The 230,686-nt window shown below is 41.9% G+C and carries 210 protein-coding genes, 1 tRNA gene, 1 other RNA gene, 1 pseudogene, 1 riboswitch and 7 other annotated features (2 of these 221 only partly in view); of the genes and pseudogenes, 182 read left to right on the plus strand and 31 right to left on the minus strand.

All coding sequences use genetic code 11. The features are described from left to right. Positions 1-306 carry the beginning of a pilus assembly protein PilM gene (pilM, locus tag NYE23_RS00265; protein WP_341074709.1) on the minus strand. The gene continues 1,872 nt to the left of window position 1, outside the view, so 306 of the gene's 2,178 nt are visible here — the first part of the coding sequence; it begins with the start codon at positions 304-306; its stop codon lies beyond the left edge, outside the window. Between the two features lie 274 nt (positions 307-580). Here pilM and NYE23_RS00270 point away from each other — a divergent pair, with 274 nt between their 5' ends. From NYE23_RS00270 to motS, 4 genes are all read left to right on the plus strand, one after another. Then, positions 581-1,657, plus strand: coding sequence for a bifunctional 3-deoxy-7-phosphoheptulonate synthase/chorismate mutase (locus tag NYE23_RS00270; RefSeq protein WP_341074712.1), 1,077 nt, complete (start codon positions 581-583; stop codon positions 1,655-1,657). Between the two features lie 299 nt (positions 1,658-1,956). Then, complete coding sequence (gene ccpA, locus NYE23_RS00275; protein WP_341074714.1) at positions 1,957-2,955, plus strand: catabolite control protein A; 999 nt, start codon at positions 1,957-1,959, stop codon at positions 2,953-2,955. Positions 2,956-3,463: 508 nt separating this feature from the next. After that, positions 3,464-4,282, plus strand: a complete 819-nt coding sequence (gene motP, locus NYE23_RS00280; RefSeq protein WP_341074717.1) for a flagellar motor protein MotP — start codon at positions 3,464-3,466, stop codon at positions 4,280-4,282. Further along, on the plus strand, positions 4,272-5,000 hold the full coding sequence (gene motS, locus NYE23_RS00285; protein WP_341074718.1) for a flagellar motor protein MotS: 729 nt from the start codon (positions 4,272-4,274) through the stop codon (positions 4,998-5,000). The genes motP and motS overlap by 11 nt, the downstream gene beginning before the upstream one ends. An 80-nt stretch (positions 5,001-5,080) precedes the next feature. Here the strand turns inward: motS and NYE23_RS00290 are convergent, their stop codons facing one another. The 3 genes from NYE23_RS00290 to NYE23_RS00300 form a co-directional block, all read right to left on the minus strand. Beyond that, positions 5,081-6,253 (minus strand): acetoin utilization protein AcuC, encoded by a 1,173-nt coding sequence (locus NYE23_RS00290; protein ID WP_341074720.1) that lies wholly within the window; start codon positions 6,251-6,253, stop codon positions 5,081-5,083. Further along, a complete protein-coding gene (locus NYE23_RS00295) occupies positions 6,250-6,897 on the minus strand; it encodes an acetoin utilization AcuB family protein (RefSeq protein WP_341074721.1) in 648 nt (215 codons plus the stop codon). Before NYE23_RS00295 ends, NYE23_RS00290 begins: the two co-directional genes overlap by 4 nt. Before the next feature lie 88 nt (positions 6,898-6,985). Further along, positions 6,986-7,618, minus strand: a complete 633-nt coding sequence (locus tag NYE23_RS00300; RefSeq protein ID WP_341074722.1) for a GNAT family N-acetyltransferase — start codon at positions 7,616-7,618, stop codon at positions 6,986-6,988. Between the two features lie 221 nt (positions 7,619-7,839). Here NYE23_RS00300 and acsA point away from each other — a divergent pair, with 221 nt between their 5' ends. Beyond that, positions 7,840-9,558: an acetate--CoA ligase gene (gene acsA, locus NYE23_RS00305; protein ID WP_341074723.1), complete on the plus strand. Its 1,719-nt coding sequence runs from the start codon at positions 7,840-7,842 to the stop codon at positions 9,556-9,558. 108 nt (positions 9,559-9,666) lie between these two features. On the opposite strand, the gene NYE23_RS00310 is transcribed toward acsA, so the two are convergent. Next, a complete protein-coding gene (locus NYE23_RS00310; protein ID WP_341074725.1) occupies positions 9,667-12,546 on the minus strand; it encodes a transglycosylase domain-containing protein in 2,880 nt (959 codons plus the stop codon). Positions 12,547-12,699: 153 nt separating this feature from the next. Beyond that, positions 12,700-12,925 (plus strand) — a binding site (T-box leader). 77 nt (positions 12,926-13,002) lie between these two features. Here NYE23_RS00310 and tyrS point away from each other — a divergent pair. Further along, complete coding sequence (tyrS, locus tag NYE23_RS00315; RefSeq protein WP_341074729.1) at positions 13,003-14,262, plus strand: tyrosine--tRNA ligase; 1,260 nt, start codon at positions 13,003-13,005, stop codon at positions 14,260-14,262. A 505-nt stretch (positions 14,263-14,767) separates the two neighbouring features. On the opposite strand, the gene NYE23_RS00320 is transcribed toward tyrS, so the two are convergent. Both NYE23_RS00320 and rpsD read right to left on the minus strand, forming a co-directional pair. Further along, entirely contained in the window at positions 14,768-15,076 is a 309-nt protein-coding gene (locus NYE23_RS00320; protein ID WP_341074731.1) for a hypothetical protein, read from the minus strand. A 439-nt stretch (positions 15,077-15,515) separates the two neighbouring features. Beyond that, entirely contained in the window at positions 15,516-16,118 is a 603-nt protein-coding gene (rpsD, locus tag NYE23_RS00325) for a 30S ribosomal protein S4 (RefSeq protein ID WP_035330337.1), read from the minus strand. Between the two features lie 622 nt (positions 16,119-16,740). On the opposite strand from rpsD, the gene NYE23_RS00330 reads away from it, so the two are divergent. Next, positions 16,741-18,609: a sensor domain-containing diguanylate cyclase gene (locus tag NYE23_RS00330; RefSeq protein ID WP_341074733.1), complete on the plus strand. Its 1,869-nt coding sequence runs from the start codon at positions 16,741-16,743 to the stop codon at positions 18,607-18,609. A gap of 234 nt (positions 18,610-18,843) precedes the next feature. Continuing rightward, entirely contained in the window at positions 18,844-20,031 is a 1,188-nt protein-coding gene (megL, locus tag NYE23_RS00335; protein WP_341074735.1) for a methionine gamma-lyase, read from the plus strand. Between the two features lie 50 nt (positions 20,032-20,081). Here megL and NYE23_RS00340 read toward each other — a convergent pair whose 3' ends face one another. After that, entirely contained in the window at positions 20,082-20,561 is a 480-nt protein-coding gene (locus NYE23_RS00340; protein WP_341074740.1) for a GAF domain-containing protein, read from the minus strand. 208 nt (positions 20,562-20,769) lie between these two features. Between NYE23_RS00340 and refZ the strand changes: the two genes are divergently transcribed. After that, entirely contained in the window at positions 20,770-21,399 is a 630-nt protein-coding gene (gene refZ, locus NYE23_RS00345; RefSeq protein ID WP_341074742.1) for a forespore capture DNA-binding protein RefZ, read from the plus strand. Here refZ and hisJ read toward each other — a convergent pair whose 3' ends face one another. Next, the gene (hisJ, locus tag NYE23_RS00350; RefSeq protein ID WP_341074745.1) at positions 21,400-22,197 is read right to left on the minus strand and encodes a histidinol-phosphatase HisJ; all 798 of its coding nucleotides are present in this window, start codon (positions 22,195-22,197) and stop codon (positions 21,400-21,402) included. Between the two features lie 648 nt (positions 22,198-22,845). On the opposite strand from hisJ, the gene ezrA reads away from it, so the two are divergent. After that, entirely contained in the window at positions 22,846-24,534 is a 1,689-nt protein-coding gene (gene ezrA, locus NYE23_RS00355) for a septation ring formation regulator EzrA (protein ID WP_341074746.1), read from the plus strand. A gap of 182 nt (positions 24,535-24,716) precedes the next feature. Here ezrA and brnQ read toward each other — a convergent pair whose 3' ends face one another. After that, positions 24,717-26,060 (minus strand): branched-chain amino acid transport system II carrier protein, encoded by a 1,344-nt coding sequence (gene brnQ, locus NYE23_RS00360; RefSeq protein ID WP_341074748.1) that lies wholly within the window; start codon positions 26,058-26,060, stop codon positions 24,717-24,719. Between the two features lie 333 nt (positions 26,061-26,393). On the opposite strand from brnQ, the gene NYE23_RS00365 reads away from it, so the two are divergent. The 6 genes from NYE23_RS00365 to rarD all read left to right on the plus strand — a co-directional run bounded on the left by NYE23_RS00365 (position 26,394) and on the right by rarD (position 33,762). Continuing rightward, entirely contained in the window at positions 26,394-27,539 is a 1,146-nt protein-coding gene (locus NYE23_RS00365) for a cysteine desulfurase family protein (RefSeq protein WP_341074750.1), read from the plus strand. Next, positions 27,536-28,744, plus strand: a complete 1,209-nt coding sequence (gene thiI / locus NYE23_RS00370) for a tRNA uracil 4-sulfurtransferase ThiI (protein ID WP_445662576.1) — start codon at positions 27,536-27,538, stop codon at positions 28,742-28,744. Before NYE23_RS00365 ends, thiI begins: the two co-directional genes overlap by 4 nt. Before the next feature lie 302 nt (positions 28,745-29,046). Beyond that, positions 29,047-29,250: an alpha/beta-type small acid-soluble spore protein gene (locus NYE23_RS00375; protein WP_035330326.1), complete on the plus strand. Its 204-nt coding sequence runs from the start codon at positions 29,047-29,049 to the stop codon at positions 29,248-29,250. Positions 29,251-29,423: 173 nt separating this feature from the next. Beyond that, positions 29,424-31,013, plus strand: coding sequence for an acyl-CoA synthetase MbcS (gene mbcS, locus NYE23_RS00380; protein WP_341074751.1), 1,590 nt, complete (start codon positions 29,424-29,426; stop codon positions 31,011-31,013). A gap of 91 nt (positions 31,014-31,104) precedes the next feature. Beyond that, complete coding sequence (locus NYE23_RS00385; protein WP_341074752.1) at positions 31,105-32,700, plus strand: amidohydrolase; 1,596 nt, start codon at positions 31,105-31,107, stop codon at positions 32,698-32,700. Between the two features lie 129 nt (positions 32,701-32,829). After that, a complete protein-coding gene (rarD, locus tag NYE23_RS00390; protein WP_341074753.1) occupies positions 32,830-33,762 on the plus strand; it encodes an EamA family transporter RarD in 933 nt (310 codons plus the stop codon). A 318-nt stretch (positions 33,763-34,080) separates the two neighbouring features. On the opposite strand, the gene NYE23_RS00395 is transcribed toward rarD, so the two are convergent. Continuing rightward, on the minus strand, positions 34,081-34,881 hold the full coding sequence (locus tag NYE23_RS00395; protein WP_341074754.1) for an NAD kinase: 801 nt from the start codon (positions 34,879-34,881) through the stop codon (positions 34,081-34,083). Between the two features lie 249 nt (positions 34,882-35,130). On the opposite strand from NYE23_RS00395, the gene sppA reads away from it, so the two are divergent. The 9 genes from sppA to NYE23_RS00440 all read left to right on the plus strand — a co-directional run bounded on the left by sppA (position 35,131) and on the right by NYE23_RS00440 (position 42,748). Beyond that, the gene (gene sppA / locus NYE23_RS00400; protein ID WP_341074755.1) at positions 35,131-36,141 is read left to right on the plus strand and encodes a signal peptide peptidase SppA; all 1,011 of its coding nucleotides are present in this window, start codon (positions 35,131-35,133) and stop codon (positions 36,139-36,141) included. A gap of 15 nt (positions 36,142-36,156) precedes the next feature. Further along, entirely contained in the window at positions 36,157-36,741 is a 585-nt protein-coding gene (locus NYE23_RS00405) for an RDD family protein (protein WP_341074757.1), read from the plus strand. An 81-nt stretch (positions 36,742-36,822) separates the two neighbouring features. Beyond that, complete coding sequence (locus tag NYE23_RS00410) at positions 36,823-37,518, plus strand: DUF2953 domain-containing protein (protein ID WP_341080555.1); 696 nt, start codon at positions 36,823-36,825, stop codon at positions 37,516-37,518. Positions 37,519-37,535: 17 nt separating this feature from the next. Then, the gene (gene ytfJ / locus NYE23_RS00415) at positions 37,536-38,000 is read left to right on the plus strand and encodes a GerW family sporulation protein (protein ID WP_341074759.1); all 465 of its coding nucleotides are present in this window, start codon (positions 37,536-37,538) and stop codon (positions 37,998-38,000) included. A gap of 130 nt (positions 38,001-38,130) precedes the next feature. After that, entirely contained in the window at positions 38,131-38,631 is a 501-nt protein-coding gene (tpx, locus tag NYE23_RS00420) for a thiol peroxidase (RefSeq protein ID WP_076260759.1), read from the plus strand. A gap of 126 nt (positions 38,632-38,757) precedes the next feature. Then, positions 38,758-39,741 carry a class I SAM-dependent methyltransferase gene (locus NYE23_RS00425; protein WP_341074760.1) on the plus strand — a complete coding sequence of 328 codons (984 nt, stop codon included), beginning with the start codon at positions 38,758-38,760 and terminating at the stop codon, positions 39,739-39,741. A gap of 290 nt (positions 39,742-40,031) precedes the next feature. Further along, positions 40,032-41,219 (plus strand): acetate kinase, encoded by a 1,188-nt coding sequence (locus NYE23_RS00430; RefSeq protein WP_341074761.1) that lies wholly within the window; start codon positions 40,032-40,034, stop codon positions 41,217-41,219. 135 nt (positions 41,220-41,354) lie between these two features. Beyond that, on the plus strand, positions 41,355-42,194 hold the full coding sequence (locus NYE23_RS00435) for an EcsC family protein (RefSeq protein ID WP_341074762.1): 840 nt from the start codon (positions 41,355-41,357) through the stop codon (positions 42,192-42,194). A 41-nt stretch (positions 42,195-42,235) separates the two neighbouring features. Then, entirely contained in the window at positions 42,236-42,748 is a 513-nt protein-coding gene (locus NYE23_RS00440) for a MogA/MoaB family molybdenum cofactor biosynthesis protein (RefSeq protein WP_341074763.1), read from the plus strand. Between the two features lie 36 nt (positions 42,749-42,784). On the opposite strand, the gene NYE23_RS00445 is transcribed toward NYE23_RS00440, so the two are convergent. Then, the gene (locus tag NYE23_RS00445; protein WP_341074764.1) at positions 42,785-43,099 is read right to left on the minus strand and encodes a hypothetical protein; all 315 of its coding nucleotides are present in this window, start codon (positions 43,097-43,099) and stop codon (positions 42,785-42,787) included. Between the two features lie 240 nt (positions 43,100-43,339). Here NYE23_RS00445 and pbp4b point away from each other — a divergent pair, with 240 nt between their 5' ends. From pbp4b to argH, 3 genes are all read left to right on the plus strand, one after another. Then, a complete protein-coding gene (gene pbp4b, locus NYE23_RS00450) occupies positions 43,340-44,728 on the plus strand; it encodes a penicillin binding protein PBP4B (protein ID WP_341074765.1) in 1,389 nt (462 codons plus the stop codon). 191 nt (positions 44,729-44,919) lie between these two features. Next, entirely contained in the window at positions 44,920-46,128 is a 1,209-nt protein-coding gene (locus NYE23_RS00455; RefSeq protein WP_341074767.1) for an argininosuccinate synthase, read from the plus strand. Continuing rightward, positions 46,125-47,519 (plus strand): argininosuccinate lyase, encoded by a 1,395-nt coding sequence (argH, locus tag NYE23_RS00460; protein ID WP_341074768.1) that lies wholly within the window; start codon positions 46,125-46,127, stop codon positions 47,517-47,519. The genes NYE23_RS00455 and argH overlap by 4 nt, the downstream gene beginning before the upstream one ends. Positions 47,520-47,557: 38 nt before the next feature. On the opposite strand, the gene NYE23_RS00465 is transcribed toward argH, so the two are convergent. Beyond that, positions 47,558-48,010: a universal stress protein gene (locus NYE23_RS00465; RefSeq protein ID WP_341074770.1), complete on the minus strand. Its 453-nt coding sequence runs from the start codon at positions 48,008-48,010 to the stop codon at positions 47,558-47,560. Positions 48,011-48,119: 109 nt separating this feature from the next. Here NYE23_RS00465 and NYE23_RS00470 point away from each other — a divergent pair, with 109 nt between their 5' ends. Together NYE23_RS00470 and ald are read left to right on the plus strand one after the other, a co-directional pair. Then, positions 48,120-48,287 (plus strand): hypothetical protein, encoded by a 168-nt coding sequence (locus tag NYE23_RS00470; protein ID WP_341074771.1) that lies wholly within the window; start codon positions 48,120-48,122, stop codon positions 48,285-48,287. A 142-nt stretch (positions 48,288-48,429) separates the two neighbouring features. Continuing rightward, a complete protein-coding gene (ald, locus tag NYE23_RS00475; protein WP_341074773.1) occupies positions 48,430-49,551 on the plus strand; it encodes an alanine dehydrogenase in 1,122 nt (373 codons plus the stop codon). Positions 49,552-49,658: 107 nt separating this feature from the next. Here ald and NYE23_RS00480 read toward each other — a convergent pair whose 3' ends face one another. Beyond that, positions 49,659-50,756, minus strand: coding sequence for a M24 family metallopeptidase (locus NYE23_RS00480; protein WP_341074775.1), 1,098 nt, complete (start codon positions 50,754-50,756; stop codon positions 49,659-49,661). A 162-nt stretch (positions 50,757-50,918) separates the two neighbouring features. Here NYE23_RS00480 and NYE23_RS00485 point away from each other — a divergent pair, with 162 nt between their 5' ends. The 3 genes from NYE23_RS00485 to NYE23_RS00495 all read left to right on the plus strand — a co-directional run bounded on the left by NYE23_RS00485 (position 50,919) and on the right by NYE23_RS00495 (position 53,366). Next, positions 50,919-51,599 (plus strand): metal-dependent hydrolase, encoded by a 681-nt coding sequence (locus NYE23_RS00485; RefSeq protein WP_341074776.1) that lies wholly within the window; start codon positions 50,919-50,921, stop codon positions 51,597-51,599. Positions 51,600-51,715: 116 nt separating this feature from the next. Then, positions 51,716-51,964 carry a hypothetical protein gene (locus NYE23_RS00490; protein WP_341074779.1) on the plus strand — a complete coding sequence of 83 codons (249 nt, stop codon included), beginning with the start codon at positions 51,716-51,718 and terminating at the stop codon, positions 51,962-51,964. 82 nt (positions 51,965-52,046) lie between these two features. After that, the gene (locus tag NYE23_RS00495; protein WP_341074781.1) at positions 52,047-53,366 is read left to right on the plus strand and encodes a CBS domain-containing protein; all 1,320 of its coding nucleotides are present in this window, start codon (positions 52,047-52,049) and stop codon (positions 53,364-53,366) included. Positions 53,367-53,439: 73 nt separating this feature from the next. Here the strand turns inward: NYE23_RS00495 and NYE23_RS00500 are convergent, their stop codons facing one another. After that, entirely contained in the window at positions 53,440-53,745 is a 306-nt protein-coding gene (locus NYE23_RS00500; protein WP_341074782.1) for a YtpI family protein, read from the minus strand. A 138-nt stretch (positions 53,746-53,883) separates the two neighbouring features. On the opposite strand from NYE23_RS00500, the gene NYE23_RS00505 reads away from it, so the two are divergent. Further along, positions 53,884-54,822, plus strand: a complete 939-nt coding sequence (locus tag NYE23_RS00505) for a DHH family phosphoesterase (protein ID WP_341074783.1) — start codon at positions 53,884-53,886, stop codon at positions 54,820-54,822. Positions 54,823-54,850: 28 nt separating this feature from the next. Here NYE23_RS00505 and ytrI read toward each other — a convergent pair whose 3' ends face one another. Beyond that, complete coding sequence (gene ytrI / locus NYE23_RS00510; RefSeq protein ID WP_048008360.1) at positions 54,851-55,351, minus strand: sporulation membrane protein YtrI; 501 nt, start codon at positions 55,349-55,351, stop codon at positions 54,851-54,853. Continuing rightward, entirely contained in the window at positions 55,348-55,743 is a 396-nt protein-coding gene (locus NYE23_RS00515; RefSeq protein ID WP_341074785.1) for a YtrH family sporulation protein, read from the minus strand. Before NYE23_RS00515 ends, ytrI begins: the two co-directional genes overlap by 4 nt. A 114-nt stretch (positions 55,744-55,857) precedes the next feature. Here NYE23_RS00515 and dnaE point away from each other — a divergent pair, with 114 nt between their 5' ends. The 8 genes from dnaE (at position 55,858) to NYE23_RS00555 (ending at position 66,972) form a co-directional block, all read left to right on the plus strand. Then, positions 55,858-59,217 (plus strand): DNA polymerase III subunit alpha, encoded by a 3,360-nt coding sequence (gene dnaE / locus NYE23_RS00520; RefSeq protein WP_341080557.1) that lies wholly within the window; start codon positions 55,858-55,860, stop codon positions 59,215-59,217. Between the two features lie 189 nt (positions 59,218-59,406). After that, on the plus strand, positions 59,407-60,645 hold the full coding sequence (locus tag NYE23_RS00525) for an NAD(P)-dependent malic enzyme (RefSeq protein WP_048008362.1): 1,239 nt from the start codon (positions 59,407-59,409) through the stop codon (positions 60,643-60,645). Positions 60,646-60,653: 8 nt separating this feature from the next. Next, entirely contained in the window at positions 60,654-61,277 is a 624-nt protein-coding gene (locus NYE23_RS00530; RefSeq protein ID WP_341074787.1) for a FadR/GntR family transcriptional regulator, read from the plus strand. A 161-nt stretch (positions 61,278-61,438) separates the two neighbouring features. Further along, complete coding sequence (gene accD, locus NYE23_RS00535; protein ID WP_304587102.1) at positions 61,439-62,317, plus strand: acetyl-CoA carboxylase, carboxyltransferase subunit beta; 879 nt, start codon at positions 61,439-61,441, stop codon at positions 62,315-62,317. Then, positions 62,302-63,279: an acetyl-CoA carboxylase carboxyl transferase subunit alpha gene (accA, locus tag NYE23_RS00540; RefSeq protein WP_341074788.1), complete on the plus strand. Its 978-nt coding sequence runs from the start codon at positions 62,302-62,304 to the stop codon at positions 63,277-63,279. Before accD ends, accA begins: the two co-directional genes overlap by 16 nt. 380 nt (positions 63,280-63,659) lie before the next feature. Beyond that, complete coding sequence (gene pfkA / locus NYE23_RS00545) at positions 63,660-64,619, plus strand: 6-phosphofructokinase (RefSeq protein WP_035330297.1); 960 nt, start codon at positions 63,660-63,662, stop codon at positions 64,617-64,619. 85 nt (positions 64,620-64,704) lie between these two features. Beyond that, positions 64,705-66,465: a pyruvate kinase gene (gene pyk, locus NYE23_RS00550; RefSeq protein WP_341074791.1), complete on the plus strand. Its 1,761-nt coding sequence runs from the start codon at positions 64,705-64,707 to the stop codon at positions 66,463-66,465. Positions 66,466-66,585: 120 nt separating this feature from the next. After that, the gene (locus tag NYE23_RS00555) at positions 66,586-66,972 is read left to right on the plus strand and encodes an FxsA family protein (protein WP_341074792.1); all 387 of its coding nucleotides are present in this window, start codon (positions 66,586-66,588) and stop codon (positions 66,970-66,972) included. A gap of 197 nt (positions 66,973-67,169) precedes the next feature. Here NYE23_RS00555 and ytvI read toward each other — a convergent pair whose 3' ends face one another. After that, positions 67,170-68,291, minus strand: coding sequence for a sporulation integral membrane protein YtvI (gene ytvI / locus NYE23_RS00560; protein WP_341074793.1), 1,122 nt, complete (start codon positions 68,289-68,291; stop codon positions 67,170-67,172). 223 nt (positions 68,292-68,514) lie between these two features. On the opposite strand from ytvI, the gene NYE23_RS00565 reads away from it, so the two are divergent. The 26 genes from NYE23_RS00565 (at position 68,515) to NYE23_RS00690 (ending at position 95,532) form a co-directional block, all read left to right on the plus strand. After that, positions 68,515-68,976, plus strand: coding sequence for a DUF441 domain-containing protein (locus NYE23_RS00565; RefSeq protein ID WP_341074794.1), 462 nt, complete (start codon positions 68,515-68,517; stop codon positions 68,974-68,976). 552 nt (positions 68,977-69,528) lie between these two features. Continuing rightward, on the plus strand, positions 69,529-70,650 hold the full coding sequence (gene citZ, locus NYE23_RS00570) for a citrate synthase (RefSeq protein WP_341074795.1): 1,122 nt from the start codon (positions 69,529-69,531) through the stop codon (positions 70,648-70,650). Between the two features lie 208 nt (positions 70,651-70,858). Beyond that, on the plus strand, positions 70,859-72,127 hold the full coding sequence (gene icd, locus NYE23_RS00575) for an NADP-dependent isocitrate dehydrogenase (protein ID WP_341074796.1): 1,269 nt from the start codon (positions 70,859-70,861) through the stop codon (positions 72,125-72,127). A 209-nt stretch (positions 72,128-72,336) separates the two neighbouring features. Further along, positions 72,337-73,278: a malate dehydrogenase gene (gene mdh, locus NYE23_RS00580; protein ID WP_341074798.1), complete on the plus strand. Its 942-nt coding sequence runs from the start codon at positions 72,337-72,339 to the stop codon at positions 73,276-73,278. 183 nt (positions 73,279-73,461) lie between these two features. Then, positions 73,462-73,938, plus strand: a complete 477-nt coding sequence (locus NYE23_RS00585) for a MaoC/PaaZ C-terminal domain-containing protein (RefSeq protein WP_341074799.1) — start codon at positions 73,462-73,464, stop codon at positions 73,936-73,938. 213 nt (positions 73,939-74,151) lie between these two features. Then, on the plus strand, positions 74,152-74,868 hold the full coding sequence (locus NYE23_RS00590) for a response regulator transcription factor (RefSeq protein WP_341074800.1): 717 nt from the start codon (positions 74,152-74,154) through the stop codon (positions 74,866-74,868). Further along, positions 74,865-76,640, plus strand: a complete 1,776-nt coding sequence (gene pnpS / locus NYE23_RS00595) for a two-component system histidine kinase PnpS (protein ID WP_341074801.1) — start codon at positions 74,865-74,867, stop codon at positions 76,638-76,640. The genes NYE23_RS00590 and pnpS overlap by 4 nt, the downstream gene beginning before the upstream one ends. A 241-nt stretch (positions 76,641-76,881) precedes the next feature. Then, complete coding sequence (hflK, locus tag NYE23_RS00600; protein ID WP_341074802.1) at positions 76,882-77,847, plus strand: FtsH protease activity modulator HflK; 966 nt, start codon at positions 76,882-76,884, stop codon at positions 77,845-77,847. Further along, positions 77,840-78,772, plus strand: a complete 933-nt coding sequence (gene hflC, locus NYE23_RS00605; protein WP_341074803.1) for a protease modulator HflC — start codon at positions 77,840-77,842, stop codon at positions 78,770-78,772. The genes hflK and hflC overlap by 8 nt, the downstream gene beginning before the upstream one ends. 410 nt (positions 78,773-79,182) lie before the next feature. Then, positions 79,183-81,816 (plus strand): DNA polymerase I, encoded by a 2,634-nt coding sequence (polA, locus tag NYE23_RS00610; RefSeq protein ID WP_341074804.1) that lies wholly within the window; start codon positions 79,183-79,185, stop codon positions 81,814-81,816. Between the two features lie 51 nt (positions 81,817-81,867). Further along, positions 81,868-82,695, plus strand: a complete 828-nt coding sequence (gene mutM / locus NYE23_RS00615; RefSeq protein ID WP_341074805.1) for a DNA-formamidopyrimidine glycosylase — start codon at positions 81,868-81,870, stop codon at positions 82,693-82,695. Between the two features lie 94 nt (positions 82,696-82,789). Next, positions 82,790-83,425 (plus strand): sporulation membrane protein YtaF, encoded by a 636-nt coding sequence (gene ytaF / locus NYE23_RS00620; RefSeq protein WP_341074807.1) that lies wholly within the window; start codon positions 82,790-82,792, stop codon positions 83,423-83,425. Positions 83,426-83,449: 24 nt separating this feature from the next. After that, positions 83,450-84,049, plus strand: coding sequence for a dephospho-CoA kinase (gene coaE / locus NYE23_RS00625; RefSeq protein WP_341074808.1), 600 nt, complete (start codon positions 83,450-83,452; stop codon positions 84,047-84,049). Positions 84,050-84,294: 245 nt separating this feature from the next. Further along, a complete protein-coding gene (locus tag NYE23_RS00630) occupies positions 84,295-85,326 on the plus strand; it encodes a glyceraldehyde-3-phosphate dehydrogenase (protein ID WP_341074809.1) in 1,032 nt (343 codons plus the stop codon). Positions 85,327-85,646: 320 nt separating this feature from the next. Further along, on the plus strand, positions 85,647-86,021 hold the full coding sequence (speD, locus tag NYE23_RS00635) for an adenosylmethionine decarboxylase (RefSeq protein WP_048008383.1): 375 nt from the start codon (positions 85,647-85,649) through the stop codon (positions 86,019-86,021). Positions 86,022-86,153: 132 nt separating this feature from the next. Beyond that, the gene (locus tag NYE23_RS00640; protein ID WP_341074811.1) at positions 86,154-86,558 is read left to right on the plus strand and encodes a hypothetical protein; all 405 of its coding nucleotides are present in this window, start codon (positions 86,154-86,156) and stop codon (positions 86,556-86,558) included. Positions 86,559-86,661: 103 nt separating this feature from the next. After that, on the plus strand, positions 86,662-87,123 hold the full coding sequence (nrdR, locus tag NYE23_RS00645; protein ID WP_048008385.1) for a transcriptional regulator NrdR: 462 nt from the start codon (positions 86,662-86,664) through the stop codon (positions 87,121-87,123). Positions 87,124-87,262: 139 nt separating this feature from the next. Further along, entirely contained in the window at positions 87,263-88,681 is a 1,419-nt protein-coding gene (locus NYE23_RS00650) for a replication initiation and membrane attachment family protein (protein WP_341074813.1), read from the plus strand. Continuing rightward, positions 88,681-89,613 (plus strand): primosomal protein DnaI, encoded by a 933-nt coding sequence (gene dnaI, locus NYE23_RS00655; protein ID WP_341074814.1) that lies wholly within the window; start codon positions 88,681-88,683, stop codon positions 89,611-89,613. The genes NYE23_RS00650 and dnaI overlap by 1 nt, the downstream gene beginning before the upstream one ends. Before the next feature lie 113 nt (positions 89,614-89,726). Next, on the plus strand, positions 89,727-90,611 hold the full coding sequence (gene ytxC / locus NYE23_RS00660; RefSeq protein WP_341074815.1) for a putative sporulation protein YtxC: 885 nt from the start codon (positions 89,727-89,729) through the stop codon (positions 90,609-90,611). Between the two features lie 356 nt (positions 90,612-90,967). Then, entirely contained in the window at positions 90,968-92,899 is a 1,932-nt protein-coding gene (gene thrS, locus NYE23_RS00665) for a threonine--tRNA ligase (RefSeq protein ID WP_341074816.1), read from the plus strand. A gap of 205 nt (positions 92,900-93,104) precedes the next feature. Continuing rightward, positions 93,105-93,227 (plus strand) — a sequence feature (ribosomal protein L20 leader region). A gap of 175 nt (positions 93,228-93,402) precedes the next feature. After that, positions 93,403-93,906 carry a translation initiation factor IF-3 gene (infC, locus tag NYE23_RS00670; RefSeq protein WP_061794096.1) on the plus strand — a complete coding sequence of 168 codons (504 nt, stop codon included), beginning with the start codon at positions 93,403-93,405 and terminating at the stop codon, positions 93,904-93,906. A 15-nt stretch (positions 93,907-93,921) separates the two neighbouring features. Beyond that, positions 93,922-94,122: a 50S ribosomal protein L35 gene (rpmI, locus tag NYE23_RS00675; RefSeq protein WP_009333215.1), complete on the plus strand. Its 201-nt coding sequence runs from the start codon at positions 93,922-93,924 to the stop codon at positions 94,120-94,122. A gap of 26 nt (positions 94,123-94,148) precedes the next feature. After that, positions 94,149-94,508 (plus strand): 50S ribosomal protein L20, encoded by a 360-nt coding sequence (rplT, locus tag NYE23_RS00680; protein WP_341074820.1) that lies wholly within the window; start codon positions 94,149-94,151, stop codon positions 94,506-94,508. Between the two features lie 116 nt (positions 94,509-94,624). After that, a complete protein-coding gene (locus NYE23_RS00685) occupies positions 94,625-94,897 on the plus strand; it encodes a DUF1294 domain-containing protein (protein ID WP_341074821.1) in 273 nt (90 codons plus the stop codon). A 65-nt stretch (positions 94,898-94,962) separates the two neighbouring features. Continuing rightward, complete coding sequence (locus NYE23_RS00690; protein WP_341074822.1) at positions 94,963-95,532, plus strand: TVP38/TMEM64 family protein; 570 nt, start codon at positions 94,963-94,965, stop codon at positions 95,530-95,532. Positions 95,533-95,561: 29 nt separating this feature from the next. On the opposite strand, the gene NYE23_RS00695 is transcribed toward NYE23_RS00690, so the two are convergent. Next, positions 95,562-95,975, minus strand: coding sequence for a sigma-w pathway protein ysdB (locus NYE23_RS00695; RefSeq protein ID WP_341074824.1), 414 nt, complete (start codon positions 95,973-95,975; stop codon positions 95,562-95,564). Positions 95,976-96,116: 141 nt separating this feature from the next. On the opposite strand from NYE23_RS00695, the gene NYE23_RS00700 reads away from it, so the two are divergent. Both NYE23_RS00700 and NYE23_RS00705 read left to right on the plus strand, forming a co-directional pair. Beyond that, positions 96,117-96,608, plus strand: a complete 492-nt coding sequence (locus NYE23_RS00700; RefSeq protein ID WP_341074825.1) for a dUTP diphosphatase — start codon at positions 96,117-96,119, stop codon at positions 96,606-96,608. 107 nt (positions 96,609-96,715) lie between these two features. Continuing rightward, a complete protein-coding gene (locus NYE23_RS00705) occupies positions 96,716-97,801 on the plus strand; it encodes a M42 family metallopeptidase (protein ID WP_341074826.1) in 1,086 nt (361 codons plus the stop codon). A gap of 300 nt (positions 97,802-98,101) precedes the next feature. Here NYE23_RS00705 and sspI read toward each other — a convergent pair whose 3' ends face one another. Continuing rightward, entirely contained in the window at positions 98,102-98,308 is a 207-nt protein-coding gene (gene sspI / locus NYE23_RS00710; protein ID WP_035330267.1) for a small acid-soluble spore protein SspI, read from the minus strand. Positions 98,309-98,449: 141 nt separating this feature from the next. On the opposite strand from sspI, the gene NYE23_RS00715 reads away from it, so the two are divergent. The 3 genes from NYE23_RS00715 (at position 98,450) to pheT (ending at position 103,113) form a co-directional block, all read left to right on the plus strand. Further along, positions 98,450-99,199 carry a TrmH family RNA methyltransferase gene (locus NYE23_RS00715; RefSeq protein WP_341074827.1) on the plus strand — a complete coding sequence of 250 codons (750 nt, stop codon included), beginning with the start codon at positions 98,450-98,452 and terminating at the stop codon, positions 99,197-99,199. A 76-nt stretch (positions 99,200-99,275) separates the two neighbouring features. Further along, positions 99,276-99,553 (plus strand) — a binding site (T-box leader). A 65-nt stretch (positions 99,554-99,618) separates the two neighbouring features. Beyond that, a complete protein-coding gene (gene pheS, locus NYE23_RS00720) occupies positions 99,619-100,656 on the plus strand; it encodes a phenylalanine--tRNA ligase subunit alpha (protein ID WP_159344865.1) in 1,038 nt (345 codons plus the stop codon). 42 nt (positions 100,657-100,698) lie between these two features. Next, on the plus strand, positions 100,699-103,113 hold the full coding sequence (gene pheT, locus NYE23_RS00725) for a phenylalanine--tRNA ligase subunit beta (protein ID WP_341074830.1): 2,415 nt from the start codon (positions 100,699-100,701) through the stop codon (positions 103,111-103,113). A 205-nt stretch (positions 103,114-103,318) separates the two neighbouring features. Here the strand turns inward: pheT and rnhC are convergent, their stop codons facing one another. Beyond that, positions 103,319-104,257, minus strand: a complete 939-nt coding sequence (gene rnhC / locus NYE23_RS00730; RefSeq protein ID WP_341074831.1) for a ribonuclease HIII — start codon at positions 104,255-104,257, stop codon at positions 103,319-103,321. Between the two features lie 156 nt (positions 104,258-104,413). Here rnhC and zapA point away from each other — a divergent pair, with 156 nt between their 5' ends. The 14 genes from zapA (at position 104,414) to NYE23_RS00800 (ending at position 120,054) form a co-directional block, all read left to right on the plus strand. After that, the gene (gene zapA, locus NYE23_RS00735) at positions 104,414-104,680 is read left to right on the plus strand and encodes a cell division protein ZapA (protein WP_009333202.1); all 267 of its coding nucleotides are present in this window, start codon (positions 104,414-104,416) and stop codon (positions 104,678-104,680) included. A 2-nt stretch (positions 104,681-104,682) separates the two neighbouring features. Then, the gene (locus NYE23_RS00740) at positions 104,683-105,225 is read left to right on the plus strand and encodes a CvpA family protein (RefSeq protein WP_341074833.1); all 543 of its coding nucleotides are present in this window, start codon (positions 104,683-104,685) and stop codon (positions 105,223-105,225) included. A gap of 211 nt (positions 105,226-105,436) precedes the next feature. Continuing rightward, complete coding sequence (gene polX / locus NYE23_RS00745; RefSeq protein WP_341074834.1) at positions 105,437-107,155, plus strand: DNA polymerase/3'-5' exonuclease PolX; 1,719 nt, start codon at positions 105,437-105,439, stop codon at positions 107,153-107,155. 30 nt (positions 107,156-107,185) lie between these two features. Further along, positions 107,186-109,543 (plus strand): endonuclease MutS2, encoded by a 2,358-nt coding sequence (locus NYE23_RS00750; protein WP_341074835.1) that lies wholly within the window; start codon positions 107,186-107,188, stop codon positions 109,541-109,543. Between the two features lie 63 nt (positions 109,544-109,606). Beyond that, positions 109,607-110,014: a DUF350 domain-containing protein gene (locus tag NYE23_RS00755; RefSeq protein WP_048011928.1), complete on the plus strand. Its 408-nt coding sequence runs from the start codon at positions 109,607-109,609 to the stop codon at positions 110,012-110,014. Positions 110,015-110,352: 338 nt separating this feature from the next. After that, a complete protein-coding gene (locus NYE23_RS00760) occupies positions 110,353-112,056 on the plus strand; it encodes a long-chain-fatty-acid--CoA ligase (RefSeq protein ID WP_341074836.1) in 1,704 nt (567 codons plus the stop codon). Positions 112,057-112,104: 48 nt separating this feature from the next. Next, positions 112,105-112,356, plus strand: coding sequence for a hypothetical protein (locus NYE23_RS00765; RefSeq protein ID WP_341074837.1), 252 nt, complete (start codon positions 112,105-112,107; stop codon positions 112,354-112,356). Next, positions 112,337-112,921, plus strand: a complete 585-nt coding sequence (locus NYE23_RS00770; RefSeq protein ID WP_341074838.1) for a TetR/AcrR family transcriptional regulator — start codon at positions 112,337-112,339, stop codon at positions 112,919-112,921. The genes NYE23_RS00765 and NYE23_RS00770 overlap by 20 nt, the downstream gene beginning before the upstream one ends. A gap of 39 nt (positions 112,922-112,960) precedes the next feature. Next, complete coding sequence (locus NYE23_RS00775) at positions 112,961-113,734, plus strand: enoyl-CoA hydratase (RefSeq protein WP_341074839.1); 774 nt, start codon at positions 112,961-112,963, stop codon at positions 113,732-113,734. 265 nt (positions 113,735-113,999) lie between these two features. Next, positions 114,000-114,773: an electron transfer flavoprotein subunit beta/FixA family protein gene (locus NYE23_RS00780; RefSeq protein ID WP_251168405.1), complete on the plus strand. Its 774-nt coding sequence runs from the start codon at positions 114,000-114,002 to the stop codon at positions 114,771-114,773. Between the two features lie 41 nt (positions 114,774-114,814). Continuing rightward, on the plus strand, positions 114,815-115,792 hold the full coding sequence (locus tag NYE23_RS00785; RefSeq protein ID WP_341074840.1) for an electron transfer flavoprotein subunit alpha/FixB family protein: 978 nt from the start codon (positions 114,815-114,817) through the stop codon (positions 115,790-115,792). A 178-nt stretch (positions 115,793-115,970) separates the two neighbouring features. Continuing rightward, positions 115,971-116,285, plus strand: coding sequence for a thioredoxin (gene trxA / locus NYE23_RS00790; RefSeq protein WP_035330252.1), 315 nt, complete (start codon positions 115,971-115,973; stop codon positions 116,283-116,285). 248 nt (positions 116,286-116,533) lie between these two features. After that, the gene (gene uvrC, locus NYE23_RS00795) at positions 116,534-118,327 is read left to right on the plus strand and encodes an excinuclease ABC subunit UvrC (RefSeq protein WP_341074841.1); all 1,794 of its coding nucleotides are present in this window, start codon (positions 116,534-116,536) and stop codon (positions 118,325-118,327) included. Between the two features lie 125 nt (positions 118,328-118,452). Beyond that, positions 118,453-118,632: riboswitch (Lysine riboswitch) on the plus strand. Positions 118,633-118,824: 192 nt separating this feature from the next. Beyond that, positions 118,825-120,054, plus strand: a complete 1,230-nt coding sequence (locus tag NYE23_RS00800) for an aspartate kinase (protein WP_341074842.1) — start codon at positions 118,825-118,827, stop codon at positions 120,052-120,054. Between the two features lie 63 nt (positions 120,055-120,117). Here NYE23_RS00800 and NYE23_RS00805 read toward each other — a convergent pair whose 3' ends face one another. Continuing rightward, a complete protein-coding gene (locus tag NYE23_RS00805) occupies positions 120,118-120,570 on the minus strand; it encodes a YslB family protein (RefSeq protein WP_341074843.1) in 453 nt (150 codons plus the stop codon). A gap of 349 nt (positions 120,571-120,919) precedes the next feature. Here NYE23_RS00805 and NYE23_RS00810 point away from each other — a divergent pair, with 349 nt between their 5' ends. From NYE23_RS00810 to NYE23_RS00950, 29 genes are all read left to right on the plus strand, one after another. Then, positions 120,920-121,528, plus strand: a complete 609-nt coding sequence (locus tag NYE23_RS00810; protein ID WP_035330248.1) for a succinate dehydrogenase cytochrome b558 subunit — start codon at positions 120,920-120,922, stop codon at positions 121,526-121,528. A 187-nt stretch (positions 121,529-121,715) separates the two neighbouring features. Then, positions 121,716-123,476, plus strand: a complete 1,761-nt coding sequence (gene sdhA, locus NYE23_RS00815) for a succinate dehydrogenase flavoprotein subunit (protein ID WP_035330247.1) — start codon at positions 121,716-121,718, stop codon at positions 123,474-123,476. Positions 123,477-123,479: 3 nt separating this feature from the next. After that, positions 123,480-124,247 (plus strand): succinate dehydrogenase iron-sulfur subunit, encoded by a 768-nt coding sequence (gene sdhB, locus NYE23_RS00820; protein WP_243505174.1) that lies wholly within the window; start codon positions 123,480-123,482, stop codon positions 124,245-124,247. A gap of 152 nt (positions 124,248-124,399) precedes the next feature. Beyond that, on the plus strand, positions 124,400-124,864 hold the full coding sequence (locus NYE23_RS00825; RefSeq protein WP_341074844.1) for an acyl-CoA thioesterase: 465 nt from the start codon (positions 124,400-124,402) through the stop codon (positions 124,862-124,864). Positions 124,865-125,011: 147 nt separating this feature from the next. Then, positions 125,012-125,236, plus strand: coding sequence for a helix-turn-helix domain-containing protein (locus tag NYE23_RS00830; protein ID WP_009333184.1), 225 nt, complete (start codon positions 125,012-125,014; stop codon positions 125,234-125,236). Between the two features lie 158 nt (positions 125,237-125,394). Next, positions 125,395-125,853, plus strand: a complete 459-nt coding sequence (locus NYE23_RS00835; RefSeq protein ID WP_035330244.1) for a MarR family winged helix-turn-helix transcriptional regulator — start codon at positions 125,395-125,397, stop codon at positions 125,851-125,853. A gap of 10 nt (positions 125,854-125,863) precedes the next feature. Continuing rightward, positions 125,864-126,658, plus strand: coding sequence for a glutamate racemase (gene racE, locus NYE23_RS00840; RefSeq protein WP_341074845.1), 795 nt, complete (start codon positions 125,864-125,866; stop codon positions 126,656-126,658). A 94-nt stretch (positions 126,659-126,752) separates the two neighbouring features. Continuing rightward, complete coding sequence (gene recQ, locus NYE23_RS00845) at positions 126,753-128,939, plus strand: DNA helicase RecQ (RefSeq protein WP_341074846.1); 2,187 nt, start codon at positions 126,753-126,755, stop codon at positions 128,937-128,939. Positions 128,940-129,104: 165 nt separating this feature from the next. Further along, positions 129,105-130,172: a GerMN domain-containing protein gene (locus NYE23_RS00850; protein WP_341074847.1), complete on the plus strand. Its 1,068-nt coding sequence runs from the start codon at positions 129,105-129,107 to the stop codon at positions 130,170-130,172. A gap of 146 nt (positions 130,173-130,318) precedes the next feature. Then, positions 130,319-131,089 (plus strand): ribonuclease PH, encoded by a 771-nt coding sequence (rph, locus tag NYE23_RS00855; protein ID WP_341074848.1) that lies wholly within the window; start codon positions 130,319-130,321, stop codon positions 131,087-131,089. Position 131,090: 1 nt separating this feature from the next. Beyond that, complete coding sequence (locus NYE23_RS00860) at positions 131,091-131,702, plus strand: XTP/dITP diphosphatase (RefSeq protein WP_341074849.1); 612 nt, start codon at positions 131,091-131,093, stop codon at positions 131,700-131,702. Beyond that, positions 131,699-132,217 carry a metallophosphoesterase family protein gene (locus tag NYE23_RS00865; protein ID WP_341074850.1) on the plus strand — a complete coding sequence of 173 codons (519 nt, stop codon included), beginning with the start codon at positions 131,699-131,701 and terminating at the stop codon, positions 132,215-132,217. Before NYE23_RS00860 ends, NYE23_RS00865 begins: the two co-directional genes overlap by 4 nt. A 143-nt stretch (positions 132,218-132,360) precedes the next feature. Further along, positions 132,361-132,437, plus strand: a tRNA-Arg gene (locus tag NYE23_RS00870). 451 nt (positions 132,438-132,888) lie between these two features. Beyond that, positions 132,889-133,144: a binding site (T-box leader), on the plus strand. A gap of 79 nt (positions 133,145-133,223) precedes the next feature. Then, the gene (gene ilvB / locus NYE23_RS00875) at positions 133,224-134,945 is read left to right on the plus strand and encodes an acetolactate synthase large subunit (RefSeq protein ID WP_341074851.1); all 1,722 of its coding nucleotides are present in this window, start codon (positions 133,224-133,226) and stop codon (positions 134,943-134,945) included. Next, positions 134,942-135,460 carry an acetolactate synthase small subunit gene (ilvN, locus tag NYE23_RS00880; protein WP_035330237.1) on the plus strand — a complete coding sequence of 173 codons (519 nt, stop codon included), beginning with the start codon at positions 134,942-134,944 and terminating at the stop codon, positions 135,458-135,460. Before ilvB ends, ilvN begins: the two co-directional genes overlap by 4 nt. Before the next feature lie 48 nt (positions 135,461-135,508). Beyond that, positions 135,509-136,531, plus strand: a complete 1,023-nt coding sequence (ilvC, locus tag NYE23_RS00885) for a ketol-acid reductoisomerase (protein WP_341074852.1) — start codon at positions 135,509-135,511, stop codon at positions 136,529-136,531. Further along, the gene (locus NYE23_RS00890; RefSeq protein WP_341074853.1) at positions 136,518-138,056 is read left to right on the plus strand and encodes a 2-isopropylmalate synthase; all 1,539 of its coding nucleotides are present in this window, start codon (positions 136,518-136,520) and stop codon (positions 138,054-138,056) included. Before ilvC ends, NYE23_RS00890 begins: the two co-directional genes overlap by 14 nt. 129 nt (positions 138,057-138,185) lie before the next feature. Then, on the plus strand, positions 138,186-139,298 hold the full coding sequence (gene leuB / locus NYE23_RS00895) for a 3-isopropylmalate dehydrogenase (protein WP_341074854.1): 1,113 nt from the start codon (positions 138,186-138,188) through the stop codon (positions 139,296-139,298). A gap of 98 nt (positions 139,299-139,396) precedes the next feature. After that, the gene (gene leuC, locus NYE23_RS00900; protein ID WP_341074856.1) at positions 139,397-140,812 is read left to right on the plus strand and encodes a 3-isopropylmalate dehydratase large subunit; all 1,416 of its coding nucleotides are present in this window, start codon (positions 139,397-139,399) and stop codon (positions 140,810-140,812) included. A gap of 16 nt (positions 140,813-140,828) precedes the next feature. Continuing rightward, positions 140,829-141,422 carry a 3-isopropylmalate dehydratase small subunit gene (leuD, locus tag NYE23_RS00905; protein WP_341074857.1) on the plus strand — a complete coding sequence of 198 codons (594 nt, stop codon included), beginning with the start codon at positions 140,829-140,831 and terminating at the stop codon, positions 141,420-141,422. 97 nt (positions 141,423-141,519) lie between these two features. Further along, positions 141,520-142,548 carry a tetratricopeptide repeat protein gene (locus NYE23_RS00910; RefSeq protein WP_341074858.1) on the plus strand — a complete coding sequence of 343 codons (1,029 nt, stop codon included), beginning with the start codon at positions 141,520-141,522 and terminating at the stop codon, positions 142,546-142,548. 161 nt (positions 142,549-142,709) lie between these two features. Beyond that, entirely contained in the window at positions 142,710-143,996 is a 1,287-nt protein-coding gene (gene tig / locus NYE23_RS00915; RefSeq protein WP_341074860.1) for a trigger factor, read from the plus strand. Positions 143,997-144,514: 518 nt separating this feature from the next. Next, positions 144,515-145,780, plus strand: a complete 1,266-nt coding sequence (gene clpX / locus NYE23_RS00920; RefSeq protein WP_341074861.1) for an ATP-dependent protease ATP-binding subunit ClpX — start codon at positions 144,515-144,517, stop codon at positions 145,778-145,780. A gap of 157 nt (positions 145,781-145,937) precedes the next feature. Then, positions 145,938-147,605 carry an ATP-dependent protease LonB gene (lonB, locus tag NYE23_RS00925; protein ID WP_341074862.1) on the plus strand — a complete coding sequence of 556 codons (1,668 nt, stop codon included), beginning with the start codon at positions 145,938-145,940 and terminating at the stop codon, positions 147,603-147,605. A 268-nt stretch (positions 147,606-147,873) separates the two neighbouring features. Continuing rightward, entirely contained in the window at positions 147,874-150,201 is a 2,328-nt protein-coding gene (lon, locus tag NYE23_RS00930) for an endopeptidase La (RefSeq protein WP_341074863.1), read from the plus strand. Then, the gene (gene yihA / locus NYE23_RS00935; RefSeq protein WP_341074864.1) at positions 150,198-150,779 is read left to right on the plus strand and encodes a ribosome biogenesis GTP-binding protein YihA/YsxC; all 582 of its coding nucleotides are present in this window, start codon (positions 150,198-150,200) and stop codon (positions 150,777-150,779) included. The genes lon and yihA overlap by 4 nt, the downstream gene beginning before the upstream one ends. A 326-nt stretch (positions 150,780-151,105) precedes the next feature. Next, on the plus strand, positions 151,106-151,888 hold the full coding sequence (locus tag NYE23_RS00940) for a transporter substrate-binding domain-containing protein (RefSeq protein ID WP_341074865.1): 783 nt from the start codon (positions 151,106-151,108) through the stop codon (positions 151,886-151,888). Between the two features lie 82 nt (positions 151,889-151,970). Next, a complete protein-coding gene (locus tag NYE23_RS00945; RefSeq protein ID WP_035332627.1) occupies positions 151,971-152,618 on the plus strand; it encodes an amino acid ABC transporter permease in 648 nt (215 codons plus the stop codon). A 13-nt stretch (positions 152,619-152,631) separates the two neighbouring features. Next, the gene (locus NYE23_RS00950; protein WP_341074866.1) at positions 152,632-153,369 is read left to right on the plus strand and encodes an amino acid ABC transporter ATP-binding protein; all 738 of its coding nucleotides are present in this window, start codon (positions 152,632-152,634) and stop codon (positions 153,367-153,369) included. 47 nt (positions 153,370-153,416) lie between these two features. Here NYE23_RS00950 and NYE23_RS00955 read toward each other — a convergent pair whose 3' ends face one another. Further along, on the minus strand, positions 153,417-153,902 hold the full coding sequence (locus NYE23_RS00955; RefSeq protein WP_341074867.1) for a LiaI-LiaF-like domain-containing protein: 486 nt from the start codon (positions 153,900-153,902) through the stop codon (positions 153,417-153,419). A 226-nt stretch (positions 153,903-154,128) separates the two neighbouring features. Between NYE23_RS00955 and hemA the strand changes: the two genes are divergently transcribed. The 8 genes and pseudogenes from hemA (at position 154,129) to ysxE (ending at position 163,238) form a co-directional block, all read left to right on the plus strand. Next, positions 154,129-155,478 (plus strand): glutamyl-tRNA reductase, encoded by a 1,350-nt coding sequence (gene hemA / locus NYE23_RS00960; RefSeq protein WP_341074868.1) that lies wholly within the window; start codon positions 154,129-154,131, stop codon positions 155,476-155,478. A gap of 14 nt (positions 155,479-155,492) precedes the next feature. Beyond that, the gene (locus NYE23_RS00965; protein WP_035332624.1) at positions 155,493-156,326 is read left to right on the plus strand and encodes a cytochrome c biogenesis protein; all 834 of its coding nucleotides are present in this window, start codon (positions 155,493-155,495) and stop codon (positions 156,324-156,326) included. A gap of 50 nt (positions 156,327-156,376) precedes the next feature. Next, positions 156,377-157,312 carry a hydroxymethylbilane synthase gene (gene hemC, locus NYE23_RS00970; RefSeq protein ID WP_341074869.1) on the plus strand — a complete coding sequence of 312 codons (936 nt, stop codon included), beginning with the start codon at positions 156,377-156,379 and terminating at the stop codon, positions 157,310-157,312. Next, a complete protein-coding gene (locus NYE23_RS00975) occupies positions 157,309-158,088 on the plus strand; it encodes a uroporphyrinogen-III synthase (RefSeq protein ID WP_341074871.1) in 780 nt (259 codons plus the stop codon). Before hemC ends, NYE23_RS00975 begins: the two co-directional genes overlap by 4 nt. Then, complete coding sequence (gene hemB, locus NYE23_RS00980; protein WP_341074872.1) at positions 158,088-159,068, plus strand: porphobilinogen synthase; 981 nt, start codon at positions 158,088-158,090, stop codon at positions 159,066-159,068. The genes NYE23_RS00975 and hemB overlap by 1 nt, the downstream gene beginning before the upstream one ends. Before the next feature lie 55 nt (positions 159,069-159,123). Next, entirely contained in the window at positions 159,124-160,410 is a 1,287-nt protein-coding gene (gene hemL / locus NYE23_RS00985; protein WP_341074873.1) for a glutamate-1-semialdehyde 2,1-aminomutase, read from the plus strand. A 415-nt stretch (positions 160,411-160,825) separates the two neighbouring features. Next, a complete protein-coding gene (gene spoVID, locus NYE23_RS00990) occupies positions 160,826-162,085 on the plus strand; it encodes a stage VI sporulation protein D (protein WP_341074874.1) in 1,260 nt (419 codons plus the stop codon). Between the two features lie 94 nt (positions 162,086-162,179). Beyond that, positions 162,180-163,238, plus strand: a pseudogene (gene ysxE, locus NYE23_RS00995) (spore coat protein YsxE). 13 nt (positions 163,239-163,251) lie between these two features. Here the strand turns inward: ysxE and NYE23_RS01000 are convergent. Next, the gene (locus NYE23_RS01000; RefSeq protein ID WP_019380294.1) at positions 163,252-163,443 is read right to left on the minus strand and encodes a hypothetical protein; all 192 of its coding nucleotides are present in this window, start codon (positions 163,441-163,443) and stop codon (positions 163,252-163,254) included. A gap of 223 nt (positions 163,444-163,666) precedes the next feature. Continuing rightward, positions 163,667-163,923 (plus strand) — a binding site (T-box leader). 55 nt (positions 163,924-163,978) lie between these two features. On the opposite strand from NYE23_RS01000, the gene NYE23_RS01005 reads away from it, so the two are divergent. From NYE23_RS01005 to pheA, 22 genes are all read left to right on the plus strand, one after another. Beyond that, complete coding sequence (locus tag NYE23_RS01005) at positions 163,979-166,624, plus strand: valine--tRNA ligase (RefSeq protein WP_341074875.1); 2,646 nt, start codon at positions 163,979-163,981, stop codon at positions 166,622-166,624. A gap of 70 nt (positions 166,625-166,694) precedes the next feature. Next, entirely contained in the window at positions 166,695-168,026 is a 1,332-nt protein-coding gene (locus NYE23_RS01010) for a bifunctional folylpolyglutamate synthase/dihydrofolate synthase (RefSeq protein WP_341074876.1), read from the plus strand. Between the two features lie 131 nt (positions 168,027-168,157). Continuing rightward, positions 168,158-169,807 (plus strand): sensor domain-containing diguanylate cyclase, encoded by a 1,650-nt coding sequence (locus NYE23_RS01015; protein ID WP_341074877.1) that lies wholly within the window; start codon positions 168,158-168,160, stop codon positions 169,805-169,807. Positions 169,808-170,089: 282 nt separating this feature from the next. Next, entirely contained in the window at positions 170,090-170,842 is a 753-nt protein-coding gene (locus NYE23_RS01020) for a prepilin peptidase (protein ID WP_341074879.1), read from the plus strand. A gap of 240 nt (positions 170,843-171,082) precedes the next feature. Beyond that, entirely contained in the window at positions 171,083-172,162 is a 1,080-nt protein-coding gene (locus NYE23_RS01025; RefSeq protein ID WP_341074880.1) for a hypothetical protein, read from the plus strand. Between the two features lie 232 nt (positions 172,163-172,394). Continuing rightward, positions 172,395-172,967 (plus strand): Maf family protein, encoded by a 573-nt coding sequence (locus NYE23_RS01030; protein WP_341074881.1) that lies wholly within the window; start codon positions 172,395-172,397, stop codon positions 172,965-172,967. A gap of 51 nt (positions 172,968-173,018) precedes the next feature. Beyond that, positions 173,019-173,708 carry a RadC family protein gene (gene radC / locus NYE23_RS01035; protein WP_048011002.1) on the plus strand — a complete coding sequence of 230 codons (690 nt, stop codon included), beginning with the start codon at positions 173,019-173,021 and terminating at the stop codon, positions 173,706-173,708. A gap of 160 nt (positions 173,709-173,868) precedes the next feature. Next, positions 173,869-174,891, plus strand: a complete 1,023-nt coding sequence (locus NYE23_RS01040) for a rod shape-determining protein (protein WP_035331317.1) — start codon at positions 173,869-173,871, stop codon at positions 174,889-174,891. Between the two features lie 176 nt (positions 174,892-175,067). Beyond that, entirely contained in the window at positions 175,068-175,952 is an 885-nt protein-coding gene (mreC, locus tag NYE23_RS01045) for a rod shape-determining protein MreC (protein WP_341074883.1), read from the plus strand. Continuing rightward, complete coding sequence (gene mreD, locus NYE23_RS01050) at positions 175,949-176,464, plus strand: rod shape-determining protein MreD (RefSeq protein ID WP_341074886.1); 516 nt, start codon at positions 175,949-175,951, stop codon at positions 176,462-176,464. Before mreC ends, mreD begins: the two co-directional genes overlap by 4 nt. 257 nt (positions 176,465-176,721) lie before the next feature. Continuing rightward, positions 176,722-177,399 (plus strand): septum site-determining protein MinC, encoded by a 678-nt coding sequence (gene minC, locus NYE23_RS01055; protein ID WP_048010999.1) that lies wholly within the window; start codon positions 176,722-176,724, stop codon positions 177,397-177,399. 1 nt (position 177,400) lies between these two features. Continuing rightward, positions 177,401-178,204 (plus strand): septum site-determining protein MinD, encoded by an 804-nt coding sequence (gene minD / locus NYE23_RS01060; RefSeq protein WP_048010998.1) that lies wholly within the window; start codon positions 177,401-177,403, stop codon positions 178,202-178,204. A 134-nt stretch (positions 178,205-178,338) separates the two neighbouring features. Further along, entirely contained in the window at positions 178,339-179,115 is a 777-nt protein-coding gene (locus tag NYE23_RS01065) for a M23 family metallopeptidase (protein ID WP_341074889.1), read from the plus strand. Further along, a complete protein-coding gene (locus NYE23_RS01070; protein ID WP_341074890.1) occupies positions 179,108-179,974 on the plus strand; it encodes a M50 family metallopeptidase in 867 nt (288 codons plus the stop codon). Before NYE23_RS01065 ends, NYE23_RS01070 begins: the two co-directional genes overlap by 8 nt. 54 nt (positions 179,975-180,028) lie before the next feature. Continuing rightward, positions 180,029-181,483, plus strand: coding sequence for an Rne/Rng family ribonuclease (locus NYE23_RS01075; RefSeq protein ID WP_341074891.1), 1,455 nt, complete (start codon positions 180,029-180,031; stop codon positions 181,481-181,483). Positions 181,484-182,082: 599 nt separating this feature from the next. Further along, positions 182,083-182,162, plus strand: a sequence feature (ribosomal protein L21 leader region). Between the two features lie 13 nt (positions 182,163-182,175). Continuing rightward, on the plus strand, positions 182,176-182,484 hold the full coding sequence (gene rplU / locus NYE23_RS01080) for a 50S ribosomal protein L21 (protein ID WP_035331309.1): 309 nt from the start codon (positions 182,176-182,178) through the stop codon (positions 182,482-182,484). A gap of 14 nt (positions 182,485-182,498) precedes the next feature. After that, positions 182,499-182,837 (plus strand): ribosomal-processing cysteine protease Prp, encoded by a 339-nt coding sequence (locus NYE23_RS01085; RefSeq protein ID WP_341074892.1) that lies wholly within the window; start codon positions 182,499-182,501, stop codon positions 182,835-182,837. Then, on the plus strand, positions 182,838-183,131 hold the full coding sequence (gene rpmA, locus NYE23_RS01090; protein WP_009333115.1) for a 50S ribosomal protein L27: 294 nt from the start codon (positions 182,838-182,840) through the stop codon (positions 183,129-183,131). Between the two features lie 239 nt (positions 183,132-183,370). Beyond that, positions 183,371-183,922, plus strand: a complete 552-nt coding sequence (locus tag NYE23_RS01095; protein WP_341074893.1) for a sporulation initiation phosphotransferase B — start codon at positions 183,371-183,373, stop codon at positions 183,920-183,922. Positions 183,923-184,064: 142 nt separating this feature from the next. Beyond that, positions 184,065-185,357 (plus strand): GTPase ObgE, encoded by a 1,293-nt coding sequence (gene obgE, locus NYE23_RS01100; RefSeq protein WP_341074895.1) that lies wholly within the window; start codon positions 184,065-184,067, stop codon positions 185,355-185,357. Between the two features lie 25 nt (positions 185,358-185,382). After that, on the plus strand, positions 185,383-185,838 hold the full coding sequence (locus NYE23_RS01105; RefSeq protein ID WP_053434259.1) for an ACT domain-containing protein: 456 nt from the start codon (positions 185,383-185,385) through the stop codon (positions 185,836-185,838). A gap of 132 nt (positions 185,839-185,970) precedes the next feature. Further along, on the plus strand, positions 185,971-186,849 hold the full coding sequence (gene pheA, locus NYE23_RS01110) for a prephenate dehydratase (RefSeq protein ID WP_341074898.1): 879 nt from the start codon (positions 185,971-185,973) through the stop codon (positions 186,847-186,849). Positions 186,850-186,897: 48 nt separating this feature from the next. On the opposite strand, the gene NYE23_RS01115 is transcribed toward pheA, so the two are convergent. Further along, positions 186,898-187,440 (minus strand): transcription repressor NadR, encoded by a 543-nt coding sequence (locus NYE23_RS01115; RefSeq protein ID WP_341074899.1) that lies wholly within the window; start codon positions 187,438-187,440, stop codon positions 186,898-186,900. Between the two features lie 63 nt (positions 187,441-187,503). Continuing rightward, complete coding sequence (locus NYE23_RS01120) at positions 187,504-188,685, minus strand: IscS subfamily cysteine desulfurase (RefSeq protein ID WP_341074900.1); 1,182 nt, start codon at positions 188,683-188,685, stop codon at positions 187,504-187,506. Between the two features lie 103 nt (positions 188,686-188,788). On the opposite strand from NYE23_RS01120, the gene nadB reads away from it, so the two are divergent. From nadB to NYE23_RS01160, 8 genes are all read left to right on the plus strand, one after another. Further along, the gene (gene nadB / locus NYE23_RS01125; RefSeq protein ID WP_341074902.1) at positions 188,789-190,372 is read left to right on the plus strand and encodes an L-aspartate oxidase; all 1,584 of its coding nucleotides are present in this window, start codon (positions 188,789-188,791) and stop codon (positions 190,370-190,372) included. After that, the gene (gene nadC / locus NYE23_RS01130; RefSeq protein ID WP_341074904.1) at positions 190,341-191,177 is read left to right on the plus strand and encodes a carboxylating nicotinate-nucleotide diphosphorylase; all 837 of its coding nucleotides are present in this window, start codon (positions 190,341-190,343) and stop codon (positions 191,175-191,177) included. Before nadB ends, nadC begins: the two co-directional genes overlap by 32 nt. Positions 191,178-191,203: 26 nt before the next feature. Beyond that, a complete protein-coding gene (gene nadA / locus NYE23_RS01135; RefSeq protein ID WP_341074906.1) occupies positions 191,204-192,310 on the plus strand; it encodes a quinolinate synthase NadA in 1,107 nt (368 codons plus the stop codon). A gap of 428 nt (positions 192,311-192,738) precedes the next feature. Next, positions 192,739-194,568: a SafA/ExsA family spore coat assembly protein gene (safA, locus tag NYE23_RS01140; protein ID WP_341074907.1), complete on the plus strand. Its 1,830-nt coding sequence runs from the start codon at positions 192,739-192,741 to the stop codon at positions 194,566-194,568. Next, on the plus strand, positions 194,552-195,544 hold the full coding sequence (locus tag NYE23_RS01145) for a phosphotransferase (RefSeq protein ID WP_341074909.1): 993 nt from the start codon (positions 194,552-194,554) through the stop codon (positions 195,542-195,544). The genes safA and NYE23_RS01145 overlap by 17 nt, the downstream gene beginning before the upstream one ends. A 113-nt stretch (positions 195,545-195,657) precedes the next feature. Further along, a complete protein-coding gene (locus NYE23_RS01150; protein ID WP_341074910.1) occupies positions 195,658-196,401 on the plus strand; it encodes a YhcN/YlaJ family sporulation lipoprotein in 744 nt (247 codons plus the stop codon). 161 nt (positions 196,402-196,562) lie between these two features. Then, the gene (locus NYE23_RS01155) at positions 196,563-197,111 is read left to right on the plus strand and encodes an intercompartmental signaling factor BofC (RefSeq protein ID WP_341074911.1); all 549 of its coding nucleotides are present in this window, start codon (positions 196,563-196,565) and stop codon (positions 197,109-197,111) included. Positions 197,112-197,250: 139 nt separating this feature from the next. Then, positions 197,251-197,835, plus strand: a complete 585-nt coding sequence (locus NYE23_RS01160) for a tyrosine-type recombinase/integrase (RefSeq protein WP_341074912.1) — start codon at positions 197,251-197,253, stop codon at positions 197,833-197,835. Positions 197,836-197,892: 57 nt separating this feature from the next. Here NYE23_RS01160 and NYE23_RS01165 read toward each other — a convergent pair whose 3' ends face one another. After that, positions 197,893-198,579 (minus strand): universal stress protein, encoded by a 687-nt coding sequence (locus tag NYE23_RS01165; protein ID WP_341074914.1) that lies wholly within the window; start codon positions 198,577-198,579, stop codon positions 197,893-197,895. A 229-nt stretch (positions 198,580-198,808) separates the two neighbouring features. On the opposite strand from NYE23_RS01165, the gene NYE23_RS01170 reads away from it, so the two are divergent. From NYE23_RS01170 to yajC, 13 genes are all read left to right on the plus strand, one after another. Then, the gene (locus NYE23_RS01170) at positions 198,809-201,226 is read left to right on the plus strand and encodes a Na+/H+ antiporter subunit A (protein WP_341074915.1); all 2,418 of its coding nucleotides are present in this window, start codon (positions 198,809-198,811) and stop codon (positions 201,224-201,226) included. After that, complete coding sequence (locus NYE23_RS01175; protein ID WP_341074917.1) at positions 201,210-201,635, plus strand: Na(+)/H(+) antiporter subunit B; 426 nt, start codon at positions 201,210-201,212, stop codon at positions 201,633-201,635. The genes NYE23_RS01170 and NYE23_RS01175 overlap by 17 nt, the downstream gene beginning before the upstream one ends. Before the next feature lie 2 nt (positions 201,636-201,637). After that, the gene (locus NYE23_RS01180; RefSeq protein ID WP_341074918.1) at positions 201,638-201,976 is read left to right on the plus strand and encodes a Na(+)/H(+) antiporter subunit C; all 339 of its coding nucleotides are present in this window, start codon (positions 201,638-201,640) and stop codon (positions 201,974-201,976) included. After that, entirely contained in the window at positions 201,969-203,459 is a 1,491-nt protein-coding gene (locus NYE23_RS01185) for a Na+/H+ antiporter subunit D (RefSeq protein WP_341080558.1), read from the plus strand. The genes NYE23_RS01180 and NYE23_RS01185 overlap by 8 nt, the downstream gene beginning before the upstream one ends. A 41-nt stretch (positions 203,460-203,500) precedes the next feature. After that, entirely contained in the window at positions 203,501-203,980 is a 480-nt protein-coding gene (locus tag NYE23_RS01190) for a Na+/H+ antiporter subunit E (RefSeq protein WP_341074919.1), read from the plus strand. After that, on the plus strand, positions 203,977-204,261 hold the full coding sequence (locus NYE23_RS01195) for a Na(+)/H(+) antiporter subunit F1 (protein WP_048011600.1): 285 nt from the start codon (positions 203,977-203,979) through the stop codon (positions 204,259-204,261). Before NYE23_RS01190 ends, NYE23_RS01195 begins: the two co-directional genes overlap by 4 nt. Further along, positions 204,239-204,604, plus strand: a complete 366-nt coding sequence (gene mnhG, locus NYE23_RS01200) for a monovalent cation/H(+) antiporter subunit G (protein WP_341074921.1) — start codon at positions 204,239-204,241, stop codon at positions 204,602-204,604. The genes NYE23_RS01195 and mnhG overlap by 23 nt, the downstream gene beginning before the upstream one ends. 97 nt (positions 204,605-204,701) lie before the next feature. Next, complete coding sequence (gene ruvA / locus NYE23_RS01205) at positions 204,702-205,313, plus strand: Holliday junction branch migration protein RuvA (RefSeq protein WP_341074922.1); 612 nt, start codon at positions 204,702-204,704, stop codon at positions 205,311-205,313. A gap of 52 nt (positions 205,314-205,365) precedes the next feature. Then, positions 205,366-206,367 (plus strand): Holliday junction branch migration DNA helicase RuvB, encoded by a 1,002-nt coding sequence (gene ruvB / locus NYE23_RS01210; protein WP_341074924.1) that lies wholly within the window; start codon positions 205,366-205,368, stop codon positions 206,365-206,367. Next, positions 206,364-206,570 (plus strand): DUF2905 domain-containing protein, encoded by a 207-nt coding sequence (locus NYE23_RS01215; RefSeq protein WP_048011596.1) that lies wholly within the window; start codon positions 206,364-206,366, stop codon positions 206,568-206,570. The genes ruvB and NYE23_RS01215 overlap by 4 nt, the downstream gene beginning before the upstream one ends. A 27-nt stretch (positions 206,571-206,597) precedes the next feature. Next, a complete protein-coding gene (gene queA / locus NYE23_RS01220; RefSeq protein WP_341074926.1) occupies positions 206,598-207,626 on the plus strand; it encodes a tRNA preQ1(34) S-adenosylmethionine ribosyltransferase-isomerase QueA in 1,029 nt (342 codons plus the stop codon). Positions 207,627-207,686: 60 nt separating this feature from the next. Continuing rightward, a complete protein-coding gene (gene tgt / locus NYE23_RS01225) occupies positions 207,687-208,826 on the plus strand; it encodes a tRNA guanosine(34) transglycosylase Tgt (RefSeq protein WP_341074928.1) in 1,140 nt (379 codons plus the stop codon). 74 nt (positions 208,827-208,900) lie between these two features. Continuing rightward, entirely contained in the window at positions 208,901-209,185 is a 285-nt protein-coding gene (gene yajC / locus NYE23_RS01230) for a preprotein translocase subunit YajC (protein ID WP_341074930.1), read from the plus strand. Between the two features lie 39 nt (positions 209,186-209,224). On the opposite strand, the gene NYE23_RS01235 is transcribed toward yajC, so the two are convergent. Then, complete coding sequence (locus NYE23_RS01235) at positions 209,225-209,641, minus strand: TIGR04086 family membrane protein (RefSeq protein WP_341080561.1); 417 nt, start codon at positions 209,639-209,641, stop codon at positions 209,225-209,227. A 168-nt stretch (positions 209,642-209,809) separates the two neighbouring features. Here NYE23_RS01235 and NYE23_RS01240 point away from each other — a divergent pair, with 168 nt between their 5' ends. Continuing rightward, positions 209,810-210,460, plus strand: a complete 651-nt coding sequence (locus NYE23_RS01240; protein WP_341074931.1) for a DUF421 domain-containing protein — start codon at positions 209,810-209,812, stop codon at positions 210,458-210,460. A 266-nt stretch (positions 210,461-210,726) separates the two neighbouring features. Here the strand turns inward: NYE23_RS01240 and spoVB are convergent, their stop codons facing one another. Further along, positions 210,727-212,292, minus strand: coding sequence for a stage V sporulation protein B (gene spoVB, locus NYE23_RS01245; RefSeq protein WP_341074932.1), 1,566 nt, complete (start codon positions 212,290-212,292; stop codon positions 210,727-210,729). Between the two features lie 122 nt (positions 212,293-212,414). On the opposite strand from spoVB, the gene NYE23_RS01250 reads away from it, so the two are divergent. From NYE23_RS01250 to dtd, 8 genes are all read left to right on the plus strand, one after another. Beyond that, positions 212,415-212,711, plus strand: a complete 297-nt coding sequence (locus NYE23_RS01250) for a post-transcriptional regulator (protein ID WP_341074933.1) — start codon at positions 212,415-212,417, stop codon at positions 212,709-212,711. 309 nt (positions 212,712-213,020) lie between these two features. Then, positions 213,021-215,285, plus strand: a complete 2,265-nt coding sequence (gene secDF / locus NYE23_RS01255) for a protein translocase subunit SecDF (RefSeq protein ID WP_341074934.1) — start codon at positions 213,021-213,023, stop codon at positions 215,283-215,285. A 134-nt stretch (positions 215,286-215,419) separates the two neighbouring features. Then, complete coding sequence (locus tag NYE23_RS01260; RefSeq protein WP_341074935.1) at positions 215,420-216,322, plus strand: cation diffusion facilitator family transporter; 903 nt, start codon at positions 215,420-215,422, stop codon at positions 216,320-216,322. A 23-nt stretch (positions 216,323-216,345) separates the two neighbouring features. Beyond that, on the plus strand, positions 216,346-216,663 hold the full coding sequence (locus NYE23_RS01265) for a LapA family protein (protein ID WP_341074936.1): 318 nt from the start codon (positions 216,346-216,348) through the stop codon (positions 216,661-216,663). A 159-nt stretch (positions 216,664-216,822) separates the two neighbouring features. Continuing rightward, positions 216,823-219,192 carry a single-stranded-DNA-specific exonuclease RecJ gene (recJ, locus tag NYE23_RS01270; protein WP_341074937.1) on the plus strand — a complete coding sequence of 790 codons (2,370 nt, stop codon included), beginning with the start codon at positions 216,823-216,825 and terminating at the stop codon, positions 219,190-219,192. After that, positions 219,183-219,695 carry an adenine phosphoribosyltransferase gene (locus NYE23_RS01275; protein ID WP_035331259.1) on the plus strand — a complete coding sequence of 171 codons (513 nt, stop codon included), beginning with the start codon at positions 219,183-219,185 and terminating at the stop codon, positions 219,693-219,695. The genes recJ and NYE23_RS01275 overlap by 10 nt, the downstream gene beginning before the upstream one ends. A gap of 293 nt (positions 219,696-219,988) precedes the next feature. Further along, positions 219,989-222,184, plus strand: coding sequence for a RelA/SpoT family protein (locus NYE23_RS01280; RefSeq protein WP_341074938.1), 2,196 nt, complete (start codon positions 219,989-219,991; stop codon positions 222,182-222,184). A 14-nt stretch (positions 222,185-222,198) separates the two neighbouring features. Further along, entirely contained in the window at positions 222,199-222,639 is a 441-nt protein-coding gene (gene dtd, locus NYE23_RS01285; protein WP_341074939.1) for a D-aminoacyl-tRNA deacylase, read from the plus strand. Between the two features lie 53 nt (positions 222,640-222,692). On the opposite strand, the gene NYE23_RS01290 is transcribed toward dtd, so the two are convergent. Then, on the minus strand, positions 222,693-224,438 hold the full coding sequence (locus tag NYE23_RS01290; RefSeq protein WP_341074941.1) for an SH3 domain-containing protein: 1,746 nt from the start codon (positions 224,436-224,438) through the stop codon (positions 222,693-222,695). Positions 224,439-224,667: 229 nt separating this feature from the next. On the opposite strand from NYE23_RS01290, the gene NYE23_RS01295 reads away from it, so the two are divergent. The 5 genes from NYE23_RS01295 (at position 224,668) to NYE23_RS01315 (ending at position 229,771) form a co-directional block, all read left to right on the plus strand. Then, positions 224,668-224,844 (plus strand): hypothetical protein, encoded by a 177-nt coding sequence (locus NYE23_RS01295; RefSeq protein WP_048010351.1) that lies wholly within the window; start codon positions 224,668-224,670, stop codon positions 224,842-224,844. A 114-nt stretch (positions 224,845-224,958) separates the two neighbouring features. Further along, positions 224,959-225,199, plus strand: a binding site (T-box leader). Between the two features lie 95 nt (positions 225,200-225,294). Then, a complete protein-coding gene (gene hisS / locus NYE23_RS01300; RefSeq protein ID WP_341074943.1) occupies positions 225,295-226,569 on the plus strand; it encodes a histidine--tRNA ligase in 1,275 nt (424 codons plus the stop codon). Positions 226,570-226,594: 25 nt separating this feature from the next. Beyond that, positions 226,595-228,370 (plus strand): aspartate--tRNA ligase, encoded by a 1,776-nt coding sequence (gene aspS, locus NYE23_RS01305; protein ID WP_341074944.1) that lies wholly within the window; start codon positions 226,595-226,597, stop codon positions 228,368-228,370. A gap of 187 nt (positions 228,371-228,557) precedes the next feature. Continuing rightward, positions 228,558-228,745, plus strand: a non-coding RNA gene (gene ssrS / locus NYE23_RS01310) — 6S RNA. A gap of 264 nt (positions 228,746-229,009) precedes the next feature. Next, a complete protein-coding gene (locus NYE23_RS01315) occupies positions 229,010-229,771 on the plus strand; it encodes a tRNA threonylcarbamoyladenosine dehydratase (protein WP_341074946.1) in 762 nt (253 codons plus the stop codon). A 63-nt stretch (positions 229,772-229,834) separates the two neighbouring features. Here the strand turns inward: NYE23_RS01315 and NYE23_RS01320 are convergent, their stop codons facing one another. After that, positions 229,835-230,353, minus strand: a complete 519-nt coding sequence (locus tag NYE23_RS01320; protein ID WP_341074947.1) for a hypothetical protein — start codon at positions 230,351-230,353, stop codon at positions 229,835-229,837. 176 nt (positions 230,354-230,529) lie between these two features. On the opposite strand from NYE23_RS01320, the gene NYE23_RS01325 reads away from it, so the two are divergent. Next, a protein-coding gene (locus NYE23_RS01325) for an ABC transporter ATP-binding protein (protein WP_341074948.1) crosses the window boundary here: on the plus strand, positions 230,530-230,686 show its beginning. The gene runs 785 nt beyond the window's last position; only the first 157 of its 942 coding nucleotides appear in the window; the start codon lies at positions 230,530-230,532; its stop codon lies off the right edge, out of view.

The following is a 230,686-nucleotide window of genomic DNA, read 5'->3' on the forward strand; positions in this document are numbered from 1 at the left end:
CATCATCGGTTTTCCTTTAATGGTGATCGATGTTTTAGATCTTTCCGTTTTTAAAGCCCTGCCTGCCGCTGCTACACAAACTTTATTTAATGGGCCGTGTTTCACTTCAAGATCATCCCTGATTTCTGCTATAATTCTTGAAACAGCCGGAACATCATGGATCTGGCCGTCGAGCATGGCCCTCTCTGCATGCTCCCTAATAACAATGTCTTTCACATGGTATTGGCCGCCGTCTTCTTCCAGAATAATTCCGACAACCGTGCGAGTGCCGATATCCAGTGCAAAAAGCTTTTTTTGTTCGTCCAAAGCAATACACCTTCTTTTTAATTGTCATAGCATGCTTAACTATGCCTTTAAACCGCTTTACTACTTAAAAGCGTTTAATTAATAAAGAAATTTTTCGTGACATGTCTGAATAATTCATATATAATAACCCTAATTATAAAAAATGTATCACATATCCAGGGGCCGTAAAAGAGAAAGATGGAAATGTTTAACGGTGTACGCATTACACGCGTCCTGTGCATAAATCCTGAAACCAACACGGCTTAAATTTAGATTCGAAAGGATGGGACAGGAAATGAGCAATAATGAACTAGATAAACTTCGTGATCGAGTGGATGAACTGAATCTTCAGCTTTTATCTTTGATCAATGAAAGAGCAGAACTTGTTCAAGAAATCGGAAGAGTAAAGGAAACACAAGGGGTTTATCGTTATGATCCTGTCCGTGAACGCAAAATGCTGGATTTGATAAAAGAGCATAATGACGGTCCATTTGAAAATTCAACAATTGAGCATATGTTCAAGGAAATTTTTAAAGCAGGCCTGGAACTTCAAAAAGATGATCATAGAAAAGCGCTTCTTGTCTCACGCAAAAAGAAGCCTGAAAACACAATTGTAGACTTAAAAGGTGAAAAAGTAGGAGATGGCAATCCTCATCTTGTTTTTGGCCCATGTGCAGTTGAATCTTATGAGCAGGTAGCAACTGTTGCTGAAGCTGTAAAAGCGAAAGGGCTTAAGCTTCTTCGCGGAGGAGCATATAAACCAAGAACATCGCCATATGATTTTCAGGGTCTTGGACTTGAAGGCCTGAAGATTTTAAAAAGAGTGGCAGATGAATACGATCTTGCAGTAATTTCTGAAATTGTAAGCCCTAATGATATTGAAACAGCTGTAAATTATATTGATGTCATTCAAATCGGTGCAAGAAACATGCAAAACTTCGAGCTATTAAAAGCAGCGGGTGCTGTAAATAAGCCAGTTCTTTTAAAGCGCGGCATTGCAGCTACAATTGAAGAATTCATTAATGCTGCGGAATACATCATGTCCCAGGGGAATGGTCAGATCATCTTGTGTGAGCGGGGAATCCGTACCTACGAACGGGCAACACGCAATACACTTGATATTTCGGCTGTGCCAATCCTTAAGCAGGAAACACATTTGCCTGTACTTGTTGACGTTACACATTCAACAGGCCGCAGAGATTTGCTTCTTCCGGCAGCAAAAGCAGCGCTGGCAATCGGCGCAGATGGCGTAATGGCAGAGGTTCATCCTGACCCGGCTGTTGCCCTTTCAGATTCAGCACAGCAAATGGATTTAAATCAATTTGACCATTTTATGTCTGAACTGCAATCTTCAGCATTGCTGAGAGTGTGACCATCGGAATAAAAGCGGTTCGCGCATGCTGATTCTGCATCAATGGAACTATTCAAAATATGGAGAGCCTTCTGCTAATAGCAGAAGGCTCTTTTTCACTTGTAAAATGAAATTTTAAGTTTTTTACAGAAATATATGCCTTGACATTGCGGCAATTCCTGGACTGTCGTATGATTAGATACATAATTGTACATGTGTAACCACTCACAAATTAGGATAAAAAATGAGTAGGTTATGTCGTGTTGCTGTAAAATATAAAGTAATAGAAGTGACCGCTAATTAAAGAAGGAGTGTCAGTAATGAATGTAACAATATATGATGTGGCAAGAGAAGCGAATGTATCAATGGCAACGGTTTCTCGTGTTGTAAATGGCAACCCGAATGTTAAACCGGCAACAAGAAAAAAAGTAATGGAAGTAATTGACCGGCTTGGATACCGCCCCAACGCGGTTGCGAGAGGATTGGCAAGCAAAAAAACCACTACAGTCGGTGTGATCATTCCCGATATTTCCAGCACCTTTTTTGCAGAACTGGCAAGGGGCATAGAAGATATTGCGACAATGTATAAATACAATATCATTCTCAGCAACTCCGATCAGAATATCGAAAAAGAGCTGCACTTGCTTAATACTATGCTGGGGAAACAGGTGGATGGAATAGTCTTCATGGGCGGCAACATTACGTCCGAGCTTGTTGAAGAGTTTGAAAAGTCTCCGGTTCCAATCGTACTGGCCGGCTCTATTGAAGAAACAGGCAAAATTCCATCAGTCAATATTAATTATGAACAGGCAGCATTTGATGTCACAAAGTCATTTATTGAGAAAGGCCATAAAGATGTTGCTCTTGTGGTAGGACCCCTCCGTGAGCCGATTAATCAGGAAAAGAAGCTTGCAGGCTATAAGCGTGCATTGGAAGAAGCTGAAGTATCCTACCGCGATGAATTGGTGGTTGAAGGAGATTATACGTACGATTCAGGTATAGAAGCCTTTGAAAAACTGCTTGAGGCTGACCCTCGCCCAACTGCTATTTTTGCAGGATCTGATGAGATGGCATTGGGAATCGTCCATGGGGCCGAGGATAAAGGCTATGATGTTCCGAAAGACTTTGAAGTCATCAGTTCAGACAACACCAGATTGACCTTAATGGTCCGTCCTCAGCTGACATCAGTCGTACAGCCATTGTATGATATTGGTGCAGTTGCCATGAGATTGCTTACGAAACTTATGAATAAAGAATCAGTCGATGAGCAAATTGTTGTACTCCCTCATCGAATTGAAGAACGAAACTCAACAAAATAACAAACATGCCGATATAAAAGAAAAGCGGAAGCGCCTCGACCAGCCCCGACAAGCGCTGGAGGGCCAGAAGTTGAAGTCGTTCTTTGACTTCAGCATCTGGACCGAAGTGACTCGAGGGGCTAGGCGCTGCAGCTGGACAAGGGAAGAAAGAAAAACGCCTTAATACAAAAGGCGTTTCTTTCTGTCAAAATTTATCGCAGTCTAACGGGCAGTAAGATCCCCACTTCAAGACTCAGTGGAATCAAAGGAGATAAGTGGGGGTCAAACTGCCCGTAAAGGCCCGAAAAGAGGAACAAAGACTATAAAAACGCCACATCCTCCCAAAAGCTGCCGCTTTCGGTCGTGCGATGTATCGCTGCCGTTGCCTTCCTTGTCCTGTGGCAACGTCTTTGTGACCCACTTCCTGTGGGCCTCAACTAACAATCAGCGGGGAGAAAAGCCCCCCACGATTGAAGTTTCACTTTATACTAAAACTTTTAGATAATGCAGCGGATCAGGGAGAGAGAGTATGAGAAAGTTCGATATGTTAACACCTGCAGGGTTAATGGTGGGCCTGGCAATGCTCATTTTTGGGATTATGTGGAATGGTGGTGCAGATGGGTTTTTATCATTTGTTGACCCTTCTTCAATCCTTATTGTTTTAGGCGGATTAATAGCCGGGCTGCTTGTTAGTTTTCCGTTAAAAGATATCAGGCATATGCCCACCGTTTTTAAACAGGTTTTTTCCAGTGAAGAACAAAGTGTTGGCGAGCTGATTGGAATTTTTGTCAAACTCTCTGAGCGTGCCCGGCGTGAAGGGCTGTTGTCGCTTGAGGCTGAAGTCGGGAAAGTCGAAGATTCTTTTATTCGTAAAGGCATTTATCTGGCTGTGGATGGTATAGAGCCAGATGTCATTACTGACATTATGAATGCCGAAATAATGGCGATGGAAGAGAGGCACAGAAAAGGCAGAAGCATTCTTGAAAGAGCGGGTGAGTATGCTCCGGCCTGGGGAATGATAGGAACCCTGATTGGTCTGGTTCTGATGCTGAAAAATTTAAATGATCCCTCCACTCTTGGGCCAAATATGGCCATTGCCTTATTGACTACATTATATGGTTCACTGCTGGCCAATCTTATTTTTCTGCCGATGGCAGCAAAGCTGACTTTAAAGACAGAGAAGGAAGTATTTATAAAGGAGATCATTATTGAGGGGGTTATCGGTGTTCAATCTGGTCAAAATCCAAAAATCTTGGAGGAGAAGCTGAGCGCCTTTTTATCCTCTGAGGAACGGAGAGAGCTTGAGGGGGCAGTAAACACGGGGGAGGCGCTGGATCATGAGGCGTAGGCGAAGATCTCCTGAGCCTCCTAAAGGTGCCCCAATCTGGATGGTGACTTTCTCAGATCTCGTTACATTAATATTGGTTTTCTTTATCCTGCTATTTTCAATGTCACAGATTGATTTAATGAAATTTCAGGCGATATCTGACTCCTTCCGGGACAGGCAGGTGCTTGATTTCCAGCCGTCCATTATTCCAGCGGAGAATCAGGAAGAAGTGGAAGAAAATACGGAAAAAGAAGTCAGCGGCCAATCAGATTCTCTTGATGAGCTCCAGATGGAAATTCAGTCGTTTCTGGATGAGAATGGATTAGAAAAGGTTATAGTGGCAAACAGGACAGAGCGTGGTGTCGTTCTCGTCCTGCAGGAACAGGTTTTATTCGAATCCGCGGATGCGAGTCTGATAGACAGCTCATACCCTTTCCTGGATAAAGTAGGAACCCTGTTAGCAAACATGCCCAACCTGGTGAAGGTGGAAGGACATACTGATGACCGGCCCATAACTACATACAGATATCCATCCAATTGGGAGTTATCTGCTGCCAGGGCCAGTACAGTAATCAGATATTTAACAGAAGGACATAAACTTGACAGCCACAGATTTATGGCTGTCGGCTATGGGGAAACCCGCCCCATTGTTCCCAATTCCGGACCGGAAAATTGGGAGAAAAACAGGCGTGTGGAAATCATTATTTCTGATCCGAAATTTAATGAAGAGAATAATTAATAAACAGGTCTGGCTAAAGCCAGACCTGTTTATTTACATGTGAAGAAACTGTAGCCTGATGTTTCCGGACAGTCACTTTCTTATATAGACTCTGTCATCGATTTGTTCCGGATGGGATAAAGAACCTTGTCCACTGTTCGGGCATTTTTTTCAGTTATTTCACTTTTACGGGGGATAGGCTTATATAAATCAGCCGGATCATCCCATTCAGGGGGAAGAGGCACGGGTGCGTGTTCTTTCCACTTGTTTATCCACTTCTCCGGGATATCGCCGTAGCAATTAGAGTTTTCAGTCATTTCAAGCCAAATCATGGCCCATGCACGGGGAACAACTCTCCAAATATCATAACCGCCACCGCCGACTGCAATCCATTTCCCGCCACAATATTCATGGGCAATTTCATGAGCCAGTTTCGGAATTTCCCTATAGATTTTTATAGTAGATGATAAATGGGTAAGAGGGTCAAGATAATGTGCATCAGCACCATTTTGCGTCAGAATTACATCAGGCTTGAAAAATTCCGCAACCTCCCGAAAAGCTGTACGGTATGCATGGAGCCAGGAATCGTCTTCAGTAAATGCATCCAAGGGAATATTGAAAGAGAATCCATATCCTTTCCCTTGTCCCCGTTCATTGACATTTCCGGTACCGGGAAAAAGGTATCGGCCTGTTTCATGAATTGATAAGGTGCATACATCTGGATCATCATAAAATGACCATTGTACACCGTCACCATGATGAGCATCTGTATCCACATACAGAATACGGGCTTTATACTTCTCCTGCATGTACTTTATGGCTACTGAGCTATCGTTATAAATGCAAAATCCAGAGGCTTTTCCCCGAAAACCGTGGTGAAGGCCTCCGCCAAGGTGCAGTGCGTGCTTAGCACGTCCGCCCATAACGGCATCAACGGCTGCCAGGGTGCCTCCTACTATAAGGGAGCTCGCTTCGTGCATATTGGGAAATATAGGTGTGTCCTCTGTTCCGAGACCATAGTTTTCGCATGTTTCCTCCGGAAGCTGTCCCCGGCCGGCAAGCTTGACAGCATTTACATAATTAGGATCATGAATCAGGTGAAGCTCTTCCTCCGCAGCCTGGCGCGGCGGGATAATATGACATTCATCGATGGCATTTATATTTTTGAGTAAATCGAGTGTCAGCTTCAGCCTTATCTGATTAAAAGGATGATTTTTGCTGAATTTGTAGTTCAGCAGGTCTTCCGAATAAACAAATACTGAATCATGTATCATAGTGAAATCCCCGGCATGTTTGGCCATAAAACTTGATGGCCTGCTTTTTTCAAATCTTCAACTACAAGCGTAGGGTTCATTGTCTGTACTCTTATCACCAGTATTTTAAATTTATCATCCGTTTTGTCAGGGTATACAAGGACACTCTGGATATTTGCTTTCCTTTTGCAGATGACTTCAGCAATTTCAAACAGCATGCCCGCCTTGTTTGGCACCTTCACTTCAATCTGCGAGCCTGGCTGATGAGCTCCCGTCAATTGAACTAATGTATGAAGCAAATCGGTCTCTGTGACAATTCCAACCAGCTTATTATCGTTTAATATGGGCAGGCAGCCAATCCGCTGTTCATAAAAAACCGCAGCAATTTCTTCAGCAAAATCAAGTGGGTGACCTGTAATGATATCTGTCTTCATAATCATTTTCAGCGGTCTCTGAAGATCTTCCTTAAACAGTTCTGTATGAAAAATAGAAGGTGTGGCGTCACGAATATCTCTATCTGTTACAAGTCCCTGCAATCTGCCATCTTCATCTGTTATCGGCAAATGCCGGATTCTTTTTTCGCTCATAATTCTTATTGCATCGGCAATAGTGTCTTCTTTTGCCAAGGCCGTGACATCCGTTTTCATAATTTCTTCAACAATCACTTTAAATGCCTCCTTATAAAATATGGAGATGCATTCATGCCGAAGAATAGTTCTGGCATGAACTATGTATTTACGCTTTTATTAAGATTTAATACATAAAACGATTCATAAAGCGCAAGCGGTCAAATTGCTGCACAGAATCCTGGTCTACTCTTTTTCCAATACGGGCCATTAGGCAATTTGCGGGGTGAGAACTGATTTCCGGGTCATCTGTGGCGTACCATTCAAGACCGCCTGCATTCATCATCTTTTCCATGATTTTTCGATATTCCCATACATTCAGGCCAGTTCCTTTTAAATCCCAATGCCAATAGTACTCTGTCGTTATAACAATATAATCCTCCATAGCATCATCCATCATAGATACTCTCAGCAGGTTCTTGCCTGTTCCTGAACCCCGGAAAGCAGGAATCACTTCTATGGCACCCAATTCAATTAAATTATCCATCTTACCTTCCGACCAGCGTTCAAGAGGATCCGGATACAAGTAAGTAACATAGCCGACAATGGTATGTCTGTCACGGGCTACTATAATTCTGCCCTCCGGCAATCCTGCAATCTCAACCAGGGCTTTATGCTGCTGAGCCGGCGGCCTGAAAGCAACAAGATCTTTATGAAACTCATAATCTGCCAATTTTTCAGGTGTAATTGGCCCCTCAATGATTAATTTTCCATTGGCTGTTTTTAATTCCTTTGCATTATACGTTTTTTTATGTTCCATGTATTCACCACCCAGGTAGCATGATCAATGTACCTTCTATTATACATAAAAACGCGGTAGATAAAGCGCTTTCACATAATTTTCTGTGTAATTTAAAAAAGTTTGTGACAATTTCCGAATTTGTTCATAACTGCTTTTTTCTCCTTTAAAATTTTAAAAATTGAGAAAATATAATGTTTATACTATAATAATATCAAATCTAAATAAGGGGGAGAAGATTTATGAAAGTGGAAGCGCTGCCAGTAACACAAGGGGACTTCAATTTAAAAAATTATGATGAACTTTATGCAATTTTTAACTGGGCTGATGCGGAAAAAGAATTTTCCTGGAAAGAAACCGGCCGCATGAATATGGGCTATGAGGCCATCGACCGTCATGCGGAATCTTTCAGAAAAAATAAGGTTGCCCTTTATTATCGCGATGGACAGAGAAATGAGAAATATACTTTCAAAGAAATGAAGGAACTATCCAATAAAGCGGGAAATGCATTAAAAGCATATGGCGATGTTGAGAAAGGCGACCGGGTGTTCATCTTTATGCCGCGTTCTCCTGAGCTTTATTTTGCAGTATTGGGGGCTGTTAAGCTGGGGGCTATTGTAGGTCCTCTATTTGAAGCTTTCATGGAAGGAGCTGTCCGTGACCGGCTTGCTGACAGTGAAGCAAAAGTCCTGATTACAACACCTGAGCTTTTGGAACGAGTGCCTGTTGACCAGCTGCCTGCTTTAAAGCATGTTTTCCTTGTTGGGGAAAATATTGAGGAAACCGGGTCATATGTTGATTTTAATAAAAGAATGGCTGAATCGAGCAGGAAGCTGGCAATTGAATGGGTTGATGGAAATGATGGGCTTATTTTGCATTATACTTCCGGTTCAACAGGCAAGCCAAAAGGGGTGCTGCATGTACATAATGCAATGATTCAGCATTACCAGACAGCTAAATGGGTGCTGGACTTAAAAGAAGAAGATGTATATTGGTGCACTGCTGATCCAGGCTGGGTAACCGGTACTTCATATGGCATTTTCGGCCCGTGGCTGACAGGGACTTCAAACCTTGTGGTCGGGGGCAGGTTCAATCCGGAGACTTGGTATAAAATGATTGAGGAATATGGCGTTACAGTTTGGTATAGTGCTCCGACTGCTTTCCGCATGCTAATGGGCGCGGGCGATGAGGTTGTGAAAAAATTTGATTTAAGCTCCCTTCGCCATGTCCTCAGTGTTGGTGAACCGCTAAACCCTGAAGTAGTCAGATGGGGTACAAAAGTCTTCAACATGCGCATCCATGATACATGGTGGATGACTGAAACGGGTGCACAGCTGATCTGTAATTATCCTTGCCTGGAAATAAAGCCGGGATCCATGGGTAAGCCGATTCCGGGTGTTAAGGCAGCCATTGTCGATGATCAGGGAAATGAACTGCCGCCTAACCGTATGGGTAACCTTGCGATTAAAAAAGGCTGGCCTTCCATGATGCATGCCATCTGGAATAACGAGCAAAAATATGAATCTTATTTTATGCCGGGTGATTGGTATGTTTCCGGAGATTCGGCTTATATGGATGAAGATGGATATTTCTGGTTCCAGGGCCGTGTAGATGATGTTATCATGACATCTGGCGAGCGTGTAGGGCCGTTTGAAGTAGAGAGCAAGCTGATCGAACATCCGGCGGTTGCAGAAGCTGGGGTCATCGGCAAGCCGGATCCTGTCCGCGGGGAAATTATTAAAGCGTTTGTTGCTTTGCGGGATGGGCATGAACCCACTGAGGAATTAGTGGAAGAAATCCGCCAATTCGTTAAGAAGGGCCTTGCTGCCCACGCTGCTCCGCGTGAAATCGAATTCCGCGACAAGCTTCCAAAAACCCGCAGCGGCAAAATCATGCGCCGTGTGCTTAAGGCATGGGAACTGGATCTGCCAACCGGTGATTTGTCTACAATGGAAGATTAAAATAGTTGAAGGCCGCTGTTCAATAACAGCGGCCTTCATGTATTTATATGAAAGGTGCAAAACGAAGAAAAAAGCAGAAATCCAGCCAATGGATTCCTGCTTTTCGTTTTAATCATTTTCAGCTGCTGTGTCTACACCTTCACCGGATTCTGATGGTTTTTCTTCCTTAGGCTTTTCTTCCGCTGGCGGGTCTTTCGGTTTTTCTTCCTTAGGCTTTTCTTCTTTTGGTTTATCTTCTTTAGGTTTCTCTTTTTCCGGCTTTTTGCCGATTTCCACTGCATTGGAAGGAGCAGACTCTCTGCCGGCAATGTCAACGGCTGTTACATGGATTGAGCCGCTTCCAGCCTTAAAGCTAAGGGAGGAGCCAGCTTTTATGGTACCGACTTTTTTGCCTCCGTTATAGACGCGGTAACCTATTACATCATTTTCAGGATGTGCGCCCCATGTAATGCTTTCACCCGAAGCTTTTATGCCTGGTGCTGCCGGGGCTTTACCGTTGTCTTTGAGCTGGTCAGCGCTAGTCAGTATGCTCTTCCAGCGTTCTTTATTCGGAATTAGAGTACTTAGATTTGCTTTAATGCCGAATAGTTTTTGAATATATTCCGGATTCACTACCATTCCAGGTTCAGTAAACTCTTCTGGTGTTGAATCAAGTGCCATATATTTTTTATCGCCAATTCGTACAAGTTTTCCGTTGCCGAGACTGTCATCCACTTTTGTAGGAACAAATTTGGCATTGAATAAATCAGTTTCAACTAGGCCAGCTTTAGAACATGCCTCTGAGGGAAGCAGGCCGGAAATGGCACAGAATGAACGTCTTACGATTCCACCCGGCATTTTAAAGCTTTCGCTTGGGTCTACAAGGTCAGGGGCAGCATCATATGCTGCATTCATCAGGTCAGCCCACAGATAATTATTTCGCAGGCTATAGCTTAATGGGCCAGGAGCCTTCAATGATTTAGGCGTATCATAACCAGACCAGATGCCGAAAGTGACATTCGGGTTGGATGCCACAAACCAGGCATCTATGAATTCAGTACCAGTACCTGTTTTACCCGCCCAGTCAGAACCGAACTTCAATCTGCTCTTAATCGATGTGGCAGTTCCGCTGTTTATAACGTCTCTCATCATATCGATTGTAAGGTACGCTGTCTGCGGGCTAAATACATCAACAGGCTCTGATTTATGCTGGAATATGACGTTCCCGTCTTTATCTGTAATTTTTTCAATCATATAGGCGTCAATAAATTTCCCGCCATTAGCAAATGTAGTAAATGCGTTTGTATTTTCTTCTACAGTTACGCCGTATTCCAGTGATCCGATGGATGTAGACAAGTTTGTATAGTCAGGGCCGATAAGAGAAGTAAAGCCCATTTTCTCAAGGTAAGCAGCAGGCCGCTGTCCGACTATATCCTTATAGAGCTTTACAGCAGGGACATTGTATGAATGCTTAAGTGCATCTCTGGCCGAAACAAGCCCGCTATAGGTATTTGTATAGTTCTTTGGCCAAGGTCTGTTTAGTCCCGGAGCAAGATGCAGCGGCACATCAGGCAGAATAGTGCCCGGCGCTGCTTTTCCAAGTTCTATTGCCGGGGCATAGACTAAAAGCGGCTTCATGGTTGAACCATTTTGCCTAAGAGCGCTTGTAGCATGGTTCAGCTGCTCGCGTTTGTGGTCGCGTCCGCCGACAAAGCTGATAATTCTCCCGGTTTTATTTTCAATTAATATCGCACCAACTTCTACGGGCTCCATGATTTGTTTGTTTTCGCCAGTTTCCGGATCCTTTATTGTCTCAGGTTTGTCAGGGCCGTAATAAGGGTAGTTATCTTTGACCTGCTGCATCTTATCATAAATTTCTTTGTTAATGGTCGTATGAATTTGGAAGCCATTCTGGCGGATTGTCCGGTCTGCAAGGGTTCTGTATTCCTCGCGGAGCTCGTCATCTTCTTTTAAGTCCTGTTCTTCATATCCGTCATTTTTTGCGAGAATCTTAGTCATGATTTTTACTGCACGTTCTTCTATTTCATACGTTAAATATGGATACTTTTCCAAAGGGCTCTCAGAAGCCGTTGTGAAATCCTTTGTCAGGTCATATGCCAAGGCTTCCTCGTATTGCTTCTGGTCAATCTTTCCGTCATCATACATTCTTTTCAGAACGGTTTTCATCCTGGAGAAACCGGGTTCCAGATTCTCTTTGACCGTTCCCTCCCTTGTAAAAGGAGTGTAGCCGAATGGACTCTGAGGCAGCCCTGCAATGAATGCGGCCTGGGGCAATGTTAATTCTTTTGCACTCACCCCAAAAATGCCTTTGGCAGCTGCTTCAACTCCGGCAATATTCCGTCCGGATGCATTTCTTCCAAAGGTAGAAACATTTAGATATGCTTCCAATATTTCTTTTTTATCAAAGAATTTCTCCAGCCGCAAAGCAAGCAGAATCTCTTTTGCTTTCCGTTCGAAAGAAACTTCATTCGTTAAGATTTGGTTCTTTATCAGCTGCTGTGTCAGTGTACTTCCGCCGGATTGAACAGATGAATTTGTTACTTCCTGGAAGAGTGCGCGCATAATCGCTTTTGGCACCACACCGTCATGTTCGTAGAAATATTCATCTTCAGTAGCCACTACTGCGTTAATTAAGTGTTCCGAAACATCATCAAGCTTAACTTCCTCACGTTCCAGGTCTGTTCTGAGCTTTCCGAGATATACATTATTTGCAAAGTATAGTTCTGATGTTTCTTCATAGTCATAAATATCCTTTTTCATGCTGGCATAGGATCGGATGGGTTCATCTTTTACAAGCGATGCGAAATAACCGGCTCCCAGTCCTCCCGCGAATGAACCCCCAATGACAGCCAGTATGATAAAAAGCAAAGTAAGATTCCAGATGACCTGGTATGTAATACTTGCTCCTTTAGCTGCTTTCTTATTACCGAAAAGGCCCGGAGTCTGCCTCAATTTATCCATTAACATCTGAAACTTTTCTTTCATCATATCAATCCCCCTAAAATCACATTTATTATAGCACAATGTGACAGCCGAATATGACATGGTTCGCCATTTATCTGAAATTTCCTTTTTTGCACAGGAATTTGACATTTGGCTCATTTTTATGATAAAAATATTCTATCTTAGACGTTAAATATTTTAAAGGCATTGATGGGAATCCAGTAATGCTTCTATCCCTGTTTCAGAAAGCCGGCGTTTGCTGCGAGCCGGTACAAATAGAAGGATGAAATACCTCCCTGAGCTTTCACTGTCAACCTGCACAGCAGTTATAGCAGTGGACGGATTATCCGTTATTCTGAAAGAGTGGGGGACATTGTGTCCTCAATCTGGGTGGTACCGCGCAAAAAGATCATGCGTCCCTGCATAAATTGCAGGGGCGCTTTTTGTATGGTTATAACCTTCAATGCCTTTAAAAATAGCCGTTAATTAGGAGGAATTAAGATGAGTTTACTTGAAGATCTGCAATGGAGAGGAATTGTTTATCAGCAGACAGATGAAGAGGGAATCCAGAATACTCTCGAGAAAGAGAAAATTTCTTTATACTGCGGTGTTGATCCTACTGCTGACAGCATGCATATTGGACACCTGCTTCCATTTTTAACGTTAAGACGCTTTCAAAAAGAAGGCCACCGTCCAATTGTACTTGTTGGCGGAGCTACTGGACTTATTGGTGATCCAAGCGGCAAAAGCGAAGAACGGAAGCTGCAGACTCTTGAAACAGTGCAGTATAATGTGGACTGCATAAAGGGCCAGCTGAAAAGAATTTTTGATTTTGAAAGTGAAAATGGTGCAATCATGGTTAACAACTACGATTGGGCAGGCTCCATGGATATCGTTACGTTCCTTCGTGATTACGGGAAACATGTCGGAGTCAATTACATGCTCGCTAAAGACACCATTTCTTCCAGACTGGAAACTGGAATATCCTTTACTGAATTCACTTACACCATCCTGCAGGCAATGGATTTCCTTCATTTATATGAGAATCATAACTGCAAAATGCAGATTGGCGGCAGCGACCAGTGGGGGAATATTACAACCGGACTTGAACTTATCCGCAAAATGGCGCCTGAAGGTTCCAAGGCTTACGGACTGACCATCCCTCTTGTAACGAAAGCGGATGGAACAAAGTTCGGCAAAACGGAAAGCGGCGCAATCTGGCTTGATCCTGAGAAAACATCTCCTTATGAGTTTTACCAGTTCTGGATTAACACAGCAGATGCGGATGTAATCAAATACCTTAAATTCTTTACCTTCTTATCCCGTGAAGAAATTGAAGATCTTGAGAAAGCTGTTCAGGAAGAACCGCATCTCCGCAAAGCCCAAAAAGCACTTGCTGAAGAAATGACACGTCTGATTCATGGGGATGAAGCATTAGAACAGGCTATCAAAATTACAGCAGCCCTTTTCAGCGGAGATATAAAAAACCTTTCAGCCTCTGAGATTAAACAAGGCTTTAAGGATGTCCCATCTTATGAGCATTCAGAAGGAGAGGAATTGGGCATAGTTGACTTGCTTGTTGCTGCCAAAATCTCTCCATCCAAACGCCAGGCGCGTGAAGATGTGACGAATGGCGCTGTTTCAGTAAACGGAGAACGCGTAACAGAGCTTGATTACACTCTTACTGATAAAGATAAGATAGAAGGTCAATTTACTGTCATTCGCCGCGGAAAGAAAAAATATTACCTGATTAAATACTAAAAAACGAAAGCCCTCCTGTGACGGAGGGCTATATTTAGACATAATTGAATCAAAAATGGGAGTTAATCCAGCAGAAAACAAAAAAACTGCCGAAATGCATCGGCAGTTTTAATATTATTAACGAGAGTAGAATTCAAAAGCTTCAAAAACCCTAGTATTATAGGGGTTTGAGAGGGGCTTTATTATAGCTAAGTTTGGTGAACAAACGCACCCGTTTACGTGCATCTATTCACCAAACTTAGCTATGAGCGTCCAAAGCTATATTCAACTGATTTAGATTATCTAAACTGAATAAATTGTCCATCATAATGTCAATAGAATTGACACTTTTAGTAGTATGTGCTGGTGTCAATTATAAGTTCATATTCGGGAAAAAGTTGTCACTTGAGAAAAATGGCGCAAATAATTTTACGCCATTTTCTATTTCATTTTATTATTATGGACCTAAAAATCGAATGGTTTATCTTTAGAGAGGTTACATGTTCTAAGGCCTGTTGTTGCAGTTTTAAAGAATGATGTTAGTTACAATTCCTATAATAAAACAAAATATTGCTGCTCCAAGTGCAAACCTAGTACCACTTCTAGACAGGGTTTTATTATGAGTGCTTTTAAACCAACCTGTAAATTGAAGTTTATTCTTATAAAGAATATATATAAACAAGAGATCAGCAATAAAGATAAGTGTCCAATTAAATTCTGTAAACCCAAGTAATTGTACAATTGTTTTTTCTACATACCCTAAAATTAAAAGGCCTATAAATAAAATAAGAGATACTCTAATGATTTCTAATATAAATTGGAGTGTTTTGTTCACAATGTACCCTCCCCTACAGATTCTTGTTCAGCAACTTTTGCATACTTTTTAATAAACTTAGCATCTTCTTTACAGTAAATAAACAATAAATATATATTTTTGTAAATTATATACATTTTAGTAAAAATAAAAATGGTTTTTAGCTAGGTATATTTATTACATCCATTTACTTTTTTAGATAACTTGCTAAATAATCATTCAAAAACCCCTTTACATAAAAAGCCTTCTATACCGAGAGGGCCCAAAGTTAAGAAGAATAAAGATTTTTGTCCACAAATAACGCGTAATAATGTGCCCTAAATTATCCCCCGAACCTCCCCCAAATGGATAGTGGAGAATACATTATTCTACAAAGCATAAAACAAACAAAAAACCCCAGAACCATTGATTTAACAAGGATTCTAGGGTTTATAGGATTTCTATTTAAGAAGCGTCTCGCTTAACGAGAGTAGAATTCAACGATTAGAGATTCGTTGATTTCAGCTGGAAGTTCAGAACGCTCAGGCATGCGAGTGAAAGTTCCTTCTAGCTTGTCTGCATCGAAAGATACGAAGTCAGGTACAAAGTTGTTAACTTCGATTGCTTCTTTAACGATGTCAAGGCTGCGAGATTTTTCGCGAAGTGTAATTGTTTGACCAGGTGCTACGCGGTATGATGGGATATCAACACGAGATCCATCAACCATGATGTGACCGTGGTTAACAAGCTGGCGAGCTTGACGGCGAGTGCGGGCAAGACCTAAACGGTAAACAACGTTGTCAAGACGTGATTCAAGAAGAATCATGAAGTTTTCACCGTGCTTACCAGGCATTTTGCCGGCTTTATCGAATAAATTGCGGAATTGACGCTCATTTACTCCGTACATGTGACGAAGCTTTTGCTTCTCCTGCAATTGTAATCCGTATTCAGAGATTTTTTTACGCTGGTTTGGACCATGTTGTCCAGGAGCGTAAGGACGCTTTTCTAATTCTTTTCCAGTACCGCTTAGAGAGATTCCAAGACGACGGGATAATTTCCAGCTTGGACCAGTATAACGAGCCATTTAAGACTCCTCCTTTTGTGTTTTTATTTTGGTAAAATAAAAACAGAAACAGATGCGCACAACAATCATGTTCATTTTGTTTTCATGTACCTTCGCCCTAGCAGCAGAGGGTTACACAGTACCCCATCCCCAGAAACATGTAAGTCGCCAAAGGCGCCTGAAGCCAGACAATGCTAACTTCAATGCTCTGGTTGAGGAACAAAATGAGTACATCAAGGTGCTCACATAGGCTGCAATATTTTACACAAGGAGTATTATATAATTTTTAGAGGGTAAAAGTCAAGGCGATCTTTAATTTTTACTTCTTTAGATTTAAAGCATGTATTAATTATATAGGAAATTTATTTTCTATGCCATATTTCACAGTTATTTAGAAAACTATCAAAGAGTCTCTTTGAAAAAAATATGATATAATAAAGAAAAAATTGGCAGAAGGCGGCTTCTCTATTTTATATTTCATAGATATTTCCTGCTGGACCTCTGCTGAAAACTTGAAATGAAGTAAGCGGAATTGAAACGAAATAGCCACATCTATCCCGGGATTTATTAATTTTGGTCCGTTATAATATACCTTATTGGTTTAAAGATTCATGATCTGAGATATTTGATGGGTGATAAGAAGATGGATACACTTGAACGCCAAATCATACTTAATTTAAAAAGCCGTTTTTTTGATATTATCGATACGGAGAACGGTTTCTTTCATTATGAGAAATTACTGAATGAAATGCTTTCTGCCATTCAAGTCCTTACTGAAGCAGACGAAATAACTCTGTACGTCTTTAATGAATGGAAGCAGGAGTTTTTTGCAGAAGCATCCACAAATCCGGATACTTTGCAGTCACTTGCTTTTTCAGGTGATTTAAAAAGATGGGCTAAAACAAACAGAGAGTTCCAGGGGTTAGGCACTGAGATTATGGAAGAACAAATCATGATTCCTCTTGTAAAGGGAAGCCAGCTGCTGGGGTGCATGATTCTAATAGGGGCATCAGGCTGTTTTCACACCTATCCAGAAAAAGTATTTCAGGAACTTAGCGAAGAATGCGGGCAATTTCTTGATAAAGCTCAGGGCATGGCTAAAATTGCTTCAGAAGAAAAACGCTACAAACAGCTGTACCGCGTTACTGAGAAATTCCATTCCTCAATGGATATGGATATGGTGCTGGGGGAAATTATTTTTACTCTCCAGGAAATGTACCCCACTTTTACCTGCTATCTTCTGCTGTCCCAGGATAACAATAATCATGGAGATTTGCCTATTAGAGACCTTGAATATGACAGCGAAAATATTGCGGCCATGCAGGCTTATGTCACGGGGACTGTTCAATTTGAAGATTCCCTCCAGGAAGTTCGATCTATCCTGTATGCTCCATTAAAAGGGAAACAGGGGGTGTATGGCGTTCTGCAAGTTATAGCGCCTAATACCATCATATTCCCGAAAAATGAAATTGAATTTATAACACTTCTGGCTAATACTGCAGGCAGTGCACTGGAGAATGCGCAGCTTTATCAGCAGTCCAAGCGGCTGATAGCGGATCTTCAATTAATTAATGAAACCTCCCACCGCCTGAACTCGAACTTGCGCCTTACAGAAACGATGAACTTTATGTCAGATCAGATTATGCAGTCCTTTGATGCTGAAGAAGCCGGTTTCATCCTCTTATCTTCTGATGGTTCTGATGTAAATATAATTCAGGGCAGCACTGAATTTTTTCATACCAAAGAGGCAGAAAGCTATATTCAGTATATGAAGAAAAAGATCATCAGGGAGAAAGAGTCTCTTTTTATTGGAGATTTTTCTTTACAGCTCGAAGGTGCGGCGAGCTGCTATAAATCCATCATGGCTGTTCCGATGACCCAATCTGGAGTGTTAAAGGGATTTGCGCTTGTCATGCACAGTTCTCCATATCATTTTTCATTTGAAACATTCAAGCTGCTGCAATCATTGATTCATCATTCCACGCTTGCCTTTACCAATTCAATGCTGAGAGAAGAGCTTGAAAAGATGGTTGTAACGGATCACTTAACAAAGCTGTATTCCCGAAACTATTTGGATGATCGCATACATCAGTCCATGAATGAAGATCATGAAGGAACCTTTATGCTGGTTGATATAGATGATTTTAAAATGGTGAATGATACATACGGACATCAGGTAGGCGATGAAATTATTATTCAAGTCGCCAATTTAATAAACAGCAATATTCGCGGCACTGATATTGGAGCAAGATGGGGCGGTGAGGAGCTGGCTCTTTACCTGCCCGGTGTTTCTTTGTCAGCAGGTGCGCTTATTGCTGAACGGCTTGTCAGAAAGGTATGTCAGATCACAGACCCCCAAGTAACCATTTCATGCGGCGTCTCATATTGGAGCAGGGGGAAAAAAGATTCGTATGCTTCACTATTTAAACGGGCTGACAGGGCATTATATACTGCCAAGAATACAGGTAAAAATAAAGTGATACTTGAGTCGGCAGCAGACTCATTTATATAGGGGACTGCCTTATGGGGAGGCAGTCTTTATTAACGGATAAACATGAAGAAATACTGAAGTTAGATAGCAGGCGTTATCGGCTCAAGGTCATAAGCCGATAGGCGAGCGCCTTCCGCCTTTCTGAATATTTTTCCAAAACAAAATACTTTCAAAAAATATGCTATTATCATATGCTGAAAGAGGAGCTTGATATAGCAAATAATGTAAGCGTTTTCAGTGAAGGGGAGAGTTATAATGGATAGAAATCATCGGTTTAACTTCGAGACGCAGGTCATCCATGAAGGATACGATGCAGAAAGCTTCAAGGGAAGCCTGGCACCGCCCATTTTTCAGACGTCAACTTTTACTTTCGAGACGGCACAGCAGGGGGAAAAGCGTTTTGCCGGTGAAGAAGAAGGCTATATCTATTCCCGTCTGGGCAATCCAACGGTAAAGATGCTGGAAGAAAGAATGGCCGCCCTTGAAAAGGGAGAGGCTGCCCTTGCGTTTGGTTCGGGTATGGCCGCGGTTTCAGCTGTTCTTTTTGCTTTAACCAAAACAGGTGATCATATTTTATGTTCCCAGGGAGTGTATGGTTGTACATTTGGACTCCTGGAGATGATGGAGGAAAAATATAAAATCAGCCATGATTATTCAGCGATGGAATCAAAGCAGCAGCTGCTTGATCAAATTAAGCCGGAGACTGTCTGTATATATGTTGAAACTCCAATAAATCCAACAATGAAATTGGTGGATTTGAAGATGGTTGCAGAAGTAGGGAGAGAGAAAGGGATTCCGGTTGTGGTGGATAATACTTTCTGTTCTCCATATTTACAGAATCCGATCGAGCTGGGCTGCGATATTGTCATTCATAGTGCGACAAAATACATCGGAGGTCATGGTGACGTAATTGCCGGCCTTGTTGTAGGCAGCAAAGAATTTTTGGATGAAGTAAGAATGACTACTCAAAAAGACATTGGGGGCATTATTTCACCTTTTGAAGCCTGGCTGCTGCTCCGCGGCTTGAAAACACTTGCAGTCAGACTTGACAGGCATTGTGATAATGCTGAACAGCTTGCATCATATTTATTGGCGCATCCAAAAGTGGAAAAAGTTTATTTTCCTGGAGACAGCAGTAATGCAGATTTTGATATTGCGCAAAAACAAATGAGAAAGCCTGGCGGGATGATTTCCTTTACTCTAAAGGGAGATAAAGAGACTGCTCAGGAATTTATGAACAGGCTGAATCTAATAAAAATTGCCGTGAGCCTTGGAGATGCGGAGACATTAATCCAGCACCCTGCAACTATGACTCATGCTGTGGTTCCAAAGGAATACCGTGAAAAAATGGGCATTGAAGATACATTGCTGAGGCTTTCAGTCGGCCTTGAATCATGGGAAGATATCAGGGAGGATCTTTCCCAGGCTCTTGAAGGAGTCTGATATGTAAAAGAGATGGCCGTTAAATGGCCATCTCTTTCTTTTGAAATCATTTACAGGAAGGATACAAGCACCTCTGAGAAGTCTTCCAGGTATTTCTGGTCAAGTTCATCAAATCGGTTTTTTTCTGGGGAATCAATATCCAGCAAACCGAGAAGCTCGCCATCTTTCACAAGCGGAATGACGATTTCGGACTGTGAAGCAGCGTCACAGGCGATATGTCCAGGGAATTGATGGACATCTTCAACACGGACAGTTTCCATTTGCTCTGCAGCTGTTCCGCACACGCCCTTGCCAAGGGGAATTCTTACACATGCAGGCAGGCCCTGAAAAGGACCGAGAACAAGCTCGCCTTCTTCCATCAGGTAAAACCCTACCCAGTTGGTGCGTTCCAGGAATTGATTAAGAAGTGCTGATGCATTGCTTAAATTGGCAATGCTGTTCGTTTCTCCTGCAAGAAGAGCAGAGAGCTGTTTAATCAATAATTGATAATTTTCTTCACGGGTTCCCTTGTATGATTCGACACTAAACATCACAAATCACCTTGCTTTCTCAAAGATAAATGAATTTCCTGGCAGAAGAACAGGAAATTAGTAGGACATTGTCGAGAACTTAAAAAAGGATAAGACGATTTTAGCAAGAATGTTTAATTATCACAACAAATCCGTTTTAACAAGCCATAGTTGAATTTGCTCATTAGTGTTAATTCGAGACTTAACAAAAGAAAGCGAGGCGGGAACTTTGAAAAAAAATTCAAAAGAGGCAATTGTGTCTGCCGCTATCTCCTTATTTAATACGAAGGGTTTTTCAGGGACTTCCATCCGTGATATTGCAGGCAAAGCTCAGACGAATCCAGCGAATATTGCATACTATTTCGATAACAAACACGGGCTGCTGGAATATTGCTTTACTGCGTTTTTTGAAGGGTATATTCAGGAGATAGAGAAGGGGTTTTCATTTCTTGAGCAGGGGGCGGCCCTGAGCCTGAAAAAAATGGCGCAAAATATCATGGTTTATCAATTTGAACATAGCCATTTAACAAGATTGATACTCCGGGAAATTTCAATAGATTCACAGGTAGTAAGGGAAATCATGTCCACGTATTTAGCAAAGGAAAAATTTTATTTTGGCAGGGTGCTTGAAAGGGGCATGAAAACAAAAGAGTTCCGTATCCATTCAGCCAATTATATTATTATCCAGCTGAAAGGACTCCTGTCCATGCCATTTCTGAACACACATTATATGTCTGAAGTTCTCCATGTATTTCCTCATGAAAAATATTTCGCGGATAAATATACGAAAGAAATATTCAATTGGGTTGATGGAGTCCTGTGCAATCATGCCGGAAAATCATATGCTGCTGTACTCTAATCATTTAAGGTGTTTCATTCTATCGAGGCCCTGACCCATGTCCTTTGCCTGATGGGAATCGGACCCATAAACCAGTGTAATGCCTTTTTTGGCCGCTGCTTCTGCAGCCCAATCGGGAGGATAGGACTCTTTGCATAACGGCTTGGCGAAACCGGCTCCGTTATAGTCGAGTTCATAGCCTTGAATATGCACCTCATCAAGTATTTGGTTTAGTTCCTCTCTAAATTCCCGATCAGCGGGATATTTTTTTTGGAATTTTTTCACCAGGGTGATATGCCCAACCCTTTTTGGTTTAAACGGCCCTAAATCTGCTTTTATTGATAGGAGCAAGGTGCGGAAGTAATTCAAATAAACCGCTTCAATAGAACCGTATTCTTCTATCATCTTTGCAAAAACATCCGGGCTGTAATCCAGGCATTCGTAGCGGCCCCCGTGCTTTAGAAAATGTACAGATAAAATAGAATCATCCAAATACTTTCCGTTTTTATCGAGGAAATCTCTGATCTCCCGTTCAAAGCCTTCAATGTAATCCACTTCAAGCCCCGCATTAATCCTGATTCTTCCTTGATAAGCAGCTTTTATTCTTGAAATATCAGTAAAATATGTTTCAAGATTCTCTTTGCTCATCGCACTGTCCCGGGCAGGTGCCGGGTCCTCAAAGCCCTCAGGGAGCGGAGCATGTTCAGTAAAAGAGATCTCCTTTAGACCCAGACTTATTGCTTTTTCAACATAATCTTCCAATGAATCCTTTGTTCCATGCGGGCAATAGGGTGTGTGGATGTGTCCGTCTTTTAGCATATCAAGAGCTTCCTTTCTGCAATGGTTTAATTGATGCAGTACTCAAGTCTCTTTTTTATATATCTCCTAAATAAAGAAGGAAATCATTTATAAAAAGCGAATTGTTTGTATTTGAACAGTTCATATAGTTCAATTAAAAAGGCGGTTTTCAGTTGCTTTTTGTATATTATTTTCTGAGTTGATTGCAGCGGAAGGTGCGAGATCCTCGAAAATGCTATCGCATTTTCTTCGTGCGATGTTTTTTCGGGGAAGCTTATTCAACGTCCTGCGGGAGTAGGGGGACAGGTGAGACCCCGCAGACGCGGAGCGTTGAGGAGGCTCACCGCCCGCCCCGCGGTTTGCTGAGCATCCTGGAGCAGCAATCAACGGACAACATTGAAAGGCAAAAACAACAATTTATACGAAAAGAACCTTGAAAAAAGCCATTTAAAAATACAGATGCTATAGTTATTTTTCGAAAATAGCATTTTAGGTGAGATATTAAAGAAGAAATTCATAAAAAAATGAAATAAATAGTCAAAAAATGTCGTTTACATGGTATCATAAAAGCATTGAAAATAACATGTGAAAATAAAGAAACGCCTCACGCTATTAAATAAAAACTTTAAATATACATACTGGCTCGGGAACAGAACAGGGGGCTTTAAAATGGAATACATAATTGGAGCTATAGTCATTCTTTTATGCCTATATCTCACCGGATATTTTTTAAAGAAAAAACATTACAAAGAAATTGACAGGCTGGAAACATGGAAGATGGACATAACGGACCGCCCTGTTCTAGATGAAATGTCTAGAGTTAAAAAGCTGAATATGACGGGGCAGACAGAGGAATTGTTTGAACGCTGGAGAAATGAATGGGATGAAATAGTTACATCACAGCTTCCGGATGTGGAAGAATTGTTATTTGATGCTGAAGAGAGCATAGATAAATACCGCTTTAAAAATTCCCAGGAAATTCAGGGGAGAATAGAAAAAAGATTAACCGAGATAGAAGAAAACATCAAAAATCTGCTTACTGAATTGAATGAGCTGGTAGGCAGTGAAGAGAAAAATCGAGCGGAAATTGAAGAATTGAAAGAAATGTACCGCCAATGCAAAAAGTCTCTTCTTGCACACCGCCATACATTCGGAAAATCCGAAAAAATTCTTGAAGAACAGCTGGATGAAGCATTGGCCAAATTTGAAGAGTTCGATGACAAAACCGAAAAGGGCAATTACCTTGAAGCACGTGAAATCCTTCTTATAATCAAAGCGCTTATTGAGGATTCACAAGCCAAAATGGAAGCTATACCAAGCCTGATGGTTGACTGTCAATCCAAGATTCCTTCCGAGCTGGAAGAGTTGAGAGATGGGTACAAGGAAATGCTGGAGCAGGGCTATCTGCTTGATCACCTGCAAATAGATAAAGAAATTGAGAGGCTTGAAGAACAAGTAAATGGATATGCCGGCTCCATTGATCAAGCACAAATCGAGGAAGTTCAAACAGGAGTCGAAGAGATTAAAGATAATATTGAACATCTGTATGATCTGCTCGAAAAGGAAGTACATGCCAGACATTACTTAAGCCAGCAGGATGAGGCAACGAGAACCATGCTTTATAATAACCGTGATATGAACAACCAGCTAAAGACTGAGATAGCTGCTGTCCGGAATAGCTATCATGTTCCAGAAAAGGACCTTGAAATTCAAATCCACCTGGAGAAAAAAATAAGCGGGCTGTTCAAAAAATTCGAAGTGCTGGAGCATAAGATTAAGAGCCAGAGTACTCCCCATACAGTTCTAAGAGAAGAGCTTGCGGAAGTCAAGGAACACATTGAGGAGATTTCAGATGAGCAGACAGCCTTTGCCGAAAAGCTTCAGGCTTTACGAAAAGACGAAATGTCTGCAAGGGAAAAAGTAAAAGAATTAAGCAAGAAAGTGGCTGAAACAATAAGGCTTATCACCAAAAACAACGTGCCAGGAGTTTCCCAGGAATATAAATACTTGATCCAGGATGCGAAAGAAAGCATAGATAATGTGCTGGCTAAGCTCGATGAAAAACCATTGAATATTCCTTCGGTCCAGCAATATCTTGAAGTTGCGGTGCTGACTGTTGATAAGGCTGCTGATTCTGTGAGTGATATGATTGAGACGATCCTTCTCGCTGAGAAGGTCATCCAATATGGCAACCGATACAGAAGCAGTTATCCATCTATTGATAATGGATTAAGAGAAGCAGAGGCCTCATTCAGAAGCTATGAATATAAAAAAGCATTGGAGCAGGCTGCCTCTTCAATTGAAGAAGTCGATCCGGGCGCAATCAAGAGAATTGAAGAATTAATAACTGAACAATAAAAAAAAACAGATCCGATTATCGGATCTGTTTTTTTTAAAAAGGAATCTGTCTGGCTCCATACGCCGATAAGCGGGCGCATGGAGCTTCTTTATCGCAGTCAAACTGCCCGTAAAGGCCCGATTGGTTCAACTAACAATCAGCGGGGAGAAAAGCACTCCCTGCTGATTGAAGTTTCACTTTATTATTCGTTGCCAGCAATTGTTTTTTTTGACTCCCCAACTGCAATTGCCAGGAAGTAGCCTATAACAGCCCCTGCTATGGCAGGCACAATCCAGCCGATACCCTCAGCAAAAAATGGGAGGAATTGAAGTGAGTCTGTGATAAAGGATACATCCATTCCAGCTGTTTTTAGGCCATCCACAAAACTAATTAATCCTGTTGGAATTAATGCTCCAATATATACGACAGAGTAGCCATTAAAGGCATTGTGCATAAAGGATAGCGATATCAGTACAATGGCCAGCGGATAAATTATGATCAAAATTGGCAATGAAAGCTGAATCAGCTGAGTTAAACCAATGTTTGCAACCACCATACTGAACAGTGAAAGGATGATTACAATGGTTTTATAGGATATTTTTGGGAGCAGTTTATGAAAGTATTGCGCACAAGCGGAAACGAGACCGATTGAGGTTGTCAGGCATGCTACCGTTATGGCCAGCCCCAGGATCACTGCTCCCGCAGATCCAAATAGATATTGAGAAGCGGCAGATAGGATGGCGCCGCCATTATCGAATTCACCTATAGCTTCCGTACTTGTTGCACCGATATATGCAAGAGATAAATATACCGCCGCAAGACCGGCAGCAGCTATCAGTCCGGCAGTAATGCAAATTTTCATAAGTGAGTGTTTATTTGTCACACCCATACCCTGTATTGAACTGATAACGATAATACCGAATACCAGAGCTGCAATTGTATCCATCGTCAGGTAACCTTCAATGAAGCCTTTAAAGAACGGCCCCTCTGCATATGCCCCCTCTGGCGCCTGCAGTTCGCCCATAGGAGTAATAATGCTTTTTATAACCAGAACAGCAAGAATAATGAGCAAGGCAGGTGTAAAAATATTGCCGATTCTATCCACTAATTTCGATGGATTGAGAGAAAGCCAGGCTGTGATGCCAAAAAAAGCAATGGTATAAATCAATAGCGAAAAAGTACTATTGGAAGCGGTTTCAGATAAGAACGGAGTAACCCCAATTTCATAAGCAACTGTCCCTGTACGCGGGATTCCGAAAAATGGTCCAATGGCTAAGTACATAATAATAGTAAAAATAATTCCGTATAAAGGGTGAACGCGGCTTGCAATTGTCTGTAAATCACCATTTTTGGCAATGGCGATAATACCTAGAAGCGGCAATCCAACCCCTGTAATTAAAAATCCAATAATAGCAGTCCATACACTTGTGCCGGCAGCTTGTCCCAGGAAGGGAGGAAAAATCATATTTCCTGCCCCAAAGAATAGAGCAAATAACATGAGTCCGACGGCGAGAATTTGTTTTGGTGCCAATGTTTTATTCTCCATATATATCCTCCTGAAATAGTTCCATATCATAATGTTTAGAACATTTTCATATTAGCACAGGAACTAAAAAAAATGTCGAAAAAATACGAAGTCTCAATATTTAGTATTTTATAATAATAAAATTGAAATGTACTGTGCTCAAATTACAATAATATCAGCTTTCCACTTGAAAATTAATCTATTCATTTGGTTAAACTGTTCAAACTTGCTTAATTTAAATAGTAAAGAATTGATTATTTGGTTAAAAAGCTTCAATTACAATTTCCAATCTTCAGTGGTTATGATATGATTTAAAGTTGGCTATAGGGTTATCGGAAAGGAAAGGAGAAGACCGTGATTTATTTAGATAACAGTGCTACAACTAAACCATATAAAGAAGTGCTTGATTCTTATATAAAGGTTTCTTCAGAATACTTTGGGAATCCCTCTTCCCTGCACGAATTTGGAGGTAAGGCAGAGAGGCTGCTGATGCAGGCGCGTGAGCAAATTGCCCAATTGTTGAATGTTAAGAACAACGAAGTATATTTCACATCCGGAGGGACAGAAAGCAATAACCTTGCTATAAAAGGAACTGCATTAATGCATAGGAAAAGAGGCAGCCATATTATCACCACCGGCCTGGAACATGCTTCTGTAAGGGAGACTGCAGATCAGCTGAAAGAATTGGGCTATCGAATTACCGTCATTGAACCGGACAGTAAAGGTATTATCCATGCTGAAGACATTGAAAAGGAAATTACACAGGAAACTGTTTTAGTGTCTGTTATGCACGTAAATAATGAAATTGGTTCCATTCAGCCAATAAATGAAATAGGTGCGATGCTGAAGAAACATGCGCGGGTCATATTCCATGTAGACCATGTCCAGGGAATCGGCAAAGTTCCTCTTGACCTTTATCAGTCGAGCGTAGATTTGTGTACGATTTCTGCTCATAAATTCCACGGTTTGAAGGGGAATGGAGTTTTGTTCATTCGTGAGGGACTTCGTCTTTCGCCGTTGCTATCCGGGGGCAATCAGGAATGGAAAATGAGAAGCGGCACAGAAAATGTAGCTGGAATTGTAGCGATGGCAAAGGCACTAAGGCTTACGATGAATAATATGGAAAGACATTTAAGCCGGCTTACATCCATCAAAACCTATATTATGGAGGAGATAGGAAGAATTGAGGGCATTACAGTTCATACCCCTGAAAAAAATTCTGCTCCTCACATCGTCAATTTCTCCATAAAAGGATTCAAAGCAGAGGTATTTGTCCACGCTTTAGAAGAGCACGGAATTTTCATTTCAACTACAAGTGCCTGCTCTTCGAAGAAATCTGCTGCCAGCAGTACCCTGTTGGCTATGGGAATTCCTGAAATGGATGCAAAAAGTGCAGTCCGTGTCAGTTTGTCTTATGATAATACGAAGGAAGAGGCAGAGATTTTTATACAGGCGGCAAAAGAGACCGTTATTAGGCTAAGAGAGGTTATGAAACCATGATAAATTATGACCGTATACTTATACGATATGGAGAAATCTCCACAAAAGGCAGAAACCGCAATAAGTTTGTCGATAAACTAAGAAAAAGCATATACGATGTGCTGAATGAATTTCCCGGCATCAAGATAGAATCTACAAGAGACCGAATGTACGTTGTTTTGAATGGTGCTGATGGCAGAGAGGTTGCTGATCGCCTTAAAGGCATCTTTGGCATTCAGTCATTTAGTCCCGCTGTGAAAGTCAATAAAGATATCGAAGAAATGAAAGCAGCAGCATTGGCATTGTTTTTAAAACATTTTAATGAAGGAAAGACTTTCAAGATTACGGCTAAGAGAGCCGATAAAAGCTTTCCTTTAAATACTGACGAACTTAATCATGAATTTGGCGGACACCTCCTGAAGAATGTACAGGGTCTAAAAGTGAACGTAAAAAAACCGGATATCAATCTGCAGATTGAAGTCCGTGAAGAAGCGGCTTACTTATCATGCGAAACGATTGAGGGGGCTGGCGGCCTTCCTGCAGGTTCGAGCGGAAAAGCCATGCTTATGCTCTCCGGGGGAATTGACAGCCCGGTAGCAGGTTACTTATCCATGAAGAGAGGATTGGAAATTGAAGCTGTCCATTTTCACAGCCCGCCTTTCACGAGTGAGCGTGCAAAGCAAAAAGTAATTGATTTGACAGAAAAGCTTGCGAATATTGCTGGAACTGTTGTTCTCCATATTGTCCCATTTACTGAAATCCAGCAGCAGATCCATCAGCAGGTTCCTTCGAATTATACGATGACAACAACAAGAAGATTAATGCTCCGGATCACTGATGAAATCCGCGATAAAAACGATGGCCTGGCCATTATCACCGGGGAAAGCCTTGGACAGGTAGCAAGCCAGACACTTGAGAGCATGTTTGCCATTAACGATGTCACGACAACACCTATTCTGCGGCCGCTGATCACAACGGATAAATCAGAAATCATCGACATTGCCCAAACCATCGATACGCACGATATATCGATCAGGCCATTTGAAGATTGCTGTACCGTTTTTGTTCCTTCATCACCGAAAACAAAACCAAAACGCGAAAAAGTCCGCCGCTTTGAAAGCTTTGTTGACTTTGAACCTCTTATCGCAAAAGCAGTTGAGGATACCGAAAAGCTGGTTATTAAACCTCAATTGCGCAATGAAGACTCTTTTGGGGAGTTATTTTAATTTACATTCGGGATAATGTTTAAAGTGGTATATGGATAAAGGCTTTATTTTGCTGAGATGATTGTAGCGGAGGGCGCTTGCTCCTGCGGGAGGAGAGGGAACGGGAGACCCCGCAGGCGAAGCCGAGGAGCTCTGTTCCTCCCCGCGGAAAGCAAGTGACCGCAGCGGCAAATCAACGGGCTTCATCTAAATGCTAAAACAGCCTTTGAACTTCAAAAAAATAATACAACAATTACCAATTAATTAGTGTATATGGCCATGTGATTCTACACATTCTATACTCACAAGGAGGTGAAAATCACATGGCAAACAACAACAGCTCAAACCAACTTCTAGTTCCTGGAGTACAACAAGCTCTTGACCAAATGAAGTACGAAATCGCTACTGAATTCGGTGTAAACCTTGGTGCTGAAACTACTTCTCGCGCTAACGGTTCTGTAGGTGGAGAAATCACTAAGCGTTTAGTTCAAATGGCTGAACAGCAATTAGGCGGTTTCCAAAGATAATTAAATAATATGGCTACAAGGAGCAGGAATCATTCCTGCTCCTTATTTTTATGCAAAAAATACTTTCAAAAAATAAATAATTTTAAATTTTAGAATAATTTAGTATAATAATTTCTATAGAATATACAGCCATGTTTATACACCGGAAAAAGACATTGTCAGGGGGAGATTCGATGAAACGGGAAGACTTAATCGCACCGGAGAAGTACAATCTCGTATCAGAAATGGAGCGGTTTGCCGGAAATAAGGACAAACTTGCAATTAAGTGGGAAAATGAGCGTGGAGAAAAGAAAGAGATTACATACAATGAACTGATTCACAATGCAAACAAAATTGGAAACGTTTTCTTGGAAAATGGTTTGAATAAGGGGGATGTTATTCTTATCATTGTTCCAAGACTGATTGAAGCTTATCAGGTTTACATTGCATCACTAAAAGCGGGAATTGTTGTTATACCAAGTTCAGAAATGCTTCGTTCGAAAGATCTGCAATACCGCATTAATCATGGCGATGTTAAAGCTATCGTAAGTTATTATCCATATGTTGACCAATTTAAAGATATTAAGGAAGCAGAAGTCCTGCCAAAATTTGTGATAGGCGGAAATGCAGATGGCTGGATCGGTCTGGACGAGGAAATGAAACAGGCTTCACCGGAACTTTCATTGGCTGAAACTTCCCAGGATGACATGGCATTTCTTTCATATACATCTGGAACAACCGGAAACCCTAAAGGTGTAGTACATACACATGGCTGGGCATTTGCTCACCTAAAAACAGCAGCACCGAACTGGTTATGCATTAATGAAGGTGATACAGTATGGGCAACTGCTGGCCCCGGCTGGCAAAAGTGGATCTGGAGCCCGTTTCTTTCCGTTCTGGGTTCTGGTGCCACCGGAGTTGTCTACAATGGAAAGTTTGAGCCGAAAAAATACTTGCAGCTATTAGAAGATTATCAGGTAAATGTCCTTTGCTGCACACCGACTGAATACAGGCTGATGGCAAAGGCTGACAATATTCATGAATACAAGCTGCCTGCCCTTCATAGTGCTGTTTCGGCGGGTGAACCGCTCAACCGGGAAGTGATTGATACATTTAAGAAGCATTTTAACGTGAATGTCCGTGATGGGTATGGACAGACAGAAAATACCCTGCTTGTCGGCATTACAAAGGATATGCAGCTAAAAGCAGGCTCAATGGGCAAACCGACTCCAGGCAACAGAGTCGACATTATAAATGAAGACGGTGAAGTATGTGCTGTGGGTGAGACAGGAGATATTGCTGTCCATATAGAAACTCCTGCACTCTTTAAAAATTATTATAAAGACCCGGAAAGAACTGCTATGCAATTCCGCGGTGATTACTATATTACCGGAGATAAAGCAAAGAAAGATGAAGATGGCTATTTCTGGTTTGAAGGCCGCGGTGATGATATTATTATCAGCTCTGGCTATACGATCGGACCATTCGAGGTGGAAGACGCACTTGTAAAGCATCCGTATGTAGCAGAATGTGCAGTTGTAGGAAGTCCTGATGAAGTGCGCGGATCGATCGTTAAAGCATTTGTTGTATTAAGGGAGGGTGTCGACCAAAACGATCCCACCATTGTTTCCCAGCTGCAGGAGCATGTAAAAGAGCTGACAGCTCCTTATAAATATCCTCGGAAAATTGAGTTTTTGTCTGAGCTGCCAAAAACGACTTCTGGAAAAATCATGCGTGTGGAATTGCGGAAAAAAGAAGCGGAAACTGCTTCAGCGCAAAACTGAATGCTTTGAAAAATACAGGCGGAATTCCGCCTGTATTTTTGTTATACTATGGTAAATGTGAACTTTTACTTATTAAAGGAGAAAAGATTATATGGGAACGCTATGGCACGGGGGGTCGATATATACCCTTCAGCAGGAAGGCCATCAAATAGAGGCCGTTTTTACAGAAGGCAGCCAAATTATTGAAATTGGCTCCTTGGGAGATTTAAGGGATAAGTATAAAGAAGAGATTCAAAAGGAGATCGATCTGCAGGGAAGCACCATGCTGCCGGGATTTGTGGATAGCCATATGCATCTCATCGGGCATGGAGAAAGGCTGATAAGGCTCGACTTATCTGAGCACACATCAAAGCAGGAAGTTCTTCAGGCTGTTAAGCAATTTTCTGAGACTATAGAAGAGGGAGAGTGGGTCATTGGGGAAGGCTGGAATGAAAATTTATGGGATCAGCCGGAGCCTATATATGCTTCTGAGCTGGACCAATTTGTTCCCGATCACCCTGTTATGCTGAAACGTGTGTGCAGACATGCTCTTGCAGTCAATTCTCTTGGATTATCCAAAGCAAATATTACTGAAGATACTGAATGTCCTCCAGGAGGAGTAATTGAAAAAGATGAACTTGGAAAACTAAATGGACTTTTGAAGGATCAGGCCCAAGAGCTTTTATACAATGTGATGCCTGCTGTCTCAGAAGGCTATTTAAGGAAGGCGCTTCACGCTGCCATTAATGACGCCTATAAACTCGGATTGACAGGAGGGCATACTGAGGATCTCAATTATTATGGAGGGTTCACTCAGACCTATCAGGCCTTCAAGCAGGTAATTGAGGAGGAAGGTCTTTCTTTCCGGGCACATCTGCTGGTTCATCATGAAGTTGCGGATGAAATGAAGGAATCAGGCGGAGGATTTTTAGCGGGAAGTAGACATATAGAGTTTGGTGCTATGAAGATATTTGCCGATGGAGCTTTGGGGGGAAGGACGGCTTTACTAAGCCATCCTTATGCAGATGATCCATCCACTTCGGGAGTTGCTATTTTCTCACAGGAGCAGCTTGATGCTTTAGTGGAGAAAGCCCGCAAACATGAAATGCCAGTTGCCATCCATACGATTGGAGATTTGGCATTTGAAATGGCATTAAATGCAATAGAAAAGCATCCATTGGAAGGACTTGGGAGAGACAGACTGATTCATGCTCAAATATTGCGCAAGGAGCTTATTGAAAGGGCTAAAAAACTGCCTTTAATCCTTGATATTCAGCCGAGATTTACAGCCTCCGACTTTCCTTGGGTGATCGACCGTATTGGTGAAGAAAATATGGAATATTGCTACGCATGGAAGACACTGCTGAAAGAAGGAGTACATTGTGCAGGGGGCTCTGACGCACCGATTGAGCCGGCTAATCCATTTCTTGGAATTCATGCAGCTGTTACCAGAACAAACATAGATGACCCGCATAACACGGTCTATTATCCAAGTGAGGCATTATCTGTGTATGAAGCAGTATGTTTATTCACTAAAGGCAGTGCATATGCTGCCTCCCATGAAAATGATAGAGGTGTCATAAGAGAAGGGTATCTGGCAGATTTCACTATTTTAAATGAAGATATTTTTAAAATGCCAATAGGACAAATTGCAGCCGTTACCGTAAATAAAACTGTAATTGACGGAAAAATAGTATACGAAAGATAAACAAAAATGTCAGGTGCCTATCCAATAGGGACCTGGCATTCTTTTTGGCAGGAAAAAATGATTGCAAACCTTTTTAAGGCAGACTTATAATATAAATATTTCGATACTAGAAAGAATTGAGGAAATGCAATGAAAAATAATGAAGTGCAAATGGGAGCTCTATACGCAGGGGTTGCGTACTTTTTATGGGGGGTTTTACCCGTTTATTGGAAATTGGTGGACCACGTACAGGCAGATGAAATTTTGGCTAACAGGATTCTTTGGTCATTCTTCTTTATGCTGATTATTTTGCTGGTCTCAAAAAAGTGGAATGCTTTTGCTGCAACACTTAAAGGATTTAAAACAAACAAAAAGCAGCTTTTCGCCCTTGTGATTGCCTCCATTCTGATCAGCACCAACTGGTTTTTATATATTTGGGCGGTCAATACCGATCAGATGATTGAGGCCAGTCTCGGCTATTATATTAATCCGCTCGTAAGTGTGATTCTGGGCATGCTGGTTTTTAAAGAGAAACTATCACCTGCGCAATATGTATCTTTTGGGTTTGCGTTTGCCGGAGTTATGATTTTGACTGTCAGCTATGGGCGGTTCCCCTGGATAGCCATTGTTCTCGCATTATCCTTTGGTCTATACGGGCTTGCCAAAAAGCTTATAAAAGTGGATTCGGCTATTGGCTTAACGCTGGAAACATTAGTAGTGACTCCGCTCGCATTTATTTATATGGTGATGCTTTTTATCAATGATAAGCAGGCTTTTCTGGATGTTTCGATCAGCACGGACTTGCTCCTTATTGGGGCAGGAGCTGCCACAGCAGTGCCGCTCTTGTACTTTGCCAAAGGAGCTCAAAGGATACCGATGTCCATGCTTGGCTTTCTGCAGTATATTGCGCCGACAATTACGCTGATTCTGGGAATCTTTGTTTATCATGAGCACTTTACAAAACTTCACATGCTTTCCTTTATGTTTATCTGGCTGGCTTTAACGATTTACTCTGTTTCGAGGACAAAACTTTTTACCCATTGGGAAACAAAACTAAAGCGCGGAAAAGGTATTGGCATATAGAAAAAAGAGTTTCGCACCAGCATGCGAAACTCTTTTTTTATTTTCTTATAAATTGTTGTTTTCCCTATCAATGTTGTCCGTTGATTTCCGCTCCAGGCTGCTCAGCGAAACGCGGGGCGGGCGGTGAGCCTCCTAGACGCTTGCGCGTCTGCGGGGTCTCACTTGTCCCGCTACTCCCGCAGGACGTTGAATAAGCTTCCCCGAAAAAACATCGCACGAAGAAAATGCGATAGCATTTTCGAGGGTCTCGCACCTTCCGCTCCAATCAACTCAGTAAAATAATATACAAAGAGTAACAAACCTTGCGAAAACAGCCTTTTATAAAAATGTCCTCTTCACTTTTTCCCAGAAGGAGTTGTCCTTCAGTTTTACGGTCTTAATAATTTTGCTGCTTAGTTTTATATCAATCTTTTCAACATGCTGAATGCTTAAGGCTTCATTATCCATTCCCATTGTAGGATGGTCATTGCCATCTTGAACCACTTTGAGAGTCAGCTGCCGGTTTCCGCTCAGTATAAAAGAGGATCCAAGTGTACGATAGCGGTTATTATTCAATGAAGCGAGTTCGCTCACCTGCATGCATGGCAGCAGCGGGTCAACAACGGCTCCATTTACTGACTTATTATAGGCTGTGCTTCCGGTTGGAGTGGCAACAATCATTCCGTCCCCGCGGAAAGTTTCAAAATGGAAATCATCGATAAAGACATCGATTACAAATGTCTTAATAATGGCAGATCGGATGCTGAATTCATTTAAGCACTGAAAGGATGTCTGGTCATCAACTGTAACATCAATAGTGGGATAGCGTCTTACTTCGACTTGTTCATTTGTCATTGCCTCCACCATCTTGTCTGTATCATCAAGGTGGAAATCACAGTACAGGCTCAGGCTTCCAGTTGTTGAAATTCCTGCATATAAACAATCATCTCTATAGCCGGTTTTACGGACAGACTGCAAAAACGTTCCGTCTCCCCCTATGCTTACAATGATATTGGCCTTTTTGAAGTCATTGACGATCGTAAAGGCATGCTCCTCAGCCAGGCTGTAAAGAGGTGCTACTTTTTCCATCGTTTCTTCATCTTTTTTGTGATAAAAGTATATATTGCGTCTTTCAGGCATATTCATTCCTCCAAGCAGTAAGAAAGTTATGAAAAATCAGGGGGAAATGTCTTGATGATATTCTTTCCCAAATAATTCAAATTTTGCTATGATTATGGTTGTTGAGTTCAGTTTACCTTTTTTTGAAACATTTTTAAAGTTTTATACGTATGAAGAATATGTGACAAATAGGTTTCTGAAAATCATAATCAGTCAAACAAGGCAGCTGGTTATGTTAGGAGAGAGCATTTTAAAAGGAGGATTTTCTTAATGAATGGAAAACGTTGGGCTGCATTGGGAATAGCAGCAGGTTTGTTTGTATTTTCCGTTGTGCTGAATTTTGTGACTGCATTTGCATTTACAGATTTTGAAAGCTCGGTAAATGAACTGTTTGCAGGAGGCAATGAAGCATTCTTGGAAGAAGTCATTGAAGAGGGAAATGCACAGAAAAAGATTGCCGTGCTCGATGTAAATGGAGTGATTCAGGATACGGGTGATGCAGCTTCTTTATTTGCAAGCCCGGGATATAATCACAAAGGATTCATGGATAATCTTGACTATGTAAAAGAAGACAGTACAGTAAAGGCGATTGTCATAAAGGTTAATTCTCCAGGCGGAGGGGTAGTGGAAAGCGCCGAAATACATGATAAGATTATTGAAATTCAAAAAGAAACAAAGAAGCCGGTATACATATCAATGGGATCTATGGCTGCATCAGGAGGCTATTATATATCTGCTCCGGCTGACAAAATTTTTGCAAGTCCCGAGACATTGACCGGTTCTCTGGGTGTTATCATGCAGGGCTATAATTATGCGGGGCTTGCTGAAAAATATGGTGTCGAGTTCGTTACGATAAAGAGCGGTCCATATAAAGATATCATGAGCCCTACCAGGGAGATGACGGATGAGGAAAGAAAAATCCTTCAATCCATGATTAATAATTCATACGAGGGATTTGTTAAAGTTATTTCGGAAGGCCGCGGATTAACTGAGTCACAGGTGAAGGAAATTGCGGACGGCCGCATTTATGACGGGCGTCAGGCGAAAGAACTGAATCTGATTGATGGTTTTGGCTATGACGATGATGTTATTGAACAAATAAAGAAAGACCATAAATTAAATGGTGCTCAGGTTGTAAAGTATACCGAGAATTTCGGGTTCGGCTCCATGTTCAGCATGGGAGCGCGAAAAATCATGGGTGATGACCTGGAAATGGCAGGAGTGATGAAGTTGCTATCACAGCCAAACTCACCGCGTTTAATGTATCTTTATGCTGAATAAGGAGGGGGAGAAAAGATGACTTCAAATGATCCGAATGAAAGAGAGCTTGTCCATCCTGATTTAAAGCAGGATGAAGACGGGGTCGATTCAGCCTATGATGAAGCAGATCCGGCTGGTAAGGAAACGGTCACACAGGCAGAAACCCTCCCCATTCCAAAAGTTTCGGCACCCATCAGGTTTGCCGGTTTCTGGATGAGATTTTGGGCTTATCTTTTAGATTTGGCTGTGGTAGGCAGTGTAGACCGGATATTGATCAATCCTATTTTCAGAGCATTGGATATTCCTCTGCATGAAAGCAGTTTGTTTGCTCCGATTTCCATAGCAACTGCCATTACGTTTTACGCCTATTTTGTGCTGATGACAAAGTTTTTTGGCCAGACGCTCGGGAAAATGGTATTTGGTTTACGAGTAGTAGATCTTAAAGGAGAAAAGCTGACATGGGGCACAATTTTGTTCCGTGAATGGATCGGCCGTTTTATATCAGCGACCATTTTTGTGGGGTATGTGATTGTAGCCTTCCTGCCAAAGAAACAGGGACTGCATGATCTTTTTGCAGATACCTCTGTTGTTCACGAAAGGCAAAATGAACAAGTCATTTAATGTGGAAGCCTGTCACCGTCTGGTGGCAGGTTTATTTTTATTTAGTTGGGCATAATACAAAGCTGAAAGGGTGTGAAAAAAGTGAAGTGGCTCCTGATTGCCGTAATTGCCCTCATACTTCTTTTAATTTTAGTTATGATAACAAAACTAAAGATATATTTTCATTTTTACCATGGAAATGATAATGATCATTTGAAAATCCAATTGAAAGCCTGGTTCGGGCTGATCAGATACAAAATTGAAGTCCCGCTGATAAAGGTTGATGATAACTCGCCAACGATTGTCGTAAAGGAAAAGACGGCTGCAGGGCCACAGGAAAATACTTCTGGCAAAGATACTAAGCAATACTCCGCGACTGATTTTCTTAATAGTCTGCATGACACGAAAGCTATAATTAATCATATTGTGTCTCTCCACAAAATAATACGGAAATTTTTAAAGCATGTAACCATCCGGAATCTTGAATGGCATACTTTTGCAGGCCTTGGGGATGCAGCCCATACGGGGATGATCACCGGGGCTCTCTGGGCGATAAAAGGGAGCATTCTAGGATTAATAAGTCATTATATGAAACTGAAAACTCCTCCCAGAATCACTGTTACTCCCCATTTTCAATTTTCCGTTTCACAAACAGCCATTTCATGTATGATTCACTTTCGTGTCGGGCATGCTATGTTAGCAGGAATTAAACTGATCAAATATTGGAAAGGCGGACGGCCGGACTTCAGGACTAAGCCGCTATCTGCCTTATCTGATGATGGTACTAAAACTGTCTAAAAGAGGAGGAGCAATGAATGTCTGACCATCCTATTCAAGGGCTTATGACAACTGCCATGGAAAACCTGAAAGAAATGATTGATGTTAACACCATAATCGGGGATCCAGTAGAAACCCCAGATGGCAGTGTAATTTTAACCGTTTCAAAGGTTGGCTTTGGCTTTGCGGCAGGAGGAAGCGAATTTATGCTTGATGGACAATCAGGCGAGGAAAAGGGCCACCCGTTTGGCGGCGGCAGCGGAGGCGGTGTCTCCATCACACCAATCGCCTTTTTGATTGTCAATTCCCACGGGGTAAAAATGGTTCATCTCGATGAAAGCACTCATTTGTATGAGAAAATTCTTGACCTTGCCCCGCAGGCAGTTGATAAAATTCAGCAGATGTTTAATAAGAAAGAAAACGGGTCCGGCAGCCAGCAAGGCCAGAATCAGCAGGAAAACAGTGATGAGTACAACGGACCTAAACAGGATCTTGATATCTAAGAGGAGAAGGAAGTTAACTTTCCTATGGAGAGTTAACTTTTTTCTTGGAATGTAACCTTAATAATTGCAAAAAAGATTCTGAAAAGATATGATTTACACTGTACATAAGTGATTAAGGAGGACGATTTAAATGGCATCAATTACGTTCAAAGGAAATCCTGTAACATTGCTGGGCAATGAAGTAAAAGCAGGAGATAAAGCTCCTGAATTCAAGGTCCTGGCAAATGATCTTTCTGAAGTTACACTAGCTGATTCAAAAGGACAAGTACGTCTAATCAGCGTAGTTCCTTCTATCGACACGGGCGTTTGTGATGCACAGACACGCCGTTTTAACGAAGAAGCTTCCAAGCTTGATAATGTTAAAATTCTTACTGTAAGCGTAGATCTTCCGTTTGCTCAAAAGCGCTGGTGTGCAGCAGCAGGCATTGAAAATGTTCAAACTGTTTCCGATCACCGCGATCTGTCTTTCGGAGAAGCTTATGGGGTAGCCATCCAGGAACTTCGTCTATTGGCTCGTGCCGTTTTTGTTGTCGATTCGAACGACACTGTGACATATGCGGAATATGTAAGTGAAGCAACAGATCATCCAAATTATGAAGCAGCAGTGGAAGCTGCTAAACAAGCGAAATAATATAGAAAATTGGAAGCTCCGGATTTGTTCCGGGGCTTTGTTTTTTTCGTTCCTCAGCACCAAACTTGTGAATGAACCAAAAGCCCGTTAAAATAGGAAAAAGAATAAGGACGGGAGGAATATGCTGTGAAAATAACTCCGGTTGAGGATTTATTTACGATTTTAAACGAAACGGCTGTAATTATGCAGGAAGAACTGCATTGTACATACTTAGAAGCTCTTGCTGAAACAGGAGAGAATTTATTTCATGAAAGTATTCTTCAGGATGAGCTCAGTGAATTAACAGTTAAAAGGCTCAGGAAGAGTTATGAATCCATTGACTTAAGCAGCTGCACAAAAGAAGAAATCAGAAAATCCTTTCAGCTTGCTATATTAAAAGGCATGAAAGAAAATGTACAGCCCAATCATCAGATGACTCCTGATGCAGTGGGAATGCTGATGGGGTATCTTGTCGAAAAGTTCATTCAGGAAAAAAGATTCCGCCTGCTGGATCCTGCAGTAGGAACAGGAAATTTATTGACTACTGTTATGAATCACCAAAGCGGTAAAGTGATTGAGGCAACCGGGATTGAGATTGATGACTTATTGATCAAGCTTGCTTATATAAATGCCAATTTGCAGGAGCACCCCATTCAATTCTTCAACCAGGATAGCCTTGAACCGCTGTTTATAGAATCTGCTGATGCCGTAGTAAGTGATCTGCCTATCGGATATTATCCGAATGATGTACGTTCAGCTGAGTATAAGCTAAAAGCGGATGAGGGGCATTCCTATTCTCATCACTTATTTATTGAGCAGAGCATGAATCATGTGAGATCTGGCGGCTATTTATTTTTTATCATTCCAAATGGTATTTTCGAAAGTGACCAGGCTCCTAAGCTGCATGAATTCATTAAGGAAAATGCCTATATTCAAGGATTGATACAGCTGCCGCTCACTATGTTCAAAAATGAAAAAGCGGCCAAAAGCATCTTCATCCTTCAAAAGAAAGGGGAAGGAGTCACTCCCCCTAAACAGGCTCTCCTGGTCAACTTGCCAAGCTTATCCAAAACAGCAGAGGCCGAAAAAATCCTCAAGAAAATCGATGTCTGGTTTAAAGAAAGCAAATAAGGATAAACGAAAAGAAGCTGCATTTTGCCGGCTTCTTTTTTAAATGAATAAATATAAGGAAGTATCAGAAAATATTTAATTTAACATGAAAACGATACCATTGCAAGGTCCTTCTTGAAATGTATTGCATACAGTGTTTAAATGGAAAATTGAGAGATATTAATTGTGGCCGATGCACAAAATAAAGTTGTATGACTTTAAATCGACGTATCACACATTGTTATATAAAAGTATGGGTTTAAAGAGACAGATCAGTCCCTTTGAACATCTTCCAAAGGAGCGGTAGCTTTATGGCAAAAATCATAGCAATTAATGCCGGCAGTTCTTCATTAAAATTTCAACTTTTTGACATGCCGAGTGAAGAAGTTATTACAAAAGGGTTAATCGAGCGTATTGGGCTGGATAACGCAGTTTTCAATATTACTGCAAATGGCGAAAAAATCAAGGAAGTAACAGATATTCCTGATCATGCAATTGCAGTTAAAATTCTGCTGGACAAATTAACAAACCTTGGGATCATTAAATCTCTTGATGAAATCGAAGGCATTGGCCATCGCGTTGTTCACGGCGGCGAAGCTTTCAATGATTCTGTAGTCATTACGGATGAAGTGCTTGCAAAAATAGATGAACTATCTGAGCTTGCACCCCTTCACAACCCTGCTAATATTACGGGAATCAAGGCATTCCAGCAGGTTCTTCCAAATGTGCCTGCAGTTGCAGTATTTGATACTGCGTTTCATCAGACGATGCCTGAAAGCTCTTTCCTATATAGCTTGCCATATGAGTATTATGAGAAATATGGCATTCGCAAGTACGGATTCCATGGAACCTCACATAAATATGTTTCTGAGCGTGCAGCCGAAATGCTTGGCCGTCCGCTTGATCAGCTGCGCCTCATCTCCTGTCACTTAGGAAATGGAGCAAGCATTACAGCTATTGAAGGCGGAAAGTCAATCGATACATCAATGGGATTCACTCCATTAGCGGGTGTTACAATGGGTACGCGATCAGGTAACCTTGACCCTGCTCTTATTCCATTCATTATGGAAAAGACAGGCTTGAACGCAGATGAAGTTCTTGATGTTCTTAATAAAAAGAGCGGTATGCTTGGTGTTTCCGGCTTCTCCAGTGATCTTCGCGACATTGAAATTCAAGCTGTCGAAGGAAATGAAAGAGCAGAATTGGCTCTTGAAGTTTTCGCAAACAGAATCCATAAATATATCGGATCCTATGCTTCCCGCATGTATGGTGTTGATGCTATCATTTTCACAGCTGGAATCGGTGAAAATAGTGATGTCATCCGTGAACGCGTTCTTCAGGGACTGGAATTCATGGGCGTATACTGGGATCCTGCATTAAACAAAGTGCGCGGTGAAGAAGCATTCATCAATTACCCTCATTCACCAGTTAAAGTCATGATTATCCCGACAAATGAGGAAGTTATGATCGCACGTGATGTTGTGAGATTGGCAAAATAGTATCTATAACAAGGCAAGGGCGTAACGCTCTTGTCTTTTTTTATCGGATTAATTGCCCATCAGCCGGAAGGAGAATTCCCCATCCAACTTATGCTATACTGAGTCCAAGAAAAAATGTTTTTGGGAGGAATTGCGATGCCATTGAACGAACGGGAAGAAAGCGTTTTGGCAGGTATTCAGGAGTGGGAAAACAAGCTGTTGAGTTATGAGCCAAATGATTTGGAGATGGTTTATGATAAATCATTGGAAAGATCTTTTTCACTGTTGCCTGAAGAAGTTCAGCAGCAATTTTTTTCGGCAATGGATAGCTGGCTGTTTCATCTTCATGCGCTTATTCAAGGTTCGCAGCTTCAAATGGATGCGAAAGAGCGAATTTTGACGGCAGGACGTGTATTTCATTCTGATATCGATACGATTGAAGATCTGAAGCAATTGAATATCGACCAGCTTCAATACATAGCTCAACAGCAAATTGCCCGGCATCGTCTATATTCTTTTGCACAAGGTGGCATTTCCGGTTCAGGCAGCTCACTTATGCTGGGGGCAGATATTCCTGCTATGGCGGTTATTAATCTTCGTGCCGTACAGCTGATTGCCATGACTTATGGCTTTGAAGTTAATACTCCCTACGAAATGATGAGCTCTCTTAAAGTATTTCACGCTGCTACATTGCCGCCGCGCATGCAGAGCAGTGCATGGCAAGAATTAATGAACGAGCTGAAGAATCAGGAAGAATTCTATTTTTATGAAGGAAAAGAAGAATTGACTGATATCACCTGGATTGAGCAGCCAATGAAGCAGCTTTTTAAAGGAATGGCTATTTACTTTTTCCGCAGAAAATCGATTCAGGGAATTCCTTTCATCAGCATGGCCATTGGAGCAGGGACCAATTACCAGCTGACAAGAAAAGTAACAGAATTTGCACATAAATATTATCAGATGAGATATCTGCATAGAAAGAATGATCGGCAGTAACTCCAGGTTAACTATGATTTTTAAGCAAAGGTTGTGCCAAAATGAGTACATTCGAGCATAAAAAAGAAGCACCTAAAAAAGTCAGATGTAAAGTGATTACCGTAAGTGATACGAGAGACGAAGAAACGGATAAAAGCGGAAAGCTGATGATTCAGCTGCTCGAAGAGGCGGGACATTTTATTGCTGACTATGAAATCGTCAAGGATGAAGGAACTCTCATTCGTGAGGCCGTATTAAAAGGCTGTGACAACCCCGGCATTGACGCTGTGCTAACGAATGGAGGCACAGGTATCGCCCTCCGGGATGTGACGATCGAGACGGTTAGAGAATTATTTGATAAAGAAATTGACGGATTCGGCGAATTGTTCAGGATGCTGAGCTACACTGAAGATATCGGGTCTGCGGCCATTCTTTCACGGGCTGCTGCAGGCACCGTGCAAAATAAAGCAGTTTTCTCAACACCGGGATCATCCGGGGCAGTCCGCCTTGCGATGAATAAGCTGATTTTGCCTGAACTCGGGCATATCGTCAGGGAACTAAGAAAAGATTTATAAACGACAAAAAACCTTTCCGTTGCGGAAAGGTTTTTCTTATGAATGCATCTTCCCTGAAATATCCTGATTCGTTCGATACCATAGCCACAGATCATTTATGACGGATGCCAGCTCTGAAATTTCACTGTTTAGTCTGCATGATCTTTCGAAATTGCCTTCATCTGATAGCTCAGCCTGTTTCCTGTTAATATCCGCTTCAAGCTCTACAATGCGGTCAGGAATTCTGCCTCTTATTTTTTCCCATTGAAACAGGATCATCTGCTGTGTTTTTGGCGAATATTCATCCCAATCCCGGTCAAAGGCGGGTATAGGAATGCCAAGACGGTCATTATGTGAAAAATGCTCTTCCATTTTGAATCCCCCAAACAATAATCTTGTTTTTATTTTACTATAAAGACGTTTTCAGTGCATGAATGTTTTAGTATTCAATGGTTTTCTGCAGATACTACTATGGAACTAATATGAAGATAAATGAACTTGGTTCACAAGTACTGATTTAATAGAAAGGCTAAGCTATTTGTTTACAGCTTTAATAGATATCGATAGTATATTGACTATTAAGAATATTAAAATAAATAAACGGGGGAGAATATGAAAAGATTTATAGCGTATTTAACAGTTTTAGGCCTGGTGATGGGTTTGTTTTTGCCTTACCCCGCTGCAGCCCTGGGAGAAGAATTGGGCAGAACAGGAAACAGCCCGGCAGAGCAAGTATTTAAACATAAAAAAGCTTTAGAATATCTAACCTTGTCAAAAGCAAAGCGCCCTGAGGATGCAGGCTTTTCTTCCAAAAAACTCAAAGAGGTTGATAAGCTGATCGAGGAGGAAATCGAAAATGGTTTTCCAGGAGCAGCTTTAGTCGTTATTAAAGATGGCAAGATTGTTAAAAACTCTGCATATGGTTCAGCCAAAGTCTTTAATGAATCTGATCCTTTAAATCACCAACAGAAAATGAAAACAAAAACCATGTTTGATTTAGCATCAAATACGAAAATGTATGCCGTTAATTTTTCACTGCAGCACCTTGTGAGTGAAGGAAAGATCAATCTTGAAGAAAAAATTCAGCATTATTTTCCTGAATTTAAAGATTCAGCGGACGATGAGATAAAAGGGAAAGGTGAACTCCGGATCATCGACTTGCTTCATCATACAGCCGGGTTTCCTTCAAGCATCCATTATCATAATCCTGAAAGGGCGGGAGAATTGTATTCACAGGAACGCAGTAAAACGCTTTCCATGATTTTAAAAACTCCTCTTCAGTATGAACCTGGCACCAAACAGGTTTACAGTGATATTGACTATATGCTGCTGGGATTTATTATTGAAAAAATTACTGGAGAGCAGCTTGACCGTTATACTGAGAATCATATCTATAAACCTTTAGGGTTAAAGCATACTTTATTTAATCCTCTCCGAAAGGGATTCAAAGAAAAGGATTTCGCTGCAACTGAACTGCACGGCAACACAAGGGATGGCGTCATTTCCTTTCCTAATATCCGGACCTATACTCTCCAGGGAGAGGTTCATGATGAGAAGTCTTTTTATTCAATGGATGGAATATCCGGGCATGCAGGTCTCTTTTCCACGACTTCAGATCTTGCTGTTCTGATGCAGGTGATGCTTAATGATGGGGGCTATGGAAATATAAAGTTATTTGATAGACAAACAATAGATAAATTTGTAGAACCTTATGAAATGAATCCTACATATGGGTTAGGATGGCGTTTGAACGGAGATCCAAGTATGGAGTGGATGTTCAGTAAGTATGCCGGGAAAGAAGTATTTGGGCATACCGGCTGGACAGGAACAGTAACGGTGATAGACAGAGAAAATAATTTAGCAATCGCTCTCCTGACAAATAAAAAACATTCTCCTGTCATCGATCCATTAAAAGATCCGCATAAGTTTCAAGGTGACACATACAGTATCAGTCAATATGGAAGTGTAATTTCAGCGGTTTATGAAGCATTGAAACATTAAACTATACTGCAGGCAAAAGCTTAATACAGGGCTTTTGCTTTTTTTATTGGAGAAATTGTATTTATTTTTATACATTTTTAAGAATAAGTATTGATTTTTAAATAAAAGGTTGTTAAAGTAAGAGAATAATAAATGAATAAAAACATAATTTAATTGTATATTTATACGTAAATTCTAAGGGGGAAATATAAATGTCACAAAATAAAGTTGTTCTTGCATACTCAGGCGGTCTTGATACATCAGTTGCGGTTAAATGGCTGCAGGATCAAGGTTATGCTGTTGTTGCCTGCTGCCTTGACGTTGGGGAAGGAAAAGATCTGAACTTTATCCAGAAAAAAGCTTTAACTGTTGGAGCAGTCCAATCTTATGTGATTGATGCAAAAGAGGAATTTGCTAATGAATATGCATTAATTGCTCTTCAGGCACATGCTTTATATGAAAACAAGTATCCATTGATTTCTGCACTTTCACGCCCGCTGATCGCCAAAAAGCTTGTTGAAGTAGCAGAAAAAGAAGGTGCAGTAGCAGTCGCGCATGGATGTACCGGCAAAGGAAATGACCAGGTTCGTTTTGAAGTGGCAATTCAGGCTCTTAACCCTGATCTTCAGGTGTTAGCTCCGGTTCGTGAATGGAGCTGGTCACGTGAGGAAGAAATTGAATATGCAAAACAAAATAATATACCTATCCCAATTAACCTGGATTCTCCATACAGCATTGATCAAAACTTATGGGGCAGAAGCAATGAGTGCGGAGTTCTGGAAGATCCATGGGCTGCTCCTCCGGAAGATGCATACGATCTTACCGTTTCTCTTGAAAAAGCACCTGATACACCTGATACGGTTGAAATCGGTTTTGAAAAGGGTGTGCCAGTCAGCTTGAATGGCAATAGTATGAAGCTTTCCGAGCTTATTGCCGAACTGAATGAGCTTGCAGGCAAGCATGGGGTTGGACGTATCGACCATGTGGAAAACCGCCTTGTCGGCATCAAATCCCGTGAAGTATACGAGTGCCCGGGTGCCATGACACTTCTGAAAGCCCATAAAGAACTTGAGGACTTAACAATGGTTAAAGAAATGGCCCACTTTAAACCGGTTATTGAGAAAAAAGTGGCTGAACTTATATATGAAGGATTGTGGTTCTCTCAGCTTAACAATGCGTTAACGGCTTTCCTGAAAGAAACACAAACATTTGTAACAGGAACAGTCAGGGTAAAGCTCTTTAAAGGCCATGCAATTGTTGAAGGAAGAAAATCCCCTTATTCCCTGTACGACGAAAAGTTAGCAACCTATACTTCAGATGATGAATTTGACCATAATGCGGCAGTTGGCTTTATTAAGCTATGGGGGCTGCCGACAAAAGTGCAGAGTATTGTTCAAAACAGCAAGAAGGTGACAGTGTGAAAAAGCTATGGGGAGGCAGATTCACAAAATCTGCTGAAGAATGGGTAGATGAATTCGGAGCATCGATTTCATTTGACCAGGAATTGGTTATGGAAGATATCGAAGGAAGCATGGCCCACGTTTCCATGCTTTCTAAAACAGGAATTATTAATGATGAAGAAGCAGAAAAAATCAAAACAGGTCTTCAGCAGCTAAAAGAGAAGGCTGCCAAGGATGAACTGGATTACTCAGTAAAGCTTGAAGATATTCATTTAAATCTCGAGAGCCATTTAACTGAACTGACAGGACCTGTCGGCGGCAAACTTCATACAGCAAGAAGCCGAAATGACCAGGTGGCAACAGATATGCATTTATATCTCCGCAAGCAGGTGGAGCAGATTGTTGAATTGATTCAGGAAATGCAGGAGGAGTTAATCATCCAGGCTGAAAAGAATGTGGAAACCATCATGCCGGGCTATACTCATCTCCAGCGGGCACAGCCGATCTCTTTCGGCCACCATCTGATGGCTTATTTCTGGATGCTTGAGAGGGACAAAGAGCGCTTTACTGAAAGTCTAAAAAGAATTAACGTATCACCTCTTGGAGCTGGTGCGCTGGCTGGCACCACTTTCCCGATTGACCGTGAGTATACGGCTGAACTTCTCGGATTTGAAGGCATTTATGAGAACAGCCTGGATGCTGTCAGCGACAGAGACTTTATTCTGGAATTCTTATCCTCAAGCTCCATCCTGATGATGCATCTGTCACGTTTAAGTGAAGAATTCATCCTTTGGTCAAGCCAGGAATTTCAATTCATTGAACTCGACGACAGCTTTGCAACAGGCTCAAGCATCATGCCGCAGAAGAAGAACCCCGACATGGCGGAGCTCATCCGCGGTAAAACGGGACGTGTATACGGAAACCTCATGGGTCTCTTGACAGTATTGAAAGGCCTGCCACTCGCCTATAACAAAGATATGCAGGAAGATAAGGAAGGGATGTTTGATACTGTAAAGACAGTCACAGGCTCACTTAAAATCTTTGCCGGGATGATTCGCACCATGAAGGTTAAAACCGGGCAAATGGAAAAAGCGACTAAAAATGATTTTTCCAATGCTACTGAATTGGCGGATTATCTGTCTGATAAAGGCATTCCATTCAGAGAAGCGCATGAGATTGTCGGGAAGCTGGTCCTTGTCTGTGTACAAAAGGGATGCTTCCTTGGAGATTTGCCGCTTGATGATTTCAAGAATGCCCATCCGTTGTTCGAAGAAGATATTTATGAAGTACTGGATCCATATACAGCTGTCAAAAGAAGAAATAGTGCAGGCGGAACAGGCTTCAAACAAGTAAGCATCGCGATTGAAAAAGCGAAGGAATACCTCGGCACTAAAGAATTTGCCAATAAATAATTAAAAAAATGGCGCTGCAGCTTACAGCGCCATTTTTTCTATTCTCCTTCTTTATCCGTTCTGACTACGAGGACATCACAGCGGGCATAGCGGGTAATATGTTCAGATACACTGCCGATGATGAAACGTTCAACTGCGTTCATGCCGGTTGCACCGCAAATAATCAGGTCAACATTGTGCTTTCTGGCAATATCCTTTGGAACCTTCACTTTTGGGGAACCATAATCGACTTCATATGTCACATTTTCGATGCCTGCATCCATAGCCGTCCTTTTGTATTTTTCCATTAATTCAGTTGCGAAACGGTCAGCCCTTTCAGCTATTGTACGGTCATAGGCTTCAACAGTGGCGAACGTGCGGGTATCAATGATATGTGCCAATACCAGAGAAGCGTTATTGCGCTTCGTAATTTCAATTGCCTTTTTAAATGCCCATTCTGCTTCCGTTGAACCATCTACAGCGACTAATATGTTTTTATACTTCATGCCCATTTGAATCTCCTCCTTTACCTATATTATACATCTATAAAAATTGAATATCTGTAACAAAAAATCGAACAATAGTAAGGCTGATAAAAATTTATTAAAGGAGCAGATAAGCATGGAAAAGAGAGAACCACAAGCAGGATCCGCGTATTTCTTTGATGAGCAGGGTACAAATGAAGTTAGTGCACAGATCATGAATGCCTATAACAGCGGGGTTATTGATCAGCCAAATGCCGAGTTTGACATGGAAGCTCACGAACGGAATGAAGGCAATCTGCGGTGAGAATGAAAGCTCTCATAAATAAATGAGGGCTTTTTATATGCGGTTTGGGGGAGAAAAATAGGCGAAGGAATTGTATACTTTTCCCTAAAATAGCCATATAAAGTTAATAGCGGTATCACTAAAAATACGGAGGTATGCGGGAATGCGTATCGGAGTACCAAAAGAAGTAAAAAACAATGAAAACAGGGTTGCCATGACTCCTGCCGGTATCATGAATCTTATCCAATTTGGCCATGAAGTCTTTATAGAAACGGGTGCCGGGATCGGATCGGGCTTTTCTGACAGCGACTATATGAGTGCAGGCGCACATATTGTTCAGACTGCGGAAGAGGCATGGGCTATGGAAATGGTCATGAAGGTAAAGGAGCCGATACAGAGCGAATATGTTTATTTTCGGGAAGGGTTAATTCTCTTTACATATTTGCATTTGGCTGCTGAACCTGATTTGACAAGTGCTTTAATAAATAAAAAGGTTGCAGGCATTGCTTATGAAACAGTCCAGCTTCCCAGCAGGACTTTGCCTTTATTGACTCCAATGAGTGAAGTAGCCGGAAGAATGGCAGCTCAGGTAGGAGCACAGTTCCTTGAAAAAATACATGGCGGGAAGGGAATCCTGCTATCGGGGGTCCCGGGTGTACAGCGTGGGAATGTTACTATAATCGGCGGCGGGGTAGCTGGGACTAATGCTGCAAAGATGGCAATTGGTCTTGGTGCCAAGGTGACCCTGATCGATTTGAATCCAGATCGCCTTCGGCAGCTTGATGATATCTTTGGAAGAGAAGTAACAACTTTAATTTCAAATCCTTATAATATCGCTGAAGCTGTTAAGGATTCAGATCTTGTCATTGGAGCTGTACTGATTCCGGGTGCTAAAGCTCCTAAGCTTGTGACGGAGGAAATGATCAAAACGATGAGCCAGGGTTCTGTTATCGTGGATATCGCAATTGATCAGGGAGGGATTTTTGAAACAACCGATCGAATCACTACCCATGACCATCCCACATATGAAAAACATGGTGTCGTTCATTATGCGGTAGCCAATATGCCGGGGGCAGTTCCAAGAACATCAACTCTCGCACTGACAAACGTGACGGTACCTTATGCAGTTCAAATAGCAAATAAAGGCTACAAACAAGCATGTCTGGATAATGAGGCATTATTAAAGGGAGTCAATACATTAAATGGCTACGTGACATACAAGGCGGTAGCTGAGGCCCATAGCCTTGACTATTCAGATGCGAGAACACAACTAGAGCAGCAATAGGAAAGATGAAGGCACCCGCTTATCGGCGATACTGATCTAATTTAGAATTTATATAAAAAATCCGGGGCTGATTAGCTCCGGATTTTCTGTGGAATTTGTTCAACTCACTATTTAATAATCTGAAGTTCTTTCGGGAACTTGGTCAAAATTTCTACTCCGTCTGCTGTTACAGCAAGGTCATCTTCAATCCTCACTCCGGCAATACCTGGTACATAGATACCCGGTTCGATGGTGAAGACCATACCTTCTTCAAGCACAAGCGGGTTTGTTTCTGTTAATGAAGGGTACTCATGCACACTCACACCCAGCCCATGACCCAATCGATGCGGGAAATAGTCGCCGTAGCCGGCTTCTTCTATCAGGTTTCTTGCTGTCAGGTCAATATCTGCGCAAGTGACTCCCGGCTTGCTCGCTTCCACCGCTGCAAGCTGAGCTTTTAAGACCGTATCATAAATTTCTTTCTGTTTATCATTGATATCACCGTAAGCTACAGTTCTTGTAATATCTGAGCAGTAACCATTCCAGACAACTCCGAGGTCAAACAGGACTAAGTCCCCTTTTTGAATCTTTGTCATACCTGGTGTGCCATGAGGGGAAGCTCCGTTAGCCCCCGTCAGGACCATGGTAGAAAAAGACATTTCATTAACGCCTTTTTTCTTTAACGCGTACTCTACAGCAGCCAGAACATCCAGTTCAGTTTTTCCTTCCTGGATCTCGGCACAGCCTGTTTCAATCGCAAAATCTGCCAGTGCACATGCTTCGCGAATGGTTTCCAATTCTTTTTCATCTTTAACCATTCGAAGCTGGCGAAGCTTTGCTTCTGCCGAAACGAATGAAGCACCGCTGAACAGGCCGGAGATGGCTTCATAGCGCTCCACATTCATATGCTCTTTTTCAATTGCTGTTTTATTTACTATTCCGATTCTTTTATGTATGGATGACTGTATAAATTCCCAAGGGTTTTGAATATCGCTGTAGCCAATAATTTCATGGCTCCAGCCTGCTTTTTTGGCATCTTCTTTTTCCATAGCCGGACATACGAGGAATGGCTCTTCTTCCTGGAAAACAGCCAGTCCAAGCAAGCGTTCATGAGGGTCGCTTAAAAAGCCGCTTAAATAAAAAACATTATCCGGTGATGTTACAAAAGTGACTTGTATATCATTTTCCTTCATCCACTGTGACAGTTTCTGCAATCTGTTATTCATAGTGAACCTCCTTATGTACTGATACTTTGAGAGTAGCAACTAAATAAGAAAAAGTAAACTTTTTAAACATTGCCAATTCGGGTATATATTAAAAGGAAGCAGGAATAACTTGTTTTTCGTTGAAGTAACTTACATAACATAAAAATAGAGAGGAGCATAAAATTGAAAGTATCATTTCATGGCCATGCTGTAGTAAAAATCGAATCACAGGGAAAAACCATCTTAATAGATCCTTTTATTACCGGGAATGATTTGACAGACTTAAAAGCTGAGGATCAGAAGCCAGACGTTATCATTGTCACCCATGGACATGGTGACCATCTCGGGGACACGATTGAACTGGCAAAGCGCAATGATTCTCTTGTCATTGCCAACTTTGAGCTTGCCACTTATCTTGAGTGGCAGGGAGTAAGAGCGCATGGAATGTCTATCGGCGGCGGATATAATTTTGACTTTGGAAGAGTGAAGCTGACACCTGCATTTCATGGAACAGGCCTCGAGACGGAAAATCAGGAAATCATCTACCTGGGAATGCCTGCCGGTGTGCTTATCACATTAGAAGGAAAAACCATTTATCATGCAGGGGATACAGGACTTTTCTCTGATATGAAGCTAATTGGCGACCGCCATCCTATCGATTTGGCATTTCTTCCGATTGGAGACAATTTTACGATGGGGCCGGATGATGCAGCATACGCAGCAAAACTCCTTGGCGCCAAGAAGGTTATTCCCATTCACTTCAACACCTTCCCGCCAATCAGGCAGGATCCCCATAAATTCATCAGCATGCTCGAAGATGGGGTCGGGCAGGTTCTCGAAGCAGGGGAATCAATCGAATTATAATTTGAAAACGCAGCTTCTAATGGAGGCTGCGTTTGTTTTTTATAACTAAATTCGAATCATTTTCCCAGCCTGTCCGCATACATTTTAGGGAGGACAGGATAAAGGAGGAAGCGAAATTGAACAAAAACCGATATTTGCTGTGCCTGCTGCTGTGCGGCTTGATGCTTTATTATGCAGCTCCAAGAATGGGTGTATTTAATGGAGGAACTGAAGGGATTTTTGCCATCAGCTGGCTGGCCCTTGCCCTTTTTGTCATTGCCGGGAACCTGACTGCATTGCTGTATGCGCCGAAAAAAGCGGCTGTTTCGGGGAAGCAGGCGCGCAAATTGGCAGACATGAAGCGGGTGCGCTCCTTCGGCAGATAATGAAGATTGCCGGAGTCAATTGTATCAAGGCTTCTTTACCCTTATAATGAAAATGAGGAATAATTTGTAGAGGGTGAAAGTCTTGGCTACTAAGCATGAGCAAATATTACAATATATTGATGAACTGCCAATTGGAGAAAAGATATCGGTCAGACAGATCGCCAAGGCACTCGCTGTGAGTGAAGGAACGGCATACAGAGCGATTAAGGAGGCTGAAAATAAGGGATATGTCAGTACAATAGAACGTGTTGGGACAATAAGAATTGAGCGGAAAAAGAAAGAGAATATTGAGAAGCTTACTTTTGCAGAAGTTGTTAATATCGTTGACGGCCAGGTGCTCGGCGGAAGAGCCGGCCTCCATAAAACACTGAACAAATTTGTAATTGGGGCGATGAAGCTTGAAGCCATGATGAGATACACGGATGCCGGAAATCTGCTGATCGTCGGAAACCGGACCCAGGCACACGAATTGGCATTGAAGGCTGGCGCTGCTGTATTAATTACCGGGGGATTTGATACAGAAGACCATGTCAAAAAGCTTGCTGATGATCTGCAGATGCCTGTGATTTCAAGCAGCTATGATACCTTCACAGTGGCAACTATGATCAATCGGGCAATCTATGACCAGCTGATTAAAAAAGAGATTGTACTTGTTGAAGATATCCTGACTCCTCTGCAAGAGGCAATTTTTCTGCAAACAACCGATACCATTGCAGATTGGCTGACATATAACCGCGAAACCGGCCACAGCCGATTCCCTGTTGTCGACAATAATCTCAAGGTGCAGGGAGTTGTTACTTCCAAGGATATCATGGGACATGACAAGGAAACGCTTATCGAAAAAATCATGACTAAAAATCCAATGACAGTTGGCGGGAAAACGAGCGTTGCTTCTTCCTCGCACATGATGGTTTGGGAAGGAATTGAACTGCTCCCTGTGGTGGATGAGGGGAATAAACTCGTAGGCATTGTAAGCCGCCAGGATGTGCTGAAGGCTCTGCAGATGATACAAAGGCAGCCGCAGGTGGGGGAAACAATTGACGATATTGTCACCAGCCAGCTGGTTATGACACGGGGGAAAACAAAAGGGGATGACGTCTATCGCTGCGAGGTTACTCCGCAGATGACCAACCACCTTGGAACGATTTCCTATGGAGTCTTTACAACCATTGTATCGGAAGCGGCAAACAGAGTGTTAAGAAGCTATAAAAAGGGAGATCTCGTAGTTGAAAATATGACGGTCTATTTTATAAAACCCGTTCAGATTGACAGTATGCTTGAAATCTATCCCAAAGTCCTGGAAGTAGGGCGGAAGTTCGGTAAAGTGGATGTTGAAGTTTTTAACGAAGGTGTCCTTGTAGGCAAGGCGATGATGATGTGCCAGCTGATTGACAGGCATTAAAAGAGAAATGATAAAAAGCCGCTCAAATTGAACGGCTTTTTTTACATGGCCCTTTCTGAAGAGCCGGGTATCTTTAATTCTTCCTTGCTGCCTCAGCTTCTTCCACTGCGTGAGGCATGTAAAACTTATATGCTTTTATGCCGCCCCAAATACTTAATCCGCCGATTAGAATAAACACAATTGCCACAATGAGAGCAGTTGTTGTGTCGTATAAAAACAGCTGGTTAAGGCCAAATATTGCAACAAATGAACCAAGGGCAATTCTGGACTTGGCTGATAGCCATTGTCTTTCAGCCGGCTGTCTGCTTCTGAAGAATTTTACTTTGTAGAAAATATAGAAAGAAAAAGAGAGTATAATCAGGATAACAAAAATAGGCATTTCATAACCTCCAAGTTTCGACAATCTCTTATCATTCTACCTTCATTATTAAAAAAATGCCATAAGCGTGCAGTGTTTTCTTTTTCTTTTCATGGTGGTATGGTAAAAATAAAGTATTCAGAATAAAAGGAGCACGCCATGAAACAGAAGATACTTGATGAAATAATAAAATATGAAACAATCATTATTCATAGGCATGTCCGTCCGGATCCGGATGCATATGGTTCACAGGGAGGCCTTGCTGAAATACTTAAGGCTTCATTTCCGGAAAAATCTATCTTTACTGTCGGGCAGGAAGAAGAAACACTCCATTATATGAGAAGACTTGATGAAGTATCTGATGATACATACAAAGGTGCGCTGGTCATTGTCTGTGATACAGCAAATGCAGAGCGGATATGTGATGATAGATATGGAACGGGCAGCAAGCTGATAAAAATTGATCATCATCCTAATATGGATCCGTATGGGGATTTAATGTGGGTGGATACAGATGCAAGCTCTACAAGTGAAATGATTTATGAGTTTTATCTTTTCGGCAAAGAACAGGGGCTGAAAATGTCGGATGAGGCGGCAAGATTGTTATTTGCAGGGATAGTTGGGGACACCGGCCGTTTCCTTTATCCGAGCACGACAGAAAAGACATTTGCCTATGCAGGTGAATTGATTCACTATAATTTTTCACGTCCTGAACTGTTTGATAAGATGTACGAGCTGGACGCAAATATTGTTAAACTGAAGGGGTATGTGCTGCAGAATTTTGAGATGAGATCCAGCGGGGCTGCTGTAATGATCCTGAAAAAGGAGCTGCTCGAAGAATTCCAGGCGGCACCTTCCAAAGCATCCCTGCTTGTAAGCACTCTTGGCGATGTGAAGGGAATAAAAGCATGGGTGTTCTTTATCGAGGAAAGCGATCAAATCCGTGTGCGGTTCCGTTCTAAGGGTCCAATAATCAATGAGATTGCAAGAAAGTATAAAGGCGGAGGACATCCCCTTGCTGCCGGAGCTTCCATTTATTCATGGAATGAGATGGAATCGGTTGTAAGTGACCTTGAGGCTGTCTGCAGAGATAAGTGACATATGATGCCCGGCAAAAAGCCGGGCATTAATCCAGCATAATATTCAATTCAATTGAGACAGTTGTATAGATGACCAATTCTTTAACTTCCACCCGGTATCTTTTTTCGTTTACGCGATGTGTCTTATTCTCTATGATTTTCTTGATCAGTTCACTGCTTTTATATACAGTATCCATGTCTTTGGCAATCATCATGCTAATATCCTCTTTTATTTTGTCTTCCAGCTGGAAAACGCTGAAGGAATCCAGTTTATACTTTTCGCCGTTGACAATTTTAATGGAAATATCCTGGACAGTCAGTTTTTTCTGGTTTTCTTTATTTAATTTTTTGAATTCCTCCTGCCAGATTTCTTTATCTTTTTCCAATTCATAAATTGCATCCTGCTGGAGCTTGATTTCTTTGCTGTATCTCTCCTGCCATTGCCCAAAGATAAATAAAAAAATAAACCAGCTGATGATGCCTCCCAGAGCCATTCCTGCAAAAAAACGCTGCCAGGATGGCAATCGGTAGTAAGGCGGTATCCTCATGCCGAAATGTTCTCCTGAGTCAGCCAGTTAATGAGCATGGCGCCGGTCTGGGCCCCTCCGAGAGCAGAAAGAATCAGCATAAATTGTTTGAAGATGTCCTTAGTCTGTCCGTCCATAACGCCCCTTTCAAAGCTGTAAACGGTATCAAAGGTCCCCCCTATCGCTGCAATGATGGCCCAAATGCGAATCATATTGGAAATCTGGAAGATTTGATTTAAAGGAGGCTTGCCTGTCAGAAAAGCAGCCATGCCGCCAATGATTGAACCTCCAATTAAAACACCGAACGCAATGAAATAGCTCTCAATTAAAGTGGAGAAAAAGGGCTGGGTATTCATATCATCCATCCTCGCTGCAGGAGTGGTCCTGCCAGAATTATCTTGATACTTCATCATATGGACAAACTTAATAAAATATGTTTTTTAGGTGCTGTTAAAAAGAGAACATATTTTCTTTTTGGAAACGGGCGTTCTATAATGAAAATAGCAGAAATTAAGGGTGTGAGAAACATGTCATTTATTCACCTTCATGTATATAGCGCATATAGCCTGCTGTCGAGCACGGCAAGAATAGAGCAGCTTGTGACAAGCGCCAGGGAAAATAGGTTTCCTGCCCTGGCTCTAACGGACCGGAATGTCATGTACGGGGCAGTCGCCTTTTATAAAGAATGTCTTAAGCAGTCCATAAAACCGATTCTGGGACTCTCTGTGGATGTACTAAGCGAGATATGTGAAGGCGATGCTTATCCATTGGTCCTCCTGGCTAAAAACCGGCAGGGGTTTCAGAATCTGTTAAAAATAACAAGTACAGTCCAGACAAAATCGCCCGAAGGCATTCCTGTCAAATGGCTTAAGCACTATGCCGGAGGATTGTTTGCTTTAACTCCAGGCATGGAAGGGGAGATAGAACGATCCCTTGTGACAGGTGAATACGGCCAGGCAAAAAGAACAGCTGAGCTTTTCAACGGCATTTTCGAGCCAAATTCATTCTTTTTCGCTATACAGGATCATGGGCTGCTTGAAGAAAAAAAAATCCATGACCTCCTGGTTCAGCTTTCCGAAGAAACCGGGATTGGCCTTGCGGCCTCAAATGGTGTCTGTTACATAAAAAAAGAAGAAGCTTTTGCCCATGAGTGCCTGCTGGCCATAAAAAATGGAGAAAAGCTCCAGGATGAAGAAAGAGAACGGCTGAAGAGCAATGAGTATTACTTAAAGTCATCCGGGGAAATGGCAGAACTGTTATCAGGGTATCCGGATGCCTTAGAGAATACGATAATGATTGCTGAGCAATGCAATGTAATGATTGAGCTGGATAAACAGAACCTTCCTAAATACCCTGCTGCAGAAGGAAAGAGTGCCGATGAGCTATTGGAAGAAGTGTGCTGGCAAGGATTTGCTGACAGATATCCGGATGGAGATGCTGAACATAGAAATCGGCTGCGGTATGAGCTGAACATAATCAGAAACATGAAATTCAGTGATTATTTTCTAATCGTTTGGGATTTTATGAAGTTTTCGAGAGAAAATGGCATTTTAACCGGTCCAGGACGCGGATCTGCAGCCGGATCAATGGTTGCTTATGTCCTCTATATAACAGATGTGGATCCCATTGAGCATCAGCTCCTATTTGAGCGGTTCCTTAATCCGGAAAGAATCTCCATGCCTGATATTGATATCGATTTCCCGGATCACAGAAGAGATGAGGTAATCCGGTATGTATCCCGGAAATATGGAGAACTGCATGTGGCTCAAATTCTAACATTTGGGACCCTGGCTGCCAAAGCGGCACTCCGGGATGTTGGCAGGGCATTTGGGCTTAATCCTAAAGAACTGGACATACTTTCAAAAAGAGTGCCTTCCAAATTGGGCATCAGTCTCAAAGAGGCCTACAAAGAATCAGAGCCTTTAAGAAGATTCACCCAGGAATCCGATTTAAATCGGAGACTATTTGAAACAGCTGTCAAACTGGAAGGACTCCCAAGACATACATCCACTCATGCTGCCGGGGTTGTCATCAGCGAGCATCCGCTTGTTGAGGCCATTCCTATTCAAAAGGGGCATGAAAATGTTTATTTGACTCAATATTCAATGGAGCATCTCGAGGATGTCGGTCTTTTAAAAATGGATTTTCTCGGTCTAAGAAACCTGACATTAATTGAGAATATCTTAAGCTCTATTCAGAGAAAGACAGGCACACAGATTGATATAAAACAAATTCCCCTGGATGATGAGGCAGTATACAATCTTTTGGGACGAGGAGATACAACAGGTATTTTCCAGCTTGAATCTGAGGGAATGCGCAGTGTGCTGACAAGGCTTAAGCCAACGCGGTTTGAGGATATTGTGGCTGTCAATGCCCTTTATCGCCCAGGCCCAATGGAAAATATCCCTCTTTTTATTGACAGGAAGCATGGAAGGAAGCCGATCATATATCCTCATCCTGAGTTAAAGCCTATTCTTGAAAATACGTATGGTGTCATCGTATATCAGGAACAAATTATGCAAATCGCTGCAAAACTGGCCGGATTTTCACTGGGTGAAGCCGATTTGCTTCGGAGAGCGGTCAGCAAGAAGCAAAAAGAAGTGCTTGACCGTGAGCGCCTCCATTTTGTTGGTGGAGCAGTCAATAAAGGCTATAATGAACAAACCGCTCATGACATTTATGACTTAATCGTCCGGTTCGCAAATTATGGATTTAACCGGAGCCATGCTGTTGCATACAGTTTTATAGCCTATCAGCTGGCATATCTAAAAACTCATTATCCTCTTCACTTTATGGCTTCCCTGCTGACTTCAGCTATCGGAAATGAAGGCAGGATTGCTCAATATATCGGAGAGATGAGACAGATGGGCTTAACGCTCAGCCCGCCTTCCATTAATAAAAGCGGCTACTCATTTCTGGCAGAGAAAGATTCTATCAGGTATAGCCTGGCTGCGATAAAAGGAATCGGTGCTGCAGCTTTAAGAGATATTTTTCAGACGAGAAAAAATAAGCGCTTTGAAGATCTGTTTGATTTTTGCATAAGGGTTTCAACAAAAGCAGTTAATCGCAAGATCCTCGAATCACTTGTTCATTCTGGCAGCTTTGATGAATTTGGAGAAGATAGAGCTGTTCTTCTGGCCAGCCTGGATGTAGCTGCAGAGCATGCCCAGCTTGTTATGCCGGAAGATGATCAGGCTGATTTCTTTGAGGATGATGAATTTTTTCCTAAGCCTAAATATGCAGAAGTAGATCCAATCCGTTCAGAGGACAAGCTAAGATTTGAAAAAGATGTGCTTGGCCTGTATTTATCAGATCATCCCGTTTCGATTTACGAATCCTATTTTTCCCTGCTGGGAGCCTGTCCGCTTGTTGAACTGGAAAAAACAGTGAATAAAGCAAAAGCAGTTGCTTACTTATCCGAAGTGAAAAAGATTCGTACGAAGAAAGGAGAGCCAATGGCGTTTCTTTCCTTGAGCGATCAGACGGGAGATATGGAGGCAGTTGTTTTTCCTAAGGTGTTTAACCGGTTTTCAATGCTCTGCTCGCAGGGAAACATCGTCTTAGCGGAAGGAAAGATAGAGGATCGGGACGGAAAAAAGCAGCTGATTATACAGCATCTGGATGATGTGAAGGAAGCCATTGAAAAAATGCAAAACAAAGATCCCGTTTTGTATTTAAGAATTACTGAGAATCGGGAGACACCGGAAAATCTTCGTTTGCTCAAAGAATTATTTAAGAAAAATGAAGGCCGCGTTCAAGTAATTTTGTATTATGAAAGCTCCCGAAAAACCATTCGCCTGGGTGAAGAGGATTTGGTTTCGCCAACAGAGGATTTCCTGAATTTGCTTATGCAGCTGCTTGGCCAGAATAACGTCATTCTAAAGTAATTACCCTTTACAACAATAACAATTATGGTATATTTGTAAGAAGAAAAATAAACTGGTCTGACCACTGTGAGCGAAAGAGAAGCCCTGCTTAATCTGATAATGAAACAGAACTGCAGCAGGATATAAAGCATGTATTCGTCAAGTCTATGTTTATATATAATCCTATCCGGAATATGAGGAGTGAAAATTTTGACCTTACGCGAAGAAGCTTTGCATATGCATAGAGCTAATAAAGGGAAATTGGAATCTAAATCTAAAGTACAGGTGCGAAATGCAAAAGACTTAAGTCTTGCTTACTCACCGGGGGTTGCTGAGCCCTGCAAAGAGATTTATGATAAGCCGGAAACTGTCTATGAATATACAATGAAAGGCAATATGGTCGCGGTTGTTTCCGATGGAACAGCAGTGCTGGGACTGGGGAATATCGGGCCGGAAGCTGCCCTGCCTGTAATGGAAGGAAAAGCTGTACTTTTCAAGAGTTTTGCAGGCGTGGATGCATTTCCAATTTGCCTTAATACGACAGACGTAGATAAAATTGTTGAGACTGTAAAACTTCTTGAGCCTACATTTGGAGGCGTGAACCTTGAAGATATTGCTGCTCCCAATTGCTTTTATGTAGAGGAGCGATTAAAGAAGGAAACCAATATTCCCGTTTTTCATGATGACCAGCATGGCACTGCCATTGTAACTGTTGCAGGCCTTGTAAATGCCTTGAAGCTTTCAGGGAAGAAAATGAATGAAATTAAGGTTGTGGCAAATGGTGCCGGTGCTGCCGGAATTGCCATTATTAAACTTTTATACAGCTACGGTGTTCGCGATATCATTATGTGTGACACGAAAGGAGCTATTTATGAAGGCCGCCCGCAGGGTATGAATGAAATTAAAAATGAAGTTGCAAAGTACACGAATCGCGAAAATGCGAATGGCAGTCTTGCAGATGTTATTAAAGGGGCTGACGTATTCATCGGGGTTTCTGCTGCCGGAGCCCTGACGGCTGAGATGATTGGCACTATGAATCAGGATCCGATTATATTCGCCATGGCTAATCCAACTCCTGAAATTATGCCTGAAGAAGCGAAAGCAGCTGGGGCAATGGTGGTTGGAACCGGAAGATCCGATTTTCCAAACCAGGTAAATAATGTGCTGGCTTTCCCTGGAATCTTCCGCGGAGCACTGGATGTCCGAGCAACTCATATCAATGAAAAAATGAAAGTGGCTGCTGTAGAAGCCATTGCTAATTTGGTGCATCAGGATGAGTTGAATGCTGATTATGTCATCCCGGGGCCATTCGATCCCCGTGTCGCACCGGAAGTTGCGGCTGCTGTAGCAAAGGCAGCTATGGAAACCGGAGTTGCCCGCATTAAAGTCGATCCTGAAGAAGTGAAGGAAAAAACGAAGCAGCTTGCAGTCATTGGAAAAGGTGAGTGATTCCATAAGTGAATTCACCTCAAAATAACACGAAGGTTTATATCGGCATAGTCAAACAGCTTAGGTCCATGATTGAACATGATGGCCTTAAGCCTGGAGATCGATTGCCTTCCGAAAGAGAGCTGTCAGAGCGCCTGGGTGTCGGGCGCTCTTCCGTTCGGGAAGCATTAAGAGCCCTTGAACTTCTTGGCTTAATTGAGACAAGGAGAGGCGAGGGGACTTTTATGAGGGATTTTAAGGGGCACCAGCTCGTACAGCTGCTTAGCACGTTTATTCTTCAGGATAAGAAATCTATAAGAGATGTTAAAGAAACCAAGTTTCTGATCGAACTTGATTGTTTATGGCTAATTATTCAAAAGGCTGGTGAAGATCGGCTTCTTAGGTTCAAAAAATGGACTCTGGAAGCAGACTACACAGATGATGACTTTTTTCTTGAAATCGTCACACTTGCAGATAATCATCTTTTCCTCCGTATTTGGATCATTCTCAAAGATTTTTATAATTCTTTGGATTTAGAGAAAATGATGATAACCAAGCAGCAATATGCAGAGCTGATTGATACCTTGATTTCCAGAAAAGATTCCGAAGTTATTCGTGTATATAGAAATTTAAGAAATTTGTCGAAGGATTAACGACAATTTTTTGCAGAATTTATTTTTGATATCATCTATATTTAATAATCAGACAAGCATAAATGAAGCCTAGAAAAGTTAGGCATTCATTTTTACATTAGTGGTCTGACCACTGTTGAAATTAATGGAAATGATTCAGCGATTATCAGGGAGGTTTCATCTTGCTTAAAGATATTTTTACTAAGACGAAGAAGAAGAAATATGCAACCATTCCATCGGAAACGGCAAAGCAGGATGTGCCGGAAGGAATCATGACAAAGTGTCCGAACTGTAAGAAGATCATGTATACCAAAGAATTGGTCAAGAACCTTAAAGTGTGTTTCCATTGTCATTACCACCATACCATGAATTCAAAAGAGCGTTTGGCAAGCTTTTTGGATGCTAATAGTTTTGAAGAAATTAACGCGAACATGATTTCTGAAAACCCTCTGAATTTCCCGGATTATATTGAAAAGCTTGAGAAGGATCGGGAAAAGACAAAGATAAATGAAGCGGTAGTGACTGGGACAGGCACTGTAGATGGTCAAAAAATTGCAGTAGCTGTTATGGATTCCACATTCAGAATGGGAAGCATGGGTTCAGTAGTCGGAGAGAAAATTACCCGTGCCATTGAAAAAGCTGATGAATTGCGAGTTCCTTTTATTATATTTACCGCTTCAGGCGGTGCAAGAATGCAGGAAGGCGTCTTGAGCCTGATGCAAATGGCCAAGACAAGTGTAGCACTAAAAAGATTCAGTGATAATGGAGGCCTCATTATTTCAATCATGACTCATCCGACAACAGGCGGCGTGTCTGCAAGCTTTGCTTCACTGGGGGACTATAATCTGGCAGAACCTGGTGCTTTGATTGGATTTGCGGGGCGCAGGATTATTGAACAAACGATCCGTGAAGAATTGCCGGAAGACTTCCAGACAGCAGAATTCTTATTAAAATGTGGTCAATTGGATGCAGTCATTCCGAGAACAGAGTTAAAAGACAAGATATCAGCTATTTTATCCATACATCAACCAGGAGGTGACTTCCAATGGCAGGAGAATTAGAATTTGAGCGTCCGGTAATGGAACTGAAAAAGAAGATTGCTGAATTAAAAGAGTTTACCAAAACAGCCGATGTAGACCTATCCTCTGAGATAGAGAAGCTGGAAGCGCGCTTGGAAAAATTAGAAGCCGATATATATGAAAATATGAAACCGTGGGACCGTGTGCAGATTGCGAGGCATCCTGCAAGGCCGACTACACTGGATTATATCTCCTATCTTTTCGAGGATTTTTTCGAGTGTCACGGGGATCGTGCTTTTGGTGATGATGAAGCGATTGTTGGCGGTATTGCCAAGTTTAGGGGGATTCCGGTTACTGTCATCGGCCACCAGCGCGGAAAAGACACGAAAGAGAATATCCGCAGAAACTTTGGCATGCCGCATCCCGAAGGTTACCGCAAAGCATTAAGGCTTATGAAGCAGGCCGATAAATTCAGGAGGCCGATTATCTGTTTCATTGATACGAAGGGTGCCTACCCCGGGAAAGCCGCAGAGGAACGAGGACAGAGTGAGGCAATTGCAAAGAACCTGTTTGAAATGGCCAGCCTCAGAGTCCCGGTTATCTGTATCGTCATTGGTGAAGGCGGAAGCGGCGGAGCTCTCGCTCTTGGTGTAGGAAACCATATTCATATGCTCGAAAACTCCACTTATTCTGTTATTTCTCCAGAAGGAGCGGCTGCTATTCTCTGGAAAGATGCAACCCAGGCAAAAAAGGCGGCAGAATCCATGAGAATCACAGCACCGGATTTAAAGGAACTTGGTGTAGTGGATGAAATTATTGAAGAGGTAAAGGGCGGAGCCCACAAAGATGTCAAGGTTCAGGCTGCGGAAATCGGAGAAGTCCTTACTCACTCATTGAAGGATCTGATGGATCTTACTGAAGACCAGCTGATCGATCACCGGTACAACAAGTTCAAATCTATTGGCAAATATTCGTTTTTAAAGGAATTTATTGGGGTAAAATAAAAGCGTGCTTTCGGGCACGTTTTTATTTTTTTTATAACTCGGTTTGCAGAATCCAAAGCTTCTTCCCGGCAGCTGAGAATTAGACAATAATACTGTCCTTATAGTGAAAAATGCAGTTTTTTCTATATAAAACGCTTTCAGTATCCCGACAATTCTGTATTTCTTTGAAATTGTCTGATTAAGTTGAGATGCACCCTTCTTCATGGTATTTTAGAAATATTCAATAGCGTTTTGTTCAATAATAAGATAAGCATAGAATGCTCTGCTTTACATATAGAGCCTATATTACATACAGAATTTTCGGGCAGGCATGTACATTCTTTATAAGCTGTTAAAATACAGCGCAGCATCTTATATAAATTACATTCGGGGTGATTATTGTGAAGAAAATAGGAGTTTTAACAAGCGGCGGCGATTCTCCTGGCATGAATGCGGCTGTACGTGCAGTTGTCCGTAAAGCGATCTATCATAATATTGAAGTGTATGGTGTTTATGGCGGATACTCCGGCTTGATGTCAGGAAATATTAAGAAGCTTGACCTGGGTTCGGTTGGTGATATCATCCATCGGGGCGGTACAGTTCTGCATTCGGCAAGAAGCGAAGAGTTCAAAACAAAAGAAGGCCAGCAAAAGGGCATTGAACAAATGAACAAGCACGGAATTGAAGGCCTTGTCGTAATTGGCGGGGACGGATCATACCGTGGAGCAAAAGCTTTGACAGAGCATGGATTTCCTTGTGTGGGCGTACCTGGCACCATCGATAACGACATTCCGGGAACGCAATATACTATTGGCTTTGACACAGCATTAAATACTGTTATTGATGCAATTGATAAAATCCGTGATACAGCTACTTCCCATGAAAGAACTTTTATCATTGAAGTTATGGGAAGAGATGCAGGAGACATCGCTTTATGTGCAGGATTAGCAGGCGGTGCGGAGACTATCCTCATTCCTGAAGCAGGCTATAGTATGGATGAAATTGCTGAAAGACTTAAAAAGGGACATGAACGAGGCAAAAAACACAGTATCATTGTAGTTGCAGAAGGAGTCTGCAGCGGCGTGGAATTTGCCAAGCAAATCAAAGAAACAACAAATTTTGATACACGCGTGTCCGTGCTTGGCCATATGCAGCGGGGCGGTTCCCCAACTGCATTCGACCGGGTGCTGGCTAGCCGACTTGGAGCATATGCAGTTGAGCTAATTCTTGAAGGCAAAGGCGGACGTGCAGTAGGAATTCAAAATAATAAACTGGTTGACCATGATATAATAGAAATATTGGATAGAGAGCATACACTTGACCTGGATCTCTACAAACTCTCGAAAGAGCTGTCTATTTAATTTTGCCGCATATCAACCAGCACGCAGCTCCCAAAAGCCGCCTGTGCCGGTAATCTAGCTGCATTAATTCAGGAGGTAAATTATTATGCGTAAAACGAAAATCGTTTGTACTATTGGACCTGCCAGTGAAAGTGTTGAAAAGTTAACACAGCTTATTGAAGCAGGCATGAATGTTGCCCGGTTAAATTTTTCCCATGGTGATTTCGAGGAACATGGCCAGCGAATTCAGAATATCCGTGAAGCTTCAGCAAAGACCGGCAAGACTGTAGCGATCCTTTTAGACACTAAAGGGCCGGAAATCCGCACAAACAATATGGTGGATGGCGCGATTGAATTGAGAGCTGGAGAAAACATTATTATTTCCATGAACGAGGTTGAAGGAACAGCAGAAAAATTCTCTGTTACATATGCAGGCCTTATTGAGGATGTGCACACAGGAAGCAAAATTTTGCTTGATGACGGTTTAATTGGTCTGGAAGTGACAAAAATTGATAAGGCCAACAGTGAAATCCACACAAAAATTTTAAATAGCGGAACTCTTAAAAATAAAAAAGGCGTCAATGTTCCAGGTGTTTCTGTGAATCTTCCCGGCATAACGGAGAAAGATGCACAGGACATCATCTTCGGAATTGAACAGGGCGTCGATTTCATCGCCGCTTCTTTTGTCCGCAGAGCTTCTGATGTTTTGGAAATCAGACAGCTGCTTGAAGAACACAATGCATCTTATATCAACATCATTCCTAAGATTGAAAATCAGGAAGGTGTAGATAATATTGAAGAAATTCTTGAAATTTCTGACGGATTAATGGTAGCTCGCGGAGACCTTGGAGTGGAAATTCCAGCAGAAGAGGTGCCGCTCGTACAAAAGAAATTAATTAAAAAATGCAATGCACAGGGGAAACCAGTCATTACTGCAACACAAATGCTGGATTCCATGCAGCGCAACCCGCGTCCAACACGCGCAGAGGCAAGTGATGTAGCAAATGCCATTTTTGATGGAACTGATGCGATTATGTTATCCGGTGAGACGGCTGCGGGCTCTTATCCAGTCGAAGCTGTACAGACGATGCACAACATTGCATCAAGAGCAGAATCTGCATTAGACCATAAAGAAATCCTGTCAAATCGCAGCAAAGATAATGAGCATAATATTACTGATGCTATTGGAGAATCAGTGGCACATACAGCTCTTAACCTGGATGTTAACGCCATTATTACACCAACTGAAAGCGGCCATACAGCTCGGATGATTTCCAAGTACCGTCCTAAAACACCAATCGTTGCCGTTACTTCTAATGACCATGTGTCACGGCGTTTATCTTTAACATGGGGTGTATATCCTCAAATTGGCCAAAAGGCGTCTACAACAGACGATATGCTTGATATCGCCGTTGAAGAAAGCTTGAACAGCGGAATTGTTGCTTCAGGAGATTTAGTTGTAATTACAGCAGGAGTTCCTGTGGGTGAAGCAGGTACCACCAACTTAATGAAAATTCATGTAGTGGGGGACATCCTTGCTAAGGCACAAGGGATCGGGCGAAAATCAGCCTTTGGAAAAGTCGTTGTAGCAAGAAATGCAGAGGAAGCATTGGCGAAGGTAACAGAAGGATCTATTCTGGTTACAATCGGCTCTGACCGTGAAATGGTGCCTGCGATTGAGAAATGCAGTGCGCTTATTACAGAAGAAGGCGGGCTTACAAGCCATGCGGCTGTTGTTGGCCTTAATATTGGCATACCTGTCATTGTAGGGGTTGAAAATGCAACAAGCCTGCTGAAAGATGGACAGGAAGTCACAGTGGACTCTCAGCGCGGTGTAATTTATAACGGCCACGCAAGCGTATTATAATTGGATTTGTAAAAGGAAGGGGTTGCCCTTCCTTTTTGATTTTTCCGGACAAATTGTTATATTCTCAGTGCCTTGTTTGATATAATAATGGTAAGTCTTAAACAAAATAGAGGTGGCTTAATGCGCTACATTCTCTTGCTGATGATAATCGTTCCAGCTGCTGAAATTGGTGTTTTACTTCTTTCAGGCAACACCATTGGCCTATGGCCTACACTTGCGATTATCCTGCTTACAGGTGTTCTCGGTGCTTATCTCGCTAAAAAGCAGGGTCTTGAAACAATCAGAAAAATACAGGATCAGCTGCGATACGGGCAAATGCCTGGAGATGCAATTCTTGATGGGGCATGTATCCTTATTGGAGGCACCTTGCTCCTTGCACCGGGGTTCATTACAGATGCATTAGGATTTACATTGCTTCTTCCTTCGGCTAGAAAAGGATTTAAAAACATCCTTTATATAGGTCTGAAAAAATGGATAAACAAGGGAACGATCACGATAATCAGGTAAAAATAGCTATATAAAGCCGCTCCGATTCATTGGAGCGGCTGGTTTAATTTACTGGAAGACGGCAATCCCATGGTTATTGTCCCGCTCAGTGGCACTATTGCCATTGAGCGGGGAAATTTAACTCTTTTGGTTAGGCAAGTGCCCAACATCCACTTCTCTGCATAGCCTGACTGAAGGCAATGCCTGAATTTTTCATCCTAATCGGCTTCTTCATTGCCTTTTATAAACATCCAGATATCCCGGAATACCCCAGCTTTATGGAGAGTAGTGATGAGTACAAGAGTAACCGGACCTGCAATTAAGCCAAGAAAACCAATTAGTTTAAAACCAACAAATAAAGCAATCAGGGTAGCTAAAGGATCAAGCCCAATGCTTGATGAAAGTATTTTTGGCTCCATTATCTGGCGCTGGGCCAGCACGATGATATAAAGAATGCCCAGGCCGAGTGCCCTGCTCATTTCTCCGCCGATTGCTTCATATATAATCCATGGCACAAAAATCAGCCCTGTTCCGAGATAGGGAATAATATCGACAAGGCCAGTCACAAGTGCAATTGTGATGGCGTAATCGACACGCAGAATCAGAAGTCCGGCAAGTATGATAACCGTAGTAATAGATACTAAAGTAGCCTGTGCCTTGACAAATCCAAACAAAGCCTTCTGCAGATCGGCAAATACGGTTCTGCCGCTTTTTTTTGCGCGGCTTGGCAGTATGCGGCTGAATATGCCTGAAAGCCTATGCCAATCTTTGCTGATAAAAAAAGTGGCCAGCAGCGAGAAAATCAGGACCGTTGCTGCGTTGGGGAACCATGAAAGAATGTTTGGGATTTTCTCGAAAAATGCCTGGATAAAATCTCCCAATGTAGAGCCAAATTGCTTCCCGACATTTTCTATATTCGTCATGATGGTATCCTGCTGTCCTGTTCCCAGAGTATTAAATAAACTTGCCAGCTGGTTATAAAGAGGAATGATTTGCCCTGCAAAGAACTGCTCAACAAAACCAATTAAGGTATCAAGGTGCTGCGGCACTACTTTTGCCAAATAATCCGCACCAGATACAATCTCTGCCACCAGCAAAGTGATTAATCCGGCAAAAATGGCAAAGATAAGAATCAGTGCAATGAGGACTGCAAGAGCCCTTGGTATTTTCCATTTAACCTCCATTATATTGACCAAAGGGTTAATCAGAAAGGCTATGGCCAGTCCAATAATAAAAGGATAAGTTACTTTAGATAAATATAAGAAAGCATAGAGACCTAAGATCACCACTCCAATGACAAAGAAAAATCTTACAGTCCGATAGATATATGCCGGGTTCAAGTAATAGCCTCCTTATTAAATTTGAACAGACTAAGTCATTGCAGCTTGCTTTATGTAATGTTATTAGTCATATCATACATCATTTTTGCAGCAGCTTAAAATAATTAGATATTGTCTATTAATACTTATTCTATTTTTAAAACTCCGCCAAAGAACCCGGAAATTATTAAATTGATTTAAATTATGTTACGATAATATAGAAAGCTGGCAGGTGAATTAGCAGATGGTTTCCCAATCACTCATTTTTTTATTTCTATTGCTGGGAATTGGTGTATTAGCAAAAAATCAATCACTGATCATTGCTGTCTTTGTTTTGATTATCCTTAAAGCAGCCGGCCTGGATTCAAAAACATTTTCATTTCTGCAGTCCAAAGGGATTAACTGGGGTGTAACCATTATTACAATTGCTGTCCTTGCTCCTATAGCCAGTGGTGAAATCGGCTTCCGGGATTTAGGCGGGGCATTTAAATCCCCTTATGCGTGGGTTGCTCTTGTCTCAGGGATTGCAGTTGCGCTTCTGGCAAAAGGCGGCATCGTATTGCTGGCTGAAGATCCCCATATAACAACTGCTCTTGTTCTGGGGACCATTCTTGCTGTCTCCCTTTTTAAAGGTATTGCCGTCGGTCCTCTGATAGGGGCGGGGATTGCGTATATGGCAATGAAAGTCTTTGAGTTTTTTAAATGAATGTTTATTTAGATTTTTCATTGCCTTTGGCAATAATGTAAATAAACTTTTCTTGAAAAATAATATTTTTTAACAAATTAAGTGCTTTTCATTCACAAAAGTCAGATAATTGTTTATAATAGGACTTGTAAGCGTAACCTATTTCGCGGTACCTATTAAATTCAGTTAAGCTCTATTAAAATGTTATTAATATATTTATTTTTTCCATTTTCAAAAATAATGTAAGCATTTTCTTTTTTTTTTAGAGAGTACCGAGCAACCGCTCGATTAATGCATGCCAAGAGAAAGTTTATTTCTTCCATATATCGGGGAATGCTTTTCAATAAATGAAAGTTTCACCTTTCATGGATTTGGTCTGTAGATCGGCTAATACAGCCGGCTTTTCAATGGCTGTCCTGCAGCCCTATAAAAGTGTCCAAAAAATAAAACAGAATGTGGACATGACGAGGAAGCTTTTCTGAAAAATGAAAAATCAGGTTCGGCTTACTTATGTTTAATGTACAGACAAAAATGGGTATGGGGAAATTTTATTATGTAAAGGAGAGATTCGGTATGACAGTAACACGCGGTCTTGAAGGGGTAGTAGCTACTACTTCGTCTATCAGCTCCATCATAGACGATACATTAACCTATGCGGGCTACAATATTGATGATTTGGCTGAAAATGCAAGCTTTGAAGAGGTTATTTATCTTTTATGGCACAGAAAGCTTCCTGCTCAATCACAACTGGACGAGTTAAAGAGTCAGCTTGCAGCAAACTACTCTCTTCCAGAGGAAGTTCTGAACCATTTTAAAACATATCCAATTGACAAAGTGCATCCAATGGCTGCCCTTCGTTCTGCAGTGTCTCTATTGGGACTTTATGATGAAGAAGCAGACCAGATGGATGAAGAAGCAAACTATAAAAAAGCAATTCGCCTTCAAGCTAAAATGCCTGCTATCGTAACGGCATTTGCACGGGTAAGAAAAGGCCTTGAACCAATTGCTCCTAGAACAGATCTTGGATTTGCAGCCAACTTCCTATACATGCTTACAGGCAAAGAGCCTGAACCAATCGCAATTGAAGCATTTAATAAAGCGCTGGTTCTTCATGCGGACCATGAACTGAATGCTTCCACTTTCACTGCACGTGTATGTGTAGCCACATTGTCAGATATTTATTCAGGAGTTACAGCTGCTATTGGCGCATTAAAAGGTCCATTGCATGGCGGTGCCAATGAGGCGGTAATGAAGATGCTTACTGATATTAGCACTCTTGAAAATGTAGAGCCGTATATCCGTGAAAAGCTTGAAAAGAAAGAGAAAATCATGGGCTTTGGCCATCGTGTTTACCGTCATGGCGATCCTCGTGCCAAGCACTTAAGAGAAATGTCTAAAAAGCTTACAGAGCTTACCGGGGAACCACACTGGTACGAAATGTCCACGCAAATTGAAGCGATCGTTACCGGAGAGAAAAAACTTCCGCCAAATGTCGACTTCTATTCTGCATCTGTATACCATAGCCTGGGAATCGACCATGACCTGTTCACGCCGATTTTTGCTGTAAGCCGTGTATCTGGCTGGCTGGCTCATATTCTCGAACAATATGAGAATAATCGTTTGATCCGTCCGCGTGCAGACTATACAGGCCCGGGTATGCAGAAATACGTGCCAGTAGAGCAAAGAGGTCTTTAATAAGCTGAAAAAACAGATTTAAAGAACTAAAATTACTACTCAGCATTTTACTTTTTATCAAAAAATTGCTGTAATAGAGAGAGCAGGGAAAAGGTTAGGGGCAAAAGCCTTCTAACCTTTGATTCTGATATACTGACGCAGCATTGTGCCGCAGACTATATAAATAAAAAGGCTAATGCTCGCACTTTTCAAAATGGAGGGTATAACAATGCAAGGTGAAAAAATTACAGTTACTAATGGTGTACTAAACGTACCAAACAATCCAATCGTTCCTTTTATCGAAGGAGACGGAACAGGACCTGATATTTGGGCAGCAGCTTCCCGTGTATTGGATGCTTCTGTAGAAAAAGCATATAAAGGTGAGCGCAAGCTTGTCTGGAAAGAAGTGTTAGCAGGAGAAAAAGCCTTCAACCAGACTGGAGAGTGGCTTCCTTCTGAAACACTTGATGTGATCAATGAATATCTAATTGCGATTAAAGGTCCACTAACAACACCAATCGGCGGCGGAATCCGTTCTCTGAACGTTGCACTTCGCCAGGAGCTTGACCTGTTTGTGTGCCTGCGTCCTGTCCGCTGGTTTGAAGGCGTTCCTTCTCCAGTTAAACGCCCTCAGGATACTGATATGGTTATTTTCCGTGAAAATACTGAAGATATTTATGCCGGCATTGAGTATGCAAAAGGCTCTGATGAGGTTAAAAAGTTAATTTCATTCCTTCAGGATGAAATGGGTGTTAATAAGATCCGCTTCCCTGAAACTTCAGGCCTCGGCATTAAGCCTGTTTCAGAAGAGGGAACCAGCCGCCTTGTACGCGCTGCTATTGAGTATGCAATTAAAGAAGGCCGCAAATCTCTAACACTTGTACATAAAGGCAATATCATGAAATTTACTGAGGGTGCCTTTAAAAACTGGGGTTATGAGCTCGCTGAAAGAGAGTACGGAGAAAAAGTATTCACGTGGGCTCAATATGACCGCATTAAGGATGAGCAGGGTGTTGAAGCTGCAAACAAAGCTCAGGCAGATGCAGAAGCAGCCGGCAAAATTATTGTTAAAGATGCGATTGCTGATATTTTCCTTCAGCAGATCCTTACCCGTCCAAAAGAGTTTGATGTTGTTGCAACAATGAACTTGAACGGCGATTATATTTCTGATGCTCTTGCTGCACAGGTAGGCGGAATTGGTATTGCTCCTGGAGCAAACATTAACTATGAAACTGGACATGCGATCTTCGAAGCAACTCATGGTACAGCTCCGAAGTATGCTGGTCTTGATAAGGTTAACCCTTCTTCTGTTATTCTTTCAGGTGTATTAATGCTTGAGCACCTTGGATGGAACGAAGCCGCAAACATGATCGTTAAATCTATGGAAAAATCTATTGCTTCTAAAGTCGTAACATATGACTTTGCCCGTCTAATGGATGGAGCAACTGAAGTAAAATGTTCTGAATTTGCCGACGAACTAATTAAAAACATGGAGTAAAAAAGCAAAAGCGCCTTTAATAAAAGGCGCTTTTGACTAATATACTATTCATGCAGTGCTATTTTGTGTGCTTCCCTGAGGAAACTTCTTTTGCCGGGCAGCTGGCGATTCTCTGAAATTGTGTATATAGGATGGCTGTTCTTTGGAACAGCCTCTTACATAAAGGATGCAAATCCTGATACTTTCATTTCCAAAAGGAGGAACTGCTCATGTCATTGAAACGTAAAAAGATTTCTGTAATCGGTGGAGGATTTACTGGTGCAACAACTGCATTCTTACTGGCTCAAAAGGAACTTGGAGATGTTGTGCTGGTTGATATTCCGCAAATGGAAAACCCTACAAAGGGAAAAGCTCTTGATATGCTTGAAGCAAGTCCTGTTCAGGGATTCGATGCGAATATTATAGGTACTTCAAGCTATGAAGATACACAAGAATCTGACATAGTAGTTATTACAGCAGGCATTGCACGGAAGCCGGGCATGAGCCGGGATGACCTTGTACAAACGAACCAGAAGATTATGAAAAGTGTAGCTCAGGAGATTGCAAAACATTCTCCAAATAGCTATATTGTTGTGCTGACTAATCCAGTTGATGCCATGACTTATACCGTTTTCAAGGAATCAGGCTTCCCGAAAAACCGTGTAATTGGCCAATCAGGTGTTCTTGACACAGCCCGCTTCCGGACATTTGTCGCCCAGGAACTGAATTTGTCTGTTAAAGACATTACAGGATTTGTACTTGGCGGCCATGGTGATGATATGGTTCCGCTAGTCCGCTATTCATATGCTGGCGGCATTCCTTTAGAAGCCTTAATTTCAAAAGATCGTCTTGATGCCATTGTCGAGCGTACACGCAAAGGCGGAGGAGAGATCGTCAACTTATTAGGCAACGGAAGTGCCTACTATGCTCCAGCGGCTTCCCTTGTGGAAATGTGTGAAGCTATCCTTAAGGATCAGCGCCGCGTACTTCCTTCCATTGCTTACCTAGAAGGAGAATATGGCTACGAAGGAATCTATCTGGGTGTGCCTGCAATCCTTGGAGCAAACGGAATCGAAAAAGTAATAGAGCTTGAACTGACAAGCGAAGAAAAAGCTGCCCTCGATAAATCGGCAGATTCAGTTCGCAAGGTAATGGAAGTATTAGCTTACTAGGATGGTCTAATTTTAAGTGAAGAAAATCCGGGGGCTTTCTCCCGGATTTTTTTACTGGAAGCCCTTTTGGGAAATAGTATAAAATGATATCATATAAAAATAGACTGAATAATTTAAAATATTGAACAGTCTATTTTTTACATTAACTATGTAAACGGTTACAATACTCGGAGGTGCTTAGATATGCTGCTTGGAAAGAAAAGAAAACTGGGAAGAACCATTGAAGAAATATCTGTGGGCGAAAAATTGACGCTCACAGAAAAAATAGAAGACAAGGATCTATTGCTGTATCTTGGCCTGACCAACGATGCAAACCCTTTATATATTCAGCATGATTATGCTTCACAAACACCTTATAAAAAACCTATTGTACCAAGTGTAATGCTGAATGGCATCATAAATTCTGCCATATCAAAATATTTGCCGGGTCCAGGAAGCCATGTTTTAAAACAGGAAATCGAGTACACGAAGCCAGTCTATCATTATGGTACGGTTCAATTTTTATTTGAAGTAACAGAAGTAAGCACCTCAAATCATACCGTGCAAATTAAGGTACAGGGAACAAATGAAGAGGAGCAGACGGTTATTAATGGCCAGCTCCTTGTATGTCCGCCATACAAGCCGCAGCCTATGGATGGGAATGCTCTGGATAATTTCTGATAGTCAAAAGATGTGCAGCATATGCGCATCTTTTTTTGATGAAATCCTTTCTTTCCTAGAATTGACCCGAAAAAAATCATGAAATATATTATAATAAAGATATATGGCAAATAGGGGTTTGATAGGCAGGAGGGATACCTGCTTTTATAAAGATCGCTGACAATCAATCAGCTGAGTTTCAAACAGGGGTAATTCATTCACTCGGAGGATCGCATGGATAAGAAAATTCTAGTTGTAGATGACGAACAATCTATCGTAACTTTACTTCAATACAACCTGCAGCAGGCGGGCTATGAAGTGCTTACAGCCATGGATGGCCAGGAGGGAAAAGATCTGGCCATTTCTGAAAAGCCGGATCTTATAGTACTTGATCTTATGCTGCCAAAGCTTGATGGAATAGAAGTATGCAAACAGCTTAGACAGCAGAAAATAGCGACACCTATTTTAATGCTGACTGCCAAGGATGATGAATTTGATAAGGTTCTTGGTCTTGAACTGGGTGCAGATGATTACATGACAAAACCTTTCAGCCCCAGGGAAGTGGTTGCCAGAGTTAAAGCTATCTTACGGAGAACTCAATTTGTGCCTGAAGCTGCCGAGGAGAAAGCAGAAGAGGGAGATTCTTTTAGGATTGGCGGTCTTAAAATCTTTCCGCAGCATTATGAAGCCTATTTTGAAGAAGAACTCCTTGAATTAACTCCGAAGGAATTTGAATTGCTATTATATCTTGCCAAGAATAAGAGCCGTGTCCTTACACGGGATCAGCTGCTTAGTGCAGTGTGGAATTATGATTTTGCAGGAGACACGAGAATCGTTGATGTACATATTAGCCATTTAAGAGAGAAAATTGAAGCAAACACCAAAAAACCTGTATATATTAAGACCATTCGCGGACTGGGCTACAAATTGGAGGAGCCTAAAGGAGAATGACAACCTTTCGCACCCGCCTGCTTTTCGCATTGCTTTCATTAATTCTGGTGGTTTTAATTGCATTAGGCCTTCTTTTAGGCCAGCTTTTTAAAAGCTATTATTTAAATACATTTGATGCACGTCTCCAAAAAGAGACTGAAATGGCGGCGAGCTATATTGAGGGCAATGGTGGCATTGGATCCATTAGTATTGAGAGAATCAATGAGCTTGGTGACATACTTGATGTGCATGTAACGGCTACTGATAGCAAGGGCAGAATATTAATGGATAGCAGCATCAAAAGTGAGACAACGCAAAACAGGCACCAGGAAATCATATTTGAAGTATTAAAAAAGAAATCTGCAAATGAATCAGGATGGGAAGTGGCTGGAGGGTTTAATCTGCACTATTATTGGCAGCCTGTCATGATAAATGGCGAGAAGGAAGGCTATATCTTCCTAAGCACAAAGCTGGCTGAATTCCAAAAGGCCTATCAGCAGATTTGGTGGATTTTAGCTGTCAGTCTTGGACTGTCTTTATTTATGATTATTCTGCTTGGGTCAAGAATTATGGCACGATATACAAAGCCTATCGAGTCAGCAACACAGGTTGCGATTGAACTTACTAAGGGAAACTATCGGGCAAGAACATATGAAGATCACGAAGATGAAACAGGCATGCTGAGTAAGTCCATCAATGTACTGGCGAGAAATCTTCAGGAAATGGTGAAATCCCAGGAAATGCAGCAGGACAGACTTGGGGCTCTCATCGAAAACATGGGAAGCGGTTTGATTCTTATTGACAGCAGAGGCTATATTAATTTAGTGAACCGGCCATATAAAGAGGTTTTCAATGTAAATCCTTCCGAATACCTTTACAAGCTCTATTATGAAGTGATAGAACACAAAGGTATTACCGAAATGGTCGAAGAAATTTTCATGACCGAACAGAAAGTAAAAAAGCAGCTCATTATTCCTGTCAATATCGAAAGACGTTATTTTGAAGTATATGGAGTTCCGATTATCGGCACAAATGATGAATGGAAAGGGATTTTGCTTGTATTTCATGATATTACAGAACTGAAGAAGCTTGAGCAGATGAGGAAGGATTTTGTAGCGAACGTTTCTCATGAATTGAAAACACCTATTACCTCTATAAAAGGTTTCTCTGAAACTCTTTTGGATGGTGCGATGGAAAACAAACAGACTCTTAATGATTTCCTCAATATCATTTTAAATGAAAGTGATCGTCTGCAATCACTTATTCAAGAATTGCTGGATCTGTCGAAAATCGAAAAGCAAGGCTTTAGTTTGTCCATTCAGCAGCTGGATCTGGCTGACGTGCTCGAAGATGTGGTGGCCATCATGAAAGGGAAAGCGGCAGAAAAAGAAATCGTTTTGGAATATAAGAGAGAGGATAAACCTGTATATATTGAAGGTGATGTTCACCGGCTTAAGCAGGTGTTTATTAATATCATATCAAATGCAATTTCTTATACGCCAAATCAGGGGGTCGTCTATATTTCGTCGGCAAAGACCGGCAGCACAGTTTTAACCGAAATAAGGGATACGGGCATTGGGATTGAAGCGAGAGAAATCCCACGTATTTTTGAGCGTTTTTACCGGGTTGATAAAGCCAGAAGCAGGAACTCCGGCGGAACAGGGCTGGGTCTTGCAATCGTAAAGCATCTCGTTGAAGCACATAAAGGAACCATCTCAGTCAAAAGTGAGGTCGGCAAAGGCACCTCCTTTATAATTGAACTTCCGAAAATAATGATTGAAAAAAATGGATGAAGTGGCAGGATTAACTTTACATTATTTTTACAGCAGATTTATGTTCCCTTTACATTCCGCTGATAAAATCATAATTGTTAAACCCCTTCATCCAAGGAGCCATAGAAAAAGGTGAAAGCTGACCCCGCTTTCGCCTTTTTCATTTTTCTTTCTTTCTTTAACTTTTGTCATATTTATGAAACCTTTACGTAAATAAATCGTATGAAAAGTTATAGAAAGTACTGGGGAAGGGGAGAGAGAAATGGTCAGCTTAAAGCGGATTTATACAATCGCAGGGCTAATTCTGGCAATTATTATTTTAAGTATAGTTGCCTTTACAACATGGTACACCGTTGATGAATCGGACCAGGCAGTAATTCTGACATTTGGAAAAGTTGAGGAAGGCATCACGGAGCCGGGACTTCACTTTAAGTTGCCGTGGCCTGTCCAAAGCGTGGAGAAGCTTTCAAAGGAAACATTTTCGCTGCAGTTTGGATATGAAGAAAAAGATGGAGAAATAAAGGATTTTCCTGATGAGACAAAGATGATAACCGGGGATGAAAATATAGTTCTTGCAGATCTGGTTGTGCAGTGGAAAATTACTGATCCGGAAAAATACCTTTATAACTCCGAAGAACCGGAAGAAATTCTATATGATGCTACTTCATCATCTTTAAGAAGTATTATTGGAGGATCGAAGATAGATGACGCACTGACTTCAGGAAAAGCAGATATTGAAGCGGATGTCAGAGAGCTCCTGACCTCATTAATTGGCAAGTATGATATTGGCATATCCATTCTTGCAGTAAAACTGCAGGATGTCGAGCTGCCGAATGATGATGTAAGAAAAGCTTTTACAGATGTAACCGATGCAAGGGAAACCGCTAATACTAAAAAAAATGAAGCAGATAAATATAAGAACCAGAGAATGAATGAAGCAGAAGGTGAGAAGAAAGCTCTTATCTCCAAAGCAAATGGGGAAAAGGCAGCCCGTCTCGAAAGAGCGCGTGGAGATGTAGCAGTCTTTAATAAATTGTATGGGGAATATAAGAATAACCCTGATATCACAAGAGAGCGGCTTGTCATTGAAACGCTTGAGCAAGTCCTTCCAGGTGCAGAGATTTACATTATGAATGACGATGGAAACACTATGAAATATTTCCCGATCAGGCCTCTGGAGAAAGAACAGGCTAAACCGAAAGAGGAGGGAGGTACGGAAAATGAGTGATCAAAATGTTGTGAATATCAATGAACGGGGCGGAAATTTCCAATGGAGAAGCTATACCAAACTAGGAATCATCCTGGTGCTTATCATTGCGGGACTAGGGATATTGTTCACCAACCTGTTTATTGTAAAGGAAGGGGAATACAAGGTTATCCGTCAATTTGGAGAGGTAGTCCGGATTGAGAGTGAGCCTGGATTAGCATACAAAATACCATTCATCCAAAGTGTAACCACACTCCCAAAATATCAAATGACTTATGACGTGTCCGAAGCTGAAATCAATACAAAGGACAAAAAGGTCATGATTATCGATAACTATGCAGTGTGGAAAATTGATGACCCGAAGAAAATGATCTCAAACGCCAGAACATTGGAGGGAGCCGAGGCCAGAATGGAAGAGTTCATCTACTCCGTCACCCGCTCCGAACTGGGTCAGCTGAATTATGAAGAAATCATTAATGACGAAAAATCTTCACGAGGATCATTGAATGATCAAATCACCACAAAAGTGAATGAGCTGCTTACAAATGATAATTATGGAATCACAGTAACAGATGTACGCATTAAACGAACGGATTTACCGGCTGAAAATGAACAGTCTGTGTATACCAGGATGATTTCCGAGCGCCAGTCGACAGCCCAGGAATATCTGTCCAGGGGTGATGCCCAGAAGAATGTTATTATTGCTGAGACAGACAGGACTGTCAGGGAAATGCTTGCGAAGGCTCAGGCTGATGCTGAAGTAATTCGGGCGGAAGGGGAAGCGGGAGCTGCGAAGGTCTACAATGAAGCCTTCTCAAAAGATCCTGAATTCTATTCCTTATACCGCACACTTGAATCCTATAAAAAGACTATCAATGGCGAGACTGTAATTGTTCTGCCTTCTGATTCACCATATGCCCGTCTGCTGATGGGGAATACTAATTAAATAGCATTTAAATGGAAAGCCGTTATTTTTCTTTCTCTATCTGCTCATGATAGAATAAAGGAAAATAACGGCTTATTTATTGTGGGCAAGTTTAGCTTCAGCGCCTACCCCCTCGAGGTCACAAGCTTGTCTAGTTGCGGCTCCTAGGGACGAAAGACTAGCCAATCCCTTCCAGAAGGAAAGAACACCTTCTTGCAGGGCTCGTCTTATGCTTGCCGTCCCTGGACAGTCGCCTCCAAATTTCGGACAATCCTCCCAAAAAGGCAAAGAACGCCTTTCCGGGAGGCTCGTCTTGTGCTTGTCGGGGGTGAGCACCAAGGGAAAGCTTCCTTGGATGTTCTTCGCAGGAACAAGCGTTTTTGGCTTGTTCCGAAGGCGCTTCCGCTTTTCTTAGAAGGAGGAGATTTTATTTGGGTAAGAAGAAGCTTGTTCTGATAGATGGCAACAGCATCGCTTATCGGGCATTTTTTGCTTTGCCGCTCTTAAACAATGATAAAGGAATACATACCAATGCTGTCTACGGATTTACCATGATGCTGCAGAGGATTCTGGAGGATGAAAAACCGACGCATCTCCTTGTGGCATTTGACGCCGGAAAAACAACCTTCCGCCATAAAACCTTTAGCGAGTATAAAGGCGGCCGGCAGAAAACCCCGCCTGAGCTATCAGAGCAATTTCCTTATATAAGAGAGCTTCTTGATGCTTACGGTATCTCCAGATATGAACTGGAAAATTATGAAGCGGATGATATCATTGGAACACTGTCACTCCATGCTGAAAAAGATGGCTATGAAGTTAAAGTTATATCAGGGGATAAAGATTTAACTCAGTTAAGTTCTGATGCTGTCACAGTCAGCATTACCCGTAAAGGCATTACAGATATTGAAGAATACACACCAGCTCATATAGAAGAAAAATACGGCATCACACCTGACAGGATTATTGATATGAAAGGCCTTATGGGTGATAGCTCAGATAATATCCCGGGTGTGCCGGGAGTGGGCGAAAAAACAGCCCTTAAATTGCTGAAAGAGTTTGGCACCCTTGAAGAGCTCTTGGACTCTGCAGATAAGGTGAGCGGAAAAAAACTGAAAGAAAAGCTGGAAGAGTTCAAGGGTCAGGCATTAATGAGCAAAGAGCTTGCTACTATCACGAGGGAAGCTCCCGTTGAAATAAAAATTGAAGATGTTGAATATGAAGGTTTTGAAAAAGAAAAGGTTATAAGCATCTTTAAAGAACTTGGCTTTAACTCGCTGCTGGAAAAAATCGGCGGGGACACTGAGGCAATCGAAGAGGATCTGGATGAAATAGAATTTAGCATTGCAGACGAAATTAAGGAAGACATGTTTTCTGATGAAAATGCATTTTATGTTGAGCTTCTAGAGGATAATTATCATTATGCAGACATCATTGGTTTTTCCGTTGCGAATGAAAAGGGGAATTTCTTCTTCTCCAAAGATACGGCTTTAGAGTCAGATGTTTTTAAAAGATGGGCTGAAGATGAAACGAAAAAGAAAACAGTGTATGATGCAAAAAGATCTGAGGTGTCACTCCGGCATCATGGGATTCATCTAAAGGGTGCAGATTTTGATCTTTATATTGCTTCATATATTATTAACCCGTCTCAGACTATTGAGGATATAGCATCTATAGCAAAAAATCATGGCTATCATGCGATTCAGTCTGATGAGGCTTTCTACGGCAAAGGAGCAAAAAGGCGGATTCCGGAAGAAAAAGAACTTGCCGGGCATTTAGCAAGAAAAGCAGCAGCCTTGATGACATTGAGGGAAAAGCTCGATAGTGATTTAAAGGAAAACCAGCAATCCGAGCTGTTTTATGACCTGGAAATGCCACTGTCTTTAATATTAGCGGATATGGAGTCAACTGGAATTAAAGTGGATTTAGGACGCCTGAGGACAATGGGACAGGATCTGCTCTCCAAATTGGATGAAATTGAAAAGCGGATACATGAGCTTGCCGGGGAAGCCTTTAATATCAATTCTCCTAAACAGCTCGGTGTAATCCTTTTTGAAAAATTGGGACTGCCAGTCATAAAAAAAACCAAGACAGGCTATTCCACTTCGGCGGATGTTCTGGAAAAACTTGAGAACAACCATGAAATAATCCGGGATATCCTGCACTACCGTCAGCTAGGCAAACTTCAATCCACTTATATTGAAGGCCTGCTGAAGGTAGTTAACAAGGAAACAGGCAAAGTCCACACCCGGTTCAATCAGGCACTTACCCAGACAGGAAGATTAAGCTCAACTGATCCGAATCTGCAAAATATTCCAATCCGTCTGGAGGAAGGGCGAAAAATCAGGCAGGCTTTTGTTCCTTCAGAACCCGGCTGGGCTATCTTTGCTGCAGACTATTCGCAGATTGAACTGAGAGTGCTGGCTCATATTGCAGATGATGAAAAGCTGATTGAAGCCTTTATTGAAGATATGGATATTCACACCAAAACGGCAATGGAAGTATTCCACGTTAAAGCAGATGAAGTTACGTCCAATATGCGGCGCCATGCTAAGGCAGTTAACTTCGGAATAGTCTACGGAATCAGTGATTACGGCCTTTCCCAAAGTCTGGGCATCACACGGAAAGAAGCCGGAAAATTTATTGACCGGTATCTTGAAAGCTATCCTGGTGTTAAGCAGTACATGGATGATATTATCCATGAAGCAAAACAGAAAGGATTTGTCTCGACCCTTCTTCACAGAAGAAGATATCTGCCAGAAATCACTAGCCGAAACTTCAACCTGCGAAGCTTTGCAGAACGCACCGCTATGAACACACCAATTCAGGGAAGTGCAGCAGATATAATTAAAAAAGCCATGATTGACATGGCTGCCCGCTTAAGAAAAGAAGAACTCAAAGCACGCCTTCTGCTGTCAGTTCACGATGAACTGATCTTCGAAGCACCTGAAAATGAAATAGAGACACTCAAAAAAATCGTGCCGGACGTAATGGAAAATACAGTAGAATTGAAAGTTCCGCTCAAAGTTGATTATTCCTATGGCCCAACATGGTTTGATGCGAAATAAAAGTACATTGTATTTTAAATGCAGAAAATGCATGATAAAGGAGGGATAACCATGCCGGAACTTCCTGAAGTTGAAACGGTCAGAAGAACATTGCAGCAATTGGTGATCGGCAAAACCATTTCACATGTTTCGGTTTTCTGGCCTAAAATGGTTAAGCATCCCCAAGAGCTTGCCCAATTCAAGGATGCTTTAGCAGGCCAAGCCTTTCAGGACATTGGCAGGAGAGGGAAATTCCTAATCCTCTACACCAATGAGTATGCACTAGTGTCCCACCTGAGAATGGAGGGCAGGTACGGCCTTTACTCTAAAGAAGAACCTGTTGAAAAACACACTCATGTCATTTTTCATTTTACAGATGGGACTGAACTCAGATACAAAGATGTCCGTAAATTTGGAACGATGCACCTATATGCAAAGGGTGAAGAACTTAAGACTCTTCCCCTGGCACATCTGGGACCGGAACCATTTGCAGAAGAGTTTACGGTTGAAGACCTTGCTTCGAGACTTGCCCGGACCTCCCGCAATGTCAAAACTGCGCTTCTCGATCAGAAAACGATCGTAGGGCTTGGCAATATTTATGTCGATGAAGCATTATTCCGTTCACGAATTCATCCTGAAAGAGCGGCAAATAGCTTAACAAGAAGCGAATTGGAAACACTTCACAAAGAAATTGCAGATACCCTGAGAGAAGCGGTAGATAAAGGAGGGAGCACTATACGCTCCTATGTTAATTCTCAGGGGAAAATTGGCATGTTCCAGCTTGAGCTTTTTGTTTATGGGCGAAAAGGGGAAGATTGCAAAGTCTGCGGAAGCACACTTGAGCGGATCGTAACTGGAGGCAGAGGTACAGTATACTGTCCGGCTTGCCAGAGAAAATAATGATCCGGACTAGAGCTAAAATGCGTTTCGAATAACATTGGATGGGCTTCTTCCATATACTATCGTAGCGATTGACAGGGAGGAGCTCTATTCTATGGCGCATATATTCTCACTTTTGATTCTTGCTTTTGCTGTCAGTCTTGACAGTTTTAGTGTCGGTTTAACCTATGGTTTAAGGAAGATGAGCATACCATTTAAATCGATCAGTATAATCGCTTGCTGTTCAGCTCTCACATTAATGGCCGCCATGACAATCGGCCATTTAATAGAAGCCTTTTTATCTCCGGCTTTTGCTGAAAGTTTAGGAGGAGTCATTCTGATTTTTCTCGGTGCCTGGGTCCTATATCAATTTTTCAGGCCGGAAAAGGTGAAGGATGTCCTGCCGCATGAAAAGACAATTGTAAATCTGGAAATCAAATCTCTTGGGCTTGTCATTAGTATTCTGAAAAAGCCGATGTCCGCCGATTTTGACAAATCCGGTGCCATCACAGGAGTTGAAGCACTAATGCTAGGGCTCGCCCTATCACTTGATGCTTTTGGAGCTGGAATCGGTGCAGCTATGCTGGGGTACTCACCTTTCTACCTGGCAATGACGGTCGCCGTTATGAGCTCTCTGTTTGTGTTTATGGGAATGCAGGTGGGGTCTATTTTCTCAAAAAGCGGATGGGTCCATAAGTTCTCATTCGTTCCGGGCATTATTTTGATCGTAATTGGCATTCTAAAAATCTAGCGATTTATATGAAAGGAACTCAATATGTCACTGACTGTAGGTTTGACAGGCGGGATTGCAAGCGGGAAAAGCACCGTTTCTTCTCTCCTGATCGAAAAAGGATATACTGTAATAGACGCGGATATAGAAGCCAGGCTGGCTGTTGAAAAAGGAGAGGAAGCTTATCAGGAAATTGTCCGTTATTTTGGGGAAAGGATTCTCCTCAAGGACGGCTCAATTGATCGTGCAGAACTGGGCTCCGTTATTTTTCATGATGAAACAGAGCGGAAAGTTTTAAATAGCATTGTACATCCTGCCGTCCGCAAAAGGATGACAGCCAAAAAGGAACAAGCAATCAGCCGCAATGAACAACTGATCATACTTGATATACCTCTTTTATTTGAAAGCAAATTACAATATATGTGCGACAGGACATTATTAGTATATGCAGATGAAGATATACAGCTCAAGAGACTGATGCAAAGAAATCAGATGTCCGAGAAAGAAGCGATGGCAAGAATTCAATCCCAGATGCCGTTAAGAGATAAGAAGGCATTGGCCGATGATGTAATTGATAATAATGGCACAATTGAAGAAACAGAAAAACAATTATGGGGTATTTTAAAAAAATGGAATGCTGTCTGAGGAGCCTGTGATAGGCTCTTTTTTTGATGCATATAAAGCCCAATTAGTATGACAAAATAATCTGCATGCGTCTGTAAGATAGACCGTTATCCTATAATAAATAGAATAATCATGAGCTGATATTTCTGAATTATTGAACATTAAAAAATCCGCATTTTATTCATCACAAATGATTCCTAATATGTTATACTAATTACATCTTAGGGTAATAAAAAGTATAACACTAATGCGGAAGGGGCCGTAACATGAAGGCGAAAATAGCGATTAATGGTTTTGGAAGAATTGGACGTATGGTTTTTAGAAAAGCCATCCTTGATGAAAATCTTGAAGTGGCTGCCATAAATGCAAGCTATCCGGCTGAAACTTTGGCACACTTAATTAAATATGATACAAACCATGGACCATTCGAAGGAAGCGTTGTTCCGGAAGACAATGCTATTGTTGTGAACGGTAAAAGGGTTCAGCTTGTCAGCAGCCGGAATCCTGAAGAACTTCCATGGAAAGAAATGAATATCGATATCGTTATTGAAGCTACAGGAAAGTTTAATTCCCGTGATAAAGCGGCTCTTCATCTTGAAGCCGGAGCTAAAAAGGTAATACTTACTGCTCCTGGAAAAAATGAAGATGTGACTATTGTTATGGGCGTAAATGAAAGCGCATTAAAAATTGAAGAACATGATATTATTTCTAATGCATCCTGTACAACAAACTGCCTTGCACCTGTTGCAAAAGTCCTTGATGAACAATTTGGCATTGAAAACGGACTTATGACAACAGTTCATGCATATACAAACGATCAAAAAAATATTGATAACCCGCATAAGGATTTACGCCGTGCACGTGCTTGCGGACAGTCGATCATCCCGACTTCAACTGGTGCTGCCAAAGCTTTGTCGCTGGTATTGCCTCATTTAAAGGGCAAATTGCATGGAATGGCACTGCGAGTGCCGACTCCTAACGTTTCCTTAGTTGACCTCGTGGTAGATTTAAAGCGCGACGTTACAATCGAAGAAGTGAATGCGGCATTTGCGACAGCTTCTCAAGGATCTCTGCATGGTATCCTGGATATTACTGACGAACCATTGGTGTCAATAGATTTCAACACAAATGAACACTCTGCCATCATTGATGGATTATCTACAATGGTAATCGGCACCAGCAAAGTGAAAGTGCTTGCCTGGTACGATAATGAATGGGGCTATTCTTGCCGTGTCGTAGACTTGACAAAATATGTTGCACAGGAACTTTTTCAGGCATCTGCCGTAAAAGTTGGATAATTGCCAATCTCTTTTTTAAAACTACCCATACCCTTAAAGCCTGCCAATCCCCGGCAGGCTCCTTTTATTGGACAAAACTAAATCCTGAGAAGGAAAAGTCTTCAGAAATTTTGCCAAAAAAAATGTAAAACAATGTGTTGCAAAAAGAAATTAAACAAAGTATACTAATCCTCGTGAACTTCTCCGAGGTTTTGGTATGGTAGCTACTTAAAGGGTTAGGACCTCTCTGGACTAACTTTCCCCCGTGGTAGTTATAGACCAGTATAAATCTGGAATTTCATTAATTAATAGCTTAAAAGTTTAAAGGGGGAAATTTGAATATGGAAACTATGGGTCGTCACGTTATCTCAGAACTTTGGGGATGCGATTTTGAAAAGTTAAATGATATGGATTTTATTGAGCAGACATTCGTAAATGCTGCATTAAAATCTGGTGCTGAAATTCGCGAGGTTGCATTTCATAAGTTTGCGCCACAGGGTGTAAGCGGAGTGGTGATCATCTCTGAATCTCATTTAACTATTCACAGCTTCCCGGAGCATGGCTATGCCAGCATTGATGTGTATACGTGTGGAGATCTTGACCCTAACATCGCTGCAGACTTTATTGCAGAAGCGTTAGGAGCTCAAACGCGTGAGAATATCGAAATTCCTCGCGGTATGGGTCCAGTTCAAGTTAAACAAGCTCAAGTACTTTAATAAAGAATAATCTTAGGCAATCCAGAGGTGTATTTATTACACCTCTTTTTATTTTGCCTAAAATCCATTGCCTTTAGTATCTTCGCAAAAGATAGTACAATAAGGATACAAATAATATACGGAGGAAAGAGAATGTCAATTTTCAGGCAGCTTGCCAGCCGCTATAAAAAGCAGTGTGAAACAAACGAAAACCACTCTGATCCTGAGCTCACTACAAGATACTATAGAACCAATACAGTACAAATGATGCAGACGATTGAAGAATTATTCAAAGCAGACCATAATGTGAATATTCTCAGCACTTCCAAAGAACACGGCGAGATTGCAGCAGAACTTAAAAAAGACAAATCTTGTTTTGCCATTGTGACAGTCGTGACTGTCAGGCCTTTTGAAACGGCTGTAGATATCAATATTTCAACTGAACAGTCCTCACCGGCAGGTGTGCATCCAATTCTTAAGAGAGAAGTTCTTTCGATATATGAAAAATTAAATAAACGGCATGATTTTCTCGGTTCTGCAAGAAACGCAGATAAATAGTTGTACTTGTACTGTCAACTCCTTTTTTATAAGATAAGAGTATCAAATTTTATTCGGTTATTAGTCTAAAGACAACTTATAAAAAAAATTCGGAGCTGATTGTATGAGATGCCCTTCATGCCAAAACAATAATACGCGTGTGCTCGATTCCCGTCCTGTGGATGACAGCCGATCCATCCGCCGCAGAAGGGAATGCGAGAAATGCGGATACCGGTTTACGACTTTTGAGAAAGTGGAAGAAATTCCATTAATCGTTGTGAAAAAAGAAGGTACGAGAGAGGAATTCAGCCGGGAAAAAATTCTGAGAGGCCTTATTAAAGCATGTGAAAAGAGGCCGGTAGCTCTTAAAGATCTGGAGGACATTACTTTTGAAGTGGAGAAGGAACTCCGCAGCAATGGTGTCTCTGAAATAAAAAGCGATGAAATTGGCGAAATGGTCATGGACAGACTCGCAAATGTGGACGAGGTCGCATATGTCCGTTTCGCATCAGTATACAGGCAATTTAAAGATATCAATGTATTTATTGATGAACTCAAGGAATTAATTAAAAAAGAACAATCATAATCAGGACAGTTTTGCCGCTGCCGCTGATTCATGATGAAATAGGCTGATGGGCTGAAGGTTTTTCTTTGGCTCTTTTTTTTGCGGGATATGCTTTTGATGAACAGCCTAATAAAAATTTTAATAGAAAAAGGTGAACACCATGGCCCAGCATTGGCAGGAGATGCTCCCCATTGATCGATATACAGTAGCAGCCAGCGGGCTTTTGCATGATTATGACCGGAAAGTGCTGACGCTGTTATACCAGCCGCTCATTGGCTCTGTGTGCTTCAGTTTGTATATGACTTTATGGGCAGAGCTTGAAGAAAACCGGCTATGGTCATCTTCAAATTCACACCATAGTTTAATGAATTTCATGGGGATGGGGCTTAAGGATATTTATGAAGCCCGCCTCAAGCTTGAAGGGATAGGACTTTTAAAGGTATATGTTAACAAGGAAGAAGAGACAAGGTCATTTATTTACGAATTGCTTCCACCTCTGACACCTGAACAATTCTTCCTTGACGGCATGCTCAATATCTATCTTTATAAAAAATTGGGGAAGAATCAATTTATGAGGCTGAAGCGATTCTTCTCAGATCAGAAGGTGCAGCCGGCCATGGGATATGAGGAAGTAACGAAGGCTTTCCAGGATGTATTTCAATCCGGGCACCCTGGTTCGCTTGATGATGAAGTGGTGCAGCTGATGAATGAAGCGGATGGGGAAGGGTATATTGGAAGGCGGGAACAGGAAGGCATTCAAATCGGAAATGAAGATTTTAATTTTGAATTGCTTCTGGCAGGGCTGAATGAATCGCTTGTACCAAAAAAAGCCCTTACAGTTAAAGTAAAGGAATCCATCAGCAATCTTGCCTTTTTATATGGAATCGACCCTATCCAGATGAAAAATATTGTCATCAGCGCCGTAAATGAAGATAATGAGATAAACATTGATGAATTAAGAAAATCTGCACGGGATTGGTATCAATTCCAAAACCAGGATATGCTGCCATCCCTGATTGACAGGGTTCAGCCTGCCATCCATCAGTCTCATAAAAAACAGCCAGAAACACAGGAAGAAGAGTTGATCCGTTATTTGGAAATTACCTCACCAAGGCAGCTGTTAAAAGATATATCCGGAGGAGCGGAGCCTTCGAAAGGAGATCTGCAGATTATAGAAGATGTCATGTTCCAGCAAAAGCTTTTGCCTGGGGTAATTAATGTGCTGATTCAATATGTAATGCTCAAAACAGATATGAAGCTGACCAAAGGGTATGTAGAAAAAATAGCAGGCCACTGGGCAAGAAAGAAGATTAAAACACCCCAGCAAGCTATTGCATTAGCCAAAAAAGAACATCGCCAATACCTTGATTGGGCAGAAGGGAAGAAAACAGCAGGCCCAACGGGGAACAAAAGGAAGCCGATCAGAACAGAGATGCTTCCGGACTGGTTTGATGATAAAAAAAATAAAGGCAATAAATCTAAATCAAGGCAAAGCAAAAATGAGGAAGACCTTGAAATGGAAAAGAAAGAGCTTGAAGAAATATTAAAAAAATTGAACTCCCAGGAGGTGAATGAGTAGTGGAGAAAATTAATGAAACACTTAAACGGCTTGCAGGCAGTGAAGGCTTTAAAAAAAGGTATGAAAGCATGCGCATCCAAACGCTTAATCATCCTGAAATTAAAGATTTCCTGCAAAAACACCGGGATGAATTGACTTCAGAAACAGTGGAAAAAAGCTTAAGCAAGCTATTTGAATATACCCAGCAAAGCAAGGAATGCAGTAGATGCCCAAGTCTGGAAGGCTGTGTCAATTATATGCAAGGGTATCATCCTGAACTTTTTATCCAAAGAGGAACAATTGATCTAAAGTATGACAAGTGTCCGCGAAAAGTAATGCATGATGAAAAGCGCAAAAATGAAAAGCTGATTAAGAGCCTTTATGTTCCATCCGATATTCTTCACGCTACTTTTGGTTCTTTATACAAGGATGTAGACGATCGAGTAGGAGCAAACAAAAAGGCTGCTTCTTTCGCAATGACCTACCAGCCTGGCACCAAGCAAAAGGGTATTTTTTTTCATGGTGATTTTGGTGTCGGCAAATCCTATTTACTTGGCGCTATTGCTAATAAGCTTGCTGATAAAAATGTTTCTTCGATGATTGTATATGTCCCGGAACTGTTCAGGGAATTAAAAAATTCAATCGGGGACCATACATTGAACAGCAAGATCGAAACAATTAAAAAAGCACCTGTATTGATGTTTGATGATATTGGCGCCGAAACGATGTCAAGCTGGACAAGAGATGAAATACTGGGTCCGATTCTGCAATTCCGTATGCAGGAAAGCTTGCCAACCTTCTTTACCTCTAATTTTAATTTTAAAGAACTTGAACACCACCTCACATACAGCCAGCGCGGCGAGGAAGAGAAAATGAAGGCAAGAAGAATCATGGAACGCATTAAATACCTTGCTGAACCGGTGCTTGTAGAAGGACCGAACAGAAGAGGATAATCTGAAAGCTGCCGATAAAATCATCGGCAGCTTTTTTAGACCAAACCCCACTTCTAAATTGGCCAAGTCCGCCATATACATAGAACAGAGATTTGTATAAAGGGGGGATTTGGTTGATCGAAATCATTTTCCAGAGCAGCTCAGATGCGAGGAATTTCTATGAGCATCTTTCTGAACAGCTGCAGTCTTTTTGTCAATGTGATAATAATATTCTTCATTTTGAAGATCAACATATAGTCAGAGTTTCTGCTGAAAATAGCGGCAATGTCCTGAATACTGTTAAAACAGCATTTTTTCAATTTATCGTGAACCAGAAGCAGGATGATTGGTTTAAACGGATACTGATGGAGCATTATTATTATGAGGACGAAGGCGAGCAGCAGCAGATCCTTGAAATTATTCACTCTATCCTGGAAGGAAACCGTGAGGATCTTGCTGCGTTTGTCAGTGGCCTGGATGTAAAGGAAAGCTTAAAAAGCGCAATTGATCAGTTGTTTCAAGAAAACATTTTCTTTTCTTTTGATTCATTCGTGAAATTCCGGATGCGCCCGCTTATGAATGAAATGACCAAGTATGTTGAAGTCTCCATCGATGAGTACAAAATGGAACAGGAATATCAGATGTTCATTCATACATTGAGAGATTTCCTTTCAGGCAAGCAGCCAAAAATGAATACGATCCATGTCCTCATGGATGAAGGTGTTTATTTTTATGATGAGCAAATGTGTGAAATTAAACGCGGAGAGCTCTTAAGAATGATTGACCGCAAGCTATTATCCAATCATCCTGTATATGTGGATTCTGTTACGATTGCGCCGCTGCTCTCAATAGCGCCTTCAGCTATTTATCTCTATTCAGATGATTTTGACCAGCCGCTGGTCAGAACAATCCGCAATATTTTTGAAGAAAGGCTTCAATTAAGCTCTCTTGCAGCTTTTTATAATTATCAAAACGCCCATTCTTATGCTGATGATGAAAAATGTAAAAGATACCCTTGATTTTCCTGAAATAACAAACTATAATAACGTACATATTACAATAATCAAGCAAAAGTTGCGATGAGGATACGGGTATTCTAATACGGTTTAAAGAGAGGGAAGGCAAGGCTGAAACCTTCCTAACACGATCTGAATGCTTACCGCCTCTGAACTCCAGCCAGGAAATGGGCTGGCGGGAAAAGACCGTTATCTTACTACAGAGTCGTTTGTCTTCTATGAAAGCGAGAAGTAGGGTGGAACCGCGTGTTAATAATAACTCGTCCCTTTTTTAGGGACGGGTTTTTTTATTTTTAGTGTAAAACGCAGCAGCATCTGATTCAGATGTCTTGCGCTAACATAATAAGGGAGGAAATATCATGTCAGAAGTTGTTAAAGTTTCGTTTCCAGATGGAGCTGTAAAGGAGTTTTCAAAGGGAACGACAACAGAAGATATTGCAGCTTCGATCAGCCCGGGCCTTAAGAAAAAGGCAATTGCCGGCAAGCTGGATGGAGAAATGTATGATCTTCGCCGTCCAATCGAAAAGGATGGAGCTATTGAAATTGTAACACCGGACTCAAGCGATGCCCTGGAGGTTCTTCGCCACAGCACTGCCCATTTGATGGCTCAGGCGATCAAGCGTATATATAAAAATGTAAAGCTTGGGGTAGGACCAGTCATTGAAGGCGGATTTTATTATGATATCGACTTGGAAGAGTCGCTCTCACCAGAAGATCTTCCAGTGATTGAAAAAGAAATGAAAAAGATTATTAATGAAAACCTTGATATTGTCCGCAAAGAGGTCAGCCGCAATGAAGCGGTTGAGATGTACAAGGAAATAGATGACGAATATAAGCTTGAATTGATCAAGGCTATTCCTGAAGATGAAACAGTGACAATCTATGAGCAGGGAGAATTTTTTGACCTCTGCCGCGGTGTTCATGTTCCTTCTACAGGCAAATTGAAAGAGTTCAAACTATTAAGCATTGCCGGAGCGTATTGGAGAGGCGACAGTGACAATAAGATGCTTCAGCGGATCTATGGAACAGCTTTCTTCAAGAAAGAAGACCTGGCTGAGCATTTGCGTCTCCTTGAGGAAGCAAAAGAGCGTGACCACCGTAAAATCGGCAAAGAGCTTAACCTGTTCATGAATTCGCAAAAGGTAGGCCAGGGCCTGCCAATGTGGCTTCCAAAAGGGGCGACCATCCGCCGCAATATCGAGCGCTATATCGTGGATAAGGAAGAAAGATTGGGCTATGACCATGTATATACTCCAATTATGGGAAGCGTGGATCTTTATAAAACATCAGGCCACTGGGATCATTATCAGGAAGACATGTTCCCTGTAATGGAGATGGATAACGAACAGCTTGTTCTTCGTCCAATGAACTGCCCGCATCATATGATGATCTATAAGAATGGCATCCACAGCTACCGCGAACTGCCAATCCGTATTGCAGAGCTTGGAACAATGCACCGCTATGAAATGTCAGGAGCCTTATCCGGCCTTCAGCGTGTACGAGGCATGACTTTGAATGATGCACATATCTTTGTAAGACCTGACCAGATCAAGGAAGAGTTTAAGCGCGTAGTACATCTGATCCTTGAAGTATATAAAGACTTCGATATCAATGACTACTCATTCCGTCTTTCCTACAGAGATCCGCAGGATACTGAGAAGTACTTTGATGACGATGAAATGTGGGAAAAAGCACAGGCAATGCTTAAAGAAGCAATGGATGAAATCGGCCTCGATTATTTTGAGGCAGAAGGCGAAGCAGCTTTCTACGGTCCTAAATTGGATGTGCAAGTTAAAACTGCGCTTGGCAAGGATGAGACATTATCTACTGTCCAGCTGGACTTCCTGCTTCCTGAACGTTTTGACCTGACTTATGTAGGGGAAGATGGAAAGCCTCATCGCCCGGTCGTTATCCACCGCGGTGTTGTTTCCACTATGGAGCGTTTTGTAGCATTTCTGATTGAAGAATATAAGGGAGCGTTCCCAACTTGGCTTGCCCCAGTTCAAGTCCAGGTCATTCCGGTTTCTCCTGATATTCACTTTGATTATGCGAAAAAAGTCCAGGAGCAGCTTCAGGCAGAGGGCTTCCGCGTTGAGCTGGATGACCGCAATGAAAAGATCGGGTATAAGATCCGTGAAGCACAAATGCAAAAAACTCCATACATGCTTGTTGTTGGAGACAATGAAGTAGCTGAAAAAGCTGTCAATGTCCGCAAGTATGGAGAGCAAAAATCAGAAACTGTTTCATTTGAGGACTTCATCTCAGCACTAAAAGCTGAAGTTAAACGATAATAATCAAAAAGGGCTGCATGAGCTGCAGCCCTTTTTATGAGACAAACGAAAGAGCTGGCATTAAATTCATTTTGAAAAAATATTAAAATCGTATTGCCAAAAGCAATTAATTTTGTTATGCTTTTCTTCGTTGTGATAAAAGTTATTCGTTTGACACGGAATCATTCTTTGTGATATAGTAGCTAAGGTGAATTGAATACAGTTTGAGGAAAAGAAGAAGCACCCGCTTCTCACCTGATTGACGCAAAGTGCAGTTGGCAGGTTTACGTGAACATTTTCTGTTTATATACGTAAGTGTGGGTGTTTTCATCCGCACTTTTTTATTTGGTTAAAACAGCTCTGATTCCGTCACGGAAGAGAAATGTTGCATAACTTGCGATTCAGCTTTGGTCCGGTGCAGCTGACAGCTATAAAGTTGTCTGCTAAGCAGGCGCTTGCGCTTTTCTTGACCCAAACGTTGTGTTCGCATTAAACCTTGGAGGTGTCTAGCTATTAGCAAAGATATGTTGTTAAACGAGGGCATTCGCGCCCGCGAAGTCCGTCTTATTGACCAAAACGGCGAGCAGTTAGGTATTAAATCAAAATTCGACGCACTTGAAATTGCTTCTCGTGCCAATCTTGATCTTGTTCTGGTTGCACCGAGTGCGAAGCCTCCGGTAGCCCGTATCATGGACTACGGAAAGTTCAAATTCGAGCAGCAGAAGAAAGACAAAGAAGCTCGCAAAAACCAGAAGATTATCAGTATTAAAGAAGTTCGTCTTAGCCCGACTATTGAAGAGCATGACTTTAATACTAAACTTCGCAATGCTATTAAATTCCTTGAAAAAGGCGATAAAGTAAAAGCATCGATCCGATTCAAAGGACGTGCCATTACGCATAAGGAAATTGGCCAGCGTGTACTAATTCGATTCGCACAAGCATGCAATGAAGTTGCAACAGTGGAATCACATCCAAAAATGGATGGCCGAAGCATGTTTATGGTCTTAGCACCGAAAAACGACAAGTAAGAGGAGGAATTCCCAATGCCAAAAATGAAAACTCACCGCGGCGCTGCTAAGCGTTTCAAAAGAACAGGTTCTGGTAAACTGAAGCGTTCTCACGCTTACAGAAGCCATATGTTCGCGAACAAATCTCAAAAGCAAAAGCGTAAGCTTCGCAAAGGAACTCTTGTTTCTTCAGGCGATTACAAGCGCATCCGTAACTTATTAGTAAATCTTAAGTAATATCTCGAAATTAGGAGGGAAATAATATGCCACGTGTAAAAGGCGGTACAGTTACTCGCAAACGTCGTAAAAAAGTCATCAAATTAGCTAAAGGTTATTTCGGTTCAAAACATACATTATACAAAGTTGCTAACCAGCAGGTTATGAAATCCCTAATGTATGCTTACCGCGACCGTCGCCAGAAAAAGCGCGACTTCCGCAAACTTTGGGTTACTCGCATTAACGCAGCAGCTCGCATGAACGGTCTTTCTTACAGCCGTTTAATGCACGGTTTAAAGCTTGCTGGCATCGAAGTTAACCGCAAAATGCTTGCTGAATTAGCAATCGCTGACGAAAAAGCATTTGCTGAATTAGCATCAGTTGCAAAACAGCAGCTTAACAAGTAATAATTCATACAATAGCCATTCCCTATGGGGATGGCTTTTTTTTGCTTTTAATGGACAGAAAGCTTCCGTTTCATTTAAGCTCAATACAGACTTAATACATACAAAGGAGAAAGCTCATGATTAAAACAATTGCTCTTATCTATCTGATCATGAATGTGGTTGGTTTCTGCCTGATGAAGCTTGATAAAGAAAAAGCAAAACGGAATGAGTTCCGTATAAGCGAGAAGAACCTCTGGATCACAGCCTTTTTGAGCGGGGCAGCGGGAATGACTCTTGGTATGAAGACCTTCAGGCATAAAACGAAGCATGTTCAGTTTAAATGGGGACTGCCTTTCTTGGCATTGCTTGAAGCGGTCTTGCTTGTGTACCTGGTTATTCAATTGTCATAAATAGTCAGTGCCATCCATAAGCTTTAGGGAACACAGCAGGAAAGTCATCGGGGAGAGGTGAAGGCATGAATGATCAATTGACTTTATTGTTTGCTATGACAGAGACTGCTGGAATTCTAGCTCCCATTGCTTTTATCTTTTTTCATATTATCCGGCAGTTTCTATTTATTCCGGTACCGCTTGTCTGCATAACAGGGGGAGTTCTTTTTGGCAGCTTTTTTGGCTCTGTTTTCTCTCTTGCAGGGTTAATGATCAGCAGCATTCTTTTTTATTTTCTAATCACAAAAATGCCGGGGACACATGAAAAGCTTTCTTTGTTAAAGAAGCGGTGGTTCGGGGAGTATCGGAATTTAACTGTCGGCCAGGTTGCAGTTTTAAGGCTTATCCCTTTTATTCATTATCATTTGTTGAGCTTTTGTCTGATGGAAAGAAATAAAGGATTTAATCAGTATCTGAAAAATTCATGGATTACCAATTTGCCGCTGGCTGTTTTTTATACCGTTTTCGGAGAGTTCATCAGCAGATTTACTCCTTCAATGATTGTCCTGATTTTGCTGTCACTTTCTGTTTTAGTATTTGTACTGAGGGAAAAGGTGACAGTTATTAAATGGAAGGAATTCTTCAAAACAGCATAAAAAAAACGTTCGGGGCTGCCGAACGTTTTTTAAAGATGATCTTTAATTTCCTCGCCTGGAGAAGCTGTTTTATGCATGAACTCCTTCACAGGGCTTTTCCAGTCAATTTTTGCAGTAGGATAGGCCTCGGTTATCTTCCTTTCAATAAAAAGAAAATCCTCCCTTACCATCCCTTTAAGGGCCGATGCATTGTGCGGCCAGATGAAAATGGAGACCACATCAAAAGCATTATCAGTGGTACCCAAATACTTTTCGCCTTCAAATAAAACCCCTTTATACGTAATCAGGAAGTTCTTCCTGACATTTTCCTGGTCATCCCAAAAATAATATCGTTTCTGTTCGTGGGCAAGCTCTAGCTTTCTCTTGGAATTGAGAAGATATTTTACCGCGGTGTATATAAGAAATAGAATCAGAGCAAACAATAGCATACGCAGGAGCCACATAGTAACCAGCCCTCCATTATTATTTTCCTTACTATACGGGTGAGATTTAAAAAAGTTTCAACTTTTTTGCGATTTGTTATAATTTTTTTGATGGGCATTATAATGGAAGTTAATCTTTAATTTTATATAGGACGGTGGAAAATGAATTATCAGCAATTATTCCAAATGCAAAAAGGGCTGGACAGCCATATAGAATCAAACCATGGTTTAGAGGAAGAAGATTTATTTGAGCGTAAGATACTCGCGCTGCTTGTCGAATTGGGAGAGCTTGCTAATGAGACAAGATGCTTTAAGTTCTGGAGCCTTAAGCCTTCCTCCCCTCAGGAAACAGTATTGGAAGAGTTTGTAGACGGTATACATTTTATTTTATCGCTTGGAATTGAATGCGGATTTGACGGGGAAAAGGACTTTGCTGCTATGTTGGAAAAGGCGGCTTCAGTGAATGGCCAGTTCTTGTCTGTTTATGAAGCTATCGGAAAGTTTCGGACCAGCCGTACTTTAATGGATTATAAAGAGCTTATTGCAGCCTACTTACATCTTGGGGAAATGCTTGGATTTAACTCTTCGCATATAGAAAAAGCATATATAGACAAAAATGAAGTAAATTATAAAAGGCAGGCCGAAGGATACTAAATACTTTTTCCGCCTTCAGCCTTAGGGATTATCCGTCTGATAATTCTTTATATTGAATCCGATGTTCGGTATAATATGATTAAATATATATTAAGGGAGTCGAAATGATGGCTAAATTAGATGAAACGTTAACGATGCTTAAAGACTTAACAGATGCGAAAGGAATACCGGGAAATGAGCGTGAACCTCGCGATGTTATGAAAAAATACATAACAGCATATGCTGATGAAGTGACAACAGATGGACTGGGGAGCCTCATTGCTAAAAAAAACGGCAAAGAAGGCGGCCCGAAGATCATGGTAGCCGGCCACTTGGATGAAGTAGGATTTATGGTAACAAACATTGATGATAAAGGTTTCATCCGCTTCCAGACAGTTGGCGGCTGGTGGTCGCAGGTTATGCTGGCACAGCGCGTGACGATTGTAACGTCCAAAGGAGATGTTACCGGGGTAATTGGTTCAAAACCGCCGCATATCTTATCACCGGATGCGCGCAAAAAGCCTGTTGAGATTAAAGACATGTTCATTGATATTGGTGCCTCAAGTCGTGAAGAAGCAAAAGAATGGGGAGTAAAACCTGGTGACATGGTGGTTCCATATTTCGAATTCACGGTTATGAATAATGAAAAGATGCTTTTGGCGAAAGCCTGGGATAACCGCATTGGCTGTGCAATTGCCATAGATGTGCTAAAAGAATTAAAAGATGCTGAACATCCAAATGAAGTTTATGGTGTAGGAACGGTACAGGAAGAGGTTGGTCTTCGCGGAGCCCGAACATCTGCGCAAAAAATCGAGCCGGATATCGCATTTGGCGTAGATGTTGGAATCGCAGGCGATACACCGGGGATTTCTGAAAAAGAGGCCATGAGCAAAATGGGCAAAGGGCCGCAAATCATCCTTTATGATGCATCAATGGTCTCTCACAAAGGCCTGCGTGACCTTGTAACAGACACTGCAGATGAACTGAATATCCCTTATCAATTTGATGCCATCGCTGGCGGAGGAACAGATTCAGGAGCCATTCATGTTACACATAATGGAGTACCATCCCTTTCAATCACCATTGCAACACGGTATATCCATTCCCATGCAGCAATGCTTCACCGCGATGACTATGAAAATGCAGTTAAGCTGATTGCTGAAGTGATTAAGAAGCTTGACAGGGAAACAGTTGATAAGATTACATTTGAATAAAATGAAAAAACTCCGGCTCTTTCCGGAGTTTTTTCCGTTTTATCGCAGTCTAACGGGCAGTAAGACCCCCACTTCAAAACTCAGAGAAATCAAAGGAGGATAAGTGGGGGTCAAACTGCCCGTAAAGGCCCGATTGGTGAGATACAGTGAAACTTGCCGACGCGCAGGCAGAGGCTTAGTTGAACCAATCGGGTTCGTAGTGTCGATTGATCGAAGCGCTAGCGGAGATCTTAGCGACACTAGAACGCGACTAACAATCAGTGGGGGATAAGGAAAACCCCCACTGATTGAAGTTTCACTTTATTTAAGACTGCTCTCCAAAGTTTGAAGCATTTCCAGCTTGTCTTCTTCAGAGGAGTTTTTCCAGATTACCTCAAATAATACACCTAAGCCAGGCAGCATTTTTTCTTCCCCATTTTGAATGGCATCCACGATTGTATCTTTCAGTTCATCTTGAGAGTTGCCTGATACATTGTGTAAAATGGCATTGCGCAGGTTTAAATTCACCTTAATGCACTCCTTCCAGATTTAATTCGTTATTATCTTCTCTAATTTTGCTTTTATTATGTATTTCAAATAAGCTATAATGAAAAAACTGTACAGAAAAATTCCGGTTTTACGGGATTTTCTTTAAAAGGAGAGACCGTGTTGAAGCATATACAATCTGCAAAAAACCCAAAAGTTAAAGAATGGAAAAAACTTCTGGCCAGAAAAGAGCGTGACAAAACAGAAACCTTTTTAGTTGAAGGTTTTCATCTGGTGGAAGAAGCACTTAAAGCCAATCAAATAGCAGAAATAATCATTAATGAAAATAAAAATATGCCTCCCGGCTTGGATTATGGCGACATCCCTGTAACAATGGTTACAGATGAAATCATCGGGCTGCTGGCGGATACCGAAACACCACAGGGAATTTTTGCTGTCTGCAGCCAAGAACCATCCACCGAGGAAGTGAAAGGAAAACGGTTTTTATTAGTTGATGCCGTCCAGGATCCTGGCAATCTGGGTACGATGATCAGGACGGCAGATGCTGCTGGCATCGATGCCGTTATTGTGGGTGAAGGCAGCGTTGACGCATATAACCCGAAGGTGCTTAGATCTGCACAGGGCAGCCACTTTCATTTGCCGGTTTTAAGAGGAAACCTTTCTGACTGGATCGTAAGACTGAAAGAAAGTAATGTACCTGTCTATGGAACAGCTTTGGAAAATGCCCGGGAATACACACAATTTGAGTCCTCTGATTCCTTCGCACTGCTCGTTGGAAATGAAGGGAACGGGGTGAATAAAGAACTCCTGGCTAATACAGCAGCAAATCTTTATATACCGATTTTCGGGAAAAGCGAATCACTTAATGTGGCTGTGGCGGCCGGAATTCTTCTTTACCATCTAAGAAAATAGAAAATGGGCGCCAATTTTATGAAAACCGTTTGAAACAGCCTCAAGAATGTAATATAATTAACAGCAAAATTATAATAACAAAACGATGACGGAGACCAGTACCTTGCAGTCAGCCTTTTCAGGGAGAAAATGCCTAAGACTGAAAGCATTTTTACAGGAAATGCAAGAGAAGTTTCACCTCCTGAGTTGGCATCGGGACCATTGAAAAGTAATGTTGAGCTCTGCTTAGCGAGCCGCTTCCGCTTTTTGATGTAAAGATGTACCGGCATAAGCCGTTATCCCAATGAAGTGAACACGTGCATGAAGTACATATATGTGTTAAAAAGGGTGGTACCGCGAAACCTCGTCCCTTTATGGGGATAGAGGTTTTTTATTTTGGCCAAAAAAGTAAAAGTATTAATTTCAAGGAGGATTTTCAGATGCAAGAGCGTTTAAAGGAACTGCAAACTGAAGCGTTAGAAAAGATCAGCACAGCAGCTGATTTGAAAGAGCTAAATGATATCCGTGTATCCTATTTAGGCAAAAAAGGCCCGATTACTGAAGTGCTTAAAGGAATGGGGAAATTGTCTGCGGAAGAGCGTCCAAAAATGGGAGCCCTTGCGAATGAAGTGCGGGACAGCATTGCTGCCGGAATTGAGGAAAAGCAAAAGCATCTGGAGGAAGCGGCTGTTCAGGAAAAACTGGCTGCCGAAAAAATTGATGTCACTCTTCCAGGAAGACCTGTTAAATCAGGAAATCACCATCCGCTGACGCGAATTATTGAAGAAATCGAAGATTTGTTCATTGGAATGGGTTATACAGTAGCTGAAGGCCCTGAAGTTGAAAAAGATTATTATAATTTTGAAGCATTGAATCTTCCTAAAGGCCATCCTGCCCGGGATATGCAGGATTCCTTCTATATTACAGAAGACATTCTCCTTCGAACCCATACTTCGCCGGTACAGGCAAGAACAATGGAGAAGCATGAAGGCAAGGGACCAGTTAAAATCATCTGCCCGGGTAAAGTATATCGCCGTGATAATGACGACGCTACACACTCCCACCAGTTCATGCAAATAGAGGGACTTGTTGTAGATGAAAATATCCGCATGACTGATTTAAAAGGAACATTGGAGGTCTTTGCAAAGAAAATGTTCGGTGATGACAGGGAAATCCGTCTTCGCCCAAGTTTCTTCCCGTTTACAGAGCCATCTGTGGAAATGGATATTTCCTGTAAAATTTGCGGCGGAAAAGGCTGCAGCGTATGTAAAGGCACTGGCTGGATTGAAATTCTTGGTGCAGGAATGGTTCATCCAAATGTTCTTGAGATGGCAGGCTTCGATTCTAAGAAATACACAGGCTTTGCATTCGGAATGGGTCCTGAGCGAATTGCCATGCTGAAGTATGGAGTAGATGATATTCGTCACTTCTACACAAATGATGTGCGTTTCTTGAAGCAATTTTCAATTCATGAATAATTAGAAAGCCCGGATCTAGGGATTAACTAAGGAGGATCACAAATGTTCGTTTCATATAAATGGCTGCAGGAATATGTTGATTTATCAGGCGTTACACCTGCAGAGCTTGCAGAAAAGATTACTAAAAGCGGTATTGAAGTTGAAGGCGTAGAGGTTTTGAATGAAGGCATCAAAGGTGTTGTTGTAGGGCATGTCCTTGAAAGGGAACAGCACCCAAATGCTGATAAACTGAATAAATGTTTAGTCGATACAGGGGCTGGTGAGCCTGTACAGATCATATGCGGTGCCCCGAATGTGGATAAGGGACAGAAAGTGGCCGTGGCTACAGTAGGAGCTGTGCTTCCAGGCAATTTTAAAATAAAGCGTGCCAAGCTTCGCGGTGAAGAATCGAATGGTATGATCTGTTCGCTTCAAGAGCTCGGCATTGAAAGCAAGCTGATTGCAAAGGAATACTCTGAAGGCATTTATGTTTTTCCTAATGATACAGAGGTTGGCCAGGATGCTCTTGAACAGCTTAATCGTGACGACCAGATTCTGGAGCTTGGATTGACTCCGAACCGCTCTGACTGCTTAAGCATGCTGGGTGTTGCATATGAAGTGGCAGCTATTTTAGGAAGGGAAGTAAAGCTTCCTGAGCCGCAGGCTGATTCTATTTCTGAAAAAGCTTCTGATTATATTGAAGTTCAGGTGGACGCAAAAGAAGATAATCCTCTTTACGTTGCGAAGGTTGTAAAAAATGTAAAGGTTGGCCCATCTCCGGTATGGATGCAGGCGCGTTTAATGGCAGCAGGCATTCGTCCTCACAATAACGTGGTGGATATCACAAACTATATTTTGCTTGAATACGGCCAGCCGCTGCATGCTTTCGATTATGACCGGCTGGGATCAAAGCAAATCCTTGTCCGCAGAGCAAATGATGGCGAAGTGATTATCACTCTTGATGATGCAAAGCGTAAGTTAACATCAGATCATCTTTTAATAACAAATGGGACAGAGCCAATTGCACTTGCGGGTGTCATGGGCGGGGCCAATTCTGAAGTACAGTCGGACACAAAAAATGTACTTATCGAATCAGCGTATTTTAAAGGGGCAACGGTTAGAAAAGCTTCAAAAGACCATGGATTAAGAAGCGAAGCAAGTGCACGCTTTGAAAAAGGTGTGGATCCAAACAGAGTTAGAGCTGCTGGGGAAAGAGCTGTTCAATTGCTTGCACAATATGCGGGCGGGGAAGTGCTTGAAGGTTCTGCGGAAGCAGATGCACTGCAAGTGGAGCCTGCTGTTGTGTCTGTAACGCTTGAAAAAATCAATCGTGTCCTTGGCACGAAATTATCCATGAAAGAAGTAGAGGATATTTTTGCCCGACTTCAATTTGCAACGAATACTGATAACGATACAATTACAGTTACAGTTCCAACTCGCAGAGGCGACATCACGATTGAAGAAGACCTGATTGAAGAAGTTGGCCGATTATTTGGCTACGATAACCTGGCATCAACTTTACCGGTTGGTTCATCAACACCAGGGCATCTTACTCAATACCAGAACAAACGCAGATTGGTCCGCCGCTGCCTTGAAGGTGCGGGACTTTATCAGGCAGTAACTTATTCATTAACAAATGAAGCAAAAGCGACTCAATATGCACTGGAAGAACGCAAGCCTGTGCAGCTGGCAATGCCTATGAGTGAAGATCGCAGTCTGCTTCGATTAAGTATTGTTCCTCAGCTTCTGGAGGTATTAAAATATAATTCGGCTCGCCAGAACGACAGCCTGGCTGTTTATGAAACAGGAGCAGTGTTCCTCTCCAATGGAGAAGAGGAATTGCCTGAAGAGCGTGAGCATCTTGCCGGTGCGGTTACTGGCCTATGGCACAGCCATCCATGGCAGGGAGAAAAGAAGCCGGTTGATTTCTACGTTGTAAAAGGTATCCTTGAAGGATTATTTGAAAAGCTGGGACTTTCTGATAAGATTGAATTCCGTCAAGCGCAAAAGGATGGAATGCATCCTGGCAGAACTGCAGAAGTATTGCTTTCCGGGGAATCAGTGGGATTTGTTGGCCAAATCCATCCGACTGTCGAAAAAGAGCTTGATTTGAAAGAAACCTATGCATTTGAGCTATCATTAAAGGCGATTCTGGAAGAAGAAGTTTCACCTTTGCAGTATGAAGCTATTCCGCGTTTCCCTTCAATCACAAGAGATATTGCACTTGTAGCAGATCAGGGAACTGCAGCAGGCGAGCTTAAAGGTATCATTAAAGAAGCTGGCGGCAAATTATTGAAAGACGTCCATGTTTTTGACTTGTACGAAGGCGAACGGATGGAGCCAGGCAAAAAATCGCTTGCTTTCTCCCTTAAATACTTCGACCCTGAACGTACTCTAACGGATGAAGATGTAACAAAAGCGCATGACAAAGTATTAGAAGCTGTGAAGGAAAAAGCCGGAGCAGTATTGAGAGGATAAAATGAGGAAGGCAGCCTGGGGGCTGCCTTTTCTTTGTTTGGCCGATAAAAGAGCTCGTTTGGCCTATATATCTCTCATTTTGACTGATAAATACCCAATAATGGCCGATAAACTCTGATTATTGGCCGACAAAGATATACTTAAAAGGATGGTCTCCTTAAACGTTAAAAAAGAAGCCAATCTCCCTAAATTGACTGCGTCATCATCAGTTGTACTTCCTGCTATACAGCTTCATTGCCTTTTCAGTATTCGCAAAGTGCAGTTTTACAAAAGAAGGCAATACCTCTCGCCCTTTTTCCTTAATAAGCCGGGCAGCTGCCTCATCAACCTTCGGACCGGCGCCTTTAGTGAGCCGGAAACCGGCCTTTGTGCTAAGGTTTTCAAAGTGGCGCACAAACGCATAGCGTGCCAGGATGGATGCTGCTGCAACTGCCAGATGAATTCCTTCCGCTTTTGTGCTGAAAAAGACCCGCTCCCTCTGTATGGTCTGCTGGTTTTTCAAATAGTTGAAGTAAATTTCTTCCTTGGCAAATTGGTCAATCAGAATGGCTTCAGGCTTTTCAGGAGAGATTTTTCCTAGAACATGCCCGATTGCCTGATTGTGCAGCAATGCTTTAATTTTCCCCTGTGACATCCCTGATTGCTGAAGCTTATTGTATTTTTCATTATGCAGTGTTAATAGGCTGTGGGGAACGATATCTTTAATCTGTTTTGCGATTTCAATGATTTTTTCATCTCCCAGATTTTTTGAATCCTTAACTCCAAGCTCCTTCAGCAAAGGGATTTGCTCTTTTTTTACGTAAGCTGCAACCACCGTAATGGGGCCAAAATAATCCCCGGTGCCCACTTCATCTGAACCTATGACTGAAAGGGAACTGATATTTTCCGGGAGATTTGCTGCGGCAGGGCTGGTTTTTTTGCTGGGCTGTGCACTGTGTGCGGTATCTCCCCACTTTTTAGCCTCTGCTTCACATCCGCTCCCCTGGAAGAGGACCTTGCCTGATTTATAGGCAGTGATCGAACATCCTGGCACTTTTGCAGCAAATACGCTTCCTGGAGGCTGCTTGTCATTTAGGCTGCCTGAATAATGGGCCTTCATTTTTGAGATTTCACTTGCTTTTTTTAAAAGTACTACCTGGCTCATATTAATTCTCCTCATCTTCGTTTACTGTTGAATTTATTACCTGTATTTGGAAAAATATTGCATTACCCGAGCTATTCTGACATGCTTTGACTTCCCACCAATATGCGTTCGTGTTATGATATTGATTAGGATTCTTTAAAGAAGGGGGCATGGACGTTGTCAGAGATACAAAGAAACCGAACAAGTGTAGATATTTATGGACAGCAATATGTAATAGTTGGCTCAGAAAGCTCCAGCCATGTTCGCCTTGTCGCTTCGCTGGTTGACGATAAAATGCGTGAGATCAGTTCGAAGAATCCTTCACTCGACATTAGTAAGCTGGCCGTGCTGACCGCAGTCAATGCTGTTAATGATTATATAAAGCTAACAGACCGTCTGGAACGGCTGGAAAACGAATTAAATAGAGTAAAGGACGGAAAGTAGTCATGCTGGATCTTGCAATTATCATTATTTTGGTTTTTGGTTTTTTAATAGGCTTGAAAAGAGGGTTTATCCTCCAATTAATTCATCTCACCGGATTCATTATTGCTTTCATTGTTGCCCGTATGTATTACGGTGAGCTTGCGCCTAAGCTGACCTTATGGGTGCCATATCCAAGCTTTAGCAGTGACTCGGCGATTAAGACGTTATTTGAGAATGCAGATCTTGAAGATGCTTACTATCGCGCCATTGCATTTGTCGTGATTTTTTTTGCGGTAAAAATATTACTTCAGATTATTGGAAGCATGCTCGACTTTGTTGCCCATCTTCCGGTCCTGAAACAGCTGAATGTTTGGGCTGGCGGAATTCTCGGATTTATCGAAGTCTATCTTATCATGTTTATTCTATTATACATAGCAGCACTCGTTCCAATTGAAGTCCTGCAGGGGCCGATCAATAATTCCTTTATGGCAGAATTAATGGTTAAGAATACGCCTGTTCTCTCTAACCAGCTCAAAGAAATGTGGGTTGAATATATGGCTGCGTAACTTCTCTATTTCTAGAGAAGTTTTCTTTTTGAGAGACAAGTAAGACTTTGAACGTCGATAACTGTCTAGCTCCAGCGCCTACCCCCTTGAGGTGTTGGGGGTGGGCAAGGCGCTTCCTCTTTTCTTAAAATAGCCATGATTTGAAGTTGCACTGCAAAATAAGAGATAATACGGATACGAATACGAATACAGTTACGGGCAGGTGGTTTTCATGGGCATAAATAAAAAAGATGTTGTCAGACTTTTAGAAACAATCGCTGTTTATATGGAGTTAAAAGGAGAAAATCCGTTCAAGACAGCCGCCTTCCGAAAAGCGGCACTCGCACTTGAATCAAATGATGAAAGCTTGACTGAAATTGATGACTTTACAAAGCTATCCGGTATTGGAAAAGGAACCGCTGCTGTTATAGAGGAGTACATCAAAGAAGGAAAGTCTTCCGTTCTGGATGAACTGAAAGAAGAAGTCCCTGCTGGATTAATTCCTCTGCTTCAGCTCCCGGGACTTGGCGGCAAGAAAATTGCCAAGCTATATAAAGAGCTGGGCGTCGAAAATGCTGCAGACCTTGAGGATGCATGCCGCAATAAGAAGGTCCGGGGACTGGCAGGCTTCGGGGAAAAATCTGAAGATAAGATACTCTCTGCCCTTGAAAATGCAGGAACCAGACCGGAACGGCTCCCGCTTGCATTCATGCTGCCGATAGCAGAAGGCATAGAAGCAGCCCTGGCTGAAATGAAGGATATAAATAAGTATTCAAGGGCAGGAAGCTTAAGGAGAATGAGGGAAACAATCAAAGACCTCGACTTTATTATAGCTACTGACAATCCTGCTTCTGTCAAAGAACAGTTATTAAGTCTAGCCGGCATCAAAGAAGTAATTGCCGCAGGAGATACAAAGGTTTCCGTGGTGTTTCAGCATTCCTATGATATATCGGCTGATTTCCGATTAGTTGAGCCGCATGAATTTGCTACAACACTCCATCACTTTACTGGATCAAAGGACCATAATGTCAGAATGCGCCAGCTTGCAAAAGAGCGCGGGGAAAAAATCAGTGAATATGGAGTCGAAAATACAGAAACAGGCGAAATCCTTACTTTTAAAGATGAAGAGGAATTTTACGCCCATTTCGGACTTCCGCTCTTCCCGCCTGAAATTAGAGAAGATGGGAAAGAAGTGGATGAATATACGCAAGACATGGAATTAATATCTCTTGAAGATATTAAGGGTGATCTTCATATGCACTCAACCTGGAGTGATGGTGCCTATTCCATAGAGGAAATGATCGAAGCGTGCCGTGCCCGCGGCTATAAATACATGGCTATTACAGACCATTCCCAGTACCTGAGAGTGGCGAACGGTTTAACAGCCGAAAGGCTTCGCAGACAGAAAGAAGAAATAAAGCAGCTTAATGAGCAATTCAGTGATTTCACAATATTATCAGGGGTAGAAATGGATATTTTGCCTGACGGATCGCTCGATTATGACGATGAACTTCTGGAGGAGCTGGACATTGTCATTGCTTCCATCCATTCTTCTTTTTCACAGCCGAAGGAAAAAATCATGGACCGTTTGAAAACGGCGCTGCAGAATGCCCATGTAGACATTATTGCCCACCCTACGGGAAGATTGATCGGCCGCAGGGAAGGCTATGAAGTAGACATGGAAATGCTCATCGAGCTCGCCAGGGAAACAAATACAGCCCTTGAGCTGAATGCAAATCCGAACCGGCTTGATCTTGCTGCTGAACATATCAGACAAGCTCAGGAAGCCGGTGTGAAAATAGTGATTAATACAGATGCACATAAAATAGACACTCTAAATCACATGGAAATCGGTGTTTCTGCGGCAAAGAAAGGATGGATCAAGAAAGAATCCGTTCTAAATGCCATGGAAACAGAAGATTTGCTCAAATTTCTGAGAGAACGCCAGTAAGAAAATTGGGCATGAAAGGGGAAAGTCCTCATGCAAGAAAGAGTATTGAAGATACTTGAGTTCAATAAAGTGAAGGAACAGCTGCTGGAACATGTTTCTTCATCCTTGGGAAGAAAAAAGGCCATAAATATTCTTCCTTCAACTGACTATGAAGAAGTAATCCGCAGGCAGGAAGAAACAGATGAAGCCGTAACAGTGCTTAGAATTAAAGGGAATGTACCGCTTGGCGGCATTTTTGATATCCGTCCTCATGTGAAGCGGGCGGTTATTGGCGGAATGCTAAGTCCCCAGGAACTTAACCAGATAGCCAGCACGATTCATGCAAGCAGGCAGATGAAACGATTCATCGAGGAATTTGCCGAGGAAGAAAGCAGTCTGCCGATCTTATTGGGGTATACAGATAAAATTATCGTTCTGGCCGATTTGGAAACATCTATCCGCAATGCGGTCGATGACAATGGGGAAGTTCTTGATAGTGCGAGCGAGACTCTCCGTTCCCTTCGAAATCAGCTTCGTACGAAAGAATCGCGTGTAAGGGAGCGGCTGGAGAGTATGATTCGGTCTTCCAGTGCACAAAAAATGCTTTCCGATGCGATTATTACAATCCGAAATGACCGATTTGTCATACCTGTAAAGCAGGAGTACCGGGGGCATTATGGAGGCATAATCCATGACCAAAGTTCATCAGGCCAGACATTATTCATTGAGCCCGCGTCCATTGTTCAGCTGAACAATGAATTACAGGGCATCAGGGTAAAAGAACAGCAGGAGATTGAACGGATTCTCATAGCGCTATCAGGACAGACAGCTGAGAATAGCAGTGAACTGGAAACCATTGTAGATGTGCTCGGAGAAGTCGATTTTACGTTTGCGAAAGCCAGATACAGTAAACGCATCAAAGCCTCCAAGCCAAAAATTAATAATCAAGGGAAAATTTCATTATTCAAAGCCCGGCATCCGCTTATACCAATTGATGAAGTGGTGGCAAATGATATAAAGCTTGGAGATGATTATTCAACCATAGTCATAACGGGACCTAATACCGGCGGTAAGACAGTTACCTTAAAAACAGTAGGGCTTTGTACATTAATGGCACAGGCCGGTTTGCAAATTCCGGCGCTTGATGGTTCTGAAACGGCTGTCTTCGGAAATGTTTATGCTGATATCGGAGATGAACAGTCAATTGAACAAAGCTTAAGTACCTTTTCTTCTCATATGGTTAATATCGTGGATATCCTTAACCAGGTTGATTTCAATAGTCTGGTTTTATTCGATGAGCTTGGTGCAGGCACAGATCCGCAGGAAGGTGCAGCTCTCGCGATTTCCATTCTTGATGAAGTATACAAGCGGGGTGCAAGAGTTATTGCCACAACTCATTACCCTGAACTGAAAGCCTATGGCTATAACAGAGAAGGAGTTATCAATGCCAGTGTAGAATTTGATATTGAAACGCTAAGTCCAACCTATAAGCTGCTGATTGGGGTTCCGGGCCGAAGCAATGCTTTTGAAATATCCAAACGGCTTGGGCTCAATGATCAAGTGATTGAGACAGCACGATCCTATATCGGAACAGATACAAATCAGGTTGAAAATATGATTGCTTCGCTGGAGGAAAGCCGCAGACAAGCAGAGGCTGACATGGCCGAAGCCAATGACTTTTTAAAAAGCGCAGAAAAACTCCATAAAGATCTGCAAAAGCAAATGGCTGAATTTTATGAGCAAAAAGATGCTATGCATGAGAAGGCTGCAGAGAAAGCCGGCGATATCGTTGAGAAAGCAAAGGCTGAAGCGGAAGAGATTATCCGTGACTTAAGAAAGATGCGGATGGAGAAACATGCTGAGGTGAAGGAGCATGAGCTGATAGAAGCAAAGAAACGCCTGTCCGATGCTGCACCTCAGATAAGCACAGCCAAAAATAAACTAAAGCCAAAGAATAATAAACACGTTTTTGAAGCCGGCGATGAAGTTAAGGTTCTGAGTTTTGGGCAAAAGGGGCATCTGCTTGAAAAGGTCTCTGAGAACGAATGGCTGGTACAGATTGGTATCCTGAAAATGAAAGTGGCCGAAAAGGATCTGGAATACATTAAAAGCCCAAAACCTGTAGAAACAAAACCGGTCGCAACGGTGAAAGGAAGAGATTTTCACGTAAGCCTTGAGCTTGATTTACGGGGCGAGCGCTATGAAAACGCGCTCTTAAGAGTGGAGAAGTATATAGACGATGCCCTGCTGGCTGGATATCCCCGTGTCTCCATCATTCATGGTAAAGGGACTGGTGCATTGAGGCAGGGTGTTCAGGAATATTTGAGAAATCACAGATCAGTAAAGAAAATCCGGTTTGGAGAAGCTGGAGAAGGCGGCACAGGGGTTACAATCGTTGAATTCAAATAAGCTTCCTTTCCCCTTATGATTATTCACAGGGGGGGGAATTTAATACCGGCGGGGAGAATTTAAATGAAAGAATTTTGGGAAAATGAGTTTATCCAGACAGCTGCTTATTACAGTGTTGTCATTTTGTGTATGATCGTTTTTTTAGCAGTTTTTGAATTAGTCACCAAGTATCGCAATTGGGACGAAATAAAAAACGGGAATCTTGCTGTAGCGATGGCGACCGGCGGGAAAATTTTTGGGATCGCCAATATCTTCAGGCACTCCATCATGCATAATGATACCCTGCTGACAATGATTACCTGGGGAGTTTTTGGCTTCTTTCTTTTGTTAATCGGCTATTTCATATTTGAATTTTTAACACCAAAGTTTAGAATAGACGAAGAAATTGAGAATAATAACAAAGCTGTCGGCTTTATTTCCATGGTGCTGTCAATCGGTTTATCTTATGTAATTGGTGCAGGTTTAGTATAAGGAGAGAATTAACATTGGAAAAGTTAGCAAAGGTTCTGCTGGTTCTTAGCGGAGTATTTCTTCTTATAGGGGCCATTTATATATTTTTCATTGCATAATATTTTTGTGAAATAGGGAAATGAGGAAATCGCCAATTCATATGGCGATTTTTTTATTTTTATCATTACCAATCGACTGGACAACCTATGGAAAAATTTCTTCCTGAGTGCAAGGTCTTATTCTAATTGTCATAGATACAGCATTATATTATAATAAGAACGAACAATTAGAATGTTCAAAAAGTTTAGAAGGCGTACATCGCTTTTCTGAAAGTTTAGCAAGTATAAAGGAGGGACAAAATGGCAGAAGCAAAACCATGGCTTAAGCAATATCCGGCAGAAATCCCCTCAACTTTGTCATATCCAAAACAGCCGGTACAGGATTATTTGAAAAATGCTGCAGAAGAATTTCCGGAAAAAATAGCAATCCACTTTATGGGTAAGGAATTCACATATAAATATATATATGAATCTTCCCTAAAGCTTGCTGCATATTTGCAGAGTCTTGGAATTGAAAAGGGAGACCGCGTAGCGATCATGCTTCCGAATACTCCTCAGTCCGTTATCAGCTATTACGGAATTCTGATGGCTGGCGGGATTGTTGTCCAGACAAATCCGCTGTACATGGAACGGGAATTGGAATACCAAATGAAAGATTCAGAAGCAAAAGCGATCATTACAATGGATATCTTATTTCCCAGAGTGACCAAAGTGATGCCGCAGACAGAATTGAAGCATATAATTGTAACAGCAATCAAAGATGCACTTCCATTCCCTAAAAATCTAATATATCCTTATATCCAGAAAAAACAGTATGGTATTGTTGTAAATGTAAAACATGAAGGTCATAATCATTTGCTGACAGAAATATTAAAAAGACCGGCTGAGCCTCTTAGAATCCATGACTTCGATTTTGAAGAAGACTTGGCATTATTGCAGTACACAGGCGGCACGACTGGTTTTCCAAAGGGTGTCATGCTATCGCACAGCAACCTGGTATCCAATACAGCAATGTGCAAGGCCTGGCTTTATAAGTGCAGGCGCGGCGAGGAGGTAGTGCTTGGCATACTGCCATTCTTTCACGTGTATGGAATGACAACTGTCATGATTTTATCTGTAATGGATGCGCATAAAATGGTACTCCTCCCGAAGTTTGATCCCGAAACTACCTTGAAAACCATTCATAAACAAAGGCCGACCTTATTTCCTGGCGCCCCTACGATTTACATTGGGCTATTGAACCATCCGGATATAAAAAAATATGATCTATCTTCTATAGACTCCTGCATCAGCGGATCTGCTGCCCTGCCAGTTGAAGTCCAGCAGAAATTTGAGGAAGTAACAGGAGGCAAGCTTGTAGAAGGCTACGGTTTGACTGAATCATCACCTGTTACACATGCAAACTTCTTATGGGATCGCCCCCGCGTCAAAGGCAGTATAGGTGTCCCATGGCCTGATACAGATGCAGCTATTTTTTCACTGGAGACAGGAGAAGCACTTCCGGCAGGAGAAGTTGGCGAAATTGCGGTTAAAGGTCCTCAGGTAATGAAAGGGTATTGGAACCGCCCGGAAGAAACGGAGCAAACCTTAAGAGATGGCTGGCTTCTCACAGGTGATCTGGGCTATATGGATGAGAATGGATATTTCTATGTAGTGGACAGGAAGAAGGATATGATTATTGCAGGGGGATTCAATATTTACCCGCGTGAAATAGAAGAAGTGCTATATGAGCATCCAGCAGTACAGGAAGTGGTTGTGGCTGGTATACCGGACCCGTATCGCGGAGAAACAGTAAAAGCTTATATTGTGCTGAAGGAGGGAAAAGAGGCAGCGGAAGATGAACTGGATCAGTTTGCAAGAAAGCATCTGGCAGCTTATAAAGTTCCACGTCTATATGAATTCCGCGGAGAGCTTCCTAAGACAGCAGTTGGAAAAATACTGAGAAGAGCATTAGTGGATGAAGAAAAGAAGAAATTTAAAGAAGAAGAGGAAAAGCGGGCTTAGCTTCAGAGACCGATTTTCAATCGGCTCTTTATTTTTGAAGCAATAAGCTTGTCCAGATATAAAGGAAATGCAATAATAAAATATATTTACAGAGAAATTCTTGACACAAATGAATTGTCCTACTATTATAAAAATATGAATGACGATTCATTCATTTTAGTATTATTTTTCCAAAAAATAAACCAAGTGGATTGGCTGATCCCGGCAGCAGGCAAGGAATTTACCCCGGCCTGCTGCTCTAGAAATCAATGCCCCGTTTATTCTGAAAGGAGGGAGCCACATGAAAAAAACAAAGCCTAAATACCGGCAAATTATTGATGCGGCTGTAGTTGTGATCGCTGAAAATGGCTATCACCAGGCTCAGGTATCAAAGATTGCCAAACAGGCTGGTGTCGCTGATGGCACCATCTACTTATATTTTAAAAACAAAGAAGATATATTAATATCCCTCTTTCAGGATAAAATGGGCTACTTTGTTGAGAAAATTGAAGAAAAAATTGCAGGAAAAGAGAAAGCTGCAGAGAAACTATTAATGATGGTAGAATCGCACTTTAGAATGCTCTCAGAAGACAAGCACCTGGCAATTGTAACCCAGCTCGAGTTGAGGCAGTCCAATAAAGATCTCCGCCATAAAATTAATGAGGTGCTGAAAGGCTACCTCACTTTAGTGGAAAGGATTCTTGATGACGGCAGGGAAAGCGGTGAGTTTCCAGCAGACCTGGACATCAGGCTGGCACGCCAGATGATTTTTGGCACCATGGACGAAACAGTGACCACATGGGTAATGAATGAGCAGAAATATGATCTTACTGCATTGGCAGCGCCTGTTCATAAACTTTTAATCAGCGGGTGCGGAAAACCTTGAAGCTGTTAAAGTGCTCAATAATATAGTAGGAGTGATAGGATGGAATACCTGAAATGGTCCCATAAGGACTTCGTAGCGACGATTACAATTGAACGTCCGCCTGCAAATGCTCTTTCATCAGGTGTATTAAAAGAGCTTTCAGCTGTACTGGATGAAGTTGAATATAACAATGAAGTTAGAGTGATCCTAATTCATGGAGAAGGCAGATTCTTTTCAGCAGGTGCTGATATAAAAGAATTTACAACTATTGAAAGCGGAGAAGACTTTTCAAGCTTAGCGACTTACGGACAGAATCTCTTTGATCGGATGGAAAAGTTCCCTAAGCCAATTATTGCAGCCATTCATGGTGCTGCACTTGGCGGCGGCCTGGAGCTTGCTATGGGCTGTCATTTCCGTCTTGTAGCTGAAAACGCAAAGCTCGGTCTTCCGGAGCTTCAGCTTGGATTGATTCCCGGTTTTGCCGGTACTCAGCGGCTTCCCCGCTATGTAGGTGCTGCTCGTGCAGCTGAAATGCTGTTCACAAGTGACCCAATTACCGGGCTTGAAGCAGTGCAATACGGCTTGGCTAACCATGCCTATCCTGAGGACCAGCTTTTGGAAAATGCCTATAAAATGGCAAAGAAAATTGCCAAGAAGAGCCCAGGCTCCATCAAGGCGGCTATTGAGCTATTAAATTTCGGAAAAACAGAACAATTCTACGAAGGTGTAAAGAAAGAAGCGGAACTGTTTGGAGAAGTATTTGTATCTGAAGATGGGAAGGAAGGCATATCTGCATTTATTAATAAGCGGGAGCCAAACTTCACCGGAAAATAGCGGTTAAAAGATTTGAGCTGAAAGATTACATTCATCCTAATAATCTATTATAATAGACATGTAAGCGGTTAATTTAATCTTCAGAAGATTCATTGGGTAAGTTATGGTCTGTGAGCGAGCGCCCGCTCAATTTTAATATAAGCGGGCAGTTCGAAGCAGATGAACCTTTCTGTACGCATTAAATATTTTCAATCTTTCGAAGTGAAGAAATGTTTTAATTAATGGCTTTGTTATATGACAATGCTTAATTACTAGGAGGGAAATCATGAACATCTACGTATTAATGAAGAGAACATTTGATACTGAAGAAAAAATTACAATCTCCGGCGGCAAAATCAATGAAGATGGCGCTGAATTTATCATTAATCCATATGATGAATATGCAATTGAAGAAGCAATCCAGGTTCGCGATGCGAATGGGGGAGAAGTAACAGTTGTTTCTGTGGGAACAGAAGAAGCAGAAAAGCAGCTCCGTACCGCTCTTGCGATGGGTGCCGATAAAGCTGTTTTAATAAATACAGAAGATGATGTTGAAAATGGGGATCAGTTCACGACGGCAAAAATCTTATCCGAATTCCTGAAAGACAAAGATGCTGACTTAATCATTGCTGGGAATGTAGCAATTGATGGTGGTTCCGGACAGGTTGGACCGCGTGTAGCAGAGATTTTGGGAATTTCATATGTAACAACTATCACTAAGCTTGATATTAATGGCAGCTCTGCCACAGTAGTGCGTGATGTTGAAGGGGATTCAGAAGTAATTGAGACATCTCTTCCATTATTGGTCACTGCCCAGCAGGGTCTGAATGAGCCTCGCTATCCGTCCTTGCCAGGAATTATGAAGGCGAAAAAGAAGCCTCTTGATGAGCTTGAGCTTGACGATCTTGATCTTGATGAGGACGATGTTGAAGCTAAGACAAAGACAATTGAAATCTATATGCCGCCTAAAAAAGAAGCAGGAAAAGTTCTTGAAGGCGAATTGGAAGATCAAGTTAAGGAACTGGTGAAGCTTCTTCATACTGAAGCTAAAGTTGTCTGATCATCAATAACTGATTAATAATAACGCAGGGGGTAAAACATATGGCTAGAAAAGTATTAGTGTTAGGTGAAGTCCGTGACGGTTCATTGCGTAATGTATCCTTCGAAGCTGTTGCAGCCGGTAAGACTGCATCAGAAGGCGGAGAAGTTGTAGGTGTCTTAATTGGTGATTCTGTAAGCGTTTTAGCTAATGAAATGATTCACTATGGTGCTGACCGTGTTGTAACAGTTGAAGATGAGAAGCTGAAGCAATATACGCCTGATGGCTTTTCACAGGCTTTAATGGCTGTAATTGATTCCGAAAATCCAGAAGGTCTGATTTTTGGACATACAGCAATGGGGAAAGATCTTGCTCCTAAAATTGCTGCCAAGCTTGAGTCAGGTTTAATCTCTGACGTAACAAGCCTTGAAGAAGCAGGCGGCAATCTGGTCTTCACACGCCCGATTTATTCAGGCAAAGCCTTTGAAAAGAAAATTGTGACAGATGGCCTTCTTTTTGCAACAATCCGTCCAAATAACATAGCTCCTTTGGAAAAGGATGAATCAAGATCAGGAGATGTTGCTTCTGTTGCTGCAGAAATCAAAGATCTTCGGACAATTATAAAGGAAGTTGTCCGCAAAGCGAGTGAAGGCGTTGATTTATCGGAAGCTAAGGTTATTATTGCCGGCGGCCGCGGTGTTAAGAGCGAGGAAGGCTTTGAGCCATTAAAAGAGCTGGCTTCTGTTTTAAATGGGGCTGTAGGTGCATCACGTGGAGCCTGTGATGCTGATTATTGCGACTATTCACTGCAAATTGGACAGACGGGGAAGGTGGTAACACCAGATCTGTATATTGCATGCGGTATCTCCGGAGCTATTCAGCACTTAGCGGGGATGTCCAACTCGAAAGTAATCGTAGCGATTAACAAAGATCCGGAAGCCAATATCTTTAAAGTAGCTGATTACGGTATTGTCGGAGACCTGTTTGAGGTTGTTCCGCTGTTAACAGAAGAGTTCAAAAAGCTTAAAGTAAACGCATAAGACAGTACAGCTAATGGGCGGCAGATGACCGCCCATTATACATAATGCCAATGCGGAAAGAAAGGGAATAATCTGCTTCAAATAGGGTAAATTACGATCGAGCAGATTGTTCGCAACATAGTATAAACGATGATATACTGTCGTTAGTATTTGAGTTAAATTTTAGGAGGCATATCAAATGGCTATTACACACGCAACTGACCAAAACTTCACTGCTGAAACTGGTTCGGGATTAGTATTGGCAGATTTCTGGGCTCCATGGTGCGGCCCTTGTAAAATGATCGCTCCTGTATTAGAAGAACTTGATTCTGAAATGGGCGATAAAGTCAAAATTGTAAAAATCGATGTTGACGAAAACCAGGAAACAGCCGGCAAGTTTGGCGTAATGAGCATCCCAACTTTGATCGTACTAAAAGACGGTGAAGTGGTGGATAAAGCGGTTGGCTTCCAGCCGAAAGAAGCTCTTGCTGAATTACTTTCAAAGCATGCTTAATCTATAAGAAATTTCCCGGTGTCCCATGCGGACATCGGGATTTTTTTATCATTTGAGTTTAGCAGTTATGCTGCAGGTTTCCCAGCTGATATAATAAGATTGGAATGCAGTGCTTTTATTATGCAGACTAATCTTCATGGCGAGCTTGCATACCAAGTGATTAAGAAAATTTAAAATTAATGTTAGATAAAATCTTTCCTAAAAGATCCTTACAATAAGAAAATTTTTAATCGGGGAGGTGGAGTGCCATGAATGAAACGATAAAAAATAAACTGATGCTGCTGCCTGCCCAGCCAGGCTGCTATTTAATGAAGGACAGGCAGGGAACCATTATCTATGTGGGGAAAGCCAAAATTCTCAGAAATCGGGTCAGATCCTATTTTACAGGCTCACATGACGGAAAAACATTAAGACTTGTTAATGAGATCGTGGACTTTGAGTACATTGTCACATCTTCAGATATGGAAGCATTGATTCTAGAGATGAATCTGATCAAGAAATATGATCCCAAATATAATGTAATGCTGAAGGACGATAAGAGCTACCCATTTATCAAATTGACGGCCGAACGCCATCCCCGTCTGATTACAACCAGAAAAGTAAAAAAAGACAGGGGAAAATACTTTGGTCCTTATCCCAACGTGCAGGCTGCCAATGAAACAAAAAAGCTGCTCGACCGTATTTACCCTCTCCGGAAATGTTCAACTCTTCCGGACAGAGTTTGCCTTTATTATCACTTAGGCCAATGTCTTGCACCATGTGTAAAGGAAGTAAGTGAAGACCAATATAAGCAAATGACAGATGAAATTGCGAAATTCTTAAATGGCGGATACAAAGAGATTAAAAAAGAACTTATTGCAAAAATGACAGCCGCTGCAGAAGAATTGGACTTTGAACGAGCATCAGAGCTCAGAGATAAAATTGCCCATATAGATGCAACGATGGAAAAGCAAAAAATGACAATGACAGATTTTACAGATCGGGATGTATTTGGATATGCAGTTGATAAAGGGTGGATGTGTGTCCAGGTCTTCTTTATCAGGCAGGGTAAGCTCATCGAACGGGATGTATCAATGTTCCCGATTTATAATGAGCCGGAAGAAGAAATTTTAACGTTCCTCGGCCAGTTTTATACTAAAGCAAATCACTTTAAACCCCGTGAAATATTGGCACCCGATTCCGTTGATACAGTCATGGCAGAACAGCTTCTTGATGTAAAAGTGCTAAAGCCGCAGCGCGGGCAAAAAAAGGACCTGGTGAAGCTTGCTTATAAAAATGCAAAAATTGCTCTCCAGGAGAAGTTTTCTTTAATAGAGCGTGATGAAGAACGGACTATTAAAGCTGTTGAAAATCTGGGTGAGCAGCTTGGAATTTATACTCCTCACCGGATTGAAGCATTTGATAATTCAAATATCCAGGGGACGGACCCTGTTTCTGCCATGATCGTCTTCATTGATGGCAAACCGGAGAAAAGAGAGTATCGAAAATATAAAATAAAGTCCGTCAAAGGTCCTGATGATTATGAATCCATGAGAGAAGTGGTCCGGCGCAGATATACAAGGGTACTAAAAGAAGAATTGCCGCTTCCGGACTTAATCTTGATTGATGGAGGAAAAGGGCATGTTGAAGCTGTACGGGATGTGCTTGAAAATGAGCTTGGTCTGGATATTCCGATTTCAGGCCTGGTGAAGGATGAGAAGCACAGAACTTCACAGCTTTTATATGGTAATCCGCTTCAAATTATTCCGCTTGCAAGGAACAGCCAGGAATTCTACCTGCTGCAGAGGATTCAGGATGAAGTTCATCGCTTTGCGATTACTTTTCACCGCCAGCTTCGCGGAAAAAGTGCCTTTCAGTCTATCCTGGATGAAATTCCGGGCATAGGTGAAAAGCGAAAGAAACAGCTGCTGAAGGCCTTTGGATCTGTTAAGAAAATGAAAGAGGCACCAATTGAGGAGTTTAGAAAAATAGGCATTCCGGCAAATGTTGCTGAGGAGTTAAAGCAGAGATTTGAGGAACAAAATGGAAACTCCAAGTCTTAAATGGATATAGACAGAAAAATTCAGACATGTTATACTAATTGAAACTTTATATCAATATCACTTTATAGCGATAAAGCGCATGTCCATTTAGTTTATACAAGGTAAACTATTGGACTTAATCGTTAAGTGAAGGTAGAGGTGCGAACTTCATCAGTAAAAGCTTGGAGAAGAATGAGCTTCCATGAAAAGCTTTGAAAGGGTATGTTCGCCGAAGTGGAGAAAATCTCATCATTTTCTCTGCTGGTTCTGCATTGAATAAATGCAGGATTGTCAGGACATTGCCGTCCTGGAGAGCTATCTCACTGTGTTTGCTCACTTATACATTTTGGCTGCACAGCAATGGGATAGTTAAACTATTCCATTGCTTTTTTTATTGCCCAAAAGGGGTATTTTAGATTTAAGGCCATTGTCAAATACAGCAGAGTGAACTGTTAAGCTTCACATACATAGGACGGCAAATCATAAAATTACGATTTCTTTAGAAAGAAGGGAAAGCTGTGGGAATCATTGTGCAGAAATTCGGAGGCACCTCCGTGGGGACTGTAGACAGAATTCAAAATGTCGCCAATCGGGTAATTGAAGAAAAAAATCGGGGAAACGATGTTGTTGTGGTTGTTTCAGCAATGGGCAAAACGACTGATCAGCTGGTTGGCATGGCAAGGGAGATTTCCCCCTCACCAGATAAAAGGGAAATGGACATGCTGCTTACAACCGGCGAGCAGGTGACCATCTCTTTATTAGCGATGGCATTAATTGCGAAAGGGCATCCCGCCGTTTCCTTTACAGGATGGCAGGCAGGTATTAAGACAGAAGCAGTCCATGGAAATGCGAGGATAGTAAATATTGATCCAGGTACCATACAGGGGGAATTAAACCAGGGGAAAATTGTGATTGTAGCAGGTTTCCAGGGGATGACCGAAGATGGTTCCATCACCACACTTGGCCGCGGCGGGTCTGATACAACAGCTGTTGCACTGGCTGCAGCCCTTAAGGCTGATAAATGTGATATTTATACTGATGTTACCGGTGTGTTTACAACCGACCCCCGCTTTATAAAGAATGCCAGAAAGTTACATTCTGTGTCCTATGATGAAATGCTTGAGCTGGCCAATTTGGGGGCTGGTGTGCTCCATCCGAGAGCAGTTGAATTTGCTAAAAACTACGGACTTCCGCTTGAAGTGCGTTCAAGCCTTGAAAAGGAAGCCGGAACAATCATTGAGGAGGAAGTAAAAATGGAACAAAATTTAGTCGTGCGCGGTGTAGCTTTTGAAGATGAAATAACAAGGGTAACGATTATTGGTCTTCCTAATTCACTGACTGGGCTGTCTACTATTTTCTCGGCGCTTGCAAAAAATCACATTAATGTTGATATCATTATCCAGAGCATGACTGAAGCCCAGACAACTAACCTATCGTTCTCAATCAAAAATGAGGATCTGACGGATACAGTGAAAGTTCTGGAAAAGTATAGAGAACAATTAAATTATGACCGCATTGAGTGGGAATCCGGACTTGCAAAGGTTTCCATTGTCGGCTCAGGCATGATTTCCAATCCGGGTGTGGCTGCAGAAATGTTTGAAGTGCTTTCAGTGAATGAAATTCAGGTGAAAATGGTAAGCACGTCAGAAATTAAAGTCTCGGCGGTTGTGGAAAACAGCAAAATGATTGATGCGGTCGATGCTTTACATGAGGCATTCAAGCTGTCTGTTTCTGCGATTAAGGCTTAATTCCTAAGCTATAAATAATAAGCTATCAGAAATTGATAGCTTATTGTTTGCAGCTATGAGATGTTAATCAGCAGGATCCTTTTTATCCCACTTCACCGTAATGAGGATTTTGCCGGTTTTCTTGCGGGGATGTTCGAATGCCTCGCAAATAACTTCTTTTTGAAATTCAATCTGCTGGGCTATAAAACCGGCCTCAAGCTGAAAGTTGCAATTATTGTTCTTTTTGCAGCGGTCTGCAATCAGCTGGCTTGATAATTCCATTTCAATTTCATGTTTCGATTCGTTTGCGATGGAAAGGTTTCCCCAGCCGGCGTTTATAAAAAACTCGGCAATCTGGCCGGCTGTTTCAAGAGGATACATGCGTGCGATCCTTTTTCCGGCCCAATATAAAATTTCTGGTGCTTCATTTCCTAAAAGGTCATGCAAAAGCACTTCCCGGATTAGTTCATAGCCAAATACCGGAACTGTCTGTATGTAATCTTCATTAGTGGATTTCGCAGATGCTGATTCGCTCAATAGTCTCCCCTCTTTCTATGTTTCTATTATATACAATATGCTGTGGGAGTTAATATCAATTCGGGAAAAAATAGAACGATTTGCATAGAAATAATTACTATTTCAGTATACTGGAGACCAGCAACTAGGTCATATTGAACCGCAGAATAATATATGTTTTTAACGCGTTAATATTTTTTAAAAATTTTATTAATATGGAACATTTTATGTATCCGTTTTCTTGACGCTCTATTATCTTGGGAGTAAAATGGACATGTCACATAATTGTAAGAAAATGAATAACATTTTCGAGATGATGTCCTGAGCGGGGGCTCAGCATCGTTTTTTTAAAATCAGGGGGGGAAAGTTTATGGCAGGTAATCGTGAGTTTTTTAATCGCAGATTGCATTCATTGCTTGGAGTAATACCAGTTGGTTTGTTTTTGGTGCAGCACCTTGTAGTGAACCATTTTGCAACAGGGGGAGAGGAATCTTTTAATAATGCAGCGCATTTTATGGAAAGTCTTCCATTTAGAATATTCCTTGAAACGTTTGTAATCTATTTACCTTTGCTGTTCCACGCAATCTATGGCCTTTATATTGCTTTTACTGCGAAAAATAACACAAGCAGATACGGATATTTCCGTAATTGGATGTTTATGCTTCAGCGCGTTTCTGGTGTCATTACGCTGGTTTTTGTTGCATGGCATGTTTGGGAAACACGTGTGCAGGCTGCCTTTGGAGCAGAAGTTAACTTTCAGATGATGGAGAACATCCTGTCGAATCCATTTATGTTCTGGTTCTATATTATTGGAGTCATTTCTGCAATTTTTCACTTTGCTAATGGGCTTTGGTCATTCCTTGTCAGCTGGGGACTTACAGTATCTCCTCGTTCACAGGTTATTTCCACTTACGTAACAATCGGAATTTTCATTGCATTATCTATTGTTGGCGTACGTGCTCTGACAGCATTTATTTAATAGACATGCGAGATTATTAGACTTGATCGGATAAAAAGGGAATTGGGCAGCTGCCCGGCTCCGCATCAGTGAAAGCGCAAAGGCAAAATCAGCACTTTTGGCAGAATAAACGCCATCGCAAGGCCTCAAGGGGGCCGGTAAGCGGGTGCTGGCGCTTTTCTTACAAGTATTAAGGGAGTGAGTCACGATGGGTAAAGGAAAAGTTATAGTTGTCGGCGGCGGACTAGCCGGTTTGATGGCGACAATTAAAGTAGCAGAATCTGGGACTCCGGTTGAATTATTTTCTCTGGTACCGGTTAAACGTTCCCACTCTGTTTGTGCCCAGGGCGGCATCAACGGAGCAGTAAATACAAAAGGGGAAGGCGATTCCCCATGGATTCATTTTGACGATACAATTTATGGCGGGGACTTCCTGGCAAACCAGCCGCCTGTAAAAGCAATGGCAGAGGCTGCACCTGGCATCATTCATTTATTTGACCGTATGGGTGTTATGTTTAACCGTACACCTGAAGGACTGCTTGACTTCCGCCGCTTCGGTGGAACACAGCATCATCGTACTGCGTTTGCCGGTGCTACAACTGGGCAGCAGCTTCTTTATGCAATGGACGAGCAGGTCCGCCGCCATGAAGTGGCAGGATTAGTGACAAAGTATGAGGGCTGGGAATTTCTTGGGGTTGTCATCGATGATGACGGAGCTTGTAAGGGTGTCGTTGCCCAGAACCTGACTTCTATGGAAATTAAGTCTTTTGCTGCAGATGCAGTTATTATGGCATCCGGCGGACCGGGAATTATTTTTGGGAAATCCACTAACTCCGTCATTAACACAGGCTCAGCGGCTTCGATTGTTTATCAGCAGGGTGCTTATTACGCAAATGGGGAATTTATTCAGATCCATCCCACCGCTATACCTGGAGATGATAAACTTCGCCTAATGAGTGAATCTGCACGCGGTGAAGGCGGACGAGTATGGACATATAAAGATGGCAAACCATGGTACTTCCTTGAGGAGAAATATCCGGCTTACGGAAATCTGGTGCCTCGTGATATTGCAACCCGTGAAATTTTTGACGTGTGTGTTAACCAGAAGCTTGGCATTAACGGGGAGAACATGGTATATCTTGATCTTTCCCATAAAGATCCTAAAGAACTTGATATTAAGCTTGGCGGAATCATTGAAATTTATGAGAAATTCCAGGGTGAAGACCCTCGTAAAGTGCCAATGAAAATCTTCCCTGCTGTTCACTATTCAATGGGCGGATTGTGGGTTGACTATGACCAGATGACAAATATTCCTGGCTTGTTTGCAGCGGGTGAATGTGATTATTCACAGCATGGTGCCAACCGTCTTGGCGCCAACTCACTTCTATCAGCCATATATGGCGGTATGGTAGCAGGCCCGAATGCTGTCAAGTATATCAGCGGATTAGATAAGAGTGCTGAAGATCTGCCATCATCATTATTTGACCGCCATGTAAAACAGGAAGAAGAAAAATGGAATAATATCATGTCTCTTGATGGCACAGAGAATGCATATGTCCTTCATAAAGAGCTTGGTGAGTGGATGACAGACAATGTAACGGTTGTCCGCCATAATGACAGGCTTTTGAAAACAGACGAAAAAATTGTTGAACTTATGGAGCGCTATAAAAACATTAATATTAATGATACTGCGAAGTGGAGCAATCAGGGTGCAAGCTTTACGCGCCAGCTGCAGAATATGCTTCAATTGGCACGTGTTATTACAATTGGTGCCTATAACCGTAATGAAAGCCGCGGTGCACACTATAAACCGGACTTCCCAGAACGTAATGATGAGGAATTCATGAAAACAACAATGGCGAAGTTTGTTGATGCAAATTCCGCTCCTGCATTTCATTACGAAGACATTGATGTAAGCTTAATTCCACCGCGTAAGCGTGACTATTCCAAAAAGAAAGGGGAGAACTAAATCATGCAAGAAACAAAAACTAAAACAGTCCGTTTTGTAATCAGCCGCCAGGATACTCCTGATTCAGCCCCTTTTCAGGAAGAGTTTGAAATAGATTACCGTCCAAATATGAACGTTATTTCTGCCCTTATGGAAATTCGCCGTAATCCGGTTAATGTGAAGGGCGAACAGACTACTCCAATCGCATGGGATATGAACTGCCTTGAAGAAGTCTGCGGTGCATGTTCAATGATTATTAATGGAAAGCCCCGCCAGTCATGTACGGCACTTGTAGATCAGCTGGAACAGCCGATCCGTCTTGAGCCGATGCGCACGTTCCCTGTAGTCCGTGACCTGCAGGTCGACAGAAGCCGTATGTTTGACTCCTTGAAAAAGGTTAAAGCATGGATTCCGATCGATGGTACTTATGACTTGGGACCAGGACCGCGTATGCCTGAGAGAAAGCGCCAATGGGCATATGAACTGTCAAAGTGCATGACATGCGGTGTTTGCCTGGAAGCATGCCCGAATGTAAACAGCAAATCTGACTTTATCGGGCCAGCTCCTTTATCACAGGTTCGCTTGTTTAATGCTCACCCAACTGGTGAAATGAATAAAGCTGAACGTCTGGAGCAAATCATGGGTGATGGCGGACTTGCCAATTGCGGAAACTCTCAAAACTGCGTACAGTCCTGCCCGAAAGGCATTCCTTTAACAACATCCATTGCGGCACTAAACCGTGATACAACATTTCAGTCTTTCAAAAACTTCTTTGGAAGCGACCAGATATAAACATGATAAAACCCCTTTCCTTTTGGAGAGGGGTTTTATAATTTAACAAACCAAGCTGAATGCTAATGTTTTGGTTTTCAAATAATTCAAAAAAAACTATAATAAAATACAACAGAGTGAATGCTCATTCATAAAAAATGGGAGGAACCAGCATGAAAAAATTGAGCTATATAGACGATTTTAAAAAATGGGAAGAAGAATTCATTTTCTTTCATCCAGTAAAAGTCAGATTTTCTGAAACTGATATGTTTGGACATTTGAACAATACCATTCCATTTACATATTATGAAGAAGCAAGGATAGAATTCTTCAAAAGCAAGGGCTTTATGCAGGACTGGGTAAAGCATGATAATGAAACCATACCAGTCGTAGCAGACCTCCAATGCGATTTTATCAGCCAGGTTTTCTTTGATGAAGAGATACAAATATACGTTAAAGCTGCATCAATAGGGAATTCTTCTGTTGATCTTCATTATATGGGCAGGAAATCAGACGGTTCAGTTTGCTTCACCGGCAGAGGGACGATGGTGCAGATATCAAAGGTGACGGGCAAGGGTGTGCCATGGACTGAAAAAATGAAAGAAATGCTGAAAAGCGAGGTTAAAGTACGAGCCTAGCTGCACAATGGCACATTTCCTGAAAATAACTTTCTCCTTTCACTAAATATAGTCACTTCGGCTGTTTTGCTGACATATGATATGGTGACTAAATATATACCCATCCCGCGGTTCATAGCTGGCGAAAGGCAAGGAGGGTTACAATACTTGAAGGAGAATGAATATACTCACAAGCCGTTACTCACCAAACGAGAAAGAGAAGTATTCGAATTGTTAGTACAAGATAAAACAACAAGGGAAATCGCTGGTGAATTGTTTATAAGTGAAAAAACGGTTAGGAACCACATTTCTAATGCCATGCAAAAGCTTGGTGTAAAGGGGCGATCACAAGCTGTTGTAGAGCTCCTTCGAATGGGAGAGCTAGAACTTTAATTTAGACCGGCTATCCTTCGGGAGGCCGGTTATCACATTTATATAGGGAATATTTCATTATTGGATTTATTTCTGTCTTGAAATTTATACGGAAAAAGGTGAAAATAAATGCACAAGGGCAGAAAACATCGTAAAAGCTTAAATGGGAGTGTTTATGAATGAAGCTGGAAGATCCTAAAACAAATGAAATAAATGATGTTGTAGCTGATATTGAAAAAGACTTAAGATACATATCCGGCATTATCAAGCAAAAGGGAAGGGAAATTCTAAGTGATTTTACCATTACCCCTCCTCAGTTTGTGGCCTTGCAATGGCTGTTTGAAGAAGGCGATATGACTATCGGCGAGCTGTCAAATAAAATGTATCTTGCATGCAGCACGACAACTGATCTTGTTGACCGAATGGAGAAAAATAGCCTTGTGAAAAGAGTGAAAGACCCAAATGACCGAAGAGTAGTCCGGATTCATCTGCTTGATGAAGGAGAGCGGATTATCGAAGAAGTTATTAAAAAACGCCAGGATTACCTTAAAGAGGTCCTTAAAAATTCTTCACATAATGAGGTCTTGTTCTTAAAAGACAACTTAATGAAATTACACCATGATATGCGCGGAGAATGAGGCGGTACTTTTGAAACAACCAATAGGAATAATTGACTCCGGAGTGGGGGGCTTAACAGTCGCAAAAGAAATCATGAGGCAGCTGCCAAATGAAGATATTGTATACCTCGGAGATACAGCACGATGCCCGTACGGCCCGCGGCCTGGTGAAGAGGTAAAATCCTTTACCTGGCAAATGACGGAGTACCTGCTTAAAGAAAATATTAAAATGCTTGTTATAGCCTGTAATACAGCTACTGCTGTCGCTCTCGAGGAAATACGCAGGGAACTGCCGATACCGGTTATCGGTGTCATTTTCCCAGGCGCAAGAACAGCTATTAAAGTGACGAAAAATCATATAATTGGAGTCATTGGCACAGAGGGCACAGTCAAAAGCAAGGCATATGAAAATGCGCTAATTCAGATAAACAGCAGGTCTGCCGTGCATAGTCTGGCATGCCCAAAATTCGTTCCCCTTGTAGAGAGCGGGGAGTATGAAGGCTCAGTTGCCAAAAAAATAGTGGCGGAGACGCTTCAGCCCTTAAAAGGAAAAGGAATGGATACACTCATTCTTGGATGTACTCATTATCCTTTATTAGAACCGATTATTAAAAATGTAATGGGTAAAAATGTAAAGGTGATCAGCTCAGGTGAGGAAACAGCAAGGGAAGCAAGTACCATTCTGCACCACCATGGTCTTCTTAAAGCTGTGGATGAGAACCCTGAATATAAATTCTGTACAACTGGCTCCACGGCCATTTTTTCTAAAATTGCCTCAAAGTGGCTTGGGTTTACTGTAAATGCTGTAGAAAAAATTTCGCTTTAATAATTGCAGACACCTTCTGAACTTTTTCAGAAGGTGTTTTTTATAGTAATCTGAATGTTACTTTTAGATTACTTTTTAAAAAAGCTCTGGTATCATGAAACTGAAAGAAAAACTATACTTAATTGAGTTGGTGATCAATTTGCTGGCACAAGCCGAAAATTATTTAAAAAAATATTTTGGATATACTTCTTTCCGCCCCGGCCAACAGGAGATTATTCAGAATATCCTCTCACAAACCAATACTCTTGGCATTCTCCCAACTGGAGGCGGAAAGTCAATCTGCTTTCAAATACCCGCTCTTGTACTCCCCGGAACGGCCATTGTGATTTCTCCCTTAATTTCCCTGATGAAGGATCAAGTAGATGCCCTTAGCACTGCAGGCATCCCGGCTGCTTATATAAACAGCACATTGTCTTCTGCCGAGTATCAGCACATTGTGGCTGGAATACGTAATGAAGAATATAAGCTCGTGTATGTGGCGCCGGAGCGATTTGGGTCCATGGCCTTTTTGCAATTGTTAAACGATATTTCAATCAATGCGATCGTCTTTGATGAAGCACATTGCATTTCTCAATGGGGGCATGATTTCCGGCCAAGTTATCGTTCCGTTGTCTCAGAACTTAGCAATCTGCACCAGAAACCTGTAATTGCTGCATTGACTGCAACAGCCACACGGGATGTCGCAGAGGACATCCGAAGGCTTCTCAACATCGGCGAGGAAAATATGTTTATAACTGGTTTTGCAAGGGATAATCTATCCTTTCACGTATTGAAAGGTGTTAATAAAAGAGATTTTCTATTGCAGACCATAAATAAACATAAAAACGAAGCGGGAATTATTTATACTTCAAGCCGAAGAGAGACAGACCAGCTGTACCAGTTCTTAAAAGGCAAGAACTGCTCAGTTGCCAAATATCATGCAGGCTTAAAGGAAGAAGAACGAAAAAAAGCACAGGATGCGTTTGTATTCGATGAATCAGATATTATGGTCGCAACAAATGCATTTGGGATGGGGATTGATAAATCCAATGTCAGATATGTCATCCACTATAATCTTCCGCGGAACATTGAAGCTTATTATCAGGAAGCCGGAAGGGCAGGAAGAGATGGAGAGGATAGCATATGTTATTTGATGTTTGCTCCTCAGGATATCCAGCTGCAGAAATTTTTGATTGAGGAGAGCAGTCTGGATCCACGGAAAATGGAGCAGGAATACAGCAAGCTAAAGGATATGGTTAATTACTGCCACACAGAGAAATGCCTTCAATCCTATATCATTGATTATTTTGATGAGAATGCCGAACCTATCCTCTGCGGCAAATGCAGCAGCTGCCTGGATGAACGGACAAGCATAGATATTACTCAGGAAGCTTTAATGATTTTTTCATGCATTAAGCGGATGGGAGAAAGATTTGGCGTTACTTTGACTGCTCAGGTTTTGAAAGGCTCAAGTAATAAAAGAATCCATGAGCTTAATTTTAATGAACTTTCCACATTTGGGCTGATGAAAAACCGCAAAGAAAAAGAGATTGCTGAGATGATCAACTATCTGCTGGCTGAGGATTATCTGGTTTTAACAGATGGAAAATATCCGACAGTAAGGCTGTCAGCAAATGCAATTCCTGTTTTGAAAGGACAGAAAAAACTATTCATGAAAATTAGTTTGCCTGTACCTGTTCAGGAAGCAGATGAAAACATTGAACTTTTTGAGATCCTGAGGAAGCTCAGGAAAAAGATTGCAGATGAAGAAAATGTTCCTCCTTTTGTTGTGTTTGCTGATACCGCATTAAAAGAAATGTGCCGTTATGTTCCCGTGAACAAAGACATGATGTTAAATGTAAAAGGTGTAGGGCAAATGAAGTTTGATAAGTATGGGGAATATTTTATTCAGGCAATTAAAGAATTTGCCGAAGAACATAATATTTCTCCTATGCCTGCAGCAGAGACGCCTTCAATGTCAGAGGAACCACAGGATGACCGCCCAAGCTACCAGATTTCCTTTGATCATTATAAGGATGGAATTTCCATAAAGGAAATAGCCAAAAAGCGAAACTTTTCACTTATAACTATTCAGGAGCATATCTTCCGGTCGATCAAAGAAGGCAATGCAATTGACTGGTCAGATATTTTCAATGAAACGGAAGAAAAGCTAGTTTTACAGGCAGCTGAAAAAGCTGGAAGAGATAAACTTAAGCCAATTAAAGAAGAACTTCCGGATGAAATAGATTATTTTAAAATCAAAGCTGTCCTTGTAAAAGACGAACTCCAGAAACAAAATTGACATGAAGCCCTAATTGGGGCTTCTTTTAATATGGCTGAGAAGCAAGCATTCCTCGGATTGTCCAAATTTGTCAAAAATCTATTCACACTTTTATCCCAAAAGACGGTCTAAATTACAGATAGGCTCGTATACATGTAGTACAAACTGTCTCAGGGGGGATTATGTATGTCTATAAATAAAAAAACGTCTATAGTGTCAGCTGTGCTGGTATCATCTGTATTATTATCAGGCTGCGGATTGTTTGGAAGCCAGGGGAAAGAAAAGGTCGATCCGCCAAAAGCAGTATCTTATACCGATGAAGGCGAAAGTGCTGCTGAAGAAACAACAGGAAAAGAAACAGCTGAAAATGAAGAGGGTGTTACGGCAAATCTTAAAACAGAGCTATACTTGATCGATAAAAATGGGTATGTTGTTCCCCAGACAATCGATCTTCCTAAAACGAACTCAGTTGCTACACAGGCGTTAGAGTACCTGGTGGAAAACGGGCCTGTTACAGAGCTTCTTCCTAATGATTTCCGGGCAGTCCTTCCGGCAGATACAAAAGTTTCTGTAAATATTAAAGATAAAGTGGCTACCGTCGATTTTTCAAAAGAATTTAAGGAATATGCTAAGGAAGATGAAAAGAAAATTCTCCAATCAGTTACCTGGACACTTACACAATTTGATTCCATTGATAAAGTTAAGCTGACATTAAACGGGCATGAATTAAAAGAGATGCCGGTGAATGGCACTCCGGTCAGTTCGGCGTTAACGAGAGCCAATGGAATAAACATGGATACAACGGAAGTAGTAGATATCACGAATACGAAGCCGGTGACTGTTTATTATCTGGGCGGGGATGAAGAAAACTATTATTACGTGCCTGTTACCAAGCGTGTAAGCAATGATATGGACAATAAAGTTGAAGCAGTTGTAGCCGAACTGATAAAAGGGCCGAACTATGCATCCAATCTGGTGACAGACTTCCTTCCGGATGTAGAACTGCTTGAAGCTCCAAAAGTTGAAGAAGGAAAAGTTACATTAAACTTCAATGAGAATGTTTTCAGCAGCTTCGAAGAGAAAATGATTTCTAAGCACTTGCTGAATGCACTTGTCCTTTCCCTCACTGAACAAAAGGGCATTGAAAGCGTGGCTGTAACTGTCGATGGCAAAGCAGAGATTGTTAATGAGGATGGGGAAAAGCTATCCGAGCCTGTAACACGCCCTGAAAATGTGAATACAGGAAGTTTTTAATATAGCAGATTTTGTTATACTATATAGTAACAGGAAAAGGAGGTTGGCATTTAATGCCGCCTCTTCTTTGTTGGTAAAATAGGCATGCCAATATAACTGGGCAAATGCCCAGGTACAATATAAGCAAATGAAGGGGGAATCAGCTTATGCGCGCAGATGGACGTGAACCAAAGCAGCTTAGGCCAATACATATTGAAACTGATTATTTAAAGCATCCTGAGGGCTCGGTACTCATTACAGTGGGAGACACAAAGGTGATATGTACAGCAAGCATTGATGAAAGGGTCCCTCCTTTTATGAGAGGACAGGGGAAAGGCTGGATAACAGCTGAATATTCCATGCTTCCCAGGGCTACAGAGCAGAGAAATATCAGGGAATCAGCAAAAGGAAAAATATCAGGGAGAACAATGGAAATTCAGCGTCTGATCGGCCGTGCACTCCGCGCAGTAGTGGATCTTGATGCACTTGGTGAAAGAACGGTATGGCTTGATTGCGACGTAATACAGGCTGATGGAGGGACACGGACAGCTTCCATTACAGGGGCCTTTATTGCAATGGCACAGGCGATGGATAAGCTTTACAGCAGCAAGAAGCTTTCAAGCTATCCAATCAATGATTTCCTAGCGGCCACAAGCGTGGGGATTCTTACTGATAAGCAGGCTGTAGTGGATTTGAATTATATTGAAGACTCCTCTGCTGAAGTGGATATGAATGTAGTCATGACTGGCAGCGGGGAATTTGTAGAGCTTCAGGGAACTGGAGAAGAAGCGACTTTCTCTTATGCCCAGCTGCAGGAAATGCTTGGTGCTGCACAGGAAGGGATATCAGAGCTGCTTGAACTTCAGAAGTCGGCACTTGGAGAGAATATCTCAGGAAGCATTCATAGCAAAAGAGAAAAGCTTGCAGGGAGGGCATAATATGCAGGAAGTCATAATCGCTACTAAAAACGCAGGCAAAGCGAGAGAGTTTGAGCGGATGTTTAAGCCTCTTGGTTATGAAGTAAAAACCCTGCTGGATTATCCGGATTTTCAGGATGTTGAGGAGACAGGCAGCACGTTTGAAGAGAATGCCATTCTTAAAGCGGAAGCCGTGTCTAAAGCTTTTGGAAGAATGGTCATTGCCGATGATTCGGGATTGATCATTGATGCGCTTGGAGGGAAGCCGGGCATTTATTCCGCCCGCTATGCAGGAGAGGAAAAAAACGATCAGAAAAATATGGACAAAGTTCTCGATGAGCTCGAAAGCATTCCGGATCATAAACGGCAGGCACGGTTCTATTGCGCCCTTGCCATCGCTGCTCCCGGAAAAGCGACTGCAACAGTTGCAGGAACTTGTGAAGGTCATATCTTAAGAGAAAGAAGAGGGACTTATGGATTTGGCTATGATCCTATTTTCTTTGCAGAGGAAAAAAACAAAGCAATGGCTGAATTAATGCCTGAGGAAAAAAGCCAGATCAGCCATAGAGCGAATGCTCTCCAAAAGCTGGAGGAGCTGCTTCCTTCTTTCGTGGCGGGAGCTGAAAACTCATGAAGGTTCTGATTGTCAGCGATAGCCATGGGTTAACTTCTGAACTCAGCCAAATACGTGAAAGGCATCCTGGTATGGATATAATAATTCACTGCGGAGATTCGGAGCTGCAGGCTGATCATGAATCATTAAAAGGCTACGCTGCTGTAAGAGGCAATTGCGATTTTGATTCGGCATTTCCGGAGGACAGAATAGAAGAGGCTGGAGGGTTCCGCTTTTTCGTCACACACGGTCATAAATATTCCGTTAAGTCCACTTTAATGAATCTGTCATACAGGGCACGTGAATTGAAGGCAGATATCGTATGTTTTGGCCATTCACATGGTCTGGGAGCTGAAATGTCTGAGGGGATATTATTTATCAATCCTGGAAGCATAAGGCTCCCCAGAGGCAGGAATGAAAGGACATATGTCATACTGGAAAACAGGGGAAAAGATGTTACACTGGATGTGTATGACGTTTCCAAAGGAAAGATTCCTGATCTGACACAAAAATTTTCACTGGTAAAAAGCGATTAATTTGAATATAATAACTGAGGGAAGTGAGTCTTCCCTCAATAATAAAAAATATTTTACAAAGTGTTGACTTCTTAACATTTGTTTAATATAATAAATCTTGTCGTTGAGTTAATAAATCTCAATCAGGTAAATAATTTTAAAATGTCCCAGTAGCTCAGCCGGATAGAGCAACGGCCTTCTAAGCCGTCGGTCGGGAGTTCGAATCTCTCCTGGGACGCCATTTACACATCTGGAAACACTACATATCTTACCGAATTTTTACTCACCTTTTTGGTGGGTTTTTTTGTTTTTAAATCTATTTTTAATGGCAGGAACCAGCCAGTTGTTTTTAAATTGCCTCTATAAACCTCATCAGCTGTATCATCTCCCTTTTTTTAAAAAAATTTTTAAAATTTTTTTGTCCCATGGAATGTGAATATATCAACAATGTAAGCGGATACACAATAACAGATAAATCTAAATTATCAAATAATTCATAAAAAGGGTGTTGACGGCTGATCAAAATGGGCGTAAGATAGTCCTCAATATAAGAAATTCACACCATCAAGTTAAGTGGTATTATAAAGCTTTATCCAAGTGAAATCTATCTCGCTATATGAAATTTTGGTTTTTTTTAATCTATTAATTCAATGGTTTAAAGCGTTATTGTAATGAGGTTAAATCTCAGAATAGGAAAAGCGTAGAAGAGGATAAGTAGTTTTATGACAGGCATTCACAGAGAGCCGGATCTGCTGAAACCCGGTAATGCCCTCTTAAAATGAACTCACCTCTGAGCGCAGTCCTGAAAGATGATCGACTAGGGGCTGCCGGGTGTTCTTCACCCGTTATCAAAACGAACAGCACATCGCTGTTCATGAGTGCACGCATCATAAGCGTGAATCAGGGTGGTACCGTGGAACAGGTGATCAAAGCCTTTTCATCCCTTATACCTACAATCGTTAGGTTTCTTTAGGGGTGGAAGGGCTTTTTATATTGGAGTTTAAAAACAAGAGGAGGTTATCAACAAATGCTGCAGGAAGCTGCCTTAACAGAAACAAAAACGGAGACACATCCTGTCACCGGCGCTGATCTGTTATTAAAAGCCTTGGAGAAAGAAAATGTTGAAGTGATTTTTGGTTATCCTGGAGGAGCTGTTCTTCCACTTTACGACAAACTGTATCATTCAAAGATTCTTCATGTGCTGCCGCGTCATGAACAGGGAGGAATTCATGCTGCTGAAGGGTATGCCCGGATATCTGGAAAGCCGGGTGTTGTAATTGCCACTTCAGGACCAGGAGCCACTAATATTGTTACCGGTCTTGCAGACGCAATGATGGATTCACTTCCGTTAATTGTTTTTACAGGCCAGGTGGCAACAGGAGTCATTGGATCAGACGCTTTTCAGGAGGCAGATATTCTGGGGATAACCACTCCAATTACAAAATACAATTATCAGGTCCGCAGCATTGAAGATATACCGAGAATTGTTAAAGAAGCTTTTTATATAGCTTCAACCGGCAGGCCAGGACCAGTGCTGATCGATATTCCTAAAGACATCGCTGCGGGAGTTTCAGATCAGCCTGAGAAAGAAATGGAAGTGAATCTGCCGGGATATCAGCCGACATTAAAACCAAATTACCTGCAAATAAGGAAATTAACTGAAGCAGTCAGCAGATCGAAAAAGCCTGTTATCCTTGCTGGTGCCGGCGTGCTTCATGGAAGAGCATCCAAAGAGTTAAAAGAATACGCAGAGCAGCAGCAAATACCTGTTATCCACACACTTCTGGGCCTCGGCGGGTTTCCTGCAAATCATCCCTTATTCATCGGTATGGCGGGGATGCACGGCTGTTATGCAGCCAATATGGGACTCACCGAATGTGACTTGCTGATAAATATTGGAGCCCGTTTTGATGATAGATTAACGGGGAATTTACAGCATTTTGCACCATATGCAACAGTCGCCCATATTGATATTGACCCTGCTGAAATCGGCAAAAATGTTCCAACGTCCATTCCGATTGTGGCAGATGCAAAAGAAGCTCTTGAGCAGCTGATTCTGCAGGATGGAAAACCGCCGGCCCATAAAGAATGGATGGAAACCATCTTGAGGTGGCAGGAGGAATATCCATATTACTATGATAAAGAATCGGCACAGCTGAAACCCCAGAAAGTCATGGAAATGCTTCATTCGAAAACGGAAGGGAATGCCATCGTTGTAACAGATGTAGGACAGCATCAAATGTGGGCAGCCCAATATTATCGATTTAATAAAGCAGACAGATGGGTGACTTCAGGAGGGCTAGGAACAATGGGATTTGGTTTCCCGGCAAGCATCGGAGCTCAGCTGGCTGACCCGGAAGCATGCGTACTCGCTATTTGCGGTGATGGTGGATTCCAAATGTCAACACAGGAGCTTGCTATTATACAGGAACTGAATCTGCCGGTGAAAATTATTATTTTTAATAATATGGCCCTAGGCATGGTCCGGCAATGGCAGGAAATCTTTTATGAATCCCGTTTCTCTCACAGCAAAATCCCGGTACAGCCTTCTTTCGTAAAATTAGCAGAAGCCTACGGGATAAAAGGATATGTTATTCAATCTGAAGCAGAGGCTGAAGAGTTATTGGGTGAAGTGCTTCATAACCGTGAACCAGTGCTTATCGATTTCAGGGTGGATCCGGATGAAAATGTGTATCCGATGATTGCACCAGGAAAAGGACTTCATGAAATGGCAGGTGTCAAACCATGAAACGAATCATATGCCTGACTGTGATGAATCGGCCAGGTGTTCTAAACAGAATTACTAATCTATTTTCCAAAAGAAACTTTAATATTGAAAGCATTTCAGTCGGCCTGTCCGAACATGAAGGGATGTCGCGAATCACTTGTGTGGTCCATGTTGAGGACTCCGGTGCCAGCGAACAAATTACGAAACAGCTGAACAAGCAAATCGATGTGATAAAAGTAACGGATATCACGGATCAGTCGATTGTCGCAAGAGAGCTTGCCCTTATTAAAGTTCAGGCAGTCCCGTATACAAGAAATGAGATTTACTCTTTAATTGAACCCTTCAGAGCTTCTGTGATAGATGTCAGCAAGGATAGCATGACCGTTCAGATTACAGGTGAATCTGATAAGGTAGAAGCATTTATTGAACTCATTAAACCATATGGAATCAAAGAGCTTGCCAGGACTGGAACAACGGCATTCCCTAGAGGAACACAGCGTACTTCCCAGCAGTCCAAGTCATACTCTATTGTTTAAAAAAATCATAATAAATATAAAATACTTATTCGGAGAGGGAGATATAACATGGCGAAAATGTATTATAACGGAGATGCAAATGCAGCGTATTTAAACGGAAAGAAGGTAGCGGTCATCGGATATGGATCCCAGGGACATGCACATGCGTTAAATATGAGAGACAGCGGGGTTGAGGTTGTCATCGGCCTGCGGAAAGGGAAGTCATGGGAAAAAGCAGAAGAAGACGGTTTCCGGGTATATCCGGTCGGTGAGGCAGCTGCGCAGTCTGATGTAGTGATGATCTTATTGCCGGATGAACTGCAGCCAAAAGTATACAAGGAAGAAATCGAACCTAATCTATCAAGCCAGGCATTAATGTTTGCCCATGGATTTAATATTCATTTTAATCAGATCGTGCCTCCTAAAGAGTGTGATGTACTGCTTGTAGCACCGAAAGGACCAGGCCATTTAGTCAGAAGAACATATGAACAGGATGCAGGTGTTCCAGCCCTGTTTGCAGTCCATCAGGACGTTACAGGGGAAGCAAAGGAACTGGCCCTTGCTTACGCTAAAGCCATTGGATCTCTTCGCGCAGGTGCCCTGGAAACGACTTTTAAAGAAGAAACCGAGACAGATTTGTTTGGCGAACAGGCAGTGCTGTGCGGAGGGCTGACTTCATTGGTGAAAGCAGGTTTTGAGACTCTGACAGAAGCAGGCTATCAGCCGGAACTGGCATACTTTGAATGCTTACATGAACTAAAACTCATTGTTGACCTTATGTATGAGGGCGGTCTTGAAGGAATGCGCTATTCCATCTCAGATACAGCTCAATGGGGAGATTTTGTCAGCGGCCCGCGTGTAGTTGACGCAAGAGTGAAAGAAGAAATGAAGGCAGTGCTGAAAGATATCCAGGAAGGGAATTTTGCAAAAGGATGGATTTTGGAGAATCAGGCAAATAGACCGGTATTCAATGCCGTAAATCAGAGAGAAAATGAGCATCCGATCGAGCAGGTGGGAAGAGAACTCCGCAAAATGATGCCGTTTGTAAATAGCAGCAAGAAGAAAGAAGTGGTCGTAAGTGGCAACAATTAAGATATTTGATACTACATTAAGAGATGGCGAGCAATCTGCCGGTGTAAACCTAAATTTTTCGGAAAAATTGGAAATCGCCAGGCAGCTGGAACGCTTGAACGTTGATATTATTGAGGCAGGCTTCCCTGCAGCTTCGAAAGGGGATTTTGCATCAGTACAGAATATTGCTCAGACGATTAAAAATTGCTCGGTCACAGGATTGGCAAGAGCAGTTATCTCTGATATAGATGCTGCATGGGGAGCTTTAAAGGATGGAGCTGAGCCAAGGATACATACATTCCTGGCAACCTCTCCAATACACAGGCAGTATAAGTTAAGGAAGACGAAGGATGAAGTGGTTGAAACAGCAGTGGACACTGTAAAATATGCTGCTTCCAAATTCCCGATCGTCCAATGGTCTGCAGAGGATGCTTCCAGGACAGAACTGCCTTTCCTTGCAGAGATCATTGAAAAGGTCATCCAGGCCGGTGCGAGAATCATCAATATACCGGATACAGTTGGATACACAACACCACAGGAGTACGGAGAAATTTTTCAATATTTAAGAAATCATGTTCCTTCTATTGATAAAGTATCCTTGTCAGCTCATTGCCATGATGACTTGGGAATGGCCATAGCGAATTCGCTGTCAGCTATAGAAAATGGAGCAACACAGATTGAGGGCACGATTAATGGAATTGGTGAAAGAGCCGGGAATGCAGCACTTGAGGAGCTGGCAGTAGCCCTATACATCCGGAATGATCATTATCAGGCTTCGACCCGTCTGAATCTTCAGGAAATCAGCAGAACGAGCAGTCTAATCAGCAAGCTGACAGGTATGGTGGTGCCAGCCAACAAAGCAATTGTTGGCAGGAATGCTTTTGCACATGAATCAGGAATACACCAGGATGGGGTATTGAAGGAAAAAACAACGTATGAAATTATTTCCCCTGACCTAGTCGGATTCCAATCCAATTCCATGGTGCTTGGAAAACATTCTGGACGACATGCATTTAAAAACCGCCTGAATGAACTGGGGCTTGAAGTAGCAGATGAAGAAGCAAACCGGCTTTTCACAGTTTTCAAAGATTTGGCTGACCGCAAAAAAGAGATGACAGACGACGACCTTGCAGCAATAGTACTTGAAGAGAAGCTCTCCAAGGAGCAGCGGTTCTATGATTTGATCGGAATCCAAATCCAGTATGGCACGAACTCTGTTCCAACAGCAACTGTTACACTGTCAGGATCAAACAACGAAGTAATCCAGGAAGCCGGTACTGGAGCAGGAAGCATTGAGGCGCTGTATAACACATTGGAAAAATGCCTGAATGGAACAGCTAGCCTTCTAGATTACCGTATCCAATCCGTAGGGGCCGGAAGAGACGCTTTAGCGCAGGTTTATGTAAAGCTGAACTATGAAGGAATGGAAACCAGCGGCCGCGGTTTGGCCCAGGATGTGCTCGAAGCTTCCTCGAAAGCTTACTTGAACGCTGTTAATAGAGTCATATATATGAGAGAGAAAGCGCAGGCGGTAGAGGCAAATTGATCGGGAAGCAGGAGATTCCGCAGACGAAGGCGGAAAGCCTCCTGTTCCTTCCCTCGAAAAGCAAATGCGCCACAGAAATAAAATATGAAAAAAATCTATAAAACAATAAATCAGACGGAGGGATTAAAAATGAAAAAACGTATCGCGGTACTTCCAGGAGATGGGATCGGCAAAGAAGTGGTGAAGGGTGCAATTGAAGTCCTGCAGGCTGTTGGTGAACGGTTCGGACATCAATTCCAATTTTCATATGGTAAAATCGGCGGTTCTGCTATTGATGCAGCCGGAACACCGCTGCCTAATGAAACGCTGGAGCTTTGCAAAGAAAGCGATGCGGTCATGCTGGGAGCGGTTGGCGGGCCTAAATGGGACCGGCAGCCTCCCCACCTTCGTCCAGAAAAGGGTCTCTTAAGGATCCGCAAGGAATTAAATCTATATGCCAATTTGCGGCCAACTCAATATTATTCAAGCCTTTCGGATACCTCTCCATTAAAAAATGAAGTAATTGAAGGCGTGGATATGCTGATGGTCAGGGAATTAACCGGCGGACTTTATTTTGGAAAGCCAAGCGAAAGGACACAGCAAAACGGAAAAGATGCTGTCGTTGACACTCTGTTTTATCAAAAAGAAGAAATGCGCCGTGTCATTAAGCTGGCATTTGAACTTGCCGGAAAGCGGCGTGCTAAAGTGACTTCTGTTGATAAGGCTAATGTCCTGGAATCAAGCCGAATGTGGAGAGAAGTTGCAGAGGACATTGCAAAGCAATATCCAGATGTCGTTCTTGAACATATGCTTGTTGATAATGCAGCTATGCAAATGATTAAAAACCCGAAAAGGTTTGATGTTGTCGTAACAGAGAATATGTTCGGTGATATTCTGAGCGATGAAGCCTCTGTATTGACCGGTTCTTTAGGGATGCTTCCTTCTGCCAGCATTTCGGAAAACGGGCCTTACTTATACGAACCAATTCATGGTTCAGCACCAGATATTCAAGGGAAAAATGCAGCTAATCCAATTGCCATGATTTTATCAGCAGCGATGATGCTCCGTTTATCTTTCGGAATGGAAGAGGAAGCTGAAGCAGTTGAGAATGCTGTTAATCAAGTTCTTGAAGCCGGCTATCGCACGAGAGATATTGTTTCATTTGGAAAAAAGGTTGTCACTACTTCTGAAATGATTGAAGAGGTGAAGGCTACCCTTTTGGATAACGAGGCTATTCTTAATATCATGGGGGCTTATGCATAAGAGCTGAGAGATGACTGGTGTACACTGGTTCAGCTGATTTTAAACTTGAGACACGGCCATCATCGGCCGTGTTTCTTTTAAAAAGGGAGTGGAGACGAATGGGAAAATCAATAATAGATAAGATTTGGGAAAAGCATGTAGTCCACAGGGAAGAAGGAAAGCCTGATTTGATGTACATAGACCTCCACTTAGTGCATGAAGTTACATCCCCTCAGGCATTTTCCGGTTTAAGAATGAAAAGCAGAAAAGTTAGAAGGCCTGATAAAACATTTGCCACAGTTGATCACAATATTCCTACTGATAACCGAAAAGTCATCAATGATCCTGTTGCATTAAACCAAATGACCACTTTGGAAAAAAACTGTCTGGAATTCGGCATCCCTCTTGCCGGGCTGGATAGTCCTGAACAGGGTATAGTTCATGTGATCGGGCCGGAGCTGGGGCTGACTCAGCCAGGCATGACGATTGTTTGCGGGGACAGCCATACATCCACCCATGGAGCTTTTGGATCAATAGCCTTTGGCATCGGCACAAGTGAAGTTGAGCATGTCCTTGCTACCCAGACTTTATGGCAGAGCAAGCCTAAAACTTTAAAACTTGAGATAAACGGCGAGCTGAAAAAAGGTGTTACTGCAAAAGATGTCATCCTTTATATTATTGCCAAAAATGGAATCGGATTTGGTACGGGCCATATTATTGAATATTGCGGGGAGACGATTGCAAAAATGTCAATGGAAGAAAGAATGACGATTTGCAATATGTCCATTGAAGGAGGCGCAAAAGCGGGACTTGTTAGTCCAGATGAAACAACGTTTGCGTATCTTCAAGGACGTAAGTATGCGCCAAATGGAGCAGGATTTGCGGATGCGGTCGAGAATTGGAAGGAGCTTGTATCCGATCCTGATGCACAATACGATAAAATCATTCAAATTGATGCCGCAGATATTGCGCCCATGGTCAGCTGGGGCACAAATCCATCTATGACTTCCAAGGTGAATGAACAAATTCCAAAACTTGCAGATTGTAAAAACGAGCTTGAGCAAAAATCACTATCAAGAGCTTTAGAATATATGGGCCTGCAGGAAGGCCAAAAAATTGAAGATATTCAAATTCAGCATGTTTTTATCGGGTCCTGCACAAATTCCCGGCTGGAAGACCTAAGACAGGCAGCTGAAATGATTAGAGGGAAGAAGGTTCATCCTCATGTCCGTGCACTTGTTGTTCCAGGTTCACAGCAGGTCAAGAAGCAGGCGGAGGCAGATGGACTGGACCTTATTTTTAAGCAGGCTGGGTTTGAATGGAGGGAATCAGGCTGCAGCATGTGTTTGAGCATGAATAATGATATTGTGCCAAACGGCGAGCATTGTGCGTCGACATCAAACCGTAATTTTGAAGGACGACAGGGATCAGGGGCCAGAACACACCTTGTCAGCCCTTTAATGGCTGCAGCGGCAGCTATATACGGACATTTTGTGGACGTAGGTGCTTTGCTAAGTAAAGAGACTGTCCATTAAGAAGGAGGAGAACAAAATGAGCGGATTTAAAACACTTCATGGAAAAGCAGCTGCAATGGATAGAGCCAATGTGGATACTGATCAGATTATCCCCAAACAATTTCTAAAGAGAATTGAGAAAACGGGGTTTGGACAATATCTGTTTTATGATTGGAGATTTACGATAGAAGGGCTGCCTAACCCGGAGTTTGAGCTGAATAAGGCTGAAAATCAGGGTGCTGCCATCCTCATAGCAAATGAGAATTTCGGCTGCGGATCTTCAAGGGAGCATGCGCCATGGGCTTTAGCGGATTATGGCTTCAAAGTAATTATTGCGCCTTCGTTTGCCGATATCTTTCATCAAAATTGCTTAAAAAATGGGCTTTTGCCAATCACTCTGCCGGCTGAAACAGTCGAATATTTGCTCGAACGTGCCAAAAACCAGCCGTATGACCTAAAGGTTGATTTGCAAAATGGAATAATTGAAGATAAATATAATTTTTCAGCATCATTCACAATTAATGAATACTGGAAAAAAATGCTGATAAACGGATGGGATGAAATAGAGATTACCCTTCAATTGGAAAGCAGCATTTCAAGTTTTGAAGAAAAACGGTTTACGGTACAGTAGGTATGAAAGATTCATGGCATGAAACCATGAATCTTTTTGTTTTTGTGCTATTTCATGCTACACTAACTTCAAAAATACTAGTTGAGGCGGTTTTAGCATGGGAAAGCGGGAACAGAGAAAACAAAACAATAAAATCATTCTATTTCCCGGCCTTGAGAAGCGACTGCTGGAAAAGGGGCTAGAGTCCTTTCAGCAGAAAAGGTATAAGGAATCGATCCGGTTCTTTGAAGAAGCACTGGAGATGGAGCCTGAGAATACGGATGTTCATATTGGGCTCGTTCTGGCATATTATGAAGCCGGAGCTTTGGAAAAGGCAAAAGAACTGGCTAATAAAATGCTCCAGACAGGCATAGGGGATTACATACAAGTAATGGATCTTTATTTAATGATCCTTGTGCAGCTGCATCAATACAGTGAGATTGCAGCAACGATCGAGGTTTTGCTTGAAGAAAGGGAGATCCCGAAGGAGAAATTTGAGCATTTTAGCAGAATGCTTGAGTTCAGCAGAAAAATGGCTGCTTCACCTTCTGAAACCGAGATCGAAGCACCCGATCCGGAGGAATTTAACAGCAGGAAGCTAAACCTGTTTTCCTGCCAGGAACAGCATGAACAAATGCAGATTGCTGCACAGCTGGCAGAACATAATATCAGGCCTTATCTAGAAGATATTAAAGCCTATTTGGAAGCGAAGGATGGAAGTCTTTTTTTTAAAACGATGCTGTTAAATGTACTTTCTGAGCATGGGTATGAAAAACATGTAACGATTCGGAAGTTTGATAAAAGCCTTCGGGTAAATCCTGTTGAACTGCCACCTGTTCATCAGCAGCCGATGCTGTTAAAAATAGTCAATAAACTGGAGAATCAGCTCGAGCAGGAAGACCCGGTACTATTTGAAAATACAAAGAGCATTGCAGAAAGGCACTTTTTCCTGCTTTATCCGCATGAAGCCCCGCCGGAGAATGCTGCGTCCTGGGCAGCGGCATACCATATGCTCTTAAATGAGTATCATGGCTTAAACAGTTCGATAAGCAAGCTGGGTGATATTTATGATGCTCCCGAAGAGGAAATAGAAGAGGCTCTTGCCTTTATAAGAAAGATAGAAGAAATTTCTTATCCCAATATTTAGCCTTCAATGTTGAAAGACAGGGAGTGTGTGTTATAATATAATGGTTGTATTATGTGTATATATACATTTTTATTAAATGGATATGGCTTGAAAATCAAGAGATATTCATAACATTCTGTCATGAATGAAATGATAATAGATTTTTGGAGGGAAATGATTGTATGTCTGCTAAATTTGAAAAGTTAGAAGGGAACCGCGGGGTTCTTACAATTGAAGTAGATGCAGAGAAAGTAACCGAAGGTTTGGACGCTGCATTCAAAAAAGTAGTTAAGCAGGTAAATGTACCTGGATTCCGTAAAGGTAAAATGCCTCGCGGAATGTTTGAAAAGCGTTTCGGAGTTGAATCTTTATACCAGGATGCAGTGGATTATCTTCTTCCGGAAGCATATGCTAATGCAATTGATGAAACTGGCATTGAGCCTGTTGATCGCCCTGAAATCGATGTTGAGCAAATCGAAAAAGGAAAAAGCCTTATCTTCAAAGCTACAGTAACTGTTAAGCCTGAAGTAAAGCTTGGCGAATATAAAGGTCTTGAAGTTAAGCCGCTTGATACAAACGTTACAGATGAAGATGTTAACAATGAGTTAACTTCCCTTCAGGAAAGACAAGCTGAGCTAGCTGTTAAAGAAGAAGGAAAAGCAGAGAACGGCGATACAGTTGTTATGGACTTTGAAGGATTCGTTGATGGTGAAGCTTTCGAAGGCGGAAAAGCTGAGAACTACTCTTTAGAACTTGGTTCAGGACAATTCATCCCTGGATTTGAAGAGCAGCTGATTGGTACTGCTGCTGGAGAATCTAAGGATGTTGAAGTTTCTTTCCCAGAGGAATACCATGCGGCTGAGTTAGCTGGTAAGCCTGCAACTTTTAAAGTAACTGTACATGAAATCAAAACAAAACAGCTTCCTGAGCTGGATGATGAGTTTGCTAAAGATGCAGACGAAGAAGTGGAAACTTTGGATGCATTAAAAGAAAAAATTAAAACTCGCTTAGAAGAAAGCAAAAAGCATGAAGCTGAGCACCATATCCGCGACACTGCTGTTGAAGCAGCTGCTGCTAATGCAGAAATGGAAATCCCGGCTGCAATGGTTGATACTGAAGTTAACCGCATGATGCAGGAGTTCGAACAGCGTCTTCAAATGCAAGGTATGAACCTGGAACTATACTTCCAGTTCTCCGGACAGGATGAAGCTGCACTGCGCGAGCAAATGAAAGAGGAAGCTGAAAAGCGCGTCCGCGTTAACCTTACTCTTGAAGCAATCGCAAAAGCTGAAAACATCGAAGTAAGCGATGAAGAAGTTACAGAAGAACTTAACAAAATGGCAGAAATGTACAACATGTCTGCTGACCAGATCACACAAGCTCTTGGAAGCCTTGAAGGCCTAAAAGCAGATCTTCAAATTAAAAAAGCAGTAGATTTCCTTGTGGAAAATAGCAAGACTGTTGCATAATAGAAGTAGTAGTAAACAAGGCGCGAGTTTATCGTGCCTTGTTTTATACCATCAAGACCATACATAAAGAAAATCTCCCTTGTATCTTTTGCCTGGTGAAAAGTTTTACGGCATATTGCACATGGACAGGAATACAAATACATATAAATAGATAATTTAATTATCGGTTCAGAGGGCCGACTTAATTTAGCCATTTTTGGTTAAGCTTATGAAAGTACATATAAAATTCAGCCTGGCTTATCTTTGCGAAGACCCATCACATGCATGCATACATAATTAAAATGTTTTAAGAGTTATCATTTCCTGTCCACTGTAAAAATGTGTTACAATGCAATACATAACTGCTGAAGGTTTTGATTTTTACGAAAGTGTAAATGATTAAAGAGGCCTAATTGCAAGTGCAATTATACAGTGTCCTCTTTAATTCCCAACCTTTATATGGCTGAATAAAGAACTAATTGCATGTGAATTCGCAAGCTTTATATATCGTTTTGAAGTTTTTTCAAGGGGTGAAGGATTTGTTTAAATTTAATGACGAAAAAGGGCAATTGAAGTGTTCCTTCTGTGGCAAGACACAGGATCAGGTCCGCAAACTTGTTGCTGGGCCTGGAGTATATATATGTGATGAATGCATTGAGCTTTGCACTGAAATTGTGGAAGAAGAACTGGGAACAGAAGAAGAAGTAGAGTTCAAAGATGTGCCAAAGCCGGCTGAAATCCGCGATATTCTGGATGAATATGTAATTGGCCAGGAGCAGGCGAAGAAATCGCTGTCTGTTGCAGTATATAATCACTATAAGCGCATCAATTCCAACAGCAAGATTGATGAAGTTGAACTATCAAAAAGTAATATTGCCATGATCGGTCCGACTGGAAGCGGTAAAACCCTGCTGGCTCAGACATTGGCCCGTATTCTTAATGTTCCATTTGCCATTGCAGATGCAACATCTTTGACTGAAGCCGGATATGTCGGGGAAGATGTTGAAAATATCCTTCTAAAGCTTATTCAGGCAGCAGATTATGATGTGGAAAAGGCAGAAAAAGGAATCATTTATATTGATGAGATTGATAAGGTTGCACGTAAGTCGGAAAATCCGTCCATCACTCGTGATGTATCAGGTGAAGGTGTGCAGCAGGCGCTGTTGAAAATTCTTGAAGGAACAGTTGCAAGCGTACCGCCACAAGGCGGCCGCAAGCATCCTCATCAGGAATTTATCCAGATTGATACGACCAATATCCTATTTATTTGCGGCGGTGCCTTCGATGGCATTGAGCAAATTATTAAACGCCGTTTAGGACAAAAGGTAATTGGATTTGGTTCAGACCAGAATCAAAAAGAAATCGAGCCAAAGGATCTTCTTGCAAAAGTGCTTCCTGAAGACCTGCTGAAATTCGGATTAATTCCAGAATTTATTGGACGTCTTCCAGTTATTGCAAGCCTTTCCCAGCTTGATGAAGCGGCTCTGATTGAGATTTTAACTAAACCTAAAAATGCACTTGTCAAACAATACCAGAAAATGCTTGAACTAGATGATGTTGAGCTTGATTTCGAAGAAGGCGCACTTGAGGAAATTGCTAAAAAAGCAATTGAAAGAAAAACAGGTGCCCGCGGACTGCGCTCCATTATTGAAGGAATTATGCTGGATGTAATGTTTGATCTTCCTTCTCGTGAAGATATTAAAAAATGCATTATTACGAAAGAAACGGTTATTGATAACGGTTCTCCTAAACTTGTTTTGGAGGATGGTACAGTCGTAGAAGAAGAGCGCAAGACTTCAGCGTAATTGAAAAATGGCCAGTCCCTGCGGGGCATGGCCATTTTTTTGTGCCTTTCTGACCCTTTTTCTTACCTTACTTTTAAATGAATTCCTTGTTTATTCCAACTCAGTCAGGGAGATACTAGCATTATTAACGAGAACAAATAATGCAGGAGGGAACACAATGAGTTGGACGGGGATCGCTTTATTTATCCAATTGTTTTTTGGAATTGTCATTGGGCTTTACTTTTGGAATTTGCTTAGGAGCCAGCGGACACAGAAAGTTTCTATCGACCGTGAATCAAGGAAGGAAATGGATGTATTAAAAAAGATGCGTTCCATTTCATTAACTGAACCTTTATCAGAAAAAGTTCGTCCATCCAGTTTTGCTGACATTGTGGGGCAGGAGGATGGAATTAAGTCTCTGAAAGCAGCATTGTGCGGACCCAATCCTCAGCATGTTATTATTTATGGTCCACCAGGCGTGGGAAAAACGGCTGCGGCCAGGTTGGTTCTGGAAGAAGCCAAGAAAAATGCAAAATCACCCTTTAGGGCAGCTTCTGTTTTTATCGAGCTGGATGCCACTACGGCGAGATTTGATGAGAGGGGTATTGCGGATCCTTTAATAGGTTCTGTACATGATCCTATCTATCAGGGAGCAGGGGCGATGGGACAGGCGGGAATTCCGCAGCCTAAACAGGGTGCTGTTACAAATGCACATGGCGGCGTGCTTTTTATTGATGAAATCGGTGAGCTTCACCCCATTCAGATGAACAAGCTTCTGAAAGTGCTTGAAGACCGGAAAGTATTTCTGGAAAGCGCTTATTATAATGAAGAAAACACTCAAATACCAACCCATATTCATGATATTTTTAAAAATGGCCTGCCTGCGGACTTCCGCCTGATCGGAGCAACTACCAGAACTCCTAATGAAATTCCGCCAGCCATTCGTTCCAGATGCATGGAGGTATTCTTCAGGGAGTTAGCTGAAGAAGAGATAATAGCTGTAGCTGGAAAGGCTGCGGAAAAGGTCAATCTAGCTGTTAGTGAAAAAGGTCTCGGCATTCTTGCTAATTATGCAAGAAATGGACGCGAAGCGGTAAATATGATTCAAATCTCTGCGGGTTTAGCAATTACTGAGGACCGTGATTACATAAAAGATGAAGATATTGAGTGGGTTGTCCAATCGAGTCAGCTTTCACCGAGAATGGAGAGAAAAATCAATTCCCATTCTGCTGTTGGCCTTGTCAACGGGCTGGCAGTATATGGGCCGAACACAGGTGCTTTGCTTGATATTGAAGTTACTGTGATTCCTGCAAAAGAGAAGGGCAGCATTAATATTACAGGCATAGTGGAAGAAGAAAGCATTGGCGGCCAAGGAAAGTCAATCCGGAGAAAAAGTATGGCCAGGGGTTCAATTGAAAATGTTATTACAGTTCTGAGATCAATGGGCGTCCCGGCTGACGAATATGATATTCATGTCAACTTCCCTGGCGGAGTTCCAATTGACGGTCCTTCTGCCGGCATTGCCATGGCGACAGGGATTTATTCTGCCATTTATAAACGGCCAGTTGACAATACTGTTGCTATGACCGGGGAAATCAGCATTCATGGGTATGTCAAGCCAATTGGAGGCGTATATCCAAAGGTGAAGGCAGCCAAAAAAGCGGGAGCACAGACAGTAATCATTCCAAAAGAAAATATGCAATCCATCTTAAAGGAGATAACAGGAATTAAGATTATCCCGGTATCTCATTTGAATGAGGTATTTGAAGCAGCACTGCAAAAAGAGTATCTCAAAGAGCAGGCTGTAACTGCTTCAATCGAATTAAAGAAAAAAGAAAGCATATGATGTGTGGCCCGGTTTGCAGTTGCTGAAAGCCCGCTGTATAAACGCCTCCGCTAATCGCGGTCAGAAACTTCGGTTTGCAGTTTAGGCTACAAACCGAAGTTTTATTTGCGTAAAGAAGGATAAAGTGTAATTATAAATGAATATCATTGAAATACGGCTTTCCGCTATTTCTCTTTAATAGACACTGCTATTTAAATACGATAGAATTGTACAAAGAAATTATTAGCAATAATGGGGTTAAAAAGATGCATTTTGGAGGTGCAATGGAATGGCGAAAAAGAAAGAAATCATCGTCCCCCTCCTGCCGCTTCGGGGCTTGCTGGTTTATCCAACCATGGTTCTGCATTTGGATGTAGGCCGTGAGAAATCGGTTCAGGCTCTGGAAAAAGCAATGGTAGATGACCATTTAATTTTCTTAACAACACAAAAGGATATATCTATAGATGAACCATCAGAAGATGATCTATATGGAATGGGCACGCTCACACGTGTCAAGCAGATGCTCAAGCTTCCAAACGGTACCATCCGTGTTCTTGTTGAAGGGCTTAAGAGAGCGGAAATCATTGATTTTCAGGACGAAACTGAACATTATACCGTTAGTGTGAAGGTTTTTGAGGATCCTGAGACAAAGGATGTAGAAGATCAGGCATTGATGAGGACTATGCTTGAATATTTTGAGCAATACATAAAGGTATCGAAGAAAATATCAGCCGAAACATACTCTTCTGTAGCAGATATTGAAGAGCCTGGGCGTATGGCAGATATCATTTCTTCCCACTTGCCTTTAAAGCTAAAAGAAAAACAGGAAATACTTGAAACCATTGATGTTAAAGAGCGCATGAATCAGGTTATTGAAATCATCCATAATGAAAAAGAAGTTCTGAACCTTGAGAAAAAGATTGGCCAGCGTGTGAAAAAATCAATGGAACGTACGCAGAAGGAATATTATCTTCGTGAACAGATGAAGGCAATCCAAAAAGAACTTGGGGATAAGGAAGGCAAGACAGGAGAAATCGCTGAGCTGACGGAAAAGATTGAAAACGCCGGCATGCCTGAGCATGTTCAGCTTACTGCTTTAAAAGAACTGGATCGCTATGAAAAGGTTCCATCCAGTTCAGCCGAAAGCGCGGTTATCCGCAATTATATTGAGTGGCTTGTCACATTGCCATGGTCGAAGTCAACTGAAGATGACCTGGATATTCTGAGGGCTGAGAGAATCCTGAATGAAGACCATTATGGCCTCGAAAAAGTAAAGGAACGTGTTTTGGAATACCTCGCAGTGCAAAAGCTGACAAACTCCCTTAAAGGCCCTATCCTATGCCTTGCAGGGCCTCCAGGTGTTGGTAAAACAAGTCTTGCACGTTCTATTGCAACATCGCTAAACCGCAATTTCGTCCGTGTATCCCTCGGCGGAGTCCGGGATGAGTCAGAGATTCGCGGACATAGAAGAACTTATGTTGGTGCCATGCCAGGACGCATCATTCAGGGCATGAAAAAGGCAGGGACGATTAACCCTGTATTCCTGCTTGATGAAATCGACAAAATGTCCTCTGATTTCCGCGGGGATCCTTCATCTGCGATGCTGGAGGTTTTAGACCCTGAGCAAAACCATAATTTTAGTGATCATTACATTGAAGAAACCTATGATCTTTCAAAGGTCATGTTCATAGCCACAGCCAATAATCTTGGCACGATCCCTGGCCCGCTGCTGGACAGAATGGAAGTTATCACGATTGCAGGCTATACAGAGCAGGAGAAGATTCACATAGCAAAAGACCACCTGCTGCCTAAGCAAATTAAAGAGCATGGTCTTTCCAAATCCCAGCTTCAGATTCGTGAGGATGGACTTCAGAAGGTAGTCCGCTATTATACCCGGGAGGCAGGAGTCCGCGGGTTGGAGCGCCAGCTGGCTACTATCTGCAGAAAAACGGCTAAAATTATCGTATCCGGGGAAAAGAAGAAAGTGATTGTGAACACAAAAAATGCTGAAGAGTTTCTTGGAAAGCCAAAATACCGCTACGGTCAGGCTGAGCTGGAAGACCAGGTTGGCGTTGCAACAGGGCTGGCCTATACAACAGTTGGCGGCGATACCCTTCAAATAGAAGTATCCCTTTCTCCCGGAAAAGGAAAGCTCGTTCTTACAGGCAAACTGGGGGATGTGATGAAAGAGTCTGCTCAAGCGGCATTCAGTTATGTTCGATCAAAAGCTAAAGAACTGGGCATTGATGAGAATTTCCATGAAAAGCATGACATTCATATCCATGTTCCAGAAGGTGCTGTCCCGAAAGACGGCCCATCTGCCGGAATAACAATTACAACCGCCCTGGTTTCTGCTCTTTCAGGAAAACCAATCCGTAAAGAAGTGGGAATGACAGGGGAAATTACTTTAAGAGGCCGGGTGCTTCCTATTGGCGGCTTGAAAGAAAAATCTTTGAGCGCCCATCGTGCAGGATTGACGAAGATCATCCTCCCTAAAGATAATGAAAAAGACATTGAAGATATCCCTGAAAGCATCAGGGAAGAACTTGATTTCGTTTTAGTATCACATGTGGACGAAGTCTTGAAACATGCCCTGAATGGCGGTGCTCAAGCATGAAAGTAACCAGCTCAGAAATAGTCATCAGTGCTGTTAAGCCTGATCAATATCCTGAAAGCGATTTGCCTGAATTTGCCCTAGCCGGCCGTTCGAACGTCGGCAAATCTTCTTTCATTAATAAAATGCTTAATCGACGAGGACTTGCCAGAATATCCTCTAAGCCGGGGAAGACACAAACCCTGAACTTTTACCTTATAAACGAAATTCTTCACTTCGTTGATGTTCCGGGCTATGGGTATGCAAAGGTATCCAAAAAAGAACGTGAAGCTTGGGGAAAGATGATAGAAACATACTTAACAAACAGGGAGCAGTTAAAAGCAGTTGTGCTGATTGTTGATTTGCGCCATCCCCCTACAAGTGATGATGTCATGATGTACGACTTTTTAAAGCATTATGAAATTCCTTGTGTAGTAATTGCCACAAAAGCTGATAAAATACCGAAATCAAAGTGGCAAAAACATATGAAAATCACGAAAGAAACATTGGATATCGATCCGAATGATCAGATCATTATGTTTTCCTCTGAAACAGGTTATGGGAAAGACCAGGCCTGGTCGGCATTAAAAAGCTATATGTAAATAAAAATCCCGCAGCGTTTGCAGCGGGTTTTTTTGTTTTCTCCATTCAGGTCTTTCTTCCTGGAAATGGTTATGTGCGATATCCTGCAGTTCGTTATTCATTTGGTATTAACTGGATATAATTTTTGTCGAAAGGTAAGGAATCTAAAGGATACGGGAGAATATGGAGTTATGTTGGAGTTTACAGACGTTCAGTTAATGAGAACAGCTTATATACTTTAATTTCATAAGTTATCATAAAATATGAATTTTGAGAATATTCATAAATAATGATAGAGTTAAAGGGCACATAAAAAAGAGAGATACTGAAGGGGGAATTTAGACTAGTGAGACATTGGTTAAAAGGAATCATAGCAGCTGCTTTTGTATTGGTCCTGGCTTCATGCGGATCAGAGGAAGCGTCTAAAAGCGGAATGGATCTAGTAGACGAAGACAAATTTACGTATGCGGCTTCGGGAGAGTTCAAACCTTTTAGTTATACAAATGATGATGGAAGCATGAGCGGCTTTGATATTGATGTAGCCGAGGCTGTAGCAAAAGAACTCGGGCTTGAGCCAGTTCAGAATAAATTTAAGTTTGGCGGTATAGTGGAGGGAGTTAAGTCAGGCCGTTTTGATGCAGCCGTAGCCAGCCACACCATTACCGAAGAACGTTTGAAAGCAGTAAATTTTTCAACTCCATATTACTATTCAGGCCCGCAAATATATGTGCGTCCGGATAGCACGATTGAGACACTGTCTGATCTCGAAGGCAAGGAGATAGCAGTATCAAAAGGATCTACATACACTTCAAATGCAGAGGAAGTGACAGATAACATTCAGTTTTATGACAGTGATGTTGTCGCCCTGGAAGCATTGAGCAAGGGAAAACATGATGCTGTTATCACTGATTTTGTTACAGGCAAAGAAGCAATTGGCGCCGGAATGAAAATTGAAGGCAAAGAGCTGCTTGGCCGCAGTGAGCAGGCAATTGCAGTTGCAAAGGATAATAAAGAGCTGCTCGAAAAAGTGAATGAAGCTCTTGAAACACTTCGCGAGAATGGAACACTCACAGAAATCAGCAAAAAATATATCGGTGAAGATATAACAGTTGATCCTGAGAAGGAATAACATTGCGGGCGGATGTGTATTAGACATTCGCCTGTTTTGTTTTTTTACACAAAATGAAATTGCCATCTGAAGGGGGATTTTTGTGGATTTATTTACAAAGTTTATTGATACATATCCCGTATTTTTAAAGGGGATGCTCTTAACCTTTCAATTAACCATTGTATCGGTGTTTATTGCTATTTTTATCGGGTTGTTTTTTGCTTTTTTAAAGATATCAAGAGTGAAAGTTCTGGAATGGATTGCAGACATCTATATTTTTCTTGTGAGGGGAACACCTCTTGTTGTTCAGATATTCATTTTCTATTTCGGATTGACGGCGCTGGATATTTCACAGTTTTGGTCGGTTGTGCTTGGACTTGCTTTTCACAACGGTGCCTACATAGCCGAAATTTTCAGGGGCTCCATTCAATCCATCGACAAGGGACAGATGGAAGCAGGACGTTCACTGGGTATGACTGCCGGCCTTGCAATGAGAAGAATCATTCTTCCTCAGGCATTCCGCCGGGCTATGCCGCCTCTTGGGAATCAGTTTATCATTGCATTGAAGGATTCCTCACTGGCTTCCTTCATCGGCATGTACGAGCTCTTTAACGTGGCCACAACATATGGTTCCAATGAATATGACTACATGAGCTATTTGCTGATCGTAGCTGTTTACTATTTAGTACTTGTACTTATTTTCTCAATCCTTGTAAATATGATTGAGAAAAGAATGGCAAGCAGTGATTAAGGGGGAATGAGGCATGAGTGAATCGTACATGATTAAGGTTGAAAAATTGAATAAATCTTTCGGAGATCTCCACGTCCTGAAAGACATTGACATAACAGTGAAGGAAAGCGATGTAGTTTGCCTGATTGGTGCCAGCGGGTCCGGAAAAAGCACACTGCTCCGCTGCTTGAACTTTCTTGAATTAAAAGACAGCGGCAATATCATTTTTGAGGGTGAAAAGGTTGAAAAAGAAACACATGACCTAAATAAAGTAAGAGAAAAAGTAGGAATGGTTTTTCAGCATTTTCATTTATTTCCTCATATGACTGTTCTCGAAAATGTGATGGAAGCACCTTTACATGTGAAAAAGCTTCCAAAGGATCAAGTGAAAAAAGATGCCCAGGAGCTATTAAAAAAAGTTGGGCTTTCTGACAAGGAGAATGTATACCCATCAAAACTTTCTGGCGGACAAAAACAGCGTGTAGCCATTGCAAGGGCACTGGCAATGAAGCCCGATATCATGCTTTTTGATGAGCCGACATCGGCATTGGACCCGGAACTTGTGGGGGAAGTGCTTTTCACAATGAAGGAGCTGGCCCTGGAAGGCATGACAATGGTCGTCGTCACGCATGAAATGGGCTTTGCAAGAGAAGTGGCAGACTGGGCTGTCTATATGCATGACGGAAGAATTGTAGAAGTGGGACACCCGGAGGATTTGTTTAACAATCCAAAAGAGCAGAGAACCAAAAATTTCTTGGATTCGGTTCTCTAAACAGTTTGAATGGTAAAAGACAGGGAAAAGCCAAATATCCCTGTCTTTTATTTTTTCTTTGATAATAAAAAATACAATCCAATTAGCATTAATAGGATTGGCCAAAATTGCCAAACATCAGAGACGCCATTTTCAAGAAGTCCCATCCACTCAGCTACTCTGTCATAAAACAGGAGCAATGCGGCAAGAATTAAGAATAAGATGCCCTGGAATAATCCTGCACCTGTTTTCTGATGCCGAAGGAGGAAGCCGAGAGCAATTATAAGAATGAATGTACCAATATGATCCGGCCAAATTTCGAGGCGGTTCACCACATGAAAATGCAGGCCAAATCCGGTTAAAATAACCCCTGGCAATATGGAATCATTATCCCTTGCGCCATATCCCTGAATTAAAAAGGCTGCTCCGACGATAATGAGAAGAGTCGGCCAGGAATAAAAAGACTGTAAGGCAGTAAATCCGCTCTGCTGGAGAAAAAAGTAGGCTCCAAATCCGAGTAAAATAACTCCGGGGAAAATACGCTGATTTTTCATGAAAAACACCACTTCCAATAAGGTTCACTTGAATCCGGCAAGTTTTTTTGTTACTGTACATAAGGGAGTATTTGTCTATTTTAAGATTACCTTAGACAGGCTCCTGTTTAAAATATAGTATCATATGTGTTCATTATCTGTTCACATTTAAGCATTAATTGAAAAAATAGAAATGATATAATTAATATTAATGAACTAGGCAATAATTATGGGGGTGTCAATTTCAATGCATATCTTAGTCGTCGGTCTTAACTATAAAACTGCCCCTGTTGAAATCCGTGAACGTCTAACCTTTAATCCTTCACAATTGGGCGAGGCAATGAAGACTTTAAATGACAAAAAAAGCATTTTAGAGAATGTCATTCTGTCTACTTGCAATCGGACCGAAATTTATGCAGTTGTGGACCAGCTTCATACTGGCCGCTATTATATAAAGGAATTTTTGGCAGAACATTTCAATATGGATCAGAATGAATTTTCTCCATTCCTATTTATTTATGAAGAGGATGGGGCCATAGAGCATCTATTCAAAGTAGCATGCGGCCTAAACTCCATGATCCTTGGCGAGACACAGATTTTAGGACAGGTAAGGTCCAGTTTTCTGGGAGCTCAATCGGAACATACAACCGGTACCGTCTTTAACCACTTGTTTAAGCAGGCAGTAACTCTTGCTAAGCGTGCACACTCCGAAACGGAAATAGGGGCAAATGCAGTCTCTGTCAGCTATGCAGCAGTGGAACTGGCTAAGAAGATTTTTGGATCACTTGAAAATAAACATGTTCTAATATTAGGAGCCGGTAAAATGGGTGAGCTGGCAATTCAAAACCTTCATGCCAACGGAGCCAGCAAAGTAACGGTTATTAACCGTACATTTGAAAAAGCACAGAATCTTGCAAGCCGCTATGCGGGCCAGGCAAAGACGCTGCATGAGCTTCAATGTGCTCTTGTTGAAGCGGATATTTTAATCAGTTCCACCGGGGCCAAAGAATTTGTTGTCACAAAGGATATGATGGCTTACGCAGAAAGAATGCGCAAAGGCAAGCCTCTATTTATGGTTGATATTGCTGTCCCAAGAGACCTGGATCCGAAACTGGCAGAACTGGACAGTGTTTTCCTATATGATATTGATGATCTAGAAGGCATTGTAGAAGCCAACCTTCAGGAGCGAAAAAAGGCAGCCGAAAAGATTCAGCTGATGATTGAAGGAGAAATTGTTGAATTCAAGCAATGGCTGAACCTGCTTGGTGTTGTTCCGGTCATTTCCGCCTTGCGTGAGAAAGCACTGGCTATACAGAGTGAAACCATGACAAGCATTGAAAGAAAGCTGCCGCATTTGAGTGATCGCGATAAAAAAGTGCTGAACAAGCATACAAAGAGCATTATCAATCAGCTATTAAAAGATCCTATTTTACAAGCTAAAGAAATGGCTGGACAGAAAGATTCCGAACAGGCATTAGATTTATTTGTAAAAATCTTTAATATAGAAGAACTTGTTTCAGATCAGCAGAACGTGCACGCAGCAGCCAAACCAAAGCACGCATTCGCTCAATCACAGCAGACTTCCTTTCAATCATAAAAGGGGTTCTGTACATGTTTGACATCTATATGACACGGCTGCATGAATTCACGGTGGTTCTGTATGCCTTATGTGTCTTATTATATTTTATTGATTTTCTTCATCATAACCGGAAGGCGAATAGAATTGCCTTCTGGTTACTTGCATTTGTATGGGTGCTTCAAACGGTGTTCCTAATACTTTATATGATTAATACAGGAAGGTTTCCCGTATTGACCATTTTTGAGGGCCTGTATTTTTATGCCTGGGTTCTTATTACTCTTTCCTTGGGAATTAACAGGCTGCTCAGAGTTGATTTTATCGTCTTTTTTACAAATGTTCTTGGCTTTATCATAATGGCTATCCATACATTCGCACCTGTGCAGATTGATTCGGCTGTCAAAGCGCAGCAGCTTATATCAGAATTGCTGCTGATTCATATAACGGTTGCGATACTTTCATATGGGGCCTTTTCGCTATCATTCGTTTTTTCATTGCTGTATCTTATTCAATATGATTTGCTGAAAAGGAAAAAGTGGGGAACGAGGCTGCTCCGGATAACGGATTTGTCAAAGCTTGAACATATGTCCTATGTATTAAATGTAATCGGTGTACCTATGCTGATGATAAGTTTAATTTTAGGCATCCAGTGGGCATACATTAAACTGCCGCATATGGTCTGGTATGACTCTAAGGTAATCGGTTCATTCATTGTCCTCGCTTTATATAGTATTTATCTCTATATGAAAGTCGGAAAGGGCTTATATGGAAAATCTTTAGCACTCTGGAATTTAGCATCATTTTTAATTGTATTAATTAACTTCTTTTTATTTGGCAAACTTTCATCTTTCCATTTTTGGTATTCATAGAAAAGCGGAGGCGGCTGTTCAGCTGCCAGACATAATTGCAGGAGGCTGTCATGAGAAAAATTATCGTAGGTTCAAGACGAAGCAAGCTGGCATTAACCCAGACCAACTGGGTGATCAGCCAATTGAAAAACATTGATCCATCCTATGAGTTTGAAGTGAAGGAAATTGTCACTAAAGGTGATAAAATTCTTGATGTTACTCTTTCAAAAGTCGGAGGAAAAGGTTTATTCGTAAAGGAAATAGAACAGGCCATGCTTGATGAAGAAATTGATATGGCTGTACATAGCATGAAGGATATGCCTGCTGTTCTTCCGGAAGGTCTGACAATCGGAAGCATTCCTGAAAGAGAAGACTATCGGGATGCACTCATTTCAAAAGGACATATCAAACTGAATGACTTAAAGCCGGGATCTGTAATTGGAACAAGCAGCCTGCGCAGAGGGGCACAGCTGCTTGCGCAGCGTCCGGACCTGGAGATTAAGTGGATCAGAGGAAACATAGATACCAGATTATCCAAACTGGAAACAGAAGAATATGATGCGATCATTCTTGCGGCAGCAGGTCTATCCAGGATGGGCTGGGCATCGGATGTTGTTACGGAATTCCTGGAGCCGGAAATATGTGTGCCGGCTGTTGGCCAGGGAGCACTTTCCATAGAGTGCCGTGAAAGTGATAAGGAGCTTCGGGCATTGCTGGATAAATTCACATGCACTGAGACGAACCAGACTGTACGTGCAGAGCGTGCGTTCCTGCATAAGATGGAAGGCGGCTGCCAGGTTCCGATTGCAGGGTTTGCAACAATTAATGAAACAGGGGAAATGGAATTAACAGGACTTGTAGGTTCTCCGGATGGAAAAGTGATTTATAAGGAGACACTGACAGGTTCAAACCCGGAAGAGCTTGGCGTAAAGGTGGCTGTTAAGTTAACCGAACAGGGAGCTAAAGAACTTATCGACAGGGTAAAAGAGGAGCTTGACGGGCAATGAAACGCACTTCCCCTTTAGAAGGCATGAATGTTCTGGTGCCAAGAGGGAAAAAACAGGCTCAGTCCTTTTCAGCTCTTATCCGAAGCTATGGGGGGATGCCGGTTGAGATCCCCCTGATTGCTTTCGAGCCTTTGCGGAATATAGCTTTATTTCAGGCCCATAAGGAAATTCATACTTATGACTGGGTGATATTCACCAGCAAAACTGCTGTAGATGCTTTTTTTGAGAATTTTAGTCTAAGCAGCCCTTTCCCTAAAATAGCAGTTATCGGTGAGAAAACAAAAAAAATGCTTGCTGATAAGGGATTAAAGGTGCAGTTTGTGCCCGGAGAATATGTTGCTGAAGGGTTTGTTGAGGATTTTTTGCCATTAGTGGAAAAAGGGATGAAGGTATTGATCCCTAAAGGAAATCTGGCACGTGACTATATCGCAGCATCTCTCTCAGAAAAGGGTGCAAATGTTGATGAAATCATTGTTTATAAAACTGTTTTTCCACGTGAAAGCATCATTCTGTTAAGAGATCAGCTTTCAGGAAAAGGGTTAGACATTCTTCCTTTTACCAGTCCTTCCACAGTGGATCATTTTATGGGGGCTATTAAGGAGCTTGGATTTCAGAATGCTGTGAAAGATAGTGTGGTTGGCTGCATCGGCCCTGTGACTAAAGAACGTGCAGAGGAATATGGCCTGCAGGTACATGCAGTTCCGGAAGAATATACAGTACATAGCATGCTTAAGAGCATTATTAAATACTTAGCAGAAACCAGGAGGGAAAACTGATGGATCTTCAATTTAACAGGCATAGACGCCTTCGTAAAAGTCCGAATATGAGAGCGCTTATCCGTGAAAACTTCTTGCGTACAGAGGATTTAATTTATCCGATTTTCGTGGCAGAAGGAGAAGGCATTAAAAGAGAAATACCTTCAATGCCGGGCATCTTCAACTTATCGCTGGATCATCTGGAAGAGGAGATGGACGAAGTTGTTTCTCTTGGAATAAAGTCCGTTCTTTTATTTGGAATTCCTAAAGAGAAGGATGCTTGCGGGCAGCAGGCTTATCATGATCATGGAATCGTACAGGAAGCTACAAGATTTATTAAAGCTAAATATCCGGAAATCATCATTATTGCTGATACTTGCCTTTGCGAGTATACCGACCATGGCCATTGCGGTTTGATTGAAAATGGAGAAGTGCTGAATGATGCATCTCTGGAACTGCTTGTACAGACGGCTGTAAGCCAGGCTAAAGCAGGAGCAGACATTATTGCCCCTTCAAATATGATGGATGGGTTTACAGCAGCTATCCGGGCAGGTCTTGATGAAGCTGGATTTGAAGATATCCCTGTTATGTCTTATGCAGTTAAATATGCATCTGCATTCTATGGTCCTTTCCGTGATGCAGCTGACAGCACACCGCAATTTGGCGACCGGAAAGCATATCAGATGGATCCTGCCAACCGCATGGAAGCAATGCGCGAAGCTGAATCTGATTTAATGGAAGGGGCAGACTTCCTGATTGTTAAACCAGGAATGCCTTATTTGGACATTGTACGGGACGTTAAGAACAACATCAATCTTCCAATTGTGATTTATAATGTGAGCGGTGAATATTCAATGGTTAAAGCTGCGGCACAAAACGGCTGGATCGATGAACAGAAAATAGTTATGGAAATGCTTACAGGCATGAAGCGTGCAGGAAGTGATTTAATTATTACTTACCATGCAAAAGATGCGGCAAGGTGGATTAAGGAACAAGGCTAAAACTATAGACCGTTAGGTATTGAAAACTTCTTATTAAATAGAAAAGAGGGATGACATGCGCTCATATGAAAAATCCAACAAGGCTTTTAAAGAGGCAAGTGAATTGATGCCTGGAGGAGTAAACTCTCCTGTACGTGCCTTTAAATCAGTTAATATGGATCCCATTTTTATGGAACGCGGACGCGGCTCTAAAATCTACGATATCGATGGCAATGAATATATCGATTATGTATTGTCCTGGGGCCCATTAATTCTGGGCCATACTAATGAACGTGTGGTCGAGGGTATTAAGAAGGTAGCTGAAATGGGGACAAGTTTCGGTGCTCCTACTGAAATTGAAAATGAGCTTGCTAAGCTTGTAATTGAACGCGTCCCATCCATAGAAGTGGTGCGGATGGTTTCTTCCGGAACAGAAGCTACCATGAGTGCTTTAAGACTTGCCCGAGGATATACCGGCCGAAATAAAATCATGAAATTTGAAGGCTGCTATCATGGCCACGGCGATTCCCTTTTAATCAAAGCTGGCTCCGGTGTAGCAACTCTGGGGCTGCCTGACAGTCCGGGAGTTCCTGAAGGTGTTGCTAAAAACACAATTACAGTTCCTTATAATGACCTTGATAGCGTAAGATATGCCTTTGAGCAATTCGGAGATGATATTGCAGGTGTGATTGTGGAGCCGGTAGCTGGAAATATGGGAGTCGTTCCTCCACAGCCGGGCTTCCTTGAAGGCTTAAGGGAAATTACAGAACAAAACGGATCCTTGCTTATTTTTGATGAAGTAATGACCGGATTCCGAGTTGGCTACAATTGTGCGCAGGGCTACTTTGGGGTGACACCGGATATTACATGTCTTGGAAAAGTTATTGGCGGCGGTCTCCCAGTTGGTGCATATGGCGGAAAAGCGGAAATTATGAAGCAGATTGCACCAAGCGGTCCAATTTATCAGGCAGGGACATTATCAGGAAATCCTCTTGCCATGACAGCCGGTTTCGAAACTTTAAGCCAGCTGACACCGGATTCATACCAAGAATTTGAAAGAAAAGCGGACAGACTGGAAGAAGGGCTTAAAGCAGCTGCTGAAAAATATAATATCCCGCACACCATTAACCGTGCCGGATCCATGATCGGCATCTTCTTTACAAATGATGACGTTATTAACTATGAAAAAGCCAAAACATCCAACCTGGAATTCTTTGCTGAATACTACAGGGAAATGGCAAACCAGGGAGTGTTCCTGCCGCCATCCCAATTCGAAGGACTCTTCCTCTCAACTGCCCACACAGATGAGGATATCGAAAAAACAATCTTGGCTGCTGAACAGGCATTCTCCAAATTAAAATAAGCATAACCTGACACTCATCATATATGATGAGTGTTTTTGTATTTATCTTGTCGTTATGTATCATGAAAGGTGTTTCCCTTTGCTGGTATATGGGAGCACGAGGTTCTGACTAGCCTTCCCGGATTTTAGCTTGTTCTGTCAGAAGGCAACATGAACATCGGACACACAAACTCTGATTTCTGCTTTCTTTGTCCGAAGGTGCACCAATTTCAGACTCACAAACACAGACTCAGCTTTTCTTGTCTGAAGACACACCAATCTCAGACTCCATTACTCTGTATATTCCAAGAACCTTTTTTAAATTAGTCATATTCCCCTTAAAGCGCTATTTTTCTAATCATAAAGTATCTTCATCCCTCATAGGATTGTTAATGACATAGTGATTAAACGCAAAGATTCGAAGGGAGGAGTCGCTTTGTCTCAGGGGAATCCATCGTGCTTACGATTTTCTTTAGAAGAATCAGTATGGTTTCAAAAAGGACAGGAAGTATCAGACCTGATTTCCATCTCGTTAGACCCCAATATAACAATTCAGGAAAGTGATCAATATGTAACAATCCAGGGAGCACTGGAACTGGCGGGTGAGTATAGACGCAGCGATGAAGAAGCATCCGAGGAAGAACAAGAGGATTTTGCAGTTACCAAATTCGTTCAGACCATCGAAGAACGGGGAGAAGGAATTTGTGAATTCAAACACTATTTTCCTGTCGATATCACCATTCCGAATAATAGAATCCAAAGCATTTACGATATTGACGTTGCGGTAGAGTCCTTCGATTATGTTCTGCCGGAAAGAAGCTGTATGAAGCTGACAGCTAATTTAACCATAACTGGACTATATGGTGATCAGCAGCATGTGCCTGTTCAAGTATGGGAGGAAGAAACTGAACCCGAAACTGAAACTGAAGAATTAGAGCCTCTGTACAGATCTCCTGAAGCGGTGGAGGAGACAGAGGAAGAAGAGCCAATTCTGCAGGAACGGCCATCTTATCAGCAGGAAGAACAGGAGGAAGAAAGGGAGGAACAGGTATCCGCTGAACAGGTATTCGCTGGTGCCGAGGAAGATATACGGGAAGAGGAACAGCAGGAAGAGCAGCTGGAAACAGCTGAAGTATATATTCCATTTGAGGCAGAAGCAAGAAAGCAACCTGAAGCGGAAGAACAGGAAGTCATTAAACCGGCAGTGACGGCAGCACTTGAAGTAATACAAGAGCAGCCACAAGAAGAACAGACGCAGAAAACTGCGCCGGAAATATCGTTCTCTTCTCAGCGCAGTGAAGAGGAAACACCGCCAACTGCACAGGAAATTTATCAAATGACGGAAGCATCTGAATCAGATAGCCCCTCTTTTGAAAAGAAACCTGTCCAGGCAGCTGCACAGGAAAGTGGTGAGGAAACAGAGGAATCATCATCCTCTTCAGAACTGGAAGCTAAGAAAAAGAAACTCTCCAAAAAGAAAAGCATGTCGTTAACGGAGTTTTTTGCCCGCAAGGAAGAGTCAGAAGAACATGTTAAACTCAAGGTTTGCATTGTGCAGAATGGCGACACAATTGATGCCATTGCTGAAAGATATGATATACCGGCCCAGCAGCTATTAAGGGTGAATCATCTGGAAATTAATCAGGATATTTATGAAGGGCAAGTGCTGTACATTCCTGTTGCGGTAGCCCATTAAAAGGTTAAAAGGCTGAGCAGGTATTGATAACCCGCTCAGCTATTTTCGTTTTACCAACATATATTTTTTTCATTCTGGAAAGTGAGTGGTTAAGGTGGAAGAAAAAAATCGGCTGCAGAAAGTCTCTCCCATTTTAAATCATTATTCATTAGAGCCGCATTTTGTAGAGGATTTTGGGAGAGTTCAGAAGATTTACAGCAGTAAAGGCGTGTTTGCTTTGAAGAAAATAAAGCCTCAGCTTGGAGCGGATTTCATAAGGCATGTACAAACACTCTTTCAAAAAGGCTATAACAGAATAGTTCCCATTTACCCAACGGTGGACGGAAGGTACGCTGTGCTCCATCAGAATGAATTATTTTATTTAATGCCCTGGATGTCTAATGAGGAAAAGGAGGACAGATTTGAGCGGCATCAGCAGATGATTAGGGAATTGGCAAGACTGCACACATTGTCTTCAAGGGAAGTTCCTATAAAAAAGGAAGACCGTACCGAACATTACGAAAATACCTTACAGGAATGGGAGAAAGAAAAGGAGTTTTTGGAGGGATTCATCGAAGCCTGCGAAAGAAAAGAGTATATGTCTCCTTTTGAACTAATGTTTTCCCTATATTACCATGATGTCAGCCAGGCACTAAAATTCTCCACAAACAAATTTAAAGATTGGTATGAAAAAACAAAGGAAAGTGAGAAAGCACGTACGGTCATCATTCATGGAAAAGTTTCAACTGAACATTTTCTATACGATGATAGGGGATATGGCTACTTCACAAATTTCGAAAATGCAAGACAGGGGTCGCCGCTCCATGATTTATTACCGTTTTTATCAAGAACCCTGAAAACATATCCAAAAAGATCGGAAGAATGTGTAGAATGGATTTACACTTATATGAAGTACTTTCCCTTCAGGGATGACGAGATGCTGCTGTTTCAAAGCTACTTTGCTCATCCGGGTCCTATTATCAAAGCTTGCGAACAATATTATAAAGGGGAAGGAAAGAGAGGAGAAAGAAAGGCTGTCCAGCATCTGCAAAGGCAGTATTGGCTTTTGAAAAATATTGAATATGCTGTTATGTGAATCGATGAGATTGAGAGGCAAAAACAGGAAGAAAAAGCGGCAGCAGAAGCTCAAGCACAGGAAGGAGCCCAAAGCTGAAGGATGCGGGCTCCTAAACCAATTGAAGATGAAAGGCGATAGCGATCAGGATGAACAGCGAAAGCAGCAGTACATCGAAGGTAGTAGGCAATAATATTGTTCTTATGCCTTGAAAAACACAGAACGGGATAATGAATTGTGCACATACATTCCTGAAAGTTCTTAACCAGGGAGGCAGTGTGTATGGATTATATTTTCTTCTCATTTGTGCATACCCCTTTCCCCAATGTTATTATATATCCTATGATTAATTTTTCCGTAAAGTGCCTATTTTCATTTTTTTTCTATAACGTCCACGCACCAGGCAATGAATAAGGGCAAATTTATTAGCACTCTAATAGAGACGGTGAATAATATATAAAAAACTGGGGTATCCTTATTGACTATACCAGTATTTTTTCGGTAGTATATTTTATATATAACTTTATATCGATGCTAGGACAGGGAAGAGTACAATGGCCATTTGCCTTTTTAGAGAGGAAACCAGCAGCTGAAAGGTTATCCAGGCAGAACCGTTGGAAGGTCGCCCTAGAGCATCTTTTGCGAAAGGCTTAAGCCAAGTAGTAAAAGACGGGAAATCCGTTATCTGGTTAAGTGTCAACCACTATAAGAATGTCTTTCCCGGATTTTCTTTATTGGTTGAAAAAAAGGTGGTACCGCGAAGCAAACTCCATTCGTCCTTTTATGGCGAGTGGAGTTTTTTATTTTTGCTGATTGCTTTTAGAAAGGAAGAATGACATATGGATAACAATGAATTATCAATGCCGACGAAATATGATCCGCAGGCGATTGAAAAAGGAAGATATGACTGGTGGCTGGAAGGGAAGTTCTTTGAAGCAAAAGATGACAAAACGAAGCAGCCGTATACTATTGTGATTCCGCCTCCGAACGTAACAGGAAAACTTCATCTCGGCCATGCATGGGATACGACGCTGCAGGATATCCTCACCCGAATGAAGCGTATGCAGGGATACGATGTTTTATGGCTTCCTGGTATGGACCATGCAGGTATCGCCACTCAGGCAAAGGTTGAAGAAAAGCTGCGCAATGATGGCAAAAGCCGCTATGATTTAGGCCGTGAAAAATTTGTGGAAGAAACATGGAAATGGAAAGAGGAATATGCCAGCCATATCCGCCAGCAATGGTCAAAGCTTGGATTAGGGCTTGATTACAGCCGTGAACGCTTCACCCTTGATGAAGGCTTATCAAAAGCTGTTAGAGAGGTTTTCGTTTCACTATATAATAAAGGATTGATTTACCGCGGCGAGTACATCATCAACTGGGATCCGTCTACGAAAACAGCGCTTTCTGATATCGAAGTTATATATAAGGATGTTCAAGGTGCTTTCTACCATATGAGATATCCACTGACAGACGGTTCGGGACATATCGAAATTGCCACTACACGCCCTGAAACGATGCTTGGGGATACAGCTGTAGCAGTACACCCGGAAGATGACCGTTATAAGCATTTGATCGGCAAGACGGTTAAACTGCCGATCATAGGACGGGAAATTCCAATTATTGCTGATGATTATGTTGAAATGGACTTCGGGTCAGGTGCAGTAAAAATTACACCGGCTCATGACCCAAACGATTTCGAAATTGGAAACCGCCACAATCTTGAAAGAATCCTTGTAATGAATGAAGACGGCACGATGAACACGAGAGCCGGTAAATACCAGGGTATGGACCGCTTTGAATGCCGCAAGCAGATCGTAAAGGACCTTCAGGAAGAAGGAGTACTTTTCAAAATTGAAGAGCATATGCATTCTGTGGGCCATTCAGAGCGCAGCGGTGCAGTAGTTGAACCATACCTTTCAACACAATGGTTTGTAAAAATGCAGCCTCTTGCGGATGAAGCCATCGCGCTTCAAGATAAAGAGGAAAAAGTGAACTTTGTTCCGGAGCGATTTGAAAAAACTTATCTGCGCTGGATGGAAAATATCCGTGACTGGTGTATTTCACGACAGCTTTGGTGGGGACACCGCATCCCGGCCTGGTATCACAAGGAGACGGGTGAGGTTTACGTAGGTCATGAAGCTCCTGAAGATAGTGAAAACTGGGAACAGGATAAAGATGTATTAGATACATGGTTCAGTTCAGCATTATGGCCGTTTTCAACGATGGGCTGGCCGGATACTGACTCTGCTGACTTTAAGAGATATTATCCGACTGCGGCCCTTGTAACAGGCTATGACATTATTTTCTTCTGGGTATCACGAATGATTTTCCAGGGGCTCGAATTTACAGGAGAGCGTCCATTCCAGGATGTATTAATTCATGGTCTTGTTCGTGACTCACAGGGACGCAAGATGAGTAAGTCACTTGGAAATGGCGTTGATCCGATGGATGTAATAGACCAGTATGGTGCCGATTCACTCCGCTACTTCCTTTCAACAGGAAGCTCGCCGGGACAGGATCTTCGCTTCACTATGGAAAAGGTAGAGGCAACCTGGAACTTTGCCAATAAAATCTGGAACGCATCCCGTTTTGCTCTAATGAATATGGATGGATTAACATTCGAAGAAATTGATTTAAGCGGTGAAAAGTCTGTTGCTGATAAATGGATATTAACCCGTTTGAATGAAACAATCGAGACTGTTACAAGATTGTCTGACCGCTATGAGTTTGGAGAGGTTGGCCGAGTGCTGTACAACTTCATCTGGGATGATTTCTGCGACTGGTATATTGAAATGGCGAAGCTTCCGCTGTATGGAGAAGATGAGGCTGCCAAGAAAACAACGAGATCCATCCTGGCATATGTTCTGGATAACACAATGCGTCTCCTTCATCCATTTATGCCATTTATCACAGAGGAAATCTGGCAGAACCTTCCTCATTCAGGCGAATCCATTACGGTTGCCCAGTGGCCGGCAGTAAAGGATGAATACACAGACAACCAGGCAGCAAATGAAATGAAGCTGCTTGTTGAAATCATCCGTTCTGTCCGCAACAGCCGTGCTGAAGTGAACACGCCGATGAGCAAGAAGATTAAAATGATGGTAAAGGCTAAGGACCAGGAGATTCTTGCTACACTGGAAAATAACCGTGCCTATATTGAACGCTTCTGTAATCCTGAGGAACTGGTGCTGGCTTTAGAGGTTGAGACACCTGATAAGGCGATGACAGCAGTTGTGACTGGTGCAGAAATTATCCTGCCGCTTGAGGGCCTGATTAATATCGAAGAAGAAGTGGCCAGACTGCAGAAAGAATGGGATAAATTAAATAAAGAAGTAGAACGTGTTCAAAAGAAACTTTCAAACGAAGGCTTCATTAAAAAAGCGCCTGAAAAGGTAATTGAAGAAGAGAAAGCAAAAGAACAAGACTACAGCGAGAAGAGAGCAGCTGTAGAAGCTCGCATTAGAGAGCTAAAAGGAGAATAATTAATAGTTGCGGAAGGCGGGTCCACATCAAGGATTCGTCTTCCTTCCTGTATAACGGAGGTGCATATATATGTTTACTGCTTATGAGGAAGCACTGGAATGGATTCATTCAAGGCTGAGACTGGGGATGAAGCCGGGACTTCAGAGAATGGAATGGATGATGGAAAAACTCGGGCATCCGGAGAGAAGAATTAAGTCTGTTCATATTGGCGGAACGAATGGAAAAGGCTCAACAGTTACGTTTTTAAGATCCATTCTTCAAGAGGCGGGTTATTCGGTCGGGACTTTTACATCGCCATATTTTGAGAATTTTAATGAACGTATTTCCCTAAACGGAACTCCAATTGGAGATGAAGATCTTGTTCAGCTTGCCAATGATATATATTCGCTGGCTGTTGAATTGGAACAGACGGAACTTGGCGGTCCAACTGAGTTTGAAATCATTACTGCCATGGCTTTTCAATATTTTGGTCATGTAAGACCGGTGGATCTTGTATTGTTTGAAGTGGGGCTTGGCGGCAGATATGACTCCACTAACATCATTTATCCCGTGTTATCAATCATAACAAGCATCGGGCTCGATCATACAGCCATACTGGGGGATACATATGAGAAAATCGCTTTTGAAAAAGCGGGAATCATTAAACCTGGAATCAGTGTTATTACCGCTGTCAAACAGGAAGAAGCACTCGCTGTTATCCAAGATAAAGCTTCAGGCCTAAAGGCCCCGATTTATCAGCTGGGGAAGGAATTTGCTATTTCGAATCATAAATCCCTCGTCCAGGGTGAGTTTTTCTCACTTGAGACAGTCTTTCAGGATTTCCGTGATCTTGAGACAGGAATGAGCGGGAAACACCAGACAGAAAATGCTTCCCTTGCTGTAATGGCAGCAGAGCTATTAAATAAGTTTTATTCTTTCTTAATAGATGAAAAACACATAAGAGGCGGATTGAAAACAGCATTCTGGCCTGGCAGATTTGAAATTGTATCTCATGACCCGCTGGTGGTAATAGATGGAGCTCATAATGAAGAAGGTATATCTGCATTAACTGCTGAGCTGGAAAAGCGTTTTGGGGAAAGAAGCAAAAAGATTGTATTTGCTGCGCTGGCTGATAAAAAGCTTGATAAAATGATCAGTAAGCTTGATTCTGCTGCAGACTGCATCACCTTTACAGAATTTAACTTTCCGAGAGCAGCATCAGCTGAAGATTTATATAATCTCAGCAAAAACAGCAGGAAACAATTTCATTCAGATTGGAAAGAGCTATTGGAGACTGAATTGTGCAAATCAGGAAAAAACAGCGTCCTTGTCATAACCGGATCCCTTTACTTCCTCTCAGAAGTGAAGCCTGCTCTTTTGAAACTTTTGGAAAACAATCAATGGAAATATGACAAAAGTTAGAAAATTTGATAAAATGTTTTTATTATCCGACTATTTTCCTGAATAAATTGGAGGAGGGGAAAAAGATAGTTAGTTCACGAGCCAAAAAAATAATATGGTTATTATGGATACTGTTATTTCCCGCAGGTTCCATGCTAACCTATCATTTTTACCCTCCCGGCCTTTCAGGACAGGGAATCAGTTTATTTGCCTTCTTTATTTTAATGTTTCTCGTTTCTTCCATGCCGATGGTTGTCAATAATACACCCATCTTTTTGATTCAATGGGTTTCCATGGCAGTATTCTTAACTTTTGGTCTTCTTGCTGAAATGATCATGGTCCAGATGGGTGTCCTGGTACTTCTTTTAAGACTTAAAATACAGAAAGATCAGCTGTTTCGTCTGCCGCTTAACTCACTTTTGTTCTTTACGGTCTCTTTTTTGAGCGGGCTGGCTTACTTTGCGATGGGAGGCAAAACAGGCATAGATCTAATTGCCAATCCTCAGTATTTCTGGGTTGCGGCCGCCTACCCGGTCATTCACTTTACACTAAATCAGATATTAATCAGCGTAATTCAGGCTGCATTGTACGGCAGGAGAATATCCTTTCTGGAAAAAGACCTTATATGGGAGACAGTCACTTCACTCATAACATTCCCGATTGGCCTTATCCTTTACATACTTTATTCTGAAGTGGGAATTCTTGCACTCCTGTTTGTAGGTGTGCCATTTGTAAGTCTTTCAATCATACTTCATCTTTATTACTCAAGTGAAAAGGTGATTGATTACCTTCAAAAAGCCTCAGAAATAAGCCATCAAATGGCCGAGCGCCTTGATGTGAATGAGGTTATGGAGCTTTTTATTTTGAAATTGAGCGACATGATTCCTGTTGATTATGCCTATATCCTTGATATTAAAGATAATGGTGAACTTCACTCCATTTTCCGGATAGAGCATGAACTAATTAAGCCGAATGATCTTATGCCTACCAAAAAAAATGAGGGAATCAGCGGATTGGTTTTAGATACCAGAAAATCTGCCCTTTTTCATTCGAAAAAGAAATGGAAAAACATTGCTAAGGAATTCTTGCCTGAAGATGCTGAGAGCATCCTTTGTGTTCCGATAGTCCGAAGTAATGAAGTATTGGGGGGTCTGCTGCTTTCCTCAACAAAAAAGAGGGCATATGAAAAGTCGCAGCTCATGATTGTCGATATATTATGTTCGCATTTTGCAATTGCCATTGAGAATGCCAGGCACTATGAAGAAACAAAAGCCAAAAGCGAGCGCTGTGCGTTAACGAAACTATACAATTACCGTTATATTGAAGCGAAACTAAAGGAAGAGTTCAGCAGATTGCAAAATGGTTCAAGGGACCTCCTCTCACTCATCATACTCGATATCGATCATTTTAAAAAAGTGAACGATACTTATGGGCATCAGAGCGGAAATGAAATCCTCTGTGAACTGGCTGATCGGCTGACAAATTTGATTGATACGGCCGGAATTGCTGCCCGGTATGGCGGCGAGGAATTTATTGTCTTGATGCCTGATACCAGCAAGGAAGATGCAATAGGCTGGGCCGAGCTTATCAGGCAGACCATTGCCAACCGTCCATTTATACTCAAACAGAACATCGATGGAAGAAACAGCAGCACAAAAGTATATATAACCGCTTCTATTGGGGTAGCTGCTGCACCCGAAGATGCCGATGATTCACTGGCCCTCATACGCCATGCTGACAGAGCATTATATGTTGGAGCTAAGCGGGCTGGGAGGAATAGGGTTGCGGAATATGTGAAGTAAAATCCTTTTGCCTGTCAAAAGGATTTTTTTATGCAGAAATAAATCCTTTTACTATAAAATATATTGTTTTTATAGTGTATGGATAGTTAGTGATATACATCATTGAAGTTCATAAAGATTGCACATATACTGTTAGTCATATTCAATTGATCTAATTTTTGTTTTACGAATTTTAGAGGAGGGGCAAGCTGCGGGCATATAACAATATTTTGAGGACCCCTATATAAAATAGGGAACCGAGGAAATCAGCTTTCTTTTGCCTGCGCCGACGTGTTAATATTTATGCAAAATCTCTTAATACTATTATTTTTATTTGGTACCATACTTGGATCCTTCTTCAACGTAGTTGGCCTAAGAGTTCCTGAAAATCAATCAATAGTAAAACCGAGGTCACATTGTAAACACTGTAAGCATACTTTATCATATTTGGAGCTTGTCCCAATTCTTTCTTTTGTATTTCTAGGTGGAAAATGCAGGCGCTGTAAGGTGTCAATTTCAGGCTTATATCCGGCAGTAGAGTTTTCGTCAGGTATTTTGTTTGCTGCTGCTCCATTAATTTTAGGGTGGACTTCCGAGTTGATTGTTGCCTGGACACTAATTTCTCTAATGGTCATTATATTTGTATCTGACTATAATTATATGATTATTCCAAATAAAATTCTCTTAGTTTTTGGTGCAATCCTTACAGCAGAACGTATTCTTATTCCTCTTTCTCCTTGGTGGGACAGTTTGGCAGGTGGGATATTTGGTTTTTTAATGCTTTTATTTATAGCTGTAATCAGTAATGGAGGCATGGGTGGAGGTGATATTAAGCTATACTTAGTTATTGGTATCGCTTTAGGTGTGAAGCTTGTTTTGCTTTCGTTTTTTCTAGCCACTTTGTTTGGCGCATTTCTAGGTGGATTAGGTATGCTAATAGGGGTTGTGAAAAAGGGGAAACCAATTCCATTCGGTCCTTTTATTGGTTTGGGAACAATAATTGCATATTTTTATGGAAATGAATTGATAGAATGGTACTTTCAAGCAGTTCTATAGAGATTCTCAGTATTCAAGAAGTTATTGAGTATAAAAATCTGTCATTTTTTCTATTGGCAATGAAGGAATCCCCATAAATAAATTAGATCCTTATTTAATAACAGTTGATTAACTGAAAATCCAAATGAAAAATTTGACGAAATCCTTCCTTAACAAGACGACAAAAGTCTTGTTATTTTTTTTTTTCATTATGTTAGGATGAAAACAATTCAGGAAACGGTGCGGAAGGGAGGATGAGATGTGGACAAGCCTAAAAGCGAAAAAACAATCACGATTAAGATAAATGGCAAGGACCGTCCGTTTCAGGAGAAAAAGGAAGAAATAATGGAAAAAGCATGGGATCTGAGACAGCTGGATAAGCAGAAAAAACAGGAACAAACTGAATTTTTCGCTTCCATACAAACAGCGGCCGGCAAAGAGGCGGATGACAGCTTTGACTGGATTCTTCCTGAGGAAACGGAAGATGCGGATATAAAGGAATATAAAATAGCAGCTCCTCCTAAATCACCAGCTAAAAATGGGCTGAGTACACTGGCCAGGAAATTCCGGGGAAGAAATAAGCAAGGATTCTTAACATCCATTTTTTTTGCTGTCTTTTTTGCTGTTCTGCTGGGGACTAGCTTCGGGTTCATCATGCTAAAACTGGTATTTACTGATCAGGCAGCTGAAACTGTGGCGCCTCCAATTAATGAAACGCCTGCAGCAGAAAATCAGCAGACACATGCTGCAGCAGCAGATTTAGAAACAATTACAACATATGTAGTTCAAGGCGGCGTTTTTTCAAACAGTGAAGCAGCGCAGCAAATCCAGGAAGCCAATTCTCAAAAAGGGATTTATAGCCAATCAATAAAAATGGGAGAGCAGACTTTTCTTTTTTTAGGGGTATCAGGCAGTCTTGATGAGGCCAAGGAAATAGGCGCCGATCTGAAAAGCGAAGGAATTGATGTTTTTGCAAAAGAAGTTGCCTTTGAAGGTAAAGCAATTGCAGGGATGAATGCCGAAGAGAAAAAAATGGCTGAAAAGGCTCCTGCTTTATATCAAAGCCTTTCAGAAGGTGCAGCCAGTGCCTCTCTCGGCAGCTCTATAACTCCAGAAACGGCTGAGAAAATAGAAAGCCACATCAAGACAGTGAATGAACTTAAGGCCGATCAAATTCAAAATAAGAGCCTGATTTCAGTTAGAGAAGAACTATTGAATGCTTCAAAGCAAATAGACATATACCAGCAGTCAGGTGATGCTGAATCAGCAGGTAAAATTCAGGAGCACCTGCTGGGGTTTCTTGCAGCTTATCAGTCACTGCTTCAGTCAGGCGGGCAGTAAGGACCCGGCATATTGTGCCATAATGTTATCCGATTCGAATATTTTCTGGGAAATATCACATATTAAGTGGAGTCTGTTCGGGAAATTTAGACAGACTCTTTCTTTTTGTCATTATTCGATATTTTATGATGAAAATTTCGTAAATTACTTCTTTAAAATTGTTTGTCTGGCATTTTTTTGATACGATTAACCTGTATCTCCCAATTTGATACAATAAAGGTAAGGTGATTATATGCAAAACCTCATTTTAGCCTCTTCTTCCCCGCGGCGAAAAGAACTTCTTGAAAATCTTCATTTGCAATTTGAAGTCTCCAGCAGTGATGTCGATGAAAGTTTTGATCCAGTGCTGAAACCAGGAGAGATCGTGAAGGAGCTTGCCCATAGAAAGGCAAAGGCTGTATTTAATAACCATCCTGATTCATATGTAATTGGATCAGATACAGTTGTTGTTAAGGAAGGCACTGTTTTAGGAAAGCCAGGCAGCAGCAAGGAAGCCTTCACTATGCTGAAAAGTCTGTCTGGAACCACTCATTCTGTTTACACAGGTGTATCCATCATGACGCCTGAAAAAAATGCAATTACATTTTATGAAAAAACCGATGTGGTGTTCTGGGAGTTAACAGATGAAGAAATTAACTCTTATATTGGCACCGGTGAACCCTTTGACAAGGCAGGGGCATATGGGATACAAGGCATTGGCAGCATGCTTGTAAAAAGTATAAGCGGAGATTATTTCTCTGTTGTCGGTCTTCCTGTCTCCAGAACGGTTCGTGAACTGAGGAAAGCGGGGTATTCGCTTCCTTAATATACTTCATTCATCTTCAGCTCCCTGACCCCAAAGTTTAGGGAGGACAATATGCAAACAGATTCTCTATTAATTAAAGATTTCCCACAGGATGAGCGCCCTCGTGAGCGCTTTGTCCAAAATGGTCCAGAGAGCTTGTCCAATCATGAGCTGATAGCGATATTACTCAGAACAGGCACGAAAGATGAATCTGTTCTGCAATTAGCCAATAGGCTTCTTACCCATTTTGAAGGACTTCGGCTGTTAAAGGATGCATCCCTGGATGAAATAACAGCCATTAAAGGAATAGGATCGGCAAAGGCAATTCAAGTGCTGGCAGCAGTTGAAATTGGCCGGAGGATTTCAAAGCTCACATATGATGACAGATATATTATCCGTTCGCCTGAGGATGGGGCAAATTATGTCATGCATGAAATGCGATTTTTGTCTCAGGAACATTTTGTATGCCTTTATTTAAATACAAAAAATCAGGTGCTTCATAAGCAGACCATCTTTATTGGGAGCCTGAACGCTTCAATTGTTCATCCCAGAGAGGTCTTTAAGGAGGCATTTCGCAGATCGGCTGCGTCGATCATCTGCATTCATAATCATCCGAGCGGCGATCCGACTCCAAGCAGGGAAGACATTGAAGTAACCAAAAGACTTGCAGAGTCCGGAAAAATAATCGGCATCGATGTGCTGGACCATCTGATCATCGGTGAAAATAAATTTGTCAGTTTAAAGGAAAAAGGGTATTTATAACACTATGTTTTTGTTTGACGTTACGCTATAATATTGGTTATGATTTTTGAGATGCCTTGCATTTTGGAGGCGGATTGTACTAGAAAAATAAAAGAAAATTCCATTAAAATACCTTACTTAGGAAAATGAGCAATTTGTATCAGAAAGGGAGATACCATTTATGTTTGGAATCGGTACTAGAGACCTTGGAATAGATTTAGGAACAGCTAATACACTTGTCTATGTTAAAGGAAAAGGAATTGTTGTCAGAGAGCCGTCAGTAGTGGCACTGCAGACAGATACTAAAAATATTGTAGCCGTCGGAAATGACGCTAAAAATATGATCGGCCGTACTCCCGGCAATATTGTTGCGCTGCGTCCAATGAAGGATGGCGTTATTGCGGATTATGAGACCACCGCTGTCATGATGAAATATTATATAAAACAAGCCAATAAAAATAAGGGTTTCTTCTCAGGGAAGCCGTATGTAATGGTTTGTGTGCCATCAGGCATTACAGCCGTTGAAGAGCGCGCTGTTGTCGATGCAACCCGCCAGGCAGGCGCCCGGGATGCTTATACCATCGAAGAGCCGTTTGCCGCAGCAATCGGAGCTAATCTGCCTGTTTGGGAACCTACAGGAAGCATGGTAGTTGATATTGGTGGAGGAACTACTGAAGTAGCGATCATTTCCTTGGGCGGAATTGTTACTAGCCAATCGATCCGCATTGCCGGTGATGAAATGGATGATGCGATTATCAATTATATCCGCAAAAATTACAACCTGATGATCGGTGACCGTACAGCAGAAACAATTAAAGTGGAGGTAGGCTCTGCCGGTGATCCGGAAGGCGTCGAAAACATGGAAATTCGCGGGCGCGATCTGTTGACAGGCTTGCCAAAAACAATTGAAATTACTGCTGAAGAAATCTCAAAAGCATTGAATGATACAGTATATGCGATTGTGGATGCAGTAAAAAATACTCTTGAAAAAACCCCTCCTGAACTGGCAGCAGATATTATGGACCGGGGCATTGTCCTGACTGGCGGAGGAGCGCTTTTGCGCAATCTGGACAAGGTGATCAGCGAAGAAACGAAAATGCCTGTCCTTATTGCAGAAAACCCATTGGACTGTGTTGCAATAGGTACCGGAAAAGCTCTTGACCATATCGATTTATTCAAAACAAAAGCTAAAGAATCCAGATAATAGAGTTCTGAATAAGTAAAATAATAAAGCCCATTCACTTCTTTAAAGTGTATGGGCTCAAATTTGGTTTTTTATTGAGCTTCAAATGATATCTTTGCAGATATATGTTATATTTTGTTGAGCAGTGCCTAAATGGCACATGATTTCCTGAAAAAATACTATTCGAGGTGTAAAGAATGCCACAGTTCTTTCTGAACAAACGCCTGATTATTTTGCTTGTCAGCATTATTATTCTCGTGGCATTGATTGGATTTTCTTTAAAGGATAGAGAAAATTTGACCTGGCCTGAACAATTTTTAAAAGATACTACCGGGTTTATACAAAATGCTGTTTCCAGCCCTGTGAATTATGTGGCGGGATTCTTTGAAAATGTCGAAGACTTGCAAAATACATACAAAGAGAATAAAGATCTGAAGACAAGGCTGGATGAACTTGCAAGACTTGAGTCTGAGGTTCAGAGGCTGAAAAAGGATAACACAGAACTTCGAGAGATTTTGGATAAGAAAGATTCTTTAAGTGAATTTGAACCAAAGCAGGCAACAGTAATAGGCAGAAATCCCGACAGATGGCATGAATTGCTTATTATCAATAAGGGGAAAAATGCCGGAATTGAACCGAACATGGCGGTCATTACCTCAAAAGGCCTGATTGGCAAAGTAAAAAGCAGCAATACATTTACTTCAACCGTCCAGCTTCTTAGTTCAATGGATCCGACCAATCGCATCTCAGCTAAGATTCAGGCAGGCGAGAAAAACTTTTTCGGTCTGATTGAAGGCTATGATGATGATAAAGGTCTTCTTTTGCTTAAGAAGATTCCTTATGATGCGAAGGTTGAAAAGGATCAAAACGTTATTACATCAGGTCTGGGCGGTGTTTTCCCTGAGAGCCTTCCGATTGGGAAGGTTGTAGATGTTGTTCCAGATGAATTTGGTCTGACACAAACCGCATATGTTAAGCCAGGAGCAGACTTCTATGATATCGGACATGTAATGGTCGTTAAAAGAGGGGCATCACAGCCTGAACTAATGGAAATGGTTGATGAGAAGGAGGAGGAACTGTGAGAAGATTCCTTCTTCCTCTCATTCTCCTGGCCTTATTTATTGGTGAAAGCATATTTGTTCAAGTAACTCCGCATGATTTATTAGGCAGCGGAAAAATAGCAGTTCCCCGCTTTCTGATGGCTGCATTGCTTTTTTTGACTATTTTTGGCTCAAAAAAGCACGGAATTATTTACGGCCTATTATTCGGGCTGCTTTTTGATATTGTGTATGTTGAAATTATCGGCATTTATTTGTTTCTATTTCCGGTCATTGCTTTTATTACAACCAAACTAATGAGAATTCTTCAGATGAATATAGTGATGGCTTCCATAATTGTGCTTTTGGGCATCACCCTCCTTGAGGCCGGTGTCTACCAGATGAACTTACTAATTCACCATACGGATATGGAATTTGCAGTCTTTCTTTCGTCCCGTCTCTTGCCCACTCTGATATTGAATGCCATTTTTATTATTATAGCTGTCTACCCATTAAAAAGACTTTCTGAAAAATTTGCAGACAGCTTAAACGAATAATTGTTTGAAGTGATATAATTTCACAATGAGACAAAGAAACCGGATTTACTCCGGTTTCTTTTAAATGAATAATTTTCAGTAAAAAAGGGATTTAGAAGGTTTCTGTCGAATTCTACCTTTATGGGTAAATAAGGATAAGGAAAATCGACATATTTCTTATAAAATTTCTCCGCAGGCTGTATTTGAAGTTAAAGCCTGCTTAAAATAGAGTGCATCAGCACGAATGTGTTTCTTATCATTGAGGTGAACATCTTGAAATGAAAAAAAACCAAAACGTTACTATAAAAGGCACGAAAGATGGACTGACTTTGCATCTTGATGATTCCTGCTCTTATGGAGAATTGAAGAAAGAGCTTGACAGAAAGCTTTCAGAAAACTCCAGATCTGTTGAAGACCGGCTTCTTTCCGTGAGGGTGCAAGTCGGCAACCGTTATCTCACAGAAGAGCAGCAGGAAGAATTGAAGGAGTTAATCAGGCAAAAGAAGAACCTGATCGTTGAGTCTATAAGCTCCAATGTCATTACCAAAGAAGAAGCTGAAAAACAGAAGGAAGAAAACGAAATTGTATCTGTTGCGAAGGTGATTCGTTCGGGGCAGGTTCTCGAAACTCCTGGAGATTTGCTTCTTATCGGAGACGTAAATCCAGGGGGCACTGTTATGGCAGGAGGAAACATCTTTGTTATGGGGGCGCTTAAAGGCATAGCCCATGCCGGATGCCATGGAAATAATGAAGCCGTGGTGGTAGCTTCGCTTATGAAGCCGTCCCAGTTAAGGATCAGCAATTGTATTAACCGTGCCCCTGACAATGATCAGGAGGAAGAAAAACGGGAAATGGAATGTGCTTACATTGATGAAAATGATCAAATTACAGTAGATAGATTACAAGTTTTGATGCATCTGAGACCAAATATAACTAGATTGCAAGGGGGAAGCTAGGATGGGAGAAGCGATTGTCATTACGTCCGGAAAAGGCGGAGTCGGAAAAACGACTACTTCCGCAAATGTGGGTACTGCTCTGGCCCTTCAGGGAAAAAGAGTGTGCCTGGTGGATACAGACATTGGCCTTCGAAATCTTGATGTGGTAATGGGGCTTGAAAACCGCATTATTTATGATCTGGTCGATGTAGTGGAAGGCCGGTGCAAAATACATCAGGCTGTGGTTAAAGACAAACGGTTTGAAGATCTGCTGTATTTGCTTCCTGCTGCTCAAACAAGTGATAAGACGGCTGTTACACCAGAACAGATGAAAAAGCTGGTCGACGAATTAAAGCAGGATTATGACTATATTGTCATAGACTGTCCTGCTGGAATAGAGCAGGGGTACAAAAATGCGGTTGCCGGTGCAGATAAAGCAATTGTTGTAACCACTCCGGAAGTTTCAGCAGTACGTGATGCCGACCGGATTATCGGCTTGCTTGAAAAAGAAGAAAATGTAGAGGCTCCTAAACTGATAATAAATAGAATAAGAAGCCATATGATGAAAAATGGCGACATGCTTGATGTGGATGAAATAACTGCGCATTTGTCGATTGATTTAATCGGAATTGTGGCAGATGATGATGAAGTAATCAAGGCATCGAATCATGGTGAGCCTATTGCTTTAAACCCTAACAGCAAGGCTTCGGTTTCCTACCGTAATATCGCCCGCAGAATCCTTGGTGAAGCTGTACCCCTTCAGCCTCTGGAAGAAGAGAATAAGGGTGTATTTTCAAAACTAAAAAAGTTTTTTGGAGTAAAATAATAATTACTATTGAACCAAAGCCGGGGAGCCATCTCCGGTTTATTTTTTGTTCAAGACACCACTTCAAGTCATACTCTATTTGGACAACTCATAAACTTGTACAAATAGAGTTATATAGAAATGGTGGGGATATCATGAATTCTAGAGCGGATGAAATACGCAAGAGAATCGAGCGGAGAAAAAAGGACAAAGAGAGATTCTCGAAAAAGAAAGATTCAACGGTTCTTTGGACAGAAGATGAAGAGCGGTACGGGTTTAATAAGCTGCCATCATACGAAAGCAAGCTTGAAGAGGGAAACCATCCATTATTTCGCAAGGAATTATTTCTTTTCAAATTGCTTGCTTCTGCCTGTATTTTTTTATTCGCTGCCATTCTTTTTAAAAACCAGGCAGCGACTTTTGATCCTGCAAGAGATTTTGTAAAGACAGCAATGGAGAAAGATTTTCAATTCGCCGCAGTTTCCGGCTGGTATGAAGAACAATTTGGCAAACCGCTGGCCCTGCTGCCATTTTCAGATGGCAAAAGTGATGAGAAGAACGTTGAAGAAAACAGCGAATATGCATTGCCTGCTTCTGCGAAGATCCTGGAAGAATTTGATGATAATGGACAGAGAATAACAATCGAAACAGGAAAGGAAGCTTCCATTGAAGCAATGAGTGAAGGACTTGTGCGGTTCGCTGGAAAGAAAGATGGTTTCGGAAATACGGTCATTATTCAGCATGGTGATAAAAGTGAGTCCTGGTATGGCAATTTGGCTGAAATTAATGTGAATTTATATCAATATGTCGAAAAAGGAACCGGTATTGGTACGGCGGGTGATGCTGGTGATGGAGAAAAAGGGTCGTTTTATTTCGCGATTAAAAAAGATGATGATTTTATAGATCCGATCCAGGTGATCCCATTTGAATAAAATAACAGGATTAATTACACATATTCATATTCATCCTTTGTTATGGGCGATTATCGGACTGTCTGTTGCGACTGCTCATTTTATGGAATTATGCATGCTGCTCCTGATTATCTTTGTTCATGAAATGGGCCATGCCGCTGCTGCATCCTTTTATTCATGGAGAATAAAAAAGATTGCCCTCCTGCCATTTGGCGGTGTAGCGGAAATGGATGAACACGGGAACCGGCCGCTGAAAGAGGAGATTATAGTCATTATAGCAGGGCCGCTTCAGCATATATGGATGATGGGGGCGGCGCTGTTATTTTATGAGCTATCCTGGCTGTCTGCTGATATTTTTCATCTGTTTATTCAATTTAATTTGATGATATTAATTTTTAATCTGCTCCCTGTCTGGCCATTGGATGGAGGAAAGCTTGTTTTCTTATGGCTTTCTCTTAATCAGGCATTTCCGGAAGCGCACAGAAAAACACTTTACGTTTCGGCTGCGGGTCTAATCAGTTTCATAATAATAACTTTGCTGACCTCTCCGGTTAACTTGAATATATGGGTAATCCTCGCTTTTTTGGTGTTTTCGCTATATCATGAATGGAAGCAGAGCCGGTTCGTGTTTATCCGTTTTCTTCTCGAAAGGTATTATGGGAAGCACAGCGACTTTCGGACATTGAAGCCAATCGTTGTCCGGGAAGAGGAATTGGTTATTGACGTACTGGAAAGATTTCAGCGAGGATGCAAGCACCCCATCATTGTTGAAAAGGACGGGAAAGAAAAGGGTGCATTAGATGAAAATGAACTGCTGCACGCATGCTTTGCGGAAAAAGTGCTGACAGCTAAAATAGGGGATTTGCTTTATGTTTACTGAAGAGCAATTTTTGATTAACATGAATAAATAATGTTTTAAAGTGAGGAAATCGTTTTGAATAAGTTAGTTGTAAATTATGCATCAAGAGAGCGACGGTTTGTGCATTTAAAAGATAATAGGGTCGAAAAGCTATTTATTGACCAGCCGAAGCATCGTTCATCAGTTGGGGATATATACTTAGGCACCGTTGCAAAAGTAATGCCTGGATTGAATGCAGCTTTTGTAGAGATAGGTGAAGATCAAAGCGGATTCCTTCACCGCGACAAACTGGCATCCTATGTTAGTTCTGCCGAGGATCTGCAAGTAAAGGAAAAACGGAGTATTTCTTCCTTTGTCCATCAGGGAGAAAGAATACTTGTTCAAGTTGAAAAGGACGCTGCGGGAACGAAAGGACCAAGATTGTCAGGTTTGATTGAATTTTCAGGAGAGTCATTGATATATATGCCAAACGGCCGTTATGTTGCTGTTTCCAAGAAAATTGAGGATAGTAAAGCAAGAGAAAACTGGCGTCAATTTGGCTATCGCGCTAAAGAAGAGAATGAAGGTCTGATTTTCAGAACATCCTGCGTCAGCAGGAAAGAGAATGAACTTATGGATGAACTGGAAAAGCTCAGGCTGGAGTACAGGGACCTTTTAAGGGAAGCGGAAATGAAAAAAAAACCGGGAAAAGTGTATGAAGCGGATTCTTTTATTAAGGAAATAATCGAAGAAGCGAAGAAAATGGCTGACGGTGAAATCGCCGTGGACGATTTATCACTGAAGAATGTGCTCGTAAAAAACACGGGCCTGCCAATTCAGCTGTACACGGGCAAGGAAAATATCTTCTCTGCTTTTAATGCCGAAGCTGAAATTGATAAGGCGCTGAAACGAATTGTATGGCTTGAAAATGGGGCATATCTTATTTTTGATGAAGCAGAAGCTTTAACAGTCATCGATGTCAATACCGGGAAGTTCGCCGGTAAACAGGACCGCAGGGACACTGTGCTAAAAACCAATGAAATGGCGGCCGAAGAAGCTGCAAGACAGATCAGGCTCCGGGATATTGGCGGCATGATCCTAATCGATTTTATCGATATGAAAGAAGCATCCGATAGGAAGCATATTCTTGCCATAATGGAAAACGCGCTGAAAAAAGATGAAAGACGCACGAATCTTGTTGGTTTCTCTCCCCTTGGAATTCTTCAGATGACCCGCAAAAAAACACGACCGGCCATTTCGGAATCACTTACCGAAAGGTGCCAAGTATGCGAGGGCACCGGAAGAGTGCTGAGTGCTGAGACCATTGCCTTCAGGCTGGAAAGAGAACTGTGGGAACATCGCGGCAATGACCATGAAGCTGTCCTGATCGAAACCACCACAGACACAGCAGCGGTATTCTCAGGGGAAAATGATGACCATAAAAAAAGAATCGAAGACAGTATTGGCTTAAAGATTATTTTTTCCATTAAGGAAAATAGCAGGCCGTTTTATGAAATCCGAAAGTTTGGCAGTGCTAATGAGCTGGAATAGTTCAAAGCAGGCTGGGTTAAGCGACCCGCCTGCTTTTTTAACAGATAAGAAAGTATAACTTTGAACTTCGGTAACTGTCTAGCTCCAGCGCCTACCCCCTCGAGGTCACAAGCTTGTCTAGTTGCGGCTCCCAGGGACGAAAGACTAGCCAATCCCTTCCAGAAGGAAAGAACACCTTCTTGCAGGGCTCGTCTTATGCTTGTCGTCCCTGGGCAGTCGCCTCTACATTTGGGGCAAGCCTCCCAAAAAGGCAAAGAACACCTTTCCGTGAGGCTCGTCTTGTGCTTGATTCCCGCAGGACAAGGAAGGCTTCGTCAGCATAATCTTCGCACGACCAAAAGCGTCAGCTTTTGGGAGGATGCAGGTCATGCAGACGTTGCCACAGGACGTGGCGACCTTAGTCTGCGTTCCTTCGTGATCAAGGCGCATGCGCTTTTCTAAGTGCAGTATTTCCCACTTCCCTAATAGCCCCATTAACATTATAATTGTATAGGCACGCAAAATAGTTACTTTCAGGTGCAAAAAAAGAGAATCATATAATTCTTATTGACATGATAAATCATTATATGATAGGATTTTTATGTTATGTTTGTAGCGCACCCGTGCTACAACCGCACAGAACAGGTACATAAGCCCGCATTTCGTGTCGGCGCCTGGGATGGCGAGTCTTAGTCTAAGAGGAGGTGCAGTTCATGTACGCGATTATCGAAACTGGCGGAAAGCAATTACGTGTAGAAGAAGGTCAAGCTATCTACATCGAAAAGCTTAACGCTGAAGCAGGCGAAACAGTTACTTTTGAAAAGGTTCTTTTCGTTGGCGGAGACAGCGTAAAAGTAGGAAGCCCTGTAGTTGAAGGTGCTACTGTTACAGCTAAAGTTGAAAAACAAGGCCGTCAAAAGAAAATCACTGTATTCAAGTACAAAGCGAAGAAAAACTATCGTAAGAAGCAAGGTCATCGTCAGCCTTACACTAAAGTTGTGATTGAAAAAATCAACGCTTAATCAGGCGATTTAAGATGATTGAAATTACGATTATTCGTAAAGATTCCGGTAATATTCATTTGTTTGAAATAAGCGGTCATGCATTTTTCGCAAACAGAGGCAAGGATATCGTCTGTGCAGGCGTATCTGCCGTTTCCATCGGTGCCATTAATGCTGTCCATGCCCTAACCGGCGTGACACCAGAGATCAGCCATGGAGAGGGCTTTCTCCGCTGTGTCCTTCCTGATCTTCAGGATGACATGAATGAGAAAGTGCAGCTTCTGCTTGAAGGCATGGTTGTTTCATTGCAGACGATTGAAGAGGACTACGGAAAGTATATAAAAATTACCTTCAAAAAGCAGGAGGTGGAATAAATGCTATTAAAATTAGATCTTCAGTTGTTCGCTTCTAAAAAGGGAGTAGGTTCTACAAAGAACGGCCGTGATTCAATCTCTAAGCGTCTTGGCGCTAAGCGTGCGGACGGACAATTCGTTACTGGCGGCTCAATCCTATACCGTCAGCGCGGTACTAAGATCTACCCAGGTGTAAACGTGGGTAAAGGCGGCGATGACACACTATTCGCGAAAGTTGACGGTGTTGTTAAATTCGAGCGTCTTGGACGTGACCGCAAGCAAGTGAGCGTATATCCTGCAGCTCAAGAGGCGTAAGCCTTTTCGAGAAAACCCTAGCCCCACAAGGTTAGGGTTTTCTTTTTTTGGCAAAAAAAACCGCCGGTGCACTTCATATTTTATCTAATGAATCTATAGCAGCAGAAGACAGCAGCTCTTCATCGCATAAGCAATATTTTCTTATTTATCATAAATTTGCTTACTGTACCTATGTTTTTTGATATACTTACAGCAAGCACAGTCTTCTGACAGCCTAATAACCATACAGGAGTGCATATATGGAAAAAGACTGGAATATGATTGAAGTGCTGCGTCATGCCCGGCATGACTGGCTGAATAAAATACAATTAATTAAAGGCAACCTTTCCCTTAATAAGATAGACAGGGCTAAGGAAATCATAGATGAAATTGTGGTGGAAGCACAGCAGGAAGCAAGACTTTCAAATTTGAATCTTCCTGGGTTTGCTTCGCTTTTATTAACTTATAATTGGGAGAACCACTACTTTCAGCTTGAATATGAGGTGCTCGATGATCCCATTGCCGGGCGTTTGGATGACTCTGTCCTTTCTGAGTGGACAGGCTCTTTTTTGGCCATTTTGGACTCATCAGTAAAGCCTTACCATGATAATCATTTATCTGTATCCATCAGGCATGAAAAAGATGGGGCTCGTTTCTTTTTTGATTTTAGCGGAATACTAACAGATATGGATCAATTGGAGAAGTTCTTTAAAAAGAAGAACACTGACATAACGGCCGCTCTTCAGGAATTAGCTGAAGAGGAGCTGGCACTGGAATTATTTGTGCCATTCATTGCGAATGGCAGAGAGTGATATCTGATAAAAAAAGCAATACTAAGTGTGAAACTCTGCAGGCTGGGCACTTCTTAACTGTAAGAAGCGGATCCGGTCAGTGCCGGTAATCTGGCTGAATGCCAGACAATCGGGACATACTGCAGACGGGAGGAATTAATATATGTTTGTCGATCAAGTCAAAGTTTATGTTAAAGGCGGGGACGGGGGCAACGGAATGGTTGCTTTCCGCCGGGAAAAATATGTGCCGAACGGAGGCCCGGCCGGCGGAGATGGCGGCAAGGGCGCCAATGTTGTTTTTGAAGTGAATGAAGGATTGCGCACGTTAATGGATTTCCGCTATCAGCGCCATTTTAAAGCTCCACGCGGTGAGCATGGCATGTCCAAAAACCAGCATGGAAGAAATTCAAAAGACATGATTGTTAAAGTACCGCCGGGAACAGTTGTAACAGATGCTGAATCCGGGGAAGTAATCGCCGATCTGACTGAGCACGGGCAAAGAGCTGTCATAGCACGCGGGGGCCGCGGAGGCAGGGGAAATACCCGATTTGCGACACCTGCTAATCCTGCTCCTGAATTGTCCGAACATGGCGAACCGGGCCAGGAACGAGATGTTGTGCTGGAGCTCAAGCTTTTAGCTGATGTTGGTTTAGTGGGTTTCCCAAGCGTCGGAAAATCGACTTTACTGTCAGTTGTATCATCAGCAAGACCGAAGATTGCAGAATACCACTTTACGACAATTGCCCCCAATTTGGGAATGGTTGAGACTGAAGATGGACGCAGCTTTGTTATGGCAGACTTGCCTGGATTAATTGAAGGCGCCCATTCGGGAGTAGGACTTGGCCATCAGTTTTTGCGGCATATTGAAAGAACAAGGGTTATTGTTCATGTTATCGATATGGCTGCAGTTGAGGGCAGAGATCCTTTTGAAGACTACCTAACGATCAATAAAGAATTAAAAGAATATAACCTGCGTCTCACAGAAAGGCCGCAAATCATTGTGGCTAATAAAATGGACATGCCTGATGCAGAGGAAAATCTAAATAAATTCAAGGAACAGCTTGATGAAGATTATCCGATTTTCCCGATATCCGCTCTAACAAGACAAGGGTTAAGGGATTTATTATTTGCCGTTGCAGATAAGGTTGAAGAAACCCCTGAATTCCCGCTGTCACATGAAGAAGAGGAAGACACAGGTGTCCACCGCGTTCTTTACAAGCATGAAGCTGAACAGACTGAATTTGTCATTACGAGAGACCCTGCAGGAGTGTTCGTTGTTTCAGGCGATGCTATTGAGAAACTCTTTAAGATGACTGACTTCTCAAGAGATGAATCTGTCCGCAGGTTTGCCAGACAGCTGCGCGGAATGGGTGTGGATGATGCTCTTCGTGAAAAAGGAGCAAAAGACGGTGATACCGTTAAGCTGCTTGATTATGAATTCGAGTTTATTGACTAACCTTCTCGATTGACGGGGTGGAGAAATGAGAAAAGATAGATTCGATAAGAAATTTTATTTGGTTCGCGAAGATGTTTTGCCTGAAGCCATGAAGAAAACATTGGATGCGAAGGAAATGATCGAAAGGGGAAAAGCCGAATCGGTTTGGGATGCTGTCCAGAAAGTTGATTTGAGCAGAAGTGCTTTTTATAAATATAGAGACACTGTGTTCCCTTTCCATACTGTTGTCAAAGAACGGCTGATCACTTTATTCTTTCACCTGGAAGACAGGTCGGGGACTTTATCACATTTATTAGGCGTTGTGGCTTCATCGGGGTGCAATGTCTTAACAATTCACCAGACCATTCCCCTTCAGGGAAGGGCAAATGTCACGCTTTCCCTGAATGTAACTGAAATGGGCATCGAGATTGAGGAACTATTGGCAAGGCTTCGAAAATTGGAGTTTGTGGAAAAAGTAGAGGTGCTGGGAACGGGTGCATGAGAAAATGTGCTCTGTACCCTGCCCTTTTTTCATTTTTTATTTTGTAAATCACATACATATGTTAAAGTAATAAAGAATGAAGGGAGTTTTCAGTCATTTAAAATAAGTCTGAATAAAAAGGAGGTAATTACCGTGAAGTTAGGATTTTTAGGACCTAAAGCCACTTTTACAGATATTGCAGCCAGGAGCTTGTTCCCTAATGAGACAGCCGTTGCCTACCCAACGATACCTGCCTGTTTTGATGCTTTAAATGAGAATGAAATAGAGCTGGCGGTAGTTCCTCTTGAAAACGCATTGGAAGGCTCAGTGAACATTACATTGGACTATTTAATCCATGAAGCGGATTTTCCGATTATCGGCGAACTGACAGCTCCTATTCGCCAGCATTTTATGGTTCATCCAGCTCATGTTAAGGAGTGGGATAAAACCGATGTGGTTTATAGTCATTCCCATGCTATTGCACAATGTCATAAATTTCTGCATAAAGAGCTGAAAGGAATCCCTTGTGAAAGCACTACTTCTACAGCCGCAGCAGCTCAATTTGTAAAAGAAAATCCAGACTTGCGGGCAGGTGCCATAGCTAATGAATTAGCTGCGGAAGTATATGGATTGACGATCGTTAAAGAGGATATCCATGATTTCGATTATAACCATACAAAGTTCATTGTTTTAGCCAATAAAGAATTGTCAATCAGCGAAGAACGCAAGGAATTTGCAGGGCACAAGACGACTGTTATGGTGACGCTGCCGGCTGACAGGTCAGGGGCACTTCATCAGGTGCTTTCGGCATTTGCCTGGAGGAAGCTCAATTTGACTAAGATTGAATCAAGACCGATGAAAACGGGATTGGGAAATTATTTCTTTATCATTGACGTGGATATGAAATTGGATGACGTCCTGATCCCTGGGGCAGCTGCTGAATTGGAGGCATTGGGCTGCAGTGTTAAGGTTTTGGGCAGCTATCCGTATTTTCAGCTTCGGAATAAGAACAGCAGAGTTCTGCAGGAATAAAAAAAAGGATCCGGCAAATACATATCCGGGTCCTTTTTGTATTTAAAGCTATTCCAGGTTAATAAGAAATCCCGCATCTTTTAATAATTTCTCAGCTTCATCGAGTTTTCGTTCTGAGGCTGCAGAAAGAGTATGGAGGTGGATGCCATCTGTTAATTCTGATAAGAAAGAAGCCTTTGTGGAAGTAATTTTATCCATAAATTGCTTGACTTCCTGGCGGGTAGATACCATAACCGATGCAGTTAAGTCACCATAGACGGGATGTTCAATTCTTACATCTTTTACAGTAACTCCATGATCGACAAGCAAATTCAATTCTTCTTCAGTCCTCGCAGGGTCATGATGACAAGCAATGACCCGCTCGGCTGATGATGCAGAAAAAGCCTGATGAAGATACATATAACCCTGGCTCGTGGCAATGATTGGCTCTTTTCTAGCTTTTAGAAGGGTGATATCCCCAACAATTACCTGTCTGCTTACATTTGTTTTTGCTGCAAGGTCGCCTCCTGTAATGGGCTGTCCGCTTTCTTTCAGCAGCTGAAGCAGAAAGGTCCTCCGCTCTTCTCCGAGCACCTTTTTTTGTTCATTCATATTTTCTCACCCTTATAATCCGATAATGTCTCATTCTAACATAAGGAACGGCAGAAGAAAAAATTAGAGCAGTACGAGTTCACGGGCCATGATAGCCAGCTTTTCCCCCAATGCCTTTGCATCCTCAGCAGATGTATTCCATCCGAAAGAAATCCTGATAAATTCTTTGCCTTTTTTATCTGCAACTCCCAGTGCCTCCATCGTTTTAGAAACAGTTTGCAAGCCTGTGCTGCATGCACTTCCTGTTGATATGGCAAATCCGAGCCTATTGCATTCGAGCATGATATATTGTCCTTCCACTCCTTTTAGCCGAAGCCCCAATGTAGAAGGAAGCTGGTGAGAGCCTGTAAAATCGTATATTACGAATTTCTCCTGTGCAGGTTCAAGTTCCTTCAGCAGTACTTCTCGCAGCATTTGGAAATGGCTGTTATGCTTGTTTAAATTTACATAAGCTTTCTGTGCAGCGACTGTCATCCCAACAACTCCCGGAAGATTTACGGTGCCTGGCCTGAATCCCTTTTCATGTGAAATTCCGGGTAAGAATGAGCTCCACCGCATGCCTGGTTTTAAGTAAACTCCTCCGACCCCTTTTGGCCCATAAAATTTATGTGCAGAAAAGGACAGGCTATCAGCTAAGCGGGCGACCTCTTTTAAATCTGATTTGCCAAAAGAATGGACACAATCACTATGCAGCAATATTTGCCTTTCCCTGCAAAGGCCGCTGATCTCAAGGAGAGGCTGCAATGTGCCGATTTCAGAATTGCCGTGCTGTATGGTAACTAAGACGGTATCATCCCTGACGGCGGAACTTAATTTTTTCAGGTCTATACGGCCATCTTCACCAAAAGGAATTTTTGTGATTTCATAGCCTTTCTCAATGTGTAATTTCTCTAAAACACTATGAATGGATGAATGTTCAGCGATTCCCGTTATGACATGTTTACCTGATTTTTCAGAAGCAGACAGCAACGCTGCTATTGCAAGAAAATTGCTTTCCGTACCTCCGCTGGTAAAATAGATTCCTTCACTCTTAACGCCTAAAATTCCAGCCAATTCCCTCCTGCAATTTTCAAGGAGCCCTTCTGCTGCGCTCCCGGTATCATGAAGGCTGCTCGAATTGCCAAAGTATTCAGTTGAGGCTTTTATATAGGCATTTGCCGCTTCTCTGTCGAGCGGACAAGATGCTGCATAATCGAAATATTTAATGCTCCCCACCTGCTTTCGCTTTCTAATTAAATCGTTCAAAAAGTCAGAAGTTCCTCTTAAACTATGAAAACCTCTTGTCATAATTCTAAATCTGTGTAAATATAGGTGTCAAGACACCTGTAAAAACAGGAGGTAAAAAATAATGAATGCCGACGTTTTAATTATTGGAAGCGGGGTAGCCGCTCTGCAGTTGGCAAAAAAGCTGCGCCAGGACTTAAATGTGATTATTCTCACAAAGTCGACTGTGAAAAATGGAAACTCATATATGGCGCAGGGCGGTATTGCAGCTGCCCTGGGAAAAAATGATCACCCATCAAAACACTACATGGATACACTCGAAGCAGGAAGATTTCATAATGATTCTGATGCAGTGCTGTCCCTGACCAGTGAGGCGCCATCCCTGATAAAAGAGCTGAATCAGGAGGGATGCCTGTTTGATATAGATTCTGATGGATCCCTTGCGTTAGGAAGGGAAGGGGCTCATTCAGAAAATAGAATTGTTCATGGGGGCGGAGACAGCACAGGAAAAACAGTCATCGATTTTATGCTGTTAAAGCAAAATCCTAACGTACGAATCTTAGAAGATATTCTTGTATTCCAATTGCTCATAAATGAAAAAGACGGCAGGTGTATGGGGCTAAAAGGAAAAGATTCTGCTGGTGCCATTCATCGATTCTTTTCCTCTCATGTTGTGCTTGCTACGGGGGGCTGCGGCCAGCTGTATGAATATACCTCCAATGCCGCCACCGTAACAGGAGATGGGATTGCCTTAGCATACAGGGCCGGGGCAGAAATAGCTGATATGGAGTTCATACAATTTCACCCCACACTTCTCTATAAAGACGGCAAAGCACTGGGGCTGATCTCTGAAGCTGTAAGGGGAGAGGGCGGCCGTCTTATTACAGAAGACGGGAGCCTTGTAATGGAAGGTCTTCACCCACAGGGTGATTTAGCGCCTAGACATATAGTGTCACAGGCCATTTATCATTCGCTGGGGAAGGGGAAGACCGTGTTCCTGGATATCTCTTCAATCGAAAACTTTAAATCCCGATTTCCGACCATAACAAAAATATGTGAAGAAAACGGCGTAAATTTAGACCTTGGGAAAATTCCTGTTTCTCCCGGAAGTCACTTTTTAATGGGAGGAATAAAAACTGATTTAATTGGCCGCACCAGCATTCCCGGCCTGTATGCGATTGGTGAAGCTGCCTGCACAGGCATACATGGCGCTAACCGGCTTGCAAGCAATTCCCTGCTGGAAGGGCTGTATTGCGGCAAGAGGCTTGCGGATTGGCTTAATGAACAGCCTTATAGTGAACCTGCTGAAGAACAGCAAATTCATAACCTGGAATTAAGGTGGCCATTTAAAGAAGATTTACCTTCCATTGAAGAAATTAAAATGAACATGATGAACAATGCCGGGATTATCAAAACAAAGGAAGGGCTTTTCGCTCAGATGGCCTGGCTTGAAGGCTGCAAAATTGAAGAATGGATAAAAGCAGATCTTGAACATTTTTCAATAGAGGAAATAACACGGGCTTTTATGCTGATTGCAGCCTATCTAATCACAGATTCTGCATTAAGGCGAACAGAGAGCCGGGGTGGTCATTTCCGGCAGGATTATCCTTTCGAAAGCCCGGAATGGCTTGGAAAAAGGATTATTCACTGCCGAAAAGCTGAAAGGAATGGTGAAAATGAACAAATTAAAGCTGCGATTGCAACTTGAACAATATTTTCTTGAGGACATTGGTGACCGCGACCTGACAAGTGAACTTATTTTTGGAGAGAGCCAGACAGGAAAAGTCATTTTTCTGGCAAAAGACAATGGGATTTTTTGCGGTGAAGAAATAGTCAGGTCAGGATTTAAGGTGCTGAACCCGGCGGCTGAAGTCAATATAAAAGTAAAGGATGGAGAATGGATCGAGAAAGGTCAAATCCTTGCTGAAGCCGCAGGGCCGGTATCGGATTTATTAAAAGGAGAAAGAGTTATTTTGAATCTGCTCCAAAGAATGAGCGGAATAGCCACAAAAACAAGTGAGGCTGTCCGGGTTCTGAACAGTTCATATACAAAAATCTGTGATACAAGAAAAACTACTCCAGGCCTGAGAATGCTTGAAAAATATGCAGTCAGGTCAGGAGGGGGATTTAATCATCGATATGGCCTCTATGATGCAGTCATGATTAAAGACAACCATATTTCTTTTGCCGGTTCAATTGCGAAAGCTGTGGAAGAAGTGCGTTCAAAAATTGGGCATATGGTAAAAGTCGAAGTTGAAACGGAAACAAAAGAACAAGTTCTGGAAGCAGTTGAAGCAGGTGCAGATGTAATCATGTTTGACAACAGGAGTCCGGAAGAGATAAAAGAGTGGATCAGAAGCGTGCCGAATGGGATAGTGACTGAAGCATCCGGAGGAATTACCCTGGATAACCTGCAAGCTTACAGCGATACAGGGGTTGATTTCATTTCCCTCGGCTTTCTTACCCATTCTGTGAAATCACTTGATATAAGCGTGAAGGTTATTGTGGAATAAATTGTCGAAAAAGGGGTTTGGAGCAAATGAATATTTTTCAGACAGCAGAAAAACAAGCAAAAATTCTTCCGGAAAAATATCGGATGATGACTGTAAAGGAACTGGAGGATCGGGCACGAGAAATAAAAAAAAGGTTTGGGAATAAGCTGTTCATTCCGGGTCATCATTATCAGAAGGATGAGGTCATCCAATTTGCGGACGCTACAGGTGATTCCCTCAAGCTTGCACAGCTTTCACAGGAGAATACCGAGGCGGAATATATTGTATTTTGCGGAGTGCACTTTATGGCTGAAACGGCGGATATATTAACATCTCCACATCAAAAGGTGATTTTGCCTGATATGCGTGCAGGCTGTTCCATGGCTGATATGGCTGATATCAGCCAAACAGAAAGAGCCTGGACGAAGCTGCAGAATATGTTTGGCGATACTATGCTTCCTCTAACGTATGTAAACTCTACTGCGGCCATAAAGGCTTTTGTTGGCCGTTACGGGGGAGCTACAGTTACTTCATCGAATGCTGAAAAAATGGTGAGCTGGGCCTTTGAGCAGAAGCCGAGAATTCTTTTTCTGCCTGATCAGCATCTTGGAAGAAATACAGCATATAACCTGGGAATAGCTCTTGAAGAAATGGCTGTTTGGAACCCTATTACAGATCAGCTGGAATATGAAGGAGAGCTGGAGGACATAAAAGTGATTCTTTGGAAAGGCCATTGTTCTGTTCATGAAAACTTTACTATTGAAAATGTCAAAGAAGTTCGCGAACATTATCCCGATATGAAAATCATTGTTCATCCCGAATGCAGGAGAGAAGTGGTGGAGCTTTCCGATATGGCCGGGTCAACCAATTACATTATCGATGCAATTGAACACTCAGAGCCTGGATCTTCCTGGGCAATCGGTACAGAGATGAATTTAGTTAAAAGGATTATCGCACGGCATCAGGATAAGAAAATTATCTCACTTAACCCGCATATGTGTCCTTGCCTGACCATGAACCGAATCGATTTGCCGCACCTGGTTTGGTCTCTTGAAGCAATCGGGGAGGGTGAAAGCCAAAATCTGATTCAGGTTGAAGAGCCAACTGCGGCATATGCTAAACTGGCACTTGACAGGATGCTTGAACGTCCATAATTGTGGCATAAAGTCTGCAGGCCGCTAAAATTGAAAATTAGCGCGCAGCGTAAAATATACTCCGCTGAAGGTATGCCTAAATAAAAAAATTCTCCACTGCAGGAGGATTTTTTTATTGCCTTGCTGCCCATTGCTGTGATGGGTATCTGTATGAAACGATGAATCATAATTCCCGGAAAAAAAGCATATCTTTTTGTGTAGATTGTTAGCAATTTGCCCAATCCTTCATACACTATATGGACTCATCGAGATTAACGGGCACTAATCTGCACCTTTCGCATAAATGGATGAAATGCCCGTAAATGCTGATTAGGGCACAGACTGAGAAAGCCGCGCATGCGGCAAATTCTGTGTGACCCACATCTTGTGGACCTCAGGCCAGCCATCACAGATGGAAGCATCACCTTAAGCATAGGAGGGAATTCAGAGTGAAAATCCATATCGTACAGAAAGGGGATACTCTTTGGAAGATTGCCAAAAAGTACGGCGTGAATTTTGAAGAGCTGAAAAAGATGAATACACAGCTCAGCAACCCTGATATGATTATGCCCGGTATGAAAATAAAAGTTCCTGCAAGTGGAGGTTCTATAAAAAAAGAAGCTCCTATTGGAGGAAAACCGGAAGCAAAAATAAATTTGGGTGCCAAAAAGGAGATGCCAAAAGCAGAACAGCCTTTTGCCAAAGAGAAACCTATTACCATGCCGAAAGCTGAAGCACCAAAGGAGAAGCCGTTAAAAGTAGCGCCAAAAAAGGAAATGCCAAAAGTAACGGCACCAAAGGTGGAAATTCCAAAAGAAGTGCCTAAAACTGCCCCAAAAGCAGAAGCACCCAAGGAAGTTCCAAAAAAACCTTATACACCAAAAATGCCAAAGCCGATTATGCCGGAAATTGATATAAATAATTATTACATGATGAATATTCAACAGCCGGCACCGCAGCAAAAGCCGCTGCCGGCAAAAGAGGTTAAACCGCAGCAGCAGAAACCTCTGCCTGCTAAAGAGGTTAAAGCAAAGGAAAAACCAGTGAAGCCTGCAGAAACAAAACCACAGCAAAAACCGTTGCCAATTTCAGAATCTAAGCCGCAGCCCCAGCTCCCGCCTAAACCAGTTAATATCCTTCCGCAGGTAAAGCCGTATTCAAATCAAGAAAGCCCTGAATCGCCGGAAAGCGAATCATCTCTTTATACACATCAAGGAGGTCAATATCAGCCGATGTATCCTTATAATCCATGTTACCCGCAAATGCCATTCCCTCAAGTGCAGGGAGCAATGATGCCGCAGATGCCACACCAGATGCCACAGGTACAGGGAGCGATGATGCCGCAGATGCCGCACCAGATGCCACAGGTACAGGGAGCGATGATGCCGCAGATGCCGCAGATGCCGCACCAGATGCCACAGGTACAGGGAGCGATGATGCCGCAGATGCCGCATCAGATGCCACAGGTACAGGGAGCGATGATGCCGCAGATGCCGCACCAGATGCCACAGGTACAGGGAGCAATGATGCCTGAGCATCAAATGCCTCATATGGGTATGATGGCCGGAGTAGAAAGTCCGGATTATGATGAATCTTCGCCGTTTATGCCAATGGCTCAAATGCCATCGGGTGTGATGGGAGCGGAAGATATGGGACAGCAGATGCCACATCAGGTACAGGGAGCGATGATGCCGCAAATGCCGCACCAGATGCCGCAGGTACAGGGAGCGATGATGCCGCAGATGCCACACCAGATGCCACAGGTACAGGGAGCGATGATGCCGCAGATGCCGCACCAGATGCCACAGGTACAGGGAGCGATGATGCCGCAGATGCCGCACCAGATGCCGCAGGTACAGGGAGCGATGATGCCGCAGATGCCGCACCAGATGCCGCACCAGATGCCGCAGGTACAGGGAGCGATGATGCCACAGATGCCGCACCAGATGCCACCGGGTGTGATGGGGGCAGAAGACATGGGAATGCAAATGCCGCATCAGATGCCACAGGTGCAGGGAATGGAAGAATCCCCAGACATGTCTCAAAAGCCATTAATGCCTGGCTCGGTGATGGGAGCTTCCAATGATTGCGGCTGTGGAGGACCGCAATTTGCTCCTGGAGGTTACGGACCAGGACCAGGATTTGGCCCAGGGCAGGGGTATGGTCCGGGATTCGGCTATGGCCCGGGACCAGGGTTCGGTCAGGGCTTTGGCCCAATGGGCGGAGCGCCTTTCGGAATGCCAAGAAACATAGACGAAAGCAGTGAATACGACGGTTAATAATGGAGGAGACGATTTAGTTCAAAATCGTCTCCTCTCCTATTTGCAGGATCAGCTGCCATTTAAAATTGAAGAATTAAAGCCAATCCGAAAGAAGGTTTATTTACTGAGGACACAGGAAAGATCCTATATACTAAAAGGGTTTTCATCCTATCACCGTCTAAAGCTTCAGGAAGCATTCACCTCTTCATTAATGAAAGAAGGATTTTCCAAAACATATATCTTTTACGAACTTGCCAAGGAACCGCCTTTGTTTTTTGACAGGACTTATTACGGCTGTATGGAGTATTTACCGCCTTCGAAAGAAGTTTTTACTTATTACCTGAAGACAGATCGTTTAGAAGGGCTGGAGCTGCTGAAGAGATTCCACGTTACTACAGAGAGGCTGGTCGGCCGCTATCAAACGGTTGTGCCGGCATATAGGCAAGCGGACAAGTGGAGAGAAAGAGCAACCCTTTTCCTTAATAATCTCCCTGTAGTAAGATATTTTGTCCAAAAAGAAATTATTAATGAGCTATTAGCCTGGGCAGATTGGTCCTTAAAAGGCATTGAAGACGAAGCCTGGCTTTTTCAGTCGGGGAAGCAGGTAATTCTGCACGGTGATGTAGCACATCATAATTTTCTCAGAGCAAAAGATCAATCTTTATATTTGCTCGATTTTGACCTGGTAGCAATAGGGGCTCCTCATTCTGATTATCTGCAGTATGCAAATCGCATCCTTCCTTATATGAATTGGTCCTTTGAAGATCTGAGAAAATACCCCATCTTAAAATCCAATCTTGAAGAAAAGGGCTTTCTTCATGCTTTGGCATTTCCTACTGATATATTCAGGGAATGGAATCGTGTAATAAGGGATAGATCGTATCTTGATTCTGTGAAAATCCGTCCTGTTCTGGACTTAACTGTAGGCCAGTTTGCTGAAAGACAGCGTTTTATTAAAGCTCTTAAATATGCTGCAAATGACAAAAACAAATAATGCTCATTAAAAAATTGGACGTAAATGGACAGAATGAAAGCCTCTCTTCGCTCACAAGCTAAATAAGAGCAGAAATGCTCAGGGCTTGTAATATTAGCGAGGGGGTTTTTCGCTTGCACAAGAAACTGCTTGCAGTGCCGATGGCTGCCATTTTATCAATGGGATTGACAGGATGCGGAACGAACGAAGAAGCAGGTGTCGAACGGAACAATGAAATTGGTCAGCCCATGGGATATTACTCGAATGAGAATCACGGAAACCGCGGCGGAAATGTCCGGGTGGAAGATGGTACAGATAATGACGGGCCGCTGACAGAAATGATGGATCATACGCTTGGAGGCGAGGGGAAAAGTACCCGTTATAACCAAGTGGGCAATAATGCCGGGAGAGTCCGGAACGAAAATACCGGAAACCCTACTATTCCTATTGCAGACAGAGATCGCAGCTTTTTCATGAAAGATAATCGTTTTAGTCATAGCGATGCAAATTATCACGGGCATCTCGATGATAATACGCGACAAGCTAAAAATTCCTATTATCAGGCTTATGAAGGTGAGCTTGCTGAAAAAATCGGCAACGTTACAGCATCTGTTCCGAATGTTGAAGACGTCAGATCTGTTACGTATGGCAGCAATGTTTTGATTGCTGTAGATCTGACTGATTACGATAAGGAAGAACAAACGAAAGAAGCGATTCATGAAGCTGTTGAGCCATATTTGCGTGGAAGATCTGCAAAGGTGGTAACAGACGAAGGAACATTCAGCCGTTTAAGAAACATTGATAACAATCTTCGTGATGGAGGCCCAAGAGAGCAAATTGATTGGGATTTGAAAAACTTATTCCGCAGGGAAAAATAACGAAGTAGCAAGGGGTAAAGCAGCTATGCTTTGCCCCTTTTCACATATAAAATTATTTCAGGATAAACATGAAAATTTTGGCCACACTAATCATAAAGATCTGGGAAAAACAGGCTCAGGCAGATAGTGAAGAAGTTACTATTTAATCGAGGTGATCGATCATGAGATCCATATGGGGCTTGCTAATAGCAGGAGCTGCTTCCTTTTATCTCTTCTTCCATCCGGATGTATTCAATTTTTTATCTAACAGCACATCTCTATATGCTATGGCAGCAGAGGAACAAATTGAAGGTCCGCTTAAGATGGAGGTCATTTTGGAAAGGGAGTATTTGGATGGGGAAGTGAGCCAGGAAACGATAGAGGAAACCATATGGACTCTTGAAGATTTCTGGGCTAAATATGATCAATGGCAGCTTGTTGATATGGATATAGATTATATGGTATTCCGCAGGGAAATGGATGATATTTCACCGTTATTAAAAGCAAATGGGTATTTCGGTGTAACGGAGGACGGAACCCTGACCATTTTCAATGGAAAGCCGCAAAAAACGAATATTATTCAGTCATTCTTTCAAATCGACTTAGGAAAATTAGAAAGCACAAAATGTGAAGAATTAAAAAACGGAATACCTATTGTTTCAAAAGATCGATATGTGGAAGTTCTTGAAACCTTTAAAAGCTATACTGCCGGTGAAAAGCAGGCGAATTGAAAAAGCATTGAAACATGCAAGGGAATGTACTTCTCTTGCATGTTTCTGTTATAAACAAAAAGACATATGAAATGTTTGTAATGTTACTTAGTTTCTGATAGCATATAGTTAAGTAACATTAGATGCAGGAGGGAATCTAGTGGAGTATGTTGATCCTATCAAGGACATCAAAAGTATCAATAAAATTAAAGAGATACTAAAGAAACAATCACAGCGGGACCTATTGCTGTTTGTATTGGGAATAAATACGGGCATTAGAGTCAGTGATCTGCTTTCTTTAAGAATCAGTGATGTTTCAGATGGGAAAGAAATAAAGGAATTTATTTATATTGATGATTTAAACAATGGTGCTGAATCAAAAAATAGCAATGAACAAAAAGCGTATTTTGTAAATAACAGTGTAAAAAAAGAATTAAAAAAATATTTTTCCCAGCATGATTTTACTGAGTGCGATTTTCTTTTCAAATCCAAGAAGAATAACCAGCCAATAACCCGCCAGCAGGCTTATCGGATCATAAATAGTGCTGCAAAGGAAGCGGGAATACAGGGGAAAATCGGAACACACACACTCCGTAAAACCTTTGGTTATCATGCTTACAGAAAAGGGATTGCCATATCGATCATTATGTCCATATATAATCACCACTCCTCAGCTGAAACATTGCGATATTTAGGAATTGAGAGAGGCCAAAAGCAATTAATCAAAGTGGATGTTAATCTCTAGTCCGATTTGAAAGCATAAAAAAACTCCTCCGCATTTCAGCAGAGGAGGAATTATTCATTATTCATCTTCATCATTCAAGGAATCATCTAAATCAACATTAGTTAAGTCAGATATAATGTCTTCAGTTACGATGACTTGAAGTGTCTTCTGGTCTTTCATAAATTTAAAAACCCCATTATTAAAGTCAGTGCCCTGATCTTTAAAAAAGATTCCTTCATATTCAGCATCCTTCGTATGTTTGAATGTCACACGATAGTTGCTTCCATCCTTAACGAGGTATGCTCGGACGCCTTTTTCAAACTGCCCCTCCTGATCTTTCAGGTAACGGGACACAGAAATGATATGAAGATCCACAAATGGAATTTCACGAAGAAGTGTATTGATGATGGATCCCTTGGCAATTTGTTCCCAGCGGCTTTGAGCTGTTTGGCCAAGAATTATTTGTGTAATGCCTTTTTCTCTTGCCACTTCGGTGATAACTTTTGATACTGGCCGCTTATCATTATCCTTCAAAATGAAAGCATCAGCACTAAAGTGTTCGGCTAATTGTTTCCACCTAGTGATGTAATGTGATTTCTCAGCATCCATTTCATCAAAAGGTTTTGGATCAATGGTCAAAATATATAAAGGACAATCTAGCATACTTGCTATTTGGCATCCGCGGCGAATTAACTTTTCACCATTTGGGCCGTAATAAACGCAGACAAGGATGCTTTCGTCCATTCGTCCTTTTAGTTTCTTCACTGTAAACTCACCTCGAATAGATGTGAAAAATAGTAGTGTCCATAAATTAAACTATGTATGACTATAGCTTATGCAACCTGAACAGTCAATGTCATTCAAGAAATTTAATCAATCTCTAAGGTAATGGTTTTATGAGTATGAGAGCATACTCTAAGAGACCAATTAAAATACCCTGAAATTTTAAAACAGTAAAGTGACCTTGAATTCATAAAAAAGGGAGGGGACCTATTTGTCTTGGCTTCACATAATGGTTTTAATTCCATTTTTATTTGCAATAATTGTTCCGCTTATTTATAGAGTTTTCACTCCACGCATACATACGGGCTGGTTTGTGCTTTGTGTGCCTTCAGTCATTTTTCTGTATTTACTAAGGTATATTCCAGTTATTTCAAATGGTGAAACGATTTTTATTTCTGTACCCTGGATACCCTCTTATGGAATAAATTATACAACATATATTGATGGGTTAAGCTTAGTTTTTGGATTGGTTATTACAGGAATCGGCGCTTTGGTTGTGCTGTATTCCATTTATTACATGTCGAAGCTGAAAGAATCACTGCATAACTTTTATGTTTATTTGCTGTTATTTATGGGAGCCATGCTTGGCTTGGTTTTCTCTGATAACATTCTTGTTTTATATGTTTTTTGGGAATTGACAAGCATCTCATCTTTCTTATTAATTGCTTATTGGTATCAAAGGGAAAAATCGCGGTATGGGGCACAGAAATCAATGAATATTACGATTTTTGGCGGACTTGCCATGCTTGCCGGATTTATCATGCTGTCAATGATGACAGAAACATATAGCATTCGTGAAATAATCCATCAAACTGACTCAATATATGATCATTCCTTATTTTTGCCTGCAATGATTCTTCTTCTTCTTGGGGCATTCACAAAATCTGCACAATTCCCATTCAGCATTTGGCTTCCGGATGCAATGGAAGCTCCAACGCCAATTAGTGCTTACCTGCACTCAGCAACAATGGTTAAAGCGGGAATATACCTAGTAGCGCGTATGACGCCGATTTTTGGAGGTTCTGCAGAGTGGTTTTGGCTCGTAACCAGTGCAGGGCTTGTAACATTGCTGTATGGTTCTCTTAACGCGGTAAAACAAACAGACTTAAAGGCTTTATTAGCCTACTCAACCATCAGCCAGCTCGGGCTGATCATGAGTCTGCTTGGCATGGGGTCAGCTTCCCTGTATTACGGTACAGGTGATGAAGCTTCAATGTACGCAGTAGCCGTCCTCGCTGCAATCTTTCATTTAATCAATCACTCTACGTTTAAGGGAAGTTTGTTTATGGTTGTGGGGATCATTGACCATGAAACCGGAACAAGGGATATTAGAAGACTTGGCGGTTTGATGCACCTCATGCCAATTTCTTTTACCCTGGCTATAATTGGCGGCTTTTCAATGGCTGGCCTTCCTCCATTTAATGGATTTCTAAGTAAAGAAATGTTCTTTACCGCTGTTTTGAATGCTTCTGATATGTCTATATTCAGCATGGAATCCTTAGGGGTAATTTTCCCTGTTATCGCCTGGGCAGCAAGTGTGTTTACTTTTATCTATTGTATGATCCTGATTTTCAAGACCTTTACCGGGAAATACAAGCCGAAAAAGCTGGAAAAAGCAGCTCACGAAGCACCAGTTGGAATGTTAGTGCCTCCGGTTATTTTATCTTCCCTGGTTATTATTATTTTCTTTTTCCCTAATGTACTTTCTCAATACATTCTTAAGCCCGCAATGGGAGCCGTTTTGCCTGCCTATTCTCAGCCTGGGGAAATTGAGATCAAGATCAGTGCCTGGCATGGCTGGAATACCGAATTATTCATGACCATGGGAGTCGTCGCAGCAGGAGCTCTTTTATATTTATATCTAAAAAAGTGGATTGGCATTTATTCAATCTATCCTTATAGCATGACCTTCAATAACTTCTATAATCAAGGGCTCGGCAAAATGGAAGACATGTCCTTTTCTCTAACAAAGAGTTATATGACAGGTTTTATACGTGATTATTTTGTTTATATCTTCACTTTTCTAATTATTATTGTTGGCGGTTCTATATTGTTCTTGGATGGAGCAGCCTTTGATGTGAGCAATAATGGACCTGTCAGCATATATGAAGGTGTGTTAATCATTAGTATGTTAACAGCAGCCTTAACCGTTCTATTTTCCAAATCAAGGCTGACGGCTATAGTAGCAGTTGGTGCTCTTGGATACCTGGTTTCACTTTTCTTTGTCATTTTCCGCGCACCGGATTTAGCTTTAACACAGCTGGTGGTTGAGACAGTAACAACTGCCCTTTTCCTTTTATGTTTTTACCATTTGCCCGAAATACGGAGGGAAGCAGTCAGAGTAAAATTCAAAATGACAAATTTAGTGATTTCCCTTGGTGTTGGGGCCATAGTGGCAATTCTTGCACTATCAGCTAATGGGACAAGGTTATTCGAGCCTATCGCCTATTATTATGAAAATTCATATGAACTTGCCGGGGCAAGAAATATTGTTAACGCCATACTTGTAGACTTCCGGGGGATCGATACAATGCTTGAAATATTTGTTCTTGGCATTGCTTCCTTAGGGGTGTATACACTTGTGAAACTGAGAATATCGGGGAGGGATAGAAGTGAAAGAACCAAATGATATCATTTTGCATGCTGTTATAAAGGTTGCAGTAGTTATCATACTTACCTTTTCGATTAACCTATTCTTCTCAGGACATCATAACCCTGGCGGAGGATTCATCGGCGGTTTAGGGTTTTCAGCTGCTCTGACGCTTCTGTTTCTTGCTTTCGATATTGAAACAGTCCGTCAAAACATACCCGTTGATTTTAAAGTGCTTACAGCCATTGGAGTTTTAATTGCTGTTTTTACAGGGGTAGGGGGCATTGTTTTTGGGGCGCCCTTTTTAACACAGACATTTGATTATTTCGACATTCCGGTTTTCGGAAAGACTGAACTGGCTACTGCAGTTCTCTTCGATGTCGGGGTTGCGCTGGCAGTTATTGGGACATCGATGTCCATAATTCTGAGTATAGGTGATGATCACTAAGAATGGAAACTTTAATGTCATTGCTTGTCGGTCTGTTTTTTACTATAGGAACCTATTTAATCTTAACCAAGAGTTTGCTTAGAATCATCTTGGGAACGTCAATTATCAGCCATGGGGTCCACCTGCTTATTCTCACTATGGGCGGTTTAAAGACGGGAGGTCCTCCATTATTGGGTTTGCAGGACCTTCCATTTACCGATGCGCTGCCGCAGGCACTTATATTAACTGCGATTGTTATTAATTTTGCAACAACTGCCCTTTTCTTAGTGTTGAGCTATCGTGCATATAAAGTGCTGGGCACAGACGATACGGATCAAATGAGAGGTAATCATGATGAATAACTTAATTATTTTGCCCATAATCATCCCTCTGATTACAGGAATGGTCATGGTGATTTTTAGGAGGAATATAAAACTTCATAAAATGTTCAGCCTCATTGCATTATCAGCATCAGGAATCATTGCGGTGATGTTAATGGGCGAAAATAAAAACGATGGGATTCAGACCCTGCATTTAGGCGGCTGGCAGCCCCCATTTGGGGTAAGCATGGTCGCTGATATGTTTTCCTCCATGCTGCTTTTAACAACAAGTATTGTAGCTGTATGCTGCTTGCTTTATGCCTTCAGATCAATAGGAGAAGAAAGGGAGAGACATTATTTTTATCCTTTATTTTTATTTCTGATTACCGGAGTAAATGGCTCTTTTATTACTGGGGACTTATTTAATCTGTTTGTCTGTTTTGAAGTGATGCTCATTTCTTCATACGTATTGATATCATTGGGGGGCACTAAGGTGCAGCTCCGGGAGTCTATTAAATATGTACTTACCAATATTATTTCATCATTTCTTTTCCTCGTGGCAATCGCCTATATTTATGCTATTACAGGTACTTTAAACCTTGCCCATCTTTCAGTGAGGGTTGCAGAGACAGGCCAGAGCGGGCTATTGACCATTATATCTATATTATTGCTGGTCATATTCAGCCTTAAAGCTGCACTCTTTCTATTCTTTTGGCTCCCAGGCTCATATAGTGCACCACCAGTGGCCGTCGCAGCGGTTTTTGCCGCGCTACTAACAAAGGTTGGCATCTATGCGATTTTTCGCTTATTTACCCTGGTTTTCTACCACGAGCCGCAAGTTACCCATCTCTTAATCGGTATTTTGGGGGCGGCAACCATGATCCTGGGCGCGATTGGAGCTGTTGCCTATTGGGATATTAAGAACATACTTGCTTATAACGTTATTATCGGCGTTGGTTTTATTATTGCTGGTTTGGCCTCTTTCTCAATCGAGGGAGTAACAGGTTCTGTTTACTATATTATTCATGACATTATTGTTAAGGCGCTTATTTTCTTATTAGGCGGGACAATAATCAGTCTTACAGGCACCGGGAAATTAAAAGATATGAGCGGCCTCATTCGTAATCACCCATACCTTGGATGGATGTTTTTTATTGCTGCTTTGTCCCTCGCAGGAATTCCTCCCTTAAGCGGTTTCCTAGGCAAGGTATTTATAACGCAAGGGACTTTTGAAGCCGGCTATTACTGGCTGGGCGGAATAGGCCTGCTGACAAGTCTGATGGCCTTATACTCAGTCATTAAAATTTTTATGAATTGTTTCTGGGGAGAAACATATTTAAGTGAAGATATGGAGTCAGGTACAACTAAAGGGGTGATGGTTCCGATAGCCTGTCTCAGCCTGCTGACCATATTGCTGGGCTTGGGAGCTGAAGGAATCTCAGCATATACCGAACTGGCAGTTAAAACCTTAATGAATCCGGAGTTTTATATTCATGCTGTCTTTGGAGGCCAGACTACGCCTTAATACCTGGAATGAACAGATTTTCTTCGAAAGGGGTTATCAATTTGCCCATTCAAGTATTAATTAATCTTTTTATAGCTTTTTTATGGATGTTTCTTCAAGATGACTGGAGCGTATTATCCTTTTTCAGCGGTTATCTGGTGGGGATTATTGTTTTGATCGTTTTAGAGAAATTTTTCAAAGCCCCTTTATATTTGAGATCTCTCGTTGCCATCCTTAAATTGTTTTTTGTGTTCATTTGGGAATTATTCACTTCAAGCATACTTGTAATCCGGCAGGTAATAAGGCCAAGAATTAATATCACACCCGGGATTTTCACAATTGAAACTGAGCTTGAAGGAGAAATTGAAGTAACTTTGCTTGCGCTGCTTCTTTCACTGACACCCGGTTCTGTAGTTGTGGAGATATCCCATAATAATAAAGTGTTTTATATTCATGCCATGGACATTCCCGAATCAAGTGAATCTGTCATAAAATCAAAGGATCGGTTTGAAAAGGCTATAAAGAAGGTGACCCGCAAATGATAGAAATTATTTTAATGCTATCATTGGGATTTCTCGCTCTCTCAATGATAGCAACAATATTTCGGCTGGTTATAGGACCAACGACACCTGACAGGGTACAGGCTCTGGATATTTTGGGGATAAATTTAATTTCAGCAGTAGCCATTTTCTCGGTATTACTAAAAACGCATGCCTTCATGGAAGTCATTTTATTAATTGGCATTCTTTCCTTTATAGGAACTATCGCTTTTGCACGCTTTATGGAAAGAGGTGTTGTCATTGAACGCAGACGTCTCAAGTGAATTGGTGGCGGCAATTCTAATACTGACAGGCACCATTTTCAGTTTTTTAAGTGCAATCGGCATTATTCGGCTTCCGGATGTGTATACCCGGTCCCATGCCGCCTCAAAAAGTTCCACTCTGGGTGTATTGTTCACATTGTTTGGAGCATTCCTGTTCTTCCTGTTTGCAGATGATTTTTTCAGTATTCGATTGCTGCTTGGAATATTTTTTGTATTCCTGACTGCACCCATTTCCGCACATGTAATTTGCCGTGCTGCTTATCGCTCAAGTGTAGAAATGAGCAAAATGAGTGTCCAGGATGATTTGAAGGATGCTTTAAGGAAAGAACAAGGAGATTCCTAAACCAAGTCTCCAGAAAAGTGTCTTCAGCATTTTATTCTTCGTGCCAAAATAGTTTGTGGTACAATGAGGTACAGTTGAATCAGAGGAGAGAAAGGCATTGTTTGAATTTGTAAGAGGCAGGCTCGATTTTATCGGACCTGAATATGTAGTTGTTGAAAACAATGGAATTGGATACCAGATATTAACGCCTAATCCATTTAGTTATACACCGGAGTTCGGGCAGGAAGTCAGGATATTCACGTATCATTATGTACGGGAAGATATCATAGCATTGTATGGTTTTCAGACTCGTGAGGAGAAGACTCTGTTTACCAGGCTGCTCAATGTTACCGGCATTGGGCCGAAGGGAGCTCTTGCGATTCTGGCTTCAGGTGAACCGGAGAAGGTGGTGCAGGCGATTGAAAATGAAGATGAAGCATTCCTTGTTAAGTTTCCTGGAGTCGGAAAGAAAACAGCGAGGCAAATGATTCTTGATCTGAAAGGGAAGCTTCCGGATATTGTACCTGACTTTTTCCCTAATCTGTTTTCAGCGGATAAACTTCAGGCTGAAAGCGGGGCTGCCGGGGACCTGGAAGAAGCTTTGCTTGCATTAAAAGCGCTGGGCTACTCAGACAAGGAACTGAAAAAGATAACACCGGAACTGAAGAAGGAAAAGCTTACAACGGACCAATACATAAAGAAGGCTCTGCAAAAGCTTTTAAAACTATAATTTGTTGGAAAAAGCCGTTTCGTTTTATGCTGAATTAAGAAGGTGATTAAGTATGGAAGAGCGGATAATATCCGGTGAAGCTGATCTTCAGGATCTTTCATTTGAACAGAGTCTGCGCCCGCAGACATTAAAGCAGTATATTGGTCAGGATAAAGTAAAGGAGAACCTCGAGATCTTTATCAAAGCCGCCAGAATACGCGAGGAGACCTTGGATCATGTCCTTCTCTATGGGCCGCCGGGTTTAGGGAAGACCACTCTGGCTGCTATTATTGCCAATGAAATGGGCGTAAATATCAGAACTACTGCAGGCCCTGCAATTGAAAGGCCTGGTGATTTGGCGGCGATCCTGACTGCATTGGAACCGGGTGACGTCCTGTTTATTGATGAAATTCATCGCTTGCCGCGGTCTATTGAAGAAGTTCTTTATCCGGCAATGGAAGACTTCTGTCTGGATATTGTTATCGGAAAAGGGCCAAGTGCCAGATCAGTGAGGCTGGATTTGCCGCCTTTTACACTGGTTGGCGCGACAACAAGAGCAGGGTCATTATCGGCTCCGTTAAGAGACCGTTTTGGTGTGCTCAGCAGACTTGAATACTACTCAGAAGAGCAGTTGACGGATATTGTTGTCCGTACAGCTGAGGTGCTGGATACTGGTATAAATCAAAAAGCAGCCATTGAAGTGGCCAGAAGGTCAAGAGGCACGCCTAGAATTGCAAACAGGCTCCTCCGTAGGGTCAGGGATTTCGCCCAGGTCAAAGCAGATGGCCAAATTGATGAAACACTGGCTAAGGAAGCCCTTGTGCTTTTGCAGGTTGACCGTTTAGGCCTTGACCATATTGACCATAAATTATTAAGAGGGATAATAGAAAAATTCCGCGGCGGACCTGTTGGCCTTGAAACCATTGCAGCGACCATTGGGGAAGAATCGCATACGATTGAAGATGTTTATGAACCCTATTTATTACAGATTGGGTTTCTTCAGCGGACACCAAGAGGAAGAATTGTAACGGACCTGGTGTACCGTCATTTTCAAATGGAGGTGCCTGCTGATTGAGCGGCATATCAAAGTGGCTGATGGTCATTGGTGCGATTATTTTTGCCATAGGATTTATAAGCCAGTTTATTAATATTGGCAAGCTGCCTGGGGATATAGTGATCAGAAAAGGCAATACGACTTTTTATTTTCCAGTCGTTACGTCGATTTTGCTGAGCATTATCCTTTCTGCCATCTTTTATTTTATTGGCAGGTTCCGGTAGTCTATATGAATAACAGAGGGTGACATCATGAAAGTAGATTGGTTTGATTTTCATTTGCCTGAGGAATTAATTGCACAAACGCCTTTGGCTGATCGGACAAGCAGCAGGCTAATGGTCCTTGATAAAAAAAACGGGGATATTCAGCATAGTGTTTTTAAAGATATTAAGAATTATTTTAAAGCCGGAGATTGCCTTGTCCTAAATGACACAAAGGTCCTTCCTGCAAGGCTCTTTGGAGAAAAGACGGGCACTGGTGCGAAAATAGAGGTGCTTCTTCTTAAACAGGCTGAAGGGGATTCCTGGGAAACGCTGGTTAAACCAGCCAAAAGAGTAAAAGAAGGAACTGAGATAACGTTTGGAGACGGCAAATTGACTGCTGTCTGCACTGGAACCTCAGATCATGGCGGAAGGGTACTTGAGTTCAAATACGACGGTATATTTTATGAGGTGCTTGAGCAATTGGGAGAAATGCCTCTGCCTCCTTATATTAAAGAGCAGCTTGATGATCGAGACCGTTATCAGACTGTGTTTGCCCGTGAGCGCGGTTCTGCTGCAGCTCCGACAGCAGGACTGCATTTTACCGAACAGCTTCTTGAAGAAATAAAAGAAATGGGTGTGCATATTGCTTTTATTACTCTGCATGTTGGACTTGGAACTTTCAGGCCTGTTAGTGTAGAGGATATAGATGAGCATGAAATGCATGCTGAATTTTACCAGGTAACTGAAGGAACTGCACGTTTATTAAATGAAGTGCGTGAGCAGGGAGGAAGAATCATCAGTGTTGGGACTACCTCCACGAGGACTTTGGAAACCATTGCTTCTGCGCATAATGGACGTTTTGAGGAAGCAAGCGGCTGGACTGATATTTTCATTTATCCAGGCTATGATTTTAAAGGGATTGATGGAATGATTACGAATTTCCACCTGCCTAAATCAACTTTAATTATGCTTGTGAGTGCATTGGCAGGCCGTGAGAACGTTCTGAATGCCTATAATCAGGCAGTTGAGGAGCGTTACCGGTTCTTCAGCTTTGGAGATGCTATGCTCATTTTGTAATATTATTCTGCCTTTCCCAGGCAGGAATAATGTGCTTTTAAATGGAAGGAGAACTGCAACTTGACTGCAATTCGTTATGAATTAATTAAAACATGTAAGCAAACAGGTGCGCGTCTGGGCCGGGTCCATACACCGCATGGTTCTTTTGAAACCCCCGTGTTCATGCCCGTTGGAACACTCGCTACAGTTAAAACCATGTCCCCGGAAGAATTGGCGGAAATGGGAGCGGGCATCATTCTAAGCAATACCTATCATCTCTGGCTTCGGCCGGGTCAGGAAATCGTGGAAGAAGCAGGGGGCCTTCATAAGTTTATGAATTGGGACCGGGCCATTCTGACAGATTCCGGCGGATTTCAGGTGTTCAGCCTGAGTGAATTCCGCAAAATTGAAGAAGAAGGCGTTCATTTCAGGAACCACCTGAATGGTGACAAACTGTTTTTATCTCCTGAAAAAGCTATGGATATTCAAAATTCGCTTGGATCTGATATTATGATGGCATTTGATGAGTGCCCGCCTTATCCAGCTTCTTTTGAATATATGAAGAAGTCGGTTGAAAGGACTTCCCGATGGGCTGAGCGATGCTTAAAAGCTCACAAGCGCCCGAATGACCAGGGGCTTTTTGGTATTATACAGGGCGGAGAATATGAGGAGCTGCGCAAGCAAAGCGCGAGAGACTTAACATCTCTTGATTTCCCGGGGTATGCAGTGGGCGGTTTATCGGTAGGCGAGCCTAAAGATGTTATGAACCGTGTGCTTGAATTCACAACACCGCTAATGCCGTCTGATAAGCCACGATACCTCATGGGAGTGGGATCCCCGGATTCTTTGATTGATGGTTCGATCAGAGGAATCGATATGTTCGACTGTGTTCTTCCTACAAGGATTGCGAGGAACGGAACGCTGATGACAAGTAATGGCCGGCTGGTTGTTAAGAATGCAAAATTTGCAAGAGATTTTGGCCCTATAGATGAGAATTGCGATTGCTACACATGCCGAAATTACAGCCGTGCTTACATCAGGCATTTGATCCGCTGTGATGAAACATTTGGAATAAGGCTTACAACTTACCATAACCTTTATTTTCTGTTAAAATTAATGGAGCAGGTAAGACAGGCAATTAGGGAAGATCGCCTGGGTGACTTTAGAGAAGAGTTTTTCGAAAGGTATGGATTTAATAAGCCTGACGCGAAGAACTTTTAATAATAAAATTTGAGAGTTCATTTAAGGAGCAGCTTTCCCTTAAATCGGGCCGTTCTTTGAAAGGGGGGAAAACAATGGAGCTTTTAGGAACATTAGGACCATTATTGCTGATGTTTGTTTTATTCTATTTCCTGTTAATTCGTCCGCAGCAGAAACGCCAAAAGGCAGTTCAGCAAATGCAGAGTGATTTGAAAAAGGGAGATAAGGTTGTTACAATCGGCGGCCTTCATGGATTCGTTGATGCTATCGACGAAGACAAAGTGGTTATTAAATGTGGTGACGGAAGCCGTCTTACATACGATCGTGCAGCGATCCGCGAAGTAACGCAGGCAACTGGCGATACATTAGCAAAATCTTAATATAAAAAAGAAGGTCCTGGATCTCAGGACCTTCTTTTTTTATGCGGTTCTTTTTGTGTTGAGATTCACTCCCAATATACCGCCCATCATGGCTGTAAGCGTGAAACAGGTGTGGTATATCATTTGCTCCATATTAAATAAACTGTCATGTCCCAAATATTGAAAAAGAAAAATAACGATTGAATAAATTAGGCCGGTTAAGCCTCCGAGCAGCCAGCCTTTTTGCTTGCCTTTGCCTCCGGAAATGAACCCGCCTGCAAAAAGAGAAATGAATGAAACAGCAGTAATAATATACTGCAAGGATGACTCCTGCAGTGATGTAAACTTCAGGAGCAGTGAAAAAATGAGACTGCCGGCAACAGCAAAGGCAAAAATCGCAATAATACCATAAAGTACAGCGCCTCCTAAGTTCTTTGATTCTTCTATATGGACCCTCTCCCTTCTTAATGAGTGAATAGGAACAGCTTTTAACCCTTGGGGTAATCAGCCTTTTCCTTAGTACAAGCATATTCAGACAATGAAAAAATAGAATCTAAATTGTTCAAAGAAAAAACCTTATATACTCATAAAAGTTCAAATATGCGGAAGAATATAAAGGATTGCATTAAAAGGAGTGCTGTAGAAGTGGAAGAATATCTAATCATCGTCGTAAGAACCTTATTTCTATATGCAGTCATTCTTCTCATTTTTAGACTTATGGGCAAGAGGGAAATTGGTGAACTAAGCATCCTGGACCTCGTCGTCTATATCATGATTGCTGAACTTGCAGTTGTCGCGATTGAAACTCCAGATTCAAATATTTTGAAAAATGTGCTCCCCATGCTCCTTTTGATGGTTGTACAAATTGTATTGGCCCTATTCTCCCTGAAGAGCAAAACATTCAGGGACGTAGTTGATGGACAGCCGACCATTATTATTAATAAAGGAAAAATAGATGAAAATGCCATGAGGAAGCAGCGGTATAACTTTGATGACCTGCTTCTGCAGTTAAGAGAAAAAGATATTGCCAAAATCTCCGAGGTGGAATTTGCCATCCTTGAATCCTCCGGTACGTTGTCAGTGTTTGAAAGAAAAGACAGTAAAGAGGGAGGGATAACGATCCCTTTAATTATAGATGGCACGATTCAGAAAACTAATCTGGAAACGATAAATAAAAGTGACTTTTGGCTGCGTCAGGAACTTCGAAAAGAGGGGTATAAAGAGATTTCCAATATTTCATTCTGCAGTTATGAAAATGGCCAATTTTATGTGGACCTGCTTGATGAAAGAAAATAAACAAGGACAGTTCAGCTGACCTTGTTTATCGCAGTATAGCGGGCAATATGACCCCACTTCAAGACTCATAGGAATCAAAGGAGGTTAAGTGGGGGTCAAACTGCCCGATCCCGCTGAGGCTCCTAGGGGCAAGCCGCCTCGGTATAATGTAAAGGCCAAAGACTAAGAACGGCACATCCTGTGGCAACGTCTGACCCACTTCCTGTGGGCCTCAACTAACAATCAGTTGGGGATAAGGAACCCACCCTACTGATTGAAGTTTCATTTTATTTAAATGCAAGCCTGGATAACACTTTGCCGATACCCGGAATTCGGACTAAGTCATTCTTTTTAATTAGTTTTAAGAATAATAAAAGGATGATATAGACTATTGTGATGACAGTGGATATCAAAATAACTCTTAAGGCTGTATTCATGTCCGAGCCAAGGATGTCTTTTAGCATCCAGAACCCTAAGCCTCCTGACATAACCATTGCAATAAACGTTTTTATATAATCCCTTACGAAAAAAGTAAAAGAAATAGCTTTCAGAACGGTTGCAAAGTGAAGCATTGTCACCAGGACTGTGCCTGTCAAAATCCCCATCGCAACTCCGTTAATCCCGAATGCAGGCTGGCTGGCAAGGAGAAAAATAACGGCTGTCTTTACAACAGCACCAATCAAACTGTTGATCATGGCAGCACGGGCAAGATTCAATGCCTGTAAAGTTGCCTGAAGAGGTCCCTGATAATAATAAAACAGGAAAAAGGGCGCCATCAGTTTAATAAAATGTGAACCGCTTGAGGAGCCATACATCACTTCCATTAATTGATCGGAAAGGACGTAAAGAACCACCACTGCCAGGCCGCCGGTAATAAATGCAAATCGAAGCGCCTGTTGAAGCCGGTATTCGATCAGACGCATATTATTTTGGGAATTTGCCTCGCTTATAGCCGGAACAAGAGAAGTTGACAGAGAATAAGTAATAAAAGATGGCAGCATCAGAAGAGGCATGGCAAAGCCCGTAAGAGAACCATACTGCTTCGTAGCTGCAGCTGCCGCCACACCTGCTAGTGCCAGACTTTGCGCTACCACAATCGGTTCAAAAAACCACGCAACAGAACCGATCATTCTGCTGCCTGTCGTTGGAAGGGCAACGGTCATTAATTCATTGAATGTACTTTTCCCGGAAGACACATATTTAAAAAATTGTTTCCTGACTCTAAATTTCTTTTTAAGCTTAAATGTGGTCATTAAATAAAGCAATGATGCAAGCTCCCCGATAACTGCTGCCAGCATGGCTCCCGCCGCCGCATACTCAATTCCATATGGCAGGAATGCCTTAGTCATTAAAGCGATCAGACTGATTCGGACTACCTGCTCAATCATTTGGGAATAGGCAGCAGGCTTCATGTTCTGCCTGCCCTGGAAATACCCCCGAATGACAGAGGAGACGGCAATGATTGGCACAATTGGAGCTATTGCCATCAAAGGCAAATGTGTCCGGTTATCAGTAAAGAGCGTCTCTGATAATAATGGAGCGAGCAAAATTAAAGCGGGAGTAAAAACAACGGAAAGCGAGATGGTCGTCGCTAAGGAAACAATTAAAATTTTCTTGATTTTTGCTGTATCGCCTCTTGCCTCTGCTTCTGCTACATTTTTAGAAATAGCAACCGGCAGCCCAAGCTGTGTAATGGTGACGACAAGAATCATGGTGGGAAAGGCCATCATATAAAGGCCAACACCTTCTTCTCCAATAAATCGGGCAATGACAATTCTGTTAATAAAGCCAAGGACCCTGGTTACCAGGCCTGCAGCGAGCAGGATCATGGTACCTTTCAGAAATTTGGACATTCAACTCCCTGCCTTCTCAAAATGGGTAATATCATATACAATTATCTATATGCAAGATAGAGGACAAAGCATGACAAGCTATCATAATTTCCATGTTATTAATGGCGGGGAGGCGGCTGAAAATGAAAATCGGCCATGAATATGATTATTTTCGAACTACGGTAAAACCTGCACTGGAAAGCAAACTGGATGAATTTCGGCTTCTGGGATATAAAAAAGTGTCTGAACAGGAGCTCTGGGGATATCTGACAAAGAAAAAGTGGAAAAAACCAAAAGAAAATGTCAGGCTATTTGAAATTGTGGAAGAAGTCATGGAGGTAAAGGTGAGTGAATACATTCACTATGTTACCATTGAGGCTTTTAAAGAGGCTGATTTTTCTTTAGAGAATGAAGAAGAACGAAGAAAACTATTAAAGTAGCAAGGTTTTTCCGATTTTTTCAAGGTTTAACATGATATAAGACAAATTGACAGGTTTTACAATCTGTTTCATAATGAAAAGCGGAGTATTCGGTCTTTTTTCTTGTCATAGATCATACATAGAATGAAATTTAAGAACGAGTGTTAAGAATCGCAATGGTTCAATGGAAGCTTTATTTAACGGTCAGGCTGCATTTTATAGATATGCAGCATGACCATGCAAGCCTGTATGGTAAATAATGCATCACAGTCGCTGATGCGGTCCTGTTATCTTAAGTAGCGGGCGATAGCTAAGGAGGATTTATTCAGAATGGTAAAACGCAGCCGTATCGTTGCTTTTTTCCTGATTGTTTTATTATTGGGAAGCCTGGCTGGGGCAACGACAAACAACATCTTAAAAAATATTAAGCTTGGACTTGATTTGCAGGGCGGATTTGAGGTTCTTTATGAGGTAACGCCAAAAGATGGGCAGAAGGTAAATAAAGATGTCCTTGCCAGTACTGCTGAAGCCCTGGACAGGCGTATCAATGTGCTTGGAGTCAGTGAGCCGAATATCCAGATTGAGGGAGATAAGAGGATCCGTGTCCAGCTTGCTGGTGTAACAGATCAGAATAAAGCAAGGGAAATTCTATCCACAGAAGCGAATCTATCATTTAGAGATGTTAATGATCAATTGATGATGGATGGTTCAGATCTTGCTGAAAATGGTGCAAAGCAGACATTTGATGAAAATGGAAAGCCAAGTGTTTCATTGAAGCTGAAAAGTGCAAGCAAATTTAAAGATGTAACTCAAAAAATTGTGAATATGGGAGCGCCAAATAACCTGCTTGTCATCTGGCTTGATTTTGAAGAAGGCAAGGATTCTTTCAAGGCTGAATCGGCTAAAGAAGATCCCAAATATCTATCTGCTCCTCAGGTAAGCCAGATCTTTAATCAGGATACTGTGTCCATTGTAGGGAACTTTACGGTTGAAGAAGCACAGACACTGAAAGATTTATTGAATGCAGGATCCCTTCCTGTACAGCTCGATGAAGTTTATTCAACTTCAGTAGGTGCTAAATTTGGTGAGCAGGCAATGGAAACAACCATTCTTGCCGGTCTCATCGGCATTGCAATTATTTTTATTTACATGATTGCCGTATATCGTTTCCCTGGGTTTATAGCAACACTTACATTATCTTTCTATATTTATCTGATTTTACTCGTATTTGACTGGATGAATGGCGTATTGACGCTGCCTGGTATTGCTGCTCTCATTCTGGGGGTTGGTATGGCTGTTGATGCGAATATCATTACCTATGAGAGAATTCGTGAAGAAATGAAAGTGGGCAGAACAGTCAAATCAGCTTTCCAGGCTGGTGAGAAAAACTCCCTTTCTACAATCTTTGATGCGAATATCACCACTATTCTGGCAGCAGCCGTATTATTCATGTATGGGACAAGTTCTGTAAAGGGATTTGCTACCATGCTTATAATAAGCATCCTGGCCAGCTTTATTACTGCTGTATACGGTACAAGGCTGCTTATGGGGCTTTGGGTCCATAGTAAAGCTCTTGATAAAAAGCCAGGCTGGTTTGGTGTTAAGAAAAGCGAGATCAAAAATATTGCTGAAAATTACGATACCCTTGATTTGCCGACGAAATTCGATAAGTTTGATTTTGTAGGGCACCGCAGGAAGTTTTTCATTCTATCTGCAGCATTAATTGCATTAGGGATTATCGTTGTATCCATATTCAGGCTGAACCTCGGAATTGATTTTGCAAGCGGTACGCGTATCGAGCAGCTTGCTGATGAGCCTTTAACCAAAGAAGAGCTGCAAACTGAATTATCAGCCGTAGGTTTAGAAACCGATGATATTGTCATTTCTGGTGATAATAAAGATATTGGCGTTGCAAGATTAAAAGGTGTACTGACAAAAACTGAAATAGCCGATTTAAAGACTCATTTTCATGAGAAATTCGGTGCCGATCCAAATGTTAGCACGGTTTCACCGACTGTTGGAAAGGAACTTGCCAAAAACGCATTGATAGCATTGGCTATTGCCTCGATCGGCATTATTATCTATGTAACCATCCGTTTTGAAATCAAAATGGCAATTCCTGCAGTACTGGCACTTCTGCATGATGCCTTCTTTATTATCGCAGTATTTAGCTTTACACGCCTGGAAGTGGATATTACCTTCATTGCAGCAATTCTGACTGTGGTCGGTTACTCAATAAATGATACAATCGTAACGTTTGACCGGATGCGTGAGAATATGCAGAAAAAGAAAAAGCTCAAATCCTTTGAAGATATTGCAGATGTTGTAAACAAGAGTCTTCGCCAAACGCTTGGCCGCTCTGTAAATACTGTTTTAACGGTTGTATTTACAGTCGTTGCTCTGCTCGTGTTTGGAAGTGAATCAATCAGAAACTTCTCTTTTGCACTTCTGATAGGTTTAATCGCAGGTACTTATTCATCCATTTTCCTTGCTGCACAGATGTGGGCAGTATGGAAAGGCAAAGAACTGAAAGAAAAAGGCGTTATTCATACTGTTAAAGAAAAACGCAAAGTCAGTGACGAACCTCAAGTGTAATAATGAAAAAAACTCAGGCGAGTGCCTGAGTTTTTTTCATTAAATCAGGATGCTGTCTATTTTACGAATTTGGTTAATGATTCCGGGAAATAGGATAAACTAATAGCAAGATCAGGGAGGAAGGAAGTATCGCTTTGGAAAATAACGATCGTTTTAAGAAAGCTGAATTTGCAGCTATAATTGGCATCGTGGGCAATATTATTCTTGCCGCTCTCAAATGGGGAATTGGCGTTTATTCAGGAAGTAAAGCGCTGGTGGCGGATGCGGTCCATTCAGCTTCTGATGTTGCCGGATCCTTTGCTGTATATTTGGGTCTGAGGGCTGCCAAACAGCCGCCGGATGAAGATCACCCATACGGACATGGAAAAGCAGAATTGATAGCAGCCATTATTGTTGCCGTACTGCTGTTCCTCGTGGGAATTGAAATTGGCAAATCATCATTTGAATCTTTCTTTTCGCCAATTGAACCTCCAAAAGCAATTGCAATCGCTGCAGTACTGGTGTCCATCATTGTGAAAGAAGCAATGTTTCGGTATAAGTATAATTTGGGAAAGAAACTAAACAGTGATGCTTTAATTGTAAATGCTTATGAACACCGTTCAGATGTTTATTCATCAATTGCAGCTTTAATAGGAATTGGCTGTGCGATTATTGGCGGGAAAATGGGAATTGAATGGCTTGAGTATGCAGATCCTGTGGCTGGCCTCATTGTTTCCATTATGATTCTCCAGATGGCATGGCGGCTTGGGAAAGAATCCATTCATAGCACGCTTGATCATGTGCTTCATGAGGAAGATACACTTGAAATGCGCAAAACGGCTGAATCTGTCGATGAGGTTAAAAGAATTGATGAATTGCATGCCAGGGAACACGGACACTATGTCATTGTTGATATTAAAGTTTCAGTGGACCCGAATATGACTGTCGAGGATGGCCACCGGGTCGGCAAAGAAGTAAAACGCAAGCTGCTCCAATTGGAAAATGTGCAAAATGTCTTTGTGCACATTAATCCTTATAGCAAGGAGCGGATAAATTAGAGAATGATCAGGGAGAGGATAGCATGAAATTTCAATGGACTTTATTATTTGGTTTTTTATTTGCATTAATAGTGGCTGTTTTTGCAGTGATCAATGTCGATAATGTAACGGTAAACTACTTGTTTGGGGAAAGCCAGTGGCCGCTGATTCTAGTGATTTTAGGATCTGTCCTTATGGGAGGACTGATTGTGGGTTCTGTGGGCATTGTCCGCATTTACTCACTTCAAAGGCAAGTGAAAATACTAAAAAAGGAAAATGAAAAGCTGAAAGCAGGAAATGCAGTAAAAGATAATGCTGATAAAGAAGAACTTGAAAAAGAGCTGGATAGGGATATACATTAAATGAACATGCTTGAGCTTTTGCTCAAGTTTTTCTTTTGATCTCAAAAAGTGACCTGCAGCTCCTGTTTTTCTTTCCAGAATTGTATGGTTTATCCCGATTTTAACTTATTGAAACGCACCTCCCCCTCTTGTATAATTAATAAGCTGAGGGGTGAACGTATGTTACAGTCAAGAACGCGATGGATTGTTCGGCAAACACAGGAGGATAAAGTGCAGCGGCTTTCAAAGGAACTGAATATTTCTCCTCTTGCAGCATCGCTGTTAATTAATCGCGGAATGGATACCGTTGATTCAGCACGGTATTTTCTGATAGATAATGAGCAGGAATTTCATGATCCTTTTTTAATGACAGATATGTCAATTGCTGTTTCCAGAATAAAAGAAGCTATTGAAAAACAGGAACCTATTTTAATTTTTGGTGATTATGATGCGGATGGTGTGACTAGCACTTCTGTCATGATGATGGCACTTAGAGATCTCGGTGCTGACGTCCAATTCTACATACCGAATCGTTTTACTGAAGGCTATGGACCAAATATCCCAGCTTTTGAACATGCAGCCGAAACCGGCATCCGTTTAATTATTACTGTAGATACTGGAATCTCTGCTGTAAATGAAGCGAAAGCTGCAAAAGAGCTTGGAATGGATTTGATCATTACAGATCACCATGAGCCCGGCCCTGAGCTTCCAGAAGCATTGGCCATTGTGCATCCTAAGCATCCGGAAAGCAGATACCCATTTCGGGAACTTGCCGGTGTTGGAGTAGCTTTTAAGCTTGCACATGCGCTGTATGGTGAAATGCCTGATCACCTTTTGGAAATAGCTGCGATCGGCACAATTGCTGATCTTGTTTCTTTAACAGGAGAAAACAGACTTATTGCCAAGCGCGGGATTCAAAAGCTGAAATCAACTAAAAATACAGGTTTGAATGCTTTGTTTAAAGCCGCACGCATCGAGCTTCCATCCATTAGTGAGGAAACGATCGGCTTTTCAATCGGCCCTCGCCTCAATGCAGCAGGAAGGCTTGAAAGCGCGGATCCTGCTGTGGATTTGCTTCTGACAAAGGATCCTTATGAAGCACAAGCCATTGCCGAAGAAATTGAAATGCTGAATAAAGAGAGGCAAGCTATTGTCAATGACATTGCAGCACAAGCGGTTCAAGAGGTTGAAACAAATTTCCCGATCAGTGAGAATTCAGTTATTGTTGTTGGGAAAGAAGGCTGGAACGCCGGGGTAATCGGAATAGTAGCTTCGAAGCTTGTTGAAAAGTTTTACCGACCGGCCATTGTCCTTAGTTATGACAGCGAAAAAGGGCTGGCGAAGGGTTCAGCAAGAAGTATAGAGGGTTTCGATCTGTTCAGGAATCTATCTGAATGCCGGGATATCCTGCCTCACTTTGGAGGGCACCCGATGGCAGCGGGTATGACTTTATCCATTGATTCGGTTGATGATTTGAGAAACAGACTGAATACTCTTGCAAATGAACAGCTGACTGAGGAAGACTTTATTCCTGTAACCTCCATTGATGGGGTTTTCCATTTAAAAGATATCAATCTTTCTTCTATTGCAGAGATGCAGCTGCTTGCTCCATTCGGGATGGGGAATGCAAAACCGAAAGTAATGATAAAAGATGCTAATATTGCAGCTATGAGAAAGATCGGATCTGAACAGAACCATATTAAAGTCACAATCGAGAATGATGGATCTTCACTTGATGGCATCGGTTTTGGGCTTGGGCATTTGCATGAGCATATTTCACCATACTCCAAGCTGTCCGTTATTGGTGAATTATCCATTAATGAATGGAATAATATTAAAAAACCGCAAATTTTCCTGCAGGATATGGCTGTAAACTCCTGGCAGCTGTTTGATATCCGGAGTATAAAACGGCTTGAAAGGCTTCAAAGTGTCATTCCTGAGGCAAACACAACCTGGATATTTTTTAATGAGGAATATATTTCTAAATATAAGACATTTGCAGGGGAAAACATGGTGAAAATAACATCTGCCGAAGATGCAGAATCCATAAAACTAGAAGGCTCAAACGTTGTACTCGCTGATTTGCCGCCTTCAAAGGAAATCCTTGCACAGGTCTTCTCCGGCAAAAAACCTGCCAGAGTTTATGCTCATTTCTATAAAGAAGACAGTGACTATTTCAGCACAATACCAACAAGAGACCATTTTAAATGGTATTTTGCACTGATTGCTAAAAAAGGTTCAATTGATATCAGGCGTCATGGGAATGATATAGCGAAGCATAAGGGATGGAGCAGGGAGACGGTAGATTTTATGTCTCAAGTGTTTTTTGAATTGGAATTTGTTAAAATAAATAATGGTGTCATTTCGTTAAACCATACATCCACTAAACGGGATTTAGCTGATTCACGAACTTATCAGCTTAAACAGGCACAATACACTCTTGAGAGCGATTTGCTCTATTCATCCTTTCAGCAGCTCAAAGACTGGTTTGATGAAGTTATGCAAGGGGCTGTAAAACTTGAGGAGGCAAAGGAAGAAAAATGGACTTAAAACAGTATATAACAATTGTAGAAGATTGGCCGAAGCCAGGCATTAAATTTAAAGATATTACAACACTTATGGACAATGGTGAAGCGTATAAATATGCTACTGATCAAATTGTTGAATATGCACGCGAAAAGAAAATTGACCTGGTTGTTGGCCCTGAAGCCCGCGGATTCATCATCGGCTGCCCTGTGGCTTATTCTTTAGGTGTAGGCTTTGCACCAGTCCGCAAAGAAGGTAAACTTCCGCGTGAAACAGTCAAGGTTAATTATGGCCTTGAATATGGCAAAGATGTATTAACCATTCATAAAGATGCCATCAAACCAGGGCAAAGAGTCCTGATCACTGATGACCTCCTTGCAACAGGCGGAACAATTGATGCAACCATCCAGCTGGTTGAAGAACTTGGCGGAGTTGTGGCAGGAATTGCATTCCTTATCGAGTTAACATACCTTGACGGGCGTAAAAAGCTGGACAACTATGACATTCTGACATTGATGCAGTATTAATTTTCTTATACAAAGAGAGCGCCAGACGAAATGGCGCTCTTTTTAATTTATAAGAAAATAGTATTTAAAGGGCTTCCAAATCCATTTATGGAAAAAGAATAAAGGAATTCGGACAAAAAACGACAAAATTTTTGGTATTCCCATAAAAATAACAGTCTATCCCTTTACATCTTCACTTTTTTTTTCGATAATAGTAGCAATATTAATTTTTTTAATAACTTGTTATTCATTATCAATTTCAAAATAATTATATTATGCAACTGCATAAAATTCAGGGAGATAAAGGTGATTCCATGGCGAACGATCAAGTTCTGACCGCCGAGCAAGTCATCAACAGGGCAAAAGAATATTTAAACGATGAGCATGCAGAGCTTGTTAAAAAGGCATACGAGTTTGCCAAGCATGCCCATCGTGAACAATATAGAAAATCCGGTGAACCATACATCATCCATCCGATCCAGGTAGCAGGCATCCTTGCTGATCTGGAGATGGATCCATCTACGGTTGCAGCCGGCTTTCTTCACGATGTGGTTGAAGACACCGAAGTCTCATTGGAGAATATCGAAGAAACCTTCAATTCAGAAGTGGCCATGCTTGTCGATGGTGTAACGAAGCTGGGGAAAATTAAATATAAATCTCAGGAAGAGCAGCAGGCTGAAAATCACCGGAAAATGTTTGTGGCTATGGCCCAGGACATCCGTGTAATCTTGATTAAGCTTGCTGACCGCCTTCATAATATGCGGACACTTAAGCATCTGCCGGCTGAAAAGCAGCGCCGAATTTCAAATGAAACACTTGAAATCTTTGCACCTCTTGCCCATAGGCTTGGAATCTCCAAGATTAAGTGGGAGCTTGAAGATACAGCCTTGAGGTACCTAAATCCGCAGCAGTATTATCGGATTGTAAACCTGATGAAGAAAAAAAGGGCGGAGCGGGAAGAGTATTTAGATGATGTAATCAATGTTATGAGGAGCAGAATGTCAGAGGTCTCAATTAAATCAGAAATCTCGGGACGCCCTAAGCATATTTACAGCATCTACCGTAAAATGGCCCTTCAAAATAAGCAATTCAATGAGATATATGATTTGCTGGCTGTACGCATTGTTGTTAACAGCATTAAGGATTGCTATGCGGTTCTCGGGATTATTCATACTTGCTGGAAGCCAATGCCCGGCCGTTTCAAAGATTATATTGCCATGCCTAAACAGAATATGTATCAGTCACTTCATACTACGGTTATCGGACCAAAGGGCGACCCTCTGGAAGTCCAGATCCGCACCATGGATATGCACAGAATTGCAGAGTTTGGTATTGCTGCCCATTGGGCTTATAAAGAAGGAAAAAGAGTGAATGAAGGCTCTTCTTTTGAGGAGAAACTGACCTGGTTCCGTGAAATTCTGGAATTCCAGGATGATGCAGCCAATGCCGAAGAATTCATGGAATCACTGAAGATTGATTTGTTTTCCGATATGGTGTTTGTTTTTACTCCTAAAGGAGACGTCATTGAGCTTCCTTCCGGATCAGTCCCAATTGACTTTGCTTACCGGATACATTCGGAAATAGGAAATAAGACTATCGGCGCCAAAGTGAATGGGAAAATGGTAACCTTGGATTATAAGCTGAAAACCGGAGATATCATTGAAATTCTGACATCCAAGCATTCCTATGGGCCAAGTAAAGACTGGCTGAAGCTGGCTCAGACTTCACAGGCAAAAAATAGAATTCGGACGTTCTTCAAAAAGCAAAGAAAAGAAGAAAATGTGGAAAAAGGGAAAGAGCTTGTTGAGCGGGAAATTCGCAATATGGATTTCGAGCTGAAGGAAATCCTGACACCTGATAATGTCAAAAGAATTGCAGAGAAATTCAATTTCGCTACTGAGGAAGATATGTATGCTGCTGTTGGCTATAATGGGGTAACAGCCCTTCAGGTTGCCAACAGGCTTACAGAAAAATGGCGCAAAAAGCGCGACCTTGAACAAACCTCCGATATTACAAATGCTGTTTCGGAACTTAAGACATTTACTTCAGCTAAAAAGCGCGAATCCGGTGTCCGGGTTTCCGGTATTGATAACCTGCTCATTCGCCTTTCCCGCTGCTGTAATCCTGTCCCAGGGGATGAAATCGTCGGGTTTATTACAAAGGGCAGAGGTGTCTCTGTACACCGTGATGATTGCCCTAATATCGAAACGGATGATGCAAAACAAAGGCTCATCCCGGTAGAGTGGGAAACAGCATTAAATGACCGGAAAGAATATAATGTTGAAATTGAAATTACCGGTTATGACCGCAGAGGTTTATTGAACGAGGTTCTTCAGGCTGTTAATGAAACGAAAACCAACATTTCAGCTGTATCAGGCCGTTCGGACCGAAACAAATCAGCAACGATCAATATGTCCATTGCTATACACAATGTAAGCCACCTTCAAAGGGTTGTAGAGCGGATTAAGCAAATCCCTGATATTTATGCGGTAAGAAGGATTATGAACTAAAGGGAGCAGAAAGAATGCGAGTTGTAGTGCAGCGAAGCAAAGAGGCCAGCGTAACGGTGGATGGAGAAACCGTTGGAAGCATCAAAAAGGGGTTTGTTTTGCTCGTTGGAGTCACCCACGAAGATAAAGAAGAGGATGCAGCTTTTCTGGCTGATAAGATAGCCAATCTTCGCGTCTTTGAAGACGATGCCGGCAAAATGAATCTATCACTGCTCGATCAGGAAGGTGAAATTCTTTCGGTCTCGCAATTTACATTATATGGAGATTGCCGAAAGGGCAGACGGCCCAATTTCATGGAAGCGGCAAAGCCTGATCATGCTGTGGAAATCTATGATGCTTTCAACCGGTTTTTAGAAGCTAAAGGTCTGAAAGTGGAAACAGGTAAATTCGGAGCTATGATGGATGTCCAATTAACCAATGACGGGCCTGTAACCTTAATTCTAGAAAGTAATTAAAACTCTTTATTAATGAATGCAAAAAGCCCCGGCGTCATTGCCGGGGCTTTTTGCTAATTCTTAAAATATCGTGCAAGCCCCTGATAAATTCCTGCTGCTGCTGATTGCTGATACTTTGCAGAAGCTATCAGGGCTTCTTCTGCAGGATTGCTCAGGTATCCAAGTTCGATCAGAACGGCATTTCGTTTGTTCTCTCTGATTACATGATAATCTCCGACTCTATAACCCCGATCTCTCAGGTTTGTCATTGCTGTTACATTGGAGTGGATATTGGCTGCAATTTCCTTTTGGAAAGGATGGTAGTAATAGGTTGTTGCTCCTCTTGCAGTCCGGTCCGGAGTGCTGTCATAATGAATGCTGATAAAAGCATCTGCATTATGATGATGTGAGATCCCTACTCTCGAAGGCAGCGGCAAATAGGTATCCCCGCTCCTGGTCAGAATGACATTAGCCCCGGCAGCCCTTAATTTTTCGGCGAGCAATTGAGCGGTCCTGATTGTAATATCCTTTTCACGTGTCCCTCTGGCTCCTGTTGTCCCGTTATCACGGCCCCCATGACCTGGATCAAGTACAATTGTTTTATTTTTTAAATGTTTTTCTGCTCCCGGCTTAGTTACTGCAGGTGCGGATCCTTCAACCGTGACGATCCAGCCGGCTACAAAACCCTTTCCGCCGTTTGGCAGGCGAATTTCATACCAATCATTATTCAGACTGATAATTTCAAAGCTGTCTCCTTTATTTGCCCTGTAAACGACAGCTGACTGGGTACTCGCTTTTTTTCTAATATTTGATCCGTTATGTAATATAATTGCAGAACTGCCGTTTACGTTTTGCTGAGATGAGCTGGAATTCTTTTCGGCTGTTATGTCTATGAACCAGCTTGCAGCCCATCCATAAGAACCAGGCTGAAATTCAATCTTTACCCAATTATCAGCTTCTTCAAGAATGGAGAAAGCTTGGCCTTTGGCAACTGAACCAATTGGTTTCCCATTTAACGATGCTTTGTTTCTTACGGTTAAAGAGGTTGCAGTTACAGTGCCGGTTTTTCCGGATGATGACTGTTTTGGTTTGCTTTCTGATTGTGAGGATTGAACAGTAATATATTGGCTGCTGATCCATCCTGTATTTCCCGAGAAAGAGATTTCTGTCCAGCTGTTATTTTTAGAAAGCACCGCAACTGTCTCCCCCGAATTAAGTTTGCCAATGATGTCACTTTGAAGAGAAGGCTTGTTTCTCACATTAAGAGAGTTTGCCGTGATCTTCCCGGTTTGACTGCTGCTGGATGAATTTTTCTTTCGTGTGCCGCTGAATTTGACAAATTCCCTTGCCACCCATCCATCTCCATAAGGTGTTTGAATCTTAACCCAGCTTCCTTCTGTGCTCTTGACCTTATAGGCTGTTCCTTTTTGGATAGTCCCCAGAACCCCGTAACTTGTACCAGGACCCTTTCTCACCCTAAGGCCATCTGTTGTGATAACTGCCTGGGAATTGTCACCTGCCGTTTTTTCTCCTGACTGATTTGAAGTCATATTGGAAACAAGCCAGCTTGCGACATAACCATTTTCTCCCTGGAAATTAATTTTAATCCATTCTCCTTCACGGGAAAGGGCATTAAATTGATCTCCTTTCTGGGCTTGTCCCAGAATGGGGTAGCTTAAACCTGGTCCTTGACGGACGTTAAGATTGTTGGTGGTGATTGTTACAGAACTGTTTTCAGCTTTAACTTGAGTTTCCGTCTGTGATATGCCAGCTAAAAGCATAAGGCATATCACGAGAATAAGTGGCTTTCTTTTTTTCAACAGGCTGCCTCCTTTCATAATTAAAATCCTTATTAAAAGAAAAACAAACAAGGTGCCGGCAGTCAAGATAACTTTGGTCCTAAAATACTTCTGCATCTTGTTCAATATCCCTTCTAATATCGGTTTATCAGCAATCATTTTTAGCTGGGGATTTTATTTGTCCCGTTATGAAACATTTCATCTGTAAATGGCAAGAATAGAACAGACTACATAAAAAAGGGTGAGCACAATGAGATTTGGAGAAAAAGGGATGTCTGCACAATCTGGTGAAAATCAGCTGTTCGGGGTAGATTTTCATGATTTTATACAAAAAGAACAGAACTCAAACATGATTGAACTCGCGTCAGAGTTTGGACTTTCTCTCAGGGATGTAAGAAAACTGAAAAAAAGGCTGGAACGATCATAGCATGTTTTTAGTCTTGACATTGTCGGAAATGCTCCGTATTATAATATAAATAAAATGACAAAACAATTAAATGTCTAGCTGCAGCGCCAGACCATGGCGTTTCTGCTTTTCGATAATAAACCATTGATGGAGAAGAGTAGTTAAACCCCACATGAATAGAGAGAGAATGCCGCCCGGCTGAAAGCATTCTCACATGATGATTTAACGAAAGAACACTTCGTAGGTTTCTCTCTGAAAAAGGCCTGATCTTTAGTAGGAGCTGAACGTTAACAGGCGTTAACTGTAAAAGAGGAAGTCTATTCATAGGCTTCAACTAGGGTGGCACCACGGGAAAAAACAGGCTCTCGTCCCTTGTATTTAATATACAAGGAGGCGGGGGTTTTTTTATTTTTGCGATTGCAGCTCTAAAATTCATACATACTCATCATTTTGCATTAGGAGGTAATTTTCATGTCAATTCGAATACCGAGGGGAACGCAGGACATTCTGCCGGGAGAAGTTGAGAAATGGCAATTGATTGAAGAAAAGGCAAGGGAGCTTTGTGAGAAGTTTCAATATCGAGAGATCAGAACACCTATATTCGAACATACAGAATTATTTCTTCGCAGTGTTGGAGATACAACGGATATTGTTCAAAAAGAGATGTACACGTTTGAAGACCGCGGCGGCCGCAGTCTGACCCTTCGACCTGAAGGAACAGCTTCAACTGTAAGGTCGTTTGTTGAGCATAAAATGCATGGCGATGCAAGCCAGCCTGTAAAGCTTTATTATATGGGGCCTATGTTCCGTTATGAGCGCCCACAAGCAGGACGTTTCCGCCAGTTTGTCCAATTCGGCGTCGAAGCGATCGGCAGTGCTGATCCGGCAATCGATGCAGAAGTAATTGCACTGGCAATGTCACTTTATAAAAGCATGGGCCTGCAAAAGCTTAAATTGATAGTGAACAGCCTGGGAGATAAAGAAAGCCGAACTGCACACAGAGAGGCCTTGGTCAACCACTTCAAGCCGCGGATTGGTGAGTTTTGCCAGGACTGCCAGAACCGTCTTGAGAAAAATCCAATGCGCATCCTGGACTGTAAACAAGACCGTGAACATGAACTTATGAAATCTGCTCCATCCATTATTGATTATTTAAACGATTATTCAAAAGCCTACTTTGAGAAGGTTCAAAAGTATTTAAAAAACCTGGATATTGACTTTACGGTCGATCCAAATCTTGTTCGCGGCCTGGATTATTACAATCATACGGCCTTTGAAATTATGAGTGATTCCGAAGGTTTCGGAGCCATTACTACTCTTTGCGGCGGCGGACGATACAATGGCCTCACTGAGGAAATTGGCGGTCCTGAAGCGCCGGGAATTGGGTTTGCTTTAAGTATAGAGCGATTCATTGCTGCTCTTGAAGCGGAAAAGGTCGATCTGCCTCTTGCTAAGACCATTGATTGCTACCTTGTATCCCTTGGAGAGGAAGCCAAGGATTACACAGTCGGCCTTCTTCAAAAACTGCGGATGGCAGGATATTCTGCTGAAAGAGATTATCTTGACAGAAAAATAAAAGCACAGTTTAAAGCAGCAGACCGTTCAAATGCGAAATTTGTTGCTGTCCTGGGCGAAGATGAACTTAAAGCGAATAAAATTAATGTAAAATCGATGGAATCAGGGGAGCAAACAGAGGTTGAACTTGATTCGTTTATAGAGAAATTCACAGCACTTTATCAATCATAAACATGTGTTTACAGGAGGAATTAGTATGTTTGGGCGAACGTATTTTTGCGGGGAAGTAACTGAAAAAGCTATAGGAGAAAAAGTAAGCTTAAAAGGCTGGGTGCAAAAGCGCCGGGATCTGGGCGGTCTGATCTTTGTGGATCTTCGTGACCGCACTGGCATTGTTCAGATTGTATTCAATCCAGAAGTTTCCCCGGAAGCTCTTGCAGCGGCTGAAAAAATCCGCAATGAATTTGTACTTGATATAGAGGGAGAAGTAATTGCGCGTGAAGAAGGCACTATTAATGAGAACTTGAAAACAGGGCGCATTGAGATTAGAGCAGAAAAAGTGACGATCATCAATGAAGCAAAAACACCTCCTTTTGTCATCGATGATAAAACGGATGTTTCCGAAGATGTTCGCTTAAAATACCGCTATCTGGATTTGAGACGCCCAGTTATGTTTGAAACTTTTAAAATGCGTCATCAAGTCACAAAAGCAATGAGGGAATTTCTTGACAGTGAAGGGTTTCTTGATGTAGAAACACCGATCTTAACGAAGAGCACCCCGGAAGGAGCCCGTGATTATTTAGTTCCAAGCCGTGTGCATCCGGGTGAGTTCTATGCTCTTCCACAATCCCCTCAAATTTTTAAGCAGTTATTAATGGTAGGCGGATTTGAACGATATTACCAAATTGCCCGATGCTTCCGTGATGAAGACCTGCGGGCAGACCGCCAGCCTGAATTTACTCAGGTCGACATTGAAATGAGTTTTATGAGCCAGGAAGAAATCATCGGCCTGATGGAAAACATGATGGAAAAGGTCATGAAAGAAGTAAAAGGCCATGAAGTCCAGCTTCCATTCCCTCGCATGACCTATCAGGAGGCCATGGACCGCTTTGGTTCAGATAAGCCGGATACACGCTTTGGGATGGAATTAACGGATCTGTCGGAAATAGTGAAAGAATCAAGCTTCAAGGTGTTTGCCGGAGCAGTAGCTGCCGAAGGTCAGGTTAAGGCCATTAATGTGAAAAATGGTGCAGGAAAGTATTCACGAAAAGATATTGATGCCCTAACAGAGTTTGCAGCTGTTTATGGTGCAAAAGGGCTTGCGTGGTTAAAAGCTGAAGATGACGGATTAAAAGGCCCGATTGCCAAGTTTGTGACTGAGGACGAGCAAAAATCATTCTATTCCGCTTTATCGGTAGAACCAGGAGACTTGCTCCTCTTTGTTGCTGATAAGAAGAATGTTGTCGCTGATGCACTTGGCGCTCTGCGATTAAAGCTTGGAAAAGAGCTGGAGCTGATCGATCACAGCAAATTTAATTTCCTTTGGGTTACAGATTGGCCGCTTCTGGAGTACGATGAGGAAGAAGGCCGATATTATGCAGCCCATCATCCATTTACAATGCCTGCCAGAGAAGATTTAGATCTTCTTGATAAGGATCCTGCTCAAGTCCGTGCACAAGCATATGACCTTGTATTAAATGGATACGAGCTTGGCGGCGGTTCATTGCGTATATTCGAAAGAGATGTTCAGGAGAAAATGTTCAGTGTTCTCGGATTCTCAAAAGAGGAAGCTGTAGAACAGTTTGGATTCCTGCTAGAAGCATTTGAATATGGCACTCCTCCGCATGGCGGTATTGCCCTGGGATTGGACCGACTCGTAATGCTATTGGCCGGAAGAACAAACCTGAGGGATACAATTGCATTCCCTAAAACAGCCAGTGCGAGCTGTGTGCTTACAGAAGCTCCCGGGGAAGTCAGCCAGTCACAGCTTAATGATTTGCACTTAGCACTTAATTTGAAAAAAAGTGAGTAATTTCCTATTTAATGGATAAACGGGAGAAAAAATTCATTTTTCAGAAAGTTAAACCGGGAATTTACTCCTGACTTTTTAGGCAGACTGTCTAATTTCAAGGAATGAAGTGAATAATTTGTCCATATAAGCTGCATTTCATCAGCTTGAAAAAGTCGAAATCGTGTGATATGATCGTATCAATAAATAAAGAGTCCTGATGTGTTCGTTGTAAAACCTGAAATTTTGACCAACATTATTCCTTCGGGAGTCCGGAGTTTTCCAGCAGCGTAAATGCCTCATGGATGAGGACTTACAAACGCAGGAAGCAGGACACCCACCTGCTGAGTGCGGGTTCAAAACGAGGGCATCAACAGCGACGGCACGATTGGGACTCTTTAGTACATACGATATTGAAAATCCATGCCAGCGGGCATGGATTTTTTGTTTTGTCCTTTTTAGTATGATGGCTGAATAGAAGGTAAGTTTTAAATAAGATAACGCTGTGAACACTATTGGAGAGAAGTTTTGATTTCAGCTTAAAATGTTAATATAATTAATCCCATAGAACTACTTGCTTTAATATTCTAGTATGATATATTCATTATCGGGTATAAGATAATACATGCTTATTAAATAACATCTGATGGAGTTGATATAAATATGCTTCACCAATTTTCCAGGAATGAATTGGCTATTGGCAAAGAAGGCCTCGAAAAAATGAAAAATAGTACCGTTGCAGTACTAGGCATCGGCGGAGTTGGTTCCTTTGCAGCGGAAGCATTGGCGCGTTCCGGTGTTGGCCGGCTTGTGCTGGTTGATAAAGATGATGTTGATATTACAAATGTGAACAGACAGGTCATCGCTTTATTATCCACTGTCGGGAAACCAAAGGTGGATTTAATGCAAGAAAGAATCAAGGATATCAATCCTGACTGTGAAGTTATTGCTTTGAAAATGTTTTATACAGAAGAAACCTATGAGCAATTCTTTAATTACGGTCTGGACTTTGTAGTTGATGCTTCAGATACAATCGCCTATAAAATTCATCTAATAAAAGAATGCTTGAATAGAGGGATTCCAATGATCTCAAGCATGGGTGCTGCAAATAAGATGGATCCAACCAGGTTCCAGATTGCTGATATCTTCAAAACTCATACTGACCCGATTGCTAAGGTTATCCGCACGCGCCTGAGGAAAGAAGGAATCAGAAAAGGTGTTCCGGTTGTATTTTCAGATGAAAGCCCGATTGTTATCCGGGAAGATGTCCGAAAAACAGTTGGAAAAGATGATGCTGAAATCAGAAAGGCCAAAATGCCGCCATCTTCTAACGCATTTGTTCCTTCTGTTGCAGGTTTAATCATGGCCAGCTATGTAACCAGGGAACTTTTAAGCGATATAAAAATTGCACGTGTAAATGACTAAAAAGAGACCGGCCTTCTGCAGGCCGGTTTTTGCACATTAAAATGTTCTTAAATCGCGCCCCAATTAATGAACAGCTCTTTTCTCTTCTATGCTGTCATGCTTCAGCAGCTGGTCTGCTTCTTTCAGGATGCTTGCCATTTCCTCATATTGCAAAAGCTGATTTTTATATTCCGCTTCTTTTTCCTTCAACCTTTTAATTAATTGTTCATTTTGAAGTTTTAATTGCATTTGTTCTTCGTGCAAACATTTATTTTCCTTTATTTGATCTGGATCAGGCCGTGTTTTAGCAAAATTTCTTAAAAAGTTTATGACTTGAGCCAAATTGGCGGGCGGAGCAGTATCAGGAGTTTCAGGTGTTTGAGTGCCAGCAGTATTCCTTGAGCTTTTTTCGGATCCATGATCTTCTCTTTTTGTAATGACCATTTTCCATCGATATTGACAGGCTGAAACCGTACGTCCGAGCTCCGTACTAGCCTTCTTAAAGGCTGATGCTTTTGAATCGCCATTTGATGTGTATTCAAGTACTGTCTCTTCGAGTAATTGATCCTCTTCCGGCTTCCATAAGTCTTTCCGTTCCTTCATTTCTTTGATCACCTCGAAAATACGATTGTTAGGCTTATCGTCACCTTAATAGATGAAAATATTCCATTCTCAGCTGGTGAAAGGTAAAATAGCAAGGAGCAAATCTAATTTTGATCCCGGCCTTAAAGATGTCTGTAAAACGGACAAACATTTCCAGCTGGGAGGAGGATGAATACATGGATACTCTTGTAGAAATACAGGAAGTTACAAAAGTGATAAAAGGAAGAACAATTATTGATTCTGTCAGCTTTGACGTGAAAAAGGGAGAGGTATTCGGTTTCCTTGGCCCAAACGGTGCAGGTAAAACCACCACTATACGAATGCTGGTGGGCT

The sequence above is a fragment of the Cytobacillus sp. FSL H8-0458 genome (genome assembly GCF_038002165.1).
In the GTDB taxonomy this organism is placed as follows: Bacteria; Bacillota; Bacilli; order Bacillales; family Cytobacillaceae; genus Cytobacillus.

What these genes read in the sequence shown, in the direction of transcription:
- NYE23_RS00740 (WP_341074833.1), top strand. Translation starts at nt 104,683, where the DNA reads ATGCTGGATCTTGCAATTATCATTATTTTGGTTTTTGGTTTTTTAATA.
- sppA (WP_341074755.1), top strand. Translation starts at nt 35,131, where the DNA reads ATGAATGGAAAACGTTGGGCTGCATTGGGAATAGCAGCAGGTTTGTTT.
- lon (WP_341074863.1), top strand. Translation starts at nt 147,874, where the DNA reads ATGGCGAAAAAGAAAGAAATCATCGTCCCCCTCCTGCCGCTTCGGGGC.
- NYE23_RS01105 (WP_053434259.1), top strand. Translation starts at nt 185,383, where the DNA reads ATGAGAAAAGATAGATTCGATAAGAAATTTTATTTGGTTCGCGAAGAT.
- mreC (WP_341074883.1), top strand. Translation starts at nt 175,068, where the DNA reads ATGCCACAGTTCTTTCTGAACAAACGCCTGATTATTTTGCTTGTCAGC.
- hisJ (WP_341074745.1), bottom strand. Translation starts at nt 22,197, where the DNA reads ATGCTAAAAGACGGACACATCCACACACCCTATTGCCCGCATGGAACA.
- NYE23_RS01315 (WP_341074946.1), top strand. Translation starts at nt 229,010, where the DNA reads ATGCTTCACCAATTTTCCAGGAATGAATTGGCTATTGGCAAAGAAGGC.
- trxA (WP_035330252.1), top strand. Translation starts at nt 115,971, where the DNA reads ATGGCTATTACACACGCAACTGACCAAAACTTCACTGCTGAAACTGGT.
- NYE23_RS00445 (WP_341074764.1), bottom strand. Translation starts at nt 43,099, where the DNA reads ATGGAAGAGCATTTTTCACATAATGACCGTCTTGGCATTCCTATACCC.
- citZ (WP_341074795.1), top strand. Translation starts at nt 69,529, where the DNA reads ATGACAGTAACACGCGGTCTTGAAGGGGTAGTAGCTACTACTTCGTCT.
- NYE23_RS00865 (WP_341074850.1), top strand. Translation starts at nt 131,699, where the DNA reads ATGAAGGTTCTGATTGTCAGCGATAGCCATGGGTTAACTTCTGAACTC.
- NYE23_RS00700 (WP_341074825.1), top strand. Translation starts at nt 96,117, where the DNA reads ATGAATTATCAGCAATTATTCCAAATGCAAAAAGGGCTGGACAGCCAT.
- NYE23_RS01010 (WP_341074876.1), top strand. Translation starts at nt 166,695, where the DNA reads ATGTTTACTGCTTATGAGGAAGCACTGGAATGGATTCATTCAAGGCTG.
- NYE23_RS00760 (WP_341074836.1), top strand. Translation starts at nt 110,353, where the DNA reads ATGGCAGAAGCAAAACCATGGCTTAAGCAATATCCGGCAGAAATCCCC.
- speD (WP_048008383.1), top strand. Translation starts at nt 85,647, where the DNA reads ATGGAAACTATGGGTCGTCACGTTATCTCAGAACTTTGGGGATGCGAT.
- hisS (WP_341074943.1), top strand. Translation starts at nt 225,295, where the DNA reads ATGTCAATTCGAATACCGAGGGGAACGCAGGACATTCTGCCGGGAGAA.
- dnaE (WP_341080557.1), top strand. Translation starts at nt 55,858, where the DNA reads ATGTCATTTATTCACCTTCATGTATATAGCGCATATAGCCTGCTGTCG.
- icd (WP_341074796.1), top strand. Translation starts at nt 70,859, where the DNA reads ATGCAAGGTGAAAAAATTACAGTTACTAATGGTGTACTAAACGTACCA.
- mutM (WP_341074805.1), top strand. Translation starts at nt 81,868, where the DNA reads ATGCCGGAACTTCCTGAAGTTGAAACGGTCAGAAGAACATTGCAGCAA.
- NYE23_RS00825 (WP_341074844.1), top strand. Translation starts at nt 124,400, where the DNA reads ATGAAAAAATTGAGCTATATAGACGATTTTAAAAAATGGGAAGAAGAA.
- NYE23_RS01185 (WP_341080558.1), top strand. Translation starts at nt 201,969, where the DNA reads ATGAATAACTTAATTATTTTGCCCATAATCATCCCTCTGATTACAGGA.
- hemC (WP_341074869.1), top strand. Translation starts at nt 156,377, where the DNA reads ATGAGAAAAATTATCGTAGGTTCAAGACGAAGCAAGCTGGCATTAACC.
- NYE23_RS00300 (WP_341074722.1), bottom strand. Translation starts at nt 7,618, where the DNA reads ATGGAACATAAAAAAACGTATAATGCAAAGGAATTAAAAACAGCCAAT.
- ruvB (WP_341074924.1), top strand. Translation starts at nt 205,366, where the DNA reads ATGGAAGAGCGGATAATATCCGGTGAAGCTGATCTTCAGGATCTTTCA.
- NYE23_RS00430 (WP_341074761.1), top strand. Translation starts at nt 40,032, where the DNA reads ATGGCAAAAATCATAGCAATTAATGCCGGCAGTTCTTCATTAAAATTT.
- thrS (WP_341074816.1), top strand. Translation starts at nt 90,968, where the DNA reads ATGTCAGAAGTTGTTAAAGTTTCGTTTCCAGATGGAGCTGTAAAGGAG.
- ytaF (WP_341074807.1), top strand. Translation starts at nt 82,790, where the DNA reads ATGGCGCATATATTCTCACTTTTGATTCTTGCTTTTGCTGTCAGTCTT.
- recQ (WP_341074846.1), top strand. Translation starts at nt 126,753, where the DNA reads ATGAAACTGAAAGAAAAACTATACTTAATTGAGTTGGTGATCAATTTG.
- accA (WP_341074788.1), top strand. Translation starts at nt 62,302, where the DNA reads ATGGCAGGAGAATTAGAATTTGAGCGTCCGGTAATGGAACTGAAAAAG.
- NYE23_RS00860 (WP_341074849.1), top strand. Translation starts at nt 131,091, where the DNA reads ATGCAGGAAGTCATAATCGCTACTAAAAACGCAGGCAAAGCGAGAGAG.
- ytrI (WP_048008360.1), bottom strand. Translation starts at nt 55,351, where the DNA reads ATGAGGATACCGCCTTACTACCGATTGCCATCCTGGCAGCGTTTTTTT.
- rplU (WP_035331309.1), top strand. Translation starts at nt 182,176, where the DNA reads ATGTACGCGATTATCGAAACTGGCGGAAAGCAATTACGTGTAGAAGAA.
- hemB (WP_341074872.1), top strand. Translation starts at nt 158,088, where the DNA reads ATGGATCTTCAATTTAACAGGCATAGACGCCTTCGTAAAAGTCCGAAT.
- ccpA (WP_341074714.1), top strand. Translation starts at nt 1,957, where the DNA reads ATGAATGTAACAATATATGATGTGGCAAGAGAAGCGAATGTATCAATG.
- nadB (WP_341074902.1), top strand. Translation starts at nt 188,789, where the DNA reads ATGAATGCCGACGTTTTAATTATTGGAAGCGGGGTAGCCGCTCTGCAG.
- radC (WP_048011002.1), top strand. Translation starts at nt 173,019, where the DNA reads ATGCAAACAGATTCTCTATTAATTAAAGATTTCCCACAGGATGAGCGC.
- hflC (WP_341074803.1), top strand. Translation starts at nt 77,840, where the DNA reads ATGAGTGATCAAAATGTTGTGAATATCAATGAACGGGGCGGAAATTTC.
- NYE23_RS00755 (WP_048011928.1), top strand. Translation starts at nt 109,607, where the DNA reads ATGAAAGAATTTTGGGAAAATGAGTTTATCCAGACAGCTGCTTATTAC.
- NYE23_RS00785 (WP_341074840.1), top strand. Translation starts at nt 114,815, where the DNA reads ATGGCTAGAAAAGTATTAGTGTTAGGTGAAGTCCGTGACGGTTCATTG.
- rpmI (WP_009333215.1), top strand. Translation starts at nt 93,922, where the DNA reads ATGCCAAAAATGAAAACTCACCGCGGCGCTGCTAAGCGTTTCAAAAGA.
- NYE23_RS00910 (WP_341074858.1), top strand. Translation starts at nt 141,520, where the DNA reads ATGGGAAAGCGGGAACAGAGAAAACAAAACAATAAAATCATTCTATTT.
- NYE23_RS01085 (WP_341074892.1), top strand. Translation starts at nt 182,499, where the DNA reads ATGATTGAAATTACGATTATTCGTAAAGATTCCGGTAATATTCATTTG.
- NYE23_RS00750 (WP_341074835.1), top strand. Translation starts at nt 107,186, where the DNA reads ATGCAAGAAAGAGTATTGAAGATACTTGAGTTCAATAAAGTGAAGGAA.
- polX (WP_341074834.1), top strand. Translation starts at nt 105,437, where the DNA reads ATGGGCATAAATAAAAAAGATGTTGTCAGACTTTTAGAAACAATCGCT.
- rph (WP_341074848.1), top strand. Translation starts at nt 130,319, where the DNA reads ATGCGCGCAGATGGACGTGAACCAAAGCAGCTTAGGCCAATACATATT.
- NYE23_RS01195 (WP_048011600.1), top strand. Translation starts at nt 203,977, where the DNA reads ATGATAGAAATTATTTTAATGCTATCATTGGGATTTCTCGCTCTCTCA.
- NYE23_RS00835 (WP_035330244.1), top strand. Translation starts at nt 125,395, where the DNA reads ATGAAGCTGGAAGATCCTAAAACAAATGAAATAAATGATGTTGTAGCT.
- ezrA (WP_341074746.1), top strand. Translation starts at nt 22,846, where the DNA reads ATGGAATACATAATTGGAGCTATAGTCATTCTTTTATGCCTATATCTC.
- NYE23_RS00340 (WP_341074740.1), bottom strand. Translation starts at nt 20,561, where the DNA reads ATGTTTAGTGTCGAATCATACAAGGGAACCCGTGAAGAAAATTATCAA.
- NYE23_RS01295 (WP_048010351.1), top strand. Translation starts at nt 224,668, where the DNA reads ATGAGATTTGGAGAAAAAGGGATGTCTGCACAATCTGGTGAAAATCAG.
- acsA (WP_341074723.1), top strand. Translation starts at nt 7,840, where the DNA reads ATGAAAGTGGAAGCGCTGCCAGTAACACAAGGGGACTTCAATTTAAAA.
- NYE23_RS01280 (WP_341074938.1), top strand. Translation starts at nt 219,989, where the DNA reads ATGGCGAACGATCAAGTTCTGACCGCCGAGCAAGTCATCAACAGGGCA.
- NYE23_RS01180 (WP_341074918.1), top strand. Translation starts at nt 201,638, where the DNA reads ATGGAAACTTTAATGTCATTGCTTGTCGGTCTGTTTTTTACTATAGGA.
- ytfJ (WP_341074759.1), top strand. Translation starts at nt 37,536, where the DNA reads ATGTCTGACCATCCTATTCAAGGGCTTATGACAACTGCCATGGAAAAC.
- NYE23_RS00515 (WP_341074785.1), bottom strand. Translation starts at nt 55,743, where the DNA reads ATGATGAAGTATCAAGATAATTCTGGCAGGACCACTCCTGCAGCGAGG.
- NYE23_RS01115 (WP_341074899.1), bottom strand. Translation starts at nt 187,440, where the DNA reads ATGAATGAACAAAAAAAGGTGCTCGGAGAAGAGCGGAGGACCTTTCTG.
- NYE23_RS01015 (WP_341074877.1), top strand. Translation starts at nt 168,158, where the DNA reads ATGCTAACCTATCATTTTTACCCTCCCGGCCTTTCAGGACAGGGAATC.
- NYE23_RS00770 (WP_341074838.1), top strand. Translation starts at nt 112,337, where the DNA reads ATGAAAAAAACAAAGCCTAAATACCGGCAAATTATTGATGCGGCTGTA.
- NYE23_RS01030 (WP_341074881.1), top strand. Translation starts at nt 172,395, where the DNA reads ATGCAAAACCTCATTTTAGCCTCTTCTTCCCCGCGGCGAAAAGAACTT.
- pnpS (WP_341074801.1), top strand. Translation starts at nt 74,865, where the DNA reads ATGACAACCTTTCGCACCCGCCTGCTTTTCGCATTGCTTTCATTAATT.
- hemA (WP_341074868.1), top strand. Translation starts at nt 154,129, where the DNA reads ATGCATATCTTAGTCGTCGGTCTTAACTATAAAACTGCCCCTGTTGAA.
- hemL (WP_341074873.1), top strand. Translation starts at nt 159,124, where the DNA reads ATGCGCTCATATGAAAAATCCAACAAGGCTTTTAAAGAGGCAAGTGAA.
- NYE23_RS00695 (WP_341074824.1), bottom strand. Translation starts at nt 95,975, where the DNA reads ATGTGGCTCCTGCGTATGCTATTGTTTGCTCTGATTCTATTTCTTATA.
- NYE23_RS00780 (WP_251168405.1), top strand. Translation starts at nt 114,000, where the DNA reads ATGAACATCTACGTATTAATGAAGAGAACATTTGATACTGAAGAAAAA.
- brnQ (WP_341074748.1), bottom strand. Translation starts at nt 26,060, where the DNA reads ATGGAGAATAAAACATTGGCACCAAAACAAATTCTCGCCGTCGGACTC.
- NYE23_RS01065 (WP_341074889.1), top strand. Translation starts at nt 178,339, where the DNA reads ATGAATTCTAGAGCGGATGAAATACGCAAGAGAATCGAGCGGAGAAAA.
- leuC (WP_341074856.1), top strand. Translation starts at nt 139,397, where the DNA reads ATGGGAAAATCAATAATAGATAAGATTTGGGAAAAGCATGTAGTCCAC.
- NYE23_RS00555 (WP_341074792.1), top strand. Translation starts at nt 66,586, where the DNA reads ATGCGCTACATTCTCTTGCTGATGATAATCGTTCCAGCTGCTGAAATT.
- NYE23_RS00270 (WP_341074712.1), top strand. Translation starts at nt 581, where the DNA reads ATGAGCAATAATGAACTAGATAAACTTCGTGATCGAGTGGATGAACTG.
- rpsD (WP_035330337.1), bottom strand. Translation starts at nt 16,118, where the DNA reads ATGGCTCGTTATACTGGTCCAAGCTGGAAATTATCCCGTCGTCTTGGA.
- NYE23_RS00505 (WP_341074783.1), top strand. Translation starts at nt 53,884, where the DNA reads ATGAAACAGAAGATACTTGATGAAATAATAAAATATGAAACAATCATT.
- NYE23_RS01250 (WP_341074933.1), top strand. Translation starts at nt 212,415, where the DNA reads ATGAAAATCGGCCATGAATATGATTATTTTCGAACTACGGTAAAACCT.
- NYE23_RS00480 (WP_341074775.1), bottom strand. Translation starts at nt 50,756, where the DNA reads ATGAATAACAGATTGCAGAAACTGTCACAGTGGATGAAGGAAAATGAT.
- NYE23_RS00405 (WP_341074757.1), top strand. Translation starts at nt 36,157, where the DNA reads ATGACTTCAAATGATCCGAATGAAAGAGAGCTTGTCCATCCTGATTTA.
- nadC (WP_341074904.1), top strand. Translation starts at nt 190,341, where the DNA reads ATGAACAAATTAAAGCTGCGATTGCAACTTGAACAATATTTTCTTGAG.
- tyrS (WP_341074729.1), top strand. Translation starts at nt 13,003, where the DNA reads ATGAGTTTACTTGAAGATCTGCAATGGAGAGGAATTGTTTATCAGCAG.
- rpmA (WP_009333115.1), top strand. Translation starts at nt 182,838, where the DNA reads ATGCTATTAAAATTAGATCTTCAGTTGTTCGCTTCTAAAAAGGGAGTA.
- dtd (WP_341074939.1), top strand. Translation starts at nt 222,199, where the DNA reads ATGCGAGTTGTAGTGCAGCGAAGCAAAGAGGCCAGCGTAACGGTGGAT.
- NYE23_RS00965 (WP_035332624.1), top strand. Translation starts at nt 155,493, where the DNA reads ATGTTTGACATCTATATGACACGGCTGCATGAATTCACGGTGGTTCTG.
- NYE23_RS00500 (WP_341074782.1), bottom strand. Translation starts at nt 53,745, where the DNA reads ATGCCTATTTTTGTTATCCTGATTATACTCTCTTTTTCTTTCTATATT.
- NYE23_RS00435 (WP_341074762.1), top strand. Translation starts at nt 41,355, where the DNA reads ATGCCATTGAACGAACGGGAAGAAAGCGTTTTGGCAGGTATTCAGGAG.
- pyk (WP_341074791.1), top strand. Translation starts at nt 64,705, where the DNA reads ATGCGTAAAACGAAAATCGTTTGTACTATTGGACCTGCCAGTGAAAGT.
- mdh (WP_341074798.1), top strand. Translation starts at nt 72,337, where the DNA reads ATGTCATTGAAACGTAAAAAGATTTCTGTAATCGGTGGAGGATTTACT.
- NYE23_RS01040 (WP_035331317.1), top strand. Translation starts at nt 173,869, where the DNA reads ATGTTTGGAATCGGTACTAGAGACCTTGGAATAGATTTAGGAACAGCT.
- NYE23_RS00650 (WP_341074813.1), top strand. Translation starts at nt 87,263, where the DNA reads ATGGCCCAGCATTGGCAGGAGATGCTCCCCATTGATCGATATACAGTA.
- ald (WP_341074773.1), top strand. Translation starts at nt 48,430, where the DNA reads ATGCGTATCGGAGTACCAAAAGAAGTAAAAAACAATGAAAACAGGGTT.
- pheS (WP_159344865.1), top strand. Translation starts at nt 99,619, where the DNA reads ATGCAAGAGCGTTTAAAGGAACTGCAAACTGAAGCGTTAGAAAAGATC.
- pheT (WP_341074830.1), top strand. Translation starts at nt 100,699, where the DNA reads ATGTTCGTTTCATATAAATGGCTGCAGGAATATGTTGATTTATCAGGC.
- NYE23_RS00385 (WP_341074752.1), top strand. Translation starts at nt 31,105, where the DNA reads ATGGGAACGCTATGGCACGGGGGGTCGATATATACCCTTCAGCAGGAA.
- infC (WP_061794096.1), top strand. Translation starts at nt 93,403, where the DNA reads ATGTTGTTAAACGAGGGCATTCGCGCCCGCGAAGTCCGTCTTATTGAC.
- NYE23_RS00455 (WP_341074767.1), top strand. Translation starts at nt 44,920, where the DNA reads ATGTCACAAAATAAAGTTGTTCTTGCATACTCAGGCGGTCTTGATACA.
- megL (WP_341074735.1), top strand. Translation starts at nt 18,844, where the DNA reads ATGGATAGAAATCATCGGTTTAACTTCGAGACGCAGGTCATCCATGAA.
- ilvN (WP_035330237.1), top strand. Translation starts at nt 134,942, where the DNA reads ATGAAACGAATCATATGCCTGACTGTGATGAATCGGCCAGGTGTTCTA.
- ilvC (WP_341074852.1), top strand. Translation starts at nt 135,509, where the DNA reads ATGGCGAAAATGTATTATAACGGAGATGCAAATGCAGCGTATTTAAAC.
- nadA (WP_341074906.1), top strand. Translation starts at nt 191,204, where the DNA reads ATGAATATTTTTCAGACAGCAGAAAAACAAGCAAAAATTCTTCCGGAA.
- aspS (WP_341074944.1), top strand. Translation starts at nt 226,595, where the DNA reads ATGTTTGGGCGAACGTATTTTTGCGGGGAAGTAACTGAAAAAGCTATA.
- NYE23_RS00955 (WP_341074867.1), bottom strand. Translation starts at nt 153,902, where the DNA reads ATGAAAAATCAGCGTATTTTCCCCGGAGTTATTTTACTCGGATTTGGA.
- rplT (WP_341074820.1), top strand. Translation starts at nt 94,149, where the DNA reads ATGCCACGTGTAAAAGGCGGTACAGTTACTCGCAAACGTCGTAAAAAA.
- recJ (WP_341074937.1), top strand. Translation starts at nt 216,823, where the DNA reads ATGTTACAGTCAAGAACGCGATGGATTGTTCGGCAAACACAGGAGGAT.
- minC (WP_048010999.1), top strand. Translation starts at nt 176,722, where the DNA reads ATGAAAAAAAACCAAAACGTTACTATAAAAGGCACGAAAGATGGACTG.
- NYE23_RS00775 (WP_341074839.1), top strand. Translation starts at nt 112,961, where the DNA reads ATGGAATACCTGAAATGGTCCCATAAGGACTTCGTAGCGACGATTACA.
- pbp4b (WP_341074765.1), top strand. Translation starts at nt 43,340, where the DNA reads ATGAAAAGATTTATAGCGTATTTAACAGTTTTAGGCCTGGTGATGGGT.
- nrdR (WP_048008385.1), top strand. Translation starts at nt 86,662, where the DNA reads ATGAGATGCCCTTCATGCCAAAACAATAATACGCGTGTGCTCGATTCC.
- motS (WP_341074718.1), top strand. Translation starts at nt 4,272, where the DNA reads ATGAGGCGTAGGCGAAGATCTCCTGAGCCTCCTAAAGGTGCCCCAATC.
- NYE23_RS00975 (WP_341074871.1), top strand. Translation starts at nt 157,309, where the DNA reads ATGAAACGCACTTCCCCTTTAGAAGGCATGAATGTTCTGGTGCCAAGA.
- NYE23_RS00685 (WP_341074821.1), top strand. Translation starts at nt 94,625, where the DNA reads ATGATTAAAACAATTGCTCTTATCTATCTGATCATGAATGTGGTTGGT.
- NYE23_RS01020 (WP_341074879.1), top strand. Translation starts at nt 170,090, where the DNA reads ATGCAAAATCTCTTAATACTATTATTTTTATTTGGTACCATACTTGGA.
- NYE23_RS00705 (WP_341074826.1), top strand. Translation starts at nt 96,716, where the DNA reads ATGGCTAAATTAGATGAAACGTTAACGATGCTTAAAGACTTAACAGAT.
- NYE23_RS00470 (WP_341074771.1), top strand. Translation starts at nt 48,120, where the DNA reads ATGGAAAAGAGAGAACCACAAGCAGGATCCGCGTATTTCTTTGATGAG.
- leuD (WP_341074857.1), top strand. Translation starts at nt 140,829, where the DNA reads ATGAGCGGATTTAAAACACTTCATGGAAAAGCAGCTGCAATGGATAGA.
- NYE23_RS00950 (WP_341074866.1), top strand. Translation starts at nt 152,632, where the DNA reads ATGAGTGAATCGTACATGATTAAGGTTGAAAAATTGAATAAATCTTTC.
- sdhB (WP_243505174.1), top strand. Translation starts at nt 123,480, where the DNA reads ATGCAAGAAACAAAAACTAAAACAGTCCGTTTTGTAATCAGCCGCCAG.
- minD (WP_048010998.1), top strand. Translation starts at nt 177,401, where the DNA reads ATGGGAGAAGCGATTGTCATTACGTCCGGAAAAGGCGGAGTCGGAAAA.
- NYE23_RS01005 (WP_341074875.1), top strand. Translation starts at nt 163,979, where the DNA reads ATGGATAACAATGAATTATCAATGCCGACGAAATATGATCCGCAGGCG.
- NYE23_RS00290 (WP_341074720.1), bottom strand. Translation starts at nt 6,253, where the DNA reads ATGATACATGATTCAGTATTTGTTTATTCGGAAGACCTGCTGAACTAC.
- NYE23_RS01320 (WP_341074947.1), bottom strand. Translation starts at nt 230,353, where the DNA reads ATGAAGGAACGGAAAGACTTATGGAAGCCGGAAGAGGATCAATTACTC.
- leuB (WP_341074854.1), top strand. Translation starts at nt 138,186, where the DNA reads ATGAAAAAACGTATCGCGGTACTTCCAGGAGATGGGATCGGCAAAGAA.
- yihA (WP_341074864.1), top strand. Translation starts at nt 150,198, where the DNA reads ATGAAAGTAACCAGCTCAGAAATAGTCATCAGTGCTGTTAAGCCTGAT.
- sdhA (WP_035330247.1), top strand. Translation starts at nt 121,716, where the DNA reads ATGGGTAAAGGAAAAGTTATAGTTGTCGGCGGCGGACTAGCCGGTTTG.
- hflK (WP_341074802.1), top strand. Translation starts at nt 76,882, where the DNA reads ATGGTCAGCTTAAAGCGGATTTATACAATCGCAGGGCTAATTCTGGCA.
- NYE23_RS00375 (WP_035330326.1), top strand. Translation starts at nt 29,047, where the DNA reads ATGGCAAACAACAACAGCTCAAACCAACTTCTAGTTCCTGGAGTACAA.
- NYE23_RS00630 (WP_341074809.1), top strand. Translation starts at nt 84,295, where the DNA reads ATGAAGGCGAAAATAGCGATTAATGGTTTTGGAAGAATTGGACGTATG.
- NYE23_RS00640 (WP_341074811.1), top strand. Translation starts at nt 86,154, where the DNA reads ATGTCAATTTTCAGGCAGCTTGCCAGCCGCTATAAAAAGCAGTGTGAA.
- motP (WP_341074717.1), top strand. Translation starts at nt 3,464, where the DNA reads ATGAGAAAGTTCGATATGTTAACACCTGCAGGGTTAATGGTGGGCCTG.
- NYE23_RS00850 (WP_341074847.1), top strand. Translation starts at nt 129,105, where the DNA reads ATGTCTATAAATAAAAAAACGTCTATAGTGTCAGCTGTGCTGGTATCA.
- spoVB (WP_341074932.1), bottom strand. Translation starts at nt 212,292, where the DNA reads ATGTCCAAATTTCTGAAAGGTACCATGATCCTGCTCGCTGCAGGCCTG.
- obgE (WP_341074895.1), top strand. Translation starts at nt 184,065, where the DNA reads ATGTTTGTCGATCAAGTCAAAGTTTATGTTAAAGGCGGGGACGGGGGC.
- NYE23_RS00590 (WP_341074800.1), top strand. Translation starts at nt 74,152, where the DNA reads ATGGATAAGAAAATTCTAGTTGTAGATGACGAACAATCTATCGTAACT.
- thiI (WP_445662576.1), top strand. Translation starts at nt 27,536, where the DNA reads ATGATAAATTATGACCGTATACTTATACGATATGGAGAAATCTCCACA.
- NYE23_RS00810 (WP_035330248.1), top strand. Translation starts at nt 120,920, where the DNA reads ATGGCAGGTAATCGTGAGTTTTTTAATCGCAGATTGCATTCATTGCTT.
- NYE23_RS00395 (WP_341074754.1), bottom strand. Translation starts at nt 34,881, where the DNA reads ATGCCTGAAAGACGCAATATATACTTTTATCACAAAAAAGATGAAGAA.
- rnhC (WP_341074831.1), bottom strand. Translation starts at nt 104,257, where the DNA reads ATGAGCCAGGTAGTACTTTTAAAAAAAGCAAGTGAAATCTCAAAAATG.
- secDF (WP_341074934.1), top strand. Translation starts at nt 213,021, where the DNA reads ATGGTAAAACGCAGCCGTATCGTTGCTTTTTTCCTGATTGTTTTATTA.
- NYE23_RS01095 (WP_341074893.1), top strand. Translation starts at nt 183,371, where the DNA reads ATGGAAAAAGACTGGAATATGATTGAAGTGCTGCGTCATGCCCGGCAT.
- lonB (WP_341074862.1), top strand. Translation starts at nt 145,938, where the DNA reads ATGAGTTGGACGGGGATCGCTTTATTTATCCAATTGTTTTTTGGAATT.
- NYE23_RS01275 (WP_035331259.1), top strand. Translation starts at nt 219,183, where the DNA reads ATGGACTTAAAACAGTATATAACAATTGTAGAAGATTGGCCGAAGCCA.
- rarD (WP_341074753.1), top strand. Translation starts at nt 32,830, where the DNA reads ATGAAAAATAATGAAGTGCAAATGGGAGCTCTATACGCAGGGGTTGCG.
- NYE23_RS00310 (WP_341074725.1), bottom strand. Translation starts at nt 12,546, where the DNA reads ATGATGAAAGAAAAGTTTCAGATGTTAATGGATAAATTGAGGCAGACT.
- NYE23_RS01155 (WP_341074911.1), top strand. Translation starts at nt 196,563, where the DNA reads ATGAGATCCATATGGGGCTTGCTAATAGCAGGAGCTGCTTCCTTTTAT.
- NYE23_RS00690 (WP_341074822.1), top strand. Translation starts at nt 94,963, where the DNA reads ATGAATGATCAATTGACTTTATTGTTTGCTATGACAGAGACTGCTGGA.
- NYE23_RS00585 (WP_341074799.1), top strand. Translation starts at nt 73,462, where the DNA reads ATGCTGCTTGGAAAGAAAAGAAAACTGGGAAGAACCATTGAAGAAATA.
- NYE23_RS00465 (WP_341074770.1), bottom strand. Translation starts at nt 48,010, where the DNA reads ATGGGCATGAAGTATAAAAACATATTAGTCGCTGTAGATGGTTCAACG.
- coaE (WP_341074808.1), top strand. Translation starts at nt 83,450, where the DNA reads ATGTCACTGACTGTAGGTTTGACAGGCGGGATTGCAAGCGGGAAAAGC.
- NYE23_RS00565 (WP_341074794.1), top strand. Translation starts at nt 68,515, where the DNA reads ATGGTTTCCCAATCACTCATTTTTTTATTTCTATTGCTGGGAATTGGT.
- yajC (WP_341074930.1), top strand. Translation starts at nt 208,901, where the DNA reads ATGGAGCTTTTAGGAACATTAGGACCATTATTGCTGATGTTTGTTTTA.
- tpx (WP_076260759.1), top strand. Translation starts at nt 38,131, where the DNA reads ATGGCATCAATTACGTTCAAAGGAAATCCTGTAACATTGCTGGGCAAT.
- ilvB (WP_341074851.1), top strand. Translation starts at nt 133,224, where the DNA reads ATGCTGCAGGAAGCTGCCTTAACAGAAACAAAAACGGAGACACATCCT.
- mbcS (WP_341074751.1), top strand. Translation starts at nt 29,424, where the DNA reads ATGAAACGGGAAGACTTAATCGCACCGGAGAAGTACAATCTCGTATCA.
- NYE23_RS01265 (WP_341074936.1), top strand. Translation starts at nt 216,346, where the DNA reads ATGAAATTTCAATGGACTTTATTATTTGGTTTTTTATTTGCATTAATA.
- uvrC (WP_341074841.1), top strand. Translation starts at nt 116,534, where the DNA reads ATGAATGAAACGATAAAAAATAAACTGATGCTGCTGCCTGCCCAGCCA.
- queA (WP_341074926.1), top strand. Translation starts at nt 206,598, where the DNA reads ATGAAAGTAGATTGGTTTGATTTTCATTTGCCTGAGGAATTAATTGCA.
- NYE23_RS00330 (WP_341074733.1), top strand. Translation starts at nt 16,741, where the DNA reads ATGGATACACTTGAACGCCAAATCATACTTAATTTAAAAAGCCGTTTT.
- NYE23_RS00440 (WP_341074763.1), top strand. Translation starts at nt 42,236, where the DNA reads ATGAGTACATTCGAGCATAAAAAAGAAGCACCTAAAAAAGTCAGATGT.
- NYE23_RS01000 (WP_019380294.1), bottom strand. Translation starts at nt 163,443, where the DNA reads ATGAGAAGAAAATATAATCCATACACACTGCCTCCCTGGTTAAGAACT.
- tig (WP_341074860.1), top strand. Translation starts at nt 142,710, where the DNA reads ATGTCTGCTAAATTTGAAAAGTTAGAAGGGAACCGCGGGGTTCTTACA.